The sequence below is a fragment of the Rhodanobacter sp. LX-99 genome (assembly GCF_018599185.1).
Classification (GTDB): Bacteria; Pseudomonadota; Gammaproteobacteria; order Xanthomonadales; family Rhodanobacteraceae; genus Rhodanobacter.
In genome coordinates this window covers 1054491-1285176 of the sequence record NZ_JAHFVL010000001.1, presented here as the reverse complement: position 1 = coordinate 1285176, position 230686 = coordinate 1054491, and the positions used below count along the sequence as shown (strand labels likewise).

At 68.2% G+C, this 230686-nt stretch carries 198 protein-coding genes, 2 tRNA genes, 2 other RNA genes, 1 pseudogene and 2 riboswitches (2 of these 205 only partly in view); of the genes and pseudogenes, 110 read left to right on the top strand and 93 right to left on the bottom strand.

Features of this window, described 5'->3' with window-relative positions; genetic code table 11:
* From KK131_RS06140 to KK131_RS06115, 6 genes are all read right to left on the bottom strand, one after another.
* On the bottom strand, positions 1-363 hold the 5' portion of the coding sequence (locus KK131_RS06140) for a 2OG-Fe(II) oxygenase (RefSeq protein ID WP_214555796.1). It extends 360 nt beyond the left edge of the window; 363 of the gene's 723 nt are visible here — the first part of the coding sequence; it begins with the start codon at positions 361-363; the stop codon falls past the left edge of the window.
* Positions 364-499: 136 nt separating this feature from the next.
* Positions 500-1150, bottom strand: a complete 651-nt coding sequence (locus tag KK131_RS06135) for a response regulator transcription factor (protein WP_214555795.1) — start codon at positions 1148-1150, stop codon at positions 500-502.
* Between the two features lie 58 nt (positions 1151-1208).
* Positions 1209-1901: a sensor histidine kinase gene (locus KK131_RS06130; RefSeq protein WP_250887046.1), complete on the bottom strand. Its 693-nt coding sequence runs from the start codon at positions 1899-1901 to the stop codon at positions 1209-1211.
* A gap of 35 nt (positions 1902-1936) precedes the next feature.
* Complete coding sequence (locus KK131_RS06125; protein WP_214555793.1) at positions 1937-5230, bottom strand: serine/threonine-protein kinase; 3294 nt, start codon at positions 5228-5230, stop codon at positions 1937-1939.
* Positions 5227-6138, bottom strand: a complete 912-nt coding sequence (locus KK131_RS06120) for an FHA domain-containing protein (RefSeq protein ID WP_214555792.1) — start codon at positions 6136-6138, stop codon at positions 5227-5229. The genes KK131_RS06125 and KK131_RS06120 overlap by 4 nt, the downstream gene beginning before the upstream one ends.
* Positions 6139-6251: 113 nt before the next feature.
* Positions 6252-7094: a DUF6689 family protein gene (locus tag KK131_RS06115; RefSeq protein WP_214555791.1), complete on the bottom strand. Its 843-nt coding sequence runs from the start codon at positions 7092-7094 to the stop codon at positions 6252-6254.
* A gap of 396 nt (positions 7095-7490) precedes the next feature.
* Between KK131_RS06115 and KK131_RS06110 the strand changes: the two genes are divergently transcribed.
* A complete protein-coding gene (locus KK131_RS06110; protein WP_214555790.1) occupies positions 7491-9980 on the top strand; it encodes a S8 family serine peptidase in 2490 nt (829 codons plus the stop codon).
* 290 nt (positions 9981-10270) lie between these two features.
* Here the strand turns inward: KK131_RS06110 and coq7 are convergent, their stop codons facing one another.
* Positions 10271-10912, bottom strand: coding sequence for a 2-polyprenyl-3-methyl-6-methoxy-1,4-benzoquinone monooxygenase (gene coq7, locus KK131_RS06105; protein ID WP_214555789.1), 642 nt, complete (start codon positions 10910-10912; stop codon positions 10271-10273).
* Entirely contained in the window at positions 10909-12135 is a 1227-nt protein-coding gene (locus KK131_RS06100) for a (Fe-S)-binding protein (protein WP_250887047.1), read from the bottom strand. Before KK131_RS06100 ends, coq7 begins: the two co-directional genes overlap by 4 nt.
* 154 nt (positions 12136-12289) lie before the next feature.
* On the opposite strand from KK131_RS06100, the gene rplM reads away from it, so the two are divergent.
* The 4 genes from rplM (at position 12290) to KK131_RS06080 (ending at position 15377) form a co-directional block, all read left to right on the top strand.
* On the top strand, positions 12290-12718 hold the full coding sequence (gene rplM, locus KK131_RS06095) for a 50S ribosomal protein L13 (protein WP_056387864.1): 429 nt from the start codon (positions 12290-12292) through the stop codon (positions 12716-12718).
* A gap of 10 nt (positions 12719-12728) precedes the next feature.
* On the top strand, positions 12729-13121 hold the full coding sequence (rpsI, locus tag KK131_RS06090; RefSeq protein ID WP_214555787.1) for a 30S ribosomal protein S9: 393 nt from the start codon (positions 12729-12731) through the stop codon (positions 13119-13121).
* A 12-nt stretch (positions 13122-13133) separates the two neighbouring features.
* A tRNA-Gln gene (locus KK131_RS06085) sits at positions 13134-13208 on the top strand.
* A gap of 246 nt (positions 13209-13454) precedes the next feature.
* Complete coding sequence (locus tag KK131_RS06080) at positions 13455-15377, top strand: chloride channel protein (protein ID WP_214555786.1); 1923 nt, start codon at positions 13455-13457, stop codon at positions 15375-15377.
* A gap of 98 nt (positions 15378-15475) precedes the next feature.
* Here the strand turns inward: KK131_RS06080 and rpiA are convergent, their stop codons facing one another.
* From rpiA to KK131_RS06050, 6 genes are all read right to left on the bottom strand, one after another.
* Positions 15476-16117 (bottom strand): ribose-5-phosphate isomerase RpiA, encoded by a 642-nt coding sequence (gene rpiA, locus KK131_RS06075; RefSeq protein ID WP_214555785.1) that lies wholly within the window; start codon positions 16115-16117, stop codon positions 15476-15478.
* A gap of 33 nt (positions 16118-16150) precedes the next feature.
* Entirely contained in the window at positions 16151-16588 is a 438-nt protein-coding gene (locus KK131_RS06070) for an EVE domain-containing protein (RefSeq protein WP_214556662.1), read from the bottom strand.
* 11 nt (positions 16589-16599) lie between these two features.
* Positions 16600-17220: a 5-formyltetrahydrofolate cyclo-ligase gene (locus tag KK131_RS06065; protein ID WP_214555784.1), complete on the bottom strand. Its 621-nt coding sequence runs from the start codon at positions 17218-17220 to the stop codon at positions 16600-16602.
* 67 nt (positions 17221-17287) lie between these two features.
* Positions 17288-17474, bottom strand: a non-coding RNA gene (gene ssrS / locus KK131_RS06060) — 6S RNA.
* A 77-nt stretch (positions 17475-17551) separates the two neighbouring features.
* Positions 17552-17860 (bottom strand): cell division protein ZapA, encoded by a 309-nt coding sequence (locus KK131_RS06055; RefSeq protein ID WP_056387850.1) that lies wholly within the window; start codon positions 17858-17860, stop codon positions 17552-17554.
* Positions 17861-17868: 8 nt separating this feature from the next.
* On the bottom strand, positions 17869-18108 hold the full coding sequence (locus tag KK131_RS06050; protein ID WP_214555783.1) for a TIGR02449 family protein: 240 nt from the start codon (positions 18106-18108) through the stop codon (positions 17869-17871).
* 110 nt (positions 18109-18218) lie between these two features.
* On the opposite strand from KK131_RS06050, the gene KK131_RS06045 reads away from it, so the two are divergent.
* Entirely contained in the window at positions 18219-18782 is a 564-nt protein-coding gene (locus KK131_RS06045) for a UPF0149 family protein (protein ID WP_214555782.1), read from the top strand.
* Positions 18779-20119: an aminopeptidase P N-terminal domain-containing protein gene (locus tag KK131_RS06040; protein ID WP_214555781.1), complete on the top strand. Its 1341-nt coding sequence runs from the start codon at positions 18779-18781 to the stop codon at positions 20117-20119. Before KK131_RS06045 ends, KK131_RS06040 begins: the two co-directional genes overlap by 4 nt.
* Here the strand turns inward: KK131_RS06040 and cydX are convergent.
* The 10 genes from cydX to rph all read right to left on the bottom strand — a co-directional run bounded on the left by cydX (position 20116) and on the right by rph (position 30274).
* Positions 20116-20256 carry a cytochrome bd-I oxidase subunit CydX gene (cydX, locus tag KK131_RS06035; RefSeq protein ID WP_214555780.1) on the bottom strand — a complete coding sequence of 47 codons (141 nt, stop codon included), beginning with the start codon at positions 20254-20256 and terminating at the stop codon, positions 20116-20118. The two genes, KK131_RS06040 and cydX, sit on opposite strands and share 4 nt — an antisense overlap.
* 15 nt (positions 20257-20271) lie before the next feature.
* Positions 20272-21402 carry a cytochrome d ubiquinol oxidase subunit II gene (cydB, locus tag KK131_RS06030; RefSeq protein ID WP_214555779.1) on the bottom strand — a complete coding sequence of 377 codons (1131 nt, stop codon included), beginning with the start codon at positions 21400-21402 and terminating at the stop codon, positions 20272-20274.
* A 111-nt stretch (positions 21403-21513) separates the two neighbouring features.
* Positions 21514-23115, bottom strand: a complete 1602-nt coding sequence (locus KK131_RS06025; protein ID WP_250887048.1) for a cytochrome ubiquinol oxidase subunit I — start codon at positions 23113-23115, stop codon at positions 21514-21516.
* A complete protein-coding gene (gene cydP, locus KK131_RS06020) occupies positions 23112-23342 on the bottom strand; it encodes a cytochrome oxidase putative small subunit CydP (RefSeq protein ID WP_214555778.1) in 231 nt (76 codons plus the stop codon). The genes KK131_RS06025 and cydP overlap by 4 nt, the downstream gene beginning before the upstream one ends.
* A gap of 184 nt (positions 23343-23526) precedes the next feature.
* Positions 23527-24843, bottom strand: a complete 1317-nt coding sequence (pepQ, locus tag KK131_RS06015; protein ID WP_214555777.1) for a Xaa-Pro dipeptidase — start codon at positions 24841-24843, stop codon at positions 23527-23529.
* A gap of 174 nt (positions 24844-25017) precedes the next feature.
* Positions 25018-25368, bottom strand: a complete 351-nt coding sequence (locus tag KK131_RS06010; protein ID WP_214555776.1) for a PilZ domain-containing protein — start codon at positions 25366-25368, stop codon at positions 25018-25020.
* The gene (locus KK131_RS06005; protein WP_214555775.1) at positions 25365-27650 is read right to left on the bottom strand and encodes a DUF1631 family protein; all 2286 of its coding nucleotides are present in this window, start codon (positions 27648-27650) and stop codon (positions 25365-25367) included. Before KK131_RS06005 ends, KK131_RS06010 begins: the two co-directional genes overlap by 4 nt.
* Positions 27651-27740: 90 nt before the next feature.
* A complete protein-coding gene (hemW, locus tag KK131_RS06000; RefSeq protein ID WP_214555774.1) occupies positions 27741-28907 on the bottom strand; it encodes a radical SAM family heme chaperone HemW in 1167 nt (388 codons plus the stop codon).
* On the bottom strand, positions 28904-29506 hold the full coding sequence (rdgB, locus tag KK131_RS05995) for an RdgB/HAM1 family non-canonical purine NTP pyrophosphatase (protein WP_214556660.1): 603 nt from the start codon (positions 29504-29506) through the stop codon (positions 28904-28906). The genes hemW and rdgB overlap by 4 nt, the downstream gene beginning before the upstream one ends.
* Positions 29507-29545: 39 nt before the next feature.
* Positions 29546-30274: a ribonuclease PH gene (gene rph / locus KK131_RS05990; RefSeq protein WP_214555773.1), complete on the bottom strand. Its 729-nt coding sequence runs from the start codon at positions 30272-30274 to the stop codon at positions 29546-29548.
* Positions 30275-30365: 91 nt separating this feature from the next.
* Here rph and KK131_RS05985 point away from each other — a divergent pair, with 91 nt between their 5' ends.
* The 7 genes from KK131_RS05985 (at position 30366) to KK131_RS05955 (ending at position 35456) form a co-directional block, all read left to right on the top strand.
* The gene (locus KK131_RS05985; protein ID WP_214555772.1) at positions 30366-31229 is read left to right on the top strand and encodes a YicC/YloC family endoribonuclease; all 864 of its coding nucleotides are present in this window, start codon (positions 30366-30368) and stop codon (positions 31227-31229) included.
* Positions 31226-31861 (top strand): guanylate kinase, encoded by a 636-nt coding sequence (gmk, locus tag KK131_RS05980; RefSeq protein ID WP_214555771.1) that lies wholly within the window; start codon positions 31226-31228, stop codon positions 31859-31861. The genes KK131_RS05985 and gmk overlap by 4 nt, the downstream gene beginning before the upstream one ends.
* Positions 31862-31930: 69 nt before the next feature.
* On the top strand, positions 31931-32767 hold the full coding sequence (locus KK131_RS05975) for an ATP-binding cassette domain-containing protein (RefSeq protein ID WP_214555770.1): 837 nt from the start codon (positions 31931-31933) through the stop codon (positions 32765-32767).
* Entirely contained in the window at positions 32764-33540 is a 777-nt protein-coding gene (mlaE, locus tag KK131_RS05970) for a lipid asymmetry maintenance ABC transporter permease subunit MlaE (RefSeq protein WP_214555769.1), read from the top strand. The genes KK131_RS05975 and mlaE overlap by 4 nt, the downstream gene beginning before the upstream one ends.
* A 34-nt stretch (positions 33541-33574) precedes the next feature.
* Positions 33575-34426 (top strand): outer membrane lipid asymmetry maintenance protein MlaD, encoded by an 852-nt coding sequence (gene mlaD / locus KK131_RS05965; RefSeq protein WP_214555768.1) that lies wholly within the window; start codon positions 33575-33577, stop codon positions 34424-34426.
* Positions 34427-34476: 50 nt separating this feature from the next.
* Positions 34477-35151, top strand: coding sequence for an ABC transporter substrate-binding protein (locus tag KK131_RS05960; RefSeq protein ID WP_214555767.1), 675 nt, complete (start codon positions 34477-34479; stop codon positions 35149-35151).
* The gene (locus KK131_RS05955; protein ID WP_214555766.1) at positions 35148-35456 is read left to right on the top strand and encodes an STAS domain-containing protein; all 309 of its coding nucleotides are present in this window, start codon (positions 35148-35150) and stop codon (positions 35454-35456) included. The genes KK131_RS05960 and KK131_RS05955 overlap by 4 nt, the downstream gene beginning before the upstream one ends.
* Positions 35457-35532: 76 nt before the next feature.
* Here the strand turns inward: KK131_RS05955 and KK131_RS05950 are convergent, their stop codons facing one another.
* A complete protein-coding gene (locus tag KK131_RS05950) occupies positions 35533-36363 on the bottom strand; it encodes a VacJ family lipoprotein (RefSeq protein ID WP_214555765.1) in 831 nt (276 codons plus the stop codon).
* Positions 36364-36561: 198 nt separating this feature from the next.
* Between KK131_RS05950 and rpoZ the strand changes: the two genes are divergently transcribed.
* The 7 genes from rpoZ (at position 36562) to KK131_RS05915 (ending at position 43693) form a co-directional block, all read left to right on the top strand.
* The gene (rpoZ, locus tag KK131_RS05945; protein ID WP_007509529.1) at positions 36562-36852 is read left to right on the top strand and encodes a DNA-directed RNA polymerase subunit omega; all 291 of its coding nucleotides are present in this window, start codon (positions 36562-36564) and stop codon (positions 36850-36852) included.
* A 126-nt stretch (positions 36853-36978) separates the two neighbouring features.
* Complete coding sequence (locus tag KK131_RS05940; RefSeq protein WP_214555764.1) at positions 36979-39144, top strand: bifunctional (p)ppGpp synthetase/guanosine-3',5'-bis(diphosphate) 3'-pyrophosphohydrolase; 2166 nt, start codon at positions 36979-36981, stop codon at positions 39142-39144.
* Positions 39145-39247: 103 nt separating this feature from the next.
* Positions 39248-39631: a RidA family protein gene (locus KK131_RS05935; RefSeq protein WP_214555763.1), complete on the top strand. Its 384-nt coding sequence runs from the start codon at positions 39248-39250 to the stop codon at positions 39629-39631.
* A gap of 82 nt (positions 39632-39713) precedes the next feature.
* Positions 39714-41828, top strand: a complete 2115-nt coding sequence (gene recG / locus KK131_RS05930) for an ATP-dependent DNA helicase RecG (RefSeq protein WP_214555762.1) — start codon at positions 39714-39716, stop codon at positions 41826-41828.
* A 137-nt stretch (positions 41829-41965) separates the two neighbouring features.
* Positions 41966-42919 carry a nucleoside hydrolase gene (locus KK131_RS05925; RefSeq protein ID WP_214555761.1) on the top strand — a complete coding sequence of 318 codons (954 nt, stop codon included), beginning with the start codon at positions 41966-41968 and terminating at the stop codon, positions 42917-42919.
* A gap of 216 nt (positions 42920-43135) precedes the next feature.
* Positions 43136-43501 carry a hypothetical protein gene (locus KK131_RS05920; RefSeq protein WP_214555760.1) on the top strand — a complete coding sequence of 122 codons (366 nt, stop codon included), beginning with the start codon at positions 43136-43138 and terminating at the stop codon, positions 43499-43501.
* A 30-nt stretch (positions 43502-43531) separates the two neighbouring features.
* Positions 43532-43693 carry a hypothetical protein gene (locus KK131_RS05915; protein ID WP_214556719.1) on the top strand — a complete coding sequence of 54 codons (162 nt, stop codon included), beginning with the start codon at positions 43532-43534 and terminating at the stop codon, positions 43691-43693.
* Positions 43694-43728: 35 nt separating this feature from the next.
* On the opposite strand, the pseudogene KK131_RS05910 reads toward KK131_RS05915, so the two are convergent.
* Positions 43729-44594, bottom strand: a pseudogene (locus KK131_RS05910) (IS1 family transposase).
* Between the two features lie 94 nt (positions 44595-44688).
* On the opposite strand from KK131_RS05910, the gene KK131_RS05905 reads away from it, so the two are divergent.
* The 3 genes from KK131_RS05905 (at position 44689) to KK131_RS05895 (ending at position 47914) form a co-directional block, all read left to right on the top strand.
* A complete protein-coding gene (locus KK131_RS05905) occupies positions 44689-45705 on the top strand; it encodes a P63C domain-containing protein (protein ID WP_214555759.1) in 1017 nt (338 codons plus the stop codon).
* 383 nt (positions 45706-46088) lie between these two features.
* A complete protein-coding gene (locus KK131_RS05900; protein ID WP_108471973.1) occupies positions 46089-46343 on the top strand; it encodes a type B 50S ribosomal protein L31 in 255 nt (84 codons plus the stop codon).
* 275 nt (positions 46344-46618) lie between these two features.
* Positions 46619-47914, top strand: coding sequence for a citrate synthase (locus KK131_RS05895; RefSeq protein ID WP_214555758.1), 1296 nt, complete (start codon positions 46619-46621; stop codon positions 47912-47914).
* A gap of 69 nt (positions 47915-47983) precedes the next feature.
* Here the strand turns inward: KK131_RS05895 and KK131_RS05890 are convergent, their stop codons facing one another.
* A complete protein-coding gene (locus KK131_RS05890; RefSeq protein WP_214555757.1) occupies positions 47984-48655 on the bottom strand; it encodes a hypothetical protein in 672 nt (223 codons plus the stop codon).
* A 63-nt stretch (positions 48656-48718) separates the two neighbouring features.
* The gene (locus KK131_RS05885; protein ID WP_214555756.1) at positions 48719-51247 is read right to left on the bottom strand and encodes a penicillin-binding protein 1A; all 2529 of its coding nucleotides are present in this window, start codon (positions 51245-51247) and stop codon (positions 48719-48721) included.
* Positions 51248-51518: 271 nt separating this feature from the next.
* On the opposite strand from KK131_RS05885, the gene KK131_RS05880 reads away from it, so the two are divergent.
* The 11 genes from KK131_RS05880 (at position 51519) to KK131_RS05830 (ending at position 63893) form a co-directional block, all read left to right on the top strand.
* Positions 51519-52577, top strand: a complete 1059-nt coding sequence (locus KK131_RS05880) for a pilus assembly protein PilM (protein WP_214555755.1) — start codon at positions 51519-51521, stop codon at positions 52575-52577.
* Positions 52577-53311 (top strand): PilN domain-containing protein, encoded by a 735-nt coding sequence (locus KK131_RS05875; protein WP_214555754.1) that lies wholly within the window; start codon positions 52577-52579, stop codon positions 53309-53311. The genes KK131_RS05880 and KK131_RS05875 overlap by 1 nt, the downstream gene beginning before the upstream one ends.
* Positions 53308-53964: a type 4a pilus biogenesis protein PilO gene (pilO, locus tag KK131_RS05870; RefSeq protein WP_214555753.1), complete on the top strand. Its 657-nt coding sequence runs from the start codon at positions 53308-53310 to the stop codon at positions 53962-53964. Before KK131_RS05875 ends, pilO begins: the two co-directional genes overlap by 4 nt.
* Complete coding sequence (locus KK131_RS05865) at positions 53964-54506, top strand: pilus assembly protein PilP (RefSeq protein WP_214555752.1); 543 nt, start codon at positions 53964-53966, stop codon at positions 54504-54506. Before pilO ends, KK131_RS05865 begins: the two co-directional genes overlap by 1 nt.
* A gap of 55 nt (positions 54507-54561) precedes the next feature.
* Positions 54562-56703: a type IV pilus secretin PilQ gene (locus tag KK131_RS05860; protein WP_214555751.1), complete on the top strand. Its 2142-nt coding sequence runs from the start codon at positions 54562-54564 to the stop codon at positions 56701-56703.
* A 182-nt stretch (positions 56704-56885) separates the two neighbouring features.
* On the top strand, positions 56886-57881 hold the full coding sequence (locus tag KK131_RS05855; RefSeq protein ID WP_214555750.1) for a MoxR family ATPase: 996 nt from the start codon (positions 56886-56888) through the stop codon (positions 57879-57881).
* Positions 57878-58813, top strand: a complete 936-nt coding sequence (locus tag KK131_RS05850; RefSeq protein WP_214555749.1) for a DUF58 domain-containing protein — start codon at positions 57878-57880, stop codon at positions 58811-58813. The genes KK131_RS05855 and KK131_RS05850 overlap by 4 nt, the downstream gene beginning before the upstream one ends.
* 44 nt (positions 58814-58857) lie before the next feature.
* Complete coding sequence (locus KK131_RS05845; RefSeq protein WP_250887049.1) at positions 58858-59340, top strand: DUF4381 domain-containing protein; 483 nt, start codon at positions 58858-58860, stop codon at positions 59338-59340.
* A complete protein-coding gene (locus KK131_RS05840) occupies positions 59333-60319 on the top strand; it encodes a VWA domain-containing protein (RefSeq protein WP_214555747.1) in 987 nt (328 codons plus the stop codon). Before KK131_RS05845 ends, KK131_RS05840 begins: the two co-directional genes overlap by 8 nt.
* The gene (locus tag KK131_RS05835; protein WP_214555746.1) at positions 60316-62202 is read left to right on the top strand and encodes a tetratricopeptide repeat protein; all 1887 of its coding nucleotides are present in this window, start codon (positions 60316-60318) and stop codon (positions 62200-62202) included. Before KK131_RS05840 ends, KK131_RS05835 begins: the two co-directional genes overlap by 4 nt.
* 32 nt (positions 62203-62234) lie before the next feature.
* Positions 62235-63893 (top strand): BatD family protein, encoded by a 1659-nt coding sequence (locus KK131_RS05830; RefSeq protein WP_214556659.1) that lies wholly within the window; start codon positions 62235-62237, stop codon positions 63891-63893.
* On the opposite strand, the gene KK131_RS05825 is transcribed toward KK131_RS05830, so the two are convergent.
* Positions 63880-64401, bottom strand: coding sequence for an O-acetyl-ADP-ribose deacetylase (locus tag KK131_RS05825; protein ID WP_214555745.1), 522 nt, complete (start codon positions 64399-64401; stop codon positions 63880-63882). The two genes, KK131_RS05830 and KK131_RS05825, sit on opposite strands and share 14 nt — an antisense overlap.
* A 62-nt stretch (positions 64402-64463) precedes the next feature.
* Between KK131_RS05825 and KK131_RS05820 the strand changes: the two genes are divergently transcribed.
* The 4 genes from KK131_RS05820 (at position 64464) to KK131_RS05805 (ending at position 69816) form a co-directional block, all read left to right on the top strand.
* Entirely contained in the window at positions 64464-64916 is a 453-nt protein-coding gene (locus KK131_RS05820) for a MarR family transcriptional regulator (RefSeq protein WP_214555744.1), read from the top strand.
* 224 nt (positions 64917-65140) lie between these two features.
* Positions 65141-66253 carry an efflux RND transporter periplasmic adaptor subunit gene (locus KK131_RS05815; protein ID WP_214556658.1) on the top strand — a complete coding sequence of 371 codons (1113 nt, stop codon included), beginning with the start codon at positions 65141-65143 and terminating at the stop codon, positions 66251-66253.
* A gap of 4 nt (positions 66254-66257) precedes the next feature.
* On the top strand, positions 66258-69365 hold the full coding sequence (locus KK131_RS05810) for an efflux RND transporter permease subunit (RefSeq protein ID WP_214555743.1): 3108 nt from the start codon (positions 66258-66260) through the stop codon (positions 69363-69365).
* 58 nt (positions 69366-69423) lie between these two features.
* On the top strand, positions 69424-69816 hold the full coding sequence (locus KK131_RS05805; protein WP_214555742.1) for a hypothetical protein: 393 nt from the start codon (positions 69424-69426) through the stop codon (positions 69814-69816).
* A 49-nt stretch (positions 69817-69865) separates the two neighbouring features.
* On the opposite strand, the gene KK131_RS05800 is transcribed toward KK131_RS05805, so the two are convergent.
* From KK131_RS05800 to KK131_RS05790, 3 genes are all read right to left on the bottom strand, one after another.
* Positions 69866-71299 (bottom strand): M20/M25/M40 family metallo-hydrolase, encoded by a 1434-nt coding sequence (locus tag KK131_RS05800; RefSeq protein WP_214555741.1) that lies wholly within the window; start codon positions 71297-71299, stop codon positions 69866-69868.
* 129 nt (positions 71300-71428) lie between these two features.
* Positions 71429-71839, bottom strand: a complete 411-nt coding sequence (gene mscL / locus KK131_RS05795; RefSeq protein WP_214555740.1) for a large-conductance mechanosensitive channel protein MscL — start codon at positions 71837-71839, stop codon at positions 71429-71431.
* A 94-nt stretch (positions 71840-71933) separates the two neighbouring features.
* Positions 71934-72620 carry a fumarylacetoacetate hydrolase family protein gene (locus KK131_RS05790; RefSeq protein ID WP_214555739.1) on the bottom strand — a complete coding sequence of 229 codons (687 nt, stop codon included), beginning with the start codon at positions 72618-72620 and terminating at the stop codon, positions 71934-71936.
* 200 nt (positions 72621-72820) lie between these two features.
* Between KK131_RS05790 and KK131_RS05785 the strand changes: the two genes are divergently transcribed.
* From KK131_RS05785 to KK131_RS05770, 4 genes are read left to right on the top strand one after another with little or no spacing between them, the layout of a single operon-like run.
* Entirely contained in the window at positions 72821-74062 is a 1242-nt protein-coding gene (locus tag KK131_RS05785; protein WP_214555738.1) for an efflux RND transporter periplasmic adaptor subunit, read from the top strand.
* Positions 74063-74092: 30 nt separating this feature from the next.
* Positions 74093-74779 carry an ABC transporter ATP-binding protein gene (locus KK131_RS05780; protein ID WP_214555737.1) on the top strand — a complete coding sequence of 229 codons (687 nt, stop codon included), beginning with the start codon at positions 74093-74095 and terminating at the stop codon, positions 74777-74779.
* 10 nt (positions 74780-74789) lie between these two features.
* The gene (locus KK131_RS05775) at positions 74790-75956 is read left to right on the top strand and encodes an FtsX-like permease family protein (RefSeq protein WP_214555736.1); all 1167 of its coding nucleotides are present in this window, start codon (positions 74790-74792) and stop codon (positions 75954-75956) included.
* A gap of 13 nt (positions 75957-75969) precedes the next feature.
* Positions 75970-77295: an ABC transporter permease gene (locus KK131_RS05770; protein ID WP_214555735.1), complete on the top strand. Its 1326-nt coding sequence runs from the start codon at positions 75970-75972 to the stop codon at positions 77293-77295.
* Positions 77296-77359: 64 nt separating this feature from the next.
* Here KK131_RS05770 and KK131_RS05765 read toward each other — a convergent pair whose 3' ends face one another.
* The 3 genes from KK131_RS05765 to KK131_RS05755 all read right to left on the bottom strand — a co-directional run bounded on the left by KK131_RS05765 (position 77360) and on the right by KK131_RS05755 (position 80206).
* The gene (locus KK131_RS05765; RefSeq protein WP_214556657.1) at positions 77360-78748 is read right to left on the bottom strand and encodes a TIGR00366 family protein; all 1389 of its coding nucleotides are present in this window, start codon (positions 78746-78748) and stop codon (positions 77360-77362) included.
* A gap of 198 nt (positions 78749-78946) precedes the next feature.
* The gene (gene yedA / locus KK131_RS05760; RefSeq protein ID WP_214555734.1) at positions 78947-79858 is read right to left on the bottom strand and encodes a drug/metabolite exporter YedA; all 912 of its coding nucleotides are present in this window, start codon (positions 79856-79858) and stop codon (positions 78947-78949) included.
* A 78-nt stretch (positions 79859-79936) separates the two neighbouring features.
* Positions 79937-80206 carry a hypothetical protein gene (locus KK131_RS05755; protein WP_214555733.1) on the bottom strand — a complete coding sequence of 90 codons (270 nt, stop codon included), beginning with the start codon at positions 80204-80206 and terminating at the stop codon, positions 79937-79939.
* Positions 80207-80284: 78 nt separating this feature from the next.
* Between KK131_RS05755 and KK131_RS05750 the strand changes: the two genes are divergently transcribed.
* Complete coding sequence (locus KK131_RS05750; RefSeq protein WP_214555732.1) at positions 80285-80650, top strand: Rieske 2Fe-2S domain-containing protein; 366 nt, start codon at positions 80285-80287, stop codon at positions 80648-80650.
* Positions 80651-80717: 67 nt separating this feature from the next.
* On the opposite strand, the gene KK131_RS05745 is transcribed toward KK131_RS05750, so the two are convergent.
* From KK131_RS05745 to KK131_RS05735, 3 genes are all read right to left on the bottom strand, one after another.
* Positions 80718-82001: a nucleotide sugar dehydrogenase gene (locus tag KK131_RS05745; RefSeq protein ID WP_214555731.1), complete on the bottom strand. Its 1284-nt coding sequence runs from the start codon at positions 81999-82001 to the stop codon at positions 80718-80720.
* A gap of 249 nt (positions 82002-82250) precedes the next feature.
* A complete protein-coding gene (locus KK131_RS05740) occupies positions 82251-83600 on the bottom strand; it encodes a phosphomannomutase (protein WP_214555730.1) in 1350 nt (449 codons plus the stop codon).
* A gap of 129 nt (positions 83601-83729) precedes the next feature.
* Positions 83730-85547 carry an SLC13 family permease gene (locus KK131_RS05735; protein ID WP_214556656.1) on the bottom strand — a complete coding sequence of 606 codons (1818 nt, stop codon included), beginning with the start codon at positions 85545-85547 and terminating at the stop codon, positions 83730-83732.
* A 331-nt stretch (positions 85548-85878) separates the two neighbouring features.
* On the opposite strand from KK131_RS05735, the gene KK131_RS05730 reads away from it, so the two are divergent.
* Complete coding sequence (locus KK131_RS05730; protein WP_214555729.1) at positions 85879-86226, top strand: DUF559 domain-containing protein; 348 nt, start codon at positions 85879-85881, stop codon at positions 86224-86226.
* A 161-nt stretch (positions 86227-86387) separates the two neighbouring features.
* Here KK131_RS05730 and trmB read toward each other — a convergent pair whose 3' ends face one another.
* A complete protein-coding gene (trmB, locus tag KK131_RS05725; RefSeq protein ID WP_214555728.1) occupies positions 86388-87098 on the bottom strand; it encodes a tRNA (guanosine(46)-N7)-methyltransferase TrmB in 711 nt (236 codons plus the stop codon).
* 73 nt (positions 87099-87171) lie between these two features.
* Complete coding sequence (locus KK131_RS05720; protein ID WP_214555727.1) at positions 87172-89403, bottom strand: FecR family protein; 2232 nt, start codon at positions 89401-89403, stop codon at positions 87172-87174.
* 193 nt (positions 89404-89596) lie between these two features.
* On the opposite strand from KK131_RS05720, the gene KK131_RS05715 reads away from it, so the two are divergent.
* From KK131_RS05715 to KK131_RS05695, 5 genes are all read left to right on the top strand, one after another.
* Positions 89597-89670 (top strand) — tRNA-Gly (locus KK131_RS05715).
* Positions 89671-89702: 32 nt separating this feature from the next.
* On the top strand, positions 89703-90170 hold the full coding sequence (locus tag KK131_RS05710; protein WP_214555726.1) for a RimK/LysX family protein: 468 nt from the start codon (positions 89703-89705) through the stop codon (positions 90168-90170).
* A 10-nt stretch (positions 90171-90180) separates the two neighbouring features.
* Complete coding sequence (gene rimK / locus KK131_RS05705) at positions 90181-91101, top strand: 30S ribosomal protein S6--L-glutamate ligase (RefSeq protein ID WP_214555725.1); 921 nt, start codon at positions 90181-90183, stop codon at positions 91099-91101.
* A 333-nt stretch (positions 91102-91434) separates the two neighbouring features.
* The gene (locus tag KK131_RS05700) at positions 91435-92121 is read left to right on the top strand and encodes a response regulator transcription factor (protein WP_007509416.1); all 687 of its coding nucleotides are present in this window, start codon (positions 91435-91437) and stop codon (positions 92119-92121) included.
* On the top strand, positions 92105-93388 hold the full coding sequence (locus KK131_RS05695; protein WP_214555724.1) for a HAMP domain-containing sensor histidine kinase: 1284 nt from the start codon (positions 92105-92107) through the stop codon (positions 93386-93388). The genes KK131_RS05700 and KK131_RS05695 overlap by 17 nt, the downstream gene beginning before the upstream one ends.
* Positions 93389-93497: 109 nt before the next feature.
* Here the strand turns inward: KK131_RS05695 and KK131_RS05690 are convergent, their stop codons facing one another.
* From KK131_RS05690 to dgcA, 8 genes are all read right to left on the bottom strand, one after another.
* Complete coding sequence (locus KK131_RS05690) at positions 93498-94415, bottom strand: branched-chain amino acid transaminase (protein WP_214555723.1); 918 nt, start codon at positions 94413-94415, stop codon at positions 93498-93500.
* A 53-nt stretch (positions 94416-94468) separates the two neighbouring features.
* The gene (locus tag KK131_RS05685) at positions 94469-95047 is read right to left on the bottom strand and encodes a DUF4124 domain-containing protein (protein ID WP_214555722.1); all 579 of its coding nucleotides are present in this window, start codon (positions 95045-95047) and stop codon (positions 94469-94471) included.
* 25 nt (positions 95048-95072) lie between these two features.
* Positions 95073-95897 (bottom strand): methylenetetrahydrofolate reductase [NAD(P)H], encoded by an 825-nt coding sequence (metF, locus tag KK131_RS05680; protein WP_214555721.1) that lies wholly within the window; start codon positions 95895-95897, stop codon positions 95073-95075.
* 193 nt (positions 95898-96090) lie between these two features.
* Positions 96091-97791 (bottom strand): D-aminoacylase, encoded by a 1701-nt coding sequence (locus KK131_RS05675; RefSeq protein ID WP_214555720.1) that lies wholly within the window; start codon positions 97789-97791, stop codon positions 96091-96093.
* 116 nt (positions 97792-97907) lie between these two features.
* A complete protein-coding gene (locus tag KK131_RS05670) occupies positions 97908-100448 on the bottom strand; it encodes a TonB-dependent receptor (protein ID WP_214555719.1) in 2541 nt (846 codons plus the stop codon).
* A gap of 299 nt (positions 100449-100747) precedes the next feature.
* Positions 100748-101800, bottom strand: coding sequence for a DUF1611 domain-containing protein (locus KK131_RS05665; RefSeq protein ID WP_214555718.1), 1053 nt, complete (start codon positions 101798-101800; stop codon positions 100748-100750).
* 1 nt (position 101801) lies between these two features.
* Positions 101802-103316, bottom strand: a complete 1515-nt coding sequence (locus KK131_RS05660) for a D-aminoacylase (protein WP_214555717.1) — start codon at positions 103314-103316, stop codon at positions 101802-101804.
* A 29-nt stretch (positions 103317-103345) separates the two neighbouring features.
* Complete coding sequence (gene dgcA / locus KK131_RS05655) at positions 103346-104335, bottom strand: N-acetyl-D-Glu racemase DgcA (protein ID WP_214555716.1); 990 nt, start codon at positions 104333-104335, stop codon at positions 103346-103348.
* 50 nt (positions 104336-104385) lie between these two features.
* Between dgcA and KK131_RS05650 the strand changes: the two genes are divergently transcribed.
* Positions 104386-105846 carry an amino acid permease gene (locus tag KK131_RS05650; RefSeq protein WP_214555715.1) on the top strand — a complete coding sequence of 487 codons (1461 nt, stop codon included), beginning with the start codon at positions 104386-104388 and terminating at the stop codon, positions 105844-105846.
* 63 nt (positions 105847-105909) lie between these two features.
* Here the strand turns inward: KK131_RS05650 and KK131_RS05645 are convergent, their stop codons facing one another.
* A complete protein-coding gene (locus tag KK131_RS05645; protein WP_214555714.1) occupies positions 105910-106830 on the bottom strand; it encodes a MurR/RpiR family transcriptional regulator in 921 nt (306 codons plus the stop codon).
* Positions 106831-106995: 165 nt separating this feature from the next.
* Positions 106996-108435, bottom strand: coding sequence for an adenosylhomocysteinase (gene ahcY, locus KK131_RS05640; protein ID WP_214555713.1), 1440 nt, complete (start codon positions 108433-108435; stop codon positions 106996-106998).
* A 79-nt stretch (positions 108436-108514) separates the two neighbouring features.
* A riboswitch (S-adenosyl-L-homocysteine riboswitch) is annotated at positions 108515-108608 on the bottom strand.
* Positions 108609-108703: 95 nt separating this feature from the next.
* On the opposite strand from ahcY, the gene ppc reads away from it, so the two are divergent.
* The 7 genes from ppc (at position 108704) to KK131_RS05605 (ending at position 121584) form a co-directional block, all read left to right on the top strand.
* Positions 108704-111409 (top strand): phosphoenolpyruvate carboxylase, encoded by a 2706-nt coding sequence (ppc, locus tag KK131_RS05635; protein ID WP_214555712.1) that lies wholly within the window; start codon positions 108704-108706, stop codon positions 111407-111409.
* Between the two features lie 152 nt (positions 111410-111561).
* On the top strand, positions 111562-112815 hold the full coding sequence (locus tag KK131_RS05630) for an HlyD family efflux transporter periplasmic adaptor subunit (protein ID WP_214555711.1): 1254 nt from the start codon (positions 111562-111564) through the stop codon (positions 112813-112815).
* Positions 112816-112965: 150 nt separating this feature from the next.
* The gene (locus tag KK131_RS05625; protein ID WP_214555710.1) at positions 112966-113730 is read left to right on the top strand and encodes an ABC transporter ATP-binding protein; all 765 of its coding nucleotides are present in this window, start codon (positions 112966-112968) and stop codon (positions 113728-113730) included.
* Positions 113727-116207 carry an ABC transporter permease gene (locus KK131_RS05620; protein WP_214555709.1) on the top strand — a complete coding sequence of 827 codons (2481 nt, stop codon included), beginning with the start codon at positions 113727-113729 and terminating at the stop codon, positions 116205-116207. Before KK131_RS05625 ends, KK131_RS05620 begins: the two co-directional genes overlap by 4 nt.
* A 3-nt stretch (positions 116208-116210) precedes the next feature.
* Complete coding sequence (locus KK131_RS05615) at positions 116211-118655, top strand: ABC transporter permease (RefSeq protein WP_214555708.1); 2445 nt, start codon at positions 116211-116213, stop codon at positions 118653-118655.
* A gap of 204 nt (positions 118656-118859) precedes the next feature.
* Positions 118860-120257 (top strand): sigma-54 dependent transcriptional regulator, encoded by a 1398-nt coding sequence (locus KK131_RS05610; RefSeq protein WP_214555707.1) that lies wholly within the window; start codon positions 118860-118862, stop codon positions 120255-120257.
* 22 nt (positions 120258-120279) lie between these two features.
* Positions 120280-121584 carry an ATP-binding protein gene (locus tag KK131_RS05605; protein ID WP_214555706.1) on the top strand — a complete coding sequence of 435 codons (1305 nt, stop codon included), beginning with the start codon at positions 120280-120282 and terminating at the stop codon, positions 121582-121584.
* 70 nt (positions 121585-121654) lie between these two features.
* On the opposite strand, the gene KK131_RS05600 is transcribed toward KK131_RS05605, so the two are convergent.
* From KK131_RS05600 to KK131_RS05535, 14 genes are all read right to left on the bottom strand, one after another.
* Entirely contained in the window at positions 121655-121933 is a 279-nt protein-coding gene (locus KK131_RS05600) for a GIY-YIG nuclease family protein (RefSeq protein WP_214555705.1), read from the bottom strand.
* Positions 121934-121937: 4 nt separating this feature from the next.
* Positions 121938-122567 carry a glutathione S-transferase family protein gene (locus tag KK131_RS05595; RefSeq protein WP_214555704.1) on the bottom strand — a complete coding sequence of 210 codons (630 nt, stop codon included), beginning with the start codon at positions 122565-122567 and terminating at the stop codon, positions 121938-121940.
* Between the two features lie 74 nt (positions 122568-122641).
* On the bottom strand, positions 122642-124504 hold the full coding sequence (locus tag KK131_RS05590; RefSeq protein WP_214555703.1) for an ATP-binding cassette domain-containing protein: 1863 nt from the start codon (positions 124502-124504) through the stop codon (positions 122642-122644).
* A 121-nt stretch (positions 124505-124625) separates the two neighbouring features.
* Positions 124626-125825, bottom strand: a complete 1200-nt coding sequence (gene metK / locus KK131_RS05585; RefSeq protein ID WP_214555702.1) for a methionine adenosyltransferase — start codon at positions 125823-125825, stop codon at positions 124626-124628.
* A 197-nt stretch (positions 125826-126022) separates the two neighbouring features.
* Complete coding sequence (locus KK131_RS05580) at positions 126023-126856, bottom strand: class I SAM-dependent methyltransferase (RefSeq protein ID WP_214555701.1); 834 nt, start codon at positions 126854-126856, stop codon at positions 126023-126025.
* An 85-nt stretch (positions 126857-126941) separates the two neighbouring features.
* Positions 126942-127928: a tRNA dihydrouridine synthase DusB gene (gene dusB / locus KK131_RS05575; protein WP_214555700.1), complete on the bottom strand. Its 987-nt coding sequence runs from the start codon at positions 127926-127928 to the stop codon at positions 126942-126944.
* A 54-nt stretch (positions 127929-127982) separates the two neighbouring features.
* Positions 127983-129095 (bottom strand): PepSY-associated TM helix domain-containing protein, encoded by a 1113-nt coding sequence (locus tag KK131_RS05570; protein ID WP_214555699.1) that lies wholly within the window; start codon positions 129093-129095, stop codon positions 127983-127985.
* Position 129096: 1 nt separating this feature from the next.
* Entirely contained in the window at positions 129097-131217 is a 2121-nt protein-coding gene (locus KK131_RS05565; RefSeq protein WP_214555698.1) for a TonB-dependent receptor, read from the bottom strand.
* 81 nt (positions 131218-131298) lie between these two features.
* The gene (locus tag KK131_RS05560) at positions 131299-132579 is read right to left on the bottom strand and encodes a nucleoside permease (RefSeq protein WP_214555697.1); all 1281 of its coding nucleotides are present in this window, start codon (positions 132577-132579) and stop codon (positions 131299-131301) included.
* Between the two features lie 112 nt (positions 132580-132691).
* Positions 132692-133276 (bottom strand): uracil-DNA glycosylase family protein, encoded by a 585-nt coding sequence (locus KK131_RS05555; RefSeq protein ID WP_214555696.1) that lies wholly within the window; start codon positions 133274-133276, stop codon positions 132692-132694.
* 110 nt (positions 133277-133386) lie between these two features.
* Positions 133387-134208, bottom strand: coding sequence for a hypothetical protein (locus KK131_RS05550; RefSeq protein WP_214555695.1), 822 nt, complete (start codon positions 134206-134208; stop codon positions 133387-133389).
* A gap of 160 nt (positions 134209-134368) precedes the next feature.
* Positions 134369-135739: an FAD-linked oxidase C-terminal domain-containing protein gene (locus tag KK131_RS05545; RefSeq protein WP_214555694.1), complete on the bottom strand. Its 1371-nt coding sequence runs from the start codon at positions 135737-135739 to the stop codon at positions 134369-134371.
* A 58-nt stretch (positions 135740-135797) separates the two neighbouring features.
* Complete coding sequence (locus tag KK131_RS05540) at positions 135798-136154, bottom strand: YraN family protein (RefSeq protein WP_214555693.1); 357 nt, start codon at positions 136152-136154, stop codon at positions 135798-135800.
* Positions 136154-138070: a penicillin-binding protein activator gene (locus KK131_RS05535; protein WP_214555692.1), complete on the bottom strand. Its 1917-nt coding sequence runs from the start codon at positions 138068-138070 to the stop codon at positions 136154-136156. Before KK131_RS05535 ends, KK131_RS05540 begins: the two co-directional genes overlap by 1 nt.
* Positions 138071-138151: 81 nt before the next feature.
* Here KK131_RS05535 and rsmI point away from each other — a divergent pair, with 81 nt between their 5' ends.
* The 17 genes from rsmI to lpxC all read left to right on the top strand — a co-directional run bounded on the left by rsmI (position 138152) and on the right by lpxC (position 156830).
* On the top strand, positions 138152-138985 hold the full coding sequence (gene rsmI / locus KK131_RS05530) for a 16S rRNA (cytidine(1402)-2'-O)-methyltransferase (RefSeq protein ID WP_214555691.1): 834 nt from the start codon (positions 138152-138154) through the stop codon (positions 138983-138985).
* Between the two features lie 86 nt (positions 138986-139071).
* An RNA gene (rnpB, locus tag KK131_RS05525) (RNase P RNA component class A) lies at positions 139072-139434 on the top strand.
* A gap of 316 nt (positions 139435-139750) precedes the next feature.
* Positions 139751-140206, top strand: coding sequence for a division/cell wall cluster transcriptional repressor MraZ (mraZ, locus tag KK131_RS05520; protein ID WP_214556655.1), 456 nt, complete (start codon positions 139751-139753; stop codon positions 140204-140206).
* Positions 140207-140516: 310 nt separating this feature from the next.
* Positions 140517-141449, top strand: coding sequence for a 16S rRNA (cytosine(1402)-N(4))-methyltransferase RsmH (rsmH, locus tag KK131_RS05515; protein WP_214555690.1), 933 nt, complete (start codon positions 140517-140519; stop codon positions 141447-141449).
* A gap of 5 nt (positions 141450-141454) precedes the next feature.
* Complete coding sequence (gene ftsL / locus KK131_RS05510) at positions 141455-141715, top strand: cell division protein FtsL (protein WP_214556654.1); 261 nt, start codon at positions 141455-141457, stop codon at positions 141713-141715.
* Positions 141712-143526, top strand: a complete 1815-nt coding sequence (locus tag KK131_RS05505) for a penicillin-binding protein 2 (RefSeq protein WP_214555689.1) — start codon at positions 141712-141714, stop codon at positions 143524-143526. Before ftsL ends, KK131_RS05505 begins: the two co-directional genes overlap by 4 nt.
* On the top strand, positions 143523-145031 hold the full coding sequence (locus tag KK131_RS05500; protein WP_214555688.1) for a UDP-N-acetylmuramoyl-L-alanyl-D-glutamate--2,6-diaminopimelate ligase: 1509 nt from the start codon (positions 143523-143525) through the stop codon (positions 145029-145031). Before KK131_RS05505 ends, KK131_RS05500 begins: the two co-directional genes overlap by 4 nt.
* Positions 145028-146410, top strand: coding sequence for a UDP-N-acetylmuramoyl-tripeptide--D-alanyl-D-alanine ligase (gene murF, locus KK131_RS05495; protein WP_214555687.1), 1383 nt, complete (start codon positions 145028-145030; stop codon positions 146408-146410). The genes KK131_RS05500 and murF overlap by 4 nt, the downstream gene beginning before the upstream one ends.
* Positions 146400-147503 carry a phospho-N-acetylmuramoyl-pentapeptide-transferase gene (gene mraY, locus KK131_RS05490; protein ID WP_214555686.1) on the top strand — a complete coding sequence of 368 codons (1104 nt, stop codon included), beginning with the start codon at positions 146400-146402 and terminating at the stop codon, positions 147501-147503. Before murF ends, mraY begins: the two co-directional genes overlap by 11 nt.
* On the top strand, positions 147503-148744 hold the full coding sequence (ftsW, locus tag KK131_RS05485) for a putative lipid II flippase FtsW (RefSeq protein ID WP_214555685.1): 1242 nt from the start codon (positions 147503-147505) through the stop codon (positions 148742-148744). Before mraY ends, ftsW begins: the two co-directional genes overlap by 1 nt.
* Positions 148741-149814, top strand: coding sequence for an undecaprenyldiphospho-muramoylpentapeptide beta-N-acetylglucosaminyltransferase (gene murG, locus KK131_RS05480; protein ID WP_214555684.1), 1074 nt, complete (start codon positions 148741-148743; stop codon positions 149812-149814). The genes ftsW and murG overlap by 4 nt, the downstream gene beginning before the upstream one ends.
* A complete protein-coding gene (gene murC / locus KK131_RS05475; RefSeq protein ID WP_214555683.1) occupies positions 149811-151250 on the top strand; it encodes a UDP-N-acetylmuramate--L-alanine ligase in 1440 nt (479 codons plus the stop codon). Before murG ends, murC begins: the two co-directional genes overlap by 4 nt.
* Positions 151251-151252: 2 nt before the next feature.
* On the top strand, positions 151253-152188 hold the full coding sequence (locus KK131_RS05470; protein WP_214555682.1) for a D-alanine--D-alanine ligase: 936 nt from the start codon (positions 151253-151255) through the stop codon (positions 152186-152188).
* Positions 152185-152919, top strand: a complete 735-nt coding sequence (locus KK131_RS05465; RefSeq protein WP_214555681.1) for a cell division protein FtsQ/DivIB — start codon at positions 152185-152187, stop codon at positions 152917-152919. The genes KK131_RS05470 and KK131_RS05465 overlap by 4 nt, the downstream gene beginning before the upstream one ends.
* Positions 152916-154148 (top strand): cell division protein FtsA, encoded by a 1233-nt coding sequence (gene ftsA, locus KK131_RS05460; RefSeq protein WP_056387557.1) that lies wholly within the window; start codon positions 152916-152918, stop codon positions 154146-154148. The genes KK131_RS05465 and ftsA overlap by 4 nt, the downstream gene beginning before the upstream one ends.
* A gap of 124 nt (positions 154149-154272) precedes the next feature.
* On the top strand, positions 154273-155460 hold the full coding sequence (gene ftsZ / locus KK131_RS05455; protein ID WP_214555680.1) for a cell division protein FtsZ: 1188 nt from the start codon (positions 154273-154275) through the stop codon (positions 155458-155460).
* A gap of 455 nt (positions 155461-155915) precedes the next feature.
* Positions 155916-156830, top strand: a complete 915-nt coding sequence (gene lpxC, locus KK131_RS05450) for a UDP-3-O-acyl-N-acetylglucosamine deacetylase (protein WP_214555679.1) — start codon at positions 155916-155918, stop codon at positions 156828-156830.
* A gap of 179 nt (positions 156831-157009) precedes the next feature.
* Here lpxC and KK131_RS05445 read toward each other — a convergent pair whose 3' ends face one another.
* Complete coding sequence (locus KK131_RS05445) at positions 157010-157492, bottom strand: DUF721 domain-containing protein (protein ID WP_214555678.1); 483 nt, start codon at positions 157490-157492, stop codon at positions 157010-157012.
* Positions 157493-157519: 27 nt separating this feature from the next.
* Between KK131_RS05445 and KK131_RS05440 the strand changes: the two genes are divergently transcribed.
* Positions 157520-158449 carry a M23 family metallopeptidase gene (locus KK131_RS05440; RefSeq protein ID WP_214555677.1) on the top strand — a complete coding sequence of 310 codons (930 nt, stop codon included), beginning with the start codon at positions 157520-157522 and terminating at the stop codon, positions 158447-158449.
* A gap of 193 nt (positions 158450-158642) precedes the next feature.
* Positions 158643-161381: a preprotein translocase subunit SecA gene (gene secA, locus KK131_RS05435; protein ID WP_214555676.1), complete on the top strand. Its 2739-nt coding sequence runs from the start codon at positions 158643-158645 to the stop codon at positions 161379-161381.
* A 72-nt stretch (positions 161382-161453) separates the two neighbouring features.
* On the opposite strand, the gene KK131_RS05430 is transcribed toward secA, so the two are convergent.
* From KK131_RS05430 to KK131_RS05390, 9 genes are all read right to left on the bottom strand, one after another.
* Complete coding sequence (locus KK131_RS05430) at positions 161454-162305, bottom strand: symmetrical bis(5'-nucleosyl)-tetraphosphatase (RefSeq protein WP_214555675.1); 852 nt, start codon at positions 162303-162305, stop codon at positions 161454-161456.
* A 15-nt stretch (positions 162306-162320) separates the two neighbouring features.
* Positions 162321-162704: a Co2+/Mg2+ efflux protein ApaG gene (apaG, locus tag KK131_RS05425; RefSeq protein WP_007509311.1), complete on the bottom strand. Its 384-nt coding sequence runs from the start codon at positions 162702-162704 to the stop codon at positions 162321-162323.
* Positions 162705-162771: 67 nt separating this feature from the next.
* Positions 162772-163560: a 16S rRNA (adenine(1518)-N(6)/adenine(1519)-N(6))-dimethyltransferase RsmA gene (gene rsmA, locus KK131_RS05420; RefSeq protein WP_214555674.1), complete on the bottom strand. Its 789-nt coding sequence runs from the start codon at positions 163558-163560 to the stop codon at positions 162772-162774.
* A 62-nt stretch (positions 163561-163622) separates the two neighbouring features.
* Entirely contained in the window at positions 163623-164621 is a 999-nt protein-coding gene (gene pdxA, locus KK131_RS05415) for a 4-hydroxythreonine-4-phosphate dehydrogenase PdxA (protein WP_214555673.1), read from the bottom strand.
* 14 nt (positions 164622-164635) lie between these two features.
* Complete coding sequence (locus KK131_RS05410) at positions 164636-165976, bottom strand: peptidylprolyl isomerase (protein ID WP_214555672.1); 1341 nt, start codon at positions 165974-165976, stop codon at positions 164636-164638.
* A gap of 34 nt (positions 165977-166010) precedes the next feature.
* Positions 166011-168392 carry an LPS assembly protein LptD gene (gene lptD, locus KK131_RS05405; RefSeq protein WP_214555671.1) on the bottom strand — a complete coding sequence of 794 codons (2382 nt, stop codon included), beginning with the start codon at positions 168390-168392 and terminating at the stop codon, positions 166011-166013.
* 150 nt (positions 168393-168542) lie between these two features.
* Positions 168543-169463 carry a histone deacetylase family protein gene (locus KK131_RS05400; protein ID WP_214555670.1) on the bottom strand — a complete coding sequence of 307 codons (921 nt, stop codon included), beginning with the start codon at positions 169461-169463 and terminating at the stop codon, positions 168543-168545.
* 9 nt (positions 169464-169472) lie between these two features.
* Complete coding sequence (locus tag KK131_RS05395; protein WP_214555669.1) at positions 169473-170042, bottom strand: cob(I)yrinic acid a,c-diamide adenosyltransferase; 570 nt, start codon at positions 170040-170042, stop codon at positions 169473-169475.
* A gap of 9 nt (positions 170043-170051) precedes the next feature.
* On the bottom strand, positions 170052-170648 hold the full coding sequence (locus tag KK131_RS05390; RefSeq protein WP_214555668.1) for a hypothetical protein: 597 nt from the start codon (positions 170646-170648) through the stop codon (positions 170052-170054).
* An 86-nt stretch (positions 170649-170734) separates the two neighbouring features.
* Between KK131_RS05390 and ubiH the strand changes: the two genes are divergently transcribed.
* Genes ubiH through KK131_RS05375 form a run of 3 tightly spaced genes read left to right on the top strand, consistent with a single transcriptional unit; the run spans position 170735 to position 174027 of the window.
* Positions 170735-171964, top strand: coding sequence for a 2-octaprenyl-6-methoxyphenyl hydroxylase (gene ubiH, locus KK131_RS05385; protein WP_214555667.1), 1230 nt, complete (start codon positions 170735-170737; stop codon positions 171962-171964).
* On the top strand, positions 171961-173172 hold the full coding sequence (locus tag KK131_RS05380) for a UbiH/UbiF/VisC/COQ6 family ubiquinone biosynthesis hydroxylase (protein WP_214555666.1): 1212 nt from the start codon (positions 171961-171963) through the stop codon (positions 173170-173172). Before ubiH ends, KK131_RS05380 begins: the two co-directional genes overlap by 4 nt.
* 60 nt (positions 173173-173232) lie before the next feature.
* Positions 173233-174027, top strand: coding sequence for a dienelactone hydrolase family protein (locus KK131_RS05375; RefSeq protein ID WP_214555665.1), 795 nt, complete (start codon positions 173233-173235; stop codon positions 174025-174027).
* 750 nt (positions 174028-174777) lie between these two features.
* On the opposite strand, the gene KK131_RS05370 is transcribed toward KK131_RS05375, so the two are convergent.
* Positions 174778-176238, bottom strand: a complete 1461-nt coding sequence (locus KK131_RS05370; protein ID WP_214555664.1) for a GTPase — start codon at positions 176236-176238, stop codon at positions 174778-174780.
* A 159-nt stretch (positions 176239-176397) separates the two neighbouring features.
* Here KK131_RS05370 and KK131_RS05365 point away from each other — a divergent pair, with 159 nt between their 5' ends.
* Together KK131_RS05365 and KK131_RS05360 are read left to right on the top strand one after the other, a co-directional pair.
* Positions 176398-179952 (top strand): two-component regulator propeller domain-containing protein, encoded by a 3555-nt coding sequence (locus KK131_RS05365; RefSeq protein WP_345777211.1) that lies wholly within the window; start codon positions 176398-176400, stop codon positions 179950-179952.
* Between the two features lie 155 nt (positions 179953-180107).
* Positions 180108-183653: a hybrid sensor histidine kinase/response regulator gene (locus KK131_RS05360; RefSeq protein WP_214555662.1), complete on the top strand. Its 3546-nt coding sequence runs from the start codon at positions 180108-180110 to the stop codon at positions 183651-183653.
* Position 183654: 1 nt separating this feature from the next.
* Here KK131_RS05360 and KK131_RS05355 read toward each other — a convergent pair whose 3' ends face one another.
* Positions 183655-184077: a DNA polymerase III subunit chi gene (locus KK131_RS05355; RefSeq protein WP_214555661.1), complete on the bottom strand. Its 423-nt coding sequence runs from the start codon at positions 184075-184077 to the stop codon at positions 183655-183657.
* Positions 184078-184168: 91 nt separating this feature from the next.
* The gene (locus KK131_RS05350) at positions 184169-185656 is read right to left on the bottom strand and encodes a leucyl aminopeptidase (protein WP_214555660.1); all 1488 of its coding nucleotides are present in this window, start codon (positions 185654-185656) and stop codon (positions 184169-184171) included.
* 100 nt (positions 185657-185756) lie between these two features.
* Here KK131_RS05350 and lptF point away from each other — a divergent pair, with 100 nt between their 5' ends.
* From lptF to ltaE, 3 genes are all read left to right on the top strand, one after another.
* On the top strand, positions 185757-186872 hold the full coding sequence (gene lptF / locus KK131_RS05345; RefSeq protein ID WP_214555659.1) for an LPS export ABC transporter permease LptF: 1116 nt from the start codon (positions 185757-185759) through the stop codon (positions 186870-186872).
* Positions 186869-187969 carry an LPS export ABC transporter permease LptG gene (lptG, locus tag KK131_RS05340; protein ID WP_214555658.1) on the top strand — a complete coding sequence of 367 codons (1101 nt, stop codon included), beginning with the start codon at positions 186869-186871 and terminating at the stop codon, positions 187967-187969. The genes lptF and lptG overlap by 4 nt, the downstream gene beginning before the upstream one ends.
* A gap of 477 nt (positions 187970-188446) precedes the next feature.
* Complete coding sequence (gene ltaE, locus KK131_RS05335; protein WP_214555657.1) at positions 188447-189466, top strand: low-specificity L-threonine aldolase; 1020 nt, start codon at positions 188447-188449, stop codon at positions 189464-189466.
* On the opposite strand, the gene phaZ is transcribed toward ltaE, so the two are convergent.
* The 3 genes from phaZ to KK131_RS05320 all read right to left on the bottom strand — a co-directional run bounded on the left by phaZ (position 189441) and on the right by KK131_RS05320 (position 192161).
* On the bottom strand, positions 189441-190739 hold the full coding sequence (gene phaZ / locus KK131_RS05330) for a polyhydroxyalkanoate depolymerase (protein WP_214555656.1): 1299 nt from the start codon (positions 190737-190739) through the stop codon (positions 189441-189443). The two genes, ltaE and phaZ, sit on opposite strands and share 26 nt — an antisense overlap.
* Before the next feature lie 90 nt (positions 190740-190829).
* A complete protein-coding gene (locus KK131_RS05325; protein ID WP_214555655.1) occupies positions 190830-191597 on the bottom strand; it encodes a methyltransferase domain-containing protein in 768 nt (255 codons plus the stop codon).
* A 60-nt stretch (positions 191598-191657) separates the two neighbouring features.
* Positions 191658-192161, bottom strand: coding sequence for an RDD family protein (locus KK131_RS05320; protein WP_214555654.1), 504 nt, complete (start codon positions 192159-192161; stop codon positions 191658-191660).
* 50 nt (positions 192162-192211) lie between these two features.
* On the opposite strand from KK131_RS05320, the gene xerD reads away from it, so the two are divergent.
* Positions 192212-193129, top strand: coding sequence for a site-specific tyrosine recombinase XerD (gene xerD, locus KK131_RS05315; RefSeq protein WP_214555653.1), 918 nt, complete (start codon positions 192212-192214; stop codon positions 193127-193129).
* Positions 193130-193251: 122 nt separating this feature from the next.
* Here the strand turns inward: xerD and KK131_RS05310 are convergent, their stop codons facing one another.
* From KK131_RS05310 to KK131_RS05300, 3 genes are all read right to left on the bottom strand, one after another.
* On the bottom strand, positions 193252-194358 hold the full coding sequence (locus KK131_RS05310; protein WP_214555652.1) for a hypothetical protein: 1107 nt from the start codon (positions 194356-194358) through the stop codon (positions 193252-193254).
* Between the two features lie 78 nt (positions 194359-194436).
* On the bottom strand, positions 194437-194613 hold the full coding sequence (locus tag KK131_RS05305; protein ID WP_214555651.1) for a hypothetical protein: 177 nt from the start codon (positions 194611-194613) through the stop codon (positions 194437-194439).
* A 415-nt stretch (positions 194614-195028) separates the two neighbouring features.
* Entirely contained in the window at positions 195029-195703 is a 675-nt protein-coding gene (locus tag KK131_RS05300) for a Fe2+-dependent dioxygenase (RefSeq protein WP_214555650.1), read from the bottom strand.
* Between the two features lie 251 nt (positions 195704-195954).
* Here KK131_RS05300 and KK131_RS05295 point away from each other — a divergent pair, with 251 nt between their 5' ends.
* The 5 genes from KK131_RS05295 (at position 195955) to KK131_RS05275 (ending at position 203468) form a co-directional block, all read left to right on the top strand.
* Positions 195955-196728 carry a DsbC family protein gene (locus KK131_RS05295; protein WP_214556653.1) on the top strand — a complete coding sequence of 258 codons (774 nt, stop codon included), beginning with the start codon at positions 195955-195957 and terminating at the stop codon, positions 196726-196728.
* A gap of 125 nt (positions 196729-196853) precedes the next feature.
* Positions 196854-200717, top strand: a complete 3864-nt coding sequence (gene purL / locus KK131_RS05290) for a phosphoribosylformylglycinamidine synthase (RefSeq protein WP_214555649.1) — start codon at positions 196854-196856, stop codon at positions 200715-200717.
* A gap of 29 nt (positions 200718-200746) precedes the next feature.
* Positions 200747-201493, top strand: coding sequence for a hypothetical protein (locus KK131_RS05285; RefSeq protein WP_214555648.1), 747 nt, complete (start codon positions 200747-200749; stop codon positions 201491-201493).
* 83 nt (positions 201494-201576) lie between these two features.
* A complete protein-coding gene (locus KK131_RS05280; protein ID WP_214555647.1) occupies positions 201577-202497 on the top strand; it encodes a glycosyltransferase family 2 protein in 921 nt (306 codons plus the stop codon).
* 77 nt (positions 202498-202574) lie between these two features.
* Positions 202575-203468, top strand: a complete 894-nt coding sequence (locus KK131_RS05275; RefSeq protein ID WP_214555646.1) for a DMT family transporter — start codon at positions 202575-202577, stop codon at positions 203466-203468.
* On the opposite strand, the gene KK131_RS05270 is transcribed toward KK131_RS05275, so the two are convergent.
* The 3 genes from KK131_RS05270 to KK131_RS05260 form a co-directional block, all read right to left on the bottom strand.
* Positions 203456-203983 carry a DUF2127 domain-containing protein gene (locus KK131_RS05270; protein ID WP_214555645.1) on the bottom strand — a complete coding sequence of 176 codons (528 nt, stop codon included), beginning with the start codon at positions 203981-203983 and terminating at the stop codon, positions 203456-203458. The two genes, KK131_RS05275 and KK131_RS05270, sit on opposite strands and share 13 nt — an antisense overlap.
* 186 nt (positions 203984-204169) lie before the next feature.
* Entirely contained in the window at positions 204170-204367 is a 198-nt protein-coding gene (locus tag KK131_RS05265) for a YbdD/YjiX family protein (RefSeq protein WP_214555644.1), read from the bottom strand.
* Positions 204368-204377: 10 nt separating this feature from the next.
* Entirely contained in the window at positions 204378-206453 is a 2076-nt protein-coding gene (locus KK131_RS05260; protein ID WP_214555643.1) for a carbon starvation CstA family protein, read from the bottom strand.
* Positions 206454-206625: 172 nt separating this feature from the next.
* On the opposite strand from KK131_RS05260, the gene KK131_RS05255 reads away from it, so the two are divergent.
* The 3 genes from KK131_RS05255 (at position 206626) to KK131_RS05245 (ending at position 209320) form a co-directional block, all read left to right on the top strand.
* Positions 206626-207429, top strand: a complete 804-nt coding sequence (locus tag KK131_RS05255) for a DUF4197 domain-containing protein (RefSeq protein WP_214555642.1) — start codon at positions 206626-206628, stop codon at positions 207427-207429.
* A gap of 70 nt (positions 207430-207499) precedes the next feature.
* A complete protein-coding gene (gene def, locus KK131_RS05250; protein WP_214555641.1) occupies positions 207500-208036 on the top strand; it encodes a peptide deformylase in 537 nt (178 codons plus the stop codon).
* 114 nt (positions 208037-208150) lie between these two features.
* Entirely contained in the window at positions 208151-209320 is a 1170-nt protein-coding gene (locus KK131_RS05245) for an acyltransferase (protein ID WP_345777212.1), read from the top strand.
* Positions 209321-209368: 48 nt separating this feature from the next.
* On the opposite strand, the gene KK131_RS05240 is transcribed toward KK131_RS05245, so the two are convergent.
* Positions 209369-210142 (bottom strand): hypothetical protein, encoded by a 774-nt coding sequence (locus tag KK131_RS05240; protein WP_250887054.1) that lies wholly within the window; start codon positions 210140-210142, stop codon positions 209369-209371.
* Positions 210143-210303: 161 nt separating this feature from the next.
* On the opposite strand from KK131_RS05240, the gene KK131_RS05235 reads away from it, so the two are divergent.
* Positions 210304-210537 (top strand): hypothetical protein, encoded by a 234-nt coding sequence (locus KK131_RS05235; RefSeq protein WP_214556651.1) that lies wholly within the window; start codon positions 210304-210306, stop codon positions 210535-210537.
* A gap of 24 nt (positions 210538-210561) precedes the next feature.
* Here the strand turns inward: KK131_RS05235 and pyrF are convergent, their stop codons facing one another.
* Positions 210562-211380, bottom strand: a complete 819-nt coding sequence (gene pyrF / locus KK131_RS05230; RefSeq protein WP_214555639.1) for an orotidine-5'-phosphate decarboxylase — start codon at positions 211378-211380, stop codon at positions 210562-210564.
* Between the two features lie 170 nt (positions 211381-211550).
* Positions 211551-213218: an energy-dependent translational throttle protein EttA gene (ettA, locus tag KK131_RS05225; protein WP_214555638.1), complete on the bottom strand. Its 1668-nt coding sequence runs from the start codon at positions 213216-213218 to the stop codon at positions 211551-211553.
* Positions 213219-213408: 190 nt separating this feature from the next.
* Here ettA and glyA point away from each other — a divergent pair, with 190 nt between their 5' ends.
* The 3 genes from glyA to ribD all read left to right on the top strand — a co-directional run bounded on the left by glyA (position 213409) and on the right by ribD (position 216471).
* Complete coding sequence (gene glyA, locus KK131_RS05220; protein ID WP_214555637.1) at positions 213409-214662, top strand: serine hydroxymethyltransferase; 1254 nt, start codon at positions 213409-213411, stop codon at positions 214660-214662.
* A 106-nt stretch (positions 214663-214768) separates the two neighbouring features.
* On the top strand, positions 214769-215281 hold the full coding sequence (gene nrdR / locus KK131_RS05215) for a transcriptional regulator NrdR (RefSeq protein WP_214555636.1): 513 nt from the start codon (positions 214769-214771) through the stop codon (positions 215279-215281).
* Positions 215282-215409: 128 nt separating this feature from the next.
* Positions 215410-216471, top strand: a complete 1062-nt coding sequence (gene ribD / locus KK131_RS05210) for a bifunctional diaminohydroxyphosphoribosylaminopyrimidine deaminase/5-amino-6-(5-phosphoribosylamino)uracil reductase RibD (protein ID WP_214555635.1) — start codon at positions 215410-215412, stop codon at positions 216469-216471.
* Between the two features lie 2 nt (positions 216472-216473).
* Here the strand turns inward: ribD and KK131_RS05205 are convergent, their stop codons facing one another.
* Both KK131_RS05205 and KK131_RS05200 read right to left on the bottom strand, forming a co-directional pair.
* The gene (locus KK131_RS05205) at positions 216474-217337 is read right to left on the bottom strand and encodes an N-acyl homoserine lactonase family protein (protein ID WP_214555634.1); all 864 of its coding nucleotides are present in this window, start codon (positions 217335-217337) and stop codon (positions 216474-216476) included.
* A 10-nt stretch (positions 217338-217347) separates the two neighbouring features.
* Positions 217348-218358, bottom strand: coding sequence for an NAD(P)-dependent alcohol dehydrogenase (locus KK131_RS05200; RefSeq protein ID WP_214555633.1), 1011 nt, complete (start codon positions 218356-218358; stop codon positions 217348-217350).
* 92 nt (positions 218359-218450) lie between these two features.
* On the opposite strand from KK131_RS05200, the gene KK131_RS05195 reads away from it, so the two are divergent.
* The 9 genes from KK131_RS05195 to KK131_RS05155 all read left to right on the top strand — a co-directional run bounded on the left by KK131_RS05195 (position 218451) and on the right by KK131_RS05155 (position 225618).
* Positions 218451-219362: a LysR family transcriptional regulator gene (locus KK131_RS05195; protein WP_214555632.1), complete on the top strand. Its 912-nt coding sequence runs from the start codon at positions 218451-218453 to the stop codon at positions 219360-219362.
* Positions 219363-219403: 41 nt separating this feature from the next.
* Positions 219404-219572: riboswitch (FMN riboswitch) on the top strand.
* 129 nt (positions 219573-219701) lie between these two features.
* On the top strand, positions 219702-220343 hold the full coding sequence (locus KK131_RS05190) for a riboflavin synthase (RefSeq protein ID WP_214555631.1): 642 nt from the start codon (positions 219702-219704) through the stop codon (positions 220341-220343).
* Between the two features lie 144 nt (positions 220344-220487).
* Complete coding sequence (ribBA, locus tag KK131_RS05185; protein ID WP_214555630.1) at positions 220488-221579, top strand: bifunctional 3,4-dihydroxy-2-butanone-4-phosphate synthase/GTP cyclohydrolase II; 1092 nt, start codon at positions 220488-220490, stop codon at positions 221577-221579.
* A gap of 78 nt (positions 221580-221657) precedes the next feature.
* Entirely contained in the window at positions 221658-222587 is a 930-nt protein-coding gene (gene ldcA, locus KK131_RS05180; RefSeq protein ID WP_214555629.1) for a muramoyltetrapeptide carboxypeptidase, read from the top strand.
* Positions 222588-222698: 111 nt separating this feature from the next.
* Positions 222699-223163, top strand: coding sequence for a 6,7-dimethyl-8-ribityllumazine synthase (gene ribE, locus KK131_RS05175; protein WP_214555628.1), 465 nt, complete (start codon positions 222699-222701; stop codon positions 223161-223163).
* Positions 223160-223606, top strand: coding sequence for a transcription antitermination factor NusB (nusB, locus tag KK131_RS05170; protein ID WP_214555627.1), 447 nt, complete (start codon positions 223160-223162; stop codon positions 223604-223606). Before ribE ends, nusB begins: the two co-directional genes overlap by 4 nt.
* Positions 223606-224136, top strand: a complete 531-nt coding sequence (locus KK131_RS05165; protein ID WP_214555626.1) for a GNAT family N-acetyltransferase — start codon at positions 223606-223608, stop codon at positions 224134-224136. The genes nusB and KK131_RS05165 overlap by 1 nt, the downstream gene beginning before the upstream one ends.
* Before the next feature lie 10 nt (positions 224137-224146).
* On the top strand, positions 224147-225115 hold the full coding sequence (thiL, locus tag KK131_RS05160) for a thiamine-phosphate kinase (RefSeq protein WP_214555625.1): 969 nt from the start codon (positions 224147-224149) through the stop codon (positions 225113-225115).
* Complete coding sequence (locus KK131_RS05155) at positions 225112-225618, top strand: phosphatidylglycerophosphatase A (RefSeq protein WP_214555624.1); 507 nt, start codon at positions 225112-225114, stop codon at positions 225616-225618. Before thiL ends, KK131_RS05155 begins: the two co-directional genes overlap by 4 nt.
* Before the next feature lie 5 nt (positions 225619-225623).
* Here KK131_RS05155 and KK131_RS05150 read toward each other — a convergent pair whose 3' ends face one another.
* A complete protein-coding gene (locus KK131_RS05150) occupies positions 225624-226637 on the bottom strand; it encodes an NAD(P)-dependent alcohol dehydrogenase (RefSeq protein ID WP_214555623.1) in 1014 nt (337 codons plus the stop codon).
* Positions 226638-226735: 98 nt separating this feature from the next.
* On the opposite strand from KK131_RS05150, the gene KK131_RS05145 reads away from it, so the two are divergent.
* The 3 genes from KK131_RS05145 to KK131_RS05135 all read left to right on the top strand — a co-directional run bounded on the left by KK131_RS05145 (position 226736) and on the right by KK131_RS05135 (position 228657).
* Positions 226736-227710: an aldo/keto reductase gene (locus tag KK131_RS05145; RefSeq protein WP_214555622.1), complete on the top strand. Its 975-nt coding sequence runs from the start codon at positions 226736-226738 to the stop codon at positions 227708-227710.
* A 73-nt stretch (positions 227711-227783) separates the two neighbouring features.
* Complete coding sequence (locus tag KK131_RS05140; protein WP_214555621.1) at positions 227784-227990, top strand: hemin uptake protein HemP; 207 nt, start codon at positions 227784-227786, stop codon at positions 227988-227990.
* A 97-nt stretch (positions 227991-228087) separates the two neighbouring features.
* Positions 228088-228657 (top strand): hypothetical protein, encoded by a 570-nt coding sequence (locus KK131_RS05135; RefSeq protein WP_214555620.1) that lies wholly within the window; start codon positions 228088-228090, stop codon positions 228655-228657.
* A gap of 28 nt (positions 228658-228685) precedes the next feature.
* On the opposite strand, the gene KK131_RS05130 is transcribed toward KK131_RS05135, so the two are convergent.
* Positions 228686-230686: the 3' portion of an FAD-dependent oxidoreductase gene (locus tag KK131_RS05130; RefSeq protein ID WP_214555619.1), read on the bottom strand. It continues 99 nt past the right edge of the window; 2001 of the gene's 2100 nt are visible here — the last part of the coding sequence; its start codon lies beyond the right edge, outside the window; it ends in the stop codon at positions 228686-228688.

The following is a 230686-nucleotide window of genomic DNA, read 5'->3' as shown; positions in this document are numbered from 1 at the left end:
ACCGTCGTCCATGGCCTGCAGGCGTTCGGACGTCAGCCGGTGGCGGGTGCCGCCCGGGCCCGGAACCTCAAGCATCAGCGGCGCGATCAGCGCATGCGGGTATCGCCTCAGGTAGGCAAGTACCCCGCGGAACACCGCCTGGTTGAGCGCCGCTTCCGCCTCGTGCCAGTCGGCCTGGTCGCTGAGGGCAAGGTCCTGGCTGTCCTTCAGTTCGGGTAGCACGCCGCCGCCAACCCGCCCCGGGCGGGTCTTTGCACTCGCGGCGAAACGCTCGACCAGCGCAGCACACTGTGCCGCCGGCAATGCATCGGGATACACCTCGATGAAGTCATCCGGGACATTCAGAGCAGTGGACATGGACATGCGGTGGCATCGTTGGCGCGCAGCGCGGTGCGCGGGAAAGCACGAAGGCGGTCATCATGGCACGGAGCGGGCGGCCCTTGAACCGGCATCGGGCATCGCATTGCGGCACGTGCCGTCGCGGCCGCGCGACGGATCCCTAATCAAGCAATCCCCGGCGCAAGGCGTAGCGCACCAGCTCGGCGGTGTTGCGCACGGCAATCTTGGTCAGCACGCGGGCACGGTGGTTTTCCGCGGTCTTGGTGCTGATCGCCAGCTGGCGCGCGATCTCCTTGGTGGTCAGTCCCTCGGCAATCAGGCGGAACACCTCCCGTTCGCGTGCGGTCAGGAGCTCATAGCGGTCATCCAGCACGCGCTCGGGGTGCTGCAGTTGTTCGGCCAGCGCGCGCGCCGCTTGCGGGCTGAAATGCCCCCGCCCGGCGTGCAGGTTGCGTACCGCGGCGAGCAGCTCCACCGCAGCGCTGTCCTTGACCAGATAACCGCTGGCACCGACGCGCACGGCCTGCAGCACGTACTGATCCTCCTGGTGCATGGTCAGCACCAGCACGCGCGTGTCCGGCAGAGCCTGACGCAAGCGACGCACCACCTCGATGCCGTTCAAGCGCGGCATCGACAGGTCGGTGACGACGATGTCCGGGCGCGTGGCCAGCGCCTTGTCAACGGCTTCGACGCCGTCGGCGGCCTGCGCGATGACCTCTATGTCGCCGTCGCTTTGCAGGATGCCCACGAGGCTCTCGCGAACCAGGGTGTGGTCATCGACAAGCAGGACGCGGATCGGGATGGGCGGCATGCGGCATACCCTGCATGCCATCTTCAACTGCGTCAAGCGCAGGGCCGGTATGCGCCGCTCAGCGGCTGTCGAGCGGCACCAGCGCGCGCAGACGGGTGCCGTGGCCGGCAGCGGAGCGCAATTCGAGCTGGCCGTTGAACAGTTGCAGGCGTTCGCGGATGCCGCCCAGGCCAATGCCGCCGACAGCCTGCGCGCGTTCCGGGTCGAAGCCGCAGCCGTCATCGACGATTTGCAACTGCAGGCGGCCACCGCGCTCGACCAGATGCACCAGCACGCTGTGTGCGCCGGCATGCTTGACCACGTTGTTGAGCGCTTCCTGGGTGATGCGGAACAGCAGCGTTTGCAGTTCGCCATCGAGGCTTGGCATTGGCTCGATCTCCACCGCGATCGCGATGCCGGCGGCTTCGCCCAGGCTGCGCGCCAGCCAGCGCAGCGCCGGTTCGAGACCGAGGTCGTCGAGGATCGGCGGACGCAGCAGGCGCGAGAGCTGACGGGTATCGTCGAGGGTGTCGGAACACAGCGTGACCGCGTCGTCGAGGCTGGCGCGCAACGCCTTGAGTTCCGCCGGCAATGCATCGCCGATCTGCGCGAGGCGGTGCTTGAGCGCGGTCAGGTTCTGGCCGATGCCGTCATGCAGGTCGCGCGCGAGGCGGCGCCGCTCATCTTCCTGTACGCGCAACACCGAGCGACCCAGACGGTGGAACTCACGCTCGTTCGCTTCGAGTCGTTGCAGCAGCTGCTGGTATCGCATCCGGGCTTCGGCGGGCGTGGGGGGAGCATCGCGAGTCATGGCGTAGTTTCGCCCATTCCCATGCGCTGGACGGATGTGCCGGCCGCGCCGCGCAGGTCGGCAGGCAGTTTGGCGCGGAAGCCGGCCAGCGCGACAGTCGCGGCGTGCTCGGCGTCTGCCGCGGCGGGGTTGTCGCCGGCCAGGCGCTGGGCGCGTGCGCCAAGGGTGTGGATTTGCGCCGCATCGAGCACCTCGCTGCCGCGCATCAGGCTGGTCGCCTCGCGGTAGGCGCGCAGCGCGGCGGCGGCATCGTGCGCGGCAAGCGCACGCTGCATCGCCAGGGTCAGCCAGTCCAGCCGCAATTCGGCGTTGCCGAGCGCTGCAGTCGCCGCGTCCAGTCCGGCATCGGCGCGCGGGTCGATGCGTGCGCGCAGCAGCGCCACCCGCAACTGCAGTTCGCGCACGCCCGAGGCGTCGGCCAACGGCTGCGCGCGATCCAGTGCCGCGCTCGCCTCGCGCGTCTGGTCGGCATGCAGCGCCAGCTCCGCGCGCGCGATTTCGACGCGCGCGCGCTGTTCGCGGGAAGCGCCGGCGTCGCCCGCTTCGAGTGGCTTGAGTTCGCGTTGCGCGTCGGTTGCGGCGCCCGCGGCGAGCAGGGCCTGCACGCGCAGCAGGCGCGTGTCGGCTTCGCCACGCCGGTCCTCGCGCTGGCGGAACAGGGCGATCGCCTTGTCGGCCTGGGCGAGCGAGCCGGCCACGTCGCCCTGCATCAGCGCGAGTTCGGCCAGGTTGCGCCGGCTCACGGCGGTCTCCTCGGGCATCTGCTGTTTCTCGGCTTCGGCCAGTGCGCGTTGCTGCAGTTCGCCGGCCTGCTGCCAGCGGCCGCGCGCTGCAGCCAGCAGGCCCAGGTTCTGCCCGGTGCGGATGCGACCGGTGTCGCCGAGTCCGGCGTCGCTCTCTGCGGCACGCTGCCAGTAGCTCTGCGCATCGTCGTAGTGGCCGAGCTGGTAGTTGGCGAAGCCGATATCGTTGAGCGCCTGCGCCAGTCCGTGCGCGTCGCCGGCCTGCTGCCAGCCCTGCAGGGCGCGACGGTAGGCTTCGAGCGCGCCGCGATAGTCGCCGCGTTCCTCGGCGAGCACACCGAGTTCGTTGTCGACTGCGGCCAGACCCTCGCGGTCGTCGAGTTCGGCATTCAGCGCGCGGGCCTGCGCGAGCTCGTCGCCCGCCTCGTCGAAGGCACCGCGCAGGCTCAGCACGTTGGCAAGATTGCGCAGGCTGGTGGCCACGCCGCGACGGTTGCCGACCTCGCGTTGCAATGCCACTGCCTTGCGGTATTGCTCCTCGGCGTTGGCGGTCTGGCCGAGGCGGCTGTAGCCGATGCCGAGCGCGTTGACCGTCGTGGCCACGCCGTAGAGGTTGCGGCTGCGCTTGTACAGCACCAGCGCACGCACCAGGTAGTCGTCGACAGCGCGTCTCGCTTCGCCCTGCAGGATCGAGAACTTGCCCAGCTCGAACCAGGCGCGCGGGTCGTCGCTGTCGCGCGTGGTGAATAGCGTCAACCGGGCGATCGCGGCGCCGTAATCGCCGCCGCTGCCCTGGGCGCGCGCGAGCTGCAGATCGGTCAGGGTATCGTCGGGAGTCTGCGCGAGTTGCGTACGCCATTGCGCGATCGCGCCGGGCACGTCGCCGTCGTGCAGCGCATGCTCCGCGGCAAACACGCGCTGCAACCGTGCAGGCGCCGTATTGGCGGCGCGTTGTCCCTGTTCGATCGCATCGCGCGCGATGTCGCGCTCGCCGATCGCCTGCGCCAGCCGGAGCTGGACCAGCCACAGCACGGGATCGTTGCGTTCGCTCTTGGTGATGGCGCGCAGACCGTCCAGCGCCGCGGCGAACTTGTCGCCCTCACGCGCCTGCAAGGCGGCACCGAACGCGTCGAGCGTGGCAGTCGCGGCGGGCAGGCGCAGTTCCGGTACGGCCGTATCCGTGCCGAGTGCGCGACCCAGGGCCGGCTGCGTCAGCCACGCGCGGAACGCGGCGACGGCGTCAGCCGCGGGCGGGCCGTCGAGGGCCTGTGCCGCGGCGCGGTCCCCGCGCAGTTCGGCGTGCACGTACCAGTGGCCTTCGCGTTGGCGCAGTTCGGAGGACAACGTGCGGTCGGCGACGACGAGGCGACGCAGCGTGGCCGGATCGGGGTCGCTGCCGGCCGCATCGAGCTGGCGCAGCGCCTGGTGTGTTCGTTCGGTATCGACGCTGGCCACGCCGGGCAGGGCGAAGATGGTTGCGCGCAGGTAAGCATCCAGCGCGACCAGACGCGGCACCGGCACCGCCGCACCGCGCAGCGGCAGCACCAGCACACGGTGCAGCGGCGGCGCGGCGACGGCGGCGCCCCTGTCGCGTGTTGTCCACCACAGCGTGCCGCCGACACCGACCAGGGCCAGCAAGGCCGCCATCGCGAACCATGCACGTCGGCGCGGGCGGAAATCGTGCGGCATCGCGCGGCGATCGATCGCCTCGATCGCCGCGGCCGCATCCGGCAGCCGATGCGCGGGCTGCGGTCGCAACAGCCGTTCGGCAAGCCGCGCAACCCAGCCTGGCAGGTCGGGGCGTTCGCGCGTGACCGGTGGCGGCGAGCGCACCAGCCGTTGCGCGATCGCCTCGGCGGCGGTGGCGCTCCGGAACGCGGGCATGCCGGTCAACATCTCGTGCAGGATCAGGCCCAGCGCGTAGAGGTCGCTGCGCGTGTCGACCGGGTCACCGCGCGCCTGCTCCGGCGAGAGGTAGTCGGGCGTGCCGACCACGCCGCCCATGCCGGCGTGGGTAAGGCCGCTGCTGGCGAGCGAGCGGGCGACGCCGAAATCGCTGATGTAGGCATTGCCCTGGCGGTCGATCAGCACGTTGGCCGGCTTGAGGTCGCGATGCACCACCCCGCGCGCATGCGCCGCCTGCAGGCCGAGCGCAATCTGTCGCGCGATCCGCAGCGCATCCTCGAGCGGCAGCGGGTCACGGTCGATGCGATGGTCCAGTCCTTCCCCATCGACGTAGTCCATGCTGATCAGCCAATGGCCGTCGTGCTGGGCGAGGTCGTGGATGCGCACCACATGCGGGCTCGACACCTGGCGCGCGAGCAGCAGCTCCTGGCGGAAGCGCTCGAACGAATCCGGCCGCATCGCCAGTTCCGGCCGCAACAGCTTGATCGCCACCGGTACGTCGAGCGCGATGTCGCGGGCACGGTAGACCACGCCCATGCCGCCCACGCCGAGCAGCGCCTCGATACGAAAACGCCCGGCCAGCAGGGTGCCGGGGGCGAGATCCATTTGCGCATAGATGCCGGTGGCGGTGGGCTGGCTCATCCGCTCTGCACCACCGGTCCGGCGAGGATGCGGTCCCAGTCGACCGGCACCGGCGAACGCGGGGCCAGAGCGTCGCTCGCGCGGTGTGCGCTGAGCCACAGGGCGGTGCGGTCGGCGAACGCTTCCAGCAGCTCCAGGTCGAGTGTGGTCAGCGGCGGCCCCGCTTCGCGCCGGTCGGCATAGATCGCGCCGAGTACGCGATCATCGTCGAGCAGCGGCAGGCACACCAGCGTGCGCAACCCGCCCTGGACTACCGAGGCGCACGCGCCGGGCCATGCGTCGCCGCCGATGTCGTTGAACACGACCGCGCGGCGCTGTTCGATGGCGCGGGTGACCGCCCCGAGGCTGCCGGCGAATTCGCGTCCGACCATCTGCGCCGGGTCGAGCGCGAGCGCCGCACGGACGCGGTAGTGATCGTGCTCGTCGATCAGCAGGAAGCCGCGGCTGCAGCCGGCGAGCTCGGCCACCGCGCGCAGGCTGGCTTCGAGCAGTGCCTGGCCGGGAGCGGCTTCCGGGTCGCCGCCATGGGCGATCGTGTCGAGTCGGACGGTATGGGCGGCAGCGGCGCCGTGGCGCTCGTGCCAGCGCCGGGCATCGGCTTCCACCGCGGCAGCGTCGAGCGCCGCGAATTCGCAGTGCACGTCGCCGAAGCGCAGCCAGCAGGAGGATTCGAGCAGCGTGGAGGCGACCTGGGCGCCTTCGACGAAGCTGCCGTTCTTGCTGCGCAGGTCGGTCAGGCGCCAGCGGTCGCCGCTGACGACGAGTTCGGCGTGGAGGCGCGATATCGAGGGGTGCGCCAGCAACAGATCGCAGTCGTCGCCACGGCCGATCCGTAGCCGTTCACCTGGGCTCAGGGAGCGGGTGATAGCGGCGCTGTCGGGGACAAATGCGGTCAGCCGTGCCTGCATGCAGGCATCTTAGCGTGCAGCATCCGCACGCGCAGGCATTCGCGCGCACCGTCGTGGCGAAGCATCGCGGTCGCCGTGGCGTGCATGGGGCCGGGCCCGCGCTAGCGCGTGTCTCAGCGACCGAAATCGCGCTGATAGCCGATGCTGAACGAGAGCGTGGCGGTGGCGGCCAGCAGTTCGCCGGCCTGGTTGTCGGTGTCGCGGGTGGCGCGCCATTGCGACGGGATGGCCGTGCCGGCCCGGGTCGCCACGCGCGCGCGCAGCTGGTCGAGCGCGGCCAACGCATCGCCGTACTGGCCCTGGTCCAGCGCGCTCTGCGCCGTGTCCGCGTTCACCTGCAGCGGCCCGCGTTCGGACAGCGGCAGCAGCGCGATCAGCGACTGCAGCCGGGCGAACTTGCCGGTCACCACCGTGCTGGTAGGGCGCAGATCGGCCAGCACCAGGAACTGCGAGAAGCCTCCGGTGGTGCCGCGTGCGCGCACACTGCCTGGCGCAATCTCGTCGGTGATGTCGCGGAAGCTGCCGTTCAGCGGCGCCTTGAACAGGCGCAGCTGGCTGCCGGCCGCATAGGCCAGCGCATGCGTATGCACCTCGACGCGCACCGTGCGCTGAAAGCTGAGCCCGCCGAGTGTCGGCGGTTCGATCGTGACCATCAGCGGGAATGACGGATCCAGCCGGTTCAAGCTGCCGTCGGGCAGTCGCGACAGCAGCGCCGGGTCCGACGCATCCACCAGCCGTGCGCTTACGCCGAGGCTGCCGGCATTCAGGCCGAGGCTGTCGTCGAAGGTCAGGATCACTTCGGCCAGTGTCTGCTGCGTGGGCAGGTCGACCCGCACCGTTGCCACGTTGCCGGCGACGGCCACCGTGACCGGCAGGTTCTGCGCTGACGCCAGTGATGCGCACAGACCGAGAACGGAACCGAGCAACAGCTTGGCAGCGAGGGTGGATTTCAGCATGGCGAACTCCTGGATGCGGCGCCGACGGCCGGTCGGCAGCGCTCGGAAAATTTTGCGATCCAGCCGAAGCTAGTCGATATGGCCTGACCGTGCCAGTAGGGGGATTCACCCAGTACGGATGCGTGTGGTGTGGCGGATGGACGCTGCAGCTTGGTTCGGGGCCGGGCGGAACACGCGCGGCCCGCTCATGGGCGCACATCCAGTGTCCGCAGATCCTGTTCCGGGTCGCCGCATGCGGGCCCGGCACGAGCCGTGATGCCGGGAAGCGGGGCGTAGGTGATTTCCCCTGCCACGGATGGATGCAACTCCGGATGGGAGAACCGCAGCATCGGCGCGAATACTCCGCTGGCGCCCCATCCCGGCGGGCCAATCTCCGGAGCCATCACTATGCCGTCCATGTTTGTTTCAACCGTCAAGCGCAGGACCTTTCGCCTTTGCGCGGTGGCAGCTGGCCTGCTCGCCAGTGGCGTTGCGCTGGCCGATGCCCAGCTCGATCCGCAACTCTTGTCGAAGATGAGCGCTGCCGCGCCGACGGACCAATTGCAGGTCGTCATCAGTTATCAGCAATCCGGCCCGGTCACCGCCGACCAGGTCGCCGCGCTCAGGGCGCTCGGTATCAGCAAGGGCGTGACCATGCGCACGCTGCCGATCGCCGGCGCGCTGGCGACCCCGGACGAGATCCGCGCGCTGGCGCAGCGCGACGATGTCGTCTCGATCTATTTCAACTCGCCGCTGCAGTACCTCAACAGCGAGGCGCGCCAGATCTCCGGCGCCGCGCGTGCGGTCGAGAACCCGGCCGACTACCACCGCGCGATCCCGTTCAGCGGCAAGGGCGTGAGTGTGGTGGTGAACGATTCCGGCGTCGACGGCAGCCACATGGACCTGCAGTACGGTCCGCACGTGGTGCAAAACACGCAGGGCGCGACGAATCTGGCAGCGTACGACTCGATGCTGCCGATCACCTATGTCGAGGGTGTGATCAATACCGATTGGGGTTCGGGCCATGGCACCCACTGCGCCGGCACCATCGGCGGCACCGGCGCGCGTTCGAATGGCCTGTACCGCGGCGTGGCGCCCGGTGCCGACCTGGTCGGCTACGGTTCCGGCGCGGTATTGCTCATTCTCGATGCGGTCGGTGGACTCGATTATGCCGCCACCAACCAGTTCAGCTTCGCCAACCCGATCCGGGTGACCAGCAACTCCTGGGGCAGCTCGGGCAAGTTCGATCCGCTGAACCCGGTCAATATCGCCAGTTACGAGCTGTACAAACGCGGCATTGTCAGCGTGTTCGCCGCGGGCAACGACGGCCCGGGCGAGGACACCCACAATCCCTATGCGCAGGCACCGTGGGTGATCTCGGTCGGCGCCGGCGAAAAGAACGGCGTGCTGACCGATTTTTCCTCGCGTGGCAAGCGCGGCGAAACGGGCACGTTCAAGATGCCCGACGGCGCGCAGTGGACCTATGTCAACCAGCCGACCGTCGTCGCACCCGGTGTGGACATCATCTCCACTCGCGACAGCACAGGCACGCTTCCGGCGCTGGCCGCGCAACAGGACGCCGAGATCATCGACCCGGCTTACCTGCCGTTCTATACCGTGATGAGCGGTACCTCGATGGCCACCCCGCATGTGGCCGGCATTGTCGCGCTGATGCTCGAGGCAAATCCGAAGCTGACTCCGGCAGGCGTCCGCGACATCATCAGGCGCACCGCAACCAACATGACCGGCCGGTTGCCGTGGGAAGCCGGTGCCGGCCATATCAATGCGTATGCCGCGGTGGCCGAGGCCGCCGGCGTGCGCACCGGCTTCGGTGCGACCGTCAATGCATTGAACGCATTCAACAGCAGTGAGCTGCTCGTCGCAGGCGCCCCGCCGGTACCGTTCTCGGTGAACTTTGCCCCGATCGGACCGGTAGGTGAACAGAGCTTCGTCGTCGGGCCGGAGGCTGCCTGGGTCAGTGCACGTGCCACCATTGACGCCAACACGTTGGCGCTCGTCCTGATCGATCCGGACGGCGTGCGTTACGGCTCGTCGATCGCGCTGCCGGTAATCGGTGACACGGTGACCACGGGCGCACCGGCCAAGCCCGGCGTGTGGCGGGTCACGGTTCGCGGCATCGGTTCGCTGTCCGGCACCGGCCTTGATCCGCTCAAGGTCACCAACGGCTACGCGGCACCGGGCACCGTGACCGGCGAGGTCAGCTTCCTCAATAGTGGCGGTTACACCGGCCTCAATGACATCGCCGACCATCCGGCCAGGCAGGCGATCCAGTTCGCCGTCGCCAACCGCCTCGTCGACGGCTATGGGAATGGGCAGTTCCGCCCCGACCAGGCGCTCAAGCGCAGCGAGCTGGCGCAATACCTGCTGATGGGCACCAGCGTGCGCCAGTATCTGCCGTTCTCCGGCACCCCGAGCTTTACGGACCTTGGTATCAGCAACAGCGCGTATGCCTTTGCCGAGTCGGCCATCGCCCGCGGTGGTGCCCTGCGCAACCTCAGTCAGAGTCAGGATGGCGTGATGACTCTGCAGTCGACCGGCGCGTTTCGGCCGAACGACGGCGTCACTCGGGTCAGCCTCGCCTACTCTCTGGTGCAGAGCCTGGCGCTGCAGGATGAGGCGCGTTCGTTCACTGGCACCCTCACGGCGTTCTACGATGGCCGGCGCATCCCGCTCGACGATGCCGCCGCGATTCCGGCGAACCTGCGTGGTTACGTGCAACTGGCGCTGGACCGCGGCGTAATCAATGCGCGCTTCGCGGTGACCCAAGGTCCGTACGACCTGCAGCCAACCCTGCACGCCTACTTCGACCCGGGCCTCATGGTCACGCGTGCCGCCTATGCCGTCGCAGCCGGCCGCTACCTCTCGCTTTACCAGAGCGGTCAATAACCGAAAAGAGCAGGCAAGGGCTTCATCCTGCGTTGCGGCCCGGTCACCGGGCCGCAATTTTTTGTCGAATCCTGACCCTGATCCTGCCCCTGGATTCCATCATTCCATGGCCGCGATCAGGGTCTGGCTTGAGTGGCCGGCCTGTGCTGTCCGGAATTGTCACTCCACAGCCCGCATTCCTTGCCCGATCGAAGGAAACAATGGACTCTCGCAGGAGCGCGAAAGTCCCCACTCAAACACGGCAGTCAAAGAGCCATCGGGGCTGAAATCGCTCCCACAGACGGCCGAACCTACACGCGATAGGCCACCGTCTTCATCAGCATCGAACTGGCGTGCATCAGCTGCGGCAGCGGGAACGGCAATGCGATGCCGCCGCGTTGCTGCGCGGCCTGCGCGTGGCGGATCTCGTCCGACTGCATCTGGGTCAGCACGGCGCGCGAGCGCTCGTCCTGCGCGGGCAGCTTTTCCAGGTGCTCGGCGAGGTGGGCCTCCACCTGGCGTTCGGTCTCGACCACGAAGCCGAGGCTGAGCGGATCGCCGGCCAGCGCGGCGGCCGCGCCGATCGCATAGCTGCCGGCGTACCACAGCGGGTTGAGCAGGCTGGGGCGGCTGTCCAGTTGCTGCAGGCGCTCGGCGCACCAGGCCAGGTGGTCGGTCTCCTCGACCGCGGCGTGCAGCAGGTGCTGGCGGTTGTCGGCGTTGCGCGCCAGCGCGGCCTGGCCGAAATACAGCGCCTGCGCGCAGACCTCGCCGGTGTGGTTGATCCGCATCAGTCCGGCGGCGTGGCGGCGCTCGGCATCGTCCATGTCCGTTTCGGCGATGCCGGCGGCAGGCGACGGCCGATGCGCTTGCGGTGAACCGGCAATCGCCTCCAGCGCGCGTTCGCAGCCGGCCAGCAGGCGGTCGAGGGGGCTCAGCGTGCGCACGGTCATGGGCTTTCCTGATTCGAAGGGGGCTGTTCGAGTTGCTGGGCCAGCAAGGTCAACGGGTGCCGGGTTGGCCAGGGCAGGCCTTGCGCGTCGATGCCGGCGGCCAGGTGCAGGCGACAGCCGATATTGGACGACAACAGCAGTTGCGGATCCAGCGTGGCGGCTTGCCGCAGCGTATCGTCGCGCAGTTGCGCCGCGCGCGCGGGGAATTCCAGCAAGTGGCTGCCGGCTGCGCCGCAGCAATGCGGCGGCCGTGGCAACGGCAGCACCTCGAGTCCGGGCACCCGGCGCAGCAACTGGAGCAGGGCGCTGTCGCTGCGTGCCACGTTGACCTGGGTGCACGGCAGATGCAGCGCGACCCGTCGTGCCAGCGGGCGGAAGTGCAGCGCCCCGACGTGGGCCGCCAGCAGTTCCAGCGGATCGAGCACGTTCACCCCGGGCAAGGCGCGGCGCAACGTGCCGAGGCAGCCGGGCGTCACCGAAACCAGTTGGCTGGCGCCGCTGGCGTCCCAGGCCTGACGCACGCGCTGCGCGGCGCGTTCGGCAGCTTCCACGGCGCCGCCGTGGAGATCCATCGCGCCGCAGCAGAACGCGGGCAGCACGCTGACCTGGAAACCCGCTGCCTGCAGCAGGGTGATGGCCGCCTGCTGCGCCCCGGCGTCGTCGATGCTGGCCACGCAGCCGGGGAACAGCGCCAGGTGGGGTTGTCCACGAACGGCATGGCGAGCCCGGACGCGGGCAGCCGGGGGCGTGGACGGCAAGTTGAGCAGGGCGGCGCGCCACGGGGAAGCGGCAGGCAGGCGTCGCGCCAGCGGGTCTTTCCAGCGCGATAGCGCGAGCCAGCCGCCCAACTGGCGCAGTACACGCAGCAGGGCCGGCCGTTTGACGAGTTCCAGCAGCCATCGCGGCCGCTGCGGCGAGGGTCCCGGCAGGGCGCGGGTCTCTACCAGCAGTTCGCCGTACTGCACCTGCGCCGGGCACACCGTTTCGCAGTTCAGGCAGCCCAGGCAGTGGTCCAGGTGTGCACGCAGTCTGGCGGTGGGGTCGGCCAGCCCGCGGGCCAGCGCGGAGGCGATCGCGATGCGCCCGCGCGGCGATTCCGCCTCGTTGCGGTCCAGCGCATAGGTGGGACAGACCGGCAGGCACAGCCCGCACTGCACGCACTGGTCGGCCAGTTCGGCGATGCGGCCGGCGCGCGCTTGTCGGGGGGACTTTTCAAGCGGCATGGCGGTCATGCTATCATTGCCAGCTCACAGCTCGCCGGCCGGTGGGCTTGCGCCGTTGATGACGGCTCCGCTATCATCTCGCGCCTTTGTTCCACCGAAGCATGCTTTCCCGAATCATGCGTACCGCCTCGCGGCGGCAGACAGGTATTCTGAAATGAAAACGTTTAGCGCCAATGCCGACAACGTCAAGCGCGACTGGTTCGTGGTCGACGCCACGAACAAGACGCTCGGTCGCCTGTCGACCGAAATCGCCCGTCGTCTGCGCGGCAAGCACAAGCCGGAATACACCCCGCATTGCGACACCGGCGATTATATCGTGGTGATCAACGCGCAGAAGGTGCACGTCACCGGTGCCAAGCTGGACGACAAGAAGTACCACCGCTTCACCGGCTACGTCGGCAACCTGAAGACCACCAGTCTGAAGGATCTGCTGGCGACCTACCCGGAGCGCGTGATCGAGATCGCCGTCAAGGGCATGCTGCCGAAGAACCCGCTGGGCCGCGAGATGTATCGCAAGCTCAAGGTCTACGGCGGTGCCGAGCATCCGCATACCGCACAGCAGCCGCAGGCGCTGGAGATTTAAGGAAATGAGCATGGCAATCCAGCAGAATTACGGCACCGGCCGCCGCAAGACCTCCGCCGCCCGCGTGTTCCTGCGCAAGGGCAAGGGCGAAATCGTGGTCAACGGCAAGTCGCTCGAGGCATTTTTCGGTCGCGAGACCTCGTGCATGATCGTGCGCCAGCCGCTCGAGCTGACCGAGAACACCGACAAGTTCGACATCAAGGTGACGGTTGCCGGCGGTGGCATCACCGGTCAGGCCGGCGCGATTCGCCTGGGCATCGCCCGTGCGCTGATCGAGTACGACGAAAGCCTGAAGTCGCCGCTGCGCAAGGCCGGTTTCGTGACCCGCGACGCCCGCGAGGTCGAGCGCAAGAAGGTCGGTCTGCACAAGGCACGCCGCGCGACCCAGTTCTCCAAGCGCTAAACTAAGCACCCTAGCCCCGTCGCCAAGCGGTAAGGCACCTGACTCTGACTCAGGCATTCGGTGGTTCGAATCCATCCGGGGCTGCCAAATCCAGATGCCGACGCACGCAGCGATGCGTGACGACCCGGCCAAATGCCCGCCCTTCGGCGGGCATTTTCGTGTGGGCGGTACCCAATGAGTCCGGCCGCGCGCTGGCGGCCGGGTGCTGGCGTTGCCCACGTTCGCGGGAAATGCGCGAAATCGCAGGAAATTGCGCGCCGTTACGCGATCTTCCTTCTTTTTTTCTGCACCGCAGCAGCGTAAAATTTCCGTTTTCACGTTGCGAAACCTCGGATGACACCGATCTCTGACGACCCCACCGGCCATGCCGACGTGCGCACGACCGGCAGCACCGACGCCCTGCCGGTCGCCCCCGCGCTGGGGTTGTCGCTGGACGCGGCGCGCATGCCGCGCAAGTCCACCCTGGTCACCCATCGGATCGTGCTGATCAGTGCGCTGGCGGTGATCCTGGGCGTGGCGGCGGCCTATGTCGCCCAGCTGCTGATGCTGATGATCAACCTGATCACCGACCTGTGCTTCTACGGCCGGGTATCGGACGTGATCGGCCCCCATGCGCGCAGCGGCTCGTTCGTGCTGTCGCCGGCCGACAATCACCTGGGCGCCTGGGTCATCCTGATCCCCGCGATCGGCGGCCTGCTCGCCGGGATCATGGCGCGCTGGGGCTCGCGCGCGATCCAGGGGCATGGCATCCCCGAGGCGATGGAACAGATCCTCACCAACGAATCCAACATCCCCGCCCGCATCACCTGGCTCAAGCCGGTGTCCTCGGCGTTCGCGATCGGCACCGGCGGCCCGTTCGGCGCCGAGGGACCGATCATTTCCACCGGCGGCGCGATGGGTTCGCTGATCGGCCAGCTGCTGCGCGTCACCGCGAACGAACGCAAGGTGCTGCTGGCAGCCGGTGCGGCGGCCGGCATGGCGGCCGTGTTCGGCGCGCCGGTGGCTTCGCTGGTGCTGGCGGTGGAGCTGCTGTTGTTCGAGCTGCGTCCGCGCTCGCTGATCCCGGTGGCGCTGGCCACGGTGACGGCGGTCGGCGTGCGCTACGCCACCTACGGTGCGGCGCCGGTCTTTCCGATGCCCCTGGTGGAGCAGCCGGGGGGCTGGGCCCTGGCCAGCTTCGTGCTGATCGGCGGCCTGGTCGGCTTCGCCTCGATCGGCGTCACCCGGGCGGTGTATGGCGTCGAGGATCTGTTCGAGAAGCTGCCGATCCACTGGATGTGGTGGCCCGTCATCGGCGCGCTGGTGGCCGGCTTCGTGGGCTGGATCGAGCCGCGCACCCTGGGCGTGGGCTACGACAACATCGACGCCCTGGTGCAGGGCCACTTCGGCCTCACCATGCTGCTCACCTTCGGCACGTTGAAATTCATCTCGTGGGTGATCGCATTGGGCAGCGGTACCTCGGGCGGCACGCTGGCACCCCTGTTCATGATCGGCGGCTCGCTCGGCGCGGTCATCGGCATCGGCATCAACCAGGTGATGCCCGGTTTCGGCGTCGATCCGCGCATCGCCGCGCTGGTGGGCATGGCCGCCATCTTCGCCGGCTCCTCGCGGGCGCTGCTGACCGCCGTGGTGTTCGCCTTCGAGACCACGCGCCAGCCGGCGAGCCTGTTGCCGCTGCTGGGAGGCTGCACCGCTGCCTACCTGATCTCGGCGCTGCTCATGCGCAACACCATCATGACCGAGAAGATCGCGCGGCGCGGCATCAAGGTGCCCTCCGAATATGCGGCCGATTACCTGGAACAAGTGAGTGTGGGTACGGTTTGCTCGCGCGATGTGGCGACCTTGCAAACGACCCAGACGCTGGCGGAAGTGCGGCGCTGGCTCGCCGAGGAATCTGCCGATACCCAGCATCGGAGCTATCCAGTCGTCGACGAGCAAGGTGACGTGAAAGGTATGCTGCCCCGACGTACTCTGCTCGACCCGCAGTGGCATTACACGCTGGCGCTGGGGGAGCTGCTCTCGGGACCACCGATTGCAGTCAGTGAAAGCCACTCGCTGCGTGATGCCGCCGATCACATGGTTGCCGAAAAAGTCGGGCGGTTGATCGTGGTCAGCAAGGACGATCAGCGCAAGCTGGTGGGCATCATCACCCGCGGCGACATTCTCACGTCCCACACTCAACGTCTGCGCGAGGCGCGTTTCAAGGGCCGGCATATCAAGCTGGGCAAGTCGAGCAAGTCCGTGCCTTCCGTGTAGTCCTGGACGGGCGTGCCCATGTGCCCGCTCCCGGTTCCCGAGATGCAAAAACGGCCCGCACGGGCCGTTTTGCATTTCAGCGTTCTCAATGGGGTGGCTTACATCTCGCGGTCGCCGATCAGCACCACGTCGGCCGGACGCCGCGCGAACAGGCCGACGGTGACGATGCCGGGCAGCTGGTTCAGTTCGCTCTCCAGCGCGGCCGGGTCGACGATCTGCCAGCCGTGCACGTCGATGATCCAGTTGCCGTTGTCGGTGACCACGCCGTCGCGCCAGACCGGCTGGCCGCCGCGCTTGACGATCTCGCGGCCGATCAGGCTGCGCGCCATCGGGATCACCTCGATCGGCACCGGGAACTTGCCGAGCAGGTCGACCCGCTTGCTCGAGTCGATGATGCAGACGAACTTCTCGCTCGCCGCGGCGACGATCTTCTCGCGGGTCAGCGCGGCGCCGCCGCCCTTGATCAGGCGCTTGTACGGGTCGCACTCGTCGGCGCCGTCGATGTAGATCGTCAGCGGGCCGGTGGCGTTCAGATCCAGCACATCGATGCCGTGCTTCTTCAACTGCGCGGTGGACTGCTCCGAGCTGGATACCACGCCCTGAATGCGATGCTTTATGCCGGCCAGCGCGTCAATGAAGAACGCCACGGTGGAACCGGTGCCGACGCCGACGATGGCGCCGTCCTCGACGTAGCGGATCGCGGCCTCGCCGGCCTGGCGTTTTTCGTTTGCGTTGCTCATCGTGGATTCCGGTGGAGGGTGGTCGGGTCGCGCTCATTCCAGCGCGAGGATGTATTTCCAGTGGGCCGCGTCGACCGGCATCACCGACAGCCGGTTGCCCTTGCGCAGCAGCGGCATGTCGATCAGCGCAGGATCGTTCTTCAGTTCGTCCAGGCTGATCGTGCGCTTGAGCTTCTTCACGAACTTCACGTCGACCAGCATCCAGCGCGGGTTGTCGCGCGAACTGCCCGGGTCGAAGTATTTGCTCTTGGGATCGAACTGGCTGGGGTCGGGGTACGCGTCGGTGGCCACCTCGGCGATGCCGACGATGCCGGGCACGGCGCAGTTGGAGTGGTAGAAGAACACCTTGTCGCCGGGGCGCATGCCGTCGCGCATGAAGTTGCGCGCCTGGTAGTTGCGCACGCCGTCCCAGGCTTCCTGCTTCCTGCGCTTGAGGTCGTCGATCGAGAACGCGTCCGGTTCGGACTTCATCAGCCAGTGGTTCACGCGGCATTCTCCGGATAGGGGACAGGCGCGTGGCAATCGATCAGCTCGCGCTCGGTGGCGATGAAGTCGAGCGGGACATCCCAGGCCTTGTTCCCGACCGCGGGCAGTTCCTGGAACGCGTAAGCGATGCCGACCAGCAGCGGTTCGGTCGGCCGCACCTGCTCGTTGAGGAAGGCGAAGCTGCGGTCGTAGTAGCCGCCGCCGTGGCCGAGCCGGTGGCCGCGGCGGTCGAAACCGAGCAGCGGCACGAGCACCAGGTCGAGCTGGAACGGCTCCAGCAGTTCGCCGGGCACGACCGGCTCGGGGATGCCGTAGCGGTTCGGCTGCACCGCGTCGCCGGATTGCCAGGGGGCGAAGCGCAGATGCTTGTTCCGGCCGATCACCGGCAGCAGGAATTGCTGGCCGCGGCCGGCCAGCGGCGGAATCACCAGGTTCAGCGGCAGTTCGCCGTGGCTGGCCCAGTAGCCGGCCACGCGCGCATCGGTGAAGTATTCGGGCAGCTGTTCGAGGCTGCGGCGCAGGCCTTGCGCGGCGGCGATGCGTTCGGCCGGCGACAGGGCGCGGCGTTGCTCGGCGAGGCGCTGGCGAAGCTCGCGTCGTTGGGCGGGGGCGTCCACGTTTCGCGCAGCTCCGTCGTAGTTCGCCCCGTTCGTCGCGGGACGAACGGGGCGGGGGGAATGAGTGGCGTCAACCGCGATGCCGCTGCCCACCGAACGACCTTGATCCACGATGGATCAGGTGGGAGAGCTACATGGCCTCAAGGCTTTCCGCACGTGGCGGACATGCACAACAGCCGATGTTAAGCCGACCCGGGGCCGTATTTAGGAACAAGGCAAATGTAAGAGTGTGCTGGCGCACATCGCAGAAAACGCCGTGGACGATTTTAGGCGCTTGCCCTGGAATGCGCCACTGCCGACGGATGGCCGGTGTTCATCCAGTCGGGGCCGATCAGCGCTTGAGCGGCTCGCCCTCGAGTGCGGCATCAAGTTTGCTTCGCAAGGCAGCGAGGCCATCGCTGAGGCGCTGTTCCTGGTTGTCATGTTGCTTGCGCAGGCTGAGGAACTCGTGTGTCACGCTGATCGCGGTGAGTACCGCCAGCCGTTCGAAGCTGGGCGCCTTCGCATTTGCGCGCAGTTCGCGCATCTTGCGATCGAGGAAGCCGGCGGCTTCGAGCAGGCCGTCGCGCTCCTCCGGCTCGCAGGCGATCAGGAATTCTCGGTCGATCAGTCGCAGCGCGACCGGTTCACTGCTGGACATGGTTTCTATCAGCCATTGCTTTCAAGCGATTTGAGCCGCTGGATCATCGCCTCGACGCGGCTGCGTGCCTGTTCGTTGCGTGCCAGCAAGCCTGCGCGTTCGCCGGACAACTGCTCCTGGCTCTGGCGCAGGCTGCGGTTTTCCTCGGTGAGCCGGCGCACCGTATCGAGCAGCCGGTCAAGCTGCTGGGCCAGGGCGGCCAACTCTTGATGGACCGGATCGGGCGGGGTGGGCTCAGGCGTACTCATGCCAGAAACTATAACAGGACGCCGGTGGAAATCAGCCCGTCGGCGGCCGGGGCGGTGGCAGGCCCGGCGGCTGCATTAAACTGGCGGCCATTCCTTGAAGGAGCATCGCCATGACGGCACCCGGGCTGGTGGGCCACGACGACATCGACGCGCTGATCACGCGCCTGCGCCTGGGCACCGAGGCCAGCGAATTGCATGGCTCGCTGTGCGGCTACCTGGCCGGCGGCGGCTCGTTGCGCGGCACGTCCGTGCTGGCCGCGCTGCAACTCGACGGCGAGGCAAGCGATCCCTCCGCAGATGACCTGGCCTTGCTGGACCGGCTGGCCCGGCAGAGCGAAACCGAGCTGGCCGACCCCGAGCTGGGCTTCGAACCGCTGTTGCCGGAGGACGACCGTCCGCTGGAAGAACGCGCCGAGGCGATGGTCGACTGGTGCCGCGGCTTCCTCGGCGGCTTCGGCCTGGCCGGCACGGCGGCGCATGCGCAGCTGTCGGACGAGGCGCAGGAGGTGCTGCGCGATCTCGGTACGATTGCTGCGTCCTCGTTCGATTTCGGCAGCGAGGATGAGGACGAGGACGCGCTGATCGAGGTGCAGGAATTCGTGCGCGTTGCCGCGATGCTGCTGCACACCGAATGCGCCGCGCCCGGCCCGTCCGCCAGTGGCACCGTGCATTGATCCCGAGCGCCCCGAAACTGGCCGCGCTGGCGATCGGCCCGGACGAATTCGCGCGGCGCCGGCGTCAGCTGATGCAGATGGCCGGCGAAGACGCGGTGTTGCTGGTCGCCGCCGCGCCCGAGCGCATGCGCAATGCCGATGCGGCGTGGCCGTACCGGCAGGATTCGGACTTCCATTACCTCGCCGGCTTTCCCGAGACCGATGCGGTGCTGGCGCTGCTGCCGGGGCGCCGGCATGGCGAGGCGGTGCTGTTCTGCCGCGAGCACGATCCCGAGCGCGAGCGCTGGCACGGCCAGTCGATCGGCACCGAACGGGCGGTGGCCGACTACGGCATGGACGACGCGTTCCCGATCGAGGACATCGACGACATCCTGCCCGGCATGATCGAGGGCCGCGGCCGGGTGTACTGCCACTTCGGCCGCGAGCCGGCGTTCGACGCGCAACTGCTCGGCTGGATGCGCCGCCTGCGCCAGTTGCGCGGCGGCGGCGTGGTGCCGAAGGAATTCGTGGCGCTTGGCCACTTGCTGCACGATCTGCGCCTGTACAAGTCGCGCGCCGAACTGAAGCTGATGCGCGCGTCCGCGGCGATCGCGGTGGACGCGCACCTGGCCGCGATGCAGGTCGCCGTGCCGGGGCGCCACGAGTACGAGGTGGAAGCCGAACTGCTGCGCGTGGTGCGCAGCTGCGGCGCGGTGCCGGCGTTCGCGCCGATCGTCGCCGGCGGCGCGAATGCCTGCGTGATGCACTATCAGAGCAACCGCGCGACGTTGCGCGACGGCGAGCTGCTGCTGATCGACGCCGGCGCCGAACTGGACTGCTACGCGTCCGACATCAGCCGCACGTTCCCGGTCAACGGCCGCTACAGCCGCGAGCAGCGCGCGCTGTACGAAGTGGTGCTGGCCGCGCAGCTGGCGGCGATCGACGAGGTGCGCCCGGGGCGGCCGTTCGGCGCCGCGCACACGGCAGCGGTGCGCGTGCTGGCCGAAGGCCTGTGCGAGCTCGGCCTGCTCAAGGGCGATGCCGACACGGCGATCGCCGACGGCAGCTACCGGCGCTACTTTCCGGCCAAGACCGGCCATTGGCTGGGGCTGGACGTGCACGACGTGGGCGACTACCGGGTCGACGGCGAATCGCGCCTGCTCGAACCGGACATGGTGCTGACGGTGGAGCCGGGCCTGTACGTGCCGCCGGACGACCGCTCGGTGGCCGAGCGCTGGCGTGGCATCGGCATCCGCATCGAGGACGACGTGGCGGTGACCCGCGACGGCAACGAGGTGCTGACCGCGGCCGTGCCGAAAGAGGCCGAGGCGATCGAGGCGTTGCTGGCCGGGCGCTAGGTCAATTCGTCCGGCAGCTCCGAATCGTCACGCAGGCGGTTTGCCTCGTCGGTGGCGTGCACTTCGTACCACATCGCATTGAGGATCGCGAAGGCGCAGGCCAGGCCCAGCCCGAGGATCCATGAGAAATACCACATCGGTCCGCACTCCCTTCAATAACCGCCATGCGCCTTGCGCACCTGCTCCAGCGTGACCCGTCCGCGCATCACCCGGTACACCCAACCGGTGTAGAGGATGACGATCGGCAACAGCACGGCGGTAACCACCAGCATCAATTGCAGCGTGCCGCGGCTCGACGAGGCGTCCCACACGGTGAGGCTGGAATGCGGGTCGAGACTGGACGGCAGCAGGAACGGAAACAGCGCGAAGCCGGCCGAGGCGATCGTGCCGCCCACCATCAGGCTGCTGGCGACGAAACCGGCCACGCTGCGCCGGCCGACCAGCGCCTGCACGCCGACCGCCGCGGCCAGCGCCAGCAGTGGCGCAGCCCAGAACCACGGATACTGCATGTAGCCGGCAAACCAGCTGCTGCCGTGGGCGACCTGCTTGTACAGCGGATTGGAAACGCCCTCGGTCACCGCCGGGCCGGTGATCGCGTAGCCGGGGATGCCGTAGGCCAGCCACACGCCGGCCAGCACGTACAGCGCGGCAAACGCCAGGGTCGTCCAGCGCGCGATCGCCACCGCGCGCACCGCGATGGCGTGGTCGGCCTTCAGCGCGGCGAAGCAGGCGCCGTGCGCCAGCAGCATGCCGAGCGAGACCAGCCCGCACAGCAGCGCGAAGGGATGCAGCAAGTCGAGGAAGCCGCCGTGCCAGTTCATGCGCAGGTCGTCGTCGAAGCGGAACGGCAGCCCGAGGAACAGGTTGCCGAATGCGATGCCGGCCACCAGCATCACCGCCAGCCCGGAGCCGGTGAGCACCCAATCCCACAGCGAAGCCCAGCGCGGGTCGTGGATCTTGCCGCGGAAGTTGAAGCCGACCGGGCGCAGGATCAGCGCCAGCAGCACCAGCGCGATGGCGAAGTACATGCCGGAAAACGACACCGCGTAAAGCATCGGCCACGCCGCGAACGTCGCGCCGCCGGCCACGATGAACCATACCTGGTTGCCCTCCCAGGTCGGTTCGATGCCTTCCAGCAATACCTTGCGTTCCTCGTTGTCGCGGCCCAGCACTTTCAACAGGCCGGCGACGCCGAAGTCGAAGCCGTCCATGATCGCGAAGCCGATCAGCAGCGTGCCGAGCAAGGCCCACCAGATCACCCGCAGCGTGGCGTAGTCGAACATGGCGATATCCTCAATAAGCTCCCCTCTCCCATTGGGAGAGGGGTTGGGGGTGAGGGTTCGGGCTGGCGGAAAAACACAGCGAAAGAGCAATCCGGATGGTTGGGCAAGTATTCATGGGTTCGCTCCGACCGAACCCTCACCCCAACCCTCTCCCAATGGGGGAGGGGGATTGCTTTGCGGCCAGATGCCCAGCCCGTCCGGTCCCTTGCGCACGAACTTCAGCATCAGAAACACGTCGACGATCGCCAGCGCGGTGTAGAAAAACACGAAGCCGCCGAGCGACGTCAGCACCTGGCCGGCGCTCACCGACGACACGCCCAGAGCCGTCGGCAGCACGCCCTCGATCGCCCATGGCTGTCGGCCGTATTCGGCCACGATCCAGCCCAGCTCGATCGCGATCCACGGCAGCGGCAGGCTCCACAGCGCCAGGCGCAGATACCAGCGTTGGCTGTCCAGCGTGCGCGTGCTGGCCTTCCAGAACGAGAACGCGAACAGGGCGATGAAATAGAAGCCGCAGCCGACCATGATGCGGAATGCCCAGAACAGCACCGGCACGTTCGGGATCGTGCTGTCGGCGGCCTTCTGGATGTCCGCCGGCGTGGCCTGGCGCGGGTCGTCGACATATTTCTTCAGCAGCAGCGCATAACCCAGATCCTTGTCGTGCGCGGCCAGCGTGGCCTTCGCCTGCGCGTTGTCCTTGTCCTGGCGCAGCATCAGCATCGCGTCATAGGCCTGGATGCCGTTGCCGATGCGGCCCTTGGCGGCATCCACCAGTTCCGCGATGCCGGGCATCGTTTCGTCGAGCGAACGGGTGCCGATCAGGCCCATCACCCAGGGAATCTTCACCGCGAAATGGGTGGTGCGCTGGGCCACGTCGGGAACGCCGAACAGGGTGAACGAAGCCGGCGCCGGCTCGGTGTGCCACATCGCCTCGATCGCCGCCATCTTCATCTTCTGGTTGAGCGACACGGTGTAGCCGGACGCGTCACCGAGCACCACCACCGACAACGCCGCCGCCAGCCCGAAGCTCGCCGCCACCGTCATCGAGCGCTTGGCGAAATCCACGTTGCGCCCGCGCAGCAGGTACCACGCGCTGATCGACAGCACGAACATCGCGCCCAGCACGTAGCCGGCGCTCACCGTGTGCACGAATTTCTCCTGCGCCACCGGATTGAAGAACACCTCGGAGAACGAGGTCACTTCCATGCGCATCGTCGCCGGATTGAATTCGGAACCGACCGGATGCTGCATCCACGCATTCGCGATCAGGATCCACAGCGCCGACAGGCTGGTGGCCAGCGCGAGGAACCACGTCACCAGCAGGTGCTTGATGCGCGAGATGCGCTCCCAGCCCATGAAGAACACGCCGATCAGGGTGGCTTCCAGGAAGAACGCCATCAGCCCCTCGATCGCCAGCGGCGCGCCGAAGATGTCGCCGACGTAGTGCGAGTAGTACGCCCAGTTCATGCCGAACTGGAACTCCATCGTCACCCCGGTGGCCACGCCCATCGCGAAGTTGATGCCGAAAAGCACGCCCCAGAACTGCACCATGCGCTTCCATACCTCGCGCCCGGTCATCACGTAGACGCTCTCCATGATCGCCAGCATCCACACCAGCCCCAGCGTCAGCGGCACGAACAAGAAGTGGTACAGCGCGGTCAGCGCGAACTGCAGGCGTGACAGCGTGACGACATCGGCGTCGATCAGGATCATGGCTGGGCTTCCGGCGGCGCGTGCGAGGCGGGGGCCAGCCGCTGTGCGATCGCAGCCGGGCTGACGTCGGGTTTCGGCTGCGGCGCGAACACCACCCACCAGATCAAGGTGAGCGCCGCGATCTTCAGCGCGACGATGCCGAACAGTTCAAGCGTCAGCCGCCGCAGCGGCCGTCGCGGTGCGCTGAAGCTTTCGGGCGGAGCGTTGGAGACCGCGGAACGGGACATGCGACGAATCCTTGCATTGCCTGCCCGTCAGCATACGCCGCGCGGATGTGGGCGCGGTGTGGACGAATGTCGCAGCGGCGTCTCGCTGGCTCCGCTCAACCTTGATGGCTGAAGAGCGGGACGTTCGATCGTTTGCGCGGGGCATTTTCTCTTGAAGCAACCAAGAGCGAAAAACCCTCTCAGCTCAGCTCAGCGCGAACGCGTCGCGGGTGAGGTTTTCCGGGGCTCCGTCGGTGCACACCACGTCATCCTCGATGCGGATGCCGCCGTACTGGCGGAACGCGTCGACCTTCGCCCAGTCGATGTCGCCGGCGAACGGCTTGTCGCGCAGTTCGGCCAGCAGCATGTCGATGAAGTACAGGCCCGGCTCGATCGTCACCACCATGCCCGGTTCGAGCACGCGGGTCATGCGTAGATACGGATGGCCGTCCGGACGCGCGATCGTGCCGCCGCGGTCGCTCTGCTGGAAGCCGGCGACGTCGTGCACCTGCAGGCCGATCGGGTGGCCGAGGCCGTGCGGGAAGAACGCGCTGCTGACGCCGGACTCGACCGCGCTCTCCGCGCTCATGCGGACGAAGCCGTGCTCGCGCAGCACGCCGGCCAGCACGTGGTGGGCGTGGATGTGCAGCTCGGGGTAGCTCTGCCCGGCGCGCACCTTCGCTACGAAACCCTGCTGGGCGGCGTCGACGCTGTCGATCAGCGCCTGGAATTCGGCGGCCTGCGGCGCGGCATAGGTGCGTGTGATGTCGCTGGCGTAGCCGGCGGCGCTGGCGCCGGCGTCGATCAGGAACGAACGGCTGTGCGCGGGCGGCGTGCGGTCGAAATTCGTGTAGTGCAGCACAGCGCCGTGTTCGTTCAGGCCGACGATGCTGGCGTAGGGCAATTCGGCATCGATCTGGCGCGCGGCGGCGAGATAGGCCAGGTGGATGCCGAACTCGCTCTCGCCGGCGCGGAACGCGGCCTCGGCGGCGCGGTGCGCGCGCGTGCCGAGGCGGCTGGCCTCGCGCATCAGCGCCAGTTCGTACGGGGTCTTGTACGAGCGGTGCCAGTGCAGGTAGTCGAGCACCGGCGGCGGGTTGTTGGCCTCCACGCCGTCGATGCCGGGGCAGGCCGGTGCGATCACCGCGCGCTTGCCGGCCGGCAGCTGCGCGATGGCTTCCGCCGCGCTGCGCACGATGACGATGTCGAAGTGCTCGACCCAGTAGCCGTGCGGCGCTTCCGGCACCACGTGCCAGTAGTCGTGCGGCTGCACGAACACCAGCTTCGGCTTCGTCCCCGGGGTGTAGGCGATCCAGCTGCCGGGCGCGTCGGTCAGCGGCAGCCAGTGCTTGAAGTGCGGGCTGACCACGAACGGGTAGTCCTGGTCGTCGAGGAACTTGCGCAGCGGCGTGCCCGCGGCGATCAGCAGGTGGTCGAAACCGCCCAGCGCCATAGCCTTGTCGGCGCGTTCGCGCACGGTGGCCAGGTGGTGCGGGTACAGCGAGGCGAGTTGATCGTGCATGGTGATTCCTCGACGGCGGGCTGCCCTGCTGCCGGATCGTCTGCGTGTGCCGTGGCCGCCGCTGGCGGCCTCCGCGCAGGGCCGGTACAGCCCGTGGTGAACTGGGGAAGGGAAAGCAGACGCCCATGATGACGCGCGTGCGCTGCGATCGCCAGTGAAGCGCCTGGCGCGGCGTCAGTCCTGCGCCAGCCAGCTCTCGAGCCGGGCGACGTCGGCGTCGGTGATCGCCACGATGCGATAGCCGGCCCAGATCTGGCCCGAACTGGCGGCGGCCTCGTGCCACTGTTCCTGGATGCCGACTTCGATCGGCTGCGACTGGGCCAGCATCCGGCCCGAGCCGGGCAGGGTCATGCTGACCTGGTACAGCGCTTCGCTGCGCGGCGCCTGCGCGCTGATCAGCAGCATGCCGGTGCTGGACAGGTTGCCCAGGTGGCCGATCGGCAGGCCGCTGATCACGTCGGTGACGATGGCGTTGACGGGGGCGCGTTTGCGTTCGGCGCGGCGCTGGTTGTTGCTGGTACTCATCGACGCGCGGCCTCCGGCGGGGTGGAACGGCGTGGCTCGGCTGCCTGGCGCAGGCTGCCGGTGAGGCCGCGCCAGGCGCGGTCGAGCAGGCTCTCCGGCTGCGCCGGCACCTCGCACACGCGGCCGCTGGCCACTTCATGGGCGAGTTGCGCCAGGGTCATTTCCTCGCCGCGCTGGCCGCGCCGGCTGACCAGCAGGCAGCGCCCGGACATCGGCGAGTACCAGGCCAGCTTGCGCCGGGCGATCTGCCCGGTGGCCGGGTCGATGAACTCGAACCAGCTGCCGAACGGCAACTCGCGCAGGTGCTGCTCGATGCGCTGCTGGCGCGGGTCGATCGTCGCAGCCGCTGGCGCAACGGCCGATCCGGGACCGCTGGCGGGCTCATGGGCGGCTTGCTGTTCGCCCAGCCGCTGGTGCTGCTTCAGGCGCAGCGCGAGATCGGTGGCGCTGGGCAGCTCCACGGCGGGGTCGGGCTTGCCGGCACCGAGCAGGCGCTGCGCCACCTGCACCGCTTCTTCGGCATGCATGCCGATCTGCTGCAGGCCGGACTCCACTTCCACCTGCAGTTGCAGGCGGTCGTCCACCGGCAGGCGGCCGAGCAGCTGGTCGGTGATCGCCAGCTGCGCGCGGAACGGTTCGCTGTCCTCGCCGTGCCGCAGCAGGGTCAGCGCCAGCACGTCGGACCAGGCGCGGTCGAGCAGGGCGCGCAGCAGGCCGCGCGGCGGCGACTGCGCGAAGCGTTCGGCCATCAGCTCGCCGGCGCGATGGCGCGCCTGGTCCAGCCGCTCGCGTCCCTGTGCCGCTTCCACGTGGCGCCGCTCGGCCGCCTGCGCCTTGCGCGTGAGCAAGGCCAGGTGATGCTCGATGTCGGCCAGCAGCGTGGTGTAAAGGCCGGCGCTGGGCGGTTCCTGGCTGGCGCGGTTGACCAGCTGTTCGAGCTTGGTCGCGAGCGGCCGGTTGCTCTCGTCGTCGCTGCCGTCGAGCCAGTCGTTCGCCGCGGCGGTCACCGTGTCCAGCAACCGGCGCGCCGGGTGTTCGCGCTTCTCGAAGAAGCCATGGTCGGCCACCGCCATGCGCAGCACCGGCAACTGCAGGTCGCTGAGCAGATGGTGGGCGTTGCCGCCCTGCTGCAGTTGATGGCCGAGCTGCTCGAACAGCCGCGCGACCAGTTCCACCGTGTCGCCCTGCTCGTCGCTGAGCTGGGTGCGCGGCGCGTCGCCGGGCTTGCCGAAGTTGAGCTGGGCCAGCAGTTCCTCGCGCAGCCGTGCGGCACTGCGCAGTTCGCGGCCGGCCTGGTCGGTGACCTGAGCCAGGTGCTGCTGCAAGGCGCCCAGCGCGGACTGCAGTTCCTGTTCGGTGGCGGCGCGGCTGGCCGTCCGTCCGGTGCCGCCGCTCTGGCCGGCGCGTTGCCGCGCCAGCAGGTCGCGCAGGGATTCCAGCACCTCGATCGGATCGCCGCCGGAGGCGCCGGTTTGCGCCGTGCCGGCGTGGCCGGCGGGCGGTGCCGGCTCGCTGGCCGCCTCGGGATTGCCGGCGACGGGACGCGAGCGTTTGCCGATGTGCCGCGGGATCGGAATGCTGCGCAGCTGCGGCAGGATGCCGTCGCCCTGCAGGTGGGCGTTGATGGTGTCGTACAACGGCGCCAGCGCCTGGATCACCCACTGGTCGAAGTGCTGCAGCAACAGCAGCTGATGCTTCAGCGGCAGCTCCAGTTCGACGCCGGCTTCATGGCATGCCTGCGCCAAGGCGTGCGGGCCCAGCGGCAACGCCTGGCCTTCCAGCGGCGGTGCGCCGATCAGCACCGCGAGCCGATGGCCCAGTTCGTACAGCACGCTGCTGTGGCGCACTTCGCCGCGGGCACCCAGCTGCTCCAGCATCATCGAGACTTCCTGCTCGCCGGGATCGACCAGTTCCAGCGTTTGCCATGGCTTTACGCCGGCGGAGGCCGCGGCTGGCGCGGTCCTGGCACGGTCGATCTCGCCGAGCGCATTGCCGAGGCGTTCCATGAAACGCTGCGCGAAGGTGGTGCGTCCCTGCAGCACGCGTTGCCGGCTGGCGAAGCAATCCTGTTGTTCGCCGGCATGGTGCGCACGTTCGGCCAGCGCAAAAAGCTGCTTCTCGAATTCACTCAGGCAACGGCGCAGGGGTTCCTGCAATCCTTCCACGCACAGCGTGTAGCTGGCCTCCAGCAGGCGTTGCGCGCGCGCAGGCCAGCGCGCGCCGCCGAGGCGGCCGCCCTCATGCGACGCAGACGAGTGACGTCGATCGTGTCCGACATCCATGCATGAACCTGTGAATTCCCCCGGAGCGGCAAGTCTATGCCGGTTGCGGCGGCTATGCCATCCGGGCGCCGGGCGCCTGGAGGGCCGTTTTCAGTCGAGGAAAATACCGATCACGTCGTTCAGGAATCGCTGGCCCAGCGCGGTGGTGTGCAGCCGCTGCGGGTCGTCGTGCAACCAGCCGCGCCGGCGCGCCGTGGCCAGTGCGGCGGCAATGCGTTCCGGCGGCAGGCCGGTGCGTTCGGCGAATGCGGCCACCGGCACGCCGTCGACCAGGCGCAGTGCGTTGAGCATGTACTCGAACGGCAACTCGGCGGCGCCGACCACGTTGTCGCCGCCGATCCGCGCGGGGCCGCCGTCGGCTTCGAGGTAGGCGCGCGGGTGGCGGGTCTTCCAGCGCCGGCGCACCTGGCCGCTGGCCGCGTCGCTGAGCTTGCCGTGCGCGCCGGCGCCGATGCCGAGGTAGTCGCCGAACTGCCAGTAGTTGAGGTTGTGCACGCAGCGCCGCCCGGGCTGTGCGTACGCGGAGATTTCGTACTGGCCGTAGCCGGCGGCGGCGAGACGCGCCTCGCAGGCTTCCTGCATCGCCCAGGCATGGTCGTCGTCCGGCAGCGGCGGCGGGTTGGCGGCGAACGCGGTGTTCGGCTCCAGCGTGAGCTGGTAGTGCGAGATGTGCGTGGGGGCCAACGTGACCGCACGTTCCGCGTCGGCCAGCGCGCCGTCCAACGTTTGCTGCGGCAAGGCGTACATCAGGTCGAGGTTGATGTTGGCGTAGCCGGCATCCTGCGCCGACTTCACCGCGGCCTCCGCCTCGCTGGCCGAGTGGATGCGGCCGAGCCGTTTCAGCTTGTCGTCGTCGAAACTTTGCACGCCGAAGGAAATGCGATTGACGCCAGCCGCCAGATAGCCGTCGAAGCGGCCGTGCTCGACCGTGCCGGGGTTGGTTTCGAGGGTGATCTCCGCGTTGGCTTCCAGCGGCAGCCGTTCGCGCACGCCGTCGAGCAGGCGCGCGATCAGTTCCGGCGCGAACAGGCTGGGCGTGCCGCCGCCGAAAAAGATGCTGATGATCGGGCGCCCTTCGAGTGCTGCGGCGAAATCGGCGCGGTCGGCGTCCAGGTCGGCCAACAGGTGGCCGATGTAGTCGGCGTAGGGCGGCGGCTCGCTGCGCAGGCCGTGCGAGTTGAAGTCGCAGTACGGGCACTTCTTCACGCACCACGGCATGTGGATATACAGCGACAGCGGTGGCGCGGTGAGGCTCATGCGTGGCGCAGTTCGCTCAACCGTTCGTGCAGCAGGGCCAGCGCCTGGCCGCGGTGGCTGAGGCGGTTCTTCAGCGCCGGTTCGAGTTCGGCGGCACTGAGCGCCTGGCCGTGCGGCAGGAACAGTGGGTCGTAGCCGAAGCCCTTCGCGCCGCGCGGCGCGTCGAGCACGCGGCCATGCCAGCGGCCTTCGGCGATCAGCGGGGCCGGGTCGTCGGCGTCCTGCAGCAACGCCAGCGCGCAGATGAAGAATGCATCGCGCTGCGCCGCCGGCACGCCGTCCAGCGTGCGCAGCAACTTCGCGTTGTTCGCCGCGCTGTCGCCGTGACCGCCGGCGTAGCGCGCCGAATACAGGCCGGGGGCGCCGCGCAGGTGCGCCACGCACAGCCCGGAGTCGTCGGCCAGCGCGGGCAGGCCGCTGGCGCGGGCGGCGTGGCGCGCCTTGAGCAGCGCGTTCTCAACGAAGCTGAGGCCGGTTTCCTCGGCGTCCGCGATGCCCAGACTCGATTGCGCAACCACCTCGAATCCGCTGTCGGCGAGCAATGCGTTGAACTCCGCGAGCTTGCCGCGGTTGCTGCTGGCCAGTACCACCCGTTGCATCATCTGCCGATTCCCGATTCCCGATTCCCGATTCCCGGCTTACAGCGCCAGCGCCGCGCGCTGCGCCGCGACCAGCTCGCCGATGCCCTTCTCGGCCAGCACCAGCAGCGCATCCATCTCTTCGCGGCGGAACGCGTGGCCTTCGGCGGTGCCCTGTACCTCGATAAAGCCGCCGCCGTCGTTCATCACCACGTTCATGTCGGTGTCGCAGCCGGAGTCCTCGACGTAATCCAGATCGAGCACCGGCACGCCCTGGTAGATGCCGACCGACACCGCGGCGACCGCGCCGACGATCGGGTTGCGCTTGAGGTTTTCGCGTTTCATCAGCAGGTTCACCGCATCGACCAGGGCCACGTAGGCGCCGGTGATCGCCGCGGTGCGGGTGCCGCCGTCGGCCTGCAGCACGTCGCAGTCCAGCGTGATCACGCGCTCGCCGAGTGCCTGGCGGTTGATGCAGGCGCGCAGGCTGCGGCCGATCAGCCGCTGGATTTCCATGGTGCGGCCGCCCTGGCCGCCGCGCGCCGCTTCGCGCTGCATGCGGGTGTTGGTGGCGCGCGGCAGCATGCCGTATTCGGCGGTGATCCAGCCCTCGCCCTTGCCGCGCAGCCAGGCCGGGGCGCGATCCTCGATGCTGGCGGTGCACAGCACGCGGGTGTCGCCGAAGCTCACCAGCACCGAACCTTCGGCGTGGCGGGTGTAGTGGCGCTCGATGCTGACGGTGCGCAGCTGGTCGCTGGCGCGGCCACTGGGGCGGCGGACGTTGTTCATGCGGGGGAATTCATGGGGAGTGGCCGGATTGGGCAAGGTTGGACCGGAGAGTTTACCATTGCGTCCTTTCCCTTATGTCCGGAAGGCGCCGATGATCCGCAGCATGACGGCCTACGCCAGTGCCGAAGCCACCGGCCCCGCCGGCACGCTCAGTTGCGAGCTGCGCACGGTCAACCACCGCTACCTGGAGCTGAGCCCGCGCCTGCCGGACGAGTTGCGCGGTTTCGAATCGCAGTTGCGCGAACGCGTGGCGGCGAAGCTGTCGCGCGGAAAACTCGACCTGACCGTGCGTTTGCGCGGCGGCGAGGCGCGTGGCGACTCGCTGCAGGTCAACGGCGCGCTGCTGTCGCGCCTGTCGGAACTGAACCTGGACATGGCCGCGCTGTTTCCCGGCCTGCAGGTACAGCTCACCGAACTGTTGCGATTCCCCGGCGTGATGCAGCAGGCCGAGGTCGATCCGGAAAGGCAGCAGGCCGCGCTGTTCGAGGTGCTCGACCGCGCGCTGGATGCGCTCACCGCCACGCGCGAACGCGAGGGCGAGAAGCTGGGCGAGATCCTGCGCGACAAGCTCGACGCGATCGAACGCGTGGTCGCCGACGTGCGCGGCTGGATGCCGGAGATCCGCGCCGCGCTGCGCACCCGGCTGGAAACGCGGCTGGCCGATCTGAAGCAGCCGGTCGAGCCGGGCCGGCTGGAACAGGAACTGGTGCTGCAGATCACCCGCACCGACGTCGACGAGGAACTCGACCGGCTCAGCACGCACGTCGGCGAGACGCGCCGCGTGCTGAGCCTGGCCGAGCCGGTCGGGCGCCGGCTGGATTTCCTGATGCAGGAGTTCAACCGCGAGGCGAACACGCTCGGCTCCAAGTCGGTCGACGCGCGCAGCACCAATGCCGCGGTCGAGCTGAAGGTGCTGATCGAGCAGATGCGCGAGCAGGTGCAGAACATCGAATGAACGCTTCGATCGAAGGCACGCTGTTCGTGGTCGCCGCGCCCTCCGGCGCCGGCAAGTCCACCCTGGTCAACGCGCTGCTCGAGCGCGAGGGCGCGATCTCGCTGTCGGTGTCGCACACCACGCGGCCGCCGCGGCCGGGCGAGACGTACGGGCGGCATTACTACTTCGTCGAGCGCGCCGAGTTCGAGCGCGAGATCGCCGAAGGCATCTTCCTGGAGCACGCCGAGGTGCACGGCAACCTGTACGGCACCTCGCGCACCACCGTGCAGGAACTGCTGGCGCAGGGTCGCGACGTACTGCTGGAGATCGACTGGCAGGGCGCCCAGCAGATCCGCCGCAGCAAACCCGACTGCGTCAGCGTGTTCATCCTGCCGCCGTCGCGGGCGGAACTCGAACGGCGCCTGCGCGGTCGCGGTTCGGACAGCGCCGAGGTGATCGAGCGCCGGCTGCGCAATTCGCGCGGCGAGATCGCCCACGCGCACGAGTTCGACTACATCCTGGTCAACGACGTGTTCGACGAGGCGTTGGCCGGGCTGCAGGCGATCGTGCGGGCGGTGCGCCTGCGCAGCGCGCTGCAGTGGCAACGGCACGAGGCGCTGATCAACGAGCTGCTGGCTGCCGGCGGAGCCTGAGTGCTCGTCACATGGCCTTCGAACAGCGCTTCCGCTACCTTGTCCGCTTCCCCATCGCTGCCGCCGCCCATGACCGAGCCCGTTCGCACCATGCCTGACGACCCCGCCCTGGTGCGGATCCGTGGCCTGACCACGGTGCTCAACGGCAAGACCATCTTCGATGCGCTGGATCTGGACATCCCGCGCGGCAAGGTCACCGCGATCATGGGTCCCAGCGGCACCGGCAAGACCACCTTGCTCAAGCACATCACCGGACAGATGCGCGCCGACGCCGGCGAGATCCGTGTCAATGGCGAGAACGTGGCGGAACTGTCGCGCGAGCAGTTGTACAAGCTGCGCGAAGGGATCGGCTACCTGTTCCAGAACTCGGCCCTGCTGACCGACTTCGACGTGTTCGAGAACGTGGCGTTTCCGCTGCGCCAGCACACGCAGCTGCCGGAAGTGCTGATCCGCGGCCTGGTGCTGCTGAAGCTGCAGGCGGTGGGCCTGCGCGGCGCCGCGCGGCTGACCCCGAACGAGCTGTCCGGCGGCATGGCGCGTCGCGTTGCGCTGGCGCGGGCGATCGTGTTCGACCCGATGCTGATCCTGTACGACGAGCCGTTCGTGGGGCTCGATCCGGTGGCGCTGAACCAGGTGCTGAAACTGATCCGCACGCTCAACCAGACCCTCGGCATCACCAGCGTGCTGGTGGCGCACGAGCTGGCCGCCGTGCAGCGGGTCGCCGACCACGTGTTCCTGATCGCGAACGGCAAGGTGGTGGCGCAGGGCGACCCGAAGACCATCGCGGACGACGGCTCGGCGTGGACGCGCCAGTTCTTCGGCGGCGAGGCGGACGGCCCGGTGCCGTTCCAGTATCCGGCCGGCGATCTGGCGCAGGCATTGGGCTTTGGCGGAGCGGCGAAATGAACGTGCGCGAGCCGCAACGCAACAACGTGGTGAGCCAGTCGCTGGCGCAGATCGGCGCCTGCGGCCTGTTCCTACTGACCCTGCTCGCGGCGATTCCGCGCAGCTTCCGCTACGTGCGCGAGACGATCCGCCAGCTGTGGTTCGTCGGTGCGATGAGCCTGACCATCATCATGGTCTGCGGCCTGTTCGTCGGCATGGTGCTGATGCTGCAGCTGTACCACGTGCTGTCGATCTTCGGCGGCACCTCGGCCAGCGGCATGGTGGTGGCGCTGTCGGTGTACCGCGAGCTGGGCCCGGTGGTGACCGCGCTGCTGTTCGCCGGGCGCGCCGGCACCTCGATCACCGCCGAGATCGGCCTGATGCGCGCCACCGACCAGATCGACGCGATGGAGATGATGGCGGTCGACCCGATCGCCTACGTCGCCACGCCGCGCTTCCTCGCCGGGCTGATCGCGATGCCGCTGCTGTGCTGCGTGTTCTGCGCGATGGCGATCTTCGGCGGCCACCTGGTCGGGGTGACCTGGCTGGGGGTAGACAACGGCACGTTCTGGTCGAACATGACCGCCCAGGTCGACGTGCATACCGACATCGTCAACGGCGTGCTGCTGAAGAGCCTGGCGTTCGGCGCGGTGGTGTCGCTGATCGCCGTGTTCCAGGGTTTCACCACGCCGCCGACCAGCGAAGGCGTGGCCTACGCCACCACCCGTACCGTGGTCGCCTCGTCGATCGCGATCCTGGCGCTGGACTTTGTCCTCACCGCCTTCCTGATGTGATTGCCATGACCCAACGTTTTCCGAGGATTCTGCCGTGAGCCAACCGAGAAGTTCGTATGCCGTCGGCACCGGCCTGTTCATCGTGCTGGGCTTCGCCGCGCTGGCCTACCTGGCCACCCAGACCAGTTCGGTGGCGAACGTGCACCAGGGCGACAGCTACACCGTCGACGCGCAGTTCACCAACATCGGCCAGCTGAAGGAGCGCGCGCCGGTGAAGATCGCCGGCGTGCGCGTCGGCCAGGTGCAGTCGATCACGCTCAAGCCGGGCCACGACGTGGCCGACGTGAGGCTGTCGATCGACAAGAGCTACGACCGGATCCCGCAGGACTCGGTGGCGACCATCTTCACCAGTGGCCTGCTCGGCGACCAGTACGTGGGCATCCAGTACGGCACCTCGAAGCAATTCGTGACGGCTGCCGGCACGCTGGCGCGAACCAAGTCGACCGAGCCTCTGGAGGAGATGCTCGGCAAGTTCTTCGGCGCCGGCGGGGTGGTCGACAACGTTGGCGGCAGTTATTCGGTCAAGGCAAGCTTCACCAACGTCGGCACGCTCTCGGCCGGCGCGCCGGTGAAGATGGCCGGCGTGGTGATCGGCAGCGTGCAGTCGGTGCACGCCGACCCGGTCAAGCTGAATGCCGAGGTCGTGCTGTCGATCGACAAGCGCTACGACGCGATTCCCGACGATTCGTCCGCCGCGGTGTTCACCAGCGGTTTGATCGGCAGCCAGTATGTTGCGATCCAGCCGGGCGGTTCGCCCGACTCGCTCAAGGACGGCGACGAGATGATCCTGACCCAGTCCGCGATGCAGCTGGAGGACCTGATCGGCAAGTTCCTGGTCAACGGTTCGCCCAGTGACAAGAAAGATGCCGGCAACGGCAACAAATAGCCCGCTATCCCCACCGGCTCGCCGAGCCGGTTCTGCTGAAGGAGTGACCCATGTTGCGCAGACTGGCTCTTGCCACCGCCATCGCGTTTGGCACCGTCATCGCCGTTCCGGCGTTCGCCCAGGCGGATGTTGCCGCACCGGCCGCCGCCCAGCAGGCCCCGGTGGAGGTCGTGCAGACCATTGCCGACCAGCTGGCCACGGCAATCGAGGGGCATCGCGACGAACTGAAGAAGAACCAGGAAAAGCTGATCAGCGTCATCGACGAGGTGTTCCTGCCGCACTTCGACATCGACTACGCCTCGATCCTGGTGCTTGGCCAGCATGCGCGCGAAGCCACCCCGGCGCAGCGCGAGCGCTTCGCGCGGGCGTTCTACAACTCGATCACGCATCGTTACGCCGAGGGCCTGCTCAACTACACCCGTGGCCGGGTCAAGGTGTTGCCGTTCAAGGGCGACCTCAACGACAAGCGCACCGTGGTGCGTACCCAGGTGGTGCTGGACGACGGCAAGCTGGTGTCGATCGACTATGCGTTCCGCAAGGGCCGCAGCGGCGACTGGAAGGCCTATGACGTGATCATCGAGGGCATCTCCTACGTCACCAACTACCGCAACCAGGTGGACGCGGAAATCCGCAAGGTCGGCATCGACCAGTTGATCACCAACCTCGAGACCCAGGGTTCCAAGGCGCTGGAGACGATGGCCAAGGACAACAAGGACAAGCCGTGACGGATACGGCCGGACACGGGTTCCAGCTGGACACCGGCACGCCCGGTACCCTGGGTGTGCGCGGCGAGCTGAGTTTCGACACCGCGGCGGCGGCGTTGCAGGCGATCCAGTCCGCCCTGGCCGGCGGTTCCGTGTCGCATCTTGATCTGGCCGGCGTGCGCCACAGCGACAGCGCCGGGCTCGCCTGCGTGCTGGCGGTTGCGGCCGAGGCTGCCCGGCGCGGACAGGCGTTGCAGGTCGTGCACATGCCGGCCGGCATGCAGGCGCTGGCGCAGGTCTGCGAGGTCGATCGCCTGATCGCCTGATCGCCTGATCGCCTGCGGAAGGCAGCAACGAAGAAGGGGCCTTGCGGCCCCTTCTTCGTGTCGGTCCGGTACCCGCCTATGGCTGCTGGGTCGTCTTGCCCGGATGCTTGCTTTCCCACTGGTGCTGCTGGTCCAGCAGTTCCTCGGGGTCGAAGTTCTGCTCGTCCAGCCCCTGCATCTGCTGAATGATCTCGACCGGCGGATTGCCGTCGTAGATCTTGTACAGGCGCTGTTGCCGATACGCGTCGCGGATGAACACGTAAGGATCGTAGGCGGACTGCAGGAAACCCTCCGCGTCGATCGCGCGCGAACGGATCGTCACCAGGTACATCGCCTGCGGCAGGTATTGCAGGCCGTTGTAATGGTGGTTGCCGGCGAACAGGGTCAGCGGATCGAAGAAGTAGCTGTCCACCGGCCGCTGCCAGATGTCGCGCGCGGTGCTCGGGCCCAGCAGCGGCAGCACCAGGTAGTCGCCTTCCGGCGCGCCCCAGCGCGCCAGGGTGATGCCGAAGTCGTTATCTTCCAGCGGCAGGCCGAGTTGGCTGGCCGGATCGAAGAAGCCGCCGATGCCCAGGGTCAGGTTCACCAGGAAGCGGCCGGTGCTTTGCAACGCCTGCTTCGGGCGCGCCTGCAGCAAGTCGTTGGCGACCGTGACCGGCATCCGGATATTGGTGAAGAAATCGCTGAACGAACGCCGTACGGGCGGGTTGGTCACCTTGCGGTAACCCAGCGCGACCGGCCGGATCACCGCCTGGTCCACCGCGTCGTTGAATTTGTACGCGCCGCGGTTGTACTTCTCCAGCGGGTCGTCGGTGCGTGGCTTGGCGATGGTGCAGCCGGCCAGCAGCGCGACCGCGAGCACGGGCAACCAACGGCTCAATAAGGGAAATCGAAGCGGTGAGGGCATCGGTGCGGGGGTTCGCGTCGGGAGGACAGTAAGTGTACTGTCTGGTTTTATATCGTGCACGGCTTTCAGCCTGCTTCCATGAGGTGCGTGCCGGCTCCGCGGCCAGCCCGCCATGATACGCGTCGCGCGCATTGCCAGCAAAGCACCCGCTGGCTACACTGTCAGATCATATAAGTCACTATTCCCTAAGGAATTCGCATGGCACGTATTACCGTGGAGGACTGCCTCGAGGTGGTCGACAACCGTTTCGAGCTGGTATTGATGGCGACCAAGCGTGCGCGCCAGCTGGAAAAGGGCGCCGAGCCGGCCGTCAACCCCGATCACGACAAGCCGACCGTGCTGGCGCTGCGCGAGATCGCCGCCCGCCGCATCGACCAGGCCACGATCGACCAGATCGACAAGGCCGAGCGCGAGCGCGCCGAGCGCGAAGCGCTGGAGTGGGCCGCGGCCGAGGTCGACGACGACCTGTCCAAGGGCGGCGACGACTGATGGACGGCGGTTGCTGTAGCACGCGCACCCGCCGCACCGGCGCGTCCGGTGCGACGGACTGCGCGCATCCGGCAACCGTTGGAAGTTTCTGCCACGAGGTAAGCGCCTGACCAGGCGCAGGCACCGATGACTGCGGCCACCCACTCCGCCACGGTCGACCTGTCCGCGCTGCCGCCGTATGCGCTGGCGCTGAAAGAGCGTATTGCCTACCTGCCCGACGCGCAGGTCGAGCGCGTGCTGCGCGCGTTCCAGATCGGCGCGCAGGCGCACGCCGGGCAGGAGCGCAAGAGCGGCGAGCCGTACATCACCCATCCGGTGGCGGTGGCCGGCATCCTTGCCGAACTGGGTCTGGATGCCGAGACGATCATCGCGGCGATCCTGCACGACACCCTGGAAGACACCGAGCTCAGCCGCGAGACGCTGGCCGCCGAGTTCGGCGAAGTGGTGGCCGAGCTGGTGGACGGCGTCACCAAGCTGGACAAGATGCGCTTCGGCAGCCGCCAGGAGGCGGACGCGGAAAGTTTCCGCAAGATGCTGCTGGCGATGGCGCGCGACATCCGGGTGATCCTGATCAAGCTGTCCGACCGCTTGCACAACATGCGCACGCTGGGCGCCAAGGACGCGCCCTCGCGCCGCCGCATCGCGCGCGAGACGCTGGAGATCTACGCGCCGATCGCGCAGCGCCTGGGCATGAACAAGTTCAAGGCGGAGCTGCAGGACCTGGGCTTCCGCGCGCTGTACCCGGACCGCTACCGGGTGATCAGCGAGCGCATCCGCGCCGCGCTGGGCAACCGCCGCGAGGCGATGGGCAAGATCGAGGCGGCGCTGTCCGCGCGGCTGGCCGCCGACCACCTGCCGGCCCGCGTGGTCGGCCGGATCAAGTCGCCGTGGAGCATCTATTCGAAGATGCGCGGCGACCACAAGAGCTTCGCGCAGTTGATGGACGTCTACGGCTTCCGTGTGGTCGTCGACAGCGCGATGAGCTGCTACATGGCGCTCGGCGTGGTGCACGCGCTGTACAAGCCGGTCGATCGCCGCTTCAAGGATTTCATCGCCATCCCGAAGGCGAACGGCTACCAGTCGCTGCATACCGTGCTGCTGGGTCCGTTCGGTGCGCCGATCGAGGTGCAGATCCGCACCGCCGAGATGGATTCGGTGGCCGAGCGCGGCGTGGCCGCGCACTGGGCCTACAAGACCGATTCGGGCCCGGCCAACAGCGCGCAGGCACGGGCGCGCGAATGGCTGTCCTCGCTGGTCGACAGCTCGGCGAGCACGGTGTCGTCGTCGGAGTTCATCGAGAACGTCAAGATCGACCTGTTCCCCGACGAGGTCTACCTGTTCACCCCGCGCGGCGACATCCTGTCGCTGCCGCGCAACGCCACCGCGCTGGATTTCGCCTACGCCGTGCACACCGACGTGGGTGATCACGCGGTGGCCGCGCGAGTCGACAAGAAGCTGCTGCCGCTGCGCGCGAAGCTGGAGTCGGGGCAGCTGGTGGAGATCATCACCGCGCCGTCGGCGGTGCCGAACCCGGCCTGGCTGGAAGTGGTCGTCACCGGCAAGGCGCGCACCGCGATCCGGCAGTACCTGAAACACCTGCAGCATGAGGATGCGGTGGACTTCGGCCACCGCATGCTCGATCGCGCGCTGGACGCGCAGGGCAGCAGCCTGGACGGGATTCCGCCGGCGGTGCTGGACCGCTTCCTGGAAACCTCCAAGCTGAAGCGGCTGGAGGAACTGCTGTCCGACATCGCGCTGGGCAACCGCATGCCCGACGTGGTCGCCAGCCAGCTGCTGGCGTCGCGCGGCAAGAAGGCGGGCAAGCCGCACGCGTCGGCGCACGCGCACGAGAAGATCCGCATCACCGGCGCCGAGCGCGGCGTGCTCAGCTTCGCCAATTGCTGCCATCCGCTGCCGGGCGACGACATCATCGGCTACCTGTCCTCGGGCAAGGGCATCGTGGTGCACCGCGAGGAGTGCCCGAACGTGGTCGAGCTGCGCAAGTCGCCCGAGCGTTGCGTGGCGATCGAGTGGGACCGCGACGTGCAGGGCGACTACCGCGCCGAGCTGCGCATCGAGGTGATCAACCGCCCCGGCGTGCTGGCCACCGTGGCCGCCGCGATCGCCGCCGCCGACTCGAACATCGAGAACGTGGAATACGTCGAGCGCGATTCCGCCGCCGCGACCTTGCTGTTCGCGATGGAAGTGAAGAGCCGCAAGCACCTGGCCGACGTGATCCGCCGCGTGCGCCGCACCGGCGTGGTCAGCGGCGCCTATCGCTATCCTTTGTGATTCGGGATTGGGGATTCGTTCGGGGCCCCGACGTGCCGGAATGTGTGCACGGGAGCCGCGACACGGTAATCTTCCAGAATCACGAATCCCGACGAGGCCATCCATGTCCCGCAGCATCATCTCCACCGAGAAAGCCCCCGCCGCGATCGGCCCGTATTCGCAGGCCGTGCGTGCCGGCAATACCGTGTACTTCTCCGGCCAGATTCCGCTGGACCCGGGCACCGGCGCGCTGGTCGAGGGCGACATCACGGCGCAGACGCGGCGGGTGTTCGACAACCTCACCGCGGTGGCCGCGGCGGCCGGCGGCTCGCTGGCGCAGATCGTGCGCGTCGGCATCTACGTCACCGACCTGACGAACTTCGCCGCTGTCAATGCGGTGATGGCCGAATACTTCCAGCAGCCGTACCCGGCGCGCTCCACCATCGAAGTGTCCGGCCTGCCGAAGGCGGCGCAGGTCGAAGTCGACGCGGTGATGGTATTGGACTGAGCCCGGTCGGCGCCCCACGCCGACACTGGGTGTCGGCGTCCGGCTTACGACAAGAGACGGTGCTCGGTTAGGCTTGCAGGCCATGGTCACCCGCGCCGCCCGTCCCGCTTCCACCGTCGGCACCGATCCGGGCATCGCGCCGGTTGGCGCGCTGCCGGGTGTCGGCCCGGCGCTGGCCGCGTCGCTGGCCAGGCTCGGGTTGGAGCGGGTGCAGGACCTGTGGTTCCACCTGCCGCTGCGCTACGAGGACAAGACCCGGATCACCGCGATCGCCGATCTGCGCGTGGGCGATCGGGCGCAGGTCGAAGGCGTGGTCGAAGCGGTCGAGCGCGGCTTTCGCTACCGCCCGCAACTGAAGGTGGCGATCGGCGACGCCAGCCGGCAGACCCTGCTGCTGCGCTTCTTCCACTTCAACCGGGCGCAGGCCGAGCAGTTGCTGCCGGGGACGCGTCTGCTCTGCTACGGCGAAGTACGGCACGGTGCGCAGGGGCTGGAGATGGTGCACCCGAACTACCAGCGCCTGAGCGGCGATGCAGCCGCCGCGGTCGACGAGTTGCTCAGCCCGGTCTATCCGACCACCGAGGGGCTGGGCCCGAAACGGCTGGCCGGGGTGATCGGCAAGGCGCTGGCGCTGCTGCCGCCGGCCGCGCAACTGGAGCTGATCCCACCCGAGTTGTGCGCCAGGCACGGCCTCACGTCACTGCGCGATGCGCTGCTGTACGTGCACCGGCCGCCGCCGGACGCCCATCTGGGCCAGCTCATGCTGGGCCAGCATCCGGCACAGCAGCGACTGGCGTTCGAGGAATTGCTGACCCAGCACCTGAGCCTGAAGCGCATGCGCGCGGCGCTGCGGCGTCGGCATGCGCCGAAACTGGAGGGCAGCGGCGCTCTGCGCCGGCCATTGCTTGCCGGGTTGCCGTTTCGCCTGACCGCCGCGCAGCAGCGGGTCAGCAGTGAAGTCGAGCGCGACCTGGCACGACCCCGGCCGATGCTGCGGCTGGTGCAGGGCGACGTCGGCAGCGGCAAGACCGTGGTCGCGGCGCTGGCGGCGCTGGCGGCGGTGGAATCGGGATATCAGGTTGCGCTGATGGCGCCGACCGAACTGCTGGCCGAACAGCACCTGCATAATTTCCGGCACTGGCTGCAGCCGCTCGGCGTCGAGGTGGCGTGGCTGGCCGGCAAGGTCACCGGCAAGGCACGCAAGCAGGCGCTGGCGCGGGTGGCCGAGGGTGCGCCGGTGGTGGTCGGCACGCATGCGCTGATGCAGGAGGGCGTGGCGTTTGCGCGGCTCGGCCTGGTGATCGTCGACGAGCAGCATCGCTTCGGCGTGCAGCAGCGGCTGGCGCTGCGCGACAAGGGCAAGGATGGCGAGCTGGTGCCGCACCAACTGGTGTTGACCGCCACGCCGATCCCGCGCACGCTGGCGATGAGCGCGTACGCCGACCTCGACGTCTCGTCGATCGACGAACTGCCGCCCGGGCGCACACCGGTGCAGACCATCGCGATCTCGAACGCGCGGCGGATCGAGGTGATCGAGCGCATCCACGCCGCCTGCGGCGAAGGGCGCCAGGCGTACTGGGTATGCACCCTGATCGAGGAATCCGAGCAATTGCGCGCGCAGGCGGCCGAAGTGGCGCACGCGGAACTCTCCGCCGCGCTGGCCGGCTTCAAGGTCGGCCTGATCCACGGCCGCATGAAGCCGAAGGAAAAGCAGGCGGTGATGGACGCGTTCAAGGCCGGCGCGCTGGCCGTGCTGGTGGCGACCACGGTGATCGAGGTCGGCATGGACGTGCCGAACGCCAGCCTGATGGTGATCGAGAACAGCGAGCGGCTGGGGCTGGCCCAGTTGCACCAGCTGCGCGGGCGGGTCGGCCGTGGCGCGGTGGCCTCCAATTGCGTGCTGCTGTACCAGCCGCCGCTGGGCCAGCTGGCGCGCGAACGGCTGCAGGTGATGCGCGACACCAACGACGGCTTCCGCATCGCGGAGAAGGATCTCGAACTGCGCGGCCCGGGCGAAGTGCTGGGCACCCGCCAGACCGGCCAGCTCAGCTTCCGCATCGCCGACCTCGCCCGCGACGCGCACCTTTTGCCGGCGGTACAGCAGGTCGGCGAACACATGCTGGCCGAACACCCGCGGCAGACCGGGCAGCTGATCGAGCGCTGGATCGGCGGCGCCGCGCGCTACGCGCATGCGTGAGTTGCCGGGGATGGGGAGTAGGGAACCGGGAATGGCGAAAACTGGTGCCGCACGGTACTCCGTGGCTTTTCCATTCCGATTCCCCATTTTCGATTCCCCTCCCAATACACTGATCCGTTGAACCAAGATGACGCACCATGAGCAAACCGCAACTCCTGATCGATACCGATCCCGGCGTCGATGACGCGCTGGCCATCCTGATGGCCTACGCGCATGCCGACATCGCCGGCCTCAGCATCGCCGCCGGCAACGTGGGCCTCGCCCATACCGTGCGCAATGCGCGCACCCTGGTCGACCTGGCCGGCGCGGCCACGCCGGTGTTCGCCGGCTGCGCCGCGCCGCTGGTGCGCGCGCCGGACGAGGACGCCGCGTTCGTGCACGGCGAGGACGGCTTCGGCGACGTCGGTTTCCCCGAACCGGCCGCCGCGCTGGCCGACGAACCGGCCGCACTGGCGCTGCTGCGGCTGACCCGCGAGCGGCCGGGCGAGCTGACCCTGGTGGCGCTGGGTCCGTTGACCAACCTGGCGTTGGCGTTGCGGCTCGATCCGACGTTGCCCGAACGGGTGGCGCGGCTGGTGGTGATGGGCGGCGCGGTCACCGGCCACGGCAATACCGGCAAGGTGCCGGCCGAGTTCAACATCGGCTTCGACCCGGAGGCGGCGCACGTGGTGTTCGAGGCGTTTCCCGCGTTCGACCTGGTCGACTGGGAAGCCACCCTGCGGCATGCCTTCGACGATGCCGAGTTCGATCGCTGGCTGGCCGCCGGCGATCGGCGTGCGGACTTCTTCGGCAAGATCGTGACCACGGCGCGCCGCTACAACACGAAGCACGATCGCCAAGGACTGGTGGCAGCCGACGCGCTGGCGATGGCGGTGGCGCTCGACCCTTCGATCGTCACCCGGCGCGAGACCCGGGCGGTGGCGGTGGAACTGGACGGCCGCCTGACCCGCGGCGCCACCGTGGTCGACTGGAGTGCGCGCCTGGGCCGGCCGGCCCAGGCGAACATCGTGCTGGAGGTGGACCAGGCCCGCTTTGCCGCGATGGTGCGGCGTGCGCTGGGTGTCCGGGCTGACGGTAGTGCCTCAGTTTGAAAATTCTTAAGGTCGCCCCAAAGTTATGAAAACGAAGGGGTTTGGTCTTTAAGCGTCATGAAGCTGAACGCTTAACATCCAGTGCTTGATATGACTTTCGGATGTGGTAGGAAACACAAAACCTGCTATCATCAGATACATGATCGAAAGCGGCCGAGCTGCAAGTAGAGTCTGACGGCCGCCTCTTTGGGCGGCTTTGTTGTCAAAGGGGCGATCATGAATGTTGAAGAGAATACGGAAGTTCAGACTGACATCCTAGCTGAACTCCTTGGTCAGATTTGGAACGGTGTCATCGTACAAGTCAACCGGCTACTGGAAGCTCACAACAAGTTTGATTTCGTTGCGTTCAAGGAGAACCTGAACCCAAGCTTGGAAGAAGTGATAGCTGGTTTTGAATTTGTCGACTTTGCGTTGTCCAAGTTGCTAGACAGCAAACTTTTAGGCTACGAAGAAGCGCGAGATGCCATAAATTCAAAGCAATGCATCCTTAAGATGAGCGAGCTGGCGGCAGCTTGCGATGGACACAACAAGGAAGATTACGAAAGAGTGATCGACGAGCTGAAAAAGCAGTCGAAGTTTTAAAAAGCGTTAACCGGAGGAAGGATCATGTACATGACTAGCCTGAACTTTGATCTGCATGCCTTGGCAGAACCCAAGAGCAGGCAGGATTGCATTGCTCTGGCGAATGAAATTCTGTCAGAGCTGCACATCATCAGCGGACACATAGAACAAGCCATTGCTCGTTGTGAGCGCAGCCAAGAGCTAGCCGGCTGATTTGTCGCTGCAACGAACACTTTGTAAGCCGCCTATCAGGCGGCTTTCTTTTTGTAAGGACCGCGGGGCTTAGACTCCGGTTCTGGCACAAGGGCCGCAATCTCTTCCAGCGACCATACATGATCAGACACGCCAGCTTCCATCGCAGGCGTGACCCGCAGGCTCTTATGGATGCGGCCGAAGTTGTAATGCATGAAATGCAGCGCAACCGCCGCCATGTGGTTGTCCACTTTTTTGCTGAAAGCGTTGGTCAGTCGCGTGAAGCGGCGCATCGACATGCGCATGGTCAGGTTCTGGCGCTCGACATAGCTTGTCGAGATATGGGCTGGATCAGGTTCGCCCTCAATGCGTACCGTCTCGGTTCCGATATGCTCGCTCGGGCTGTACTTGCGCTCGTGCGATGCTGGGCCTTCACCGTAGACCTTCACCAGCATGGCGTAGTCGATGTCCCCGCCGAATGCCCGCTCGACTGCATTCACGTAGACGCGATGGCCGTCCGTGGTGAGCTGGATGCGGTTAGACAGCCGGCTAGCCAGGTCAGCGATAAAGGCGTTTGCAGCGGCAGCACCACGGTCGCCAACCATCCACGAAGCAATGATCTTGGTATCGGCACAGATGGCCGTCCATGTCCACACGTCGCCTACGCCGAACTCGCCTTCGCGCTCACGTTCTTCTGCTTGGCGCCGACGAACGACCAGATTTCGTCGCACTGGATGCGCTTGCACGGCAGATTGCGCAGCGCCTTGTCTTGGTACTCGGCGCAGGCCACGCCAACGTCCACAAGCAGCTTTGTCACGGTGTTGATGGAACAGTCCGCCAAGCGGGAAGCCGCACGCAGGCTCATTCCTTCAACGAGGAAACCGAGGATTTTGGCGCGCTCTTGGTTGGACATGCGGTTCATTGTTGTCGCTCAAGCATATAGTTCAGTTAGTTTACTTGCATTTTTGATAAATACAAGTAACATACTTGCACCATGAGCAATGCAAGGAACTGAAATGAGCACAGCAAAGGGGCTTGGAAAGTCAGCCGGTGGGGAAGCTCGGGCTAAGGCGTTATCCGCTGAACAACGTAAGGCGATCTCACTCAAGGGTGTTGAGGCGCGGCGCGAACGGGCGATGTTGCCAAAAGCAACGCATGGATCTAGCGAGCACCCGCTTAGGATCGGAAACGTCGAAATCCCTTGTTATGTGCTTGAGGACGGGCGCCGCGTACTCTCCCTTGGCGGAATGACAAAGGCACTGGGAATGTCGATTGGCAGCGCCGGAGGTGGTGAGGGTGATCGACTGACTAGTTTTGTGTCAGGAAAAGCCATATCCCCTTTTATTTCCAACGACTTAGCGAGCAGGATGAAAACGCCAATTCGCTTCCAGGCACCCACAGGCGGAAGCGCAGCGACAGGCTATGAAGCAACCATCCTCGCGGACCTTTGCGAGGCCGTGCTTGAGGCGCGACAGGCGAGTGCCTTAAGGCCGCAGCAAGCTCACATCGCGAACCAATGCGAAATTTTGCTCAGGGGCTTCGCTCGTGTTGGGATCATCGCTCTAGTTGATGAGGCCACGGGCTACCAGAAAGATCGCGCGAAGGATGCTTTGGCTAAAATCCTCGAGGCGTTCGTAGCAAAAGAATTGCAGCCTTACTTGAAGACGTTTCCGTCCGACTACTATGAGCAGCTCTTCCGTCTTTACGGATACGAGTACCCGCCAAAAGACAAAAGGCCACAATGGCGGCCTGCATTTTTTGGAACCATCACGAACGAAGTGGTCTACAACAGGCTCGCTCCTGATCTGCTACCGGAATTGAAGAAGGCTGCGAGCAAGGCCGAGAAGAGGGCCAAGCTGCATCAGTGGTTAACCACCGACATTGGGCATCCAAAATTGCGCGAGCACCTTGCCTCGATTGTTTCAATTCTCAAGCTGTCGAAAACTCCACAGCAGTTCCGAGACAACGTGAATCTGGTTCACCCGAGATACGGCGAAACCGCGCAGTTGGACTTCGGCAAACATGAGGATTAGTCGGCTTTCCACCTAGCCTTCGCTGCCTTCTTCGCAATCTCTGACCGCTCTTTAGCGGTCAGTTTTTTTGCGCGTGCTTCACCACCTTTCAGCCCCCCCCCTTACGCCCCAGCGCGACCGCAGCCGGGTTCTTCCCATCGTCTGTCTTGACGTCCTCGACCTCACCCGTCGCTATCGCAGCGATGAGATGGGCTAGCTGGTTCGGGTCGCGTGGGCGCTTATTAGACATGCCTACAGTATGAAGCCGCATGCCTGACCGCTCAAGGAATCGGCTGGCACGCCAGATTTCAAAGTGAGACACGACCGGGCTGACCGCTGACTTGCAGCCGCAGCAGGTTCCTCGTTACAATGCCGCTCTTTTCACCACCGCTTTAGAGCCAGCCATGAAGCCTGATATCCATCCGAACTACATCCCGGTGGTGTTCCAGGACCTGTCGTCCGACTTCGCGTTCCTGACCAAGTCGACCATGTCCAGCAAGGAAACCATCAAGTGGGAGGACGGCAACGAGTACCCGCTGATCAAGGTGGATATCTCCAGCCATTCGCACCCGTTCTACACCGGCAAGCAGAAGACGCTGGACGTCGGCGGCCGTGTCGACAAGTTCCGTCGCCGCTACGCGGGTTCCGTCAAGGAATAAGTGACGGCGGCAGCCGGCGCCTGGCGCTGGCTGCGCAGATCCGATTCGAGACACGGGGCAGGCGCAGGCTTGCCCCGTGTCTTTTCGTGCCCGGCATTCGACCATTCGCCATCGAATGCAAACGGGACCTTGTGCGATAATGGTCAGTGAACTGACGTCACCGCGTCCGTTGCATCGCGTGTTTTCCCCGGCACGCCATGCCCAGGCATTCCTTCGCCGGCCGGCGCCGCCATCGCGGTTGCCGGTGGCGACGACCCACATGTAAGGAGGTTTCCGTGTCCGATCCCAAGACCGTCAAGCTGGTGGATGAGTCGAACAACCGCAGCAGCGAACTGCCGCTGGTCAGCGGCACGCTCGGTCCGGCGTGCATCGACATCGCCACGCTGTACAAGGACACCGGTCACTTCACCTACGACCCCGGCTACGGCTCGACCGCCAGCACCAGGAGCGCGATCACCTACATCGACGGCGACCAGGGCGTGCTGCTGTACCGCGGCTACCCGATCGAGCAGCTCGCGGAAAACTCCAGTTTTCTCGAAGTGGCCTACCTGCTGCTCAACGGCGAGCTGCCGAAGCCGGCCGAGTTCGCCACGTTCGAGCACGACGTCGCGCATCACACGATGCTGCACGAGTCGCTGAAGAACTTCTTCCAGGGCTTCCACCACGACGCGCATCCGATGGCGATGCTGGCCGCCGCGGTGGCCTCGCTGTCGGCGTTCTACCACGACGACCTCAACGTGGACGACCCGGCCGACCGCAAGCTTGCCGCGATCCGCCTGATCGCCAAGATGCCGACGATCGCCGCCGCCTGCTACCGCTATTCGATCGGCTGGCCGATGCGCTATCCGCGCAACAACCTGGAGTACGTCGACCGCTTCCTGCACATGATGTTCGAGGTGCCGAGCGAGCCGCTGCAGATGAGCCCGGTCGCGGCCAAGGCGCTGGACCTGCTGTTCATCCTGCATGCCGACCACGAGCAGAACGCGTCCACCTCGACCGTGCGCCTGGTCGGCTCCACCGGTGCGAACCCGTACGCATCGATCGCCGCCGGCATCACCGCGCTGTGGGGCCCCGCGCATGGCGGCGCCAACGAGGCCGTGCTCAAGCAGTTGCAGGAGATCGGCACGCCGGACAACGTCGAGTCGGCGATCCTGCGCGCGAAGGACAAGAACGACAGCTTCCGCCTGATGGGCTTCGGCCATCGCGTGTACAAGAACTTCGATCCGCGCGCGAAGATCATCCGCGAGATGTGCCACAAGGTGCTGGCCGAACTGGGCGTCAACGACCCGCTGCTGGAAGTGGCGATGAAGCTGGAGGAGGCGGCGCTGAAGGACGAGTATTTCGTCGAGCGCAAGCTGTATCCGAACGTCGACTTCTACTCCGGCATCATCTACAAGGCGCTGGGCATTCCCACCGAGATGTTCACCGTGATGTTCGCGATCGCGCGCACCGCCGGCTGGATCGCGCACTGGATCGAACAGCACGAAACGCCCGGGTCGCGCATCGGCCGCCCGCGCCAGGTCTATACCGGTGCCGGCGTACGCGACTACGTGACGACCGCGAAGCGCTGACCGCCACGTCGCGCCGATGAAGAGCCCCGGCCAAGGCCGGGGCTTTTTTGTGCGGGAGACAACCCGGGTTCAGCGCAACGCCGCGCCCAGCCGCTGCTCGAAGGTTTCGTCGGCGTCCTCGTCGAGCAGCATTTCCACCTGGGCCAGCGAGGCGCGCCGCATCGGCCGGTCGTCGGCGCGGTCCAGCGGGGCCTGGCGCAGCGCGTCGCGCGGCAGCACGGTGAGATCGAATGGCAGCTCGTCGGCGGCGAACAGCAGCACCGGGTATTCGGGCTGGTCGTCGCGGCTGTAGCGCAGCCGGCGCACCTGGGTCTCGATCGGCACGCCGTGTTCGCGCAGGTACAGCACGACCGCCTCCGGATCGTCGCTGTACACGTGCAGGCAGACCGCCGAATGCGCGTCGGCGGTGCCTTCGAGCACGGCGCCGACAAGGCGCGGTTCGAACGCGGCGAGAAAACGCATCGCCTCGACCGCCGCCTCGCGCCGCTCGCGCAGCAATTGCGGCTGGCTGTCGGCGAGGAACAGGCGCTGGTGCTCGCGCAGCGCCTGCTCGATCTCCAGGTTGCGCGGCAGCGCCTGCGTGTCGAGGATGCCGAGCCGCTCGGCGGCCTTCAGCTTGGCGTGGTGGAAGTCGCGGATGCCGTGCTCGCTCATCAGTCGCGCGGCTTCCTGGGCAACCCGCAAGCGGTTGCGCCGCAGGCGGTCGTGCGCATGGATGCGGTGGTGTTCGCCTCGGGACATGGCGCGCTCCTCATCGATCGGTAACCGGCAGCTTCCTTTTTTGCCGGAAGCTGCGTCGAAGGCTCAGAAGATGTCGTAGGCGTGCTGCTGGTCCTGTTCCTTCTGCTGGGCGGCCTGGCTGCGCAGGCGGTCGACGTCTTCCACCTTGAACATCTCGTTGATGCCGTCCGGATCGCCCGACGAGGCGGGCAGGCCGCTGTAGCGGTTGATCAATACCGTACTGATTCCCGGCGGCATCGGCAACGTGCTCGACGGCATGCCTTTCAGGACGCTGCCCATGTAGGACATCCAGATCGGCAGCGCGGCCTTGGCGCCGAACTCGCCGCGGCCGAGCGAGCTGTAGTCGTCGAAACCCAGCCACACCGCAGTCGACAAGTCCCCGTTGAAGCCGACGAACCAGGCGTCGCGGTGGTCGTTGGTGGAGCCGGTCTTGCCGGCCAGGTCGTCGCGCTCCAGCGCACGCGCGGCCGAGCCGGTGCCGCGCAGGATCACGTCCTTCATCAGCGAAGTCACCAGGTAGTCGTTGCGTGCCTCGATCACGCGCGGCGCGAGTACCGGCGGATGTGCGCCGTCGCCGTGCGCGTCGGCCGGCAGTACCGCGTCGCCGACGCCGTCGACGCTGCTGGATTCGGCAGGGGCTGCGGATGATGCGCTGGCCATGTTGTTGGCGGGGGTGGGGTTCATGTCGGCGGGCGGCGGGCCGGGCGGCCGCGTGTCGAGCAGGCGCTCCTGGCAGTTGCGGCAGGCGCGCGCGGGGTTGGCGACGTACACCGGCTTGCCGTTGCGGTCGTCGATCTCGTGGATGAAATACGGCGTGACCAGGTAGCCGCCATTGGCGAACACCGCATAACCGCGGGCCATGCCCATCGGCGACACCGAGGCGGTGCCCAGCGCCATCGACAGGTTGGCCGGGATCGCGTCCTGCGAGAAGCCGAAGCGGGTGGCGTATTCGCGCATGTAGCGCACGCCGATGGCGTCGAGCAGGCGCACCGAGACCAGGTTCTTCGACTGCACCAGCGCTTCGCGCAGGCGCATCGGCCCGGCGAACTTGTCGTCGTCGTTGGACGGGGTCCAGATACCGTTCGGGCGCGACGGATCGGGCAGGGCGAGCGGCGCGTCGTTGACGATCGAGGCCGGGGTGAATCCACGCTCGAACGCCGCCGAGTACAGGTAGGGCTTGAAGCTGGAGCCGGGCTGGCGCGCCGCCATCACGGCCCGGTTGAACTTGCTGCGCACGAAGTTGAAGCCGCCGACCAGGGCCTGGATCGAACCGTCCTCGGGCTCGATCGAGGTCAGCGCCGCCTGTGCAGCGGGGATCTGCGCCAGCTGCCACTCGCCCTTGTCGCCGCGCGCCAGCCGGATGATGTCGCCGCGCTTGAGCACGCTGTCGACGCGGGTCGGCGTGGCGCCGACGCGGTCGTCGTTGATGTGCGGACGCGCCCAGCCGACCCCGGCCAGGTCGAGTATCACGCTCTCGTGGCTGGACAGGTAGACGGTCGCCTGCTTCGCGTCGCTGGCCGTGACGATGCCCGGCTGCATGCCGGAGACATTGCCGTAGTTGGCCAGCAGGCCGTCGAAATCCGCTTCGCCGGCGCCCGCCGGCAGGTCCTGGTGGGCTTCCGGTCCGCGCCAGCCATGCCGGCGGTCATAGGCGATCAGCCCGTCGCGCACGGCTTCCACGGCAGCCTGCTGGCGGCCGCTCTGCACCGTGGTCCTGACCACGTAGCCTTCGGTCAGCGCATCGTTGCCGAAGCGGTCGAGCACCTGCCGGCGCACCATCTCGGCCAGGTAAGGGGCATCCACCTCGATCGGCTGCTCATGCGGGTAGGCGTGGTTCGGCTCGGCGATCGCCTGCTCGTACACGGCCCTGGTGATGTAGTCGTGGCGCAGCATTTCGCCCAGCACCCAGTTGCGCCGGGCGATCGCGCGCTTCTGCCCGTTGATCGGATTGACCACCGACGGCAGCTGGAAGGTCGAGGCGATCAGCGCGCATTCGGCCACGGTCAGCTGGTCCAGCGTCTTGCCGTAGTAGTACTCGGCGGCCGCGGCCACGCCGTACGAGCGGTGGCCGAGGAACATCTTGTTGAGGTACAGCTCGAGGATCTGGTCCTTGGTGAGCTCGTGCTCGATGCGCAACGCGATGAAGATCTCGGTGAGCTTGCGCGAATACAGTTTTTCCGGGCTCAGGAAGAAGTTGCGGGCAACCTGCTGGGTGATCGTAGAGCCGCCGGGGCCCTTGTCGCCGCCGGTCACCACGACATGCCAGCCGGCCCGCACGATGCCGTGCCAGTCCACGCCCGGGTGGTGGTAGAAGTCCGCATCCTCGGCCGACAGCACGGCGTGCTTGAGCCGGTCCGGCACGTTCTCGATGTTCACCGGAATGCGCCGGGTCTCGCCGAAACTGGCGATCAGCTTGCCGTCGGCGCTCAGCACGCGCAGCGGCACCTGCATCGGATAGTTCTTCAGCTCGGCTACCGAAGGGAGCCTCGGGGCGATCAGCCAGTACGCCACACCCACCGCGACAACTGCCAGGAGCAAACCGGAAAAGGCCAGGATCAAAGCCCAGCGCAACAAGCGTTTGAAAATTTGCATGGTGTGGGGATAGCGAGACCTGAGTCAAAACATGACAGAGTATAGATGTAGGAGTATTCCCCACATGAGCAGCGGTCGACCAATACAAAAGCTGGCCTCCAAAGCAAGGGTCAGGCCAAGAGGGGCTTCCCTATAAATGTGGCGGGCATCACGCCAATTACTTGAGAAAGTTCCCGTAGACCGTTGCCATTGCGTTATTTTTTCGATTTAATGCCACTGCGCACCCCGCCAGGATTCTGGCTACGGGCGTCAGCGGCAAGGGGGAAACACCGTGGGGCTCTTTACACCGAAGAAGCCGGCGCTGATTGGTGTCGACATCAGTTCGACCGCCGTCAAGCTGCTGCAGCTAAGTCAGGCGGGCGGTCGTTATCGCGTTGAGCATTACGCGGTCGAGCCGTTGCCGCCGAACGCCGTGGTCGAGAAGAACATCGTCGAGGTCGAGGCGGTGGGCGATGCGATCCGTCGCGCGCTGGCACGCTCGGGCTCCAAGCTCAAGCACGCCGCTGCCGCGGTGGCCGGGTCGGCCGTGATCACGCGCATCATCCCGATGACCGCGGATCTTTCCGACGACGACCTGGAAGGCCAGATCCAGGTCGAGGCGAACCAGTACATCCCGTACCCGATCGACGAAGTCAGCCTCGACTACGAGGTGCTCGGTCCGGTCCGCGACAACCCCGACATGAACAACGTGCTGCTGGCCGCCTCGCGCACCGAGAACGTCGACATGCGCGTGGCCGCGCTGGACCTGGGCGGGCTTACCGCCGCGGTGATCGACGTCGAGGCGTTCGCGATGGAGAACGCCTTCGCGATGATCGCCGACCAGCTCAACGTCGGCCGCGACGCGCTGGTGGCGGTGGTCGACATCGGCGCCACCATGACCACGCTGTCGGTGCTGCGCAACCAGCGCACGATCTACTCGCGCGAGCAGGTCTTCGGCGGCAAGCAGCTGACCGACGAGATCATGCGCCGCTTCGGGCTCTCCTACGAGGAGGCCGGCCGCGCCAAGCGCAAGGGCGGCCTGCCCGAGTCGTACGAGACCGAGGCGCTGGAACCGTTCAAGGAATCGCTGATCCAGCAGATCAGCCGCCTGCTGCAGTTCTTCTTTGCCGGCAGCGAGTACAGCAAGGTCGACCAGGTGGTGCTGGCCGGCGGCTGCGCCTCGATCGAGGGGCTGGGACCGATGCTGGAAGAACAGCTCGGCGTGCCCTGCGTCGTCGCCAATCCGCTGGCCCGCATGTCGCTGTCGCCACGGGTACAGGCACAGTCGCTGGCGCAGGACGCCCCCGCATTGATGATCGCGGTCGGCCTCGCCTTGAGGAGCTTCGACTGATGGCACACGTCAATCTACTTCCGTGGCGCGCCGAGCGGCGCAAGCAACGCGAACGCGAGTTCTACATGCAGCTCGTCGCCGCCTTCGTGGTGGGACTGGGCGTGCTGCTGCTGTGGGTCTTCTGGATGGATCAGCGCATCGACAACCAGAACGAGCGCAACGCCTACCTGCAGACCGAGATCAAGCAGCTGGACGTGCGCATCGCCAAGATCAAGGACCTGGAAAAGGTGCGCGAGCACCTGCTCGCGCGCAAGCAGATCATCGAGCAGTTGCAGGCCGACCGTTCGCAGATGGTGCATCTGTTCGACGAACTGGTGAAGACGATTCCCACCAGCGCGCGGCTGACCGGTCTGAAACAGGGCGGCCAGTCGATGTCGCTCGACGGCGTGGCGCAGTCCAACGCCAGCGTCGCCGAGTACATGCGCAACATCGAGACTTCGCCGTGGATGGGCCACGCCGATCTGCGCAAGACCGAAAACACGCATAACGGCACCCGCATGCCGTACGAGTTTGGCCTGAACGTGCTGCTGAGCAAGCCGAAGTCCGACGAAACCGACGGTAAGACCCCGGTGTTGCCGGCTGGCGCCAGTTCCGGCGCGGCTCCGGCGGTACCGGCGGCGCTCGGTGCGGCAGCCAAGGCGGCGACCACCCTGCCGGCGAAACCTGCGACAACGGCCACTCCGGAAGCCAGGCCGGTGAGTGCGCCAGCTGCCACGGGAGGTGCCGGATCATGAGTTTCATCAACGATATCCAGAACCTCGACCGCAACAACGTCGGCGGCTGGCCGCAATCGGTCAAGATCTTCTTCACCGTCCTGCTGCTGGGCTTCGTACTGCTGGTGGGCTGGTACTTCTTCGTCAGCGACCAGCAGGACAGCCTGAATACGCTGGTCGGCAAGGAAAACCAGCTCAAGCAGGAGTTCTCCACCAAGCAGGCCAAGTCGGTCAACCTGGAGGCGCTGCAACAGCAACTCGACGAGATGCAGGACATGCTGCGCCAGCTGCTGCGCCAGCTGCCCAGCAAGACCGAAATGCCCGAACTGCTGATCGACATCTCGCAGACCGCGCAGTCCGCCGGCCTGGAGACCGAGCTGTTCCAGCCCGGCCCGGAAACCCCGAAGGACTTCTACGCGGAGAAGCCGATCACGTTGCGCATGACCGGCACCTACCACCAGTTCGGCGCGTTCATCAGCGGCGTGGCGTCGTTGCCGCGGGTGGTGATCCTGACCCTGCATGACGTCTCGCTGACGCCGAAAACGCCCAGCAAGGGCGATGGCACCTCGAGCGGCCAGCTGGTCCTGCAGGGCACCGTGAAGACCTACCGTTATCTGGATGACGAAGAGAGCTCCACTGCTGGCGCCGGCAAGAAGGCGGGGGGCGCGAAATGATGAACAAGTTGACTGCCATCAAGCCGACCCGCGTGGCGCGTCTGTTGCTGATGCTGGCTGCCGTGCTGGTGTTGGCCGGTTGTACCCGCGGCATGTCCGACCTGCGCACCTGGGTCGCCCAGGAAAAGGCCAAGAAGGGCGCGCCGATCCAGCCGTTGCCGGTGATCAAGACGTTCGAGACGTTCAAGTACGACGACCAGGACCGGCGTGATCCGTTCAGCCCGAGCACGGCCGAGCTGGAGAACAACAGCGCCACCAGCGGCCCGCGGCCCGATGCCAACCGCGCCAAGCAGCCGCTGGAGCTGTTCGCGCTGGACAGCCTGAAGATGGTCGGCACGGTCGGTACCGGTGCGGGCATGGAGGTACTGGTCAAGGACCCGGGTGGTGTGATCCATCGAGTCCATGTCAACGAATACATGGGCCAGAACTACGGGCACATCACGGCGATCAGCGAGGACCATATCGATCTGGTCGAGCTGGTATCCAACGGGAATGGTGGCTGGATGGAACGTCCGGCCAGCATCGCGCTTGACGCGAAATAGGTAGACAGGGGCTGATGCAATGACCAACCAAATCCAATCCGTCCGGGGCCGTGTCATGCGCCATGCGAGCCGTTACATGTTGATGGGCCTGCTGATCGCCGGCGCCACCTGGGCCAGCGCCGCGATGGCAGCCACCACCACGCTGAAGAACATCAGCTACGACGCACTGCCTGGCGGCAGCGTCGAACTGCACATGGACTTCGGCGATGGCCCGGTGCCGCAGCCGAAGATCTTCACCACCGGCAACCCGCCGCGCATCGCGGTCGACTTCGCCGACACCGACAACGCGGCCCCGCGTCATCTGGACATCGGCAAGGGCTCGACCTCCGGCGTATCCGCGGTATCGGCCGGCGGACGCACCCGCGTGGTGGTCGAGCTGATGCGCGAGTCGAGCTACCGCTCGCGCGTCGAAGGCAACAGCCTGGTGCTGACCGTCAACAACGGCAGCACGGACCAGTCCGTGACCACCGCGTCCACGATCGACCCGACCAAGGCCTTGCCGTCGTCATCGGCCGGTCCAGCCATCTCCAACATCGACTTCCGTCGCGGCCCGAACGGCGAAGGCCGCGTGCTGATCGACTTCAGCGGCAGCGGCGCGAATGCCGAAATGACCCGCAAGGGCGACAAGGTCTTAGTCACCGTCGACCACGCGAACCTGCCGGCCAACCTCGCCCAGCGCCTGGATACGCTGGACTTCGCCACGCCGGTGCAGTCCATCGTCACGCGCGCCGGCAACGGCGGCGGTGCGCGCATGGAAATCGCGGTCAAGGGCGACGTCGAGACTTCGGCCTACCAGACGGCCGACCAGTACGTGGTCGAAGTGGCGCCGAAGAAAGCCGACGCCAAGGACGCCAAGCTGGCCAAGCTGGGCCAGGAGCCGAGCTACAGCGGCAAGCGCGTCACTTTCAACTTCCAGGATATCCCGGTGCGTTCGGCGCTGCAGCTGATCGCGGACATCTCCGGCCTCAACCTGGTCGCCTCCGACAGCGTCGGCGGCAGCGTCACCCTGCGCCTGGTCAACGTGCCGTGGGATCAGGCGCTGGACGTGATCCTGCGCGCCAAGAGCCTGGACAAGCGCCGCAACGGCAACGTGGTGTGGGTCGCGCCGCAGGCCGAGCTGGCCAAGTACGAACAGGACGTGGCCGACGCCAAGCTGAAGGCGCAGGACACCGCCGAGCTGGTCACCGACTACGTACCGATCAGCTACGGCAAGGCGGCCGATATTGCCACGCTGCTGACCAGCGGCAGCAAGCAGGGCGGTGGCGGCGCCAGCGGCGGCAACACCCAGCGCGGCTTCCTGTCGCCGCGTGGCAGCGTGTCGTTCGACGAGCGCACCAACACGCTGCTGCTCAACGACACGCCCGAGAAGATCCGGCAGCTGCGCGAACTGATCGCGGTGCTGGACAAGCCGGTGCAGCAGGTGCTGATCGAGTCGCGCATCGTGGTCGCCAGCGACGACTTCACCCGCGAGCTGGGCGCCAAGTTCGGCGTCAACGGCCGGGTCAACAACACCGAGTTCCAGAACGCCGCCACGGCCACGCCGGCGCTGACTGCCGGCATCGGCGGCGGCAACGTGACCTCGGGCGGCCTCAACGTGAACCTGCCGGTCAATCCGGCGGCCGGCACCTTCGGTCTGGCCATCCTCGGCGCCAACTACGCGATAGACCTGGAGCTCTCCGCGGCGCAGACCGAGGGTCGCGGCGAGGTGATCTCCAGCCCGCGCGTGATTACCGCCAACCAGCAGGAAGCGGTGATCCGCCAGGGCCAGGAAATCGGCTACGTCACGTTCCAGAACAGCGCCGGCAGCGGCGCCGGCAGCGGCACCGCCACGGTGCAGTTCAAGGACGCCGTGCTGGAGCTGAAGGTGACCCCGACGATCACCGCCGACAACCGCGTCTACCTGATGATCAACGTCAAGAAGGACGCGCTGGCCGGCTACGTGGATGCGCCGGGCAGCGGCAAGATCCCGACCATCGACACCCGCGAGATCAACACCTCGGTGCTGGTCGACAACGGGCAGACCGTGGTGCTGGGCGGCATCTACGAGATCAACAAGTCCAACACCATGACCAAGGTTCCCGGCCTGGGCGACATTCCCGGCATTGGGATACTGTTCCGCAAGACATCGCGGACCAATACCAAGGCCGAGCTGCTGATCTTCGTGACGCCGCGCATCCTCAGCGACACGTTGCAGTAATCGCGCAAGCTTGCAGTGAAAGAGGCGGCTTCGGCCGCCTCTTTTTTTGTGCGCAGAGGCCAGGCTGCCCAAGGCCGATTAAACTTCCTGCGTTGCCGATGGTCTGTAGCACGCCATCCGGTCCGCTGCGTCCTGCCGCGCACCGGGCTGCGCCGCTGTCACGTCAAGAACGGAACCCGCTCATGGATATGCCCGAAACCTCAACGCCGACTCGCCTGCAGCAGTCGTTCGTGCAACTGCGCGACGACCTGCAGCAATGCATCATCGGCCAGCCGCATTTGATCGACTGCCTGCTGGTGGCCTTGCTGGCCGACGGTCACCTGCTGGTCGAGGGTGCGCCGGGCCTGGCCAAGACCACGGCGGTGAAGGCGCTGGCGGCGCGCATCGAGGCGGACTTCCATCGCGTGCAGTTCACCCCCGACCTGCTGCCGGCCGACCTCACCGGCACCGACGTGTTCCGCCCGCAGTCCGGCAGCTTCGAGTTCGAGCGCGGCCCGCTGTTCCACAACATCGTCCTGGCCGACGAGATCAACCGTGCGCCGGCCAAGGTGCAGTCCGCGCTGCTGGAGGCGATGGCCGAGCAGCAGATCACCGTCGGCCGCCGCACCTGGCCGCTGCCCGAGTTGTTCATGGTGATGGCGACGCAAAACCCGATCGAGCAGGAAGGCACGTTCACCCTGCCGGAGGCCCAGCTCGATCGCTTCCTGATGCACGTGACGATCGGTTATCCGGATGCGGTCGCCGAGCTGGCGATCCTCAAGCTGGCGCGCGGCCAGGCCAGTCGCCGCGCTCATCCCGTCGCCGCGCCGCCGGCGTTGCTGAGCCAGGCCGACGTGTTCGCCGCGCGCGATGCGGCGATGGCGGTGCACATGGCGCCGGCGCTGGAGGAATACCTGACCCAGCTGGTGCTGGCCACCCGCGACGCCGGCCGCTACGGTCCCGAGCTGAAGCGCTGGATCGCCTGGGGCGGCAGTCCGCGCGCCACCATCGCGCTGGACCGCTGCTCGCGCGCGCAGGCGTGGCTGGCCGGTCGCGATTACGTGCTGCCGGAAGACGTGCACGCGATCGCCCACGAAGTGCTGCGCCATCGCGTGCTGCTCAGCTACGAAGCGGAAGCCGAGGGCGTGCGGCCGGACCAGGTGATCGACCGCCTGCTGGATCTCGTGCCGCTGCCGTGAACGCCGTCGCGCCACACCGTGCGGATGGCGACGGCCGCAGCCGGGTCGCACTGGCCGAACTGATCGCACTGCGCGCGCGGGTCGGCCGCGTGCGCATGGCGCCGCTGCTCAGCCGTGCCGCGCGCAGCGGTCAGCAGTCCAGCCGTCTATACGGCCGCGGCATGGACTACGCCGAGTCGCGCGTCTACCAGGCCGGCGACGACGTGCGCCGGCTCGACTGGCGGCTCACCGCGCGCAGCGGCAAGCTGCACACCAAACTGTTCCAGGAAGATCGCGAAGGCTGCCTGCTGATCCTGCTCGACACTCACGCCAGTATGCGCTTCGGCACCCGCGCGCGTTTCAAGTCGGTGCAGGCGGCGCGCGCCGCCGCCGCCGCCGCGTGGTACGCGGTGCGCGCCGGCGAGCGGGTCGGGGCGATGGCGTTCGGCCACGCCGACCAGCTGCTGCGGCCGGAGGCCGGGCCGCGCGGTGCCTTGGCGGTGTGCGGCGCGCTGGCCGAATGGGATGCGCAGCCCGCGTCCGATCGGATCGAGCCGTTGTCCGATGCGCTGGCCCGCGCCAGTCGCGTGCTGCATGGTGCCAGCCGCGTGCTGCTGGTCAGCGACGGATTCAGCTGCGATGCATCGGCGCGGCAGCGCCTGCTTGACCTTGGCCGGCATGCCGGGGTCAGCGTGCTGGTGGTGGCCGATGCACTGGAACTGGCGCCGGCCCCGCCGGGACGCTATCCGCTGGAACATGCCGGCGAACGCTGCGAAGTGTTGTTGCAGTCCGAGCGTCAGCGCAGCGATTTCCAGCGGGCGCTGGGTGCCGGTCCGGCGCGGCTGGGCGAGCTGGCGCAGTCGCTGGGCCTGCGCTGGAACAGCATCGACACCGCCGCCGATGCGTTCGATGCGGTCAGCGGCCTGCTCGGCGCGCGGAGGCCGACGCGATGATGCCGCCGTCTGCCCAGCCCGCGCCATCGCCGCCCGGTCCCCATTTGCGCGATATCCATCTGCCGCCCGAGCCGTCCTGGTGGCCGCCGGCCCCGGGCTGGTGGCTGCTCGCCGCGCTGGCACTGGCGCTGCTGCTGGCCGGCATCTGGTGGTGGCGAGGGCATCGCCGCGCGCTTCGCCAGCGTCGCCAAGTGCTCGGCGAACTCGATCGGTTCGCGCAGCAGCATCAGCGTGACGGCGATGGGCTTGCGTTGGCGAGCGCATTACACCAGTTGTTGCGGCGAGTGGCGCGCCAACACGATGCGCAGGCTGCGCGACAACGCGGCGACGCCTGGCGGCGGACGCTGGCGCGGGTGCCGGTCGATACCGCCACGCTGCAGCAGCTGCTGGCGCTGGACCGGCAGGTCTATCGACCACCCGCACCGTTCGACCATGCGGCCAGCGTGATGGCCGTGAGGTCGTGGCTGCGACTGGCGTTGAAGCCGGCGAACTGGAAGCCAGCCGCGACGGAGCGCGCCGATGCCTGAGTTCGCCTGGCCCTGGGTGATCGTGCTGCTGCCGCTGCCGTGGCTGCTGCGCCGCTGGCTGCGTCCGGCCGCGCCGGGGCAGGCGCTGCATCTGCCGCAGCCGGGTGTGCGACTGGCTACCGTCGCCGGCAACCGCGCTCGCGGCGCTACGCCGTGGCTGCTGGCGCTGGCCTGGCTGTGCCTGCTGGCCGCGGCGGCGCGGCCGCAATGGGTGGGGCCGCCGCAGGCGCAGCAGCGCAGCGGGCGCGCGCTGATGCTGGCGGTGGACCTGTCCGGCAGCATGCGCACCGGCGACATGCAACTGGCCGGCCAGGACGTCAGCCGCTTCGGTGCGGTCGAGGCGATCGCCGGCGACTTCATCAGCCGCCGCAGCGGCGACGAGATGGGGCTGATCCTGTTCGGCAGCCAGGCCTTCCTGGTGACGCCGCTGACCTACGACCTCACTGCGGTGCGCGCGCAGCTGCAGGGCGCGGCGGTAGGGCTGGCCGGCACCGAGACGGCGATCGGCGACGCCATCGCGGTGGCGGTGAAGCGGCTGTCAGCCTTGCCCGAACAGGCGCGCGTGCTGGTGCTGCTCACCGACGGCGTCAACAACGCCGGCAGCATCGCGCCGCGCGACGCGGCGCGCGCGGCGAAGGCGGCCGGCGTGCGCATCTACACCATCGGCATCGGCGCCACACGCATGCGCATTCCCGGTTTCTTCGGCAGCCAGTTGGTCAACCCCTCGGCCGACCTCGATGCGGACATGCTCACCGACATCGCCAACGAGACCGGCGGGCGCTTCTTCCGCGCCACCGACAGCGGCGAGCTGGCCGACGCGTATCGCGCGATCGACGCGCTGGAACCGATGCCGCAGCACGGCCCTAGCCTGCGTCCGCGGCATGAGCTGTTCCGCTGGCCGCTGCTGGCCGCGATTGCGCTGCTGTTGCTGGTGATCGTGCCGCGCCGCTTCGCCCGTGCACGGGAGCTGCCCGCATGAGCGAACTGCTGCAGCAATTCCATTTCCTGCGGCCGTGGTGGCTGGCCGCGCTGCTCCTGTTGCCGCTGCTGGGTTGGCTCGGCGCGCGCCGCAACGTGGCGCAGGTGGAACTGTCGCGGCTGGTCGATGCCGAACTGCTGCCGCACCTGCTGCGCGGGCGCGCCGGCAACCGCAGCCTGCCGCTGTGGCTGTTCGCGCTGGGCTGGACGCTGTGCACACTGGCCCTGGCCGGACCGACATGGAGCCGCGTCGAGCAGCCGCTGTATGCGAGCCGTGCGGCGCAGGTGGTGGCGATCTCGCTGTCGCAACACATGCTGGCGCGCGACGTGGCGCCGAGCCGGCTCGATCGCGCACGCTACAAGGCGCGCGACCTGCTGCGCGCCAACCAGGACGGCCTCAATGCGCTGGTCGGCTACGCCGGCGAGGCTTTCGTGGTGGCGCCGTTGACCTCCGATGCGCACAGCCTCGACGACCTGCTCGAGGCGATGGCGCCGGACACCATGCCGGTGGACGGCGACAACGCGGCCGCGGCGATCGAGCGCGGCGTGGAGTTGATCCGCGACGGCAAGGCCAGCGGCGGTTCACTGGTGCTGATCACCGACCAGGCCGATGCCGCGGCCGCGGCCGCCGCGCGCAAGGCGAACGCCGCCGGCGTGCAGGTGTCGGTGCTTGGCGTGGGCACGCCGCAGGGCGGTCCGGTGCCGTTGCCCGATGGCGGCTTCCTGCGCGATGCGCAGGGCAGCATGCTGCTGGCCCGTCGCGACGATGCCGCGCTCGCGGCGCTGGCCGCTGCCGGCGGGGGCCGCTACGTGGCGATGAGCGCAGACCGGCGCGACGTCGACGCGCTGCATGCGCAACTGCGCAGCGCGAAGGCGACGCTGGCCGACGGGCAGGTCGGCGACGCCTGGCAGGACCGCGGTGCGTGGCTGCTGCTGCCGCTGCTGCTGGTGGTGGCGCTGGCGTTCCGCCGCGGCTGGCTGCTGTTGCTGCCGCTGGTCGTGCTGCCGTTATGGCCGGCTACGGCCGCGGCGACGACGTGGCAGGACCTTTGGCAGCGCCGCGACCAGCAGGCTGCACAGGCCTTGCGCGCGGGTGACGCGAAGCAGGCGCAACAGCTCGCGCGCGATCCCGCCTGGCGTGGCGCGGCAGCGTATCGCGCCGGCGACTACGCCGCCGCGGCGCAGGCCCTGCAGCAGGCGCCCGGCGGCGACGCGGCGTACAACCTCGGCAACACGCTGGCGAAACAGGGCGCATACCAGAAGGCGCTCGCGGCCTACGACCATGCATTGCAGCTCGACCCGGCCAACGCCGATGCGAAGGCGAACCGCCAGGCGGTCGAGGACTGGCTGCGCCGGCAGCAACAGCAGCCGTCGGACCAGAAGGAACACGAGGGCCACGGCGGCAAGCAGAACCAGTCGTCGCAGGGCGAGCAGGGCAAGAGCGGCAAGCAGGATGCGAAGGATCGGTCGTCCGCAGCGGACGCCGCCGAGCCGTCCGGCCAGCCGGGCCAGGATGGCAAGTCGCAGGCGCAGGATCAGTCCGGCAAAAACGAGTCGCAGCAGGGCAGGTCCGAGCAGGGTGGCGCCGATCAGCCCGAGCCGCAGACCGCGCAGCAGCAGGCCGAGCAGCAGGCGCAGGCGGAACAGGCGCGGCAGGCGTTGAAGCAGCAGATGGACGCCGCGCTGGCGAAGCCGGGCGACGGCAAGGCCGGGCACCAGCTCGGCGCGCTGGCCAAGGACGATCCGCAGGCGAAGTTGCCGGCCGACCTGCGCCACGCCCTGCAGCGCGTGCCGGACGACCCCGGCGCCCTGCTGCGGCGCAAGTTCGAACTGGAATACCAGCAGCGCCACGGCGGCGCACCGAGCGAGGATGGACAGCCGTGATGTTTCGACATGTCGTATGCAGTTGTTTGCTGATGCTGGCGCTGATCCCGGCGCTGGCCAGTGCGGTCGAGGTGACCGCCACGCTGGATCGCGACCACGTGCAACTGGGCGAAACGGTGACGCTCAACGTGCGCGTCCAGGGCGATGCCGGCGGCGTCGCCGCGCCCGACCTGCGCGCGCTGAGCCAGGACTTCCAGTTGCTCGGCACTTCGCAGAACAACAGCCTCAGCGTGATCAACGGCCAGGCCAGCTCGGAACTGACCTTCGGCGTGGCACTGCGTCCGCGCCACGTCGGCGTGCTGCAGATTCCCGCCCTGAGCGTGGCCGGCAGCCGCACCGCGCCGCTGCAGCTCACCGTGACGGCGCCGGACCCGGCCGCGGCCGCCGCCACGCAGCGCGACGTCTTCATGGAATCGCAGGTCGAGCCGGCGCACGGCTATGTCGGCCAGCAGCTGACCTACGTGGTGCGCCTGTACTACGCCAACCGCATCGGCGGCGACGCGCCGCCGCCACCGCAGGCCGACGGCGTGGAAGTCAGCGCGCTCGGCAAGGGCCTGAACTACGATGCGGAGCGCGGCGGGCGTACGTATCACGTGCTGGAACAACGTTACGCGCTGATTCCGCAGCACGCCGGAAAGGTCGAGATTCCCCCGGTGGATTTCCAGGGCGAGGCCGCCGATCCGAACGATCCCAACAGCTTCTTCGGCGCCACCGTGCCGGTCAGCGCCAGTGCGCCGGCGCAGATGATCGAGGTGAAACCGGCGCCCGCCGACTGGGGCGGCAGCGCGTGGCTGCCGGCGCGCCAGCTGAGCCTGAGCCTGGACGGCTGGCCCACCGCGCAGGATGCGCCGCCGCGGGTCGGCCAGCCGCTGAACCTCACCATGAACCTGCAGGCCAGCGGCCTGTCGTACGAGGCGCTGCCGGCGCTGAGCCTGCCGCCGCTGGACGGCGCCACGGTGTATCCGGACAAGCCGGTCACCGGCAACCGCCAGGATGGCCAGTGGATCATCGGCCGGCGCCAGCAGTCGTTCGCGATCGTGCCCGAGCGCGCCGGCACGCTGACCATCCCCGCCACCACCCTGAAGTGGTGGAACGTGCTGACCGACAAGATGGAAGTGGCACAGATTCCCGCGCACAGCGTCACCGTGCTGCCGGCGGTCGGTGCGGCTGCCACGCCGCCGCCCGCACCAGCCGCAGCGGTGGACAGCGGTGTCGCCGGCAACACCGTCCCGGGCGCGACGACACCCACGCCATGGCGCTGGATCGCATTGGCCAGCCTCGGCCTGTGGCTGCTCAGCGTGCTGGCCTGGTGGCTGTGGCAGCGCCGCCGGCGCGCGTCGCCGGTGATGCCGACGGCTGCGGCGCGCACCTCGACGCGCAGCTGCCAGCTGGCCTTTCTTGCCGCGGCGCGCGGCAGCGATCCGGCCGCGCAGGTGCGCACCTTGCTGGCCTGGGCGCGCGCGGAGCGGCCGGCGATCCAGCACCTGGGCGAGTTGTCGGCGGCGCTGGACGATGCCTCGCAACGCGCGGCGATCGAAACCCTGCAGCAACGCCACTACGCGGCCACGCCGTCACACGATGCCGGCGCGAACCTGGCCGAAGCGTTCAAGCGCGGCTTCGCCTGGCGTGCCCCGGAGGCGACCGACGAAAGCTCGGGTTTGCCGCCGCTGTATCCGTTCAAGCTGCATTGAGCGCGTGCTGGAACACCGCGCGCATGGCATCGTTGAAACAACACAGCGTCACGTCGATGTCATCCGTGGCGGCCAGCGCATCGCGCAACGTGGCCACCGCCACCGCGGCGGCCCGCGCGGCGGGGTAACCGTAGACGCCGCAGCTGATCGCCGGGAACGCGATCGTATGCAGCCGCTGTTTGCGCAGCAGTTGCAGCGAGTTGCGATGGCAGCACTCCAGCAACTGCGCCTCGCCCCGGGTGCCGCCATGCCAGACCGGCCCGACCGTGTGGATCACCCAGCGCGCGGGTAGCGCGAAGCCCGGCGTGAGGCGTGCCTCGCCGGTGGGGCAGCGCACGCCGGGCGCGATTTCCGGCAGCGCGCGGCAGGCTTGCAGCAGGGCCGGTCCGGCGGCGCGGTGGATCGCGCCGTCCACGCCGCCGCCGCCGAGCAGGCCGGGATTCGCCGCGTTGACGATAGCGTCCACGGCCAGGCGGGTGATGTCGGCGTGGATGACCTGGATGGGCATGGGGTGGCGGCTTACCTTATGCTTCAGGCGGGTATTCGAGCGCGGCGGGGTGGCAACAGGTCATGGCGAAAACGGAAGACATTTCCTTCGGCTATCTGCTCAGCGACGTGACCTTGCTGTTCCGCAAGCACTTCGACCGGCGCGCGGTGAAATTCGGGCTGACCCGCGCGCAGTGGCGCGCGACCAAGGTGTTGTACCACCGCGAGGGCCTGCGGCAAACCGAGCTGGCCGAGTTCCTGGAAATGGAACCGATCGCGGTGGGCCGGGTGATCGACCGGTTGCAGGCGGCCGGTTTCGTCGAGCGCCGGCCGGACCCGAAGGACCGCCGCGCCTGGCGGCTGTACGTCACCGACCAGGCGCGCGTGATCGTGGGCGACATGGAGATCATCGCGCGCGAGCTGCGCAAGGATGCCACTCGCGGCATCGACCACGACGAGCTGCGGCAGGCGTTGGCGGTGATCGGCCGGATCAAGGACAACCTGCAGGCGCTGGAGCAGGGCGACGGCACACCCTGATGCGCGCATGCGGCGGCACTGACCAGTGCCATAGGTCGGGGTCCGTCCGCAGCACAATCCGCGGCATAGTGGGAAACTGGCGTGTCTTCCGGCGGGTCAACCTGAAGCCGTCACACGCGTTGTAACAGGCTTGGTGCATGGTCACCGGCCCTGCGGTTCCCCGACCGCGCAAGAACCCCGCCATCGCCACCGCGCGTGGCGCGAAGATCGAGAAGCCCCCGCGCATGTTCTGGAAAAAAATCGTCCTCGTGGTGGCTGTCCTGCTGGCGATCGCCATGGCCATGCACTTCGGGCGTGGTGCCGGCGACAGCAGCAAGGCCACCAGGGCGCCGGCAGCGGTGCCGGTCGAAGTAGCCAGCGCCATCCGGGGCGACGTCGAGTTGTCGCTGAAGCTGGTGGGCCGGGTCGAGGCGTGGTCGACGGTGAGCCTGCGCGCGCGGGTCTCCGGCCAGCTCCAATCGCTGTCGTTCACGCCCGGCGCGCTGGTGCGCAAGGGCAGCGTGCTGGCGCAGATCGACCCGCGCCTGCTGCAGGCGCAACTGGACCAGGCGCGCGGCAGCGTGGCGCGCGACCAGGCGCTGCTGCAGAAGGCGCAGGCCGACCAACGGCGTTATGCCGACATGCTGGCCAAGGGCTTCGTCTCGAAGGCGGACTACGACCTGTACCAGGCCAACCTGGCGGTGGCCCGGGCCAGCCTGCAGAGCGACCGCGCCGCGCAGGAACTGGCGCAGACCCAGCTCGACTACGCGCGCATCGTCGCCCCGTTCGACGGCATCGCCGGCGCGCCGCTGGTGTGGCCGGGCGCGCAGATCAGCGCCGACAGCACCGACATCGTGGTGCTCAACCAGGTCGAGCCGGTGCGCGTGGCGTTCAACATCCCCGAGGACAGCCTGCCCGCCGTGCGCGCCGCGCTGGCCAGCGGGGCGATCGCCGTGCAGGTGACCCTCTCCGGCGACAAGGGCACGCCGCTGGCCGGCACGCTGGAATTCATCGACAACGCGGTCGACGCCACGACCGGCACCATCGTGTTGAAGGCGCGCTTCGACAACGCCGACCACCGGCTCGTCCCCGGCCAGTTCGTGCAGGTGACGCTGCCCACCACGCGCCTGGCCGACGTGGTCAGCGTGCCGGTGCATGCGCTGCAGAGTTCCAGCAGCGGCAGTTTCGTGTTCGTGCTCGGCGCCGACGGCAAGGTATGGCAGCGCTACGTCACGCCCGGTCCGACCAGCGCCGGGCGCACCGTCATCGACAAGGGCCTGAAGGCCGGCGAGCAGGTGGTGACCGAAGGCCAGATGCTGCTGGTCGACGGCAGCGCCGCCACCGTCAAGCGGGGGTGATCGGATGAACATCCCCGAGCTCTGCATCCGCCGCCCGGTGATGACCACGCTGCTGATGGCGGCGTTGCTGGTGTTCGGCATCGTCGCCTATCCGCAGCTGCCGGTGAACGAGCTGCCGAACGTCGATTTTCCCACCATCAGCATCAGCGCCAGCCTGCCCGGCGCTTCGCCGGAGACGATGGCCTCGGCGGTGGCCACGCCGCTGGAAGGCCGGCTGTCGACCATCGCCGGGATCAGCTCGATGAGCTCGACCAGCGCGCTCGGCTCCACCTCGATCACGCTGAGCTTCGAGCTGGACCGCAACATCGACGCGGCGGCGCAGGACGTGCAGTCGGCGATTTCCTCGGCGCTGCGCCAGCTGCCGAAGGAGATGACCACGCCGCCCACGTTCCGCAAGGTCAACCCGGCCGACGCGGCGATCCTGTACCTGGCGATGAGCTCGTCGACGATGCCGCTGACCCAGGTCGACGAGTACGCCGAGACCGAGCTGGCGCAGCAGCTGTCGATGATCGACGGCGTGGCCCAGGTGAACGTGTACGGCTCGCAGAAATACGCGGTACGCATCAGCGTGGACCCGGACCGGCTGGCCGCCAGCGGCATCGGCATCGACCAGGTGCAGGACGCCATCGCCGACGCCAACGTCAACCAGTCCACCGGCTCGCTCTACGGCAAGCGCCAGCAGCTGCCGATTCGCAGCGACGGCCAGCTGCTGCGCGCGGCCGCCTACAACGACGTGGTGGTGGCATACCGCAACGGCGCGCCGGTGCACGTGGGCGACATCGGCCAGGCGCGCGACAGCGTGCAGGACGACCAGCGCGTCAGTTCGTACAACGGCAAGCAGGCGATCGTGCTGGCGATCCAGCGCCAACCGGGCGCGAACACGGTGGCCACGGTGGACCGGATCAAGGCGGTGCTGCCCAGCTTCCGCGCCGGGCTGCCGCCGTCGATCACGCTGGACACGCTGTACGACCGCTCGCAGTCGATCCGCGACTCGGTCGACGACGTGCAGTTCACCCTGCTGCTGGCCGGCGCGCTGGTGGTGTTCGTGATCTACCTGTTCCTCGGCAACCTGTCCGCCACGCTGATCCCGGCGGTGGCGCTGCCGATCTCGGTGCTGGGCACGTTCGGCGTGATGTACGCGCTGGGCTACAGCCTGGACAACCTCTCGCTGCTGGCGCTGACCCTCGCGGTCGGCTTCGTGGTGGACGACGCGATCGTGATGCTGGAGAACATCGTGCGCCACATGGAGGCGGGCGTGCCGCCGTACGAGGCGGCGCTGAAGGGCGCCGGCGAGGTCGGCTTCACCATCTTCTCGATGACGCTGTCGCTGATCGCGGTGTTCATCCCGGTGATGTTCATGGGCGGCATCGTGGGCCGACTGTTCCACGAGTTCGCGGTGGTGATCAGCGTGGCGATCCTGATTTCCGGCATCGTCGCGATCACGCTGACGCCGATGCTGTGCAGCCGCTTCGTCAAGGCGCACGACCACGGCGACCCTGACAAGAGCAGGAAGAACTGGCTGGTCGCCGGCTTCGACCGCGGCTTCGGCGCCGTGCAGCGCGGCTACGCGGACAGCCTGCGCTGGTGCATGGAGCGCCCGCGGCTGGTGCTGGCCGGTTTCGGCGTGAGCCTGCTGGCCACCGCGCTGCTGTTCTACGCGACGCCGAAGGATTTCATCCCGGCCGGCGACAACGGCCAGCTGCGCGTCAACACGGAAGGGCCGGAGGACGTGTCGTTCGAGGGCATGCTGGCGCGCCAGCAGCGGCTGGTCGACATCGTGGCGAAGGATCCGAACATCGCCGGCTACATGTCCACCGTGGGCGCGGGTGGCGCGCGCAGCACGATCAACAACGGTTCGATCCTGCTGCTGCTGAAGCCGGCGCACGAACGCAAGCTCGGCCCGGACGGCATCATCCAGGAGTTGCGGCCGAAGCTGGCGACGGTGGCGGGCATCCGCAGCTACATCCAGAACGCGCCGGCGATCCAGATCGGCGGGCGGCAGTCCAAGGCGCAATACCAGTACACGCTGCAGTCGGTGAACCTCGACCAGCTGTACGACTGGAGCGGCAAGGTGACCCGCGCGTTCGCCGCGCTGCCGGGTTTCGAGGACGTCACCAACGACCTGGATCTCAACAGCCCGTCGATCGTGGTCAAGGTCGATCGCGCCAAGCTGGCGCCGCTCGGTCTCACCATGGCGCAGGTGCAGACGGCGCTGGGCATCGGCTTCGGCGAAAACCAGGTTTCCACCATCTACGGTTCGTCCACGCAGTACTGGGTGATCCTGCAGGTCGAACGCAAGCTGCAGGACGACCCGGCGGTGCTGTCGCAGCTGTACGTCACCTCGAACGGCGGCAGCCTGGTGCCGCTCAGCGCGGTGGCCAGCTTCAGCCGCGAGCCGCAGGCGCTGACGGTGAACCACCAGGGCCAGCTGCCGGCGGTGACGGTGTCGTTCAACCTGGCGCCGGGCGTGTCGCTCAGCGACGCGGTGGCCAGCATCGATGGCGCGATGGACACGATGGGCCTGCCGGCGACCATCAGCGGCAGCGTGCAGGGCACCGCGCAGGCGTTCCAGCAATCCATGCAGGGCATGGGCATGCTGTTGCTGCTGGCGGTGTTCGTGATCTACCTGGTGCTGGGCATCCTGTACGAGAGCTTCATCCATCCGCTGACGATCCTGTCCGGCCTGCCGGCGGCGGCGGTCGGCGCGCTGCTGACCCTGGTGATCTTCAACGCCTCGCTGGACCTGTTCGCCTTCGTCGGCATCGTGATGCTGATCGGCATCGTCAAGAAGAACGCGATCATGCTGATCGACTTCGCGCTGGAACGGCAGCGCGAGGAAGGCATGTCGCCGGCGCAGGCGATCTCTGACGCCTGCCGTGTGCGCTTCCGTCCGATCATGATGACCACGATGGCGGCGATGGCCGGCACCCTGCCGATCGCGCTGGGCATCGGCGCCGGCGCCGAGGTGCGCCGCTCGCTGGGCCTGGCCGTGGTCGGCGGCCTGGTGTTCTCGCAGGTCCTCACGCTGTACCTGACGCCGGTGATCTATATCTACATGGACCAGCTGCAGCAGCGCTTCCAGCAATCGGGCAGGACATCGCCGGCGCGCTAGCTTGCGGCGTTCAGCCGTCCGCGACTAGGCTGGCCGCTCCGTCATCGAGGGAGCGGACATGCGCAGCCTGACATCGGTCGTCACCGTATTCGCCGCCGTCGCCGGCATGGCCATCGGCGCCACCGCCTGCGCCGGCACCCCCGCGCAGATGGACGCCGCCGCCCTGCGGGCCTGGGCCGCCCAGCCGTGGGACAAGGCCGCGCTGATGAACACCACGGTGGCACTGGGCCGCTACCGCAACGTGCCGGTGGTCGCCGAATTCCCCTGTTCGGACGTCTGCCCGCAATACACCGTGCGCATCATCCACTACCGGCTGCCGCCGGAGACCTCGTGCGCCAGCGTGGGCGGCGTCGAGAAGGAAGTGCTGGTGCCGATCGCGATCACCGTGCGGCCGAAGACGTTCTGCATCCCGGAACCGCTGGTGGCGTCGGGGCAGTACTACGCGAAGTAGCGAACTGCTCCCTGCCCCCGCGATGCAGGGGAGGGAGCAGTTAGTCGGCTCAGTCGCCGGCGCCGTCTTGCGCGAACGCGCCCGGCGCGGAGCCGAAGTCGCCGTTGGCCTGGGCGGCCATGTACGAGAACGCCGCGTACACCGCCACGTTCTGCGCCAGCTCGGCGGGGTCGATCTTGTCCAGCGTGTCGTTCGGAGTGTGGTGCCAGTCGAAGTACTTCGTGCCGTCCTGGGTCAGCGACAGCGCGGCCATGCCCTTGGCGTGCATCTGCGACAAGTCCGAACCGCCGCCGCCGGGACGCGTGGCGTCGTAGGCCACGCCGACCGGCTCCAGCACCTTGGCGATCTGGCCGATCGCATCGCGCGCCTCGGGCTTCACGCTGGCGCTCATGCGCCAGATCCTGCCGGCGCCGAAGTCGGACTCGGTGCCGAGCTGGAACTTCGCCACCTCGGCACCGTGCTTCTCGGCGTAGGCGCGGCCGCCCCACAGGCCCATCTCCTCGTTGGCGAACGCGATCACCCGGATCGTGCGGTCGGGCCGCCGCGGCAGGTCGCGGATCAGCTTGCCGGCGGCCATCGCGATCGCCACGCCGGCGCCGTCGTCGATCGCGCCGGTGCCCAGGTCCCACGAGTCGAGGTGGCCGCCGATCGCCACCACCTGGTCGGGGTGCTTGCGCCCGGTGATCTCGCCGATCACGTTGGCGCCGGTGTATTCGCCGACCACGCCGCAGTCGAGATCGAGCTTCAGCGTCACCGGCTTGCCATAGGCGAGCACGCGCGTGAGCTGGTCGGCGTCGGGGTTGGTCAGTGCGGCGGCGGGGATCGCCTTGGCAAGGTCGCGGAAGCCGGTGACGCCGGTGTGCGGCGCGCGTTCGTGCGCGTCGGTGCCGGCCGAGCGCAGCAGATAACCGGCGGCGCCCTTTTCCGCGGCGATCACTGGACCGGCGGTGCGCACGGCCGAGCCCATGCCGTAGCCGTGGCCGTCTTTCGCGCGTTCCATGTGGTAGTCGACGTAGACGATCCTGCCCTTGACGCTGGCCGGGTCGGCCGCCTTCAGTGCATCCAGCGTGTCGAACTTCACCACCTCGGCGGTCAGCCCGCCCTTCGGCGTGGCGGGCGAATAGCCCAGCGCGGTCAGCGTCAGCGGCTGCGGGAACGGCGCCACGATCGCGGCGTGCTCGCTGCGGCGCACCCATAGCGGGTACGTCACCGCTTCGGTGTACACCTTGTCGTAGCCCAGTTCCTTGAACTTCGCCACGGCCCAGTCGACCGCGCGGCGGTCGGCCTCGCTGCCGGCCATGCGCGCGCCGACCTCGGTGGTCAGCGAGGCGGTGACCTTGTACGCGGTGTCGTCGTGCAGCGCCTTGTCGCGCAACTGTTCGGCCGTCTTTACGGCCGTGGCGGGAATCGTGGTGTTGGCGGCGCTGGCGATGCCGCTGGCCAGCAGGCCGGCGGCGAGCAGGGTGAGGGGAAGACGGCGCATCGGGGGACTCCGCTGGGTAAACCCCGATTATGGCGTTGTTGCCCGTTGCCGCTTAGGCCAGAAGTCATGGGTGGCCGGGAACCCCGCAGGGCGGGCAATGCCCGCCCTGCGAAGCCGCGGCTTCTTTCGTTATGGCTTGTTCTTCAGCAAATCGCGGATCTCGGTCAGCAGGGCCACGTCGGCCGGCGGCGCGGCGGGCGCCTCTTCCTGCTTGCGGCTGAGCTTGTTGATCCCCTTGATCACCATGAAGATCGCGAACGCGATGATGATGAACTGGATCAGCGTGTTGATGAAGGCGCCGTACTGGATCGCCACTTCGGCCACCTTGTGCGCCGGGTCGGTGACGTCGGCCGGCTTGAGTACCCACTTCATGGCGGAGAAGTCGATGCCGCCGGTGAGCCAGCCGATCGGCGGCATGATGATCTGGTCGACCAGGGAGGTGACGATCTTGCCGAAGGCGCCGCCAATGACCACACCGACCGCCAGGTCGATGACGTTGCCGCGCATGGCAAAGGCCTTGAATTCGCTGATCATGCTCATGCTGCTGGTACTCCCCTTGGTTGGGCCGGATGGCGTGTCGAATGTAGCGCGACAAGGCAAGGTATGCGCGAACAGATGAAGGCTTCGTGGAAGCTCAGACGATCCGGCCGTGCAGTTCCGCCACGCCGACCAGCTCGGCATGGAAGCGGTCGCCGCGCTGCAACGCAGCAACACCGGCCGGCGTACCGGTGAAGACCAGGTCGCCGGCCTTCAGCTCGAACAGCGTGGACAGCGCCGCCAGGATGTGCGGCACGTCGTGCACCATCTCGCCCAGCGTGCTCTGCTGGCGCAGCTCGCCGTTCACGCTGAGCCGCAGCACGGTCTGCGCGTCCACCGTCGCCGCGCCGGCCGGGCGCAGCGCGGAGACCGGGGCGGAGTGGTCGAAGCCCTTGGCCACGTCCCACGGATGGCCCTTGGCCTTGGCCTGCGCCTGCAGGTCGCGACGGGTCAGGTCCAGCCCCACGCCATAGCCCCACACCAGGGCCGCGGCCTGCTCGGGGCTGAGGTCGCGGCCGCCGGCGCCCAGCGCCACCACCATCTCCACTTCGTGGTGCAGGTCGGCGGTCGCCTGCGGGTACGCCACATCGGCGCCGTCGGCGACCACCGCATCGGCCGGCTTGCAGAAGAACATCGGCGCGGACTTGTCCACCGTGGCGCCCATCTCGCGCGCATGCTCGGCGTAGTTGCGGCCGATGCAGAACACCCGACGGATCGGGAAACGCCGGTCGGAACCGATGACCGGCAGGCTGGGGATGGCGGGTGGGGCGATGGCATAGTCCATGGCCGCAAGCGTAGCAAAGCCTGGAACGAGGCGCTGCCGCGGCGTGTCGATCCCGCGCGCTCCCGTTCGTCATTTACGGGATGGCGGCGGGGTGCGAATGACAGCTGTCACCGTCGATGGTTGATGCCATGCTCTGGCAGCGCGCCGGCCGGGCGTCCATGATGCACCCCGTCACCTGGAACATGGCCGTTTGAGCAGGAGTGGACGTGGACAACGCCGAACTGTTGAAGGAGCTGCGCATCGAACGCCACCAGCGCGAGGACCACGGGCGCAACCCGGGGCGCTGGCTGTGGATCGGCGGCGCGATCGTCGTGCTGCTGTTGCTGTTCGGCGGCGCCGCGCGGCTGTTTTTCGGCCAGCAGGCGGTAACCGTGCAGACTGCCACGGCGGTGGCGCCCAGCGCCGGCAGCGAGGCGGGCGCGGTGCTGCAGGCGACCGGCTACATCACCGCGCGGCGTCGGGCCACGGTGTCGGCGCAGATCACCGGCACGCTGACCGCGGTGCTGATCGAGGAAGGCGACCACGTCAGCGCCGGCCAGGTGCTGGCGCGGCTGGACGACAGCGGCTACAAGGCCCAGCTCGAAGCGGCCAAGGCGCAGGCCGACTCGGCGCATGCGCAGGTGGCGCAGATCCGGACGCAGCTGGCGCAGGGCAGCCACGACGCCGCGCGGCTGGAATCGCTGGCCGCCCGCGGGCTGGTGTCGAAGCAGAGCGCCGAGCAGGCGCGTACCCAGGTCGACAGCCTGCGCGCGCAGCTCAACGCGCAGCAGCAGCAAGCCAAGGCCGCCGACGCCCAGGCCGCGGTGGCGCAGGTCAACTTCGACTATTGCGTGGTGCGCGCGCCGTTCAGCGGCGTGGTCACCAGCAAGGATGCGCAGGTCGGCGAGATCCTCTCGCCGCTGTCCGCCGGCGGCGGCTTCACCCGCACCGGCGTGGGCACCATCGTCGACATGGATTCGCTGGAGATCGACGTCGACGTCAACGAGGCCTACATCGGCCGGATCAAGCCGGGCATGCCGGCCGATGCGGTGCTGGATGCGTATCCGGACTGGAAGATTCCCGCCCGCGTGGTCGCCATCGTGCCCACCGCCGACCGCGGCAAGGCCACCATCAAGGTGCGCGTGGCGCTGGAAAAGAAGGACGCGCGCGTGGTGCCCGACATGGGCGCGCGGGTGTCGTTCCTGGAAGAGAAACCGAAGGCCAGCGCCGGCGTACCGCAAGGCGTGCTGGTGCCGGCCACCGCGATCGTGCAGCGCGACGGCCACAGCGTGGTGTTCGTGCTCGACGGCAGCCGGGTGCGCCAGCGCACGGTGAATCCCGCCGCGCGGACCTATGGCGATTTGCGCCTGCTGCCCGCGGCGGTGAAGCCGGGTGACAGCGTGGTGGTGTCGCCGCCGGCCGAACTGCGCGACGGTTCGGACGTCCGGATCAAGGCGCCGTAGGCGCATCCACTCATTCATCGGAGAACTGCCATGGGCACGCTGATCGAGATCAAGGACCTTGCCAAGACCTACGAGCGCGGCAAGCAGAAAGTCGAAGTGCTGCACCACGTCAACCTGGACATCGCGGAAGGCGATTTCCTCGCGCTGATGGGGCCGTCCGGCTCCGGCAAGACCACCCTGCTCAACCTGATCGGCGGGCTGGACGCGCCGAGCGCCGGCAGCATCAGCGTCGGCGGCCAGCGCATCGACCAGCTCGGCGGCGGCGCGCTGGCGAAGTGGCGCGCGTCGAACGTGGGCTTCGTGTTCCAGTTCTACAACCTGATGCCGATGCTGTCGGCGCAGCGCAACGTGGAACTGCCGCTGCTGCTGACCAAGTTGTCGGCCGCGCAGCGCAAGAAGAACGCCGCCATCGCGCTGCAGCTGGTCGGCCTGGCCGACCGCGCCAGCCACAAGCCGGGCGAGCTTTCCGGCGGCCAGCAGCAGCGCGTGGCGATCGCCCGCGCGATCGTCTCCGACCCCGAACTGCTGGTCTGCGACGAGCCCACCGGCGATCTCGACCGGCAGTCCGCCGAGGACGTGCTCGGCCTGCTGCAGCAGCTCAACCGCGAGCACGGCAAGACCATCGTGATGGTCACGCATGACCCGAAGGCGGCCGAATACGCCAGTCATACGCTGCATCTGGACAAGGGCACGCTCGTCGAGCAGGCGCTGGCCTGAGGAGGCAACGATGAAATACCTCCACCTGATCTGGGCCGCGCTGTTCCGGCGCAAGGCCCGCACCATCCTCACCCTGGTGTCGATCGTCGCCGCGTTCCTGCTGTTCGGCATGCTCGATGGCGTGCGCACCAGCTTCGCCGATGCCGGCAAGAGCGCGGCCGGCGCCGAGCGCCTGCAGACCGGCTCGAAGCTGTCGTTCATCCAGCCGTTGCCGTCGGCGCTGCAGGCGAAGATCGCGGGCGTACCCGGCGTGAAGGACGTGGCCTACGCCAACTGGTTCGGCGGCGCCTACCAGGACGCGCACAACCAGATCTTCACCTTCGCGGTCAGCCCGAACTACATCGACATGTACCCCGAGATCGCCATCACGCCGGCCGAGCGCAAGACGTTCGACGCCACCCGCACCGGCGTGCTGGTCGGCGACGTGCTGGCGAAGAAGTACCACTGGAAGGTCGGCGACAAGATCCCGCTGATGTCGAACATCTTCCCCAACCGCGACGGCAGCAAGACCTGGACCTTCGACATCGCCGGCATCATGCACGCCAAGGACCCGAGCCACGGCGAGTTCCTGCAGGGCGGCATCCTGATGCACTGGAAGTACTTCGACGAGTCCAACCCCTACAACCAGGGGGAGGTGGGCTGGTACGTCAGCCGCGTCGCCGACCCCGCCCAGGCCGACCGGGTGGTGCAGGCCATCGACGCGCTGTCGGCCAACTCCGACCACGAGACCCGGACGCAGACCGAGCAGGCCGCGATGGCGTCGTGGATCAAGCAGATGGCGAACGTCGGCCTGATCGTGTTCTCGATCATGGGCGCGGTGTTTTTCACCCTGCTGTTTCTGACCGGCAACACCATGGCGCAGGCGGTGCGCGAACGCACCTCGGAGCTGGCGGTGATGAAGACCATCGGCTTTTCCAGCACCAGCGTGCTGATGATCGTGCTGGCCGAATCGGTGCTGCTGGTGCTGCTCGGCGGCGTGCTGGGACTGGGGCTGGCGGCGGTGCTGGGGCCGATCGTCAGCGCCGGCAGCGGCGGCGTGATCAACATGCCGCCGGTGCACGCGGGCAGCTGGCTGCTGGGCGTGGGCCTGATGGTCGCCATCGGCCTGCTGGTGGGAGTGCTGCCCGCGTTGCGGGCGATGCGCCTGAACATCGTCGATGCGCTGGCCGGCCGCTGAAGGAGTATCCGCCATGAACAAGTTGAAATCGTTTCTGCGCGGCCTCGGCCTGTGCCTGATCGTCGTCGCCGGTATCGTTGCCTGGACCGTGTTGCCGTGGCCGCTGCTGCTGGCGCTCGCCGTGCTGTTCGCGCTGTGGATGCTGCTGGCGCGCACCGGCCGGCAGGCGGGCTCGGTCACCCGCGTCGGCGTGAGCACCCTGCCGCAGCGCCTCGGCGCTTCGTCGGTGGTGGTCATCGGCATCGCCGGCGTGGTCGCGGTGCTGGTGTCGATGCTGGCGATGGGCGTGGGCTACCAGCAGACGCTGGGGCGCAGCGGCAGTGCCGACACCGCCATCGTGCTGCGCGGGGGATCGGCGTCGGAGGTGTCCTCGGTGCTCGACAACGCGAGCACCACGGTGATCGCGCAGGCGCCGGGCATCGCCCGCGACGCCGCCGGCAAGCCGGTCGCCTCGCCGGAGCTGGTGGTGGCGGCGAACCTGCCGCTCAGCGACGGCAGCGGCGACGAGGGCAGCGTGCAGATGCGCGGCGTCGGCGAGCAGGCCTGGGCGCTGCGCCCGGAGGTGAAGATCGTCGCCGGGCGCCAGTTCAAGCCCGGCCTGCGCGAGCTGGTGGCGGGCAAGGGCGCGCAGCGCCAGTTCGCCGGACTGACGCCGGGCCATGAGATCAAACTGGGCAGCCAGATCTGGACCGTGGTCGGCGTGTTCGAGTCGAACAACGCGATGGACTCGGAACTGTGGGGCGATGCCAACGTGGTCGCCGACACCTACCGGCGCGGCAGCAGCCGCACCTCGGTGTTCGTGCGCCTGACCGGCCCCGCGGCCTTCGGCACGTTCAAGGCGGCGCTCGCCGCCGACCCGCGCCTGCAGGTGGATGCCAGCACCACGCTGGACTACTTCCGCAAGCAGTCCGAGGGCGTCACCAAGGCGATCAGCATCATCGGCATCGTGGTCGGCGTGATCATGGCCATCGGCGCGGTGTTCGGCGCGCTCAACACCATGTTCGCCACCGTGGCCACGCGCGCCCGCGAGATCGCCACGCTGCGCGCGATCGGCTTCCGCGGTCTGCCGGTGGTGGTGGCGGTGATGCTGGAGACGATGCTGCTGGCGCTGCTCGGCGGCATCGTCGGCGGCCTGCTGGCCTGGCTGGTGTTCAACGGCTACAGCGCCTCGACCCTGGCCCAGGGCACGGTCGGCACGCTCAGCTTCAAGCTGGCTGTGACTCCCGCGCTGCTGTGGACCGGCCTGAAGTGGGCGCTGGCGATCGGCTTCATCGGCGGCCTGTTCCCCGCCGTGCGCGCGGCGCGGCTGCCGGTGACCACGGCGCTGCGCGAACTGTGAGCTTCAAGCCCCTCTCCCTCCGGGAGAGGGGTTGGGGAGAGGATTGCACCATGGAGTTTCCCGTTCACGGCATCACCGGCGGCAGGTAAGTCAGCGTCATGCCGAGCAGCCACAGCATGCCCAGCACCAGCGGCACGTGCACCACCAACTGCACGAAGGTGTAGCCGACCACGTCGCGCGCCTTCAGTCCCAGCACGCCGAGCAGCGGCAGCATCCAGAACGGGTTGATCAGGTTCGGCAGCGCCTCGGCGGCGTTGTACACCTGCACCGCCCAGCCCAGGTGCACGTGCAGGTCGTTCGCCGCCTGCATCACGTACGGCGCCTCGACCAGCCACTTGCCGCCGCCGGACGGCACGAAGAAGCCCAGCACCGCCGAATACGCGCCCATCACCGCGGGGAAACTCTCCTGGCCGGCCACCTGCACGAACAAGTGCGACAGCCGGTGCGCCAGGGTGGCGCCGTCGCTGCCCGGCACGTGGGTGAGCAGCGCGGCGATACCGCCGTACAGCGGGAACTGGATCAGCACGCCCGACGTGCTCGGCACCGCGCGGCTCACAGCATCGAGAAAGCTGCGCGGGCGCCAGTGCAGCAGGATGCCCAGGGTGAGGAACAGGAAGTTGTAGGTGTTGAGGTTGGCGATCGCGGTCACCGCCGGCTTGCTGGCGAACTCGTGGCCGAGCCAGCCCAGCCCCAGCAGGCCGATCGCCAGCGACAGCAGCGGGCTGTACTCCAGCCACTCGCCGGGGCGCGTGCGCACCGGCAGTGCCGGCGTCGAATCTTCCGCTACGTCGAAATCCTGCGAGGTGCGCGCGTTGGCATCCGACGGGGCGGTGTACCAGCACACCAGCAGCGACACCGCGATCAGCACCGTGGTCAGCACGATCGACTGCCACAGGAAGATGGTCTGGCTGAAAGGCAGCACGCCGGTGATCGCCAGCAGGCCCGGCGGCATGCTCGCCGGGTTCGCCTGCAGCTGCGCCGCCGATGACGACAGTCCCATCGCCCAGATCGCGCCCAGGCCGAGATATGCCGCCGCGCCGGCCGCGCGGTAATCCATGCGCAGGTCATCGCGCCGCGCCAGCGCACGCACCAGCAGCCCGCCGAACACCAGCGAGAAACCCCAGCTCAGCAGCGACGCCAGCATGCTGACCAGCGCGATGTACACGATCGCCCCGCGCCCCGTCCGCGGCGCCCGCGCCAGCACGTCGATGAAGCGCGCCACCACCGGCGCGGTGGCCAGCACGTAGCCGCCGATCACCACGAACGCCATCTGCATGGTGAACGGGATCAGGCTCCAGAAGCCCTCGCCGAACGCGTTGACCGTCGCCGTCGGCGTGGCGCCGAAGGCGAATGCCGCCAGCGCCACCACCACCACGCCCAACGCGGCGAACACCCACGCATCCGGAAACCAGCGCTCCGCCCACGCCGCGCTGCGCAACGCCGCGCGCGCCATCCAGCCGTCCTGTCTCGCGTTCATGCTGTTCTCCGCCGGTGATCGCGACATCGTCGCGCCGCGGCGGCGCCACGGGCAAGCCGACCATGGTCTAGCTTCAATGAAGCCAATCTGCGCCGCCAAACGTGAAGCTTTTGACCTTGCGGCGAAGAACAACCCCGCCCCAACCCTCCCCTGCCAGCAGGGGAGGGAGCAAAGCTACCGCCGCCGCTTCGCCAGCGTGATCACCGCCACGCCGAACAGGATGATCGCCATGCCGGCGAGGTCGTAGGGCCCCACGTGCTCGCCGGCCAACAGCACGCCGAACAGCACCGCCACCGGCGGGTTCACGTAGGCGTAGCTGGTGGCCAGTGCCGGGCGCGCGCGCTTGAGCACATACAGATAGGCGCTGAACGCGATGATCGAGCCGAACACCGCCAGATAGGCGATCGCCAAAGTGGAACGCAGGCTGGGATGCGTCGGCAGCCGCTCGCCGCTGAGCAGGGCGAAGCCGAGCAGCGCGATGCTCCCGCAGATCATTTGCGCGGCGGTGTTCATCGGGCCGGGCGGCATTTCGCGGCGTCGGCTCCACGCCGATCCGAAGGCCCATGCGGCGGCCGCGGCCAGCAGCGCCAGCGCACCCAGCCGTGAGCCGGACAGGCTGCTGCCCAGGTTCAGCACGATCACGCCGGCAAAGCCGACCACCAGGCCGAAGCTTTCGTGCCGGTTCGGCCATTCGCCGTACATGCCGGTGAACAGCGCGGCGAACAGCGGCATGCTGGCTACCGCCACCGCGGCGATGCCCGAACTCACCTGCTGTTCGGCAAAACACACCAGGCCGTTGCCGAGGCCAAGCAAGAACACGCTGGTGATCGCGGCGTTGCGCCACTGCAGTCGCGTCGGCGGGGCAATCCCGCGCAGGCGCAGGAAGCCGTACAGCACCACGCCGGCGCACAGGAAACGCACGCCGGCGAGCAGGAACGGCGGGTAGCTTTCCAGCGCGAAACGGATACCCAGGTAGGTCGAACCCCAGATCACGTACAGCGCGAGCAGCGCCAGCGGGATCAGGAAGCGGGGATCAGTCAGGCTGCGCGGCGTTTCGGCCGCGACGGAGGCAGGGATATCGGACATGGGGGTGGATCGTATGGGGACGGCGCATTATCCGCGCGTCCGTGCCGGTTGTCCGCAGCGGGTTGCCGAAAAACGCGATCAGTGCGCGACGGGGCGCCCCTGGCGGATCACCACGAACTCGCCTTCCAGCACGGCCGGCTGCGCGTTGGACGCCACCGGCTTCGCCGGCGCGCGGCCCTGCTTCCACTGGCGCACGGCCAGCAGCACGACGCCGCCGACCAGCAGCACGCCGGCCACCACCAGCCCGAACACCAGCAGCACGCCAAGCACCGCCACGCCCAGCAGCAACGACAGGGCACGGGCAAGCGGGTGGCGGGGACGACGCAGGGAAGGCATGGCGAAATACATGTGTTAAAAATCCGTGTGGTAAAATCAACGACTTACGCGTGCAACCATGGGGCTATCCGCCCCGCGAGGCAAGTGCCGATGGATACATTTACCCCCGTCGAATCGCTGGACCGGCAGTCGCTGTGCCGGCTCGACGAGATCCCCGACGGCGGCGCCACCGCCGTCGACGCCAGCCTGGCCGACGGCGACGAAAGCCTGATCCTGCTGCGCCGCGGCGACCAGGTGCGCGGCTACCTCAACGTCTGCCCGCACGCCGGCCGCCGTCTCGACTACGCCCCCGGCAAGTTCCTGCTGAAGAACGACACCCTGATCTGCGCCGTGCACGGCGCCACCTTCAACCGGGGCGACGGCCTGTGCATCGCCGGCCCGTGCCGCGGCGAACACCTGCGCGCGGTGGCGGTGCAGGTGGAAGCCGGCGAGGTAAGGCTGGCGCGGGAAGCATGATGCGAGTGGATGACCGCAAGCACGCCTCCCCATTCACGCCGACCGTGCAAGATGCAGCGGGTTGGCCCTACAGCCGTCCGTCGACAGCGGCAACGGGCAGCAGGCTCTTGATGTCGAACACGGCGCAGTTCTCGCGGCCGTAGCGGCGGATGTCTGCGTCGCCGTGGCCGAGGAAATCCCGGTGTGCCACGGCCAGCACGATGGCGTCGTAAGCATGTTCGGCGGGCGTATCGACCAGGGTGACGCCGAGTTTCTGGCGGCTCTCGAGCGGATCGGCCCAGGGGTCGTACACGTCCACCTGGGCGTGCGTGGCTTCGAGTTCGCGCACGATTTCCACCACGCGGGTGTTGCGCAGGTCGGGGCAGTTTTCCTTGAAGGCCAGGCCCAGCACCAGGATGCGCGAACCGACCACGTGGATGCGCTTGTTCGCCATCAGGCGGATCACCTGGTGCGCCACGTACAGCCCCATGCGGCTGTTGATGCGGCGCGCGGCGAGGATCAGTTCGGGGTGGTAGCCGAGGATGGTGGCCTTGTGCGTGAGGTAATACGGGTCCACGCCGATGCAGTGGCCGCCGACCAGGCCGGGCTTGAACGGCAGGAAGTTCCACTTGGTGCCGGCGGCATCCAGCACGTCCTGGGTGTCGATGCCCATGGTGTTGAAGATCATCGCCAGCTCGTTGACCAGCGCGATGTTGACGTCGCGCTGGGTGTTCTCGATGACCTTGGCCGCTTCGGCCACCTTGATGCTGGATGCCTTGTGCGTGCCGGCGGTGATGATGCGGCGGTACAGCGCATCGACGAAGTCGGCGGTTTCGGGCGTGGAGCCGGAGGTGATCTTGGTGATCGTGGGCAGCCGGTGCTGCTTGTCGCCGGGATTGATCCGTTCCGGGCTGTAGCCGCAGCTGAAGTCGCGGTTGAAGCGCAGCCCCGAGACCCGCTCCAGCACCGGCACGCAGATCTCCTCGGTGGTGCCGGGGTAGACGGTGGATTCGTAGATCACCACGTCGCCGCGCTTGAGCACCGTGCCGATGCTGGCGCTGGCGTTCTCCAGCGGGCTCAGGTCGGGCCGGTTCGCTTCGTCGACCGGGGTGGGCACGGTGACGATGAAGACGTTGCACCCGGCAAGGTCGCCGATGTCGGTGGTGAAGCGCAGCTGGCTGGCAGCAGCCAGTTCCTCCGGCGGGGTTTCCTGCGTGTGGTCGCGCCCCGCGCGCAGCTCGGCGACGCGTTCGCCGCTGATGTCGAAGCCGGCGGTATCGAACTGCCTGCCGAATTCCACCGCCAGCGGCAGCCCCACGTAGCCGAGCCCGACAACCGCGATTTTCGTGGATGGCAACGTAGGTATCTGCATGAGCCTGTCTGGATTCCCCCGGGTGGCCGCCAGTCTAATGGGCCGGCGCGGGTTGCATGTAGCGCGGCGTGCTTGCGCAAACCCCGTTCGCTGTGAGCCCGCGTATAACCCGTTCGCCCCGAGCCTGTCGAAGGGCATTCGTGAGGATTGGCCCGCTGCGCATCCTTCCGTCCATCCTTCGACGGGCTCAGAGCCTGCCCCGGACTTGATCCGGGGATGAACGGAAGGGTTGGGTGAGCGGTTCGCTCGTCAGCCTCCGATCAACGCCGCGATCTCGGCCGTGCGTTCCTGCATCAGTGCGCTGTCGCCGCGTGACTCCACGTTGAGCCGCAGCAGCGGTTCGGTGTTGGAGCTGCGCAGGTTGAAGCGCCAGTTGCCGAAGTCGGCGCTGATGCCGTCGGTGTGGTCGAGGGCGGGGGCGAGGTGGGCGTAGTGCGCCAGCACGCGTTCGGTGGCGGCGCGGGCGTCGGCGACCTTGAAGTTGATTTCGCCGCTGCACGGGAAGGCGCGCATGCGGTCTTCCACCATCTCGGCCAGCGACAGCCCGCTGGCCGAGATCAGGTCGGCGATCAGCAGCCACGGGATCATGCCGGAGTCGCAGTAGGCGAAGTCGCGGAAGTAGTGGTGGGCGCTCATCTCGCCGCCGTAGACGGCGTTCTCGGCGCGCATGCGTTCCTTGATGAAGGCATGGCCGGTCTTGCTCAGCACCGGGATGCCGCCGGCCTCGCGCACCATCTCGATGGTGTTCCAGGTGAGTCGCGGGTCGTGGATGATCCTGCCGCCCGGGTGCCGCGCCAGCAGCGCTTTGGCCAGCAGGCCGACCAGGTAGTAGCCCTCGATGAAGCGGCCGTCGGCGTCGAAGAAGAAGCAGCGGTCGAAGTCGCCGTCCCAGGCCACGCCGAAGTCGGCGCCATGCGCGCGCACCGCGTCGGCTGTGGCGGCGCGGCATTCGGGCAGCAGCGGGTTGGGGATGCCGTTGGGGAAATGGCCGTCCGCTTCGTGCTGGATGCGGATGAACCGGAACGGCAGGTGCGGGGCGAGCTGGTCGACCACGAGGCCGGCGCCGCCGTTGCCGGCGTTGACCACGATCTTCAGCGGCTGCAGCCGGTCGCGGTCGATGTAGCCAAGCAGGTGGGCGACGTAGGCGGACTTGTCCGTCATCAGGCGTGGCGTGGCGGTGGCCGTCGGGATCGGCGCGTCGTGGCTGGCGGCGAAATCGCGGATCGCGAACAGTCCGCTGTCGCCGCTGATCGGCCGGGAGCCCTCGCGCACCAGCTTCATGCCGTTGTAGTCCATCGGGTTGTGGCTGGCCGTGACCATCACGCCGCCGGCTGCGCCGAGATGGTCGGTCTGGAAATAGACTTCCTCGGTGCCGCCCATGCCGATGTCGATCACCTCGCGCCCGGCCGCCTGGAAGCCTTCGGTCAACGCCGCCTGCAGTGCCGGGCTGCTCAGGCGTACGTCACGTCCCACCACCACCGCTCCCGGGCCGAGCAGGCCGGACATGCCCAGGCCGATCCTGCGCGCCAGTGTTTCGTCAAGCTCGTCGGGCACGCGCCCGCGAATGTCGTAGGCCTTGAAGCAGGGGAGTGGGGTCATCCGTGCGTTCCTGATGGTCGTGGTAAATCGTGAATGATAGCGGGCAGTGCCGTTCTGCTCTTCTCCCGCTGCAAGCTTTGCCCCCTTCCCTGCGGAGCAGCGGAGGGCTGGGGCGGGGTGTTCTTCGTCTCAATGGAACAGCAGGTTGATCGCGAGCAGGGTGACGACGAGGACCAGGAAGGTCAGCGGCAGGCCCACGCGCAGGAAGTCCTTGCCCTTGTAGCCGCCGGGACCGGTGACCATCATCAGCGCCGGATGGCCGGAGCTGAGCAGGAAGGTATTGGACGAGGACACCGCCACGATCAGCGCGTAGGCCGACGGGTTGCCGCCGGTGGCGACGGCCACGCTGATCGCGATCGGCACCATCATCACGGTGGCGCCCACGTTGGACATCACCTGCGAGAACAGCAGGGTGAGAATGGCCAGGCACAGCTGCAGCAGCCACGGCGACGCGCTGCCCAGGTGGTCCAGCACCACCTGGGCGATCCACGCGGCGGTGCCGGTGGCGTCCATCGACCAGCCCAGCGGGATCAGGCAGGCGGTGACGAAGATGGTCTTCCAGTTGATCGCCTTGTAGCCCTCGTCCATGTTCAGCACGCCGGTGAGCAGCATGCCGATCGCACCGGTCATCATCGCCACCGACAGGTCGAGGTTGGTGAACAGCGCCAGGCACTTCGCCAGCAGGAAGAAGCCCACCGCCTGCCAGATCTTGCCTGGGCGCTGCTGCTCCTTCGGAATGTCGGTGACGACGACCAGGTCCCTCTCTTCCGCGGCGAGCGACAGGTCGCGCCAGTTGCTGTGCAGCACCACGGTGTCGCCGGCGCGCAGGCTGACCGCGCGCACGTCGTCGCGCATCACCTGGTCGCCGCGGTTCACCGCCAGCACCGAGATGCCGAAGCGCTTGCGCAGGCGCAGCTCGCCCACGGTGTGCTTGATGAAGCGCGACACCGGCGGGATCACCACCTCGGAAATGCCGGCGCGGGTGGGATTGAACAGCTCGCCGAGCTGGCGCATGCGGGTGGACAGCCGGCACAGCTGGTTATTGGCGAACTGGTTGAGCTGCTCGCGCGGGCCGAGCACGCCGAGCACCGAGCCGACCCAGATCACGTGATCGGCCGGCGGCGCCATGCGCGCGTCATTGCCGCTCTTGATCGCCAGGATCAGCGGCGCCTCGTGCAACTGCTCGACCTCGCCGATGCTCATGCCGACCAGCGGGCTTTCCGCGGTGACGGTGAGTTCGGCGGTCTCGCCGACGATGCCGTAGGTCTCGGCAAAGTAGCTCTCGGTGCGCCCCGGCGTCACCTTCAGCCGCTCATCCTCGTGCCCGGGCAGCAGCTTGCGGCCGAAGAAGTAGAAGTAGCCCACGCCCAGCAGCGCCAGGGTCAGGCCGACCGGGGTGACGCTGAACAGGCCGAACTTCGGGATCGTGTGCGCGCCCGGCGGCAGGTTCACGTTGGCGCTGGCGATCAGGTCGTTCAGCACGATCAGCGGCGAGTTCGCGATCAGCGTGGTGTTGGTGGCGGTGAGGATGCAGAACGCCATCGGCAGCAGCAGCTTCGACAGCGGCACGCCGGTGCGCGCGGCCAGCCGGCTGCTGACCGGGATCATCAGCGCCGCCAGCGCCTGGCTGGGGATCACCGCGCTGAACAGGCTGGCGACCAGGTTGATCACCACGCCCAGGCGCGATTCCGCACCACGCGCCATGCGCATCACGAAGTTCGCGGTGAGGTTGAGCACGCCGGCGCGATCGAGTCCCTCGCCCATGATCATGATCGCGATGATCGCGATCACCGCGTTGCCGGCGAAACCGTTGAACACGCGCTCGGACGGAATCAGCCCGGTCAGCCCGATCACCACCACCACCAGCAGCGCCACCATGTCGGCGCGGATCCACTCCAGCACCAGCATCAGCATGGTGAAGCCCACCAGCCCGAGTACCAGGATCATTTCGGGGGTGAGCGAGAGTGCCACTAGCTGACGTCCCTGCGGAGCAGCTGGCTGCGGTGGATACGATGGGGCAGTGGAAGCTTCACGCTGCGACGATTCGTCCCTGGGTGGATGGCCGTGAGTATAAGCGGCGCAGCAAGGTTGCTGGTGAACCGGAGGCCAAGAGCAACCCCACCCCGACCCTCCCCTGCTACGCAGGGGAGGGAGCACAGCGATCAGCCCTCACCCTGTGCGCAGGGGATGGAGTACGACGCTTTGCTCCTCCCCCTGCTGGCAGGGGGAGGCTGGGAGGGGGTAAAGCTCTTCGCCTCAGATCGGAAGAGGCTCAGCCATGCAGCGTATATGGATCAATGCCCGCCGTTTGCGCAACAACAGCACCGACGCGGAACGCCGCCTGTGGTATTTCCTGCGCCGGCAGCAATTGGACGGCCACAAGTTCCGTCGCCAGTATCCGCTGGCCGGTTATATCGTGGACTTCGTCTGCGTGCCGGCGCGGCTGGTGGTCGAGCTGGATGGCGGACAGCACCTCGATGCACTGGCGTACGACCAGCGGCGCACCGAAGCCTTGCAGCGTGAGGGCTATCGCGTGCTGCGATTCTGGAATGACGACGTGCTGTTGCGCACGGATGACGTGGTAGCGGAGATTTTTCGGGTACTGGAAGAAGAGTCAAAGGCCTGACCCCCTCCCAGCCTCCCCCTGCCAGCAGGGGGAGGAGCAGAATCGCAGGTGCCCTTGCTGGAAGGGAGCCGGGCCGGAGCGCGTCTTGCCCCCTCCCCTGCTTGCCCACAAGGGACTTCCTTCGGTCGCAGGGGGAGGGTTGGGGTGGGGTCGCTCTTCGCTCAGATCTTCCGATACAGCAAATCCCACACCCCATGCCCCAGCTTCAGCCCGCGCCGCTCGAAGTGGGTCTCGATGCGCCACTCGGGTTTCTCGGCGTACTGCCCGGGGCCGAGCTGGTTGCGCCAGGCGGGGGCGGCTTCCATCACCTCGAGCATGTGCTCGGCGTAGGGTTGCCAGTCGGTGGCTAGGTGCAGCAGGCCGTTCGGAGCCATGCGCGAGGCGAGCAGGGCGACGAACTCGGGCTGGATCAGGCGACGCTTGTTGTGGCGCTTCTTGTGCCACGGGTCGGGGAACCAGATGCGCGCTTCGGCCAGGGCGGCGGGAGCGATCTCGTGCTGCAGCACTTCCACCGCGTCGTGCTTGTACAGCCGCACGTTGCCGGCGTCGCGTGCAGCCAGCGCGTTCATCAGCCGGCCCACGCCGGGACCGTGCACTTCGACACCGATGAAGTCGCGCGCCTGGTCGTGCTCGCTGGCCCAGGCCAGCGCCTCGCCATTGCCGAAGCCGATCTCCAGCACCAGCGGCGCCGATCGGCCGAAGCTCGCGGCGAAGTCGTGCGGCGTGCCCCGATAGTCGATGCCGAAGCGCGACCACAGCGTGTCGAACGCGCGTTGCTGCGCCGGCGTCATGCGTCCTTCGCGCAGCACGAAGCTGCGGATGCGGCGCATGTATTCAGGGGTGGTGTGGTCGGGGGAATCGATCGTGGGCATCCGCGTATTGTAGGGCTATACCCCACCCCAACCCTCCCTGCGCGCAGGGGAGGGTTTTGGGATGGGGCAGGCCTCAGTACTGCCGCCCGTCCTCGCGCACACGCTCCGCGTTCTTGCGGTTGGACGGCCGTGCTTCGCTGCGTTGCGGCCGCGGCGTTTCGGCGCGCGGCTGCGGCATGGCGCGGGGCTCCGGCATGGCGCGCTGCGGTGGCTGGTAGCGCTGCGGCATCGGTTCGCTGCGGTTCGGGCTGGGCATCGGGCGCGGCTGTTCGCGCACATATTCGCGCGGTGCGGCGGGCTCGGGCCTCTGGAAGCGCGGCGCGGCCATATCGCGTGCCGGTGCCGTCGGCTGCGGCCGTTCCCGCTGCATGGCGCGATCGGACGACTGATAGCGCTGGAAGCGGTCGTCGTCGGCCGGCATGCGGCGAGGTTCGGCGCGCCGGATCTGCGGCGGCGCCTCCGACGGCATCGGGCGGTTGCCGGAGGTCGCGCGCGCCCGGTCTTCTGCGGCGGGGGCGATGTAGCTGACACCCGGGCGTGGCGTCGCCGCGCGGCGGTCCATGTCGTCGCGGCCGCGCGGGTGGGCGAAGCGTGCGGAGCGCAGTTCGCCGTCGTCGCGCACCATGTCCGGCCTGCGGTCGGGCGTGGCCGTTGCGATGCGCGGGACGGCGGGAAGCTGCCCGGTCGCGGTGACTGGCCGGCGCGGAATGTTGTCGTTGCGGTCCGCCATGGACGGACGCCGGCTGCGGCCGAGATCGCCCTGGTCATCCAGCACGTGCACGTTGCTGCGCGGCTTGGCGGCGAACCTGTCGTTGCGGCCGGGAACGGGTACGTCTTGTATGACGGGCGGCGCGCGGCGCGCCACCACCTGGCGGTTGAAGCCGCCGGCGGGCAAGTCGCGTGCGTGCGCGTTGCGCGGAGGCCTTGCAGCGTCGGCGATCGGGCGCGGCCGGTCGACGCCACGCGGCAGCACCGGCGCATCGGTGAGTTTGCGCGGGTCGATCCGCATCATGTCGCGCTGCACGTGGCGGCCGCCGGCGAAGCTGCGGCCGGGCACGGCGGTGAAGCCGCGCGGTGCGTCGCGGTTGACGTAGTGGTCGCCGCGACCGGGCTGGCCGCGGCGGTAACGGTTGTAGTGGTCGTCGATGTCGCGGCGCGGATCGTAGCCGTGGCGACCGTGGATATTGCGGATGTTGACGTTGGCGTAATAGGTGCGGCCGCAGCGGTACCACGGGTTGTAGAACTCGCCGGGGCCGAGCGGGAACCAGCCCACCGGCGCGCCGCCGATGCCGACCGACCAGCCACCGCCGCCGACGAAGGCGACCAGCGCCGGTGCGTAGATCGGGCGCACGTCGCGCGGCCCCGGGATCCAGCCCCAGCCGCCGCGCACGTACGCCCAGCGGCCGTAGTGGTAGGGCGCGAAGCCCCACGGCGCATCGTCCACCCAGGTCCAGCCCCATGGCGCGATGTAGGCCCAGTGGCCGGTGCGGTACGGCGCCCAGCCGGGGCCGACGTCGCGCGGGAACCACACCGCGCCGTACTCGCTGGTGTCCTGCCAGGCGCCGTACTGGTCGAGGTCCTGGTAGCCGACCACGTCGACGGAGACGTACCGGCTGCTGTCCGATTGCGCGTAGCGGCGGTCGCGTTCGCTGGCCCAGTCGTCGAACGCGTCGCCGCCGTCGATGTCGGTGATCGTCACCGTGGACAGGCTGGGATCGACGAAGCGGTAGCTGCGCCCGGGGTTGATCGAGCGCTGCGCGTTGTTCTCGCCGAACACGGTGGCGCCGCCGTCGAACGCGGTGACGCGGGTGCTGCCGTCGCGCTCGTCGATGTCGACGCGGAACGTGCCGGGCTGGTCGACCACCAGCGCCACGGCCGGAGTGTCGATCTCGTAGCTCTGGCCGTCGTCGAGGCGGCGCACGGTGAGGCTGAGCGTGCCCTGGGTCAGCTCGATCTGGGCCAGCTGATCGTTGAGGTCGAGCAGGCCGAAGTCGGTCCGCCCGTCGATGCGCAGCGTGCCGCCGCCGAACTCCAGTTCGGCGCGTGCGCCCGCGGCGGTGGACAGCTTGTCGCCGGTGGTCAGCGGGCGGTTGATGTTGGCGTCGCTCCAGTCCTTCGCGCCGGCAGGCAGGAAGCCGATGTCGCCAGCGACGTACGACAGCCGCGCCACCCGGCTCGGCGGATCGGCGCTGTCGTCGACGCCGGACTGCGCCTGGGCCAGGCCCGCCGCCATGCACAGCAACGTGATCGCCAGCGCTCGCCAGTGACGGCGCCACGGAGTGGACAACTCGACAAACCTGGGCATGGTGCTCTCCTTGGGAGTGAGCGCGGGTGGCACGGGGGCTTCCGTTCGATTCCCCCGCCTCAACGTGCATTGTCAGGCCGGCGATGACCGTCGCCGAAGTATGCGCAGGCGGTTGTTCAGCACGCGTTGGGTCGCCCGGCCGGTTCTCGGCTTTTCAACCACGCGAATCCCGGGTTACCATCCGCCGACCCAGGCGGGTGTAGCTCAATGGTAGAGCTGTAGCTTCCCAAGCTACTGACGAGGGTTCGATTCCCTTCACCCGCTCCACTCCCCGGTCCCCGAGCAATCCCGAAGTCCTTATGGCGGATCTGATCACCGCGGGCCTGATTACGTTGGGCTGGCGCGAGCGGCTGGCGTTGCCGCAGCTGGGTATCGGCATGCTCAAGGCGAAGCTCGATACCGGCGCGCGCAGCAGTTCGCTGCATGTGGACACCCTGGAGACCTTCCAGCGCAACGGTGCGACCTGGCTGCGGTTCACTATCCATGCCGGGCGGCGTCAGCCGATGGAAATCTGCTGCGAGGCGCCGGCGCTGGACCGCCGCGCGGTGACCGACACCGGGGGGCGGCGCACCGAGCGCTGGTTCATCCGCAGTGAAGTGCAGCTGGCCGGGCAACAGTTCAGCGTCGACATCAACCTGACCGATCGTCGGCATATGCTGTTTCCGATGTTGCTGGGCCGCAGCGCGCTGAGCGGGCGTTTTGCGGTGGACCCGGTACGCTCCTATACCCAGCCGCGGCCACTGACGGCGGCCACGGACCTTCGATGACGGCCACTCCATGAAGATCGCGATCCTGTCGCGCAATACCCGACTCTATTCGACCAAGCGCCTGGTCGAAGCCGCGCGCGTGCGCGGGCACGTGGTGCGCGTGTTCGATCCGCTGCGCTGCTACGTGCGCATCGCGCCGGGCGCATCGTCGATCCGCTACAAGGGCAAGGAGCTGCGCGACATCGATGCGGTGATCCCGCGCATCGGCACCACCAGCACGTTCTACGGCACCGCCGTGCTGCGCCAGCTGGAGATGATGGGCGTGTACACGCCGAACCCGTCCGACGCGGTCCTGCGCGCGCGCGACAAGCTGCGCTGCCTGCAGATCCTCGCCGCGCAGGGCATCGACATGCCGGTGACGGTGTTCGGCGACAACCCGGACGATACCGAGGACGTGCTGGGCCTGCTCGGTGATCCGCCGCACGTGATCAAGCTCAACGAGGGCAGCCAGGGCACCGGCGTGGTGCTGGCGGAGAAGCGCGCCGCGTCGCAGAGCGTGATCGAGGCGTTCCGCGGCCTGTACGCGAACTTCCTGGTGCAGGAGTTCGTGGCCGAGGCAAAGGGCAGCGACCTGCGCTGCTTTGTGGTCGGCAAGAAGGTGGTGGCGGCGATGCAGCGCGACTCCAGCCCGGGCGATTTCCGCGCGAACCTGCACCGCGGCGGCACCGCGGTGGCGGCCACGCTGAGCGCCGAGGAACGGCGCATCGCCGTGCGCGCGGCCGGCGCGCTGGGGCTGGGCATCGCCGGCGTCGACCTGCTGCGCTCCAACCGCGGCCCTTTGCTGCTGGAAGTGAACGCCTCGCCCGGCCTGGAAGGCATCGAGACCGCCACCGGCATCGACGTGGCCGGCGCGATCATGGACCTGCTGCAAGCGCAGGCCCACGATTCCCACGCCGAAACCCGCCCGCGCCGCAAGCCCGCCAAGGCTTGAGCCGCCAGCCCCTCTCCGTGGCCATTGCTTCCGCGGAAGGACTGCATTCAGCCAGGTGGGAACGGGTTAACTGCACCGTAACCACCGACCCCCTATAAAGCAGTCACTGTTTTTTGCAGCACGTTGGCCTGAACGGCTGGGTGACGGCAGACGATGGTATCGGGGCAGTAGTTTGGGCCCAGGTGGGCGACGGCGAGTCGCGCATCTGGGCCTTTTTCTTGCCCGGATGGCATCTCGTTCAGTTTCACGGCGCGCCTGGCGCGCCGGCTTCACACAAGATTGTTAAGCTTGCAGCTCCAGCCGGCCTGTGCGCCGGCTGCGCAGGAGTGACACATGCGCGTACTGGTGATCGAAGACAACAGCGATATCGCGACCAACATCGGCGATTATCTGGAAGACCGGGGCAACGTGGTCGATTTCGCGGGCGACGGCGTGACCGGCCTGCACCTGGCGGTGGTGCACGATTTCGACGTGATCGTGCTCGATCTCACGCTGCCCGGCATGGACGGCCTGGAAGTGGCGCGCAAGCTACGCCACGAGGCACACAAGCAGACCCCGATCCTGATGCTGACCGCGCGCGACGCGCTGGAGCAGAAGCTGACCGGCTTCGAGTCCGGCGCCGACGACTACATGACCAAGCCGTTCGCGCTGCAGGAACTGGCCGCGCGGCTGGAAGTGCTGGCGCGCCGCGGCAAGGGTCCGCAGAGCCGCGTGCTGAAGGTGGCCGACCTGACCTTCAACCTGGATACGCTCACGGTGAACCGCGAGGGCAAGTCGATCCAGTTGAACCCGATCGGCCTGAAGCTGCTGCAGGCGCTGATGGAAGCGAGCCCGTCAGTGGTCACCCGGCAGGACCTGGAACAGCGCGTGTGGGGCGAGGAACTGCCCGACAGCGATTCGCTGCGCGTGCACATCCATGGCCTGCGCGCCGCCATCGACAAACCGTTCGACAAGCCGCTGATCCACACGCGGCACGGCATTGGCTATCGGATGGTCGAGCCGGATGCAGTCCAGGCGTAAGCTTCGCTTTCGATTGATCGTCTCCTTCGCGCTGTTCGGCTTCGGCCTCAGCGCGTTGTTTGCCGTGGCCGCGCTGAACATTCGCGCCAAGGTCGAAAGCCAGCTGGTTACCGCATCCTTGCAGCAGGACGTGGATCAGGCTGTCGAGAAAGTGCACAAGGATCCCACCAAGCCAGCGGGTTCCGACCTCATCGAGGCCTGGATGCGCAGCGATCGCACGCTCTACAACATGCCGCTTTCCTGGCAGGCGCTCGACAGCGGCGTGCACGATATTTACGAGACGGGAGCAGACGGTACGAGGCACCACTACAAGCTTGCCGTACGCAAGAAGTACGGACTGATCGGGTTCATCCGCTATGACGTTACCCGCGACGAACTCGGCAAGCAGCAGTTGTTGTTCAGCGTAATCGGCGCGGTGTTCCTGTTCGGCCTGCTCTCATTGGTGTTGGGCTTGTGGCTTTCGCGCAAGGTACTGAAGCCGGTCAGCGAGCTGGCCAACCGCCTGCGCGATTTCCGCAAGGCCGGCAAGGCCGAGCCGCTGGCGCCGCACTTCGCCGACGACGAGGTGGGCGAGCTGGCGCATGCGCTGGACGAGTATTCGGCGCGGCTCACCGCGATGGTCGAGCGCGATCGCGAATTCAATTCCGACGTCAGCCACGAACTGCGCACGCCGCTGGCGGTGATCGCCAGCACCACCGAACTGCTGCAGGGTTCGCCCGATCTCACCGAGAAGCTGAGCGAGCGGCTGAAGCGGATCGAGCGCGCGTCGCGCCAGGCCACCGAGCTGATCGAGGCGCTGCTGCTGCTGTCGCGCGCCGAGCGGCGCGGCCCCACCCGCGGCGAGACCACCGAGGTGGGCAAGGTCGCCGCCGACGTGATCGAGAGCCAGCGCCCGCAGATGCGCGGCAAGCCGCTGAGCATCGAGCTCGCCGTCAGCGAACCGGTCAACGTCAACGCGCCGGCCTCGGTGCTGTCGGTGGCGCTGACCAACCTGGTCGGCAATGCGATCAAGTACACGCTCGAAGGCAGCGTGCGCGTCGAAGTGGGCGACGGCCGCATCGAGGTGATCGACACCGGCCCCGGGATCAAGCCGGAGGACGCCGAGCGGCTGTTCCAGCGCGGCGTGCGCGGCGAAGGCGCCGGCGGCAGCGGCGCCGGCCTCGGCCTGGCCATCGTGCGCCGCCTGTGCGAACTCTACGGCTGGGACGTCTCCATGCGCCCGCGCGCCGATGCGAATGGCGCGATCGCCAGCATCAAGTTCAGCTGACGCCTTTGGCCCCTCCCCTGCGATGCAGGGGAGGGAGCACCGACCAGAGCAGAAACAAAAACGCCCCGCATCGCGGGGCGTTTCACGAATCAGCGCATCGGTTGCACGCTCACACCTGTTCCAGCCAGCCCCACTTGTCGTGGGTGCGGCCGTCGAACAGGCCGAAGAACAGTTCCTGCAGGCGCAGGGTCACGCGACCGGCCTTGCCGGTGCCGACCTGCTTGCCGTCGACCGAGCGGATCGGGGTGATCTCGGCGGCGGTACCGCACATCAGCACTTCCTCGGCGAGGTACAGGTATTCGCGCGGGATGTCGCGCTCGACCACCTCGATGCCGTCCTCGCGGGCCAGCGTCATCAGCGTGTTGCGGGTGATGCCGGTGAGCAGCGAGGCGCTGGCTGGCGGGGTGTGCAGCACGCCGTCGAAGACCAGGAACAGGTTCTCGCCGGCGCCTTCGCTGAGCAGGCCGGTGGAGGCCAGCGCGATGCCTTCGCCGAAGCCGAGGCGGCGTGCTTCACGCGCGATCAGCTGGCCGGAAAGATAATTGCCGCCGGCCTTGGCGCCGGCCGGGATGGTGTTCGGCGCGAAGCGCTGCCAGCTCGACACGCAGGCGTCGATGCCGTTCTGCAGCGCCTCGGCGCCGAGGTACGGGCCCATCGGCCAGGTGGCCACGGCCATGTCGATCGGGGTTTCGGCGGACAGGCCGAAACCGCCCAGGCCGCGCCAGGCGACCGGGCGCAGGTAGGAAGCACCCAGTTCGTTCTTGCGGATCACTTCGCGGCAGGCTGCGGCCAGTTCGTCGGCCGAGTAGGGCAACGCCATGTCGTAGATCTTGGCCGACTGGTACAGCCGGTTCAGGTGGTCGGTGAGGCGGAAGATCGCCGCGCCGTCGGGCGTGGCGTAGCTGCGGATACCCTCGAACACCGATGAGCCGTAGTGCAGCGCGTGCGACATCACATGGGTAGTCGCCTCGGCCCAGGGCTTGATGCTGCCGTTCTGCCAGATCCATTCGGGGTATTGCTGCGCCATGTCGATTCTCCAATGGGGACCGCCCATGATAACTGCTGGGCGCCGGGTCGGCGTCAATTCGCGTTGCGCAGCCACAGGCAGCCGGCCTGGCGCACGATGTCGAAACGCAGTTCCCGCGGGCTGCCGCTGCCGTCGTTGCCGGCGGTGTGCAACACCAGCTGGTTGCCGGCCGATGGCGGAGCGGGCGGGGCGTCCGTGGCGAACGGGTCGTCGATGCTGGCGGCTTGCGCCGGCGCGCTGCCGTTCGGGATGTCCACGTCCAGCAACGGCTGCTTCATCAGCTCGGCCAGCGAACGGATGTCCGCGATCGCCGCGCCGCGGCCATAGCCGTCCCACAGCATCAGGCCGGCCATGCGGTTGGCGTCGCGGCTGGCGAAGGCGTCGATCACGCTCTGGCGCAGTTCGCCGGGCCCGGCGGCACACAGGATCGGCGGCGGGGCGGCCAGCGGGGCGGCTGCTTGCGCGGAGGAGGCGTTCGGGCTGGCCGGGGTCGCCTGCAGCGCGGCGCAGGGCTGGTCGGTGAACACCGCGCCGCCGTTCGCGCCGATGCAGCGATGGATCGGCGTCTGCGCCGCGGCGGGCGCGGCACAGGCGAACAGGATCAGGCAGAGCAGGGCGGCCAAGCGGTGCATCGCCCCAGCATACCCGCCGCGCGAATCAGAAAATTTGCTGCAGCACCGCCTGCGTGGCGCGGGCCCGGTTCAGCGTGTAGAAGTGCAGGCCCGGCGCGCCGCCGTCGAGCAGGCGCCGGCACAGCTGCGCCACCACCTCGGCGCCGAGCGCGCGCACCGAATCGGCGTCGTCGCCGTGCGCCTGCATGCGCTTGGCGATCCAGCGCGGGATCTCCGCGCCGCACATGTCGGAGAAGCGTTTCAGCTGGCTGTAGTTCGCGATCGGCATGATACCCGGCACGATCGGCACGTTGACGCCGAGCCGGCGCACGTCGTCGACGAAGCGGAAATACGCGTCGGGGTTGAAGAAGTACTGGGTGATCGCGCCGTTCGCGCCGGCGTCGACTTTTGCCTTGAAATGCTGCAGGTCGCGCAGCGCGTCATCGGCCTGCGGATGGGTTTCCGGGTACGCCGCCACCTCGATGTGGAAGTGGTCGCCGCAGTGCTGGCGGATGAAACTCACCAGTTCGGCGGCGTAGCGGAAGTCGCCCGCGGTGGCCATGCCCGAAGGCATGTCGCCGCGCAGCGCCACGATGCGCCGGTAGCCCGCCGCGCGGTAGCCGTCCAGCAGTTCGGCGATCTCCGCCCGGGTGCCGCCCATGCACGACAGGTGCGGTGCCACGTTGAGCCCATGCTGCGTATGCAGCCGTGCCACGGTGTCGCCGGTGTAGCTGAGCGTGGAGCCGCCCGCGCCGAAGGTGACCGAGGCGTACTCGGGCTGGTGCGCCTTCAGTGCCTGCGCCGTGCGGTCGAGCTGCGCGCGCTGGTCGTCGGTCTTGGGCGGGAAGAATTCGAAGCTGATTGACGCCATCGCGAAGGTTCCGGGGCCAGGGTGTCCGGCAGTATATATCTTCGATTCGCGATGGAGCGATATATGCCGCCTGGATTCAGCTCGCCGGCGGCTCGTTCGACGTGGCGGCCGGCTCAGTTTTCGGCGGAAATCAACACGCTGATCCCATGCGGGAACCCCGCAAGGCGCTACACCAGTTCCTTTCGGAATTCAGCTATTTGCCGGAGTAAGCCGGACCACGCAATACCGCCCCCGGCAGCGCATCCGTCATCTTGCCGCCATCGATCACCGGTACCCCGTTGACCAGCACATATTGCATCCCGACCGACAGCTGGTTCGGGTCGGTGAAGGTGGCGACATCGCGAATGGTGTCCGGGTCGAACACGACGATGTCTGCCCACATGCCCTGCTTGAGCACGCCACGATCCGTCAGATGCTCACGCTGGGCCGCCAATGCGCTGAACTTGCGGATGGCGTCCGGAAGCGTGAGCAGCTTCTGCTCCCGCACGTACTTGGCGAGAATGCGCGGAAAGGTGCCGTAGGCGCGCGGGTGCGGACGATCCTTGCCGAGCAGGCCATCCGGCGACGTTCCCTCATAGTCCGTGTCGATCGAAACCCACGACTGCTTCAGCGCCAGATCGACATCAGACTCCCGCATGCCGAACACCACCGAACTGGTGGCGGCGTTGTCCTTGATCAGGAAGTCGCAGATCGTGTCGATCGGATCCTCGTGCCATTCCGCCGCAATCTCACTGACCCGCTTGCCGACGTACTTCTGCAACGCCTTGTTGTTGACACTGCCGATCATGATGCCATGCGCCCGCTCGATGGCCGCGAGCCACTCGTTGTCCCAGGCATCGCCGGGAGTGAGCATGTCCTTGCGGATGCGCGCACGCGTGGCCGGATTCTTCAGGCGTTCGATCAGTTTCAGGTTGCCGCCGTCATGGGCCCAGGGCGGGATGAAAGCCGACAGATCGTTCTGCCACGCGGTATAGGCGTAGGTGTCCGCCGCCACGTCGATGCCGCTGGCACGCGCTGCGTCGATGCGCGCGATCACCTGTGCCATCTTGCCCTTGAGATTGCCGGTGGCCTTGAGATGGAAAATCTCCACCGGAATATCCGCCTCGCGGCCGATCCGGAAGGTTTCGTCCAGCGCCGCCATCTCTGCGTCGCCCTCGTTGCGCATGTGGGTCGCGTAAATGCCGCCATGGCGTGCGGCAACCTTCGCCAGGGCGATCAATTCGTCGGTTCCGGCGTAGGGCGCCGGCGTGTACTCCAGCGCAGTGGACAGCCCCAGCGCACCCTGCTTCATCGCGTCCGCGACCAGCATCTGCATCTGCTTCAACTCGTCCGGCGTGGGTGCGCGATTCGTGTAACCGATGACCATCTCGCGCACTGAAGTGGCGCCCACGTACGTGCCCACGTTGATGCCCATGCCGTGCTTTTGCAGGCGCGTGAAATATTGCTCGAACGTGCGCCAGTCCGGCATTACCTGATAATGCGCGTAAGCCGCCTGGCGTTGCCTGATCATCTCGGCGTCGAGCGGCGCCACCGATTCGCCTTCTCCGGTGATCTCGGTGGTGATGCCCTGGAAGATCTTCGACGGCACATGAGGATCGACCAGCAGGGTGATTTCCGATTGACCGAGCATGTCGATGAATCCCGGCGCCACAACCAGACCGTGGGCGTCGATCACCTGCCTGGCATGCGCGTCGGCGAGGTTGCCGATCGCGGCGATGCGACCGTCCTTCACGGCGACATCGGCCGCGTACCAGGGCGAACCCGTGCCGTCGATGATGTGACCGTTGCGGATGATCGTGTCGTACTTGACGCCGGCAGCCGAAGATGGCGTCGCTGTCAACAGCCCGATGGCCGCGACAATCCACATGCAGGCGGTGCGAATGAAGAGGGGCATGAACCACTCCCGTCAAATGATCATCTGTCGGAGAGACGTTGCTCGCCATCGGGCGGGTAGCGAAAGGCCCTGGCTGACGCCAGGGCTTTCATCCGGTGCGGCAATCGACCGCTCGACTAGAAATCCTGCGTGAAGCTGATGCCGAACGTGCGCGGCTGGCTGAAACCCGTGTACACCTGCCCGTTCGGGTATTCCGGCACCACGCCGTGCGCACCACAAACCGTTACCGCACACTCGGAGAACTTGTACAGCGCGGCGCGCTTGTCGAACGCATTGTTGATGTAGACACTCGCCGACCAGTTGCCCCCCTGGAGGCCGGCGGAGAGGTCGACCGAATTGTAGGCGGGCAGGCCGCCGTAGAGGCTGCGTTCGAGCAGGAGCAGGCTCGTCGTGCGGTTCCCCACATGCGTCAATGCGCCCTGGACGAAGCCACTCCTGTTGCCGACATCAAAGGTGTAACGCGCGATGAGGTTGCCCTTGAACCGTGGCGTGATGGGCAGGCGGGTGCCCGTGGGTGCCAGCGGTCCGTCCACCGTGTCGCCGGTTTGTGTATTGATCGAGCCGGCCGGACAGTCGGTGACGGGGCGGTTGTTGTTGTCGGTGAAGCCGCAGTAGTTGGCGGTCAACTTGGCGTCATACAACGCGATGCCGGCGCTCAGCTGCAGGTTGTAGGTCGCCTGCCAGTTCAGCTGCGACTCCAGTCCGTTGATGCGGGCCGAATTGGCATTGAGGATTTCGGAAATGCCGTTCGGACCCGTGATGTCGAACTGGAAATTGTTCCAGGTCTCGCGAAACACGGCCCCGTTGAAGGTCAGCCGATGGTCGAGCCATGAGGTTTTCCAGCCGAGTTCGACGTTGGTCAGGAAATCCGCCTGATAGGGCGGCAGCGACGCGTTGCGATTGATGCCGCCCGGGCGATAGCCCTCGGACCGGGTGAAATAGACCATGGCTTGGGGCGTGACATGCCAGGTCAGGTTGACCTTGTTGAGCGACCCGCTTTGCTTCACCCGCTTGTTGAAGTCCAGACAGGGCGCGCCCTCGAATGGCTCGGGCGAGATGCAGCCGGCCTCGCCGTAACTGGAACCGGGGAAATAGCCCTCGCTGAAACCGAAAAAGCCGTAAAAGCTGCCGCTGTCGCGGTAATAGCGCTCACCGATCGTGCCGGTGAGGACGTCGGGGATGAAGTCCCAGGACAGTTCGCCGTACACCGACCGGTCACGGTCGTAGCGGATCTGCCGGCTCAGATAGAGGGTGTCCGGCCAGCCGGTAACCGTCAGCGAATCGGCCAGGCCGCTGATCTTGTACTGGTACTGGATGTCGTGTTTCAGCTTCTGCCAGAACGCGCCGGCGACCAGACGCAGGCGATCGTCGCTGGGTGAGACAAGGCGCAGTTCGTGGCTGTTGTCGGTGTAGTGGTCGCGGAAGAATGGATGCTGCGACGGATCGATCAGGCTCCCGCCGTTATCATAAAAATAGACACCGGAGCCGTTCAGCGTGTCGTACCAGAACGAGTAGTCCGTGTAGTCGGACTCCTGCTCCTGGTTGCGCTTGAGATGCGCATAGGCATAAGTCAGATCGAAATTGCCGAGCTTGCCTTGCACGGTCAGCGCGCCCTGCCACCACCGATCGTTGTTGCGCTCGGGAAAGAAGTGCGTGACGGCGAGATCGCCCACGCTCGGATCGCTGGAAGATGAACCATGGGAGATCGTCTGTTGCCCCATCAGGGTCGGGCTGATCGACCAGTTGTCGTCCAGGTCCACTTTCAGCGCGGCGCGTGCGCCTTGGGTGTCGGCGTCGTTGTAATGCTTGCGGGCGTGCCCGTGGCATTGCAGCAGCACGCCGGGGGTGCAGTCGTCGGCGTTGCTGATGGTAATGCCGGAGGACGGGTAGGTACGCGTGCCGGGCTTGTTGTCGATGTAGCCCGCGTCGTGTTCGCGCCAACCCACGAGGCGAATCGCGGCACTCTTGCTGAGCGGGATATTGACCATGCCCTCGGCGGTGGAGCCGATGCCACCGTGTGCAACCTTGTTGACGCCGAGCGCGTAGTTTGCCGCGAAAGCGCCGGGGTCGGGCTTGTTGGTGATGATGCGCAACGCGCCCGCTTCGGCGCTGGCGCCATACAACGTGCCCTGGGGTCCTGCCAGCACCTCGATGCGGGCGATGTCGTACATGTGGATGTCGACCGGCCCCTGGATCGTGGTGACCGGCTGGTTGTCGAGGTACACGCCGACGCTCGGCCGCGACCCGGTATAGTCCCCGCCGCTGCCGCTGCTGACACCGCGCATGTAGATGATGGCAAAGCCTTGCGCGCCATTGCCGCCACCGTTGTCCTGGAAGGACACGCTGGGCAGATACTTCACATAGTCCTTGAAGTTCTGCACGTGCAGGGCCTCAAGTTGATCCTGTGCCAGCACGTTGATGCTGATCGGCACCTTCTGCAGATCCTCGGTGCGCCGCTGCGCGGTCACCGTGACCGCACCCAGGGTCTTGACCTTTTGCGCCGTCGCGGCGGTCGTCGCGGCCGATGCGGGTTGCTCGGCAGCATCCTGAGCGAGCGCTGGTGCGGTCACCGCAAAACTGATCGCCGCCGCGAGCGGCAAGCGCGACAGAATCACCCGTTGCGCCTTGCCACCACACTTGAAATGACCTTTGGACATGACCTGCTACCTCCCCACAGACCGTAACGGAGCAACCAAACCTGCCGAGCCTCTTCACGTGGAGCACGTAGCGGAAACCAGCCGATTTCAACGCTGCGTTTACACGCTGTCGCTATCTCAACGACATCCGGGGATACGCTGGCCGCTTATCATGATTTGGACGTCCATCCGACCGCGCCGAATCCATGCTGCCTTCGCCGCCGTGCAACAGCTCAACCCGATGAAATGACCCGTGAGCCCGGCAGGCGCGTCGCCGTGGGAACAGGCCGGCACGGTGGTCATGGCCACAGTCTTGCGTTTCATGGGTGATCCCCCGGGGTGCGTGGACTGGCTTGCGGAAATTCGCGCGCTTCCGCGAGCAGCGTGTCGACGACCGCGTCGGCACCGGTCGCGATCGGGTCGAAGACGACGAGCCCGGTTTCCCCGTGCGCGCGGGCGAACGCGTCCGCGCGCTGGCTTTCGCTCATGCCGTGCGTGTTGAGCGCGACGGCGATGCAGCGTGCGGCGGGGTTGGTCAGGCGCGCGGCCTGTTCGTTGGCGGCGATGCAGGCGGCGAGCGTCGGCAGCGGATAGTCCGGATAGCCGTCGATGTGGGTGCGCCGCGGGTCGTGGCACAGCACCAGCGCGTCCGGCTGCGAGCCGTGCAGCAGGGCGAGGCTGACGCCGGCATAGGCCGGGTGGAACAGCGAGCCCTGGCCTTCGATCACGTCCCAGTGCCCGGGCTCGTTGTCGGGCGACAGCGCTTCGGCCGCGCCGGCGGCGAAATCGGCGACGACCGCGTCGATCGCGACGCCGGCGCCGGCGATGAGGATGCCGGTTTGCCCGGTCGCGCGAAAATCGGCGGCCATGCCGCGGCGCGCCAAGGCGCGGTGGATGGCCAGCGCGGCGTACTTCTTGCCGACCGCGCAATCGACGCCGACCATCAGCATCCGGCGGCCGCTGCGCTTGCGGCCGGAGCCGACGTCGAAATGCGCGTCGGCGTGGCGCACGTCGAACAGCCGCACGCCGGCCAGGCGCGCGGCCTCGGCGATCCGCGGATTCTCGCCGAGGCGTGCATGCATGCCGCTGGCGATGTCGAGGCCGGCGTGGATCGCGGCCAGCAGGGTGTCGATCCACGTCTCGTCGAGCGCACCGCCGAAGGTGGCCACGCCGATCACCAGCGTGCGTACGCCGGCGGCGGCGGCGGCGGCCGGCGTCATGTCAGGCAGGCCGAGGTCGACCGTGTCGGCATCGAGCCGGCATTGCCCGGCGCACAGTTCCGGGCGCCAGTCGAGAATGCCGCTGGCCGTCTTGGCGTCGAGGCGATGCGGGGTGTTGCCGAGGAAAAGCAGGTAGGGGGCGGCGATCTGCATGTCAACCTGCCTCCTGGCGGCGCAGCACCTGGCCCGGATGGGCGCCGGTCGCCTTGCCGTCGACGAGGACCACGATGCCGTTGACCCATACGCGCGCGATGCCGACCGACAGCTCGTGCGGCTTCTCGTAGGTGGCGCGGTCGGCCACCGTGCGCGGATCGAACAGGACGAGGTCGGCCGCCGCGCCGACGCGGATATGGCCGCGGTCGCGCAAGCCCATGTGTTGCGCCGCCAGCCCGGTCATCTTGTGCACGGCCTGCTCGAGCGTCAGCGTCTTCTTCTCGCGCACGTACATGCGCAGCACGCGCGGGAACGTGCCGTAGCCGCGCGGGTGCAGGCCGTCGAGGCTGCCGTCGGAACAGATGTTCGCCTGCGGCCAGGCGATGAACTTCGCGATGTCGCGCTCGTCCATGCTGCGGCTGATGACCTGCGCGGTGCTGTGGGCCGCTTCCGATTCGCGGATCAGGGCCATCACCGTATCCGCGTCGTCGGTGCCGCGCAGGCGCGCGATATCGGCCACGCTCTTGCCGACCAGGTCCGGTTCGGGCTTGAACTGCGACAGGCGCAGGCCATCGGCCGGGGAGAGGTGCTTGAGCACGAATTCGGCGGTCGCGCGGTTGCCGAAGTCGCGCTCGGGCCACAGCACGATCAACTCGCTGTGCCAGCTGTCGTAGGGATAGACGTCGAGCGTCGCGTCGACGCCTTCGGCGCGCGCCTTGTCGAGCATGCCCAGGAAGCGGTCGGCCTGGCCCCACCAGTCGGTCATCGCCAGCTTGGCGTGGCTGACCTGCACCGGGATCTTCGCCTCGCGGCCGATCGCCAGCAGTTCGTCGAGCGCATCCCAGACCTTGCGGTCCTCGCTGCGCATGTGGCTGATGTAGCGGCCACCGTAGGGTGCGGCCGCGTCGGCGAGCGCGAGCACCTCGGCGCGCGTGGAGTAGAGGCCCGAGTCGTATTCAAGGCCGGTCGACAGGCCGAGCGCGCCGGCCTTCATGTCGGCGGCGAGCAGCTGGCGCATCGCCTGCACCTGCGCTGGCGTCGCCGCGTGGCTGGCGTCGACACCCATCACCTTCTCGCGCAGCGAGTTGTGGCCCGCGTACGAGGCGATGTTGATCGCCGCCGGCGTGGCGTCGTAGCGGCGGAACAGATCGGCGATCGGCTCCTGCGAGAAGCCGTCCTGGCCGATGACGATCGTGGTGACGCCCTGGCTGGTCACCGGCAGCGCGTCGAGCTGGCTGTCGAGGCCGCGGTCGTGGTGGCTGTGGGTGTCGATGAACCCCGGCGCGAGCACCAGCCCGCGGGCGTCGACCACCGGTTCGCCGCGTTGCGGTGCGAGTTCGCCGATGGCGGCGATGCGGCCGTCGGCGACGCGCACGTCGACCTGCCGGGCCGCGGCGCCGGTGCCGTCGACGACGACGGCATGGCGCACGATGAAGTCGGCCGCTGCTGCATGGCCGGCTGGCAACACGACCAGCGGTGCGATCAGCAGCAGCGAGATCAGTGTTCGGTTCGTCATGGAATCGGTTCTCCGGGAAAACATGCGGCTCAACCCCACAGCGCCGCGCTGGGTGGCGAGACGAGGCCGCGCTGGTAGTGCAGGCCCGGGTCGCGGTCACGACCGATGAGGAGCGGGCCATCGAGGTCGACAAAGCGTGCAGCGCCGGCGACGAGCGTCGCTGGCGCCATGCCGAGCGACGTCCCTTCCATGCAGCCCACCATCAACCCGAAACCGAGCTGGCGCGCGCGGGCAGTCATGCGCAGCGCCTCGGTCAGGCCACCGGTCTTGTCCAGCTTCACGTTGACCAGGTCGTAGCGGCCGCGCAGCGCGTCGAGGTCGGCGCTGACGTGGGCCGATTCGTCGGCGCAGACCGGCACGCGGCGTTCGATCCGTGCCAGCGCGTCGTCCTTGCCCACGGGCAGCGGCTGCTCGACCATCGCGACATGCGCGGCCTGCAGCGCAGGCATGACGCCGTCGAGCAGCACCGGGTCCCAGGATTCATTCGCGTCGATGATCAGGGTCGCGGCCGGAGCGGCGTCGCGCACGGCCGCGACGCGGGCGACGATGTCGTGTGCATCGAGTTTCAGCTTGATCAGGGCGCCATCGCCGTCGGTGGCGACGATCGCGCGCGCCTTGTCCGCCTGCTGCGCCGCTTCGCCCACGCTGATGGTCTGCGCGGTGCGCACCTGGCCCGGGGCGGGGACGCCGGCCAGTTCCCAGACACGCCGCTTCGCCAGTTTCGCGCGCAGATCCCAGAACGCACAGTCGACCGCGTTGCGCGCGGCGCCGGCTGGCACGCGATCGTGGATGCGGTCCCATGACTCGCCGCGGGCGAGGCGGGCGAGCAGTTCTCGCACGGTCTCCATCACGCCGCCCACGCTCTCGCCGTAGAACGCGGTGGGCGTGCATTCGCCGCGGCCGACGGCGCCATCGCACGACAGCGTTGCCACGATGACGTCGGCATGCAGGTAGGTCTCGTGCGCGATGACGAATGGCGCGGCGAGCTCCCAGCGTTCGTGGCGAACCTCGGTCTGCATGCAAGCCGGCCTCTGGACGTGGATGCATAATTTATATCATAGTAACTCTCATGAAAGAAAAATTGCAATCGGTGGATGACGACGAATCGGGGCTGGCGCGCACGCTCGGCCCGCTCCAGTTGACGATGATCGGTGTCGGCTGCGTCATCGGCGCCGGCATCTTCGTGATGACCGGCACCGCGGCGGCGACCCATGCCGGGCCGGCGGTGGTGCTGTCGTTCGTGGCGGCGGCGATCGCCTGCGGATTCACCGCGTTCTGCTATGCCGAGCTTGCCGGCACGATGCCGTTGTCCGGTTCGAGCTATTCGTATGCGTTGCTCACGTTTGGCCGCTTCACCGCGTGGTGCGCCGGCTGGCTGCTGCTGCTCGAGTACGGCATTGCCGCGGCGACTGTCGCGGTCGGCTTCGCCGGCTACGCGGTGGCGTTGCTCGACCAGTTCGGTCTGCACCTGCCGGCGTCGATCACCACGCCGATGCTCGACTTCCGCTCCGACGGCGGCACCAATCGCCTGCAGTTCGGCGGCGGCGTCAACCTCGTCGCCGCCGGCGCGATCCTGGTGGTGACGGCTGTCCTGTTGCGCGGGGTGACGCAGTCGTTCGCGTTCAACACGGCCATCGTGCTGCTCAAGATGGCTGCGCTGGTCGCCTTCGTGCTGGTCGGCATCGCCTTCGTCGACCCGGCCAACCTCACGCCGTTCGTGCCGCCGGCGCGGGGCGATTTCGAGTTCGGCTGGCCCGGCGTGCTGCGCGGCGCCTCGGCGATCTTTTTCGCCTACGTCGGCTTCGAGACCGTGTCCACGAGCGCGGCCGAGGCGCGCAACCCCCAGCGCGACTTGCCGATCGGCATCTTCATGACGCTGGCGGTCTGCACGGTGCTGTACATGGCCGTCGCCGCGGTGATGACCGGCATCGTGCCCTACGCCCGGCTCGGCGTCGCCGACCCGATTGCGGTCGCCGTCGACGCGATGCAGTTGCCGATGTTCGGCATTGCGGTCAAGTCCGCCGCGGTGATCGGCCTGCTTTCGGTGCTGCTGACGTCGATCTACGGACAGACCCGTATCTTCTACGCGATGGCGCGCGATCGCATGCTGCCGCCGGTGTTCGCCCGGATCGACGGCAGGACGCGCACGCCGCAGGTCGGCACCATCTATACCGGCGTGGCCATGGCGCTGCTCGCGGCGTGCCTGCCGATCAGCCTGCTCGGCGACCTGATCAGCCTCGGCACGGCGGTCGCGTTCGCGATCGTTTGCGCGGCGGTCATGCGCCTGCGCGTGGTCGAGCCCGATCGCCCGCGTTCGTTCCGGGTGCCGCTGGGCGGCATCCGCGTGCGTGGCTGGTGGATCGGCATCATTCCGGCACTCGGCATCGCCTTCGCCGCGCTGATGGGCTTGCCGCTGCTGATCGACATGGTGCTGCGCGCAACGCGCGGCGACGTGCTGCCGCTGGCGATCGTCGGCGGTTATTTCGCGGCCGGCCTGATCATCTACGTGGCCTACGTGCGGTCGCGCTGAACGGGAGCGGCGATCCCGGTTTCGCGGAAGCGCCGGGCCTCGGCCCGACGGTGCGCCGCGTGCTCAAGGCTCGATGTCGCCGCCCTTCTTGCGCTGCCCGCGCCCGGGTTTCCCGACGTGGCCGACGAATTCCTGGTAGAGGTCGGAGACGTGGGCCAGGCGTTGCTCCACGCGGTCGCCGAGCGCGAGAACCACGCCGTTGACCAGCAGCGCCAGTGCTGCGTGGATCGGAACGGTGGTGCCCCAGAAAATCCCGCTTTCCGTCGGCAATGCCAGGATGTGCGGCGTGTACTCGCTGGCCCAGTGGCAATACTTGTCGGTGATCATCACCAGCGGCAGCCCGCGTTGCCGGCAATGACGGGCGAGCAGCTGTGCCTGGCGCGAGTAGCGGCGCGTCTCCACGATCACGACGCAATCCTTGTCGGTGCCGTCGAGCAGCACCTCCGAGAAGCTTCCGGTAGCCAGATCGGCCACCCGCACCCGCGGGCGCACGTATTGCAGGAAACTGGCGAAGTGGGCCGCAAGCCCGCGCTCGGTCTGGAATCCCACGATGTGCAGTGTCGAGCAGTGCGCCAGACGCGCGACGATATCCTGCCATTCGCGCGTTTCCGCGCGGCGGTAGACCTCGATGATGCCGGCGATGGTCAGGTCCAGGTCGCGTTGCAGTGCCGGCTCGCCGCCGCCGGTCTGCAGCATCGAGCGCAGGCCTTCGCCGATCGGCCATGGCGCGACGGCCACGTCGAACTTGAAAGCCGCCTTCAGCTCGCGGAAGTTCCGGTAGCCGAGGCGACGGCAGAACCGGCCCACCGTCGCGGCGCTGATGGCTAGCTTGGCGGCTAGCGAGTTGGCAGTCTCGAACGGCACCGCCTGCCGGTTGGTGAGCAGGAAGTTCGCGATCACCCGTTCGGACGCGGTCATCCGCTCCATTTCACTGCGAAGCTGGCTGAACAATCGCCGGTCGGCGCTGCTTGGCTTTGGCGACATCGACGCCGTCTCCCGTGGGTTCGACCGTGTTGGATCGGTACGAAAGTATGATCCAGCGCAGCGCAGGCCGCACGGTGCACGCTGCCCGGTGGTGGAACCGGCTGCAGCAGAACGGGCGCCTTGCGCGCCCGTTCTGCTGCAGCCGACGCATGATCCGCTAGCGGCTCAGTAGCGGTAGTGATCCGGCTTGTACGGGCCTTCCACCGGCACGCCGAGGTAGGCGGCCTGGGTCGGGGTGAGCGTGGTCAGCTTCACGCCGATCTTCTCCAGGTGCAGGCGCGCGACTTCCTCGTCGAGCTTCTTCGGCAGGATGTAGACCTTGGCCTCGTACTTGTCCTTGTTCGCCCACAGGTCGATCTGCGCCAGGGTCTGGTTGGAGAACGAGTTGGACATCACGAAGCTCGGGTGGCCGGTGGCGCAGCCGAGATTCACCAGGCGGCCTTCGGCGAGCAGGAAGATCGCGCGGCCGTCCGGGAAGACGTACTTGTCCACCTGCGGCTTGATGTTGATCTTCTCGACGCCGGCCATCGCGTTCAGCGCGTCGACCTGGATCTCGTTGTCGAAGTGGCCGATGTTGCAGACGATCGCCTGGTCCTTCATCGACTTCAGGTGATCCAGCGTCAGCACGTCCTTGTTGCCGGTGGTGGTGACGTAGATGTCGCCCCAGCCGAGAGTGGATTCGACGGTGTTGACCTCGAAGCCTTCCATCGCCGCCTGCAGCGCGTTGATCGGGTCGATCTCGGTCACGACAACGCGCGAGCCGTAGGCACGCAGCGAATGCGCACAGCCCTTGCCGACGTCGCCATAGCCGCAGACCACGGCCACCTTGCCGGCCAGCATCACGTCCATCGCGCGCTTCAGGCCATCGGCCAGCGACTCGCGGCAGCCGTACAGGTTGTCGAACTTGCTCTTGGTCACCGAGTCGTTGACGTTGATCGCGGGGATCAGCAGCGACTTCGCCTCGGCCAGCTGGTACAGGCGGTGCACGCCGGTGGTGGTCTCCTCGGAGACGCCCTTCCAGTCCTTCACCACGGTGTGCCAGTAACCGGGACGCTCGACGGCAACGCGCTTCAGCAGGTTCTTGATTACCTGCTCCTCATGCGAGGAAGCCTTCTCGTCCACCCACTTGCTGCCGTTCTCCAGCTCGTAGCCCTTGTGGATCAGCAGCGTCACGTCGCCGCCGTCGTCGACCACCAGTTGGGGCCCAAGGAAGCCGCCCTTGCCGTCGGGGAAGGACAGCGCGTCCAGCGTGCAGTCCCAGTACTCTTCCAGCGTCTCGCCCTTCCAGGCGAACACCGGCGTGCCGGTCGCGGCGATCGCGGCGGCGGCGTGGTCCTGCGTGGAGAAGATGTTGCACGAGGCCCAGCGCACGTCGGCGCCGATGTCCTTCAGCGTCTCGATCAGCACCGCGGTCTGGATCGTCATGTGCAGCGAGCCGGTCACGCGCACGCCCTTCAGCGGCAAGGTGGCGGCGTGCTTCTTGCGGATCGACATCAGGCCCGGCATCTCGTGCTCGGCGATGTCCAGCTCCTTGCGGCCCCAGTCGGCCAGCGAGAGGTCGCGGATCTTGTAGTCGTGGTGGTTTTCTTTCAATGCGGCGTTCATGCGTATCTCCGGTTAGTGCGAGGATCTTTCGAAGAGTCCGACCATGGATGGCCGGTTCCCCCGAAGGGACTCGCGTACAAACAACCGGGCGCCGTTGTGGAACGTGCCGCGCCGAGCCTGGCCGGTTCCTGTGAAGTTCATTCACAACAACGGTCGCAGCGCCCCTCGGCGGGCAGTACAAGCCCGGTATTGTAGCGGCAGAAGCCGGCGGATGCCTCCGCCGCCGCAATTCGTTTAGGCTGGCCGTTCATCCCGCCCGGAGCCCCGCATGGAATCAAGTCGCGAACCCGAGTTCCTGCCGCCCGACGGCCCGCTGCGCGAGGACGTCAGCCGGCTCGGCGCGATGGTCGGGCGGATGCTGGCCGAGCAGGGCGGCACGGCGTTCTTCGAGCGGGTCGAACAGGTGCGCACCGCGGCGATCCGCCGCCGTCGCGAAGGCGCCACGGTGGACGACCTGGCCGCCTCGCTGGCCGGTCTCGATGCCCGCGACGCCGAAGCGCTGGCACGCGCGTTCGCCACTTATTTCCAGGCGGTGAACACGGCCGAGCGGGTGCACCGCATTCGCCGTCGCCGCGACTACCAGCGCGAGGGCAGCGCGCCGCAGCCGGAGTCGCTGCTCGACGTGCTGGGCCGGCTGAAGGCCGAAGGCGTCGGCGCCGATGAACTGGTCGGCTGGCTCGACCGGCTGTGGATCGAGCCGGTGTTCACCGCGCACCCGACCGAGGCGGTGCGCCGCTCGCTGCTGGAGAAGGAACAGGCGATCGTGCGTTCGCTGATCGACGGCTTCGACCCGCAGCGCACGCCGCAGGAGCGCAAGGAGGACGACGACCGCATCTACATGGCGCTGTCCGCCGGCTGGCAGACCGCCGAGGCCTCGCCGGTGCGGCCCAGCGTGCAGGACGAACGCGAACACGTCGACTTCTACCTGGCCAACCCGTTGTACCGGATCGTGCCGGCGCTGTACGAATCGCTGGCGCAGGCGCTGCAGGAAACCTACGGCGTGGCGATCAAGCTGCCGCGGCTGCTGCGCTTCGCCAGCTGGGTCGGCGGCGACATGGACGGCAACCCGAACGTGGGCGCCGACACCATCGCCGCCTGCCTCGATTCGCAGCGCGCGCTGGTGCTGGAGCGCTATCGCGAGGACGTGGCCACGCTGGCGCGCCAGCTCAGCCAGACCGATAGCCGGGTCGCCGCATCGGCGGCGTTGCGCGCGCGGCTGGCGGACTACCGCGCACGCTTTCCCGCGGCCGCGGCGCAGATCCGTCCGCGCCATGCCGACATGCCGTATCGCTGCCTGCTGCAGCTGGTAGGCGCGCGGCTGGCGCTGACCAGTGACGAGTCACTGGACGGCTATACGTCCAGTGACGAATTGCTTGACGACCTGCAGCTGGTCGCCGACAGCCTGTTCCAGCATCGTGGCGTGCACGCCGGCGCCTACGCGGTGGAGCGCCTGCTGTGCCGCGTGCGCAGCTTCGGCTTCCACCTGGCGCGGCTGGACGTGCGGCAGGATTCGCGCGTGCACGACGACGCGCTGGCGACCCTGCTGGCCGATCCGGACTGGGCCACCCGCGACAGCACCGCACGTGCCGACCGGCTGCGCCCCTACGCCAGCGGCGAAGCCGCGTTTGCGCACAGCGCTGACGCGAATGCCGAGTCGCTGCAGGCGGTGTTCACCACCTTGCGCGACAGCCGCCAGAGCCACGGCCACGACGCCACCGGCCTGTACATCATCAGCATGGCGCGTTCGGCCGCCGACGTGCTGGCGGTGCTGGCGCTGGCGCGGCGCGGCGGGCTGGTCGATGCGGCGAACGACGTGCCGCTCAACATCGCGCCGCTGTTCGAGACCGTGGACGACCTGAAGAACGCGCCGGCCACCTTGCGCGCCCTGCTCGACGACCCGGTCTACCGCCGCCATCTCGCTGCCCGCGACGACCAGCAGTGGGTGATGCTCGGCTACTCCGACAGCGGCAAGGACGGCGGCACGCTGGCCTCGCGCTGGGGCCTGCAGCGCGCCCAGGTGGAGTTGCTGGACGTGGCGAATGCCGCCGGCATCCATCTCGCGTTCTTCCACGGCCGCGGCGGCTCGGCCAGCCGCGGCGGCGCGCGCATCACGCCGGCGCTGATGTCCTCGCCGCGTGGCGCGGTGGCCGGCGTGCTGCGGGTGACCGAGCAGGGCGAGGTGATCCACCGCAAGTACGGCATCCGCGCACTGGCGCTGCGCAACCTGGAGCAGACCGTGGGTGCGGTGCTGCGCGCGTCGCTGCGCCCGCTCGAGAGCGAGCCACGTGCGGAACGCTGGTGCGAGCTGATGGACATGCTCTCGGCGGTCAGCCGGAAGCACTATCGCGCCTTCGTCGAACGCGAACACTTCGTCGACTACTTCCGAAGCGCCACACCGGTCGACGTGATCGAGCGGATGACCCTGGGTTCGCGTCCGGCCAGCCGTCGCAGCATGCGCGGCGTGCAGGACTTGCGCGCGATCCCGTGGGTGTTCGCCTGGACCCAGTGCCGCTCGATCCTGCCCGGCTGGTACGGTCTCGGCAGCGCGCTGGAGCAGGGCGTGCAGCGGTTCGGCGAAGAAGCGCTGGCGGAGATGGCGCGCGACTGGCCGTTCTTCTGCAACCTGCTGGACGACGTGGAGATGGTGCTGGCGAAGTGCGACCTGGACATCGCCGAGGCGTTCTCGAAACTCTCCGGCCCGCTGCACGACGAATTCTTCGGCCTGATCCGCGACGAATTCGCGCGTACCCGCCGTTGGCTGCTGCAGTTGAAGGGCAGCGACGTCCTGCTGCGCGGCGAGCCGCGCCTGGCCGCATCGATCCGCCTGCGCAACCCCTACGTCGATCCGATGAGCCTGCTGCAGGTCGACCTGCTGCAGCGCTGGCGCGCCGGCGAGCGCAGCGACGACGCCGTGCTGCAGGCGCTGGTCGCCTGCGTCAACGGCGTCGCGCAGGGTTTGCAGAACACCGGCTGACCGCACCCCGGCCGTCGTCGCTGCCGTAGGAGCGCTGTACGACTTCGGACGTGGATGTCCGCATGCGAACGATGGCATCGCCCGGGCATCGGTCCGATGCGTTGCGCGACAAGCACTTGCACGCATGGCACGGGCCTTGCTCTGACCGGCTCATGGATATTGCCAACCCCCTCGTCGCCCAGCGCAAGCGCCGCCGCAAACGGATCGCCATCGGTGCCGGCTCGTTGCTGCTCGCCGGCGTTGCCGTCGGTGTGGCCAGCCTTGGCCCGGCCCTGCCGGTGGCCGAGCGTTCGAGCCTGTGGATCGACACCGTGCAGCGCGGCGACATGCTGCGCGAGGTGCGCGCGCCGGGCACCCTGGTGCCGCGCGACATCCACTGGCTGGCTGCGCAGACCAGCGCGCAGGTGGCGAAGATCGAAGTGTGGCCCGGCACCCGGGTGGAACCGGACACGGTGCTGTTGCGCCTGGTCAGCCCGCAGGTGGAGAACGACCTGCGCAATGCGCAGGCGCAAGTCGCCGCGGCCGAAGCGCAGGTCGCCGCGAAACACGCCGAGCTGCAGTCGCAACTGCTGGACGAACGTTCCGCGCTGGCCCAGGCCCAGGCCGATTACGCCTCGGCCAAGGTCCGCAGCGACGCCGACGCCAAGGCGGTGGCGAAGAACCTGATCCCGCGCGTGCAGTACGAGCAGGAGCTGATCGCGCTGAACCAGCTCAGGCATCGCGCCGAGGTCGAGCAGCAGCGCGTGCGGGCGTTCGGCGCCGGCATCACGGCGCAGATGGCCGCCGTGCAGGCCGAGCTGCAACTGCAGCGCAGCAACCTGACCCTGCGCCAGCGCCAGTCCGATGCGCTCGACGTGCGCGCCGGCATCGCCGGCACGCTGCAGCAGGTGGCGGTGCAGGAAGGCCAGCAGGTTGCCGCCGGCACCGACCTGGCGCGGGTGGCGCGCGGCGACGTGCTGATCGCGCGGCTGCGCGTGCCCGAGGTGCAGGCCAAGGACGTGGCGCTGGGCATGTCCGCACAGGTGAATACCTATAACGGCATGATCGACGGCAGCGTCACGCGGATCGACCCGGCGGTGGTCGACGGCAGTGTGCAGGTGGACGTGACGCCGACCGGCGTGCTGCCGCCCGGCGCGCGGCCGGACCTGTCGGTGGACGGCCGCATCCGCATCGCGAAACTCGACCAGGCGCTGTCGCTGGGCCGGCCCGCCCAGGTCGAGGCGAACAGCGAGGTGGGCCTGTTCCGCCTCGACGCTTCCGGCAGCACCGCCACCCGCGTCAAGGTGCACGTGGGCGCCACCTCGGTCGACCGCGTGCAACTGCTGCAGGGCCTGCAGCCGGGCGACCGGGTGATCCTTTCCGACACCAGCCAATGGGATAAATATGATCGCCTGCGCCTGCGCTGATAAAAGCCCCTCTCCCGCCGGGAGAGGGGTTGGGGTGAGGGTACGGTCGGAGCGGACTGCCACCGGCTTCACCGAACCCTCATCCGGCCCTTCGGGCCACCTTTTCCCGAAGGGAGAAGGGAACAACCTGTTTCCCGCAAGGACAAACCCATGACCAACCCGACATCTGTCATCGCCCTCGGCGGCATCCGCAAGGTGTTCCAGACCGACGAAGTGGAGACCCACGCGCTGAGCGACGTGCACCTGGACATCCGTCGCGGCGAGTACGTGTCGATCTCCGGTCCGTCCGGTTGCGGCAAGACCACGCTGCTTTCCATCCTTGGCTTGCTCGATACCGCCAGCGCCGGCAGCTATGTGCTGAACGGTCACGACGTGGCTGCCCTGAACGCGGCCGAACGCGCACGCATCCGCAACGCCGAGATCGGCTTCATCTTCCAGGCGTTCAACCTGATCGGCGACTTGAGCGTGCAGGAGAACGTGGAACTGCCGCTGACCTACCGCAGCGGCATCGGTGCCGGCGAACGGCGCGAGCGCGTGCAGGAAGCGCTGGAGCGTGTCGGCATGGCGCACCGCATGCGCCATTACCCTGCGCAACTCTCCGGCGGCCAGCAGCAGCGTGTGGCGGTGGCGCGAGCGCTGGTCGGCCGGCCTGCGATCCTGCTCGCCGACGAACCGACCGGCAACCTCGACTCGCGCAACGGCGAAGCGGTGATGGCCCTGCTCGACGAGCTGCACAAGGGCGGCGCCACCATCTGCATGGTCACCCACGACGCGCGCTACGCCGAACTGGCCCAGCGCAAGATCCGCCTGTTCGACGGCCGCGTGGTCGACGAGCAAACCTACGACCGCCTGCGCCGCGAGGACGAGCAGCGGCTGGATGCGCTGATCGGCGGCCGCGTGGAGGTCGGCGCATGAACATCTGGCTGGCCGAGATCTGGCGTGCGTGGCGCACGTGCCTGCGCCGGCCGGGCTTCTTTCTGCTGGCCAGCGGCGTGCTGGCGCTGGGCGTCGGCGCCAGCGCGGCGGTATGCGTGCTGGTCGACGACGTGCTGTTGCGGCCCTTGCCTTATGCCTCGCCCGAACGGCTGATCGTGCTGGGGCCGCAACGCGATGGGCAACTGCTAGGTATCATGTCACCACAGCGGTACCAGCATGTGCAGTCGATCCGCGGCATCGCTGCCATCGGCCTGATCAAGGGTGACCTGCAGGCTGTGAACGTGGCTGGCGACGGTGAGCCGGAGCAGGTAAACGCGTTTCAGGCCGATCGGGGCCTGCTCCCCGTGCTCGGTGTGCGGATGCGGCTGGGTCGCAATTTCTCGGCGCAGGAAGATAGCCCCGGTGGACCGAAGGCGGTGATCCTCGCCGAAGGTTTCTGGCGTCGCCGTTACGGCGCGCAGCCCGTGCTCGGCCGCACCCTGCGGGTCGAAGGCGTCGCGCGTACCATCGTGGGCGTGTTGCCGGCCAGTTTCGATCAGTTCGGCGCGGGCGACATCATGCTGCCGTTGGCGCTGAGGCCGCATACCTACGACGACGGTGAAGATTTTTTTGCGATCGCGCGACTTGCCTCGGCTAACGGTGCCGCGGCGGTGGACGCGCAGGTAGACGCGGCCATCCGCGCGCTCTATGCCGATGCCTCCGGTCCGCAACGCGACTACCTTGACAAGGTGCGCTTCGGCAGCATACCGCTGAGAGCCGCGCTGCATCAGCAGCAGCGCCCCTCGATGATGCTGTTTCTGGCCAGCGCCTTGTGCGTGCTGCTGATCGCGCTGGTCAACCTGGGCAACCTGATGCTGTTGCGCATCCTGTCGCGCCACCACGACGCGACCGTGCGCCATGCGCTGGGCGCGCCGGTGTGGCGTCTGGCGCTGCCGGCCTGCGCCGAGGGTCTGCTGGTTGGCGCTGGCGGTGCCATCGCAGGCCTGGGTTTGGCTGCGATCGGCCTGTCGCTGTTCAGCGGCTACGTTCCGGCCGAGTGGACCCACGGCCAGTCGCTGCACATATCCCGGGCCGTGGCGTTGCTGGCGATGGCGATCGCCGTGCCGGGCGCGCTCGCCACAGCGGCGTTCGGTGCCTGGCGCGGGCTGGCCACGGCCTCGGTACAGGAGGCCTTGCACGAAGGCGGACGCAGTGCCAGTCGCCGCAGCGGACGCCTGGGCCGGGGGCTGGTGATCGCGCAGATGGCTCTGGCGACCTGCCTGATGTGTGGAGCGGGCCTGTTCCTGCATGCGCTTTACGATGCGGCACGCACGCCGCTGGGTTTTGCCAGCGATCACATCCTCACCTTCGATCTGGCGCCGGTGCATGGCGACAGCCCCAATGTCTCCGCCCGCGATCTGGTGCAACGACTGTTGCAGAGCCTGCACGCCGTGGCGGGCGTGGACCGCGTCGCAGTCACCAATGGCCTGCCCGCGGGCGGCTTCGAGCAGCAGTTCAACATGGGCGGCGTCCACCTTCCGGGACGCGGTTACCTGCATCCCAGCCCGCAGATCCGCGGTGTCAGCAGCGAGTTTTTTTCCGTGTTCCACATTCCCGTGCGCGAGGGGCGTTCCTTCGACGCGACCGATGTGGCCGGCGGCGAGCCGGTCGCGATCGTCAACCAGACGCTGGCCGACCAGCAGTACGACGGCCATGCCGTAGGCAAGGAGATTGTCGTCAACGACTACAGCGGGTATCCGGCCGGCAAGGCCATGGCCGGCGATCCGACCATGCATCCGGTAACCGCACGCATCGTCGGCGTGGTCGGCGACACGCGGCAGTTCGGTCCGCTGGACAGCTTGAAGCGCGGGTTTCTCTATCTCCCCCTGGCACAGATGCCCGAGCACGTCGTGCACGTGTTCCGTTCCTTCCAGCCGCTGCGTTTCGCGTTGCGTGTCCAGGGCGACCCCAACCGCTATCGCCAGGCCGTTCATGCAGCCGTCGTCGCCGTAGCGCCGGAGCAGCCGATTGCCACTGTGTCGACGATGGACGACATCGTGCGCGCTACTACCGACGACACGCGCCGCGACCTGTTCCTGATCGGTCTGTTCGCATCGGTGGCGCTGGGGCTCGCTGCGGCCGGCATGTATGCGGTGATGACCGTCGCCGTGGCCGCGCGCGCGCGCGAGTTCGGCGTGCGCATGGCCTTGGGCGCGCCGCCGCTGGGCATGGCTCGCCTGGTGCTGCGCGGGGCCATCGCGCAGATCGCGATGGGCATGCTGCTGGGTGTGGGCCTCACGCTCGCCCTGTCACGGGTGCTGGGTGCCGTGCTGGTGGAAATCGACCGCAGCGTCTTCGATCCTCTCGCCATGCTCGGCGTGTGCACGGTACTGGCCCTGGCCGGCCTGCTCGCGTGTCTGGTTCCGGCGCTGCGCGCGGCACGCGTACCGCCGATGCGTGCCTTGCGCGGAGAGTAGGCAATGAACATTCTTCTCAGCGAAATCCTCCGCGCGTGGCGTGCCAGCCTGCGCCGCCCCGGCTTCCTGCTGCTGGCGAGCGGTGTGCTGGCGCTGGGCATCGGCGCCAGCGTGGCGGTGTTTGCGTTGATCGGGAACACGCTGGGGCGGTCGTTGCCGGTGCAGCAGGCGGATCGGCTGGTGGTGCTGGGACCGCTGCGCGGCAGCGATGATGTGGGTGGCATCTCGCCGCATGAATATCAGTGGCTGGGGCCGCCCGCGGGTTTGCGTTCGCTGGGGCTGGTGCATTTCGGCCTGGCGGTGAACATCGCCGGCGCCGGTGCGCCGGTACAGGCGCCGGTGATTTACTTCGACCGAACGTTGCTGCCCACGCTGGGCCTTGCGCCGCTGCTGGGGCGCAACTTCACCGCGCAGGAGGATCGACCGAACGGGCCGAAAGCGGTGATGCTCGGTTACGGATTGTGGCAACGCGCGTATGGCGGCGAGGCCAGCGTGATCGGTCGCACACTGAAGATCGAGGGCGTGCCGCACAGCATCGTCGGCGTGCTGCCGGCCGGCTTCAACACGGTGCTCGGTCCGGGCGACGTGATGCTGCCGGTGGCGCTGCCGCCGGGCAGCCACGACTACAACCACAACGGCGCCATCGCGATCGGGCGACTGGCGGCGGGCGTCAGTGTGGCGAGCGTGGCGGCGCAGGCCGACGCGGCCGAGCGCACGATGTTCCGCGACATGGGCATGGGCGGCAACTGGACGCGTCCGCGCTACGGCGCGCAGCCGCTGACGGCTGCGTTTCAGCAGGACACGCGGCCGATGCTGATGTTGTTCCTCGCGTGTGCGTCGCTGGTGCTGCTGATCGTGCTGGTGAACCTTGCCAACCTGATGCTGCTGCGTGCCCTGTCGCGCAACCATGATGCCGCGGTACGCAGCGCGCTGGGTGCGCCGCGCTTGCGATTGATGCTGCCGGCGCTGGGCGAGGGCTTGCTGGTCGGCGGCTGCGGTGCGGTGCTGGGGATGCTGCTGGCGATGGCGGGCGTGGGAGCGCTGCAGGGTTTCATTCCCGCGCAGTGGCTGTGGGGCGGACGCGTGCATCTGGGTGTCGGCGCGTGGTTGCTTGGCATCGGCCTGGGACTGCTGGGCGCGTTGCTGGCGGCGATTCTTGGACTGTGGCGCAGCCGCGCCGCGGTCACCGTGGAGGCATTGCGCGAGGGCGGGCGCAACGGCATCGGCGTGCGCAGCGGTCGGCTGAGTCGCGGCCTGGTGGTGGCGCAGGTGGCGCTGGCGGCGATCCTGCTGTGCGCCGCCGGCGTGTTCATGCATGCGCTCTACGATGCCTCGCGCCTGCCGCTGGGCTATGACCAGGACAACGTGCTCACCTTCGAGTTGGCGCCGGTCAAAGGCCATCACCCTGACACGGCTTCGATGCTGGATCTTTCGCACCGGCTGGTGCAGCGCTTGCAGGCGATACCCAGCGTGGCCGGCGCGGCGGTCACCACCAACCTGCCGACCAGCGACACCATGTATGGCGGCTTCAACAACGGCATGCTCACGCCTGCGGACAACCATTTCGAGGCTCAGTTGCACGGTGTCGGTCCCGGCTTCTTCAAGCTGTTCGCGATCGGCCTGCACGAGGGCCGCGACTTCACCCGCGAGGATGATCTGACCGGTGCCGCGCCGGTGGCCGTTGTCAGCCAGGATCTGGCCGACACGTATTACGGCGGGCATGCGCTGGGGCAGGCGATCAAGGTGGAGGTGGTGAAGGGCCCGCCGCTTTCCGCGCGCATCGTCGGTGTGGTGAGCGCGACCTACCAGCGCGGGCCGCTGCACGCTGCGCAGCCGGTGGTCTACCTGCCGCTGGCGCAACTGCCGGCGCCGACGATGGCGATCTTCCGCGATCTGGAACCCTTGCGCTTTGCCTTGCGCGGCCACGGCAACCCGGACGATTGGCGCGCGGGCGTGCGTGCGGCGCTGGCGGAAATCGCGCCGGATCAGCCGATCGCCAAGCTGCGCACGATGCGCACCGTGGTGCACGAGACCACCGCCGATGCACGCCTGAACCTGCTGCTGATCGGCGTGTTCGCCACGCTGGCCTTGCTGCTGGCGGTTGCCGGCCTGTACGCGGTGATGGCGGTGGCAGTGGCCGCGCGCGAGCGCGAGTTCGGCGTGCGCATGGCGCTGGGCGCCGCGCCGCGGCGCTTGCTGGGCCTGGTATTGCGCGGCGGTCTGATTCAGATCGCGACGGGACTGGCGATTGGCATGGCGATAGCGCTGGGTGCATCGCACGCCGTGGCTGTGCTGCTGATGACGCTGCTCGGTCGCAGCAACGCCTTCGATCCGGTGGTGGTGCTGGGAGTGTGCGCGGTGCTCGCCATAACCGGTCTTCTGGCCTGCCTGTTGCCGGCGCTGCGCGCCGGCCGGGTCCTTCCGATGCGCGCTTTGCGCGGGGAGTAGGGCAATGATCCCGCGTGAATTGCGCAACGCGTGGCGCCGCTGGCCCGCGCGCTGCGCGTCGATCCGGCGATTGCCCTGCGATACGAGCAGGAGCCCGCGGGCGGGCGATGCTCTTGTTCGGACACGAATGAACGGAAGGCAAAAGCATCGCCCGCTCGCGGGCTCCTACTATGCTGCAGAGGTTGCATGGACAGACGGAACAACATGACGCGCGAACCGAATCCCACCGCACTGCTCGTCGACGACCAGGCCGACGTGCGCGAGGCGCTGCGCCTGCTGCTGAAATCCGAAGGCATCGCCAGCGTCGGCGTGGGCGGTCCGGCCGCGGCGCTGGACGCGGTGCGCCAACGCGATTTCAGCTGCGCGCTGATCGACCTCAACTACACCCGCGATACCACCTCGGGCGAGGAGGGCCTGGCCCTGCTCGACCAGTTGCGCCAGCAGGCGCCGGAGCTGCCGGTGGTGGTGATGACGGCGTGGGGCAACGTGCCGCTGGCGGTGGACGCGCTGCGCCGCGGCGCCGGCGACTTCATCGAGAAGCCGTGGGACAACGCGCGCCTGCTCAGCATCGTGCGCAACCAGATCGCGCTGGGCGATGGCGCGCGGCGGCAGCGTCGCTTGGAGGCGGAGAATGCGCTGCTGCGCGGCGGCAACGACGCCCTGATCGCCGAGTCGCCGGCGATGCGGCGGGTGATGGAACTGGTGGCGCGGGTCGCGCCCAGCGACGCCAACGTGCTGGTGCTGGGCGAGAACGGCACCGGCAAGGGCGTCATCGCGCAGCAGCTGCATGCGCAGTCGCGCCGCGCGGCGCGGGCGCTGGTCAAGGTCAACATGGGCGGCATCGCGGAAAACGTGTTCGAGTCGGAAATGTTCGGTCACGTGCGCGGCGCGTACACCGATGCGAAGAGCGAGCGCATCGGCCGCTTCGAGCTGGCCGACGGCGGCACGCTGTTCCTCGACGAGGTGGGCAACGTGCCATTGCCGCAACAGCCGAAGCTGCTGCGCGTGCTGGAGGACGGCGAGTTCGAGCGGCTTGGTTCGTCGCGCACGCAGAGTGCCGACGTGCGGCTGGTTTCGGCGACCAATGCCGATCTCGCCGTCGAGGTGGAGGCGGGCCGCTTCCGCAAGGACCTGCTGTACCGCCTCAATACGCTGGAGATCCGCCTGCCGCCGCTGCGCGAGCGCAGCGCCGACATCCTGCCGCTGGCGCGCAGCTTCCTCGAACGCAGCGCGGCGCGCTATGGCCGCCACGGTTTGCGGCTGGCGCCGTCGGCCGAGCGCGCGCTGCTGGCGTGGCGCTGGCCGGGCAACGTGCGCGAATTGGGTCACCTGATGGAGCGTGCCGCGCTGCTGGCCGAGCACGACTTGGTCAGCGATTCGGCGCTGGCGTTCGGGCCCGGTTCGGCGGGAGCGGAACCCGCGCAGGACATCGACGGCATGACCATCGACCAGGCCGAGGCGCACCTGGTGCGGCGCGCGCTGGAACGCCACGACGGCAACCTGCAGCATGCCGCCGACGCGCTCGGCATCACCCGCCAGACCTTGTACCGGCGCATGGAAAAGCACGGGCTGCGCGATCCTTCGTCCGACGATGCCGACTGACGCCACCCGCCGCAGCGGCCGCATGCCCGCGTTCGAGCGGCGCGTGCTGCTGGGCAACTGGCTGGTGGCGTTGCCCGCGCTGCTCGGCGTGGCCGTGCTGTTGCTGGCCGGCGTGCCCGAGCGTGAGCTGTGCTGGCTGCTGGCCGTCGCGGTCGTCGTGGCCACCGCCTTGGTCGCGCGCTGGCAGCATCGCCGCGTGGTGTATCCGCTGTACACCCTCGCCGGCCTGCTGGAAGCGCTGCGCGAGGGCGACTACAGCATGCGCGGCGTGCTGGGTGGCGTGCTCGGCGATGCGATCTACGATATCAATGCGCTGGCCGATCGTTTGCAGAAAGAGCGTTTGCAGTTCGAGGACTCCGCGCGCCTGCTCGGAAAGACGCTGGCCGCGCTGGACAGCGCGGTGCTGGTGTTCGATCACGACGCGCGGCTGCGCCTGCTCAATCCGGCTGCGCAGCGCCTTCTCGCCAGCGAGCGGCACGCGCTGATCGGCCGCCGTGCCGACGATCTGGCGCTCGACGCGCTGCTGGACGCGCCATCGGCACAGGTCGTCAGGCACACGTTCCCCGGCCGCAGCGGCCGTTTCGACATCCGCCATGCGCCGCTGCGCAACGAAGGCCGCAGCGGCCGCCTGCTGGTGATCAACGACGTCGGCCGCGTGCTGCGCGAGGAAGAGCGCCAGGCCTGGCAGCGCCTGCTGCGCGTGCTCGGCCACGAGGTCAACAATTCGCTGGCCTCGATCCATTCGCTGGCCGGCACCTTGGCCACCCTGATTGCGCGCGAGCCGTTGGCCGACGACTGGCGCGAGGATGCACGCGGCGGCCTGCAGGTGATCGGCAACCGCGCCGAATCGCTGGCGCGCTTCCTGGCCGGCTACAGCCGGCTCGCCGCGCTGCCGCCGCCGCAGAAACGCGAACTCGACCTGGCCGTGCTGGTGCCGGCGGTGGCGCGGCTGGAGCAGCGCATGGCCGTGCAAGTGGAGGCGGGTGCGCCGCTGACCGCGCAAGCCGACCCCGACCAGCTCGAACAGGCGCTGATCAACCTGCTGCGCAATGCCGTCGAGGCGAGTCTGCCTGCCAGCGGCCAGGTGGTGATGCGCTGGCGCAGCGAAGGCGAGCGCGCGCTGATCGAGATCCTCGACGACGGCCCCGGCCTGCCCGGCAGCGACAACCTGTTCGTGCCGTTCTTCACCACCAAGCCGGGCGGCTCCGGCATCGGCCTTGCCCTGGTACGGCAGATCGCCGAAGCCCATGAAGGCGGCGTCAGCCTGAGCGCCCGCACCGACGCAAGTGGCTCCGTCGCGAGCCTGTGGCTGCCCCTGTCGTCGTAGGAACCCGCTGGCGGGCGATGCCCTTTTACGGGAATCGGCAATCGCAAAAGCATTGCCCGCCAGCGGGTTCCTACGTGCGGTGTGAAGCCCGGGCGCGTAGCGCGGCGATGCGTTCATCGCGCGGCAACCGTTTCCAGGCGATCTCCAGGCGAAGCGCCGCGCTGCGGTCGGCGACCCAGACCCAGCCCAGCAACTGCCGCGGCGGGTTGGAGCGGGTGAAGCGGGCGCCCTTGCCGGCGAGGTGTTTCGCGTAGCGCTGTTCGGGGTCGCGTGCGATGCCGGTGTAGACGCGGCCGTCGGCGCACTCCAGCAGGTACACGGCCCAGGCGTCGGCGCCGGCGTCGCTCATGGACTCAGGCCCACTCGACCAGGCCTTCGGCCTCGCACACGCGCTTCCACGACGGACGCGCCTTCAGTCGCGCGGCCAGGGCGGCCAGCTGCGGCCATGCCGTCGCCGGGCGCGGCATGTTGCGCGACCAGCGCATCAGCATCAGCGCGTACAAGTCCACCACGCCGAACGTGTCGCCCAGCATGTACGGGCCGTGCGCGGCCAGCTGCGCATCGATGTGCGACCAGCACTTCTCGATGCCGATGCGTGCCGCTTCCTTGATGCTGTCGCCGGCGCCGGGCAGGTGGTCGCCGGGATAGAACCACTGGCGGAACAGCGGCTGCAGCGAGTTGGCCAGGTACAGCATCCACTGCAGGTAATCGGCGCGCTGCGCGCTGCCGATGGCGGGTGCCAGCGCGGCTTCGGGATGTCGCTCGGTCAGCAGCATCGTCAGCGCCGCCGCCTCGCCGTGCGGCACGCCGTCGATCACCAGGGTCGGCACCACGCCGTTCGGATTCAACGCCAGGTAGGCTGCGCTGCGTTGCTGGCCGGCATCCAGGTCGACCCGCTCCAGCGTGTGCGGCACGCCGATCTCGAACAGGGTCAGATGCACCAGCAGGTTGGCGGAACCGGGGGCGTAGTAGAGCGTGTACATGGCGATCATCCGCAGGGGCAATCCGCGAATGATACGCCGCTGCGTCGCCGCGCCGGCGACGCGGCGGTCGGAGGTCAGCCGTCCAGTTCCGTCCAGCGCGCGTAGGCCGCGTCGAGCTCGGCTTGCAGCGCCACCAGGGCCTCGTTCGCCTTGACGATGGCGGCGCTGTCCTGCTGGAAGAAGGTCGGCTCGTTCATCGCGGCGGTGCGCGCGGCGATGTCGCCTTCCAGTTGCTCGATGCGTTTCGGCAGCTGCTCCAGCTCGTGCTGCTCCTTGAAGCTGCGCTTGCGCTTTGCCGCAACGGGCGCGGCGGGTGTCGGCGCCGGCGTGGCGGATTTGCCGGGGGCAGGGGTGCTGCGCGCGGTGGGCCGCTGGCGCAGCCAGTCCGTATAGCCGCCCACGTACTCGCCGATCCGGCCTTCGCCTTCCAGCACCAGCGTGCTGGACACCACGTTGTCGAGGAAGGCGCGATCGTGCGAGACCAGCAGCAGGGTGCCCTGGTAGTCGGTCAGCAATTCTTCCAGCAGTTCCAGCGTTTCGACGTCGAGGTCGTTGGTCGGTTCGTCCATCACCAGCAGGTTCGACGGCTGCGCGAACAGCTTGGCCAGCAGCAGGCGGTTGCGCTCGCCGCCGGACAGGCGGGTGATCGGCGCGCGCGCGCGGTCGGGCGAGAACAGGAAGTCCTGCAGGTAGCCGATGATGTGCTTGCGCTGGCCGTTGAGTTCGATGTACTCGCGGCCCTCGGCCACGTTGTCCAGCGCGTTGAGCTTGTCGTTGAGCTGCAGGCGGTGCTGGTCGAAGTAGGCGATCTGGATGCCGGTGCCCAGCTCGGCCGTGCCGCGCAGCGGGGTCAGTTCGCCCAGCATGATCTTCAGCAAGGTGCTCTTGCCGGCACCGTTCGGGCCAATGATGCCGATGCGGTCGCCGCGCATGATCGTAGTGGAGAGGTCGTCGATCAGCACGCGGCCGTCGTAGGCCTGGTGCACGTGCTGCAGGTCGATCACCTTCTTGCCAGAAGCCTGCGCGTTCGCCGCATTCATCTTGACGTTGCCGCTGAGATTGCGCCGCTCGGCGCGCTCGTTGCGCAGCGCCTTCAGCGCGCGCACGCGGCCCTCGTTGCGGGTGCGCCTGGCCTTGATGCCCTGGCGGATCCACACTTCCTCCTGTGCCAGCTTCTTGTCGAACAGCGCGTTCGCCTGCGCTTCGGCATGCAGGCGTTCCTCGCGCCGGCGCAGGTAGTTGTCGTAGTCGCCGGGCCAGTCGGTGAGCGCGCCGCGGTCGATCTCGACGATGCGCGTGGCCAGCGCGCGCAGGAAGCTGCGGTCGTGGGTGACGAACAGGATGCTGCCGGCGAACTGCTTGAGGAACGTCTCCAGCCAGCCGATCGCCTCGATGTCGAGATGGTTGGTCGGCTCGTCCAGCAGCAGCACGTCGGGCTTGCGTACCAGCGCCTGGGCCAGCAGCACGCGGCGCTTCATGCCGCCGGACAGCGCGGCGAAATCCGTGTCGCCCGGCAGTTCCAGCTGGGTCAGCACGTCGCTCACACGGCGGTCCAGGTCCCAGCCGTGCTGCGCCTCGATCTGGTGCTGCACGTCGCCGAGCGCGTCGAAGTCGCCCTCGGCCAGCAGATGGTGATAACGCGCCAGCAGGCGGCCGAGATCGCCCAGCCCTTCGGCGACCACGTCGAACACGCTGCCGGCCGTGCCTTGCGGCACTTCCTGCGCCATCCGCGCGACCACGACGCCGTTCTGGATGCGCACCTCGCCGTCGTCGGCCTGCAGCTCGCCGGCGATCAGCTTCATCAGTGTGGATTTGCCTTCGCCGTTGCGGCCGACGATGCACACCCGCTCGTTCGCCTCGATCGACAGATCGACATGTTCGAGCAGGAGCGGGCCGCCGATGCTGAAGTCGACGCGTTGCAGTTGGATAAGGGACATCCGCCCATTGTAGCTGGTGCGGTGGGTATCGCTGCCTCCGGGGTCCGCTTCGCAAGGCGGGTGAAAAACAAAACGGGCCGCACAAGGCGGCCCGTTTCGCTTGCGGCGTCGTGACGCCGGCTTACTTCAGCTTCGCATCCTTGCGCAGCGCCTCGGCGCGGTCGGTCTTTTCCCACGAGAACGCGGTGAAGGCCTTGCCGTCCGGACCCTTCATCTGGTGCGGGGTGCGGCCGAAGTGGCCGTAGCTGGCGGTCTGCTGGTACATCGGGTGGATCAGGTCGAGCATCTGCAGGATGCCGTACGGACGCAGGTCGAAGTGCTTGCGGATCAGCTTTTCGATCTTCTCGTCGCTTATCCTGCCGGTGCCGAAGGTGGTGACCGAGATCGAGGTGGGGTGCGCCACGCCGATCGCGTAGCTGACCTGCACTTCGCAGCGGTCGGCGATGCCGGCGGCCACGATGTTCTTGGCCACGTAGCGCGCGGCGTAGGCGGCCGAACGATCGACCTTGGACGGATCCTTGCCCGAGAACGCACCGCCGCCGTGACGGGCCCAGCCGCCGTAGGTGTCCACGATGATCTTGCGGCCGGTCAGGCCGCAGTCGCCCACCGGGCCGCCGATCACGAACTTGCCGGTCGGGTTGATGTGGAACTTGGTGCCCTTGTGCAGCAGCTTGGCCGGCAGCACCGGCTTGAGGATGGTTTCGCGCACGGCCTCGATCAGGTCTTTCTGCTTCACGTCCGGATCGTGCTGGGTCGACAGCACCACGGCGTCGATCGCGGTCGCCACGCCGTTCTCGTAGCGTAGGGTGACCTGGCTCTTGGCGTCCGGGCGCAGCCACGGCAGCGGCGAGTTCTTCCGCTTGCGGACTTTCGCCTGCTGTTCGACCAGGCGGTGCGAGTAGTAGATCGCCGCCGGCATGAAGTCTCTCGTCTCGTTGGTGGCGTAGCCGAACATCAGGCCCTGGTCGCCCGCGCCCTGGTCTTCCGGGTTCTTGCGGTCCACGCCCTGGTTGATGTCCGGCGACTGCTTGCCGATCAGGTTGATCACGCCGCAGGTGGCGCCGTCGAAGCCGACGTCGCTGGAGTCGTAACCGATGTCGAGGATCACCTTGCGGGTGATCGCCTCGAGGTCGATCCACGCATTGGTGGTGATTTCGCCGGCGACGATCGCCACGCCGGTCTTGACCATGGTTTCGCAGGCCACGCGGGCGCGCGGGTCCTGCGCGATGATCGCGTCGAGCACGGCGTCGGAGATCTGGTCGGCGACTTTGTCCGGATGGCCTTCGGAGACCGATTCGGATGTGAACAGGTAGTTGGACATCGCGGTTTATATCCCTTCGTACGGATAGAAAGATAAAAGAAGTCGGGCATGATACATCGCCGCCCCCGGTTTTGCAGCCCGTGGAGATTCTGGGGACCAGGGGGTTAGGCGGATGTTCAGCCGTTTGGACGGCTTTACGGCCTGCGGTCGCGGCCTCGGCTGGGCATGATCCGTGGGCGGGGACGGTCCGCCCAGGCTCAGTAGGGGGTGGCGCGGGCTTGCACGAACGCAAAGAAGAACACCGCATCGGGGTCGTTGCGGACCGCCTGCAGCTCCGTGCGCATGCCTTCGACCGTGGCGGCATCGACCTTTCCGGCGAGCACCAGTTGCTCGGCCGCCGACACCAGCAGCTCTTCCCAGAATTCGATCATGCGCTTGCGCCGCGCCGGCTGACGGTTGTCCAGATGGATGCTCTTCACTTCCGTCTGCACGTCGCGGTAGCCGCCGGCCAGCAGCAGGTTGCCCAGCTTGGCGCCGATGAACGGGTCGCCGCCGGTGTCGTACTGGTAATCGTTGAAGGCCATCCAGTAGCGCAGCAGATTCGGCGAATAGGGATCGAGGAAGAAGGAGGAGTTGAGCACCTCGGTGACGTAGACGGTGGCGCCGGGGCTGAGCACGCGGCGGACCTCGCTGAGTACCCGCGCGGGGCTGGGCATGTGTTCCAGCACCCAGCACAGGTAGGCCGCGTCGAAACTGCGCTCGGCGAAGGGAAGGTCGGTGGCGTCGGCCTGCTGCAGCGTATAGCGCATCGCGCATCCGGGGGCCTGGGCCAGGTTGTGGCTGGCGGCGGCCAGTTGCGCGGCGGAGCGGTCGATGCCGGTGACGTGCAGATGCGGAAACCGGCGCAGCAGGATCTCGGTCTGCGCGCCGACCCCGCAGCCGACTTCCAGCAGGCGCGTCGCGTCGCTGTAGTCGATGTGGTTGAACAGGCTGGTCTCGAACATGCGCGCCTGCCGCACCAGCCGCGACTGCTCCTCGGCGGAAAAGCCGTGGATATAGGGGAATTCGCCTGCGCTCGTGCTGCTGTTCATTGTCCACGTGCAAGGAAGCCGCTGCTGAGGGCTACGGTACTCCTCCACCATGGCCGTGGGACGGCCGACGATCCGGCGACTGCGCTCAGGCCGCCAGGCGCGCCTCGTCCTGCAGCGCGGCGAAGTAGTCGCGGGTCAGGCGCAGCTGCTCGCCGGCGGTTTCGGCGCGGTTGACCACCTGCCGGAACGCGGCGTTCTCGGGGCGGTCCTTCGCGTACCAGCCCAGATGCTTGCGCGCGATGCGCACGCCGGCCGGTTCGCCGTAGAACGCGTGCAGGTGTTCGAGGTGGCCGAGCAGGATCGCGGCGACTTCGGCCGGTTCTGGTTCGGGCAGCAGTTCGCCGGTGGCGAGGAAGTGGGCGATCTCGCGGAAGATCCATGGCCGCCCCTGGGCGCCGCGGCCGATCATCACCGCGTCGGCGCCGGTGACGGCAAGCACGTGCTTCGCCTGCTGCGGGGTGCAGACGTCGCCGTTGGCCAGCACCGGGATGCGCACGGCGGCCTTCACCGCGGCGATGGTGGCGTACTCGGCCTCGCCTTCGTACTTGTCGGCGCGGGTGCGGCCGTGCACGGCCAGCGCGGCGATGCCGGCGTCCTGGGCGATGCGCGCGATGTTCAGCGCATTCCTGTTGTCGCGGTTCCAGCCGGTGCGGATCTTCAGCGTCACCGGCACGTCCACCGCGCCCACCACCGCCTTGACGATGCGCGCCACCAGCGGCTCGTCCTGCAGCAGCGCGGAGCCCGACCACACGTTGCACACCTTCTTGGCCGGGCAACCCATGTTGATGTCGATGAGCTGTGCGCCGTTGGCGACGTTGAAGCGTGCCGCCTCGGCCAGCATCGCGGGATCGTAGCCGGCGATCTGCACGCTGACCGGTTCGGGTTCACCGGCGTGGTTCATCCGGCGCAGCGACTTGCGCGTCTGCCACAGGGTCGGGTCGGCGGTGGTCATCTCGGACACGGCCAGGCCCGCGCCAAGCCGCTTGCACAGCAGGCGGAACGGCTTGTCGGTGACGCCCGCCATCGGGGCGAGCACCAGCGGCGGGTCGATGCGGTAAGGGCCGATTTGCATCCGGCCATTGTAGTGAATCGCGGGAACCGCCGTGCCGACGGCTTCCGGGATCGCTTACTGGCGGTGGCGCCGTTGGCGCGTGCGCCAGAACAGGAACCCGGTCACCAGGAAGAATGGCGGCAGCAGGCCGCACAGCAGCACCAGCAGCTTTCCGGCCAGGCCGCCCACGCCGCCGGCGTGCAGCGGATAGACCGCGTTGCTGAGACGCGCGCCAGTGCCCTCGGCGGTGGCGTCGACGGCGCCCAGCACCTGGGCCCGGTAGGGATCGAGCCACACCTGGCTGCGCCCGACCGGATGCCATTCGCCCGGCGCCCGCGCGCGGATCGTCACGCGGCCGTCGCTGGCCGAGGGCAGCGCGATGCGGCGCAATTCGGCGCCCGGCAGCGCGTGTTGCGCGGCGTCGAGCACCGCCGCCCAGTCGATCGCCTGCGGGCGCGGCGCGATGCGGGCCGGCGTCGGCGTGGCCGGCGCATCCGCGAACAGCGTCTGCAAGACGTGTCGGGTGCCCGCGCCGTAGACCATCAAGGTGCCGGTCAAGGTGACTAGCAGCAGCAAGGGCAGGCTGAGCGCGCCGATGCTGCGATGCCAGCTGACCCAGCGCCTTGCCGGCGGCTGCGTATGGATGCGCAGACTGCCGCGCAGGTTCCGCCGGCCCGGCCACCACAGCCACACGCCGGAAAGCAGCAATCCCAGCGTGAGCCAGCCGAGCACGCCCAGCACGGCCTCGCCGGTTTTCCCGGCGAGCAGGTGGGTGTGCCAGTCGCGCAAGCTCAGCAACAGGTCGCTGCCGGGCGCGCGCGTCAGCAGCAGGCTGCCGTCGGAGGGATCGAGATAGCGCCGTGAGCCGTCGGAAAAATACAGCTGCCATACCGGCAGTTCGGCGGTCGGCAGATCGGCGCTGCGCAGTCCCATGGACGGCCATTCGTGCGTGATGCGCGCCAGCACGGCCGCGCGCGCCGCCGCGTCGGGCAACGCATGCGCGGCCAGCGGCGGGTGCAGCAGGCGGAGCAGCGGCCCCTGCAGCACCAGCACGCTGCCGCTGAGCGCGATCAGCGCGTAGACCAGCCCCAGGCTGAGGCCGGCCCACAGGTGCAGGCGCTTGAGCCAGTACCGCACGGCGCCGGCGCGGCGCGCGGATGCTTCGATCGTGGTCGCGGAGGCGGACACGTCAGAAGGCCTGCTGCCAGGTCAGCGATAGCACGCGGCCGCGGCCGGCGAAGTACGAATCGTCGTCGCCGACAGTCTGCGAGACGTAGTTGATGTATTGCTTGTTGGCGAGGTTCTGCACGCCCAGCGTCCAGTCGCCGGCGCTGTTGGTGTGCCACTTCAGGTAGGCATCGGCGGTGCTGTAGCCGTCGAAGTGCGCGCTGCGCCGGCCCAGCGTGGCGAAGTCGCGGCTGTAGGCGTGGCTGAATTGCAGGTAGCTGGACCACGCGTCGCTCCAGCGCTGCGTCCACGACAGGTTGAGCCGGTTCGGCGCGATGTTGGCGCCGTCGAGGTCGGAGTCGACCTGGCCGTCGCCGTTGCGGTCCGAGCGGCCGCGGTTGATCGCGAAGGAGGCGTCGAGGCGGGTGCCGTCGAGCGGCTGCCAGTTCGCGCGCGTTTCCCAGCCGCTGATCGCGGTGCGCTGGCGCATCACGTTGTAGACCTGGTTCGGTGCGTCGAACACCAGCACCGAGCCGAGCCGCGAGCGCGAGACGTAGTAGCTCACCCGGGCGCCCACGCGGTCGCCGGCATACTCGGCGCCCACCTCGCGGTTGTCCGAAACCACCGGCTTGAGGTCGAGGAAGCTGGCCACGTTCTGGCCCGGCTTGTTGATCGCGCGCAGCACGCGGCCCACGTCGGGAAGGGTGTAGCCCTCGGCGTAGCTGGCGAACAGGTTGAGCCGGCCGGTGAGGTACCAGACCGCGCCGATGTTCGGCAGCGTCTTGCTGAAACTGGTGGAGCCGCCCTGCACGGTGACGCCGTTATAAGCCGTCAGCGTCTGGAAGGTCGGCACGTCCAGCGTGCCGTGTTCGTGGCGCAGGCCGCCGGACAGCGACAGCGATTCGACTGGCCAATACTCGGCCTGCAGGAACGGTGCCCAGCCGGTGTAGGTGCTGTCCGGCACCCAGTGGCGACCGGTGTGGGTCAGCTCCTGGAAGGTGGTGTCGCGGTAGCCGTCGGCGCCGGCCAGCAGGGTGAGCTTGTCGTCGAGCAGGCCGCGCCTGGACCATGACAGCCGCGCGCCATCCTTGGTCGACACGTTCTGCGACTGGTCGAAGACGTTCGGGCCGTAGGCGGGGTCCTGGAAGGTGGCGAAGCGGCCGCCGCCGAACAGTTCGCGGTTCTTCTGATGGTAGAGCTGCGCGCGCAGCTCGCCGCCGGCCAGCGCCGGGTCGCGGTAGTCGAGGCTGCTGGTCAGCACGCGGTTGCGCGGCGCATCGCCGGGCTGCTTGCCGCGGACCGAGGTGGTCGGCAGGTTGTTCGTCATGTCGCCCGGCACGGCGGTGTAGTCGCCGTTGCCTTGCAGGTCGAAACGATTGACCGTCAGCTGCAGCCGGCGCGCGCCGGCGAAGTCGTAGCCGAGCTTGGCGAAGCCGTCCGTGCTGCGCGAATCCATCAGGTCGCCCTGGGTGCCGTCGACGCCGATCAGCCGCCCCTTCGCGTCGGAATACATACCGCGCTTGCGCCACGACGCACCGGCGACCAGATCGAACGCGCCGCTGCGCATGCCCAGCAGGTACGCCGCGCCGTAGCCCAGGCCGTTCGCGCCGCGGGTCGGCGCGCTGGTGTTGACGGTGACTTCCTGGCGCACGCCGTCCTGTTTCGGCGCCTGCTTGGTGATGATGTTGATGATGCCGCCGGCGGCGCCGAGGCCCTGCATCGAGTTGGAGCCCTCGACGATCTCGATGCGCTCGATCATCGCCGGGTCGATCGTGTAGGCGTCGCGCGAACCGTTGCGCAGCGGGCTCGATTGCGGCACGCCGTCGATCATGTACAGCGGGTTGCGTCCGCGCAGGGTCTGCCCGCGCGAGCTGAGCTTCTGCGTCGAGGGGGCGAACGAGGGCAGCAGGTTGCCGATGGCGTCGGAGAGGTCCGGCGTGATCGCCAGCTGCTGGCGCAGGTCCTCGCTGGTGATCACCGTGATCGTGGTCGGCAGCGCGCCCTGGCTTTGCGGCATGCGCAGCGTGCTTTCGGAAACCTCGATGCGCCTGAGCTCGACGGCATCCTTCTGGTCGGCGGCATGGGCGACGCCGGCGAAGGCGAAAATAACGGCAAGGGCGAGCGGGCGAGCGGGGAACGACATGAGGACCTCCAGTTGAGGAGGCGCATGTTAAATGAAAATGATTCGCAATAACAGTTCTCGCCGCGCCTGCTCCCGGGCGGCTCAGTGCGTCGGCACAACCCGCCGTGCCGCAACCGGATCGTGCCGGTGCTTGAACAGCGGCACGAACAGCAGCGCCATTGCCAGAGCGTAGCCGGCGAAGGCCAGCCAGATGCCCTGCCAGTCCTTGCAGATCAGTACCGCGTCGTTGCAGCTGTGGTCGGTGAAGAAGTGGTCGATCGCGAAGCCCGCGATCAGGCTGCCCAGCACGGCGCCCACGCCGTTGGTCATCAGCATGAACAGGCCCTGCGCACTGGCGCGGATCTTCGGGTCGGCCTGGCTCTCGACGAACAAGGAGCCGGAGATGTTGAAGAAGTCGAATGCCATGCCGTAGATGATGCACGACAGCACGATCATCCACAGCCCGCCGGCCGGGTCGCCGAACGCGAACAGGCCGAAGCGCAGCACCCAGGCCAGCATGCTCATCGTCATCACGGCCTTGATGCCGAAGCGCTTCAGGAAGAACGGGATGGTCAGGATGAAGGCGGTTTCGGAGAACTGCGAGATCGAAATGATGATGGTGGAGTACTTCACCGTGAGCAGGTTGGCGTACTCGGGCACCTTGACGAAATCGCTGAGGAAGGCGTCGCCGTAGGCATTGGTGAGTTGCAGCGCTGCGCCCAGCAGCATCGCGAAGATGAAGAACACTGCCATGTTGCGGTTCTTGAACAGCGTGAACGAGGTGAGCCCCAGCCGGTCGGCGAGGCCGCGCCCCTGCGCAGCACCCATCCGCGGCGGGCATTTGGGCAGGGTGAAGGCGTACAGGCCGAGCAGCAGCGAGGCGCCCGCGGCCACGTGGAACTGCGCGGGCGAGGCCTTGAAGCCCAGCAGGCTGGTGGTCCATGTGGCGGCGATGAAACCGATCGTTCCCCACACGCGGATCGGTGGATAGGTATTCACCACGTCCAGGCCGTCTTGCTTCAATGCGTTGTAGGCCACGGTGATCGCCAGCGAGATGGTAGGCATGTAAAAACACATGTTGAGCAGCATCACCCAGAACATCTGCTCCGGGTTGCCCACATGCGGTATCGCGAACAGCACCACCGCACCGGCGATCTGCAGCATGCCGTACAGGCGCTCGGCATTGATCCACTTGTCCGCCACGATGCCGACCAGCGAAGGCATGAACAGCGAGGCGATGCCCATGGTCGAGAAGATCGCGCCGAAGCTCGTGCCCGACCAGTGCTGGGTCTGGAACCACCACGTGCCGATGGTCAGCAGCCAAGCCCCCCAGATGTAGTACTGGAAGAAGTTCAGGACGATGAGGCGGAGCTTGAGGCTCATTGATTCGGATTCCCCCGGGAGGGCCGGGGACAATCCCGTGGCCGCGATCTGGATCGGGGCAGGTTAGAGGAAGCCTTGGCGGGGCGGCAAGGTACGCCGCAGCGGGGTCGGCTCAGTTGCGCAATGCCGCACCCACGCGTTCGCGCAGTACCGGCAGCAGTTCGGTTCCGAACCACGGATTGCGCGCCAGCCATAACCGGTTGCGCGGGCTGGGATGCGGCAGCGGCAGACGGCCGTGGGCGAGATGGTCGCGCCATGCCTGCACGGTGTCGGTGAGGCGCGTGCCGCGCGCCACGCCGAGCAGGCCGGCCTGCGCGTATTGGCCGATCACCAGGGTCAGTTGCACTTGCTTCAGCAGCGGCAGCAGGCGCGGGTGCCAGGTCGGCGCACATTCGGGCCGCGGCGGCAGGTCGCCGCCCTTGCCGGTGCCGGGGAAGCAGAAACCCATCGGCACGATCGCCACGCGGCCGGCGTCGTAGAACGTGGCCTTGTCGATCCCCAGCCAGTCGCGCAGGCGGTCGCCGCTGGGATCGTTGAACGGAATGCCGGTCTCGTGCACCTTGCGCCCCGGCGCCTGGCTGACGATCAGCAGCCGCGACGTCGCCGATGCCTGCAGCACCGGTCGCGGCCCCAGCGGCAGATGCGCCGCGCAGATCCGGCACGCGCGGATATCGACAAGCAGCTTGTCGAGGCTCATGGATGAATCATCAAATGGGGCATGGATCCATGCACGATAGAGCGTCGCCGCGACAAGCATCAAGAGGCAAGGTGCGCGTGTGGCACGGCAACGCCGTATAGGCACGCCAGTCAGACACCCGATGAGTCGCGATCACTGCCTGGCAACATCGGTGGTATGGCCGTGCCGGGTCGGAACATCAGTTCGCGTCGTCGCAGCAGGAACATCATTGCACCCAGCGGGAAGGAAACCCCCAGTGTCCATGGCCCATTCAGGAACTGCGATGCCGAGGCGCTGAACAACTGGACGCTGATCAGGGACACGCTGAAATCATCGTTTGTCCAGTTGAGCCGCACGGTAACCACCCCGATCAGGGTAAAGATGGCCCACAGCCATTTGCGTTCCCGCATGGGCGTGCGCAGGCACAGCACGAAGGCAAACAGACAGAACAGTGGAAGTACGCACACCAAGCCCATCATCAGCCAGGCCATCGGCCCCTTGCCCCGCAGGCTGAACGCGTTGGTCTGCGCCAGCGAATGTTTCGTGCGATTGACATGCAACCCTTCGATCAGGATTTTGTCGCCGTCTTGCACCATGGCCACCTCGGCCAGCAGCCATGACGCGTCGAATTGGTATTCGTAGGTCAAGCGAACATGCTTGACGCCATTGAAGGTGTTGGAGAAGGCGCCTACCGTTTTCATCGAGTGTGGCTCGCCCGGCGGGAAATAGTCGGTGAGTTGGTGCAGTTTGGCGTCGATGGCGGGATCGTTCCGCAAGTTCGGCGCCAGTCGCGATTCGATGGTGTCCAGCTTGCCTTTGCGCAGATCGTCCAGTGTACTTTTTGCCATCGCCGCTTCGGCCTTCGGCGTGAACTGGTCGATGAGCTTCTGCTGGTTGCATGAGGCACTGCCCAGGCAGGCCACTACCAGCGCGACGCTTGCGAAAAACTTCATGCACTTCCCCCTGCCCCTGTGAATCGAAGGATGCCTTTGGCGATCCATCCGATGCCTTCTGGTCTGTATAGCCCAGTCACGTGCGCAAGGGAAAGCATCAGGTGTCGCAGTTTTTTGCGAAGCCGATGATGGTCGGGGCCACGACCTGCCGAAGCTTCGCTCAAGGCAGCAACTTGCCGGGGTTGAGGATGCCGTCCGGGTCGAAGGCGGCCTTGATGTTGCGCATGAGCCCCAGCGTCGCCGGCTCCAGTGCCAGCGGCATGAACTCGCGCTTGACCATGCCGATGCCGTGCTCGCCCGACAACGTGCCGTCGAGCGAGATCACCAACGCGAACACCTCGGCGAGGCAGGCATGCGCGCGCTCGCGTTCGGCGTCGTCGCGCGGCAGCAGGTTCACGTGCAGGTTGCCGTTGCCGGCGTGGCCGAAGCTGACGATCGGCACGTCGTGCTTCGCCGAAAGTGCCTTGATGCCGTCGACCAGCGCGGGCAGGTGGCTGACCGGCACCACCACGTCCTCGTTGATCTTGTGCGGCGAGATCGTGCGCTGCGCCGGCGACAGTGCCTTGCGCGCGGCCCACAGCGCGCGGGTTTCGTCGGCGGTTTCGGCGATGCGCAGTTCCTCCAGCCCGTCGCCGCGCGCCGCTGCCGACACCGCGTCGACCGCCGAAGGCAGCGTGGCCGCTTCGCCGTCCACCTCGATCATCAGCATCGCGCCGGCCAGCGGCACGCTGTCGCCGCCGTGGTCGTGCGCCAGCTTCAGCGCCACGTCGTCGATGAACTCCAGCGCGCACGGCGTCACCGGCTGCGCCATGATCCGCGCCACCGCGCGCGCCGCCGCGCCGACATCGCGATAGGTCGCGCGCAGCGTGCGCACCGCCGACGGCTTCGGCGCGAGCTTCAGGGTCGCTTCGGTGATCAGCGCCAGGGTGCCTTCCGAACCGATCAGCAATCGGGTCAGGTCGTAGCCGGTCGCGCCCTTGCTGGTGTAGGTCCCGCAGCGGAAACTTTCGCCGCTGCCGGCCACCGCGCGCAGGCCCAGCGTGTTCTCGCGCGGACTGCCGTATTTCACCGTGCGCGGTCCGGCCGAATTGCAGGCGAGGTTGCCGCCGATGCTGCACCAGGGCGCCGAGGAAGGGTCGGGCGGCCAGAAGAAGCCGTGGGCGGCCAGCGCCTGTTGCAGGTCGCCGTTCAATACGCCGGGCTCGACCACCGCGAGGCGGTTGTCCGGGTCGATGCGCAGGATCCGGTTCATCCGCTCGAAGCTCACCACCACGCCGCCATCCACAGGCACCGTGGCGCCGGTGGTGTTGGTGCCGCGCCCGCGCGCGATCACCGGCACCTTGTGCGCGCGGCAGGTCTGCATCAGTGCCTCGACCTGGGCGTGTTCGGTGGGAAACACCACTGCGTCGGGCAGCGCGTGCCGGCGCGAATTGTCGTACGAGTAGGCGATCCGCTCCGCGTCGCCGGTGGCGAGTGCGTCGGCGGGGAAGATCTCGTGCAGGCGGGCGAGCAGTTCGGCGGGCAGGTGCATCGGCAAAGCGTAATCCACTCGCGGGAAAAATTTTCTGCGCCGGATCAGTCGGGCCGGATCAGTCGGCTTCGAATGCGCCGCGCAGCCACTCGCGCCGAATGGCATCGGGCGGGCCGTCGTAGCTGACCACGTCGAAGCGGCAACTGCGTCGCGCGTGTTGCGGATGTGCGGCCAGCCAGTGCTGCGCGGCGAGGATCAGTTTCGCCTGCTTGGCCGTGGTGACCGAAGTGGCGGCGTCGCCGTGGCTGGCGCTGCGGCGGTAACGCACTTCGACGAACACCACGGTGTCGCCATCGCGCATCACCAGGTCCAACTCGCCATGGCGGGTGGTGTAGTTGCGCGCCAGCAGTTTCAAGCCGGCGCGTTCGAGTCCGTCGCAGGCGCGCTGTTCGAAGTCGTCGCCGGCGGCGCGCATCAGTCCGTCGCGGGCTGGAAGGCCCCGCTCGACGGGGAGCTCGCCGGCGACGGCTCGGTCGTGGCGGGAGGCGCGTTCGACGGCACGTCGTCCATCTGCAGGCTGCCGCCCAGCGGACGCGCCAGGCCGTTCTGGAACTGCGCCCAGATCAGCACGCGGCGTACGCGGCCGAACTGGTCGGCGGCGAGTTGGCCGCTGGCGCCGGGCACGTAGCTGCCCGGGTGTGCGCGCAGCCAGTCGAGGTAGGGCACCAGGTTCCATGCATCCATGCCGAACGCGAACAGCCGCGCGGCACCACCGCGGGCCGCCGGCAGGCGCGCGGCGACCCCATCGCGGTTCGGCAGGCCCGGCTGGGCATCGAACAGCCACGGCGCGTCGCAGAACTCGACGCCATCCAGGTCGCGATTCGCCGCCGCGTCGTCGCTGCCTTCATAGACGTGCGAGGTGGCGAACACCGGCAGGTTCACCTGTGCAATGCGCAGCTGCGGCAGCAGCAGGCGCGCCTGCGCGGGACGCATGCTGATGAAGATGCCGGCGTCGTTCGCGACGCTGCTTTCGGCCGGGGCGGCGGTGCCGCTGGCAGCGGGTGCGGAGGCGGCGGGCGCGGTGGGAAGCTTCAGCCCGGCGATGATGCTGGCGTAGCTGGTGACGCCCGGCGGCAGGGTGATCGTGCCGGCGAGCTGGCCGCCACGCGCCGCCAGCTCGGCCTTGAAGGCACCGGCCGCACGCTGCGCAAAATCGTCGGTGGAGACCAGCACGTAGACCTGGCGCAGGCTGCGCTCGATCATGTGATCGGCGGCCTGGGCGCCTTCGGTTTCCGGCAACAGGCCGAATTCGCTGGCATTGGCCGCCGGCAACTGCTTGTCGTCGGGATGGTTCAGTGCCAGCACCGGCACGGGCAGTTGCGCCTGGCTGAACACCGCGGCGACTTCACCGCGGGTCAGCGGACCGACCACCAGCCGGGCGCCGTCGCTGACCGCCTGCTGGTACGCCTTGACCGCGCCGTCGGCGGTGCCCTGGCTGTCGTAGACGCGCACCGAGGGACGCGGCGCGTGATTGCGTCCGGCGTCGAGGTAGGCTGCGAAGAAACCTTCGCGGATCGCCGTGCTCGCGGCGGCGTAATTGCCGTCGTTGGGCAGCAGCAGGGCGACCTGGGCAGGCACCTTGTAGCCTTCGCGCACGTTCGCGTCGGCGCCGGGCAACAGGGTGCCGACCGGCTGCTGCAAATCCGGCGGCGGTTGCGCCACGGCGACACCGAGCTGGCTCAGCGCCTCGTTCACCCATGGCAGCATGCGGTCGCCGCGCTGCATCGCGGCGGCGCGCTGCTTGAGCGACTCGACGCCGACCTGGTGGAGCAGCTCGAGGATCTGCTGGCGGTTCTGGGTATGGTCGAAACCGCTCAATTGGCCGTCCATCTGCACGCGGGTGCGCGCGGCGCCCCAGCGGTCGCCGCTGGCGGCCATGGCGCGGGCGCGCCATTCCAGCAGGCGCAGTTGCAGTGCGGGCGGCGCCACGACGTTCGGTTGCGTGGTGAGCCGCAGCGCGGTGGCGGCGTCGTGCCGACCGAGCGCGAGCTCGGCCAGCAACAGGTCGAAGCGGAGCGGCTCGTCACCGCTGAGGCGCTGGCGCTTGATGCTGTCCAGCACCGGGGCGGCGCGATCGAGCCGACCTTCCTCGCGCCAGGCCTCGGCGGCGAGCAGGCGGTAGCTGTCGGCGTGGCCGCGCGATTGCGTGGCCAGTGCAAGCCATGCCTGGGCGGCCTGGTCGAACTGGCCTTGCCGCGACAGCGCCTCGGCGCTTTGCGCGGCGGCGAGTTCGGCCGGCGAGCGCGGTGCGTTCGCCGGCACGCAGGCGGCCAGCGCCAGTGAAAACAGCAGTCCGATCGCGGTGACGCGCGAGAGGCGCATGAAGCGCATGGGAAATCCCTTGTTCGTCATGGTCGTCAATGCGCGATCATAGCCGATCGGATTGCCGGCTCACGGCGCAGGAGTATGACGATGTCAGCAGTTCAGCCAGGTTGCTTGTGGGTGGTGGCTACCCCCATCGGCCATCGCGATGACCTGTCCGCCCGCGCGATCGAAACCTTGCGTGCGGTGGCGGTGATCGCTGCGGAAGATACCCGGCACAGCCGGCCGCTGCTGGTGCATCACAACATCGACACGCCGTTGATCGCGTTGCACGAGCACAACGAGCGCGATGCGGTGGACGCCATCGTGCGCCGGATGCAGGGCGGCGATGCGGTGGCGCTGATCTCCGATGCGGGCACGCCGCTGATCAGCGATCCGGGTTTCCGGCTGGTGCGCGCCGCGCGCGCCGCGGGCATCCGTTGCGTTCCGGTGCCGGGCGCCTGCGCGGCGATCGCGGCGCTGTCGGTGGCTGGCCTGCCCAGCGACCGTTTCGTGTTCGAAGGCTTCCTGCCGCCGAAAGCGGCCGCACGGCGCAGCCGGCTGCAGGAGCTGGCGGGCGACGCGCGCACGCTCATCTTCTATGAGTCGTCGCATCGGGTCGCCGAAAGCCTGGCCGACATGCGCGACGTGTTCGGCACCGGGCGCGAGGCAGTGCTGGCGCGCGAGCTGACCAAGCTGTTCGAGACGGTGATCGGCGAGCCGCTGGTGGAACTGGCCGCACGCGTGGCGGGCGATCCCGACCAGCAGCGCGGCGAATGCGTGATCCTGGTCGCCGGACGTGGCGAGGAGGCCGATGCGAAACTGGCCGAAGGCCAGCGCGTGTTCGCGATCCTGCGCGAGGAACTGCCGCCGGCGAAGGCGGCGAAGCTGGCTGCCGCGATCAGCGGCGCGCCGCGCAAGCTCCTGTACCAGGAGAGGGAATAGAGAATGGGAAATAGGGAATGGTCAAAGCGCGCGCGCCGTACCTCTCCTATTCCCCATTCTCTATTCCCAGCCGGTACACTGGCCATGGAGTCGGCCGGACAGTCGCGTCGCGCGCAAGCGCATCGAGGAAAGTCCGGGCTCCGCAGGGCAGAGTGCCAGGTAACTCCTGGGCAGCGTGAGCTGACGGCCAGTGCAACAGAGAGCAGACCGCCGATGGCCCGCAAGGGCACAGGCAAGGGTGAAAGGGTGCGGTAAGAGCGCACCGCGTACGGGGCCAACGCCGTACGGCACGGTAAACCCCACTCGGAGCAAGACCAAATAGGGGAACGATAACGCGGCCCGCGTTGTTCCCGGGTAGGTTGCTGGAGCCAGGCGGCGACGCCTGGCCGAGAGGAATGACTGTCGCGTCGCGAGACGTACAGAACCCGGCTTACAGGCCGACTCCACCTCTTTCATGCCCTCATCACCACCGCGATCCGTCGTCGCGGTGGTGATGAGCGTATCTGTGTGAACGGCGATTCATCCCCGAGCGGTATCACGGCGTCGGTTCGGCCGGATTTCACCCGGTTTTGGCTCAAACCTGTGCATTTGAATTGATAAAAAATTCCCTGCTTTCAAACACCTTGCCGGCGTTCCTGAGAATATGCTGCATGTACGGTCAGCATTCTGCCTTTACTCCTTGATTCACAAGCGAAATTCCCTTGACAGTCTCATGGGGCGAGATTATCGTGGGCTCCAGTGTGAAATCGTGGGTTTTAGTGGAGTCTGCTGATCGTGTTTCAGGGCGAAACCGCCATCACCATCGACGACAAGGGTCGCCTGACCATTCCGACGGCATATCGGGAGCAGGTGGCGGGCGAATGCGCCAATCGTCTGGTGATCACCTACAACCCGTTCGAGCCGGGTTGCCTGTGGCTGTTTCCGCATGGCGAGTGGGAACAGGTACGCGACCAGGTGAATGCCTTGTCCAAGGTCAAGGCCGCCCATCGCGACATGCAGATGAAGCTGGTGGGCGCCGCTGCCGTGGTCGAGCCTGACGGCGCGGCGCGGGTTCTGCTGCCGGCAAGCCAGCGCGCCGCGGCGGGCATCGAGAAGAAAGCGGTGTTGCTGGGCATGGGCAACAAGTTCGAGCTGTGGAGCGAACAGGCCCATCTGGCCAAGATCCGCCAGGTCATTGGCGAGGACGAAATCACGGAACAAATGGCGGATCTTCGCCTTTAGCCGGCAACGGCAAGGCAGTCGAATTTGGCGGGACGGGAGCGGGAGTGCGGCATGGCCAAGAGCCTGAATTCATGTGCCGGATGGTCCGCGCCGGGAGCTGCTTGCTCGCAAGGCAAGGAAGAGTGAGGGAGTGTATGTCGATACACGACCGAATGATGACGCCGCCTTGTGGGCAAGCAGACCCGGCCCTTTGGGTTGTCCCGCTGTGGCCGCCATGCGGCAGCGCGCGGCTTGGCCAAGGAAATCCCTTGGCCGGCGCCACGCACTACCACCTGACAGCCACAGCGGGACAACGCGGACTATCCGGCACATGAATTCAGGCTCCAAGCAGTTGCGGCACATCCCGGTGATGCTGGGTGAAGCAGTGGAGGGACTCGCCGTGCAGGCTGGCGGGCGCTATCTCGATGGGACCTTCGGTCGCGGCGGTCACGCCCGCGCGGTTCTGTCGCGCCTGGGTCCCGACGGCCGCCTGCTGCTGATGGACCGCGACCCCACCGCGATCGCCGCGGCGCAGGCGGAGTTCGCCGGCGATCCGCGCGTGGCGATCCGGCATGCGAATTTCTCCAGCCTGGCCGAGTGGGACGAGACCGCCGCCGGCCTCGACGGCGTGCTGCTCGACCTGGGCGTGTCCTCGCCGCAGCTGGACGAGGCCGCACGCGGCTTCAGCTTCATGGCCGATGCGCCGCTGGACATGCGCATGGACACCACCCAGGGCGAAAGCGCCGCGGATTTCCTGGCGCAGGCCAGCGAGCGCGAGATCGCCGACGTGCTGTGGCACTACGGCGAGGAGCGCCACAGCCGGCGCATCGCCCGCGCCATCGTGGCCGACCGCGACGCCACCCCGTTCACCCGCACCGGCCAGCTGGCCGCGTTGATCGAGCGCGTGGCGGGCCGGCGCGAGCCGGGCAAGCATCCGGCCACGCGCAGCTTCCAGGCGCTGCGCATCCGCGTGAACGGCGAGCTGGACGCCCTGCAGCAGGGCTTGGATGCGGCGCTGGAACGGCTCAGGCCCGGCGGCCGGCTGGCGGTGATCAGTTTCCATTCGCTGGAGGACCGCGCGGTGAAATTGTTCATCCGCGATCACTCCGGTCGCGTGCAGAACAGCCGCCGCGGGCCGCCGGTGCAGGCCGCGCCGGCGCGGCTGGCGGCAGTCGGCAAGGCGCAGTTCCCGTCCGACGCCGAGCTGGCGGTGAACCCGCGTGCACGCTCGGCCGTGCTGCGCGTGGCGGAGAAGTTGTCATGAAGGCGATCGGCGCCCTGTGCCTGCTGACCCTGCTGGTCGCCGTGCTGGCCAGTGCGCTCGGCGTGGTGTGGACGCGCCACGAGAGCCGCGTGCTGTTCGTCAACCTGACTGCGCTGCAGAACCAGCGCGACGAGCTGAACATCGAATACGGCAAGCTCGAACTGGAGCAGGCCACCTACGCCGAACCGCGGCGCATCGACGACGAGGCCCGGCAGAAGCTGGGCATGGTCGATCCGCGCCCGCAAGACATCCGGTTGCTGCGATGAGCTGGCGCAGCCACAGCATTCCCCCTCAGTCCGGCCGGCGCCGCAGCGCCGGCCCCAGCGCGCGCCGGCGCATGGTGGTGGTGGTCGGCCTGCTCGGACTGGCCTCGATCGGCCTGGTCGCGCGCGCGTTCGACCTGCAGGTGGTGCGCAAGCAGTTCTACCAGCGCCAGGGCGATGCGCGCTTCCTGCGCGAGATGCCGATCCCGGTGTCGCGCGGCACCATCTTCGACCGCAACGGCGAGCCGCTGGCGGTGTCGACCCCGATGATGTCGATCTGGGCGAACCCGTCCGAAGTGCTCGACAACGACGAGCGCATCCCCGCACTGGCGCAGGCGCTGGGCGTGGATGCGGACGGCCTGAAAGCGCAGCTGGCGCAGCGTTCCGACCGCGAGTTCGTGTACCTGCGCCGGCAGATGGCGCCGGCCGCGGCGCAGGCGGTGCTGGACCTGGGCATTCCCGGCATCAACGGCCAGCGCGAGTTCAAGCGCTACTACCCGTCCGGCGAAGTGACCGCGCACGTGCTCGGCTTCACCAACATCGACGACCGCGGCCAGGAAGGCCTGGAACTGGCCTACGACGACTGGCTGGCCGGCAAGCCTGGCGCCAAGCGTGTCATCCGCGACCGCATGGGCCACGTGGTGGAAGACATCGAGCAGGTGCGCGCGCCGAAGCCGGGGCAGAACCTCACGCTCAGCATCGACCGGCGCATCCAGTTCCTCGCCTACAGCGAGCTGAAGAACACGCTGGAGAAATCCCAGGCCGACTCCGGCTCGATCGTGGTGCTGGACGCGAAGACCGGCGAAGTGCTGGCGATGGCCAACCTGCCGACCTACAACCCGAACGCGCTCAGCGGCAGCAGGCCGGGCCAGCGGCGCAACCGGGCGATGACCGACGTGCTCGAGCCGGGCTCCACCGTGAAACCGATCCTGATGGCGGCGGCGCTGTCCAGCGGCAAGTACACCCCGACCAGCCCGCTCATCGACACCACCGGCGGACACTGGTATTTCCAGGGCCACGACATCCACGACACCCACAATTACGGGGTGCTGACGCCGACCGGCGTGATCACCAAGTCGAGCAACGTGGGCGCCGCGCGCATCGCGATGACGCTCGATACCGGCCTGATGTACGACACCTATCGCGCGTTCGGTTTCGGCAACAGCACCGAAAGCGGCTTCCCCGGCGAGGCCTCCGGTTACCTGCGGATCGGGCGCGACTGGCGGCCGCTGGAAAAGGCCATCCTGGGTTACGGCTACGGGCTCAACGTGACCGTGCTGCAGCTGGCCAATGCCTACGCCACCATCGCCGACGGCGGCGTGATGCACAGCCCCACCTTCATCAAGGGCAACGACAACGCCGCAAAACAGATCATCTCGCCGCAGATCGCGCACGAGCTGGTGCAGATGATGGAGACGGTGACCGGTCCGGGCAGCACGGGCACGCCGGCGCGCATCGCCAACTATAGCGTGGCCGGCAAGACCGGCACGGCGCACAAGGCGAGCGTCGGCGGCTACGACAAGAACAGCTATACCTCCGCATTCGCCGGCGTCGTGCCGGCGTCGAATCCGCGCCTGGTCGGCGTGGTCGTCATCGACAATCCGCAGAAGGGCAGCTATTACGGCGGCACGGTCTCCGGACCGGTGTTCGCCAAGGTGATGGAAGGCGCGCTGCGCCTGCTCGACGTGCCGCCGGACAACATCGGCCGCTGGTATGTCGGTGGTCCGCTGCAGAGTCCGGATGGGCTGGTCGGCAGCAAGCCGCCGGTCGATGCGCCGCTCGACGATGCCCCGGTCGACGAGGACACGCCATGAGCACCGGTCATCTCGACCAGTTGCTGCTGGGCATCGCCGATGCACCGATCGCCGCCGCGCCGGCGACTGGCCGCATCGTGGTGTCCGGCCTGACCCTCGATTCGCGCCGGGTGCAGCGCGGCGACGCGTTCTTCGCCTTGCGCGGCAATCAGGCCCACGGCGTCACCTTCGCCGCCGGCGCCGTGCAGCGCGGCGCCAGGGTGGTGCTGGCCGAGGCGCCCGCGCCCGGCGAGGTCGAGCCGCTGGAAGTTCCCGTTCTGTGGATCGACGGCCTGCATGGCCAGGTCAGCGAAATCGCCGCGCGTTTTTACAATCGTCCCAGCGAGTCGATGCGGATGGTCGGCGTCACCGGCACCAACGGCAAGACGTCGTGCGTGCAGTTGCTGGCGCAGGCGCTGACCCTGCTCGGCCATCGCGCGGCCTCGATCGGCACGCTCGGCGCCGGCGTGCACGGCCGGTTGCGCGAAGGCGAGCGCACCACGCCGGATGCGATCAGCGTGCAGGCGCTGCTGGCGGAATTCCGCGACGCCAGGGTCGACCACGTGGCGATGGAGGTGTCGTCGCACGCGCTGGAGCAGGGCCGCGTGGGTGCCGTGGATTTCGAGGTGGCCGCGTTCACCAACCTCACCCGCGACCACCTGGACTACCACGGCAGCATGGAGGCCTACGGCGCGGCGAAGGCGAAGCTGTTCGCCTGGCCGGGCCTGCGTGGCGCGGTGATCAACATCGACGATGCGTTCGGCCGCGAACTGGCGGCGCAACTGCCTGCCGGCGTGCGGCGCCTGCGTTTCAGCATGGCCGACGACAGCGAGGCGGAGGTCGCCGCCAGCGCGATCGTCACCTCGGCCGAAGGGCTGGCGTTCCAGCTGCGCACGCCGTGGGGCACGCGGGCGATCCACAGCCATCTGATCGGCCGCTTCAACGTGGCCAACCTGCTCGCCGTGGTGGGTTGCCTCGGCGCGCTGGGCGAGCCGTTCGCGCGCATCGTCGAAGCGGTCGAGCAACTGCAGCCGGTCAACGGGCGGATGAGCCGGCTCGGCGGCCTGCGCGGCCAGCCGCTGGTGGTGGTCGATTACGCGCATACGCCGGACGCGCTGGAGCAGGCGCTGACCGCGGTGCGCGCGCATTGCGCCGGCAAGCTGATTTGCGTGTTCGGCTGCGGCGGCGAGCGCGATGCGGGCAAGCGTCCGCTGATGGGCGAGATCGCGGCGCGGCTGGCCGATGTGGCCATCGTCACCGACGACAACCCGCGCGGCGAAGACGGCGACGCGATCGTGGCGCAGATCGTCGCCGGCATGGCCGCGGCGCGCGCGATGGCCGTCGAACGCGACCGCGCGGTGGCGATCGCCGACGCGCTGCAGCTGGCGCACGCCGGCGACGCCGTGCTGATCGCCGGCAAGGGTCACGAAACCTACCAGGACGGCGCCACCGGCAAGCATCCTTTCGACGACATGGCGGTGGCGCATGCCGTGCTGGAACGGATCAGCCAGGAGCCGCGCGCATGATGTCGCTGAGCGCCATCGCCGTGTGGACCCACGGCCGCCTGCTTGGCGGCGATGCCGAGATCACCGGCGTCGCGATCGACACGCGCAAGCTGCGGCCCGGCGACCTGTTCGTGGCGATCAAGGGCGAGCGGGCGGACGGCCACGACTACCTGGACGAGGCCGCCGCGCGCGGCGCGGTCGCCGCGCTGGTCACGCGCAAGGTCGACAGCGAACTGCCGCAGGTGCTGGTGAACGACACGGAGCTGGCGCTGGGCGACCTGGCCAGCGCGGTGCGCGCCCAGCGCGACGTGCGCGTGGTCGGCATCACCGGTTCCAACGGCAAGACCACGGTGAAGACGCTGGTTGCCTCGATCCTGTCGCGGCACGGTCGTACCCATGTCAGCGCGGGCAACTTCAACAACGAGCTGGGCCTGCCGCTGAGCCTGCTCTCGATGCCGCTGGACACCGAATACGCGGTGTTCGAGATGGGCGCCGGCAAGCCGGGCGACATCGCCTACCTGGCTGCCATCGCACGGCCAGATATCGGCCTCGTCACGCTCATCGCGCCGGCGCATCTTGCGCGCATGGGCAGCATCGAGGGCGTGGCCGAGACCAAGGGCGCGCTGTACCAGGCGTTGCCGGCGGACGGCATCGCGATCATCAACGCCGACGATGCGTTCGCCAGTTTTTTCGGCGGCCTGGCCGGCGCGCGCAGGCAATTGCGTTTCGGTCTCGATCAGCCGGCCGATGTCGGCGCCGACATCATCGAGCAGCGCGTGGACGGTTCGCGCTTCGTGTTGAGCACGCCGCGCGGCGACGCCGAAGTGGCGTTGCCGTTGCCCGGACGCCACAACATCGCCAATGCACTGGCGGCGACGGCGGTGGCGCTCGCGCTTGAGGTGCCGCTGGAAACCATCGTGACCGGACTGGAGCAGGTGCCCGGCGTGGCCGGTCGGCTGCGCCGCGAGACGATGGATGGTGGCTGGACTTTGATCGACGACAGCTACAACGCGAACCCCAGCTCGATGGCGGCGGCGATCGACACCTTGCTGCTGGCCGGCGGCGAACGCTGGCTGGTGCTGGGCGACATGGCCGAGCTGGGCGCGGATGCGCACGCGCTGCATGCCGGCATCGGCGCGCGGGCGCGCGAGCACGGCGTCGACCGGCTGTTCGCAGTCGGTCCGCTCGGCGTGGCCACGGTCGAGGCCTTCGGCGCGGGCGGCGAGCATTTCGACGACAAGGCCGCGCTGATTGCCGCGCTGCGGGCGCAACTGCACGCGGGCGTCACCTGCCTGGTGAAGGGCTCGCGTTCGGCCGGCATGGAGCAGGTGGTGGCGGCGCTCGGCGGCCATCCGGGTCATGCGGACAAGAACAAGGGGGACGCATCCGATGCTGCTTGAACTGGCCGACTGGATGGCACGGCATTTCACCGCGCTGCATCTGTTCCAGTACATCACCTTCCGCACGATCATGGCTGCGCTCACCGCGCTGTCGCTGTCGCTGCTGTGCGGGCCGTGGCTGATCAACCGGCTGGCCGCGCTGAAGGCCGGGCAGGTGGTGCGCAGCGACGGTCCGCAGACGCACCTGGTCAAGGCCGGCACGCCGACCATGGGCGGCGTGATGATCCTGCTCTCGGTCACCGTCGCCACCCTGCTGTGGGCCGACCTGCACAACCGCTACGTGTGGGTGGTGCTGGCGGTGCTGCTGAGCTTCGGCGCGATCGGCTTCTACGACGACTACCGCAAGCTGGTGCTGAAGGACAGCCGCGGCCTGGCCAGCCGCTGGAAGTATTTCTGGCAGTCGGTGTTCGGCCTCGGCGCGGCGCTGTTCCTGTATTACACCGCGCCGCATGCGGCGGCGGCCGGCCTGCCGGTGGCGGAGACCGCGCTGTACGTGCCGCTGTTCAAGCACGTGGTGCTGCCGCTGGGATTGTTCTTCGTGGTGATCACCTACTTCATGATCGTGGGCTTCTCCAACGCGGTGAACCTCACCGACGGGCTGGACGGCCTGGCGATCATGCCCACCGTGCTGGTCTCCGGTGCGCTCGGCGTGTTCGCCTACCTGGCCGGCAACAAGGTGTTCTCCGAATACCTGGGCATCCCCTCGATTCCCGGCGCGGGCGAGCTGGCGATCTTCACCGGCGCGCTGGCCGGGGCGGGGCTGGGGTTCCTGTGGTTCAACACGTATCCGGCGCAGGTGTTCATGGGCGACGTCGGCGCGCTGGCGATGGGCGCGGCGCTCGGCTGCGTGGCGGTGATCGTGCGCCAGGAAGTCGTGCTGCTGGTGATGGGCGGCGTGTTCGTGATGGAAACCGCCTCGGTGATGATCCAGGTGGCGAGCTTCAAGCTCACCGGCAAGCGCGTGTTCCGCATGGCGCCGATCCATCACCACTTCGAATTGAAGGGCTGGCCCGAGCCGCGCGTGATCGTGCGCTTCTGGATCATCAGCGTGGTGCTGGTGCTGGTCGGTCTGGCCACGTTGAAGGTGCGCTGATGCCGATCTTCGACGCCACCACCCAAGCCAAACGCCGTACCGGACCGCGCGGCAGCTTCGACCTGTGGCTGCTGGTCGCGCTGGTCGGGCTGGCCAGCGTGGGCGTGGTGATGGTGACGTCGAGCTCGATCGCGGTGGCGGACAGCCAGCACATCGGCGCGTTCTATTTCCTGAAGAAGCACTTGCTGTTCCTCGGCCTGGGCCTGTTCGCGGCCGGCATGGCGATGCGCACCGAGCTGAAGCTGCTGGAAAAATATGCGTTCCCGCTGCTGGCGCTGGCGTTCCTGATGCTGCTGGCGGTGTTCGTGCCGCACCTCGGCATGCGCATCAACGGCGCGCGGCGCTGGCTGAACCTGCTGGTCACCACGTTCCAGCCGGTGGAGGCGGTAAAGCTCATTCTGGTGGTCTACGTCGCCAGCTACCTGGTGCGTCACCGCGAGAACGTGGAAACGAAGTTCCTGGGCCTGTTCAAGCCGGTGCTGGTCGCCGGCATGATCGTGCTGTTGCTGCTGGCGCAGCCGGACTTCGGCTCGGCCACGCTGGTGATCGCGGTGACCATCGCGATGGTCTGGCTGGGCGGCGCGCGGCCGATCTTCCTGTTCCTGATGGGCTTGCCGCTGATGCCGCTGCTGTACGTGGCGGCGACCGGCGAGAGCTACCGCATGAAGCGGCTGACCTCGTTCATGGACCCGTGGAAGGATCCGTTCAACGACGGCTTCCAGCTCACCCAGTCGCTGATGGCGATCGGCCGCGGCGAATGGACCGGGGTGGGGCTGGGTTCCAGCGTGCTGAAGCTGTCCTACCTGCCGGAGGCGCACACCGACTTCATCTTCGCGGTGATCGGCGAGGAACTGGGCCTGGCCGGCGTGATGCTGGTGATCGGCCTGTTCGGACTGGCGGTGGGGCGCGGCCTGTACCTGGGCCTGAAGGGCGTCGAGGTGGGCCAGCGCTTTGCCGGCTACGTCGCGTTCGGCGTCTCGCTGATGCTGGCGATGCAGGCGTTCGTGTCGGTCGGCGTGAACCTGGGCGCGTTGCCGACCAAGGGACTCACCCTGCCGCTGATCAGCTACGGCGGCTCGTCGATGGTGCTGACCTGCGCCATGGCCGGCGTGCTGCTGCGCGCCACCTACGAGATCAACCGCGCGCTGGACGCGCGGCAGATGGCCACGCGCATGCCGGCGGCGGTGGCCGCCGCCGATGCGAACGTCGCGGCGAAGCCGCGCGAGGCGGTGGCTGCATGAATACGCAAGCGCCCGTCCTCATCATGGCCGGCGGTACCGGCGGCCACATCTTCCCCGGCCTGGCCGTGGCCGAGTGCCTGCGTGCGCAGGGCGTGCCGGTGGTATGGCTGGGCGCGGTCGGCGGGATGGAGACGAAGGTGGTGCCGGCGCAGCGGATCGAGCTGCACGCGGTGGCGGTCGGCGGCTTGCGCGGCAAGGGCATCAGGACCCGGCTGCTGGCGCCGCTGATGCTGCTGCGCGCGCTGTTCGCCTCGCTGGCCGTGCTGCGCCAGGTGCAGCCGCGCAGCGTGTTGTCGATGGGCGGCTACGTGGCCGGCCCCGGCGGCCTCGCCGCATGGCTGCTGCGCCGGCCGCTGCTGGTGCACGAGCAGAACCGCGTGGCCGGGTTCACCAACCGCAAGCTGGCCGGACTGGCGAAACGCGTGCTGGCCGGTTTCGCCGGCGCGTTGCCGCGGGCTGAGTGGGTCGGCAACCCGGTGCGCGAAGCGATCGCGGCGCTGCCGCCGCCGGCCGAACGCATGGCCGGACGCGGCGGCAAGCCACGCCTGCTGGTGCTGGGCGGCAGTCTCGGCGCCCGTGCGCTGAACCTCGCTCTGCCGCAGGCGCTGGCCCAGCTGACCCCGGCGCAGCGTCCCGAAGTGCTGCACCAGTGCGGCAGCCGCGGTCTCGACGAAGCGCGTGCGGCGTATGCGAAGGCCGGCGTCGAGGCGCAGGTGGTCGCGTTCATCGACGACATGGCCGGCACCTATGGCTGGGCCGACCTGGCCGTTTGCCGCGCCGGCGCGCTGACCCTGGCCGAACTGGCCGCGGCCGGGCTGGGCGCGGTGCTGGTGCCGTTCCCGCACGCGGTGGACGACCATCAGACGCGCAATGCCGAAGTACTGATGGCGGCCGGAGCCGCCGAACTGATGCAGGAGAACGAGCTGGACGTACAGATTCTGGCGCAGCGGCTGGAGTCGCTGTTGGGTGATCGCCGCCGCTTGCTGGCGATGGCAGAAGCCGCGCGCACGCTGGCCAAACCCGACGCGGCGCAGGTCATCGCGCGCGCTTGTCTGGAGGTGGCCGCATGACGCCGCGTCGACTGCATGCGCATGAAGATCCGATGAGCACCTTCCGCCGGGTGCACTTCATCGGCATCGGCGGCGTCGGCATGAGCGGCATCGCCGAGGTGCTGCACAACCTCGGCTACGCGGTGTCGGGCTCCGACCGCGCCAACTCGCCCACCGCACAGCGGCTGCAGCAGCTGGGCATCGTCGTGCACGTCGGCCACGCCGCGGAAAACATCGGCGACGCCGACGTGGTGGTGACCTCCAGCGCGATCAGGCAGGACAACGCGGAGCTGGTCGCGGCCCGCGCGGCGCGCATCCCGGTGATTCCGCGCGCGGAGATGCTGGGCGAGCTGATGCGCTTCCGCCGCGGCGTGGCGATCGCCGGCACCCACGGCAAGACCACCACCACCAGCCTCACCGCCAGCGTGCTGGCCGAGGCCGGCTACGACCCGACCTTCGTGATCGGCGGCCAGCTCAACGCGGCCGGCGCGAACGCGCGGCTCGGCACCGGCCAGTACCTGGTCGCGGAAGCCGACGAATCCGACGGCTCGTTCCTGCTGCTGTCGCCGGTGATCGCCGCGGTCACCAATATCGACGCCGATCACCTGGAGAACTACCACGGCGATTTCGCCGAAGTGAAGAAGGCGTTCGCCGACTTCCTGCACAGGCTGCCGTTCTACGGCCTGGCCGTGCTGTGCGTGGACGACCCCGAAGTGGCCGCGCTGGCGAAGTCCACCACGCGCCGCGTGATGACCTACGGCATCGACACCGCGGACGCCGACGTGCGCGCGTTGAACGTGAGCCAGCACGGCTTCGAAATGCACTTCGACCTGCTGCTGCCGGGTCGCGACGAAGCGTTGCCGGTGAAGCTCAACCTGCCGGGCCGGCACAACGTGCTGAACGCGCTGGCCGCGTCCGCGATCGGCTGGCAGCTGGGCGTGGAGGCGGAGGCGCTGGCGCGTGCGCTGGAGAACTTCCAGGGCGTCGGCCGGCGCTTCCACCGGCGCGGCGAGATCGCGCTGGACCAGGGCCACGTGCTGCTGGTCGACGATTACGGCCATCACCCGCGCGAGCTGGCCGCGGTGTTCGCCGCCGCCCGCGGCGGCTGGCCCGAGCGCCGCCTGGTGGTCGGCTTCCAGCCGCACCGCTACAGCCGCACGCGCGACCTGCTGGACGATTTCGCGAACGTGCTGGCCGAGGTCGACGTGCTGGTGCTGACCGACGTCTACCCGGCCGGCGAAGCGCCGATCGCCGGCGCCGACGGCCGCGCGCTGGCGCGCGCGGTGCGCGCGCGCGGCAAGGTCGATCCGGTGCTGGTCGAGCATCCGCGCGAGCTGAAGGAAACCTTGCCGGCGCTGCTGCGCGATGGCGACCTGCTGCTGCTGCTCGGCGCCGGCGATATCGGTGCGGCGGCGGTCGAGCTGGCCCAACTCGGCAACCTGAGGACGAACAAGTGAGCATGAAGGTGACAAATCCAGCGCAGTTCGGCCGTGTCGCCGTGGCGATGGGCGGCAGCTCGGCCGAGCGCGAAGTCTCGCTGGATTCCGGCCGCAACGTGCTGGAAGCGCTCAAGGCGCGCGGCGTGGACGCGCATGCGGTCGACGGCATCCCGGCGCTGCTCGACGCGCTGCGCACCGACCGCTTCGCGCGCGTGTTCAACATCCTGCACGGCCAGCATGGCGGCGGCGAAGACGGCGTGCTGCAGGGCGCGCTGGAAGCGATGAACGTGCCGTACACCGGTTCGGGCGTGCTTGGTTCGGCGTTGTCGATGGACAAGACGCGTTCGAAGCGCGTGTGGCAGTCGCTTGGCCTGCCGACGCCGAAGTTCGTGGCCTTGCCGCGCGGCGCGGATGTGCACGCGGCGGCGAAGCAGATCGGCTTCCCGTTGATCGTGAAGCCGGCCTGCGAGGGTTCCAGCGTGGGCGTCACCCGCGTGTTCGAGGAATCGCAGCTCGACCAGGCGGTCGAGCTGGCCGCGAAGTATCCGGGCGACCTGCTGATGGAAACCCTGATCGAGGGTGACGAGCTGACCGTCGGCATCCTCGGCCGCCAGGTACTGCCCAGCATCCACATCGTGCCGAAGGGTGCGTTCTACGACTACAACGCGAAGTACATCGCCGAGGACACGCTGTACCTGTGCCCCGGCCTCGAAGGCGACGCCGAGGCAGAGCTGCGCGCCCTGGCGCTGCAGGCGTTCGATGCGCTGGGTTGTGCCGGCTGGGGCCGCGTCGACGTGATGCGCGATCGCGCCGGCCGCAACTGGCTGCTGGAAGTGAACACCGCGCCGGGCATGACCTCGCACTCGCTGGTGCCGAAGGCGGCCAAGGCGGCCGGCATCGACTACCAGGAACTGTGCTGGCGCGTGCTGGAAACCAGTTTCCGGGAGGGCATGTGAAAGGAACCATCCGCCTCGTCGCCTGGTGCCTCGCCATCGCGCTGGTCGCGCTGCCGATCGTCGGCGTGCTGCGCGGGTGGTTTGCGGCCGGGCGCTGGCCGGTGACCCAGTTGACGGTGCAGGCCGAGTTCAAGCACCTCAGCGCGGACGACATCCGCGCCGCGGTGCGGCCGCGCCTGGGCAAGGGTTTCTTCGCGCTGGATCTCGATGCGGTGCAGAAGGCCGTCGCCGCGCTGCCGTGGGTGGAGTCGGTCGAGGCGCGCAAGCGCTGGCCGGACACCTTGCAGTTGCGCATCTACGAGCGCCAGCCGTTCGCCCGCTGGAACGACAGGCAGCTGATCAGCCGGCAGGGTCTGGTGTTCGACGCGCCGGGCATGGATGGCGTCGGCGCGCTGCCGAGCCTGCATGGCCCGGATGCGCGACTGGCCGAGGTGGTCAGCTTCTATGCGGAAACCCGCAAGGCCTTTGCCGGCACTCAACTGCAGATCACCGGCGTGGCGCTGACCGACCGCGGCAGCTGGAGCGTGAGCATGGCGGACGGCGCGCAGATCGTGATCGGCGACCGCGAATACGCCGGGCGCCGGCTGCGTCGCTTCCTCGACGTCTACCCGCAGCTGATCGCCGGCCACAGCGACGGCTTCGCCTATGCCGATCTTCGCTACACCAATGGATTCGCCGTGCGCTGGCCGCAGACGGCCGCCGTCAACGCTGGAGGTTCGCCCCGCTCATGAAGCCGCGCAATGACAAGCAATTGGTGGTCGGGCTCGACATCGGCACTTCGAAGGTGGTGGCGATCGTCGGCGAGTACGAGCCGGGCGAACCGATCACCGTGATCGGCATCGGCACCCACGTCTCGCGCGGCATGAAGCGCGGCTCGGTGGTCGACATCGAATCGACCGTGCACTCGATCCAGCGCGCGGTGGAGGAAGCCGAGCTGATGGCCGGCTGCGACATCCGCTCGGTCTACGCGTCGATCTCCGGCAGCCACCTGGAAACCCGCAACTCGCACGGTAACGCGGCGATCCGCGACCGCGAAGTCACCGCCAGCGACCTGGAGCAGGTGCTGGAGGCGGCCAGCGCGGTGGCGATCCCGGCCGACCGCAAGGTGCTCTACAAGGAGTCGCAGGAATACCGCATCGACGGCCAGGACGGCATCCGTGCGCCGATCGGCATGAGCGGCGTGCGGCTGGAGGCGAACGTGCACCTGGTCACCGGCGCGGCGGCGGCGGTGCAGAACGTCACCAAGTGCATCCAGCGCTGCGGCCTCACCGTGGACGAGCTGGTGCCGTCGGCCGTCGCCAGCGCGAAGGCGGTGCTGACCGACGACGAGCGCGAGCTGGGCGTGTGCCTGGTCGACATCGGCGCCGGCACCACCGACATCGCGATCTACACCCAGGGCTCGATCCGCTACACCGCCTCGCTGCCGGTCGGCGGCGACCAGGTCACCAGCGACATCGCCTACGGCGTGCACACGCCGACCGCGCACGCGGAGGAGATCAAGATCAAGTACGCCTGCGCGCAGACCGGGCTGGCGCACGCCGAGGAAACCATCCAGGTGCCCAGCGTGGGCGACCGCCCGCCGCGCCGGCTGGCGCGGCAGTCGCTGGCGCAGAGCGTGCAGGCGCGCTACGAGGAGATCTTCGAGATGGTGCAGGACCAGCTGCGCCGCTCCGGCTACGAGAGCCTGGTCGCGGCCGGCGTGGTGCTGACCGGCGGCGCCTCGAAGATGGAAGGCGCGCTGGAGCTGGCCGAGGAGATCTTCCACAAGATGGTGCGCATCGGCGTGCCGCAGCAGATCGACGGCCTCGGCGAAGTCGTTTCCAGTCCGCTGCACGCCACCGGCGTGGGCTTGCTGCTGCACGGCTCGCGCGCCGGCGGCACGCGCATGGGCGGTTCGGGCGGCGGCAGCGTCGGTGGCCTGGTCGGCAAGTTGCGCGGCTGGCTCACCCGGAATTTCTGATGACGATTTTTCCAGGCGGCGCAGGAGGCGCCGCCACGGGCAGAAGGACGTTCGCCCACCACCACGGACCGGCAGGAGTCGCGTTCCGTGGTTACAACGACAACAACTCTACGGAGGACGGGAAATGTTTGAACTGATCGATAAACTCGCACCCAATGCAGTCATCAAAGTGATCGGCGTGGGCGGCGGCGGCGGCAATGCCGTGGCACACATGCTGAATGCCAACATCGAAGGCGTGGAATTCGTCGTCGCCAACACCGACGCCCAGGCAATGAGCAGCTGCGGCTCTCGCACCCACCTGCAGCTGGGCGGCAACGTGACCAAGGGTCTCGGCGCCGGCGCGAACCCCGAGGTCGGCCGGCAGGCCGCGCTGGAGGATCGCGAGCGGATCGAGGCGATGCTCGAGGGCGCCGACATGGTGTTCATCACCGCCGGCATGGGCGGCGGCACCGGTACCGGCGCGGCGCCGGTGGTGGCGCAGCTGGCCAAGGAAAAGGGCATCCTCACCGTGGCGGTGGTGACCAAGCCGTTCCCGTTCGAGGGCCGTCGGCGCATGCAGGTCGCCCTGAAGGGCATCGAGGACCTGTCGCAGCACGTCGACTCGCTGATCACCGTGCCGAACGAGAAGCTGCTCAGCGTGCTCGGCCGCGAGGTCACCTTGCTCAACGCGTTCAAGGCCGCCAACGACGTGCTGCAGGGCGCCGTGCAGGGCATCGCCGACCTGATCACCGCCCCTGGCCTGATCAACGTCGACTTCGCCGACGTGCGCACCGTGATGTCGGAGATGGGCCTGGCGATGATGGGCTCGGGCACCGCCCGCGGCGACGACCGTGCCCAGGCGGCGGCCGAGGCGGCGATCAAGAACCCGCTGCTGGAAGACGTCAACCTCAACGGCGCCTGCGGTATTCTGGTCAACGTCACCGCCGGCCCGAACCTGACCATGCGCGAGTTCGACGAGATCGGCCGTATCATCCACGACTTCGCCAGCGAGGATGCCACCGTGGTGATGGGCACCTCGCTCGATCCGGAAATGAAGGACGACGTGCGGGTCACCGTGGTCGCCACCGGCCTCAATCGGGCGATGGCCTCGCGCCAGCAGCCGCCGATCCGCATGGTCGAGACCCAGCAGGTGCAGATGCGGCCGCGCCCGGTCGTGCTGCGTACCGGCACCGGCAACGAGGTGGTCGATTATGCGCAGCCGGACATGGCGGTCAGTCACAGCCGTGCGGAACCCGCGGCACCGGCGAAGAATGCCGAACCGGGCTTCGATTACCTGGACATTCCGGCGTTCCTGCGCCGCCAGGCCGACTGATGGCAGGCTGACTTCTGGCAGGTTGCGCAGGTTAAGGAGGTGCGAAAATATTGAACAAATGCCCGTTGGGTCGGTCACTGCTTCTATCGTGCCCGTTAATCGGTTTCCGCTGGTCGCATCATGCGTGAGATGTGAGGAGTGGCGGTCGTACCAGGGCTCCGTTCACCGTTGTATATAGCAAGACTGTGCGTCGGGAAGACGCACGGCCAGCCGCCGCGGGTTCGACCGTGACGGTCGGTCCGATGCCCCGTGCCGGATTCCCGTCCCAGGCGCGGGGCATCGTGTCGAACTGTCGTTTATCGGGAAAAAACCGCAGCGGACGCCCATCACTTCCAAGGATGAAAGAAACATGAAGGCTTAATCAGACTGTACGGTACGGTTTGCTTTTATCACAGGTTAAAACTGTGTTAGCATCCGCTCCTGATTGGCTGCTGCCTACACAGGTACCAACTACAATGATCAAGCAGCGTACGCTTAAGAACGTCATCCGGGCGACCGGCGTCGGTCTGCATACGGGTGACAAGGTGTACATGACCTTGCGTCCTGCGGCGCCGAATACCGGCATCGTGTTCCGCCGCACCGACCTCGACCCGCCGGTGGATATTCGCGCCCGCCAGGACAACGTCGGCGATACCCGGCTGTCCACCACGCTGGTCAACGGTGACGTGCGCGTCTCCACGGTCGAGCATCTGCTCTCGGCGATGGCGGGCCTGGGCATCGACAATGCCTATGTCGACCTGTCCGCGCCGGAAGTGCCGATCATGGACGGCAGCGCCGGTCCGTTCGTCTTCCTGCTGCAATCCGCAGGCATCGAAGAGCAGAACGTGGCCAAGCGTTTCATCCGCATCAAGAAGCCGGTGAAGGTGCAGGAAGGCGACAAGTGGGCCAGCTTCGAGCCGTTCGAAGGCTTCAAGGTGGGCTTCTCGATCGACTTCAATCACCCGATCATCAGCCAGCGCACCTCGCGTGCCGAGATCGACTTTTCCACCACGTCCTTCGTCAAGGAAGTGAGCCGCGCGCGCACTTTCGGCTTCATGCGCGACATCGAGATGCTGCGCGAACACAACCTGGCGCTGGGCGGCTCGATGGACAATGCGGTGGTGCTGGACGACTACCGCGTATTGAACGAAGACGGCCTGCGTTACGAGGACGAGTTCGTCAAGCACAAGATCCTCGACGCGATCGGCGACCTGTACCTGCTCGGCCATAGCCTGATCGGCGCCTATCACGCGCACAAGTCGGGCCATGAGCTCAACAACAAGCTGCTGCGCACGCTGATGGCCGATGCCTCGGCGTGGGAAGAGGTCAGCTACCAGGACGACCCGGCCACCTCGCCGATCTCCTACGCCCACCCGGCACAGGCGATCTGAGCCAAGTTCGCTCCTCTACAAACCCTTCACTGAAAACGGCCGTGTCGCGAGACATGGCCGTTTTTTGTGATGCACACTGCATTTCTGCCGCGTTGCGCTTCACGACTCCATGACATCGGGGGTTATTCCTTAACAAACGGCATGCTATAAACCCGTCTCCGGGACACGGACCGGGGCGGTCAGTCCGCCTCGGGCAAGGGGGAATCAGCGGTTTCGGCGAAGGACGCCAGCTCAAGGAACAGTACCTGCCATTCGGGGTCTGTGAATGACGCGGCGGCGGCCCTGAGGTGGGCGGCGGCGGCGGGCGAAAGCGGTTTCGACCGGTCCGGCGTTATTGCTGCCGGTGGTGGGGGGACCACTTTCACGGTGACTGAACTGGCGCAGGTGCCAATGGCATGTGCGGCGGCAAGGATTTGTGTCTGCATCAAGCGCAGACGCGATGCCCAGCCCGGTGAAGACGCCAGGAAGACGAGGCGGTCGTTGCGCAGGTTGGCGAATCTCACCTGCTCGCGCAATGGCGATGGCAACGTCTGGCGCAGTGCGCGGTCCAGTGCTTCCAGCGCACCGGCCTTTCGGGCCAGTGTCGCGAAGGAGCCGCAGTCGGCGAGGGACTTCGGTCCGTTGCCGGTGCGGCGGGAAGTGGCCGGGGTGGCGCGTTGCATGGTGCCGGAATTCGATCTTGGAAAGACATGCAAATCATACTCGTATCACGTGCCAGGAAATTACCGAAGACCCTCGACCTGGCGAACCGGCGCCTGCGCTGGAAGCTGATTTCGGTGGCCTCGCTGGCGGTACTCGGTTGCATGGGGGCCGGCGTGGCGCTGGCCATGCTGGTGGCCAGCCCGCGTGATCGGGCACTGGCCGAGATCCACGACCTGCAGCAACAGATCCAGCAGCAGAATGCCCAACTGGGCGGGGTGCGCCAGGATGCCCAGCGTGGCCTCGACGCGCTGGCCGTGAAACTGGGCCAGCTGCAGGCCCAATCGACCCGTCTGAATGCCCTGGGCGAGCGGCTGGCCGAGGTCGGCAAGCTCGACGATGGCGAGTTCGATTTCGACCAGCAGCCGGCGGTGGGCGGCATCGAGGATGCCGGCAGCAGCGCCTATGCCCTGCCACCCGTGCTGGACAAGAGCATCAGCCAGCTGGCCAGCCAGTTCGACCGGCAGCAGGCGCAGTTGTCGGCGCTGCAGAGCCTGTTGCTGGATGCCAAGATCGAGTCGAACCTGAAGCCGACCGGGATGCCGGTGCCGGGCTATATTTCCTCCTATTTCGGCGTGCGCGCGGACCCGTTCGATGGCCGCTCGGCGCGGCATACCGGCATCGATATCTCGACCCCGCTCGGCACGCCGGTGCATACCGTGGCCGAAGGCATGGTGACCTTTGCCGGAGTGCGCAGCGGCTATGGCAACGTGATCGAGATCGACCACGGCAACGGCTACATGACCCGTTATGCGCACAACAGCGCGTTGGTGGCGCATCCGGGCCAGCATGTGCAGGTCGGCGACGTGATCGCCCGGGCTGGCTCCACCGGCCGCTCCACCGGGTCGCACGTGCATTTCGAAGTCTGGTACGACGGCCGCGTGGTCAATCCGCTGGCGTTCGTGCGCAACCACCGCTGACCCCCGGGCCTCCGCCCCGTCATCCCTTGAATCCCGCCACGGCCGGCGCCATTCAGGACGGCGGGATCGGCATGGCTTGAGCGGCCGTATCCCGGCAGGGGCTGACCCCGTGGGCGGCGCCCTGTTGGCATGTAGTAACATGCCCGATTGGCCCGCGCCTGCAGCGGGCACTCACTCCCAACCCGGAAGATCGATGTTCAATCGTGCCCTGACGAGCCTGTTTGGTAGCCGCAACGAGCGCGTATTGCGCCAGCTTTCCAAGAGCGTTAACCGCATCAATGCGCTGGAGCCCGAATTCGAAAAGCTGAGCGACGACGCCCTGCGCGGCAAGACCGACGAGTTCAAGCAGCGCATTGCTGCCGGCGATTCCCTGGACAAGCTGCTGCCGGAGGCGTTTGCGGTGGTTCGCGAGGCAGCCAAGCGCACCCTGGGCATGCGTCATTACGACGTGCAGATGATCGGCGGCATGGTGCTGCATCAGGGCAAGATCGCCGAGATGCGCACCGGCGAGGGCAAGACCCTGGTCGGCACGCTGCCGGTCTACCTGAATGCGCTGGCCGGCAAGGGCGTGCACGTGGTCACCGTGAACGACTACCTGGCCCGGCGCGACTCCGCGCAGATGGGCAAGCTGTACAACTTCCTCGGGCTCAACGTGGGCGTGGTGTATCCGGGCATGGATCACGCCGACAAGCACGCGGCCTATGCCGCCGACATCACCTACGGCACCAACAACGAATTCGGTTTCGACTACCTGCGCGACAACATGGCGCTGAGCAAGGAACAGCGCTACCAGCGCGGCCTGCACTACGCGATCGTCGACGAGGTCGACTCGATCCTGATCGACGAGGCACGCACCCCGCTGATCATCTCCGGCCCGGCCGAGGACTCCCCGCAGCTGTACCTCGCGGTGAACAAGATCGTGCCGCAGATGATCCGCCAGACCGAAGAAGACGGCGAGGGCGACTACTGGGTCGACGAAAAGCAGAAGCAGGTGCACCTGTCCGAGGCGGGCATGCAGCACGCCGACGAGCTGCTGCGCGCGGCCGGCGTGATCGAGCAGGACAGCGGCCTGTATGACTCGAAGAACCTCGCCGTGGTGCATCACCTCAACGCGGCCTTGCGCGCCAACGGCATCTACCAGCGCGACGTGGATTACATCGTCCGCGACGGCGAGGTGATCATCGTCGACGAATTCACCGGCCGCACCCTGGCCGGCCGGCGCTGGTCCGACGGCCTGCACCAGGCGGTCGAGGCGAAGGAAGGCGTGCCGATCCAGCGCGAGAACCAGACGCTGGCCACGGTGACGTTCCAGAACCTGTTCCGCATGTACAAGAAGCTGGCCGGCATGACCGGCACGGCCGACACCGAGGCGTTCGAGTTCCAGAGCATCTATGGCCTGGAGGTGGTGGTGATTCCCACCCACAAGCCGATGATCCGCAAGGACAACGCGGACATGATCTTCTTGGCGCAGGATCCGAAATACCGTTCGGTGATCGAGGACATCAAGGACTGCCACAAGCGCGGTCAGCCGGTGCTGGTCGGCACCACCTCGATCGAAGTGTCCGAGCTGCTGTCCGGCCTGCTGAAGAAGGCCGGGGTGGCGCATGAAGTGCTGAACGCCAAGCAGCACGAGCGCGAGGCGCACATCGTGGCCCAGGCCGGCGCGCCCGGCCAGGTCACCATCGCCACCAACATGGCCGGTCGCGGTACCGACATCGTGCTCGGCGGCAGCCTCGACGCGGCCATGGCCGCGCTGCCCGAGGACGCCAGCGAACTGGATCGCCAGCGCGTCAAGACCGAGTGGAAGAAGCTGCACGAGCAGGTGCTTGCCGCCGGCGGCCTGCACATCATCGGCACCGAGCGGCACGAGTCGCGGCGCATCGACAACCAGTTGCGCGGCCGTTCCGGCCGCCAGGGCGACCCGGGCTCCTCGCGCTTCTACCTGTCGCTGGAAGACAACCTGCTGCGCATCTTCGGCGGCGAAGGCCTGGTGCGCTGGATGAAGCGCTTCGGCATGAAGGACGACGACGCGCTGGAAGATCGCATGATCAGCCGGCAGATCGAGAAGGCCCAGCGCAAGGTCGAACAGCACAACTTCGACATCCGCAAGCACCTGCTGGAATTCGACGACGTCGCCAACGACCAGCGCAAGGTGATCTACCGCCAGCGCGACGAACTGCTCGACGGCGAGGAGGTGCAGGCCACCGTTGCCGACATCCGCGACGACGTCGTGCAAAGCATGGTGCGCGCATACGTGCCGGACGACAGCATCGACGAGCAGTGGGACCTGGCCGGCCTCGACCGCGAACTGGAAAGCGAACTCGGCCTGTCGCTCGACCTGCAGCACTGGATCGAGCAGCAGCAGGAGATCGACGCCAGGATGATCCTCGAGCACGTGCGCGAAGGGGTGAACGAGCTGTTCCGGGCGAAGGAGGCGCAGATCGGCGCCGACACCATGCGCCAGCTGGAAAAGCACATCATGCTCACCGTGGTCGACAATGCCTGGAAGGACCACCTGGCCAGCATGGACTACCTGCGCCAGGGCATCTACCTGGTCGGCTATGCGCAGCAGGACCCGAAGCAGGCGTTCAAGCGCGAGTCGTTCAAGCTGTTCTCCGACATGCTCGAGCGGATCAAGGCCGAAGTGGTGCAGATGCTGGCGCGGATCCGCATTCGCAGCGAGGAGGAAGTCGCCGCGATGGAAGCCGAGCAGCGGCGTCTGGCCGATCGGCTGCAGAAGCAGATGCAGGCGAGCGGCGGCGGCGCTCCGCCGGCCGGCGCGTTTGGCGGCGACGCGGAGGTACCGGTCGGTGCCGGCATGCGCCTGGCGCAGCAGCCCGCGCAGCACGACGGCCCCAAGGTCGGTCGCAACGATCCCTGTCCGTGCGGTTCGGGCAAGAAGTACAAGCACTGCCACGGCCAGCTCGCCTGAGCCGTTCCGGCGCCCATGAAAAACCCCGCTGCGGCGGGGTTTTTCATGGGCGCGTATTCAATACGCGCCGAATCAATCCTCGGCGCCGGGCGGCCGCTTGCGATGCGGTTCGGCGTTGACCGCGATGTACTGAGGCTCTTCGCCGTCCAGCCGCAGCGCGGTGAGTTGCCCGCCCCAGACGCAGCCGGTGTCGATCGCGTGCACGCCGAGTCCGGCGAAGCGGCCCAGCGCCGACCAGTGGCCGCAGACGATGCGGGTATCGCGCCGACGCATGCCGGGTACCTCGAACCACGGGTACAGCCCTGCCTTCTGCGTGCCGGGTACGCCTTTCGCCTCGAAGTCGATGCGGCCGTTGACGTCGCAGTAGCGCATCCGGGTCATCGTGTTGATGGTGGCGCGCTGGCGGTCCAGTCCCTGCAGCCGGCTCGACCATACCGCTGGCCGGTTGCCGAACAGGTTGCGCAGCAGCCGTGGATGACGCGGGCTGGACAGCTCGCGCTCGACATCCTGGGCGGAACGCAGCGCCTGGCGCAGCGTCCACATCGGTGCCAGGCCCGCGTGCACCATCGTCCAGTTCAGCTGCTCGTCGTGGTGCAGCAGTTTTTGCGAGCGCAGCCATTCGAACAGCACCGGCGCGTCGTCGGCGAACAGTACCTCGCGCAATTCCGGGTTCACGCGGGCCTGCGCGTCGGGCCGGCGCTGGGCGATCGCCAGCAGGCTCAGGTCATGATTGCCGAGAGTGACCACGCTGCACTCGCGCAGGCCATGGATCAGCCGCAAGGTCTCCAGCGATTGCCCGCCGCGGTTGACCAGGTCGCCGCAGAACCACAACTGGTCCTGCGCCGTGTCGAAGCGCAACTTGTCGAGCAGGCGTTGCAGTTCGGGATAGCAGCCCTGCACGTCGCCGATCGCGTACGTAGCCATGTCAGCGCAGGGCCATCAGTGCAGCGTACGCGGAATGGACAGGGTGAAGGTCGGAATGGGTGCTTCGAACTCCGTGCCGTCGTCGGCCAGCATCTGGTAGCTGCCGCCCATGGTGCCAACCGGGGTCTCCAGCACGGCGCCGGAGGTGTATTCGAAATCGTCGCCGGGCCGCATCCACGGCTGTTCGCCGACCACGCCTTCGCCGGTCACTTCCTCCACCTTGCCGTTGGCGTCGGTGATCATCCAGCGGCGAGTGAGCAGGCGTGCGGGCATCTCGCCGGCGTTGCGCAGGGTAACGGTGTAGGCGAAAACGTAGCGATTGTCACCGGGCTTCGATTGATCGGGGACGAAGCGGGTTTCGACCTGCACGTCGATCGTGTAGGAAGATTTTTCAGTCATGCCCGGATTGTAAGGCCTGTCGCCGTGAATGGGGCGGAGTGGCCACGATCGGGGTGCCGCTTCCTCGTCAGAGAGCGCCGTAGACCTTGGCCAGGCGCACGAAGTCGGCTGGGGCGAGGGTTTCGGCGCGCGCCTTCGGATCGACGTCGGCACGGCGGATCGCGTCGGCATCGAGCAACTGCTTCAGCGCATTGGCCAGCGTCTTGCGCCGCTGCCCGAACGCGGCCTTGACCACGGCATAGACATGCCCGGGCTGCGCGTCGTGCAGTTCGGCGGCCGGCAGCGGCAGCAGCCGCACCACGGCGGACTCCACCTTCGGCGGCGGGCGGAACGCTTCCGGCGGCACGTCGAACAGCGGCTCGACCCGGCACGCCAGCTGCAGCATCACCGACAGCCGGCCATACACCTTGCTGCCCGGCTCGGCGGCCATGCGCTCGACCACCTCCTTCTGCAGCATGAAGTGCATGTCCTGGATCGCCGCGGCGTGCTCGATGCAATGGAACAGGATCGGGCTGGAGATGTAGTACGGCAGGTTGCCGGCGATGCGCAGCCGCGGCACGCCATGGCTGTGCGCGAGCGCGCTGAAGTCCACCTTCAACACGTCGGCGTGGATGATGTGCAGTTGTCCCGCGGCGGCGGCACGCGCCTGCAGGGCGGGAATCAGGTCGGTGTCCAGCTCGATCGCGGTGAGTTTGCCGGCCGCCGCCAGCAGCGGCAGGGTCAGCGCACCCTCGCCGGGGCCGATCTCGACCACGAAATCATCCGCCCGCGGCGCCACCGCGCTGACGATGCGGTCGACATAGCGCCGGTCGTGCAGGAAGTGCTGGCCGAAGCTTTTCTTGGGGCGTGCGTTCATAAGACCGGAGCGAATGGAGAGGAGCGAGAAACGAGTGGGACAGCTTTGCTTTTACCCATTTCTCATTCCTCTCCATCCATTTCATTTCTACGCCGAACCAGTGCGAGTGCCATGTTCGCCGCGGCGATCAGGCTGGCCGGATCGCCGCGGCCGGTGCCGGCCAGGTCCAGCGCGGTGCCGTGGTCGACCGACGTGCGGATGAACGGCAGGCCGAGGGTGAGGTTCACGGTACGGTCGAACGCCTCGCTTTTCAGCACCGGCAGGGCCTGGTCGTGGTACATCGCCAGCACCGCGTCGTAGCGTGCGCGTTGCGCCGGCACGAACGCGGTGTCGGCGGGCAGCGGGCCGAGCAGGTGCATGCCTTCGCCGCGCAGCACGTTCAATACCGGGATCAGCGTGTCGATTTCCTCGTGGCCGAGGTGGCCGCCTTCGCCGGCGTGCGGGTTGAGGCCGAGCACCGCGATGCGCGGCTCGGCGATACCGAACTTGCGTTGCAACTCGGCGTGCACGATGCGCAGCGTGCGGGTCAGCGCGGCCGGCGTGATCGCCGCCGACACCGCCGCCAGCGGCAGGTGGGTGGTGGCCAGCGCCACCCGCAGCTCCGGGCTGGCCAGCATCATCACCACGTCGACATGCGTGCGTTCGGCGAAGAACTCGGTGTGTCCGCTGAAGCGGATGCCGGCGTCGTTGATCGAGGACTTCTGTAGCGGCGCGGTGACCACCGCCTCGTAGCGGCCGGCCATGCAGCCGTCGGCAGCCTCGGCCAGGATGTCCAGCACGTGCCGGGCGTTGCGCGGATCGGGCTGCCCGGGCACTTCGTCGATGGCCAGCGGCATGTGGCGTACGCGCAGCGTGCCGGGACGGCGCGTGGCCTGTGTGCTGCCATCGTCATCGACCAGCTCGACGGCCGCGCCGCAGCGTGAGGCCGCGCGTTGCAGCAGGGCGCGGTCGGTGATCGCCACCAGACTTGCCGCCAGCGGCGTGGCGGCCAGGCGGATCAGCAGTTCGGGGCCGATGCCCGCCGGCTCGCCCGCGGTGAGCGCGAGCCGGGGCAATGGCATGGCGTCCAACCGCCTTACGGCGAGCTGGCGGCAGCCTGATCGTCCGCAGCGCGTAGCTCGGGCACCAGGATGTCGACGTAGGCGTTGGAGCGCAGGTCGCGCAGGTAGTCGTCGTAGGCCTGCTCGGACTTGCGGGTGCCGATGGCCTGGCGCGCCTGGTCGCGTTCGATCTGCGTGGTCTGGTCGCTCTGGCGCTCGCCGAGCCGCTGCAGGATGTGCCAGCCCGCGGCGCTCTGGAACGGCTGCGACACCTCGTTGTCCTTCAGCTGGCCCAACTGCGTGGCGATGGCCTGACCCCATGCCTGCTGTGGGAACCAGCCCATGTCGCCGCCGAGATTGGCGCTGGTGTCGTCCTTGGAGTTTTCCTTCGCCAGGGTGGCGAAGTCCTCGTGCTTGTCGACGATGCGGTGGTACAGGTCCTGCGCCTTCTGCTCGGCCTGGGCCGGGGTCAGCAGCTCGCTCGGCTTGATCAGGATCTGCCGGGCGTGCAGCTCGGTGACCATCTTGCGGCTGCTCTGGCGCTGGTCGACCAGCTTGAGGATGTGGAAACCGGTCGGGCCGCGCAGCGCCGGGCTGACGTCGCCGGGCTTCATCGAGGCGATGGTGTCGGCGAACGCGGGCGGGATCTCGTCCAGCCGGCGCCAGCCGAGGTCGCCGCCCTCCAGCGCATCGGGCGCGTCGGAGTAGCGGATCGCGGCGGCGTTGAAATCCATGCCGCCATGGATCGATGCCAGCGCCTGCTCGGCCTTGGCCTGGCTGGCCTGGATCGCGGCGGCGTCGGCGCCGCCGGGGATGCTGATCTGGATGTGCGCCAGATGCACTTCGCCGGCCTTGTAGGTCGGGCTGCTGAGCAGGTTGTCGATCTCGCTGTCGGTGACCGAGACCGAGTCCTGCACAACGCTCTGGTGCAGCCGCTGCACGGTGATCTGGTCAGCCAGCTGCTCGCGGAACGACGCGAAGCTGGCGCCGCTGCGCTCCACCTCGGCACGCAGCTGCTCGGGGCTGAGCTTGTTCTGCTCGGCCACGCCCTGGATGGCCTGGTCGACGTCGGCGTCGGAGACGTGGATGCCCTGGTCCTGTGCCTTCTGGATCTGCAGCCGCATCAGCACCAGCCGGTTGAGCACCTGCTGCTGCAGCACGTTCATGGGCGGCAGTTGCTCGGTGTGGCCGGCGTACTGCTGCTGCACCGAAAGCACGGCGTCGTTCAGCTCGCTCTGCAGGATCACGTCGTCGTTGACCACGGCCACGATGCGGTCCAGCGGCTGGTTGGCCGGCGCGGCCGGCGTCAGCAACTGGGCATGGACAGGGAGCGTGATCGCAAGCGCGAGCAGGAGAGATGCAAGGGATTGCTTCATCAGTGGAAAGCCTGGGTCGCCGGGGCGAATACGTTTATTGATAGCCGAGAATATCACGGCGCAGCAGTGGATCGATTTGGCCGCCGGTGGAGCCCAGCCCCTTGAAAACCACCTCGAACATGACGGCGTTGTCGCGATGGTTGATATTGCCGCCTGCCGGAACCGGGCCGAAACCGTAGTAGCCCTGGTTCACGTAACTGCGCCCGACCAGCCGCAGCGACACGCAGCAGCTGTCGTACTCCACGCCCGCCAGTGCATCGACGCTCTCGCGGTCCTTGACCGAATAGGTCCACGCGCCCACCAGCCGCCAGCGTTCGGACACCGGGTAGACCACGGAAGCGCTGTATTGTTCCAGCAGGCCGCGACGGTAACGGTAGGAGAAGTTGAAGATGCCGTCGGTACGCAGGCGCCGCTGCAGCTGCACCGCGGCCATGTCGGTGAGGCGGGTGTTCGGGCTCCACTGGTAGGCGCTGTTCAGGCGCCAGCGGTCGCTGAGCTGCACGTCGAGCTGGGCCACGTAGGCCGAGCGCACCCAGTCGGTGTTCAGCACTTTCTGCGGGCTGAAATAGTGGATCTGGCCGATGCTGGCCGACACCCGCTCGACACCGCCGTCGTCGAGCAGGCGGGTGGTGAGCGCCGCGGTGAGGTTGTTCGCGTCCATCTGCCGGTCGGCGCCGGAGAACTGGTTGGTCGAGAACAGTTGCCAGTAGTCGAACGACATCACGTTGGTGTCGAACAGCGGCAGGTTGTTCTGGTTGCGGTACGGCACGTACAGGTAGTACAGGCGCGGCTCCAGGGTCTGCGTGTAGCCGCTGCCGAACAGCGTGGTGCTGCGGTCGAACACCAGCCCGCTGTCGAGGCTGACGACCGGCAGCGAACGACTCGGCGACTTCTGGTCGAACGGCGTGGTCGCGCCCCTGCCGAGCGGCCCGCGATAGCCGTAATCCTGATAGTCGCTGCCCAGCTGGTACGCGGTGTAGCGGTAGGCGAGCCGTGGCCGCACGAACCAGGCGGAGGTGCCGAAATCGGCGGCCAGGTAGGGGTAGATATCCTCGCGCTGGCCTTCGACGGAGCCGGTCTTGCGGAACGCCACCGCCGAGGTGTCCATGCCGAATTCCAGCCAGCGCGACAGCGGCACGTCCATGCTGAACTTCGCGTAGGGCAGCTGCCTGTACGGCAGGCCGCGGTCGGTCACGAACGGATTCACGTTCTGGTAGATGGTGCCGCCGAAGGAGGCGTTCCACCACTTGCCGCCGCCCACGATCGCGGCATTCGAGCCCAGCGTGTAGACCGCCGCGTGGGACAGGGCGTCGCCGTAGTCGTACAGGTAGCTGCTGTCCGAGGCATGGTTGTACGAGCCCACGAACTGCCAGCCCTTCCACAGCAGCGTGCGATCGGAGAACTTGACCAGGTAGCGGGAGTCGTCCTTGGTGTCGGCCAGGCCGTCGCTCTCGCCGTGGTCGTTCGGCACGTATTCCACGTTGAGCTGGCCGCGGCTGCCCGGCGTCAGATAACGGAATTCGCCGGCCAGCATCGCGCCGCGCTCGCTGTAGATGCGCGGGTCCAGCGTGGCGTCGTAGTTCGGCGCCAGGTTCAGGTAGTACGGCGTGCTGATCTCGTAGCCCGAGCGGCTGGTGTTGCCGATGGTCGGGTAGAGGAAGCCGCTCTTGCGGCGGTCGTCGACCGGGAAACTGAAATACGGCAGGTACAGGAACGGCACATTGCCGAGGCGCATGGTGGCGTTGCGCGCCACGCCGACGCCGGTTTCCTTGTCGATGGTGATCGACTTGGCGCGGAACTCCCACAGGTGGTGGCCGACGTCGCAGGTGGAGTAGGTGGCCTGCGAGTAGCGCGTGCGCTGCGCGTCCAGCATCTGGCCCTGGCCGGCCGTGCCGTTGCCGCGCGCGTCGAGCATCTGGTAGCGCACATCGTCGGCGATGCCGCGGCTGGCTTCGGTGTTGCCGCGCATGTGCGACGCGGCCAGCAGCTGGCCGGCTTCCTGGTAGCGCACGTTGCCGCGGGCGTCGTAGTCGGTGCTTCCGTCGTTGTAGTCGATGCGCTCGGCCTGCAACTGCTGATCGGCGCGTTGCAGCTTCACTTCACCGGACAGGTGGTAGACCGACTGGTTGGAGCTGTCCACGTGCTGCGCCTGCACCAGGGTCGGGCTGGTCTCGCGCAGGCTGGTGTCCTTGCCCAGGCTGGGATCGTAGAACTCCAGCAGGGCATTGGGCCGGCACATCGCGTAGTTGAGCGGGCGCGGCGCACAGTGGAACGAACCCAGCGGACAGGCCAGGTCGGTCTGGTTCGCGGGGCTTGCGGGGGAGATCTGGGCGTTGCTGGCGTCGGCCTGGCCGCCGAACACGGCAAGGGCGGCAGCAACCGCCAGCAGGCGGCGTGGAGGTAGCTTGGGCGTCACGGGGAATCTGCCGGCTTCGAAGGCTCGTTAAGCTAGCAGAAAGACCCTCCGGACGGCAGATAGACGTTTCCCGCTGCACGCCGGGATTCAGCATGGGCGGGGACCAAACGGGGGAGATTCAATGCGGGGCGCAGTGCGCTGCGCGGGGTTTTACTCGATGAGAGCGCCGATGTGTGCGCTCACGCTGGCGGCCAGTGCGGCCAGGTCGTAGCCGCCTTCCAGGGTGGAAACCAGCCGCCCGCCGGCATGCACGTCGGCCAGCGCCGCCAGGCGTTCGGTGATCCACGCGTAGTCTTCCTGGCCCAGCCGGATGTCGGCCAGCGGGTCGTTGCGGTGGGCGTCGAAGCCAGCCGAGACCAGCACCAGCTGCGGCTTGAACGCATGCAACCGCGGCAACAGCACGCCGTCCCACAGTTCGCGGAATTCATGCGAGCCGGCGCCGGGCGACAGCGTGCCGTTGACGATGTTGCCCACGCCGCGCTCGTCCTCGCGGCCGCTGTCCGGGTACAGCGGCGACTGGTGGCTGGAGGCGAACAGCACGCGCGGCTCGTGCTCGAAGATGGCTTGCGTGCCGTTGCCGTGGTGCACGTCGAAATCGGCGATCGCGACCCGCTTCAGGCCGTGTGCGACCAGCGCGTGGGCGGCGCCCACCGCGATATTGTTGAACAGGCAGAAGCCCATCGCGTGGTCGCGCGTCGCGTGGTGGCCGGGCGGACGCACCGCGCAGAACGCGCGCCGCGCACTGCCGCCAAGCACCGCGTCGACCGCCGCGACCACGGCACCGGCCGCGCGCAGGGCCGCCTCGGTCGAGCCGGGGCCCATCACGGTGTCCGGGTCCAGGGCGAGCATGTCGCCGGGTGGCGCACCGAGCAGGATCTCCCTGACGTGGGCTGCGCCGTGCACGCGCTGCAGCTGTTCGCGGACGGCCTGCGGCGCCTCGATGCGGTCGAGCGCGGCGAAACGGTCGTGGTCCAGCGCCTGCAGCACCGCGTGCAGCCGCGCCGGTCGCTCGGCGTGGCCCGGGCCGGGGTCGTGCAGCAGGCAGGCGGGATGGGTGTACAGCCGCATCATGCGGCGGGCCTACTTCGTGGAAGGCTTGCGGCGGCGCTCGTGCTGCCACAGCACTTCGCCGTGGCCGCTGGCGCGGGCCAGCACGCGCGAGATCACGAACAGCAGGTCGGACAGCCGGTTCAAGTAGCGTTGCGGCTGGTTGCGGATGTCTTCCGCCCGTGACAGCGCAATCACTTCACGCTCGGCACGACGACATACCGTGCGCGCCAGATGGCCGCAGGCCGCGGCCATGCCGCCGCCGGGCAGGATGAATTCCTTCAGCGGCGGCAGCGGTTCGTTGAGAGCGTCGAGGACGGTTTCCAGGCGGTCGATGTCGCTGTCCTCGACCATCGCCATGCCGGGAATGCACAACTCGCCGCCGAGGTCGAACAGGTCGTGCTGCACCTGGGTCAGCGCCTCGCGCACCTGGTCGCTGACGCCGTCGGCGGCCAGCAGCATGCCGATCGTGCTGTTGAGCTCGTCCACCGTGCCGTAGGCGCTGACCCGCAGCGAGTCCTTGCCCACCCGCGAGCCGTCGCCGAGGCCGGTGCTGCCGTCGTCGCCGGTGCGCGTGTAGATCTTCGAGAGCCGGTTGCCCATCGCGCCGGCTTAGTGGCTCAGACCCGGCTGGCTGGCGCCGCGCAGGGTGCGTGCCAGCAGCGTCACGCCCACGTGCAGCGCGGCGCCGATGCCCACATACAGCACGGTGGTGCCCAGGAACGGCAGGTACCAGTCGCCGAGGTTGGCGAACCAGCTGGTGGAGCTGCGCGGCAGCGGCACGCTGGCGCTGAGCCAGTAGAAGCTGCCGTTGGAGATCAGGTAGCAGACCGCCTCGCTGACTACCAGCGCCACCGCGGCCAGGCCCAGCGTGGGCAGGCGCAGGCCGGACTGATGACGGGCCAGCCAGCTGCCGCCGAACCACAGCGCGCCGAAGTACGCCGGCATGGTCCAGTACGCCGGCGAGACGCAGTAATGGGTCCAGAAATCGAGCCCGGCGCCGGTGATCGCGTAGAAATCGACCAGCACCGCCTCGGCGATCAGCAGCGGGAACGCCCAGCGAGCGGAACCGCGCAGCCAGAAGCCGGCCAGGAAGAACACGCCCCACGATGCGTCGGGCAGGGCGCTGAAGTGATGCAGGCGGGTTGCCGCCATCACCAGGGCCAGCATCAGGAAGATGCCGATGCGTTGGGTCTGCGTCTTGGCCATGGGGTGCTCCGTGTGGGGTCTGGACAGACCGCTAGTCTAGCCCAACGCGCCGCAACGCCGACAGCGCCAGCGCGTATCATCGGCGCATGAATGTCCCCGAATCCCCCGTCGTGAGCGAGTCTGGCGTGCTGATCGTCGGTGGCGGCCTGGTCGGCGCCAGTCTGGCGATCGCGCTGGATGCCGCCGGCATCGCCGCCACCCTGGTCGAGAGTGCTGCGCCGCGCGCCGACGCCCAGCCCAGCTACGACGAGCGCAACCTGGCGCTGGCCCGCGCCACCGTCAACGGACTCGAGGCCATTGGCGTGTGGCGGCATGCCGCCGCCCGCGCCACGCCGATCAAGCACATCCATGTCAGTCGTGCCGGCGAGTTCGGCAGCGCGCGCATCGACGCGGACAGGCAGGGTGTCGATGCGCTGGGCTGGACCCTGCCGGCGCGCGAACTTGGCACCGCGCTGCTGCGCCGGCTGGACGAATGCACCCGGCTGACCCGGCTGGCGCCGGCCACCTTGTCCGCGCTGCAGCCGCTGGCCGGCGGCTGGCGCGCGCAGGTCGCCACCGCCGACGGCGCGCGCAGCCTCGACACGCCGCTGCTGGTCGGCGCCGACGGCACGCAGTCGTTCGTGCGCACGCAGCTCGGTATCGCCGCCGAGCGGCACGACTACCGGCAGGCCCTGTTCGTGTGCACGGTCACGCCGGAACGCGACCATGCGAACCGCGCGTACGAGCGCTTTGCCGACGACGGTCCCATCGCGCTGCTGCCGCTGGCCGAGCGCCGCTGCGGCCTGGTGCTCACGGTGTCCGCCGACGAGGCTGATGCGGTGGCCGCGCTGGACGATGCGGGCTTCATCGAACTGGCGCAACGCCGTTTCGGCTGGCGGCTGGGCAGGCTCAGCCGGCCGGGCAGGCGTCATCCGTACCCGATCCACCGGGTCGCCGCCGCGCAGCTGACCGCGCCGCGCGCGGTGCTGGTGGGCAATGCCGCGCAGACCGTGCATCCGATCGGCGCGCAGGGTTTCAACCTGGGCCTGCGCGATGCGCTGACCCTGGCCGAGCTGGTGGCGGCCGCGCCTGATCCGGGCGCGGCTGGTCTGCTGGAACGCTACGCCGCGCGGCGCGCGCCGGATCGCGAAGGCACCATGGCGATGAGCCACGGCCTGGTGCGGTTGGCCTGCCTGCCGCAACCGCTGCTGGCGCCACTGCGTTCGCTGGCGTTGTTGGCTTGCGACCGGCTGCCGCCGCTGCAACGCACGCTGGCGCGCCGCGGCATGGGCTTTCGCGACGCGCCGCCACTGGCGGTGCTGGAGCGCCTGCCATGAACACTCCGCTGCAGGACATGCCTCCCCGGCGCCGCGCACCGGCGCTGGACGTGGCCGTGGTCGGCGGCGGCATGGTCGGTGCCGCCGCTGCGCTGGCGCTGGCACGGGCCGGCTTCAGCACCGCCTTGCTGGAGGCGCACGCGCCGGCGGCATGGGACGCGAACGCCGAGGTGGACCTGCGCGTGGTCGGGCTGGCGCCGTCGTCGGCTATGCTGCTTGACGAATTGGGCGTCTGGACGTCCATTCGTGAAGCTCGCGCCGGCCCGTATTCGCACATGCACGTGTGGGACGCCGAAAGCGGCGCGGCGATCGACTTCGACGCAGCCAGCGAGGGCCGCGGCCGGCTCGGCTACATCGTGGAGAACAGCCTGGTGCAGTGGATGTTGTGGCAAGCGCTGGAAGCCGCTGGCGTGCGCCGCTTGTGTCCGGTCGAGGTGCAGGGTTTCGAGGCGCGCGAGGATCGCGTCCAATTGGAACTGGCCGGTGGCGAGACGCTGGCTGCAGGCCTGCTGGTGGCGGCCGACGGCGCCGCTTCGCCGCTGCGCCAGCTGGCCGGCATCGGCACGCGCGGCCGCGATTACGCGCAGCGTGCGGTGGTGGCGCACGTTGCCACCGAACGCCCGCACGAAGACACCGCGTGGCAACGTTTCCTGCCGGGTGGGCCGCTGGCCCTGCTGCCGCTGGCCGACGGGCGCAGCTCGATCGTGTGGTCGCTGCCCGAGGCCGAGGCGCGGCGCGTGCTGGCACTGGACGAGCAGGCTTTCCTGGACGAGCTGGGCGTGGCCAGCGATTTCCGGCTGGGCCGGATCGTTGCCGCGACGCCGCGTGCGGCGTTCCCGTTGAAACTGCAGCTGGCCGAGCGTTACCAGGCCGATCGTTTCGTGCTGCTGGGCGACGCCGCGCACGCAGTGCATCCGCTGGCCGGGCAGGGCGTCAACCTGGGCCTGCGCGACGTGGCCGAGCTGCGCGATACGCTGATCGACGCACGCGCGGCCGGCCGCGACATCGGAGCCGCGCACGTACTGCGCCGTTACGCGCGCCGCCGACGCAGCGCCGACACGCTGGACGCGCTGGGCTTCGACGCGTTGGCGCGCATCTACGCGTGGCGGTCGCCGGCGCTGGTCGCCGCGCGCGGCGTCGGCGTGCGTCTGCTCGACCGGCTTACGCCGCTGAAGCGGAAACTCTCGGAACACGCTGCGGGACTCTAGTCTTTGCGCCTCTTCCTGCGTGCAGGAAGAGGGTGCCGCCAACCCACCGGAGGATTGACCATGCGTATGGCCCGACTTTGCTGCCTGCTGTTGCTCGCCGGTTCAAGTGTTGCCGTCCAGGCGAAGATGGTGCACCGCCCGGTCGAGTGGACGCAGGACGGTACCCGCTTCCACAGCGTGCTGGTCTACGACGACGCTTCGAGCGCGAAGCGCCCGGGCCTGGTGATGGTGCCGAACTGGTACGGCATCAATGACACAGCCGTAAAGAAGGCCGAAATGATTGCCGGCAAGGATTACGTGATCCTGCTCACCGACATGTACGGCGCCGGCGTGCGCCCGCAGCCGGGCAACGCGTCGCAGGCACAGGCGGCGGTGAAGCCGCTGTACGGCGATCGCGCGCTGATGCGCAAGCGCATCGACATGGCACTGGAGCAGTTGAAGGCGCAGGCCGCGAACGCGCCGCTCGACGCGGCGAAGCTGGCCGCGATCGGCTTCTGCTTCGGCGGTTCGGCCGTGCTCGACCTGGCGCGCAGCGGCGCGGACGTCGCGGCGGTGGTGTCGTTCCACGGCGGCCTGGATACCGACAACCCGGCGCTGGCAAAAAACATCAAGGCGCGCGTGCTGGCGATGAACGGCGCCGACGACAAGGGCACCATGCCGGATGCGGACAAGTTCATGGACGAGATGCGCATGAGCCCAGCCGACTGGCAGTTCGTGGTGATCGGCCACGCGGTGCACTGCTTCACCGAAGTTGGCGAGAACTCGCCCGGCTGCCGCTACGACGAGCGCGCCGCCGCCCGCAGCTACCGCCTGATGCACGACTGGCTGCGCGCGGCGTTCGCGGGAACGCCGTAAGGGCTTCTGCAGAAAACCGCTTCATCGGCTGCTTTCTGGTGTGGCTGTTGGGAGATCGAGAGCGAGAGCTTTCGTCCTCCTTCGGAGGGCGAGTTACTTTCTCTCGCTTGCCCGAGAGAAAGTAACCAAAGAGAGGGGCACCCCGCTTACGCGCTTTCCGGGCATCCATGCCCGGAAAGTCCGCGTGCGGGTTACGGGGTTTGTCGACAGGGCATCCTGCCCTGACGCCAAACTGGCCGGCATCCCTGCCGGCCACCCTGCGGGCTTTCCTCCACCCGCACGCCGCTTCAGAGGGGACCCGGGTAGAGCGGCGCGCATCCTGCGCGCACTTTTCAGAAGAGCCGGATCAAAAGTAGAGCAATGGCAGAGCGACGCGTTGCTCCGGCTGCTGCCTTGCTTCGCTTCCGAGCTTTATCACCGAGTGCGGGCCACGATGGCCCGCTGCTTTACCCGGGGCCCCTGTACGGCGGTGAGGGACGGACGACAGGCCCGCAGGGGGATCGGCAGGGATGCCGATCCTTTTTCGCCCGGACAGGAGTCCGGTCGAAAAACCCGGCCGGCCCTCACGGACTTGCCGGGCAGGATGCTCGGCAAGCGCCAAGCGGGGTGGCCTTCTCTTTTGGTTACTTTTCTCTTGGCTACGCAAGAGAAAAGTGACTCGGTCGCCGAAGGCGATCGACTGCTCTGCACTTGAGTTTTTCAAAAGCATGGAAATGCGACTGCCGCATGCACCACTCCGGGCGAAGGGCTTCATTCCGCGCGCTCGCGCACTGCTTCCATCGTCAGCGTGGCCAACTGACGCAGGCGGGTGCCGCCGGCGTCGGCGAGGAGTTCCTTGAGGCGGGCGCCGGCGTCGTCCTGATCGAGGCTGTGGCGTTCGGCCAGCGAGGCGGCCAGCGCGCGGCCCATCGAGTCGAAGATCAGCGCGTAGGCGAATGCGTGCAGCACGCCGCCGCCCAGCGTGCCGAGGCCGGGGAACGCCTTCAGCGCGTTGCCGGCGACGGCCAGCACGATCGAGCTGCCGGTGCGCAGGGTGAGCCTGGCCTGCTGCACGAAATCCTCGATCTGCACGTCGCTGACCTTGACGCCGTACAGTTCGGCGAGCGCGCGGGTGAGGCCGGTGGCGAGCACGCCCTGGATCACCAGGTCGCTGCCCGGCGCCACCGCGGCCAGCGCACCGACGATGGCGCGGCGCGCGTACTTGCGCACGATGCGTTCGGCTTCCTCGGCGCGGGCCTGCGCTTCCAGCGTGCCGGTACGCTGGTGCAGGCCGGCCAGCACGGCGTTCTCGCGCAGGTCCTCCAGGCCATCGGCGCCCGGCGCGGTAAGCCGTTCGAGTGCCTGCAGCAACGGTTCGATTGCTGGCCTGCGCTGGCGCTCGACCGACTCGGTGCTGCCGTCGGCAAGCTGGCGCTGGTAGCGCTCGCTGCCGCCGGCGCTGATCGCCAGCACCGCGCCGGCGATGCCGCGCGCGTGCCGGCGCAGGCGCGCCAGCAGTTGATCGAGTTCGCTGCTGCTCCACTGGTCGGCCTTGTTCAGCACCAGCAGCAGCGGCTTGCCGAAGTCGGCCAGCCAGCGCAACTCGTCGGCCTGGCTGCGGTTGAGATCACCGGCGCAGAGATAGATCACGACGTGCGCGCGCAGCGCTTCCTCGCGTGCCAGCGTTTCGTGCGCCTCGCCACCGGCTTCGCGGCTGCCGGGCACGTCGGCCAGCACCAGCGTGCGGCCGTCCGGCAGTTGGCCGTCATAGTGGCCGACGGCTTGGGTGGTGCCGCCGCGCACGTCGCTGGCGACCTGCGCCTGCGGCGCCAGCGCGCGGATCAGGCTGGACTTTCCGGTGGAGATTTCGCCGAACAGCGCGACGTAGACGCGCGCGCTGGCGCGGCGGCGGTCGAGCTCGCCAAGTTCGGCCGCCAGCGCACCGGTGTCGGCACCGCGTTCGCGCAACTGGCCGATGCGCTGCTCCAGGCTGCCGCGATCGGGCACCGGCAGCGGCCGGCGCTTGCGGCGCGGACGCAGCAGCCACCACAGCACGCTCAGGCCAGCCGCGGCGAAGATCAGCAGCACGCCGCCCAGCGTCCATTGCAGCCACGTCGGCAAATCGAGGAAACGCTGCGCCAGCGCGAGCGCGCGTTCGGCGGCGGCGAACAGCAGCCACAGCAGCGCGGCCATGGCTAACGCGGTGAACAGCAATCGCAGGCGTCGGGACATCCGCGCATTCTAGCCAGCTTCCTGCCGCCGGCCTTGCGCAGGCCCTGCTCGCGCCCGCGACGTGGTTTTGGCACTATCGTGCACTGGGACACGGCTTCGGCCGAGGCCGGCGCGGATTCGCAGCACCGGTTCGGGGGACTGATGGGGAACGGATCAAGGTTGTCCGCTTGGCTGCTGGGCGTGGTGCTGGGCGCGTCCGTGCCGATGCCGGTTGCCCTGGCCGCGCCCGGCGCACAGACAGCGGGTCCGTTGCCGACGCCGCAGTTCCGCCGCTACGAGACGGCGAATGGCCTGCCCAGCGGGGCGATCTATGCCGTGGCACAGGATCGCAACGGGCTGATGTGGTTCGGTTCGGCCGGCGGCCTGGTGCGCTTCGACGGCGTCGACTTCACGGTGTTCCGGCATGTCGTGGGCGATCCGCTGTCGCTGCCGGCGAACCAGACCTATGCGCTGTTCGTCGATCGCGACAACCGGGTCTGGGCCGGCGGCGTCTCGACCGGGCTCACCGTCTACGACCAGACGAGCGGCCGCTTCCGGCACTGGGCGCATGACGACGACAAGCCCGACAGCCTCGCCAACAACGAAGTCTGGAGCATCGCGCAGACGTCCGATGGCCGGCTGTGGGTCGCCACGCAGGACGGGCTGGACCGCCTGCGGGCGGACGGCAGCGGTTTCGACCACATCCCGCTGGATATCGACGGCAGCCACGCCGGCTCGTTCGGCGCCACCCGCGCGCTGCTGGCGGAAGCCGACGGGCGGCTGTGGATCGGCGCGCACAGCGGCCTGTACCTGCGCCAGCCGGACGGCACGATCCGGCGCGTGCCGGTGGATCCGGCCTTCCGTGGCGAGATCGGCAAGGTCTGGCGCATCGATGGTGGCGGGGACGAAGTGCGGGTGGCGCTGGAAGGCGGCCTGCTGGTGATCGGCGCCGATGGCGTGGCGCGTCCGCTGGCGAGCCCGCAACTGTCGTCGCTGCGGATCCTCAGCAGTGCCCGCGATGTGCAGGGCCGCTTGTGGATGGGCAGCTTGAACGGCGTCTGGCTGGATGACGGCAACGGCCCGCTGCAGCACATCGTCGGCCAGCCGCTGCTGCCCGGTGGCCTGCCCGGCGATCGCCTGTGGCAGGTGTTGCGCGATCGCGAGGGCGGACTCTGGTTCACCTTCGACCAATCCAGCGTCGCCTACCTGCCGCCGGGCTGGAACGGGTTCACCCGCTTCACCCACGTTCCCGACGATCCGCAGAGTCTGTCGAATATTGCCGCGCTGTCGGTGCGCCGCAGCCGCGACAACCAGCTGTGGGTCGGCGGCTTCAACGGCTGGGTCGACAAGCTGGATCCAGCCACCGGCGCAGTCAGCCATGTGGTGAAGAACCTGCGCGGCAACCTCGCCTCGCTGGCGGAAGACACCCGAGGCCGGTTGTGGATCGCCGGGCCAGGTGAAATCTACCGTTACGACCGCGGCAAGCTGACCGCCCTCGCAGCGAAACAAAGCCACATCAGCCGGCCCACCGCGCTCGTTGCCGGCGACGATGGGCGCATCTATGTGTCCTCATGGGGCGAGGGCGTGTTTGCGCTCGATCCCGACAGCCTGGTCGCGACCTCGGTGATGCCGACGGATGCGCCGAGCGACACCCGCTTCCACGACCAGTTGAGCTTCCATGCGGGCCGCGTGTGGTACGCCAGCGCCGGCGGCCTGCTGCGTGGCGACGGCCCGGACCAACGCCTGGCCTTCGTGCCCGGTGTGCCGCGCCACGAAATCCTCGCCTTCGCGTTCGATGCCGGTGGTTTCTGGACCGCCACCGACCATGCGCTCGAGCATTACCGTCATGTCGATGATCGTGCCGAGCGCGATGCCAGCGTCGACATCAGCCGCCTGCCGTTCGCCGCCGACCTGATGGCCATCCAGGTCGACCACCAGGGCCAACTGTGGCTGTTCGCCAACCCCGGGCTGTGGCGGTTCGAGCCGAAGACGAAGCAGTTCACCGAGTTCGGCCCGTCGCAGGGCCTGTCGAGCAGCGAGTTCACCAATGGCTCGATCGAGATGGCGCTGGACGGGACACTGTTCGCCGCCAGCAGCGGAGGCGTGATGGCGTTCCAGCCGGAACGCCTGGCGAAGCCGGAGCAACGCGGTGCACCGCCGCTGCTGACGCTGACCCGGGTCACGGTGCGACGGAACAACCGCATCCAGCCGCTGGCGCTGGGCCAGCCGATACAACTGCACTGGCGTGATCGCGACCTGCACGTCGAGGCGAGAGTGGCGTCGTTCGTCGATCCGGCCGCCAACCGCTATCGCTTCCGTCTGCACGGTTTCGACAGCAACTGGGTGGATGCCGGCAATCATGGCGAACGCGAGTTCGCCGGGCTCGGCGCAGGCGATTACACGCTGGAGGTGATGGGCGCCGGTGCGGATGGCGAGTGGAGCACGCTCGCGGCGCCGCTGCGCATCCATGTGGAAGCGCCGCCGTGGCTGCGCTGGTGGGCGTGGGCGATCTACGCACTGCTGCTGGTGTCGGTGGTCGGCCTGGCCCTGCACGGCTGGCGCCGTCGCCTGGCGCAGCGGCACCACGTGCAGCTGGTCGAGCAGCAGCGGCAGATGGCGGAGGCGGCGAGCGCGGCGAAGACGCAGTTTCTGGCCACGCTGAGCCACGAGATCCGCACGCCGATGACCGGCGTGATGGGCATGGCCGAACTGCTGCTGAGCACGCCGCTCGATCCGCAGCAGCACGACTACACGCAGGCGATGCAGCGTTCCGGCGGGATGCTGCTGAAGCTGCTCAACGACGCGCTGGACCTGGCGCGGATCGAGGCGGGCAAGCTGGAGCTGGAGCCGGTGCCGTTCGACCCGCGCCAGCTGCTCGACGACGTGGCGCAACTGGAGCAGGGCCTGGCGCACGCCAAGGGCATCCGCTTCGTGCTCGACGCGGCCGCGGACCTGCCGGCGCAACTGCTCGGCGATGCGCTGCGCATCAAGCAGGTGCTGTTGAACCTGGCCAACAACGCGCTGAAGTTCACCGAGCACGGCAAGGTCACCTTGCGCGCGCAGCGGATCGAGGGCGGGCTGCAGTTCAGCATCAGCGACACCGGGCCGGGCATTTCCGAAGCCAGCCAGTCACGGCTGTTCCAGCGCTTCGAGCAGGCCGAGGGCCCGCAGCGCCGTGCCGGCAGCGGACTGGGCCTGGCGATCTGCCGCGAGCTGGTGGACATGATGGGCGGCAGCATCGAGCTGGAATCGCGGCTGGGGTACGGCAGCACGTTCCGCGTGCGCCTGCCGCTGGCCGAGCCGGCCCCCGTCGCGCCCGCGATGGAGGTGGCGGCGGACCGCAGCTACCGCCTGCTGCTGGTGGAGGACGACAGCATCGTGGCGGCGGTGATCCGCGGCCTGCTGGAACGCGAGGGCCACGCGGTGGTGCATGTGGTCAACGGGCTGGCCGCGCTGGCCGAGCTGGCGTATGCCGGTTTCGACGCGGTGCTGCTGGACCTGGACCTGCCCGGCGTCGACGGCTTCCAGGTCGCGCGCCTGATCCGCCAGCGCGAGCACGCCGGGCAGCACCTGCCGATCGTGGCGGTGACCGCGCGCCAGGGCAGCGAGGACGAGGCGAAGGCGCGCGCAGCGGGGATGGACGGCTTCCTGCGCAAGCCGCTCAGCGGCGAGCAACTGGCCGATGCGTTGGCGCGGGCGGTATCCGTCGCGCCGCTGACCGACGCGTCCGTCTGAACCGCGCGCGCCTGTCGGCGCATGCTCGCGCCGGCATGAGGGTTTTGGCATCATGGCGGCACGGGACAGAAGCCGGTACGACGCCTCGTTCGCGGACGACAGGTTCGTGCACGGCATGGCGCAGGCGGGACGGGAAGCCCAAAGGGGACAACCTCATGCTTTCAGCAGTCTTGCTGGTCCTGGCCCTGGCCACGTCCGCGTCGGGCGTACCGGCGCCCCCGGCTGCCGCGCTTCAGGCCGACCCGCTGCCGACCCCGCAGTTTCGTCGCTACAACACTTCGGATGGGCTGCCGAGCACCAATGTCTATGCCGTGGCGCAGGACCGCGACGGCGCGATCTGGTTCGGCACCAAGGGCGGCCTGGCGCGTTTCGACGGCGTCCGCTTCGAGGTGTTCCGGCACGCCGAGAATGATCCGGGCTCGCTGTACAACAACGGCATCGCCACGCTGGCGGTCGATCGGCAGGGGCGCCTGTGGGCCGCCGGCCTGAACGCGGGGTTGAACCGCTACGACGACGCCAGCGGCACGTTCCGGCACTGGGGGCACGACCCCGCCGATCCCGCCAGCCTGGCCAGCGACCGGGTCTGGGCGGTGGCACAGACCGCCGACGGCGCGTTGTGGGTGGGCAGCGCCGGCGGGCTCGACCGGATGCGCCCCGACGAGAGCGGGTTCGAGCACGTGGTCGATCCGCTGCTGGGCGCGACGCCGGCCGCGGTCGGCACCGTGGCCGCCCTGTACGTGGACGGACGCGGGCGGATGTGGATCGGCAGCAGCCACGGCGTGTTCGTGCGCGAGGCGGACGGCGCGATCCGCCGCGTGCCATCGGCCGAGCCGCGGCGAATCATCGATGCGTGGCGGATCGACGGCGACGGCGACGAAGTGCGCCTCGCCGCCACGGATGGCCTGTGGATCGTCGGCGCGGATGGCGTGGCGCGCCGCTTCGGTACCGGCGTGATTCCCGCGACCAACGTGATGAGCAGCGTGCGGGACACCGCCGGCCGGTTGTGGATCGGCACGCAGAAGGGGCTGTTCCTGCAGACGCAGGCAGGTGGGCCGGTGACGGCGGTGACCGACCAGCCGGTGCTCTACGGCAACCTGCCGGGCACCTGGGTGTGGCAGTTGATGGTCGATCGCGAAGGCGGGCTGTGGGCGGTGCTGTACGACGGCGGCGTGGCGTATCTGGCGCCGGGCTGGAGCCGCTTCAGCCGCTTCACGCACACGCCGGACGACCCGTCCAGCTTGCGCGACGCGATCGCGACCACGATGGCGCGCGGCAAGGACGGCCGCCACGTATGGGTCGGTCAGCGCGGCGGCCGGATCGACCGGCTCGACCCGGTGACGGGCACGGTCGAGCACGTGCTGTCGGGGCTGCGCGGCGACGTGGTCGGCATGACCGAGGATGCGAAGCAGCGCCTGTGGGTGGTGGTGCAGGGCGCGATATACCGCAATACCGACGGCCGGCTAGATCGGGTCGATCCGGCTGGCGCGGTGATGCAGCGTCCGCTGGAGGTGGAGCCCGGGCCGGACGGCCAGATGTATGCGCGCACCTTCGGCCAGGGTCTGTTCCGCATCGACCCGGAGACGCTGGCGGTCCATCCGGTGCCGATGGACGGCTCCAGCGACAAGGTGCGCTGGGGCAGCCAGATGACGCTGCGCGACGGCATCTTCTGGTACGCCAGCGACGGCGGCATGATGTGGCTGGACAAGGCGCAGGACCGCTTCGTGATGGTGCCCGGCGGACCGGCCGGGCAATCCGTCGATGCCTTCGATTTCACCGGCGACGGGCTGTGGATGGCCAACGCCGACGGGCTGACGCACTACCGCCGCCGCGGCGACGGCATCGTGGCGGATCGCCGAGTCGACGCGTCGCATGGCTGGCCGTCGGTCAACGTCACCGACTTGCGCGTCGATGCCGCGGGGCGCGTCTGGGTGTTCGGCCACGACGGCCTGTGGCGTTTCGATCCGGACACCGGCGCGTTCCGTTCGTTCGGCCTGCAGGATGGCCTGACCAACGGCGAGTTCTTCCGCGGCTACGCGCGGATGCCGAGCGGCTATATCTATGCCGCCACACTGGGTGGCGTGGTGGCGTTCGACCCGGACCGGAGCAATCGGCAAACCAGCGTGCCGCAGATGGCGCTCACCCAGGCCCGGGTACGCCGCCGCGGCGCCACGCAGGTGCTGCCGATCGGCACGCAACCACTGCAAGTCGGCTGGCGCGACAGCCAGCTCGCGGTCGATGCGCGAGTGTTCTCCTATATCGCCCCGTCCGCCAACCATTACCGTTTCCTGCTGCATGGCTTCGACAGTGACTGGGTGGACACCGGCAATCGCGGCGAACGCGACTTCACCGGGCTGGGCGCAGGCGACTACGTGCTCGACGCGATGGCCGCGGGCGCCGACGGTCTGTGGGTGCACCTGCCCACGCCGCTGCGCATCCATGTGGAAGCGCCGCCGTGGCTGCGCTGGTGGGCGTGGGCGATCTACGCACTGCTGCTGGTGTCGGTGGTCGGCCTGGCGCTGCACGGCTGGCGCCGTCGCCTGGCGCAGCGGCATCACGTGCAGCTGGTCGAGCAGCAGCGGCAGATGGCGGAGGCGGCGAGCGCGGCGAAGACGCAGTTCCTGGCCACGCTGAGCCACGAGATCCGCACGCCGATGACCGGCGTGATGGGCATGGCCGAACTGCTGCTGAGCACGCCGCTCGATCCGCAGCAGCACGACTACACGCAGGCGATGCAGCGTTCCGGCGGGATGCTGCTGAAGCTGCTCAACGACGCGCTGGACCTGGCGCGGATCGAGGCGGGCAAGCTGGAGCTGGAGCCGGTGCCGTTCGATCCGCGCCAGCTGCTCGACGACGTGGCGCAGCTGGAGCAGGGCCTGGCGCACGCCAAGGGCATCCGCTTCGTGCTCGACGCGGCCGCGGACCTGCCGGCGCAACTGCTCGGCGATGCGCTGCGCATCAAGCAGGTGCTGCTGAACCTGGCCAACAACGCGCTGAAGTTCACCGAGCACGGCAAGGTCACCTTGCGCGCGCAGCGGATCGATGGCGGCCTGCAGTTCAGCGTCAGCGACACCGGGCCGGGCATTCCCGAAGCCAGCCAGGCGCGGCTGTTCCAGCGCTTCGAGCAGGCCGAGGGACCGCAGCGCCGTGCCGGCAGCGGACTGGGCCTGGCGATCTGCCGCGAGCTGGTGGACATGATGGGCGGCAGCATCGAGCTGGAGTCGCGGCTGGGGCACGGCAGCACGTTCCGCGTGCGCCTGCCGCTGGCCGAGCCGGCCCCCGCCGCGCCCGCGATGGAGGTGGCGGCGGACCGCAGCTATCGCCTGCTGCTGGTGGAGGACGACAGCATCGTGGCGGCGGTGATCCGCGGCCTGCTGGAACGCGAGGGCCACGCGGTGGTGCATGTGGTCAACGGGCTGGCCGCGCTGGCCGAATTGGCGCATGCCGGCTTCGACGCGGTGCTGCTGGACCTGGACCTGCCCGGCGTCGACGGCTTCCAGGTCGCGCGCCTGATCCGCCAGCGCGAGCACGCCGGGCAGCACCTGCCGATCGTGGCGGTGACCGCGCGCCAGGGCAGCGAGGACGAGGCGAAGGCGCGCGCGGCGGGGATGGACGGCTTCCTGCGCAAGCCGCTCAGCGGCGAGCAGCTGGCCGATGCGTTGGCGCGGGCGGTGAACGGCGCGCCGGCGTCGGTGCTGGCGTGAATCACATGTCGTACTTGTGCAGCTCGAAACCCAGCCGCTGGTATTCGCGCCAGCGCGTGCGCGAGCCGTCGCGTTCGGCGGGATCGGCCGCCACCACTTCCAGCACGCGCTGGTAGCGGCCGGCGGGGCAGGTTTCGCGCAGGTTGATCAGCAGCGGCCGGTCGGCGCTGTCGACGCCGGGCGGCACGATCAGCACCGCGACTTCGTCGTCGTCGTCATCGCCGGCCAATTGGTGCGGAATCATCGCGTCGTCGTCGAACTCCCACAGCAGCTCGTCCAGCGCATGCGCCTGGTCGTGGTCGCGGGTCAGGATCAGCGTCGGCTGCTGTCCCGCAAACGCCTTCCTCGCCAGTTCGCAAACGAGCAACAGCGGCTGTTCGCGAAAGCGCGGCTTGTCGATCAGGTAGAAGTCGGCGCGAGGCATGGGATAAGAGCCGGGATTCGGGAGTCGGGATTGGGGATTCGGTAAAGCAGCATGAGGCGGGCTCGGGCTTTTGCCAATCCCGAATCCCGAATCACGAATCCCGGTCCAAGAGCCACTGCGCCAGCAGCGCCACCGGTCGGCCGGTGGCGAGGCCCTTGCGGCCTTCGTCCCAGGCGGTGCCGGCGATGTCCAGGTGGGCCCAGCGCTGGCCGTCGGTGAAGCGCGACAGGAAGCACGCGGCGGTGATCGCGCCGGCACTCTTGCCGCCGATGTTGGCGACGTCGGCGAAGCCGGAGTCGAGCTGGGCCTGGTAGTCGTCCCACAGCGGCAGGCGCCATGCGCGGTCGAGCGTTTCCTCGCCGGCGGCGATGAGTTCGGCGGCGAGGTCGTCGTGCTTGCTCATCAGGCCGCTGGCGTGCTTGCCCAGCGCGATCACGCAGGCACCGGTGAGCGTGGCGGCGTCGATCAGCGCCTGCGGCTGGTACGTCTGCGCGGTGTACGTCAATGCGTCGCACAGGATCAGCCGGCCTTCGGCGTCGGTGTTCAACACTTCGATGGTGAGCCCGGACAGGCTGGTCAGCACGTCGCTGGGGCGGTAGCTGTCGCCGTCGGGCATGTTCTCCACGGCCGGCACCACGCAGACCAGGTTGAGCTTCAGGCCCATCTTCACCGCGGCGACGAACGCGCCGAGCACGCCGGCGGCGCCGCCCATGTCGAACTTCATCTCCTCCATGCCGGCGCCGGGCTTCAGGCTGATGCCGCCGGAGTCGAAGGTGACGCCCTTGCCGACGAACGCATACGGCTTGTCGCCGTCATTGCCGCCCTTGTACTCGAGGGCGATCAGGCGCGGCTTGTTGACCGAGCCGCGCGCGACCGCCAGCAGCGAGCCGAAGCCGAGCTTCTCCATCGCGACGTCGTCGAGCACGGTGCAGCTGACCTTGTCCTGCGCGTCGGCGAAGGCCTGCGCCTGCGCCGCGATATACGCCGGGTTGCAGATGTTCGGCGGCAGGTTGGCCAGCTCGCGGGCGAAGCGCACGCCGGCGGCGATCGCCACGGCCTGGTCGAGTCCGCCTTGCGCGTCGGTACCGGCGGCGAACGCCAGCGCGGCCAGTTCGGTCTGCTTGTTCTTGTCGCGCGGCTTGAACGTGGCGGTGTAGCGATAGGCGGCGTGGTCGCTGGCCAGCGCGGCGATGCGCACGCGCCAGGCGCTGTCGCGACCGGGCACGTCCACTTCGGTGAGGTAGGACGTCGCGTTCGCCACCGGCAGGCGGCCGAGCGCGCGCGCCGCCTCGATGTTCACCTTCTGGTAGCGCGCGGCGTCGAACGATTTCTGTGCGCCCAGGCCGACCACCAGCACGCGTTGCGCGGCGACGCCGGCCGGCGCGAACAGCACGGTGGTGGCGCCGGCCTTGCCGCTGATGTCGCCGCTTTCCACCTGGCGCTTGATCACACCGCCGGCGGCGCTGTCCACCTGGGCGGCCGCACTGGTCAGCACGCCCTGTTCGTAGACGCCGACCAGCACGCAGGCACTGTCGACGGTAGCGGGGGCGGCGGAGCCGAGGCTGAACTGGAGTGTCATCGGGGTGGTCCCTGCGTGGGCCCGGCTTGCGGCCGGACAGGCTAGACTTGCGGTTTGCCGGCCGATCGGGCCGAACCGTTCAAGCGGACAAGTTTATCGCATGCTGAGCATCCTCGACCGCTATTTCCTGCGCGAGCTGGCGCAGACCGTGGCCGCCACCGTGGCGGTGCTGCTGGTGGTCGTGGCCGGCAGTGCGTTCGCCCGGGTGCTGCAGCAGGTAGCTAACGGCAGCTTCCCGGCCAGCGTGATGTTCCAGGTGCTGGGCCTGCGCACGCTCGACGGCCTCACCAACATGATGCCGCTGGCCAGTTTCATCGGCGTGCTGCTGGGGCTGGGGCGGATGTACCGCGAGAGCGAGATGCACGTGCTGTCCTCCTCCGGCATGGGCCCGCGCGGACTGTTGCGGCCGGTGCTGCTCCTCGGCACGGCGCTGGTGGCGATCACCGCGCTGGTCTCGCTGTGGCTGGGGCCGTGGGCGGTGCGCACCAGCGATGCGATGGTGGCCGCGGCGAACCGTTCGGTGATTGCGGCCGGGCTGGATGCGGGGCGCTTCACCGAGCTGCCGGGCAAGGGCGGCATCATCTTCGTCGACAACCTCAGCCGCGACGGCAGCAAGCTGGGGCGCACGTTCGTGGCGACCCAGAGCGACAGCAAGGACGGCCCGCCGCACCTGAAGGTGGTCAGCGCAGCCAGCGGCGAGCTGTACCAGGAGAGCAACGGCGACGGCCGCTTCATCGCGTTCAAGGACGGCTGGCAGTACGACATCCCGCTCGGCTTGAACAACTGGCGGCAGATGCAGTACCAGCGCAACGACACCTCGCTGTCCAATGTGCAGGCCGACGAAGACGACGACCCGGCGCATTCGAAAAGCAGCTGGGCGCTGGCCCAGTCGGACGATCCGGACGACCGCGCCGAGTTCGCCTGGCGCGCCAACGCGCCGCCATTGACCTTCGTGCTGCTGCTGCTGGCGTTGCCGCTGTCGCGGCAGAGTCCGCGTGAACCGAAGTACGGCCGGCTGCTGCTGGCGGTGGTCACGTTCTATCTCTACTACACGCTGCTGGCACTGGGCCGCGCGCAGATCGGCAAGGGCCACTGGCACAACGAGGCGCCGCTGTGGGCGCTGCATGCGCTGGTGCTGGCGCTGGCCGGCTGGATGCTGTGGAAGCAGTATTCCCCGCGCAAGTTGCGTGCGCAGCAGCCGGGTGTGCCGGCATGACGGTGTTCAACATCAAGCGGGTCGACCGGCTGGTGGCGATGAGCGTGCTCGGCTCGATGCTGATGGTGTGGCTGGTGCTGACCGGTTTCGATGCGGTCACCCAGCTGCTGCGCCAACTCGGCAACGTCGGCAAGCACGGCTACACGCTGAGCAATGCGGTGGCCTATGTGCTGGTGACGTTCCCGCGCCGCGCCTACGAGATGTTCGGCAATGCCGCGCTGATCGGCGGCCTGCTCGGCCTGGGAGGGCTGGCCGGCACAGGCGAGCTCACCGCGTTGCGCGCGGCCGGCATGTCGCGGTTGCGCATCGCCGGTTCCGCGGTCGGCGTGGTCGCGGTGCTGATCGTCGGCGTGGTGATCATGGGCGAGACGCTGGCGCCGTGGGGCGACCAGCAGGCGCAGGTGATGCAGCTGCGCATGAAGTCCGGCAACCTCGGCATGGGCACCAGCAGCGGCCTGTGGGCGCGCGACGGCGACGACATCATCAATGCGCGCGGCACTTCGCTGAAGCAGCGTGACGGCGTCGGCGCGGTGCAGCTGAGTGATGTGCGTGTATTCACCTTCACTGCCGATGGCCAGCTCAGCCGTTTCCAATGGGCCAGAACCGCCGAGCACAGCGGCAGGCAGTGGGTGCTGCACGATGTGCGCACCACCACGCTCGACGCGCAAGGCACGCATGCCAGCACGGCGGTCAGCTTGCCGTGGCAGTCCAGCCTCAATCCGCAGGTGCTGGCGCAGTCGGTGATCCAGCCGCAGTACCTTTCCATGCGCGACCTGCGCCGCAACATGGATTACCTGGAAGGCAACGGCCAGAGCCCCGGCACTTATGCGGTGGCGTTCTGGGGCCGCGCGCTGTATCCACTCAACGTGCTGGTGCTGGTGCTGTGCGCGATGCCGTTCGCGTTCGGCTCGCTGCGTTCCGGCGGCCTGGGCAAGCGCATGTTCATCGGCATCCTGCTCGCGCTCGGCTGGTATTTCCTGCAGCAGGCGATGGTGAATTTCGGCACGGTATACGGCATGCCGCCGTTGCTTGCGAACCTGCTGCCGGCATCGATCCTGGTGGCGGCGGCCTGGCTGTATTTCCGCCGGCGCGTCTGACCTGGCGGGGCCAGGATCGACCATTTGTGTCAGTGCGGCGCATCCCTGTGCGCGCAGTCCGCGCATGTGCGGACTCTTCTCCGGCCTCTTCGGTGAACGCAACGAACCCGACGGCGCGAGCAGCCACGCCGTTAGTGTGAGCATGGTCGCAACACGACGGCCCCGCTCGGGTCAAACCTCTGGCGAGGCCTGTCGTGGTACGAAACTGGCTTGTCTGCAGGCAGGTGAGCCGCGCGTACCGTGCGGCTACTGCTCGCGTTTTTCGGGGGAAGCATGACCAAGCCAATCTGGCACAAGAATTCTTTTGGATTCTGGTTGGGAGTTTGTATCTACATCAGCGCTTCAGCCGGCTGGTTGATGGTGCATTTCGGGCTGTTGGCGTAACGCGATTTTCCACGCGCCGTGCCTTTCCGGGCTTGCCCGGGACGCCCGATGCGGCCAAGCTGACCTCCTTTGCCGACAGCTAAGGAGTGAGCCGTGGAATGGGTTGATCTGCGCAGCGATACGGTGACGCGTCCGACCGCCGCGATGCGCGCGGCGATGCTGGCGGCCGAAGTCGGTGACGACGTCTACGGCGAGGACCCCACGGTCAACGCATTGCAGCAGCGGCTGGCCGACGAACTCGGTTTCGACGCCGGCCTGTTCGTGCCCAGCGGCACCCAGTCCAACTTGCTCGCCTTGCTCGCGCACTGCGAGCGCGGCGACGAATACCTGGTCGGCATGGATGCGCATACCTACAAGTTCGAAGGCGGCGGCGCCGCGGTGCTCGGCTCGATCCAGCCGCAGCCGATCGTGCAGGCGGCCGACGGCACGTTGCCGCTGGAGCGCATCGAGGCGGCGATCAAGCCGGTCGATCCGCACTTCGCGCGAACCCGCGTGCTGGCGCTGGAGAACACCTGGCACGGCCGCGTGCTGCCGCTGGACTACCTCCAGGCTGCACACGACGTGGCGCGCTCGCACGGACTCGGCCTGCATCTGGACGGCGCGCGCCTGTTCAACGCCGCCGTCGCCGGTGGCGTGCCGGCGCGCGAGGTCGCACGGCATTTCGACACGGTATCGGTGTGCCTGTCCAAGGGGCTGGGCGCGCCGGTCGGCTCGGTGCTGCTCGGCTCGCACGCGCTGGTCGACAAGGCACGGCGCTGGCGCAAGGTCACCGGCGGCGGCTGGCGCCAGGCCGGCATCCTTGCCGCGGCGGGACTGCATGCGCTGGATCACCACGTGGCACGGCTGGCCGACGATCACCGCCGCGCGGCCTACCTGGCCGGCCGCCTGCGCGAGATCGCCGGCATCGACCTGCTCGGCCAGTACACCAACATGGTGTTCGTCGACGTGCCCGCCGAACGCCTTCGCGAATTGGACGTCCATCTGCGCGAGGCCGGCATCCGCATCAGCATCGGCTACCTGCCCACGCTGCGCCTGGTGACGCATCTGGACATCGACGACGACGGCATCCAGCGCGTCGTCGCGGCGTTCAGCGGGTTTTTCGCGCGCGGCTGACCTTCGCCGCGCCGCGCGTGCCTGCCGGGGCGGCATCGAACTGGCGGATGAAATCGCGCACCTGCGGGTAGACCGTTTCGCGCCAGCGGCGGCCGCTGAAGATGCCGTAGTGGCCGGCGCCTTCGATCACCTTGTGCGCGCGGCGTCCGGCCGGGATGCTGCTGCACAGGTCGTGCGCGGCTTCGGTCTGGCCGAGGCCGGAGATGTCGTCCAGTTCGCCCTCGACGGTGAGCAGGGCGCTGCGCTTGATCGCGGCGGGATCCACCCGTTCGCCGGCCACGTCCCACAGGCCACGCGGCAGCAGGAATTGCTGGAACACCTTCTCGATCGTGTCGAGATAGAACTCGGCCGGCATGTCCAGCACGGCGTTGTACTCGTCGTAGAACTTGCGGTGCGATTCGGCGTCGTCGAGGTCGCCGCGCAGCAGGTCCTGGTAGAAGTCCCAGTGCGAGCTGAGGTGCCGGCCGGGGTTCATCGCGATGAAGCCGGCGTGCTGCAGGAAGCCTGGGTAGACTTCGCGGCCGCGGCCGGGATAGTTCGACGGCACGGTGTGGATCACGTTGCCCCTGAACCACGACAGCGGCTGGTTGGTGGCCAGGTTGTCGACGCTGGTGGGGCTGCGGCGCGGGTCGATCGGGCCGCCCATCATGGTCAGGCTGCGCGGCGTGTCTTCGCCGCGTGCGGCCATCAGCGACACCGCCGCCAGCACCGGCACGGTCGGCTGGCACACCGAGATCACGTGCAGCGCGGACGCGCCGATGTGACGGATGAATTCCTCGACGTAGGCGATGTAGTCGTCCAGCCCGAACGGACCGGCCGCGGCCGGCACCATGCGCGCGTCGACCCAGTCGGTGATGTAGACCTTGTGGTCGCGCAGCAGCGTGCGCACGGTGTCGCGCAGCAGCGTGGCGTGATGGCCGGACAGCGGCGCCACCACCAGCACCACCGGATCGCTCTTCATCTTCTCGATGGTGGACGGGTCGTCGCTGAAACGCTTGAAGCGCTTCAGCTGGCAGAACGGCTTGGCCAGCGCGACCCGCTCGATCACCGCGATCTCGTGCTCGTGCGCGGTGGCGGTGTGGATGCCGAACTCGGGCTTTTCGTAATCCTTGCCGAGGCGATGGACCAGCTCGTAGCCGGCAGCCATCCGCTGCGCGCCGGGCATCTGCGCGAACGGGCTGCTGGCATCGTTGAGCATGCGCGCGCCGGCCTGCGCGAAGTGGCTCAACGGGCCGAGGAACGCGCGTTGCCATTCATGGATCTGATAAAGCATCGGAGGTGGGTGAGCCGCAGACGAAAGGATCATCTTAGCGCCGTTTGACCCTGGCGTGTTGCGACGCCGCAATCGCGGCATCCAGTCCAATCAGTGACTTGGCGTTGCCGCCGGACGGTAACGGCAGCGCAGCAGCAGTTCGTCGACCCCGTCCGTGTCGCCCAGGCCATCGCGCCATCGCAGCGGCTTCTGGAAGCGCAGGCCGAGCGGCATGAACACGCGGTTGTACCACCACATCGCGCGCTCGCGCCGGTGGGTGAGGTACCACTGGCCGAGCTCGAGCAGGCGCGAGGACTTCGGCTGCATGCCGTACACCGCACTGCATTCGATGATGAAGCCGTGCCGGGCGAACCGGGCCGCGACCTGCTCCGGCTCGTAGCGGCGGCAGTGGCCGACGAAGTCGTCGAACGCAGTCCATGCCGCCGGATGAAGCGGCACCGACAGCAGCACGCTGGCGCCGGGTGCGGCCACGCGCGCCAGTTCGGCCAGTGCGCCGTCGTCGTCGGCGACGTGTTCGAGGATGTCGAGCGCGCAGACCAGGTCGAAGCTGGCGTCGGCGCAGGGCAGGGCGCCGATCATGCCGTGCACCGCCTCGGCGCCGCTGTCGTGCAGGCGTCGCAGCGCAGCATGGCTGAGGTCGACGAAACAGGTGCCGCGCAACGGCAGCCGCGGGCGCAGGCCGGGCGCCACCTCCAGCCGGCGCGGTGCGGCGTCGGCCAGCTCGCGCAGCAGCGGCCAGGTATTGAAGCGCTCCGGCGCGATCAGTTTCGCCTGCGCCCACAGCGACTCGTAGAAGCCGCGGTTGGTGCGAATCAGGTCGGCGTCGCTGCGGTCTTCGGCGTGGAGCGGTTCGGGCATCGGCGGATTGAACCCGGTTCGCGCTGAGCGAAGTGTGAAGCCCGGCCCAGGGCGGGATGCTCAGTCCAGCCGGCGGACCTCGGTGCCGGCCGCGATGTCGTGCAGCGCACGCCGGCGCGGATCGAACACGGCCACGGCGAACCAGCCGGCCCACACGGCAAGCAGCGTCCACAGTGTCGTGCGCAGCCCGAGCACCGGCGCCAGCAACAGCAACACCAGCGGCGCGGCCGCCACCAGCACGCGGATCAGCGCCTGCTGCAGTGAGAGAGTGCCGCCGTCGTCGCGGGTGACCCGGATGCGCCACGGCCGCATGCCCAGCGTCTGCCCGCCGCGTCGCCACGAGCTGATGAAGTACGCCGCCACCACCGCGCCCTGCAGCGCCTGGTACCAGATCGGCACGGCCACCGTCGCGCCGGTGCGGATCAGCTTGCCGCCGGTGGCGAGCTGGCACAGCAGGCCCACCACCATCACGATCGCCACCACGATCAGCAGGTCGTAGACCAGCGCCAGCAGGCGGCGCCACAGCGGGCAGGGAGTGTCGGTGGTGGCAAGGTTCACGGGCATCGTGGGTCGGTCGCTTGCGTAGTGCGCGCGCAATGGCCAGCATCGTGCGCATGGGAAAGGAAGAAAGCCGCGCCAGTATCGCCGAAGCCGACCGGCTGAGCATAAGCACATTCGTGGAACGGGTGTGGTCGGAGGACGGCCTGGCCGACCGCACGCTGGAGGCGTACCGGCGCGACCTCGAGGCGTTGGCGCTCTGGCTGGCCACGCGCGGGCGCGATCTGCGCACGGCACGGCGCGAGGATATTTCCGCGTATCACGGCGCGCAGCCGGCGGCGGTGCGCTCGATCGCGCGGCGGCAGTCGGCGTTCCGCCGCTACTACGCGTTCCTCGCCCGCAGCGAGCCGGGCTTCGCCGATCCCACCCTGCTGATCGAGCGCCCGAAGCTGCCGCGCAGCCTGCCCAAGGCGCTGGCCGAACGCGAGATCGAGGGCCTGCTCGGCGCGCCCGACACCGGCACCACGCTGGGCCTGCGCGATCGCGCGATGCTGGAACTGATGTACGCCTCCGGCCTGCGCGTGTCCGAACTGGTGGAGTTGCCGCTGGCCGCGCTGAACCCGCGTCAGGGCGTGCTGCGCGTCACCGGCAAGGGCGGCAAGGACCGGCTGGTGCCGGTCGGCGAGGAAGCGCTGGCACGCATCGGCGCCTACCTGGCCGACGCGCGGCCGGCGCTGGCGAAAGGCCGCCAGCCGCAGGCGCTGTTCCTGAGCAAACGCGGCGAAGGCATGACCCGACAGATGTTCTGGACTTTGGTGAGGCGCTACGCACTCAAGGTCGGCATCAACCCGAAACGCATCTCGCCACACGTGCTGCGGCATTCCTTCGCCACCCACCTGCTCAACCACGGCGCCGACCTGCGCGCCCTGCAGATGCTGCTCGGCCATAGCTCGCTCAGCACCACGCAGATCTACACCCTGGTGGCGAAGGAAGGCCTGAAGCGGCTGCATGCGCAGCATCATCCGCGGGGGTGAGAAGCATCGACGAATCGAATAATGTCTCTGAGGTATCCCCCTGAGGTATCCCAATGGTATGAAGGCTTTCCACGCCAAGTGTGCAACGCCGGCGGCTGGAGGCGTACGATCGCTCTTACGCCTTATTCCTCGATATCGGCCACGGACAAAACCGGCATCGCCCGTTCCATCGCCTCGGTATCCAGCTTCTGCGCGTCGCCGGTTAGGAATTCCTGCAGGGAAACCGGCTCGTTATCGTCCAGGCGATAATCGACACTGCCGTGGCATAACATGGCCGTCATTGCCTGCAAAATCCTTATGCTCGGACACATGTTTTCGACGAACAGAAATTGTCCGGCTTGGTTGATTTCAAGAAACTTCAGCTTGCCACGATCATCCAGGACGAAGTCGGCGCAGCCGAAGACCAAGCCAAGGCATTGCATGAGCGACTGCAGGCGCTGTGCGATATCGTCCGGGAGCTCATATTCCTCGGCTTGGAAGTCCTTCGCCCGTGTATTGACCCGCCAATCCACATAGGCACCGCCGCCGCTCCTTCCCAGTTTCACGGCGAAAATCCGGTTGCCGATCACCGTCGCACGAACGTCGTATTGCTTGTTCACGAAGGGCTGAAAAATGCCCGGGCAGAGGGCCAGGGCGTCATCGGGAACTTGGCTTTGCCGGTCAAGTACCGTTACGCCAGCGCTATGGTAAGTTCCGCGACTACGGTTCTTCCACATATGCATGCCAAAGGTCTTGAATATCACCGTGCCCTTGCGGGAAATGAATTCCCTGGCCTCCTCGGCGTGATTGGTCACCAGCGTATCTGGAAATTCCAGTCCGACCTGGCGGGCGAAGTGAAGCTGAAGGAGCTTGTTCTCCGCGCGGATGGCTGCTTCAGGCGAATTTACCCATAATGCGGAAGTAAGCGTGCCGCCCAGAGCGAAAAGGTTTTTCTGGACCCGCCCCCATTCGTCAGCGAGAAACCGTTGGTCGGACGGGACGCCAAACGATGGCGACGGTGCTTTGGGACGGCGAACCCATACGGAGCGGAGGGATTCGACCGAGGCATCCGACATCCACAGGGTTTCATGATTGCGGCTCATCCCGACAGTGATTCTGGAGGTCCGGCTGAAGGGAAAAAAAGGTGCACTTATGGACCGTACACCGTTTACCCTCAAGGCCCACTCGACAGCGGCGATATGGGGGTCGTGGGGCGAACCCAGCAACAGGACGGCTGCTTGCTCATCCATGAATTGTCGTTATCCGGATATTGACGTCACGTCTGAAGTGCCGTTGCCCGCTCTCATGCGGGCAACGGCCGCCGCGAATCAGCCGAAGTCGAATTGGTCGGCTTCTGGATCGCTGTTTATTTTGGTCAGCAGGAGATTTTCCGGACTCGTGGCCATTTCCACTGTCTGGGCGCTCAATGTTGTCGCGAATAGCCGCGCAAGTGGGCGGGCAGCTTCGTTGCCGGAGGCTCCTGCGTTCGTAGCATGATCTTTCATGTCGACGTCCTCATCTATAAAGCGGCATCGTCGCCGCTTCTCAGCTTTTATCCGATCATTCTTCGCGGAAAGGTGAGCCACGGCACATTTTGAAGTGCATCAGGCCTTACCACGACATTCCGGCCGGGCGCATTTTTTCGCTGTCCTGTCGATTGGCAGCAACAGGTGCCGTGCCACGGTGCTCCGTCGCGACCTGTCGTTGCCATTGCATTGATCTGCAGCGTATGTGATCTCCCGACGCCAGGTGGGCTCGGGGAAAACTGATCAGAGTGCACTTTCAGAGGATAAGGCTTTCTTTCTTGACCTGCCGACTTTGGCGGAACCGACGTGTCGGGCCAGGGAGCTTCGATGGCAACGCGAAAGTGCTTCGGTCCGTAGGCGTGCTGTCGTTGCAGGTGCGTAACGATCCAATGATTTACACGTCCGCCCACATCCGCAGCAGGTTCGCGTGCGATTTGCTGATGGCGTCGAACGTGGGGCTCTTGCCTTCGCGGCCGAAGATCTGCCGCTTGGCGTTGTCCAGGTCCCACAGCAGCTCGCGCTTGGCGGTGTCGCGTACCTGGCTCTGCACCCAGATGATCGCGGCGTAGCGGGCGCCCTGGGTGACCGGGGTGACGTGGTGCAGGGAGTTGGCCGGGTAGGCGATCGCGGAGCCGGCGTCCAGCTTGAAGCCGTATTCCACGCCATTGGTATCCACCACCAGATCGCCGCCGGTATAGCTCTTGGGGTCGGACAGGAAAACCGTGATCGCCACGTCGGTGCGCACAGCACTGCCGAGTCCGCCCATCACGGGGGCATCGACATGCCGGCCGTACTGCATGCCGACGTCGTAGCGGTTGAACATTACCTGCGTCATGGCGGACGGCAGAATCGACGCCTGCAGCATCCCGTTGCGCAGGAAGGCGCTGCGCACGATGTCGCGCAGCCGGACCTGGCTTTCGGTATCGATGTCGACCTGCAGGTTCTTCTTGACCTCGCGTGCCGACCAGCCGGCCGTGCTGGCGCCGTCGACGAACGAAGCGTCACGAAGTTCGTTGCGGATCGTGCCGAGTTCCTCGGCGGTCAATACGTTGGGAGCGCAGATGATCAAAAGGATTCCACCCAGCAATTCAAGCCGTTGGACGAAGCGGCGAGTGTGCGGCAAGGCGTTCTGCCGGCTCGCTTGCCTGCATTTCGGAAATTTACCATTGAACGGAGGGTCCGATCACGGGTCTTGCGAATATGGCGGGGCACCGCTTCGCCACGGCCTGGCAAGCGAGGAGCGTTCATCCGCCTGTGCGAGAATGTGTTCCTGCGGCCGCTACCCCGCGCGGCCCGGATCCAACGAGGTTGATGGTGATGTTGAAGAAACTGTTGCTGGCGCTGTGCATCGGCGGACTTTCCCTGGCCGCCTGTGCTGCCGAAAACGATGCGGCGCCGGCCACCAGCCCGGCGGTGACGCCGGCGGCGCAGCAGATGGTGCGGCAGGCGATCAAGAGCCTGGCGGCGAATGTCCAGGTCGATTCGATCGAGCCGGCGCCGATGCCGGGCTTCTATCAGGTGATTGCCGCCGGGCAGATGCTCTACGTCAGCACCGACGGCAAGTACGCGATGCACGGCGACGTGATCGACCTGAGTCGCAAGCAGAACGTCAGCGACGCGGCTTGGGCGCGCTTCCGCAAGACCGAACTGGCCAGGGTGCCGGCGTCCGAGCGCATCGTGTTCGCGCCGCCGAACCCGAAGTACACGGTCACCGTGTTCACCGACGTGAATTGCGGCTTCTGCCGTGCGCTGCACGAGCACATGGCCGCGTTCAACAAGGAAGGCATCGCGGTGGAGTACCTGGCGTGGCCGCGCGAAGGCCTGGTGACCACCGCCGGGCGGCCCACGCCGACCTATACCGAGATGGTCTCGGTGTGGTGCGCGAAGGACCGCAAGGCGGCGTTCACCGCCGCGAAGGAAGGCCATGCGCCGGCGCCGGCGACCTGCGCCGACAACCCGGTCAAGGACCAGTTCAACCTGGGCGTGAAGCTGGGCGTCAACGGCACGCCGGCGATCTATGGCCCGGACGGCCGCGTCCTGGGCGGCTATGTGACCCCGGAACAGCTGCTGCAGGCGCTGAAGCAGGGCGGTTGAGGCTGCCTGCACGCCCTCCCTGCCAAGGTACGGGGCGGAACGCCAGGAGGGTTCCGGCCTTGGCTTATGCCGTATTGCAGCATGGGTTAGAATAGGCGTTTTCCTCGCATAGCGCCGTTCCCCGCATGATCGCACTCGACGGGCAGAACGCCCTCTCGCCGTTCCGCCTCGAACGCCTCAATGCCCGCCTGGATGCCCTGCATCGCGGCGTGCGCGTGCAGGCGTCGTGGTTCGTCTACTTCGTCGACGCCGAGACGGCGCCGGAGGGTGAGCTGCGCCAGCGCCTGCTGGCCGTGCTGGAGGCGAAGGACGCCGCGCCGGAGCCGGCCACGCTGTGGGTGGTGCCGCGGCTGGGCACGATCTCGCCGTGGTCGAGCAAGGCCACCGACATCCTGCATGGCGCCGGCTTCGACGTGCATCGTGTCGAGCGCGGGCTGGCCTGGCAGGTGGCCGGCCTGCCGCCGGCCGGGGCGCCGGACCATGCCGCGATCATGGCGGTGCTGCACGACGCGATGACGCAGTCGGTGCTGAACCGCATCGAGGACGCGCAAGGCCTGTTCCTGGCCGGCTCGCCCGGCGACCTGGTGCACGTGGCGCTCGGCGCCGACCCGCAGGCCGCGCTGGCCGCGGCGAACGGGCGGCTGGGACTGGCGCTGGCCGACGACGAGATCGACTACCTGGTCGATCGCTACGCCGAACTCGGCCGCGATCCCACCGATGCCGAACTCTTCATGTTCGCCCAGGCGAACTCCGAGCATTGCCGGCACAAGGTGTTCAACGCCAGCTGGACGGTCGACGGCGCGGAACAGGACAAGACCCTGTTCGGCATGATCAAGCACACCCACCAGCGCTCGCCCGCGCATACCCTGTCCGCGTATTCGGACAACGCGGCGGTGATCGAGGGCAGCACCGGCCGGCGCTTCTTCGCCGACCCGGCCGATGGCGTGTGGCGCGGCCACGAGGAACGCATCGACTACGCGATCAAGGTGGAGACGCACAACCATCCCACCGCGATCGCGCCGTGGCCCGGCGCCGCCACCGGCGCCGGCGGCGAGATCCGCGACGAGGGCGCGACCGGCCGCGGCGGCAAGCCGAAGGCCGGGCTCACCGGTTTCTCGGTGTCCGACCTGCGCATTCCCGGCTTGCCGCGGCCGTGGGAAGTGGATCGCCCGCTGCCGCCGCGCATGGCCAGCGCGTTCGAGATCATGCGCGACGGCCCGCTCGGCGCCGCCGCGTTCAACAACGAATTCGGCCGCGCCTGCCTGGGCGGCTATTTCCGCAGCTACGAGCACGAGAGCGCCGAGCCCGGCCTGCGCCGCGGCTACGACAAGCCGATCATGCTGGCCGGCGGGCTGGCCAACCTGCGCCCCGGCCACGTGCTGAAGCATGCGGTGCAGCCGGGCAACAAGGTGATCGTGCTGGGCGGCCCGGCGATGCTGATCGGGCTGGGCGGCGGCGCGGCCTCGTCGGTCGCCGGCGGCGCGTCGAGCGCGGAGCTGGACTTCGCCTCGGTGCAGCGCGACAACGCCGAGATGGAGCGGCGCTGCCAGGAAGTGATCGACGCCTGCTGGGCGCGCGGCGAGCACAACCCGATCGTCAGCGTGCACGACGTCGGCGCCGGCGGCCTGTCCAACGCGATACCCGAACTGCTCAACGACGCCGGCGTCGGCGGCGTGATCGACCTGTCGAAGATTCCCTGCGACGACCCCTCGCTGTCGCCGATGCAGGTGTGGAGCAACGAATCGCAGGAACGCTACGTGTTGGCGATCGGTCCGGAGAATCTGGCCGAGTTCGAGGCGATGTGCCAGCGCGAACGCTGCCCGTATGCGGTAGTCGGCGACGCCACGGTCGAGCGCCAGCTGGTGCTGACCGACCCGCACCGCGGACTGGTCGTCATCGACCTGCCGATGGACGTGCTGTTCGGCAAGCCGCCGCGGATGCATCGCGACGCCACGCGGTCGAAGGCACGCATCGACCTGGTGCCGGACCTCACCGGCATCGGCATGGACGAGGCGCTGCTGCGCGTGTTGCGCCTGCCCGGCGTGGGCAGCAAGAGTTTCCTGATCACGATCGGCGACCGCACCGTCGGCGGCCTGAATGCGCGCGACCCGATGGTCGGCCCGTGGCAGGTGCCGGTGGCCGACTGCGCGGTGACCATCGCCGACTTCGACGGCTATGCCGGCGAGGCGATGGCGATGGCCGAGCGCGCGCCGGTGGCCCTGCTGAGCAGCGCCGACGCGGCGCGGCTGACGGTCGGCGAGGCGATCACCAACCTGGCTGCGGCGTCGATCGGCAGCCTCGGCGAAGTTCGCCTGTCGGCGAACTGGATGGCCGCGGTCAACCATCCGGGCGAGGACGCCGCGCTGTTCGATGCGGTCAAGGCGATCGGCATGGAGCTGTGCCCCGAGCTGGAGATCTCCATCCCGGTCGGCAAGGACTCGCTGTCGATGCAGACGGTATGGCAGGACGGCGGCACCGCGCAGCGCACGGTATCGCCGGTGTCGCTGGTGATCACCGGTTTCGCCCGCGTCAGTGACGTGCGCCGCACGCTCACGCCGCAGTTGCGGCTGGACCGCGGCGACTCCGCGTTGTGGCTGATCGACCTGGGCGCGGGGCGCGACCGTCTCGGCGGCTCGGCGCTGACCCAGGTGTTCAACCGCGGCGGCGGCATGCCGCCGAGCCTGGACGACGCGAAACGGCTGAAGGCGCTGTTCGAGCTGGTCCAGGAAGCGAACGCGAACGGCCTGCTGCTGGCCTACCACGACCGCTCCGACGGCGGCGTCATCACCACCTTGCTGGAGATGGCGTTCGCCGGCCACTGCGGCCTGGAAATCCATCTGGACGGCTGGGCGGAAGCGACCCTGCGTGCGTTGTTCAACGAGGAACTCGGCGCGGTGGCGCAGGTGGCCGAGGCGAACCGCGAGGCGTTCGAAGCGCTGTTGATCAAGTACGGGCTGGCCGGCATCAGCCATCGCATCGGCCGGCCAAAGGAGAAGCTGGGGATCAAGCTGTTCCTCGGCGACGAGACCTTGTTCAAGTGGCACTGGAGCACGCTGTTCAAGGCGTGGAACGAGACCAGCCACGCGATGCAGCGCCTACGCGACAACCCGCTCACCGCCGACGCCGAGTCGGAATGGCGGCTCGACGATGCCGATCCGGGCATCACCCCGAAGCTCACGTTCGATCCGTCGCAGGATGTCGCCGCGCCGTTCGTCGGCAAGGGCGAACGCCCGCGCATCGCGATCCTGCGCGAGCAGGGCGTCAACGGCCAGGTCGAGATGTCGGCCGCGTTCACCCGCGCCGGCTTCGACGCGGTGGACGTGCACATGTCCGACCTCGCCAGCGGGCGGATCAAACTCGCGGACTTCCGCGGCTTCGCGGCCTGCGGCGGTTTTTCCTACGGCGACGTGCTCGGTGCCGGCCGCGGCTGGGCCACCTCGATCCTGTACAACGACTATCTGCGAGCCGAGTTCAGCGCGTTCTTCGCCGATCCGACGAAATTCGCGCTCGGCGTATGCAACGGCTGCCAGATGCTGTCGCAGCTGAAGGAGATCATTCCCGGCGCGCAGCATTGGCCGAAGTTCCTGCGCAACGCGTCCGAACAGTACGAGGCGCGCCTGGCCACGCTGGAGATCCTCGACACGCCGAGCATCTTCTTCAAGGGCATGGCCGGCTCGCGGATTCCGGTGGCGGTGGCGCACGGCGAGGGCCGGGTGAGTTTCCCGCATGCGTGCAGCCCGTCGAAGTCGAACGGCGCGGTGCGTTTCGTCGACAACCGCGGCAGGCCGACCGAGAACTTCCCGCTCAACACCAACGGTTCGCCGGGCGGCCTGGCCGGCTTCACCGCCGCCGATGGCCGCGTGACGATCATGATGCCGCATCCCGAGCGCGTGTTCCGCAGCGTGCAGCTGAGCTGGCATCCGGAGCAGTGGGGCGAGGATTCACCGTGGATGCGCATGTTCCGCAATGCCCGCGTGTGGTGCGGCTGACCGCCCGCCGCGCAACGAGGCGCTGAGCGATGGCCCGGCGCCGCTGGCCGGCGTGGCGCGGCGTGCTGGCGCGAGCGGCCTGGCTGGTCCTGCTGGCGTCGCTGCCGTGGTGGCTCGGCCTGCCGCTGCTGCTGGCGCTGGCAGCCGGAGTGACCTTGCTGCAGTACCGGCTGGCCGACGCGCATGCCGCGTTGATCCGGCGCGCCTTGCGCTGGGGCCTGCCAGGCGTGCTGTTCGCGCTGCAGCGGGCACTGGGCGGCGATGCATTCGCCTGGGGCGCGGCCCTGCTGGGAGCCCTGGCCGGCTACACGCTGCTGGTCGGGCTGGAGGCCTGGCTCGATCGCGAGCTGCACCGCGCGCGGGCGGCTGCGCCATCCGCCGAGTGGCCCGAGCTGGCGATGGCGCCGGTCGGTCCGCCCGCGGAGATCATCGAGCTGCAGCCGCCGGCGTGGCAAACCGCCACGAATGAGCTGGTCGACCCGCTGGGTGGCCACGTGCTCTACCGCGAAGGCGCGTACCGCTTTGAAATCGGCGAGCGCATCGACGGCGTCGACGCGCTCGCCGCCTTCAGTCCGGGTGGGCGCTGGTTTGCCGCGCGCCTGCACAACGACCGCGGCGTGCTGTTGTGGGATCGCCAGCGCGAGCGGCAGCATCGCCTGCGCGGCTGGCAGCTGGGCGGCTGGTATCGCGAGCAACCATGGCTGCTGCGTCGCGACGACGACATGCCGCTGGCGTTGTCGGCGGTGCTCGGCGAGGACGATATGGAAGAAACGTGAAGCGATGGCGAATCGCGGATTTTCTCGGTGCCATGACGTCGCAACCTGTTTTCCCCGGGTACGTCTCCGCGCATACTTGTCGCGTGGCTACTCCTGCTTTCCATCGCTCGCCGTTCGCGCTGGCGCTCAGCGTAATCGTGGTGTCCGCCGACAGTGGCCCGACGCTGCGTGAATGCGTGCGCGGCGTGCTGGCCAGCACGCTGCCGCTGGAACTGATCCTGGTCGACAACGATTCGCACGACGGCGTGCCCGAGGCGATCGAACGCGCGCATGCGCACGACACGCGGCTCAAGGTGATCTACAACTACCGCAACCTGGGCTTCGGCCCGGCGGCGAACCTCGCCGCGAAGCAGGCGCATGGCCAGGCCTTGCTGATCCTCAACCCCGACTGCCTGTTGCGGCAAGGCGATCTGCAGCGCCTGCTGGACCTGCTCTCCGGCCAGCCCAGGGCCGGCCTGATCGGCGCAGTGGTGTGCGACGCCGACGGTCTTCCCGATCCCGCTTCGTGGCGCCGCGACCCGTTGCTGCAGCGTTCGCTCAACAGCCTGCTCGGCCGCTCCGGCGAGAAGGTCAACATCGAGCGGGAGATTCCGGCCGAGGTGGTCGAGGCCGAAGCGGTGTCGGGCGCGGTGATGCTGATGCCGCGCGCGATGTTCCAGCGCCTCGGCGGTTTCGACGAGGACTACTTCCTGCATTGCGAGGACCTGGACCTGTGCCGCCGCGTACGCGACCTCGGCTACCAGGTGCTGCTGGCCGGCGACGTGCGCGTGCTGCACGGCAAGGGCAGCTCCAGCCGCCACCGCCCGGTGTTCGTCAGCCGCCACAAGCACCGCGGCATGTGGCGCTGGTTCCGCAAGCACGACCCGGCTGCACGCAATCCACTGACGGCCGGCGTCGTGTGGCTGGGCATCTGGTCGCATTTCCTGGCTCAGGTCCCGGCGCAACTGTGGCGATTGCTGCGGGCGAAGAAAGCGGGAAACGGGCGGGTAGCAGGGGGCGAGTAGCGGCGCCCTTGCGTCTGCATGTACCCGCCGCGGAGGTTGCGGCACACTGTCCTTCCTCGCGCTGTCCTCCTTCTCCGATGAATTCCCGCACCGTCACTACTCTCGCCACCCTGGGCCTGCTGGCGATGACCGCGGTGTGGGGCTCCACCTTCGTATTGATCAAGGACGTGGTCGGGCGCATGCCGGTGGCGGATTTCCTGGCCGTGCGCTTCGTGATCGCCGCTGCGGCGATGCTGGCGCTGTTCGCCCGGCCGGTGTGGCGGCTCGGCCGCCGGCAGGTGCTGCGCGGCCTGCTGCTTGGCGCGATCTACGGCATCGGCCAGCTGCTGCAGACCTGGGGGCTGTCGCTGATCGCGCCCAGCGTCAGCGGTTTCGCCACCGGCATGTATGTGGTGTTCACGCCGATCCTGGCGTTGCTGCTGTTGCGCCAGCACATGGCCGGCGTGGTGTGGCTGGCGGTGCTGCTGTCCACCGCGGGGCTGGCGCTGCTGTCGCTGAACGGCGTCTCGGTCGACCTGGGCGTGTGGCTGACCCTGGCCTCGGCCGCGCTGTATGCGTTGCACATCGTGCTGCTCGGCCAGTGGTCGCGGCAGGGCGAGGCGTTCGGCCTGTCGGCGGTGCAGATGGTGGCGATCGCGCTGGTCTGCCTGCTCGCCACCGCGCCGCACGGGCCGGTGCTGCCGCCCGACCGCAGCGCCTGGTTCGCCGTGCTGTACATGGCGCTGATCGCCGGCGCCGGCGCGATGCTGATGCAGACCTGGGCGCAGTCGCACCTGCCGGCCACCCGCGCGGCGATCGTGATGACCACCGAGCCGGTGTTCGCCGCGGCGTTCGCGGTGCTGCTGGGCAGCGACGTGCTCAGCTGGCGCATGCTGCTCGGCGGCGGCTTGATCCTGGCTGCGATGTACCTGGTCGAGCTGATGCCGCGACGCGCGGCGCTATCCGCCGAGGCGGTGCATCACGAGGTGTGAGGCCTCGATGCGTGCCGTGCCGCTCGCGTCTGCAGCGCGATGCGCACCAGGTACACCACGATCGCCGCGTTGCCGGCCAGGGTGGCCAGCTTGAGCCAGCCGAAGCGGTGCAGCGTCTCGTACAGTTCCAGCGGGATCAGGGAGCCGGTGGCGATCACCGTGAACCATTCGGCCCAGTACTTGCCCAGCCACAGGCCGACGCCTTCGATGCCGAACAGCACGGCGTAGCCGAGCGCGACCGCGCCGACCGCCACGAACCGGCTCGGGCCGAAATCCTCCAGCAGGCCGACCAGTTTCCAGCGCAGGCCGTTGCTGTCGGTCAGCGAGAGGTGTTCCAGCCAGTGCACCAGGTGCTCGAAGCTCTGCTGGCGGTCGAGGTGGAACGCCGCCATCGCCACCAGCACCAGGCAGGCGGTCTTGATGATCTCGTAGACCGCGATGACGCGCAGGCCGGGGTGATGCTGCACCGGGCCGGCCTCGTGCGGGGGAAGTGCGGGGTTCTTGTGCTCGGGCATGGCGGGACACGGACAGGCAAGCCGCCCATTGTCCTCGCTTGCGCGCGGTTGACCAGTGCGTACCGGCACGGTCACCGCAGGCATGCGGGTGCAGGAGCCTGCCGGCGGGCGGTGCTCCGTGACGGGGATCGGGAGCCGTCGAGAGCATGGCCTGCCGGCAGGTTCGTGCAACGTTGCGGCGGCCTTTCAGCAGCAGCGCCCGCCCGTACCCTTGTAGCGGGCTTCCTGCCGTTCGCGGAAGAACTCCTTGTAACTGGGTACCCTGCGCTCGGGATGGTGCTCGCGCAGGTGCTTCACGTAGACATCGTAGTCGGGCACGCCGCAGCACAGGCGGGCGGTCTGCACCGCCCACTTGCGCACGGACCGCAGCATGATTGCGTTCATCGCGTCGTCCTCAGCTGGCGACGCTGGCCAGCGCCACGTACGGTTCCTCGTGCGCGGTCGGGTGGTTGGTCTGCCAGGCCTTGACCAGCGCGCGCAGGCAGAACAGCACCATCGCCACCACCAGCGCCATGAACAGGCCGGTCATCACCATGTCCACGTAGTTGTTGGTGACGATCCGCTGCATCTCCGCCGCCGACTTGGCCGGCGCCAGCAACTGGCCCTGCTGCATCGCGGCCGAGTACTTGTTCGCGGCCGCGGTGAAGCTGATCGGGCCGACCAGTTTTTCGAAGCCGGCGGTGAGCGTGCAGACGATCAGCCACAACGCGGGAAGGCCCGGCACCCACACATAGCGCTCGCGCTTGAGCTTCACCACCACCACGGTACACAGCATCAGCGCGATCGCGGCGAGCATCTGGTTGGCGATGCCGAACAGCGGCCACAGGGTGTTGATGCCGCCGAGCGGGTCGACCGCGCCCTGGTACAGGAAGTAGCCCCACAGCGCCACGCAGATCGCGGTGGCCAGCAGGTTGCCGGTCCACGATTCGGTTTCCTGCAGCGGCTTGTGGATCAGGCCGGCGATCTCCTGGATCATGAAGCGGCCCACGCGGGTGCCGGCGTCCACCGTGGTGAGGATGAACAGCGCCTCGAACAGGATCGCGTAGTGGTACCAGAACGCCATCATGCCGCCGCCGGGAAGGATGTTGTGCAGCAGCTGGGCCATGCCCACCGCCAGCGTCGGCGCGCCGCCGGCGCGGCCGAGGATGCTGCCTTCGCCAATGTCCTTCGCGGTCTGCAGCAGTTCGTCCGGGGTCACCACGAAGCCCCACTGGCTGATCGTGGTGGCCGCTTCCTGCACGGTGGTGCCGACGATCGCGCCCGGCGAATTCATCGCGAAGTACACGCCCGGGTGCAGCGAAGCGGCGGCGACCAGCGCCATGATCGCCACGAAGGCCTCCATCAGCATGCCGCCGTAGCCGACCATGCGCGCCTGACCTTCGTTGGCGAGCAGCTTGGGCGTGGTGCCGGAGGCGATGATCGAATGCCAGCCGGACACCGCGCCGCAGGCGATGGTGATGAACAGGAACGGGAACAGGTCGCCGGCGAATACCGGGCCGGTACCGTCGATGAACTTGGTCACCGCCGGCAATTGCAGGGTCGGCGCGGCCAGGAAGATCGCCAGCGCCAGCAGCGCGATGGTGCCGATCTTGAGGAAGGTGCTGAGGTAATCGCGCGGCGCCAGCAGCAGCCACACCGGCAGCACCGAGGCGCAGGAGCCGTAGGCGATCAGCAGCCAGGCCAGCGCCTTGGCGTCGAAGTCGAACAGCGGCGCCAGCGTGGCGGAGTCGGCGACGTACTTGCCGAACCAGATCGAGGCCAGCAGCAGCACCAGGCCGATCAGCGACACTTCCAGGATGCGGCCCGGGCGGAACCAGCGCAGATAGCCGCCCATCAGCAGCGCGATCGGGATGGTGGCGGCCACGGTGAAAGTGCCCCACGGACTGTGCGTGAGCGCCTTGACCACCACCAGCGCCAGCACCGCCAGCACGATCATCATCAGCACCAGCACGCCGATCATCGCCACGATGCCGGGCAGCGGCCCCAGTTCCTCGCGCAGCATGTGGCCGAGCGAACGGGCGTCGCGGCGCAGCGACAGGCCGAGGATCATGAAATCCTGCACCGCACCGGCGAATACCACGCCGAACAGGATCCAGATCGTGCCGGGCAGGTAGCCCATCTGCGCGGCCAGCACCGGACCGACCAGCGGACCGGCGCCGGCGATCGCGGCGAAATGGTGGCCGAACACCACCCACTTGTCGGTAGGCACGTAGTCGAGACCGTCGTTGCGCAGCACCGAGGGCGGCGCGCGGGTCGGGTCCAGCTTCAGCACCGAGTGTTCGACGAACTTGCCGTAGAAACGGTAGCCGATCACGAAGATGGCGATCGACGCGGCGACCAGCCAGATCGCGTTGATCGGCTCGCCCCGGCGCAGGGCGACCACGCCCAGGCAGAATGCGCCGACGATGGCGATGGCGACCCACAATATCTTGCTGGCCGGACTGGGCTTGGGCATGACGGCGGCTTGCATGGGCGGGTTCTCCTCGGCAATGCCGCAAGAGTCGTCCTGCCGGCCGCGGCGGTCAATCCCAAAACCGGCCAATCGGCATTAGCCTTTGGTCGAATAGCGGGGGCCGCGCCGTCACGCCGCGACGAGGCGGCGGCGCTACACTGGCCGCCTCGCCGGCCACAAGGAATTCGTCATGCGCATCGCGATTCGCTACGGTTTGCTGGGCCTCGTCCTCACGGGCGCCGCGCTGCCGCTGATGGCTACCGGCTCGGGCCAGTTCAAGGATCTGCTGAACAAGGTCAAGCAGTCGACGCATGCGTCCGATGCATCGCAGTCCGGCAGCAACCTGCCGACCAGCGACATCGCCGCGGGGCTCAAGGAGGCGCTGGCCAAGGGCACTACCAACGCGATCAACAGCCTGGGCCGCGACGGCGGTTTCTGGAACAACAGCAAGGTGCGCATTCCGCTGCCGGGCAAACTTGAGCAGGCGGGCAAGCTGGCGCGCCAGCTGGGGCAGGGCGTCAAGGTCGACGCGTTCGAGCTGAGCATGAACCGCGCGGCGGAGAAGGCGGTGCCGCAGGTGGCCGAGATCTTCGGCGATGCGATCCGCAAGATGACCCTGGATGACGCGCGCGGCATCCTCGCCGGCGGCGACCATGCGGCCACCGACTTCTTCCGCCGCGTCGCCGGCGATGCGCTGACCGCGCGCATCCATCCGATCGTGGCCAAGGCCACCGACAGCGTCGGCGTCACCCAGAAGTACAAGGCGTTCACCGCCGGCGGCATGGGCGGCGAACTGGGCGGCGCGCTGGGCGCGCTCGGCGGCAAGTCGGGCAAGTCGAGCAAGGGCGGCAGCCCGCTGGACCTGGACGACTACGTGACCGCGAAGACCCTGGACGGCCTGTTCACCACCATCGGCGAACAGGAACAGTCGATCCGCCACAACCCGGGCGCCCGCACCACCGACCTGCTGAAGAAGGTATTCGGCGGCAGGTGACCGGCGGCCGGCGTTCACGCAGGAGTGGACACCATCGCAGGCCATGACCTTCCCGACGACGAGGCTGCGCATGATCCGTGAAATCCTCAAGATGGGCGACCCGCGCCTGCTGCGCATCGCGCCGCTGGTGCCCCCCGCGATGCTGGGCAGCGCGGAACTCGATGCGCTGATCGCCGACATGTTCGAGACCATGCAGGCCGCCGATGGGGTCGGCCTGGCCGCACCGCAGATCGGCGTCGACCTGCAGTTGGTGATTTTCGGCTTCGAGCATTCCGAGCGCTATCCCGACGCTCCCGAAGTGCCGCGCACGATCCTGCTCAACCCGGTGATCACGCCGCTGTCGCAGGACATGGAGGAAGGCTGGGAAGGCTGCCTGTCCGTGCCCGGCCTGCGCGGCGCGGTGAACCGCTACACGCTGATCCGCTACGAAGGCATCGATCCCAGCGGCGCCCGCATCGAACGCACCGCCGAAGGCTTCCATGCCCGCGTGGTGCAGCACGAGTGCGACCACCTGATCGGCCGGCTGTATCCCTCGCGCATCACCGACTTCAGCAAGTTCGGCTATACCGAGGTGCTGTTTCCGGGAATGGATGTAAAGGACGAGTGACGCATGCCGCATGGCGAGACCGGCAACTTGTCCGTTGCGCGATACATCACGGATGATGCAGCACTTCAGCTCGAGTGACCCAGGATGCTGTCAGCGGAATCGACCCGACCGGACGTGCGTCATGACGCTCTTGCCCGCAATCCCGGCATCGACCTGCTGCGCGGGTTGGCGATCGTGCTGGTGGTGTTCAACCATCTCGGCCTGCGCATTCCGTTGAAGCAGACTGCACTGGCCGACGTGCTGCCGGCGTGGCTGCTGAGCCGGCTGAACTACAACGGCTACGAGGCGGTCCTCGTGTTCTTCGTGATCTCGGGGTTCCTGATCGCGGGCAATGCGCTGCGCCGCTGGGGCAGCCTGGAACAGATCGACATGCGGGCGTTCTATGCGCGGCGTTTCGCCCGCATCGTGCCGTGCCTGCTGGCGCTGGTGGCGGTGCTGAGCGTGCTGCACCTGGCCGGCGTGCGCGACTACACGATCGTCCACGCCGACCAGTCGCTGTCGCGCGCGATACTTGCCGCGCTCGGCCTGCACCTGAACTGGTACGAGGGGCAGACCGGTTATCTGCCCGGCAACTGGGACGTGCTGTGGTCGCTGTCGATCGAGGAGGTGTTCTATCTCGGCTTCCCGATCGTGTGCCTGCTGACGCGGCGCCGCGTGGTGCTGTTGCCGATGCTGGTGCTGCTGGCGCTGTCGATGCCATGGACGCACGCCGCCTTGCGCGGCAACGAGATCTGGCAGGAGAAGGCCTATCTGCCCGGCATGTCGGCGATCGCGATCGGCGTGCTCGGTGCGGTGCTGGCATCGCATTGGCCGGCACCGCCGCGGCGCACCGGCATCCTGCTGGGATGGCTCGGTGCGATCGGCCTGGCAGCGGTCATGCTGGGCGGCGCGGTGCTGTGGCACCTGCTGCATGACGGTTATCTGCTGGTGCTGGCGCTGTCGGCGCTGTGCCTGCTGCTGGCCAGCCAGCAACGGCAACTGCGGGGCAACTGGCGGCCGCTGCGTGGGTGGGACTGGCTGCGCTCGTGGGGGCGCCTGAGCTACGAGATCTACCTCAGCCACATGTTCGTGGTGTTCACGGTGGTGCGCCTGTACCGGCTCGTCGATGGTGATCCGCGCTGGGGTTTTGCCTGGTACTTGCTGGCCCTGCCCCTGTGCTGGCTGCTTGGCGTGGCAGTGGAGCGCTGGCTGTCGCTGCCATGTGAACGCTGGTTGCGCGCGAGGCTGTTGCGTGCACCACAGGCCGCGGGAACTCGCTTGCCGGCGACGGCGGTGACGGATTGATGTCCATGCGCAGCCGTCGGTTGCGCATGGACAGTGCGGCTATTGCGGTCAGTGGCCTTGGGGTTGCGCGGCCTTCGATGCCGATTCGGTGTCGTCGAACTGCCACGCCGGCTTGTTCGTCCCGTCGACGTTCAGCTTTGCGCGCGGGAGGCCGTCCTTGCCGTTAAGCTGGATGTGGGCGCTGTTGGCATCGGTACCCAATTCGATGCCGGTGTCCTTCGCCTTGGGATCGCCGTAGTTGATGATCATCCCGGCGAAACCTTCCTTGTCGTCGACCATCATGCCGATCGCGTCATAGGGCGGAGTAGCCCGGTCCAGCCCGAACACGGCGCGGCCCATGCCCATGAAGCCCATGCCACCACGCTCATTGCCCTTCGTGTCGTACAACGTCATGCCGTAATTGTCGCCATCGCCGAGTCGCTTGTAGCTCTTGCCGCCAATGAATGGCGCAGGCATTTGCCCGAGCGCGAGGCGGTCTGCGCCGGTCTTGCCGAGGAAGATGATGCCGTCCGAGGCGTCGTCCTTGCGCGTGCGGTCGTTGCTGGCCGGTACCGGTGCGCCGATCAGGATGCGGTCGTGTCCCTGCGCATCGGTGATCACCAGGCCCTGTGCCCGGAGAATCGTGTCGGGTCTGGTCGGTGTGTCCGGCTTGCGCAGCAACGACATGGCGGCCAGTGCGATCACCGCCAGCAGGGCGACGATCACCAGGATGCGCAAACGCGCCACTTCCCGCTGCAAGCGGTTCCAGTCTTCCACGCGAATATCGGTCTGTGCGGACATGCGTCGTCTTCCTTTTCGGGTTGGGGAGGCCGCGTCGAGCAAGCGCGATGTGATGGCGCGAACACGTGCGGCTCCCAAAGGTTACAACGGCCGCGCGGATGCCGACCTACGCGAAACACCGCCTGAATTTGCGGTGGCGTAAGCTGCGGGAGGGCGGATGTCCGCCCGGGAGAAGTTCGGTGAAGAAAGAAGATGAAACGCACATGCAGATCGTCTCGGCGGACATCAGCTCGGAATCGCTGACCGGCATGGTGATCTTCCGGCCGCATTGCGTGTCCCGTGCGGGGCGCAAGGTGGACGAAGCCGGCAAGAGCGGCAACTGGTATGCCTTGCGTCCCGCCGAGGTGCGCAGCTTTGCGCGGGCACTGCTGGACGCGGCCGATACGTTGGACCTGAAGACGAAGGCGCTGCAGGCAGCGAAGACGGCGACGGGCTGACTGCAGCGCCGGCGCGCGACCCGCTCAGCCGCGCCGGCAGCGATTGATGGTGTCGCGCAGTCCGCCGGCGGCGGCACGGGCGGTCGCAGCGAAATCCTCGCCGTGGCCGGCGTACAGGATCGCGCGGGACGAGCTGATCAGCAGGCCGGTGCCGTCGGCATTGCGGCCGTGGCGCAGCACCGCTTCCACGTCGCCGCCCTGGGCACCGATGCCGGGTACCAGCAGCGGCATGTCGCCGACCGCCGCGCGCACCTTGCCCAGTTCTTCCGGCCAGGTGGCGCCGGTCACGAGCGCGCAGTTGCCGTGCGCGTTCCAGTCGCGGGCAATGGTTTCGGCCACGCGCAGATAGAGCGGCATGCCGCCGCAGTCCAGCGCCTGGAAATCCGCGCCGCCGGGATTGGAGGTGCGGCAGAGCAGGATCACGCCCTTGTCGGAGCGATCGAGGAACGGCTGGATCGAGTCGCGGCCGAGATACGGGTTCAGCGTCACCGCGTCGGCCTGGTAGCGCTCGAACGCCTCGCTGGCGTAGTGCTGCGCGGTGCTGCCGATGTCGCCGCGCTTGGCGTCGAGGATCACCGGCACGCCGGGATGCTTCGCGTGGATGTGCGCGATCAGGCGTTCCAGCGCGTCTTCGGCGCGCAGCGCGGCGAAGTGCGCGATCTGCGGCTTGAACGCGCAGACCAGGTCGGCGGTGGCGTCGACGATGGTGCGGCAGAAATCGAACACCGCGTCGGGCGCGTCGCGCAGATGCGCGGGGAATTTCGCCGGTTCCGGATCGAGGCCGACGCAGACCAGCGAGTCGTTGCGGATCCAGGCTTGCTGCAGGGATTGCATGAAGTGCATCGGGGTCTCCGTTGGCGGTTTCCTTCTCCCTCAGGGAGAAGGAAACTGAAGGGGCGGGTGAGGGTTCGGGCGGAGCGATGGCGTGAACCTCACGGCAGATTCCAGGATCGCGCTCCGCCCGTACCCTCACCCCAACCCCTCTCCCGCAGGGAGAGGGGCTCAGGCCGCCGTCAAGCCAGCTTCTTGTATTTCACGCGGTGCGGTTGCGCGCCTTCCTCGCCGAGGCGGCGCTTCTTGTCGGCCTCGTACTCGTTGTAGTTGCCGGGGAAGAACTCCACGTGCGAGTCGCCTTCGAACGCGATGATGTGGGTGGCGATGCGGTCGAGGAACCAGCGGTCATGCGAGATCACGATCGCCGAGCCGGGGAATTCGAGCAGGGCGTCTTCCAGCGCGCGCAGGGTTTCCACGTCGAGGTCGTTGGACGGCTCGTCGAGCAGCAGCACGTTGCCGCCCTGCAGCAGGGTCTTGGCCATGTGCAGGCGGCCGCGCTCGCCGCCGGACAGGCTGCCGACGATCTTCTGCTGGTCGGTGCCCTTGAAGTTGAAGCGGCCGATGTAGGCGCGCGACTGGATCTCGAAGTTGCCGATGGTGAGGATGTCCGAGCCGCCGGAGACTTCCTGCCACACGTTGTTCTTCGGGTCGAGCGCGTCGCGCGACTGGTCGACGTAGGCGAGCTTGGTGGTATGGCCCAGCTTCACCTCGCCCGAATCCGGCGTTTCCTTGCCCATGATCATCTTCATCAGGGTGGATTTGCCGGCACCGTTCGGGCCGATCACGCCGATGATGGCGCCCGGCGGCACCTTGAACGACAGGTCCTCGATCAGCACGCGGTCGCCGAACGACTTGGTCACGTTCTTGAACTCGATCACTTCCTGGCCCAGGCGCTCGCCCGGCGGGATGAAGATCTCGTTGGTCTCGTTGCGGCGCTGGTAGTCGACCGAGTTCAGTTCCTCGAAGCGGGCCAGGCGGGCCTTGCCCTTGGACTGGCGGCCCTTGGCGGCCGAACGCACCCACTCCAGCTCCTTCGCGATCGCCTTCTGGCGCGACTTCTCCTGGTTCGCTTCCTGCTTCAGGCGGGCGTCCTTCTGCTCCAGCCATTCGGTGTAGTTGCCCTTCCACGGAATGCCGCGGCCGCGGTCGAGTTCGAGGATCCACTCGGCGGCGTTGTCGAGGAAGTAGCGGTCATGGGTGACCGCCACCACGGTGCCGGGATAGTCGTGCAGGAATTTTTCCAGCCAGTCCACCGACTCGGCGTCCAGATGGTTGGTCGGCTCGTCCAGCAGCAGCATGTCCGGCTTGGACAGCAGCAGGCGGCACAGCGCCACGCGGCGCTTCTCGCCACCGGACAGCGGGCCGATGATCGCGTCCCATGCCGGCAGGCGCAGTGCGTCGGCGGCCACTTCCAGCTGGCGCTCCAGCGCATGCGCATCGTTGGCGGCCAGCAGGTTCTCGAGCTTTTCCTGCTCCTTCGCCAGCTTGTCGAAGTCGGCGCCTTCCTCGGCGTAGGCGGTGTAGACCTCTTCCAGCCGTTTCTGCGCATCGAGGATTTCCGACACGCCTTCCTCGACCACTTCGCGCACGGTCTTTGCCGGGTTCAGGTCCGGCTCCTGCGCCAGGTAGCCGATCTTGGTGCCCGGCTGCGCGCGCGCCTCGCCCTGGAAGTCCTTGTCGACGCCGGCCATGATGCGCAGCACGGTGGACTTGCCCGCGCCGTTGACGCCGAGCAGGCCGATCTTGGCGCCGGGGAAAAAGCTGAGCGAGATGTCCTTGATGATCTGGCGCTTCGGCGGGACGGTCTTGCTGACCCCGTTCATGGTGAAGATGTACTGCGAGCTCATGCAACCTCCGAAGGCGTGCGCCGCGCCGCCTGCTTGGGTCGGCACGGAAAGGGAATTCGTCAAACCGTGCAGTATAGCGGCTTGTGGCGTCGCGCCGATGCTGCCGCCCGGCTCCGCCTGACCGGTGGCCGCAAACGCCCGGCAGCGCTACACTTTCCGGCTAATCCCGCCACCACCTGCCGAGGCCAGAATGTTCCCCAAGGACTGCACGATTGCCGGTTACGACGACGAACTGGCCCAGGCCATCGCCGATGAAGGCCAGCGCCAGGAAGATCACGTCGAGCTGATCGCCTCGGAGAACTACGCCAGCCCGCGGGTGATGGAAGCGCAGGGCTCCAAGCTCACCAACAAGTACGCCGAAGGTTATCCGGGCAAGCGCTACTACGGCGGTTGCGAGTACGTGGACGTCGCCGAGAAGCTGGCGATCGAGCGGCTCAAGCAGCTGTTCGACTGCGACTACGCCAACGTGCAGCCGCACTCCGGTTCGCAGGCGAACCAGGCGGTGTACTTCGCGCTGCTGCAGCCGGGCGACAAGATCCTCGGCATGAGCCTGGCCCACGGCGGCCATCTCACCCACGGCGCCAAGGTGAACCTTTCCGGCAAGATCCTCGACGCGGTGCAGTACGGCGTCGACGAGAACGGCCTGGTCGACTACGACGAGGTCGAGCGCCTCGCCGTCGAGCATCAGCCGAAGATGATCGTGGCCGGGTTCTCCGCCTATTCGCAGGTGATGGACTGGGCGCGTTTCCGCGCCATCGCCGACAAGGTCGGCGCCTACCTGTTCGTCGACATGGCCCACGTCGCCGGCCTCGTCGCCGCCGGCGTGTACCCGAGCCCGCTGCCGCACGCGCACGTGGTCACCTCGACCACCCACAAGACTTTGCGCGGGCCGCGCGGCGGCATCATCGTGAGCAAGGGCGCGGGCGAGGAGATCGAGAAGAAGCTGCAGTCGATCGTGTTCCCCGGTATCCAGGGCGGCCCGCTGATGCACGTGATCGCGGCCAAGGCGGTCGCGTTCAAGGAAGCGCTGGAACCCGAGTTCAGGGCCTACCAGGCCCAGGTGGTGAAGAACGCCAAGGCGATGGCGAAGACCTTCGTCGCGCGCGGCTACAAGATCGTCTCCGGCGGCACCGAGAACCACCTGATGCTGGTCGACCTGATCGGCCGCGACGTCACCGGCAAGGCCGCCGAGGAAGCGCTGGGCAAGGCGCACATCACCGTCAACAAGAACGCCGTGCCGAACGACCCGCGCAAGCCGTTCGTCACCTCCGGCCTGCGCGTGGGCACCCCGGCCGTCACCACCCGCGGCTACATGGAGGCGGACGTGACCGAACTGGCGAACTGGATCTGCGACGTGCTGGATGCGCCCGCCGACGAGGCGGTGATCGCCCGCGTGCGCGGGAACGTCACGGCGCAGTGCAAGAAGTTTCCGGTGTATGGCTGAGATGCCGGGATTCGGGATGGGGGATTCGGGATTCGGAAGAACCCGGGTTCCCGCGGGCTTGTGCTTTTTCCGGACCCCCAATCCCCCATCCCGAATCCCGTAAAAGATGCATTGCCCCTTCTGCCAGCACGAAGACACCCGCGTGATCGACTCGCGGCTCACCGAAGACGGTGCCAGCGTGCGTCGTCGGCGCGAGTGCGAGCAGTGCGGCGAGCGCTTCAACACGTACGAAACGGCGGAGCTGAAGTTGCCGACGATCGTGAAGAGCGGCGAGCGGCGCGAGGCGTTCGACGAGCGCAAGCTGCGGGTGAGTTTCGAGCGCGCCTTGCAGAAGCGGCCGGTGGCCAGCCATGACGTGGACAGCGCCGTGCGCACCATCATCAACGACCTGCGCCGCAGCGGCGAGCGCGAGGTGCCGTCGCGCCAGCTCGGCGAACTGGTGATGCGCGAGCTGAAGAACCTCGACCAGGTCGCCTACGTGCGTTTCGCCTCGGTCTACCGCAAGTTCGAGGACGTGCACGCGTTCCGCGAGGAGATCGAGAAGCTGGAGCGCGACCTGCCCGGACTGGCCGACTTGCAGTTGCCCCTGCTCGGCGGCGGCAAGCGTGAAGGCAAGTGACCTCACCGTAGGAGCGCACCCTGTGCGCGAATGATGTCACCGCATCGCAAGTTTTTCGCGCACAAGGTGCGCTCCTACAAAGGCGCGACGTCGTGACCGACTCTTTTTCGGCTGTTGATCACACTCACATGGCGCACGCCCTGCGCCTGGCCGGGCGCGGCCTGTGCACCACCCAGCCGAACCCGCGCGTGGGTTGCGTGATCGCGCATGGCGACGAGGTGGTCGGCACGGGTTTCCACCAGCGTGCCGGCGAGCCGCATGCCGAGGTATATGCGCTGCGCGAAGCCGGCGAACGGGCGCGTGGCGCCACCGCCTATGTGACGCTGGAGCCCTGCGCGCACCACGGCCGCACGCCGCCTTGCGCCGACGCGCTGGTTGCCGCCGGCGTGAAGCGGGTGGTGATCGCCGCCGAGGATCCGTTCCCGCAGGTCGCCGGTCGCGGCATCGGCAAGTTGCGCGACGCCGGGGTCAGGGTGGATGTCGGCCTGATGCGCGAGGCGGCGCGCGAACTCAACATCGGCTTCTTCAGCCGGATCGAACGCGGCAGCCCGTGGGTGCGGGTGAAACTGGCGATGAGCCTGGACGGCCGCACCGCGCTGGCCAACGGCGAATCGAAGTGGATCACCGGCGAGGCCGCGCGTGCCGACGTGCAGCGCTGGCGCGCGCGCAGCTCGGCGATCCTCAGCGGCAGCGGCACCGTGCTGGCCGACGACCCGCGGCTCACCGTGCGCCTGCCCGAAGGCGAGGCGTTCGCGCCGCCGCTGCGCGTGATCCTCGACCGCCAGTTGCGCACGCCGGCGGGCAGCCACGTGCTGGACGGCTCGGTGCCGACCCTGCTGCTGCATGGCGCGGCGGCGTCCGGCGCGGACGAGCGCTTTGCGCGGGTCGAGCGGATCGCGCTGGCCATGCAGGGCGACGCCCTGGACTTGCGCGCCGTGCTTGCCCTGCTGGCCGGCCGCGGTTGCAACGAAGTCCATGTCGAGGCCGGCCCGACCCTGTGCGGCGCTCTGTTCGCCGCCGGCCTGGTCGACGAATTGCTGCTCTACGTCGCGCCCTTTCTGCTGGGCGACGGCGCCCGCCCGCTGCTGCAACTGCCCACGCTCAGTGACATGGCGAGGCGCTGGCAGTTGCAGGTGGTCGATCAGCGCATGCTGGGTCAGGACATCCGCCTGCGGTTGCGGCCGAACTGATTTCAATGCAGGTAAGCGGGGAAGTGCGGCAGCAGGGCGACGTCACGCGGATCATGCTGGATTACCACCCGCGCATGCGTCCGCGCGGCGATCGCTTCGAATCGCTCCATCGATGCCAGCGTGGCGGCGCGGTCGACGTTGACCTTGGGTACGCGCCGCAACCGGCGGGCTTCGCGGCTGTGGTAGAGGTCGCCGCTGAGCAGCACCACGCCGGCGTGCGGCAGGCGCAGCTGCAACGCCTGATGGCCGGGCGTGTGGCCGGGCAGCAACAGCAAGCGCACGCTGCCGTCGCCGAAGACATCCGTGTCGCCATCGACGAGACGGATCCTGGCGTTCCTGTATGCGCTGACTGCTGCCAGTGATTCGAACGGCGGCGGTGTGGGGCCGGTCGCGGCGGCCAGCTCCCGGCGCTGCAGTATCCAGGTGGCGTTGCCGAACAGATGGGCGTTGCCGGTGTGGTCGATGTGCCAGTGCGAGAACGCCAGGTAGTCGATGTCGGACAGTTTCAGGCCCAGCGCCTTGAGCTGGTCGACCAGGTTGACCCGCACGCTGCCATGGATGCCGGGGGCAAAGTCGATGCCGTTCGGGCGGTCGGCGATGGCGTCGCCCAGGCCGGTTTCCCACAACAGGATGCCTTTCGGGTGGCGGATCAGGAAGCACGGCACCGACATGGTGCCCGGCTTGCCGTCCAGCGCGCCGCTGTCGTCGAACATGCCCATGTCGCGCGCGTCGATGCGGCCGCAATCGAGCACGTATACGCGGATGCCGGGCCGTGCGCCGCCGGCTTGGGCGAACGCGGCAAACGCCACCAGCAACAGGGGCAGCAGGCCGCGCGCGACGCGGTGGAGGGAAGGGAGCAAGCGCATGGAGTGATCCTCAGCGATCGAAGCCGATGGCGAGCTTGCCGAAGTGGCGGCCGGCGGCGAGGTGTTCGAACGCCTCGCGCAACTGGCCGAAGCCGTAGACGTGGTCGATCACCGGCTCCAGGCCGGTGGCCTCGATGGCGGCCACCATCCGTTCGTGCGCTTCCAGCGGCGCCACCGAGATGCCCTGCAGGCGTATGCGCTTGAGCACCACCGGGGTCAGCGGCAATCTCGCCTCGTTGCCGCCGATCCAGCCCAGGATGGCCACCGTGCCGTGCATGCGCACCGCTTCCAGCGATTGCGCCAGGGTGGCCGCGCCGATCGTCTCGACCACCACGTCCACGCCTGCGCCGCCGCTTGCCTCGCGCACTCGTGCACCCCACCGCGGGTGGGTCTTGTAGTTGATGCCGACGTCGGCGCCCAGTGCCTTGGCCCGTTCGAGTTTTTCGTCACTTGACGAAAGCACGATCGCCCGCGCCCCGCGCAGCCTGGCGAACTGCAGCGCAAACAGCGAGACGCCGCCGGTGCCCAGCAACAGCACGGTCTGGCCGGTGGTGACGCGGGCCGTTTCCAGCACTTGCCACGCGGTGAGCGCGGCGATCGGCAGAGTGGCCGCCTGCAGGCTGGACAAGTGTGTGGGCGCGCGTGCCAGCGAGTACTGGTCGAAGCAGGCCAGCTCGCGCATCACGCCGTCGAACGGGCCGCCGATTTCCGCGCCCTCCCATTCCGGTCGCATGGCGCCGGCGATCCAGCGCGACTTGTAGAACGTGGTGACGCGGTCGCCGGGCTTGAAGCGAGCCACCGCTTCGCCGACCTCCAGCACCGTGCCGGCACCGTCGGACACCGGCACGATCGGCAACGGCACGCCGCGGTAGAGATCGCCGTTGACCAGCATCTGGTCGCGGAAGTTGAGCGAGGCGGCCTCCATTCGTACCAGCACCTCGTGGGGGCCGGGGCGCGGGGCGGGCAGGTCGACCGGATCGAGATGGTCCAGGCCGAACGCGGAAAGCTGGATGGCACGCATGGCATGACTCCTTGGAGGCTGGAATGCGGGCATGGTCGCGCCGCGGCGGCTGGGTGATAATCCACACAAATTGGTAATCTTTTGTTCTCTCCATGAATCAATCTTTCGATCTCACGCCGACCCGCCTGCGCGAACTGCGCGCGTTCGCCGCCGCCGCGCGGCGGCTGAACTTTTCGCGGGCGGCACTGGAGGTCGGCTGCACGCCGTCGGTGCTGAGCCGGCGCATCGCGGCGCTGGAGGAGGCGGTCGGCGCACGGCTGTTCCTGCGCACCACGCGGCGCATGGCGCTGACCGCACGCGGCGAGCAGTTGCAGGCGCAGTGGCAGCGCATGGAAATGGTGATGACCGAGCTGGCCGCCGGCTTGCGGCCGCCCGGCGGGGAGCTTGCCGGGCGCCTGTGCATCCACTTGCCGTCCAACTACGGCCGTTACCGCGTGGCGCCGCTGCTGGCCGGCTTCCTGCGCGAGCATCCCGCGGTACGCATCGAGGCGGTGTACGACGATGCCTATGTCGACATGGTGGTCGGCAAGGTCGACCTGGCCGTGCGCGTAGGTCGCCTGGCCGACGTGCAACTGGTGGCGCGGCGGGTGGCCACGATGCGCTACTTCCCCTGCGCCTCGCCCGCCTATCTCGCCGTGGCGCCGCCGCTCGACGACCCGGCCCAGTTCAAGGCGCACCGCTGCATCACGTTCACCGGCTATCGCCGGGGCACCTTGTGGTCGTTTTCCCGGCGGCGCCAGCGGCGTTCGGTGCGCATCGAGCCGGTACTGAGCTGCAATGATGCGCAGGCGATCCGCGATGCCGTGCTCGCCGGCGTGGGCATCGGCCTGCAGGGCGACTACATGGCCGATGCGCTGGTGGCTGCGGGCCGCCTGGTCGAGCCGCTGCCGGATTGGCAACTGCCCGCCTTCCCGGTGCACCTGTTGTGGTTGCCCGGCGCGGATCGCACGCCGGCGCTGCGTGCGCTGATCGACCATCTGGCTGCCGGGCTGGCACAGGCTTGAACGGACGGGAGTGCTAGACTTCGCCGGCCGGCAACGTCCGGCAGCGTCTTCAGGGCGGGGCGAAATTCCCCACCGGCGGTAGGCCTTTCGGGGCGAGCCCGCGAGCGCTCACGGCAACCGCCGTGAGGTCAGCAGATCCGGTCAGATGCCGGAGCCGACGGTTGGAAGCGGGCGACTGCTTCCTCACAGTCCGGACAAGAGAAGACGGCAGGGCGTGCGCTTCATCGCGCACGCCTGGCCTCATGCCTTGGGGCGTACTCGCTTAACTTTGCGCGGGGTACGTTTCATGAAAGCCATTGCATCCATGCAGTCCGTTGCCCTCCCGCCGGAGGCGCGCTGATGTTCACCGGCATCATCCAGTCCGTGGGCCGCATCGCGCGGCTCGAACCGCGAGGCGGCGACGTGCGCCTGCATGTCGATACCGCGAGCCTCGACCTTGCCGACGTGCAGTTGGGCGATTCGATCGCCGTGTCCGGCGTGTGCCTCACCGCGATCGCGCTGGAACCGCGCGGCTTCAGCGCCGATGTCTCCAACGAGACGCTGTCGCTGACCTCGCTGGGCCAGCTCAAGCCGGGCGACCCGGTGAACCTGGAGAAGGCGCTGCGCCTGGCCGACCGGCTCGGCGGGCACCTGGTTTCCGGCCATGTCGATGGCCTCGGCAAAGTGGTCTCGATCACCCCGGACGGGCGCTCGCAGCGCTGGACGTTCGAGGTGCCGGCGGCGATCTCGCGCTACATCGCGGCGAAAGGCTCGGTGTGCATCGACGGTACCAGCCTCACCGTCAACGAAGTCGCCGGGTCGCGATTTGGCGTCAACCTGATCCCGCACACGGTCGGGCACACCGCGTTCCACGCGCGCCGCGCGGGCGACGCGGTGAACATCGAAGTGGACGTGGTGGCGCGCTACATCGAACGGCTGCTGTCCAGCGGCGAGACGCCGCGGCTGGACGAGGCCTTTCTCAAGCAGCACGGTTTCGCCTGAACCGCTTGAGCCCTTCTCCCTTTGGGAGAAGGGTTGGGATGAGGGTTCGGGCGCGCCGCGCATTCCGCTCCGACCGAACCCTCATCCGCCCCTTCGGGGCACCTTCTCCCACGGGGAGAAGGAAACCACGACACGGACACACCCATGACCTTCAACACCATTCCCGAAATCCTCGAAGACATCCGCGCCGGCCGCATGGTCGTCATCCTCGACGACGAGGACCGCGAGAACGAGGGCGACCTGATCATGGCGGCGCAGATGGTGCGGCCGGAGGACGTCAACTTCATGGTGCGCGAGGCGCGCGGCCTGCTGTGTCTCACGCTCACCGAGCAGCGCACGCGCCAGCTCGGCCTGCGCCCGATGGTCAGCGACAACACCTCGGTCTACCACACCAACTTCACCGTCTCGATCGAGGCGGCCGAGGGCGTCACCACCGGCATCTCGGCGCACGACCGCGCGCGCACGATCCAGGTGGCGGTGAAGTCCGACGCGAAGCCGCAGGACCTGTCGCAGCCGGGCCACATCTTCCCGCTCACCGCGCAGCCCGGCGGCGTGCTGACCCGCGCCGGCCACACCGAGGCCGGCTGCGACCTGGCCGCGCTGGCCGGGCTGGAGCCTTCGGCGGTGCTGATCGAGATCCTGCACGAGGACGGTTCGATGGCGCGGCGGCCGGAGCTGGAAATCTTCGCGCAGAAGCACGGCCTGAAGATCGGCACCATCGCCGAGCTGATCCGCTATCGCCTGGAGACCGAGAAGACCGTGCAGCGCGTGCACGAGGAAGACGTGGACACCGAGTTCGGCCCGTTCCGCCTGGTCGCCTACCGCGACGCGATCCGCCGTGGCCTGCACTACGCGCTGGTGCGCGGCAAGGTCGGCGACGGCGCGCCGGTGCTGACCCGCGTGCACGTGCGCAACACCCTGTCCGACGTGCTGCACCTGAAACGCGACGACCTCGGCCTCACCGTGACCTCGGCGTTGCGCCGCATCGCCGACGAGGACCGCGGCGTGCTGCTGGTGCTGTCCGGCGAGGACACCCCGGAGGCGCTGCTGGCCCGGCTCAACCGTCAGCCCAGCAAGCAGGCGCCGCAAGAGGCGCAGCAGCAGGAGTGGCGCCAGCTCGGTCTCGGCGCGCAGATCCTGGTCGACCTCGGCGTGCACCATCTGCGCGTGCTGGGTACGCCGCGCAAGATGGTGGGGCTGGGCGGGTTCGGGCTGGAAGTGGTGGAGTACGTGTAATCTCGCGCAGGGCATGAACGCGCCATGCCGCGGCCATGTCCTGCAAACCATACTTGAGCTTTCCCGATCACGACGAGCATGTCCGATACCGCCATCCGCCTGATTGCCCCTTCGGGTTACCCGCACGATCGCGCCGCGATGGCGCGCGGCGTGGCGCGGCTGCGCGAGGCCGGTTGCGAGCTTGAGGGGCTGGAGGTGCTCGATCGCAGCGAGCAGCGTTATGCCGGCAGCGATGCGGAGCGGGCCGCCGACCTCAATGCGCTGGCCATGCGGGACGAGTTGCCGGATATCGCGCTGGCGATCCGCGGCGGCTACGGCGCCACGCGCCTGCTGACGCAACTGCATTACGACGCCTTGCGCGAGCGGCTGGATGGCAGTGGCACCGTGCTGGTCGGCCACAGCGATTTCACCGCGCTGCAGCTGGCGCTGCATGCGAAGAGCGGCCTGTGCACGTTCAGCGGCCCGATGCTGGGTGCCGATTTCGGCGCCGAGACGCTCAGCGAATTCACCTGGCGGCATTTCTGGGACACCGTGCGCGCGCCGTCCGCGCAAGTCGAGTGGACCACCACGCCAGGTCTCGAACTCGATGTCGAGGGGCCGCTGTGGGGCGGCAACCTGGCCGTGCTGTGCAGCTTGATCGGCACGCCATATTTTCCGGCGATCGAGGGCGGCATCCTGTTCGTCGAGGACGTCGGCGAGCCGCCGTTCCGGATCGAGCGGATGCTGTATCAGCTGCACCTGTCAGGCGTGCTGGGGCGCCAGCGCGCGTTGTTGCTGGGGAATTTCAGCCAGTGCCGGCCCAGCGGCTACGACAACGGCTACGGCCTGGTCGACAGTTTTGCGCAGATCCGCCGCGCCAGCGCGATGCCGGTGATCGACGGCCTGCCGACCGGCCACGAGCCGGACAAGTTCACCCTGCCGTTTGGCGCGCCGGCGCGGCTGAAAGTCGCCGGCGGCACGGCGCAACTGTCTTTCAGCGACTATCCGCATTTGCCGCCGCAGCCCTGACGCCCTGCTCTCCCTGCAAGCAGGGGAGGGAGCCCAGGCGAGCAGGAGGGCGGGCAAACCCGTAAAATGCCCGACCTGCATGGGCCGCGCGTCCAACCAAGGAAATCCGCAATGAAGATCATCGAAGGCGATTTCGCCACGCCGAAAGGCCGTTTTGCCATCGTCGCCGGCCGTTTCAACGGTTTCGTCGTGGAGCCGCTGGTGGCCGGGGCGCGCGACGCGCTGGTGCGCCATGGCGTGAAGGATGATGCGATCGAACTGGTCCGCGTGCCGGGTGCGTGGGAGATCGCGCTGGCCGCGCACAAGCTGGCCAATTCCGGCAAGTACGCCGCGGTGATCGCGCTGGGCGCGGTGATCCGCGGCGCCACCCCGCACTTCGACTACGTCGCCGGCGAATGCGCCAAGGGCCTGGCCCAGGCCGCCTACAGCTCCGGCGTGCCGGTGGCGTTCGGCGTGCTGACCACCGACAGCATCGAGCAGGCGATCGAGCGCGCCGGCACCAAGGCCGGCAACAAGGGCGCCGACGCCGCGGTCGCCGCGCTGGAAATGGTCAATCTGTACGGAAAACTGGCATGAGCCAGCATTCGCAGGGCCTCGACATGCAGGCGCGCTCGCGTGCCCGCCGCCGCGCACTGCAGGCGCTGTACGCATGGCAGTTGAGCGGCAGCCACATGAATGCGGTGATAGAGCAGTTCCGCCACGAGCAGGACATGGAAGTGGCCGACCTCGAATACTTCGAGGACCTGCTGCACGGCGTGGAGAAGAACGTCGAGGCGCTCGACGAATGCCTGCGCCCGCATATCGACCGCGAGGTGGCGCAGATCGATCCGATCGAGCGCGCCGCGCTGCGGCTGGCCGCGTACGAGCTGAAGTTCCGTCCGGACGTGCCGTACCGGGTGATCATCAACGAGGCGATCGAGGTCACCAAGCGCTTCGGCGCCGACCACGGCCACAGCTACGTCAACGGCGTGCTGGACAAGCTGGCCGGCGAGTTGCGCGCGGTCGAGAAGAAGGGCTGATGTCCGCGCTGCCCGGGCCGGTGCCGGAGCTGGAGACCGCACGCCTTCGGTTGCGGGCGCACCGCGCCGGGGACCATGCCGAACGCGTGGCGATCTGGTCCGATCCCGAGGTGACCCGCTTCATCGGCGGCCGGCCGTTGACCGGAGAGGAAATCTGGCGTCGCCTCCTGCAGTTCGCGGGCCTGTGGAGTGTGCTGGGCTACGGCTACTGGGCCGTCGAGGAGAAGTCCACCGGGCGCTATATCGGCGACATCGGTTTCGCCGACTTCAGGCGCGACTTGCAGCCGTCGCTGGACGGCATGCTGGAGTTCGGCTGGGTCCTGGCGTCGCACGCGCACGGCAAGGGCTATGCGAGCGAAGCCGTGGCCGCCGCGATCGGCTGGGCGGAGCAGCATCGGCCGACCTTGCGCGCGGTCTGCATCATCGCGCCGGACAACCGCGCATCGATCCGTGTGGCGGAGAAGGCCGGCTTCCGGCTGTGGCAGTCGTCGAGCTATCACGACAGTCCCACCCTGGTGTTCACCCGCTAGCCGCGCCGCCATGGAATTCCGCCTGATCGACCGCCTCCGCGAACTTACCGCGCAGCCGCGCGACGACGTGCGCATCGGCATCGGCGACGACGCCGCGGTGCTGGCGCCGCCGCCGGGGAAAGAGCTTGCGGTGGCGATCGACACCCTGGTCGAGGGCGTGCATTTTCCCCCCGGTACGGCGGCAGTCGACATCGGCTGGAAGGCGCTGGCGGTGAATTTGTCCGACCTTGCGGCGATGGGGGCGAGTCCGGCCTGGGCGCTGCTGGCGCTGACCTTGCCCAGCGCGGACGCGGCCTTCGTCGAGGGTTTTGCCGAAGGCTTCGCGAAGCTGGCGCAGCCGCACCGGCTGGCCCTGGTCGGCGGCGACACCACGCGCGGGCCGTTGACGATCAGCGTGGCCGTGCATGGCTTCGTGCCGCCGGGCCAGGCGCTTACCCGCGCCGGCGCACGGGTCGGCGACGCGGTGCTGGTCACCGGCACGCTGGGCGACGCGGCCGCCGGCCTGCATGCCTTGCAGCATCCGCCGCGCGACGACGACGGCCGCGCCGGCCTGCGCGGCTTCCTGATCGAGCGGCTCAACCGGCCGACGCCGCGACTGGCGGTCGGCACGGCGCTGCGCGGACAAGCTACGGCGTGCGTCGACGTCTCCGACGGCCTGCTCGCCGATCTCGGCCATATCTGTGCCGCCAGCGGCGTCGCCGCGGAGATCGAGGCCGCCTTGCTGCCGCGCTCGTCGGCGCTGCTGGAGCTGTACGACGACACCACCGCGCTGCACTTCGCGTTGAGCGGCGGCGACGACTACGAACTGTGCTTCACCGTACCGGCAGCTCGCGTGGCCGAGCTGCAGGCCGGCCTGGCCCGGCTCGGCTGTGGCGCCACGAAGATCGGCCGCATCGTGGAAGGCGAGGGCGTGCGCGTGCGTGCGGCCGATGGCGCATCGCTGGCGACGGATCGACCGGGCTGGGAGCATTTCGCGTGAGCGCGAAGAAGATCTTGAACCGAGAACAGCGACGTGCGTTGCTGGCCACGCCGGCCGGCTGGCTGGCCTGCGGTTTCGGTTCGGGCTTGGCGCCGGTGGCACAGGGCACGTTCGGTTCGCTGGCCGCGCTGCTGCCGTGGCTGCTGCTGCGCGAGCTGCCGTTGCCGATGTATCTGGCGGTGTTGCTGATCGGCTTTGCCGCAGGCGTGTGGGCCTGCAACGTGGCCAGCCGCGCGCTGGGCGTGGCCGACCACCGCAGTCTCGTGTGGGACGAGTTCATCGGCCAGTGGGTCGCGCTGCTGCCGTTGCTGGTGCTGCCCGCGCCGTGGTGGGCGATCGCGCTCGGCTTCCTGCTGTTCCGCCTGTTCGACGTGTGGAAGCCGTGGCCGATCAGTTGGCTCGACCGGCGCGTCAAGGGTGGCATGGGCGTGATGGTCGACGACGTGGTGGCCGGCGCGTTCGCCGCGGTCGTGCTGGCGCTGGGGCTGCACCTGCTTCGGTAAGCGCCTCAGCCCCCGGCCTGCAGCACGATGCGGTAGCGCGCCTTGCCGTCCGCGAGGCGCTGCAGCGCCTCGTTGACCTGCGCCATCGGGAACATCTCCACCTGCGGGCGGATGTCGTGGCGGGCGGCGAAGTCGAGCATGCGGGCGATGTCGACCGGCGAGCCGGTGGGTGAGCCGGAGACTTCGCGCTGCTTGCCGATCAGGCTGAACGCCGGCACCGGGATCGGTTCCAGCACCGCACCGACCACGTGCATGCGGCCCTTCGGCGCGAGGGCATTGAGCAACGCGTTCCAGTCCATCGGTACGTTGACGGTGACCAGCAGCAGGTCGAGCGAGCCGGCGATCGCCTTGATCGCGGCGCTGTCGCGGCTGGCGACCACGTGGTGCGCGCCGAATCCGCGCGCCTCGTCGGCCTTGGCCATCGTGGAGGTGAACGCGGTGACTTCGCAGCCCCAGGCCGCGGCGAACTTCACCGCCATGTGGCCGAGCCCGCCGATGCCGACCACGCCGACGCGCGCGGTGGGTTTGATGTCGTAGGCAAGAAACGGCTTCAGCACGGTGATGCCGCCGCACAGCAGCGGGCCGGCGCTGGCCAGGTCGATGCCCTCGGGCAGCGGAATCGTCCACGCCCAGTGCGCGCGCAGCTTGTCGGCGAAGCCGCCGTGATGGCCGCCGATGGTCGCCACCGATTGCGCGCAGAGGTTCTGGTCGCCGGACAGGCACGGGCGGCAGTGCATGCAGCTTTCGGCGGTCCAGCCGATACCCACGCGCTGGCCCACGCTGAGCCCCTTCGCCTGCGCGCCCAGCGCGGTGACCCGGCCGATCACTTCGTGGCCGGGAATGAACGGGTAGCGCGCATTGCCCCACTCGTTGCCGATCATCGACAGGTCGGAGTGGCAGATGCCGCAGTAGTCGACCGCCACCTCGACTTCCTCGGCGCCCAGCGCGCCCACGTCGAACGTGGCCAGTTTCAGCGGCTGGCCGGCCGCGCTGGCGGCCCAGCCCGTGATCGAGGACATGGCGAACTCCTGTCGTGGGGAAAACCCAAGATTACGCCGTTGTGCCGCGCGCGTGGATTGGACATGCTGGCGGTCTTTCCCGTCACAGGAGCATCCCCATGCTTTACCGTCGCCTCGGCACCTCCGGCCTGCAACTTTCCGCGCTGTCGTTCGGCGCCTGGGTCACCTTCGGCAAGCAGGTCGGGCGCGCGCAGGCGCGCGAGCTGCTGGCGCTGGCGCACGATCGCGGGGTGAACTTCTTCGACAACGCCGAGACCTACAACAACGGCGTGGCCGAGCAGGTGATGGGCGACGTGCTGGCCGACCTGCGCTTTCCGCGCGACAGCTACTGCGTCTCCAGCAAGGTGTTCTTCGGCGCGGTCGACAAGCCGCTGCCGACCCAGCGCGGGCTGTCGCGCAAGCACGTGACGGAAGCCTGCCACCAGGCGCTGCAGCGCCTGCGCGTGGATTACCTGGACCTGTATTTCTGCCATCGCGCCGATCCGGACACGCCGATCGCGGAAACCGTGGCGGCGATGGATACGCTGGTGCGCCAGGGCAAGGTGCTGTACTGGGGCACCAGCGAGTGGCCGGCCGAGGCGATCCACGAGGCGCACCAGATCGCCCGCGAGAATCATCTGGTCGCGCCGGTGATGGAGCAGCCGCAGTACAACCTGCTGCACCGCGAGCGGGTCGAAGTGGAATACGCGCCGCTGTACGAGGCCTACGGCATGGGCACCACGATCTGGTCGCCGCTGGCGTCCGGGCTGCTCAGCGGCAAGTACAACGACGGCGTGCCGGCCGGTTCGCGGCTGGCCCAGCCCGGCTATGAGTGGCTGCGCGAGAGCGTGCTGGGCCACGGCGACGAACGCCTGGACAAGGTGCGCGCGCTGCAGCCGATTGCCGCCGAGCTGGGCACCAGCCTGGCGCAGCTGGCGATCGCCTGGTGCCTGCTCAATCCGCACGTTTCCACCGTGATGCTCGGCGCCAGCAAGCGCGAGCAGCTGGAGCAGAACCTGGACGCGCTGGAACTGTTGCCGCGGCTGGATGCGGCGGTGGCGCAGCGGATGCGGCGGATCGTCGAGGCAGGTTGAAGAAGGAGGGTGGTTGACAGCCAAATGAGAATCATTATCATCAATGACGTCGCCGCTTCCTCCGGATATTCCGATGCCCGTCCTGTCCTTGCGCCAACCGCTGCCGTCACGCGCGATCCCGCGGCCGGCTTTGCCGTCGCCGGCTCCAGCCGCGGCGACGGCCCGACGTGTCTCCAGCCATGCGCTGCTGGAAGGTGAGCGCGAGCTGGTGATCCAGCACCAGGGCAGCGAGTACCACCTGCGCCTGACCCGCAACGACAAGCTGATCCTGACCAAGTAGCCGCAGCGGTCGGTTTTCCCGGCGCAGCGGGCGAGACGGCCCGCGCGTTTCCCCGAGCCCGGGCGGTCTCGCCGGCTCGTGTCGCTGGAGGCAGGCGATGTTCATTCCATGGTGGCGACAACGGCAGGCGTGGCGCCTGCAAGCCTCTGGTGCAGGCGTGTGTCGGCGCTGGCTGCGGATCGCACCGGCGCCGCTGGTCGCGGCATTGCCGGCGCTCGACAGCGTGCTGTACATGCCGCTGGCGGCGTGCGGACCGGAGTTGTCGGCGCTGCCGCGCGGCCTGCTGGTGGAAACGCCGCGGCTGGCCCCGCTGCTGCGGGTGCGCTGGTTGATGGCGGTCAGCGTGATCGCGGTGGACGGACCGCGCGAATGGGTCGACGGCCTGGACCGAACCGGCCGCCCCTGCGTGCGCCTGCATCTGCTGCCGGACACCGACTACCTGGGCTGGGATCGCCTGCTGGCTGGCGGCGAACCCACGGTCGCGATGCCGGATACGCCGCATCTGCCGGCGCTCGACGCGTACCCGCTGCGTTTCCATCGACGCCGGCTGGCCGGTCTCGACGTGCTCCGCGGCGAGATGGTCAGCGGGCTGTCGCCGCTGGGTCGGCAACTGACCGGGCGAATCGTCCATGCGCATACCGGGCGGCGCGATCGGCAGTTCCGCTAGCTGCGTCTGCCGGCGGTCGTGCCGGTTTTCAGGGAGATTCCTGCGCCTGCGTCTCGCGCCGCAGGTCGTCGGCGTGGGCGGCATGGAAGTGCCGCTTGAACGCGACCTCATCGGAGGCGGGTTCCTCCAGTTCGCGGGCGTAGCGATGGCCGGCGTAGACCGCATGCGCGATCAGCCCGGGCGCCTCGGCGTCGCCGATGCAGCGCAACGATCGCACGCCGGCGGCGGACCATTCCGCTTCGCGCCGCCGCAGCTCCTGGTACAGCGCATCGTCGGGCACGCGGGCGGTCACCGTGACTATCGCGTCGCAGGCGAGCTCCCGGCGCTGATGGGTCCAGACGTCCTCGACGGTCAGGGTCGTGCCGTCGAAGCCGATGATGTCCTGCGATACCATCGCCTCGATGCCGAGTTTGGCCATCCGCTTGCGGATATGCCGGTAGTCGAGCGTGTGCTGGCTCCACGGCGCGATGCTGTCGTCCGGGGTCAGGTGGGTCACCTCGCAGCCGCGCCGGCGCAAAATCTCGGCCGCGACGCTGCCGTAGTAGAAGCCGTCGTCGTCGAATACGACCACGCGTCCTTCCGGCAGGTGGCCATCCATCAGGTCGTCGGGCGTGAACACACGGGAATTGCCCGCGAAGCCGGGGATGGCGAAACCGTTGCTGCGCCCATAGCCGTCGCGGCGCCAGTGGCAGCCGGTGGCCAGCACCACGTGCTCGGCGCCGAAGTCGAGCACGTCCTGTGCGGTCAAGGCCGAATCGAGATAGACGGCTATATTCGCGAACTTGTCGATCTGTCCCATGCGCCAGTCGCGCACGCGCGCCCATTCGGCCAGGCCGGGCAGGCGCGCCTCGCGGGTGACGCGGCCGCCGAGCTCGCGGCGCGCTTCGGCCAGGCTCACCTCATAGCCGCGCTGACCGAGCGCACGCGCGGCTTCCAGCCCGGCCGGCCCGGCACCGACCACCAGCACGCGGCTGGCCGAGCGCTTCGGCGCGATCCGTTCCGGATGCCAGCCCTTGCGCCATTCCTCGCCCATCGTCGGGTTCTGCGTGCAGCGGATCGGCGAGATGGTCATGTCGCCGGAGACGCAGATGTTGCAGCCGATGCATTCGCGGATGTCGTCGACGCGGCCTTCCTCGATCTTGCGCGGCAAAAAGGGATCCGCGATCGACGGGCGCGCGCAGCCGATCATGTCCAGCACGCCGCGCTTGAGCTGCGACACCATGGTGTCCGGCGAGGTGAAGCGGCCCACGCCCACCACCGGCTTGCTGGTGGTCTGCTTGACGAAGTCGATGAACGGCTCCTGCGCACCCTCGCCGGCGAAGCGCGAGGGCACCGAGTCGTTGTACCAGGCGGCGACGTTCACGTCCCAGAGATCCGGCAGCTCGGCCAGCATGCCCACGATGTCCTTGGCCTCGGCCAGCTCCACGCCGCCGGGGCCGAGCAGTTCCTCGGTGGCGAAGCGCAGCGCCACCGCGCAGGTGTCGCCCACGGCATCCTTCGTGTCCTGCAGCACCTCGCGCAGCAGACGCACGCGGTTCTCCAGGGAACCGCCGTACTCGTCGCTGCGCTGGTTGCGCCGGCGCTGCAGGAAATGCATCGCCAGCGACAGGTCGTGCGCGGCGTAGACGTAGATGATGTCCATCCCCGCGCGCTTGCCGCGGATCGCCGCCTCGCGATGCCAGCGCCGGTATTCGCGGATGTCGTGCAGGGTCATCGCGCGCGCCTGGTGCGGGTAGCCGTACTTGGTCGGCTGGTGCGACGGCGCCAGCAGCACCTCGCGCGAATACAGGTTCGACGCGGTGGGGCCGTTGTGCGACAGCTCCAGCGCGGCCAGCGCGCCGTGCGCGTGCACCTTGTCGCACATCAGCGCCAGCGCGGGGATGTCGCGGTCGTCCCACAGCCGCGCCTCGACGTAGGGCGTGAGGTCGCCGCTGGGATGGATCTCGCACTCCTCGGTGGAGACCACCGCCCAGCCGCCCTCGGCCTTGGTCTCGCGCATCGCCGCGTGCGCCAGCGGCATCGCGTGGCC

Bases quoted from the DNA above. Each gene is read 5' to 3' on its own strand.
- KK131_RS05615 (WP_214555708.1), top strand. From the start codon at position 116,211: ATGAACATTCTTCTCAGCGAAATCCTCCGCGCGTGGCGTGCCAGCCTG.
- pilO (WP_214555753.1), top strand. From the start codon at position 53,308: ATGAGTTTCATCAACGATATCCAGAACCTCGACCGCAACAACGTCGGC.
- KK131_RS05800 (WP_214555741.1), bottom strand. From the start codon at position 71,299: ATGCGCCGTCTTCCCCTCACCCTGCTCGCCGCCGGCCTGCTGGCCAGC.
- gmk (WP_214555771.1), top strand. From the start codon at position 31,226: ATGAACGCTTCGATCGAAGGCACGCTGTTCGTGGTCGCCGCGCCCTCC.
- KK131_RS05890 (WP_214555757.1), bottom strand. From the start codon at position 48,655: ATGTCCCGAGGCGAACACCACCGCATCCATGCGCACGACCGCCTGCGG.
- mraY (WP_214555686.1), top strand. From the start codon at position 146,400: ATGCTGCTTGAACTGGCCGACTGGATGGCACGGCATTTCACCGCGCTG.
- KK131_RS05270 (WP_214555645.1), bottom strand. From the start codon at position 203,983: ATGCCCGAGCACAAGAACCCCGCACTTCCCCCGCACGAGGCCGGCCCG.
- phaZ (WP_214555656.1), bottom strand. From the start codon at position 190,739: ATGCTTTATCAGATCCATGAATGGCAACGCGCGTTCCTCGGCCCGTTG.
- KK131_RS05350 (WP_214555660.1), bottom strand. From the start codon at position 185,656: ATGACACTCCAGTTCAGCCTCGGCTCCGCCGCCCCCGCTACCGTCGAC.
- KK131_RS05375 (WP_214555665.1), top strand. From the start codon at position 173,233: ATGCGTATGGCCCGACTTTGCTGCCTGCTGTTGCTCGCCGGTTCAAGT.
- mlaE (WP_214555769.1), top strand. From the start codon at position 32,764: ATGAACGTGCGCGAGCCGCAACGCAACAACGTGGTGAGCCAGTCGCTG.
- KK131_RS05505 (WP_214555689.1), top strand. From the start codon at position 141,712: ATGAGCTGGCGCAGCCACAGCATTCCCCCTCAGTCCGGCCGGCGCCGC.
- KK131_RS05610 (WP_214555707.1), top strand. From the start codon at position 118,860: ATGACGCGCGAACCGAATCCCACCGCACTGCTCGTCGACGACCAGGCC.
- KK131_RS05720 (WP_214555727.1), bottom strand. From the start codon at position 89,403: ATGCCCAGGTTTGTCGAGTTGTCCACTCCGTGGCGCCGTCACTGGCGA.
- pdxA (WP_214555673.1), bottom strand. From the start codon at position 164,621: ATGCCATTGCCCCGGCTCGCGCTCACCGCGGGCGAGCCGGCGGGCATC.
- KK131_RS05790 (WP_214555739.1), bottom strand. From the start codon at position 72,620: ATGGACTATGCCATCGCCCCACCCGCCATCCCCAGCCTGCCGGTCATC.
- pepQ (WP_214555777.1), bottom strand. From the start codon at position 24,843: ATGCACGATCAACTCGCCTCGCTGTACCCGCACCACCTGGCCACCGTG.
- KK131_RS05730 (WP_214555729.1), top strand. From the start codon at position 85,879: ATGCAGCGTATATGGATCAATGCCCGCCGTTTGCGCAACAACAGCACC.
- KK131_RS06045 (WP_214555782.1), top strand. From the start codon at position 18,219: ATGACGGCACCCGGGCTGGTGGGCCACGACGACATCGACGCGCTGATC.
- KK131_RS05620 (WP_214555709.1), top strand. From the start codon at position 113,727: ATGAACATCTGGCTGGCCGAGATCTGGCGTGCGTGGCGCACGTGCCTG.
- KK131_RS05940 (WP_214555764.1), top strand. From the start codon at position 36,979: ATGACTGCGGCCACCCACTCCGCCACGGTCGACCTGTCCGCGCTGCCG.
- KK131_RS05410 (WP_214555672.1), bottom strand. From the start codon at position 165,976: ATGAAGCAATCCCTTGCATCTCTCCTGCTCGCGCTTGCGATCACGCTC.
- purL (WP_214555649.1), top strand. From the start codon at position 196,854: ATGATCGCACTCGACGGGCAGAACGCCCTCTCGCCGTTCCGCCTCGAA.
- ftsW (WP_214555685.1), top strand. From the start codon at position 147,503: ATGCCGATCTTCGACGCCACCACCCAAGCCAAACGCCGTACCGGACCG.
- KK131_RS06025 (WP_250887048.1), bottom strand. From the start codon at position 23,115: ATGATCCTGATCGACGCCGATGTCGTCACGCTGTCACGCCTGCAGTTC.
- KK131_RS05580 (WP_214555701.1), bottom strand. From the start codon at position 126,856: ATGAACAGCAGCACGAGCGCAGGCGAATTCCCCTATATCCACGGCTTT.
- ahcY (WP_214555713.1), bottom strand. From the start codon at position 108,435: ATGAACGCCGCATTGAAAGAAAACCACCACGACTACAAGATCCGCGAC.
- trmB (WP_214555728.1), bottom strand. From the start codon at position 87,098: ATGCCCACGATCGATTCCCCCGACCACACCACCCCTGAATACATGCGC.
- ubiH (WP_214555667.1), top strand. From the start codon at position 170,735: ATGAATGTCCCCGAATCCCCCGTCGTGAGCGAGTCTGGCGTGCTGATC.
- KK131_RS05380 (WP_214555666.1), top strand. From the start codon at position 171,961: ATGAACACTCCGCTGCAGGACATGCCTCCCCGGCGCCGCGCACCGGCG.
- ppc (WP_214555712.1), top strand. From the start codon at position 108,704: ATGGAATCAAGTCGCGAACCCGAGTTCCTGCCGCCCGACGGCCCGCTG.
- KK131_RS05430 (WP_214555675.1), bottom strand. From the start codon at position 162,305: ATGGCTACGTACGCGATCGGCGACGTGCAGGGCTGCTATCCCGAACTG.
- KK131_RS05265 (WP_214555644.1), bottom strand. From the start codon at position 204,367: ATGAACGCAATCATGCTGCGGTCCGTGCGCAAGTGGGCGGTGCAGACC.
- KK131_RS05140 (WP_214555621.1), top strand. From the start codon at position 227,784: ATGCCCGTCCTGTCCTTGCGCCAACCGCTGCCGTCACGCGCGATCCCG.
- KK131_RS05235 (WP_214556651.1), top strand. From the start codon at position 210,304: ATGCAGATCGTCTCGGCGGACATCAGCTCGGAATCGCTGACCGGCATG.
- ribE (WP_214555628.1), top strand. From the start codon at position 222,699: ATGAAGATCATCGAAGGCGATTTCGCCACGCCGAAAGGCCGTTTTGCC.
- KK131_RS05165 (WP_214555626.1), top strand. From the start codon at position 223,606: ATGTCCGCGCTGCCCGGGCCGGTGCCGGAGCTGGAGACCGCACGCCTT.
- KK131_RS05545 (WP_214555694.1), bottom strand. From the start codon at position 135,739: ATGCACCTGCCCGCCGAACTGCTCGCCCGCCTGCACGAGATCTTCCCC.
- cydX (WP_214555780.1), bottom strand. From the start codon at position 20,256: ATGTGGTATTTCTCATGGATCCTCGGGCTGGGCCTGGCCTGCGCCTTC.
- lpxC (WP_214555679.1), top strand. From the start codon at position 155,916: ATGATCAAGCAGCGTACGCTTAAGAACGTCATCCGGGCGACCGGCGTC.
- KK131_RS05400 (WP_214555670.1), bottom strand. From the start codon at position 169,463: ATGATGCGGCTGTACACCCATCCCGCCTGCCTGCTGCACGACCCCGGC.
- cydB (WP_214555779.1), bottom strand. From the start codon at position 21,402: ATGTTCGACTACGCCACGCTGCGGGTGATCTGGTGGGCCTTGCTCGGC.
- KK131_RS05630 (WP_214555711.1), top strand. From the start codon at position 111,562: ATGGATATTGCCAACCCCCTCGTCGCCCAGCGCAAGCGCCGCCGCAAA.
- rpsI (WP_214555787.1), top strand. From the start codon at position 12,729: ATGGCAATCCAGCAGAATTACGGCACCGGCCGCCGCAAGACCTCCGCC.
- KK131_RS05770 (WP_214555735.1), top strand. From the start codon at position 75,970: ATGAACAAGTTGAAATCGTTTCTGCGCGGCCTCGGCCTGTGCCTGATC.
- nrdR (WP_214555636.1), top strand. From the start codon at position 214,769: ATGCATTGCCCCTTCTGCCAGCACGAAGACACCCGCGTGATCGACTCG.
- rpiA (WP_214555785.1), bottom strand. From the start codon at position 16,117: ATGAGCAACGCAAACGAAAAACGCCAGGCCGGCGAGGCCGCGATCCGC.
- KK131_RS06130 (WP_250887046.1), bottom strand. From the start codon at position 1,901: ATGCGATACCAGCAGCTGCTGCAACGACTCGAAGCGAACGAGCGTGAG.
- KK131_RS05555 (WP_214555696.1), bottom strand. From the start codon at position 133,276: ATGAGCCTCGACAAGCTGCTTGTCGATATCCGCGCGTGCCGGATCTGC.
- KK131_RS06070 (WP_214556662.1), bottom strand. From the start codon at position 16,588: ATGAAGTCCGAACCGGACGCGTTCTCGATCGACGACCTCAAGCGCAGG.
- pyrF (WP_214555639.1), bottom strand. From the start codon at position 211,380: ATGCACTTCATGCAATCCCTGCAGCAAGCCTGGATCCGCAACGACTCG.
- metF (WP_214555721.1), bottom strand. From the start codon at position 95,897: ATGGCGTCAATCAGCTTCGAATTCTTCCCGCCCAAGACCGACGACCAG.
- def (WP_214555641.1), top strand. From the start codon at position 207,500: ATGATCCGTGAAATCCTCAAGATGGGCGACCCGCGCCTGCTGCGCATC.
- KK131_RS05135 (WP_214555620.1), top strand. From the start codon at position 228,088: ATGTTCATTCCATGGTGGCGACAACGGCAGGCGTGGCGCCTGCAAGCC.
- thiL (WP_214555625.1), top strand. From the start codon at position 224,147: ATGGAATTCCGCCTGATCGACCGCCTCCGCGAACTTACCGCGCAGCCG.
- KK131_RS05550 (WP_214555695.1), bottom strand. From the start codon at position 134,208: ATGAAGTTTTTCGCAAGCGTCGCGCTGGTAGTGGCCTGCCTGGGCAGT.
- KK131_RS05920 (WP_214555760.1), top strand. From the start codon at position 43,136: ATGAATGTTGAAGAGAATACGGAAGTTCAGACTGACATCCTAGCTGAA.
- recG (WP_214555762.1), top strand. From the start codon at position 39,714: ATGGTCACCCGCGCCGCCCGTCCCGCTTCCACCGTCGGCACCGATCCG.
- mscL (WP_214555740.1), bottom strand. From the start codon at position 71,839: ATGAGCATGATCAGCGAATTCAAGGCCTTTGCCATGCGCGGCAACGTC.
- KK131_RS05565 (WP_214555698.1), bottom strand. From the start codon at position 131,217: ATGTCGTTCCCCGCTCGCCCGCTCGCCCTTGCCGTTATTTTCGCCTTC.
- KK131_RS06080 (WP_214555786.1), top strand. From the start codon at position 13,455: ATGACACCGATCTCTGACGACCCCACCGGCCATGCCGACGTGCGCACG.
- KK131_RS05445 (WP_214555678.1), bottom strand. From the start codon at position 157,492: ATGCAACGCGCCACCCCGGCCACTTCCCGCCGCACCGGCAACGGACCG.
- KK131_RS05150 (WP_214555623.1), bottom strand. From the start codon at position 226,637: ATGTCCTCGATCACGGGCTGGGCCGCCAGCGCGGCCGGCCAGCCGCTG.
- KK131_RS06120 (WP_214555792.1), bottom strand. From the start codon at position 6,138: ATGCAGGCACGGCTGACCGCATTTGTCCCCGACAGCGCCGCTATCACC.
- lptF (WP_214555659.1), top strand. From the start codon at position 185,757: ATGCTGAGCATCCTCGACCGCTATTTCCTGCGCGAGCTGGCGCAGACC.
- KK131_RS05985 (WP_214555772.1), top strand. From the start codon at position 30,366: ATGATCCGCAGCATGACGGCCTACGCCAGTGCCGAAGCCACCGGCCCC.
- KK131_RS05285 (WP_214555648.1), top strand. From the start codon at position 200,747: ATGGCCCGGCGCCGCTGGCCGGCGTGGCGCGGCGTGCTGGCGCGAGCG.
- KK131_RS05260 (WP_214555643.1), bottom strand. From the start codon at position 206,453: ATGCAAGCCGCCGTCATGCCCAAGCCCAGTCCGGCCAGCAAGATATTG.
- KK131_RS05650 (WP_214555715.1), top strand. From the start codon at position 104,386: ATGAAAGAAAAATTGCAATCGGTGGATGACGACGAATCGGGGCTGGCG.
- KK131_RS05830 (WP_214556659.1), top strand. From the start codon at position 62,235: ATGCTGGCGCTGATCCCGGCGCTGGCCAGTGCGGTCGAGGTGACCGCC.
- KK131_RS06100 (WP_250887047.1), bottom strand. From the start codon at position 12,135: ATGCCGCTTGAAAAGTCCCCCCGACAAGCGCGCGCCGGCCGCATCGCC.
- KK131_RS05735 (WP_214556656.1), bottom strand. From the start codon at position 85,547: ATGATCCTGGTACTCGGGCTGGTGGGCTTCACCATGCTGATGCTGGTG.
- KK131_RS05865 (WP_214555752.1), top strand. From the start codon at position 53,964: ATGAACAAGTTGACTGCCATCAAGCCGACCCGCGTGGCGCGTCTGTTG.
- KK131_RS05755 (WP_214555733.1), bottom strand. From the start codon at position 80,206: ATGTATTTCGCCATGCCTTCCCTGCGTCGTCCCCGCCACCCGCTTGCC.
- KK131_RS05625 (WP_214555710.1), top strand. From the start codon at position 112,966: ATGACCAACCCGACATCTGTCATCGCCCTCGGCGGCATCCGCAAGGTG.
- ettA (WP_214555638.1), bottom strand. From the start codon at position 213,218: ATGAGCTCGCAGTACATCTTCACCATGAACGGGGTCAGCAAGACCGTC.
- metK (WP_214555702.1), bottom strand. From the start codon at position 125,825: ATGTCCAACTACCTGTTCACATCCGAATCGGTCTCCGAAGGCCATCCG.
- KK131_RS05925 (WP_214555761.1), top strand. From the start codon at position 41,966: ATGAGCAAACCGCAACTCCTGATCGATACCGATCCCGGCGTCGATGAC.
- KK131_RS05685 (WP_214555722.1), bottom strand. From the start codon at position 95,047: ATGCACCGCTTGGCCGCCCTGCTCTGCCTGATCCTGTTCGCCTGTGCC.
- KK131_RS05645 (WP_214555714.1), bottom strand. From the start codon at position 106,830: ATGTCGCCAAAGCCAAGCAGCGCCGACCGGCGATTGTTCAGCCAGCTT.
- KK131_RS05395 (WP_214555669.1), bottom strand. From the start codon at position 170,042: ATGGGCAACCGGCTCTCGAAGATCTACACGCGCACCGGCGACGACGGC.
- KK131_RS05665 (WP_214555718.1), bottom strand. From the start codon at position 101,800: ATGCAGATCGCCGCCCCCTACCTGCTTTTCCTCGGCAACACCCCGCAT.
- ftsZ (WP_214555680.1), top strand. From the start codon at position 154,273: ATGTTTGAACTGATCGATAAACTCGCACCCAATGCAGTCATCAAAGTG.
- KK131_RS05605 (WP_214555706.1), top strand. From the start codon at position 120,280: ATGCCCGCGTTCGAGCGGCGCGTGCTGCTGGGCAACTGGCTGGTGGCG.
- rsmI (WP_214555691.1), top strand. From the start codon at position 138,152: ATGTCAGCAGTTCAGCCAGGTTGCTTGTGGGTGGTGGCTACCCCCATC.
- ldcA (WP_214555629.1), top strand. From the start codon at position 221,658: ATGTCCGATACCGCCATCCGCCTGATTGCCCCTTCGGGTTACCCGCAC.
- KK131_RS05325 (WP_214555655.1), bottom strand. From the start codon at position 191,597: ATGCCCGAACCGCTCCACGCCGAAGACCGCAGCGACGCCGACCTGATT.
- KK131_RS05560 (WP_214555697.1), bottom strand. From the start codon at position 132,579: ATGAGCCTCAAGCTCCGCCTCATCGTCCTGAACTTCTTCCAGTACTAC.
- rsmA (WP_214555674.1), bottom strand. From the start codon at position 163,560: ATGAACGCACGCCCCAAGAAAAGCTTCGGCCAGCACTTCCTGCACGAC.
- KK131_RS05595 (WP_214555704.1), bottom strand. From the start codon at position 122,567: ATGTACACGCTCTACTACGCCCCCGGTTCCGCCAACCTGCTGGTGCAT.
- KK131_RS05540 (WP_214555693.1), bottom strand. From the start codon at position 136,154: ATGCGCGCCGCCGGCGACGACTTCGAACAGCGCGCCTGCGACGGACTC.
- dusB (WP_214555700.1), bottom strand. From the start codon at position 127,928: ATGCAAATCGGCCCTTACCGCATCGACCCGCCGCTGGTGCTCGCCCCG.
- KK131_RS06110 (WP_214555790.1), top strand. From the start codon at position 7,491: ATGTTTGTTTCAACCGTCAAGCGCAGGACCTTTCGCCTTTGCGCGGTG.
- coq7 (WP_214555789.1), bottom strand. From the start codon at position 10,912: ATGACCGTGCGCACGCTGAGCCCCCTCGACCGCCTGCTGGCCGGCTGC.
- rplM (WP_056387864.1), top strand. From the start codon at position 12,290: ATGAAAACGTTTAGCGCCAATGCCGACAACGTCAAGCGCGACTGGTTC.
- ribD (WP_214555635.1), top strand. From the start codon at position 215,410: ATGGCGCACGCCCTGCGCCTGGCCGGGCGCGGCCTGTGCACCACCCAG.
- secA (WP_214555676.1), top strand. From the start codon at position 158,643: ATGTTCAATCGTGCCCTGACGAGCCTGTTTGGTAGCCGCAACGAGCGC.
- KK131_RS05855 (WP_214555750.1), top strand. From the start codon at position 56,886: ATGGATATGCCCGAAACCTCAACGCCGACTCGCCTGCAGCAGTCGTTC.
- KK131_RS05195 (WP_214555632.1), top strand. From the start codon at position 218,451: ATGAATCAATCTTTCGATCTCACGCCGACCCGCCTGCGCGAACTGCGC.
- KK131_RS05745 (WP_214555731.1), bottom strand. From the start codon at position 82,001: ATGCAGATACCTACGTTGCCATCCACGAAAATCGCGGTTGTCGGGCTC.
- KK131_RS06050 (WP_214555783.1), bottom strand. From the start codon at position 18,108: ATGAGTACGCCTGAGCCCACCCCGCCCGATCCGGTCCATCAAGAGTTG.
- apaG (WP_007509311.1), bottom strand. From the start codon at position 162,704: ATGACTGAAAAATCTTCCTACACGATCGACGTGCAGGTCGAAACCCGC.
- KK131_RS05355 (WP_214555661.1), bottom strand. From the start codon at position 184,077: ATGCCTCGCGCCGACTTCTACCTGATCGACAAGCCGCGCTTTCGCGAA.
- KK131_RS05825 (WP_214555745.1), bottom strand. From the start codon at position 64,401: ATGCCCATCCAGGTCATCCACGCCGACATCACCCGCCTGGCCGTGGAC.
- KK131_RS05740 (WP_214555730.1), bottom strand. From the start codon at position 83,600: ATGACCCCACTCCCCTGCTTCAAGGCCTACGACATTCGCGGGCGCGTG.
- KK131_RS06115 (WP_214555791.1), bottom strand. From the start codon at position 7,094: ATGCTGAAATCCACCCTCGCTGCCAAGCTGTTGCTCGGTTCCGTTCTC.
- dgcA (WP_214555716.1), bottom strand. From the start codon at position 104,335: ATGCAGACCGAGGTTCGCCACGAACGCTGGGAGCTCGCCGCGCCATTC.
- rpoZ (WP_007509529.1), top strand. From the start codon at position 36,562: ATGGCACGTATTACCGTGGAGGACTGCCTCGAGGTGGTCGACAACCGT.
- KK131_RS05500 (WP_214555688.1), top strand. From the start codon at position 143,523: ATGAGCACCGGTCATCTCGACCAGTTGCTGCTGGGCATCGCCGATGCA.
- KK131_RS05885 (WP_214555756.1), bottom strand. From the start codon at position 51,247: ATGCAAATTTTCAAACGCTTGTTGCGCTGGGCTTTGATCCTGGCCTTT.
- KK131_RS05305 (WP_214555651.1), bottom strand. From the start codon at position 194,613: ATGAAAGATCATGCTACGAACGCAGGAGCCTCCGGCAACGAAGCTGCC.
- KK131_RS05860 (WP_214555751.1), top strand. From the start codon at position 54,562: ATGCGCCATGCGAGCCGTTACATGTTGATGGGCCTGCTGATCGCCGGC.
- KK131_RS05145 (WP_214555622.1), top strand. From the start codon at position 226,736: ATGCTTTACCGTCGCCTCGGCACCTCCGGCCTGCAACTTTCCGCGCTG.
- xerD (WP_214555653.1), top strand. From the start codon at position 192,212: ATGGGAAAGGAAGAAAGCCGCGCCAGTATCGCCGAAGCCGACCGGCTG.
- KK131_RS05900 (WP_108471973.1), top strand. From the start codon at position 46,089: ATGAAGCCTGATATCCATCCGAACTACATCCCGGTGGTGTTCCAGGAC.
- KK131_RS05905 (WP_214555759.1), top strand. From the start codon at position 44,689: ATGAGCACAGCAAAGGGGCTTGGAAAGTCAGCCGGTGGGGAAGCTCGG.
- rsmH (WP_214555690.1), top strand. From the start codon at position 140,517: ATGAATTCAGGCTCCAAGCAGTTGCGGCACATCCCGGTGATGCTGGGT.
- KK131_RS05875 (WP_214555754.1), top strand. From the start codon at position 52,577: ATGGCACACGTCAATCTACTTCCGTGGCGCGCCGAGCGGCGCAAGCAA.
- KK131_RS05670 (WP_214555719.1), bottom strand. From the start codon at position 100,448: ATGTCCAAAGGTCATTTCAAGTGTGGTGGCAAGGCGCAACGGGTGATT.
- KK131_RS05765 (WP_214556657.1), bottom strand. From the start codon at position 78,748: ATGGCGCGCGCGGCGTTGCGCAGCGCGGCGTGGGCGGAGCGCTGGTTT.
- KK131_RS05370 (WP_214555664.1), bottom strand. From the start codon at position 176,238: ATGTCCCGACGCCTGCGATTGCTGTTCACCGCGTTAGCCATGGCCGCG.
- KK131_RS05690 (WP_214555723.1), bottom strand. From the start codon at position 94,415: ATGGCGCAGCAATACCCCGAATGGATCTGGCAGAACGGCAGCATCAAG.
- KK131_RS05310 (WP_214555652.1), bottom strand. From the start codon at position 194,358: ATGGATGAGCAAGCAGCCGTCCTGTTGCTGGGTTCGCCCCACGACCCC.
- KK131_RS05675 (WP_214555720.1), bottom strand. From the start codon at position 97,791: ATGCCCCTCTTCATTCGCACCGCCTGCATGTGGATTGTCGCGGCCATC.
- KK131_RS05775 (WP_214555736.1), top strand. From the start codon at position 74,790: ATGAAATACCTCCACCTGATCTGGGCCGCGCTGTTCCGGCGCAAGGCC.
- nusB (WP_214555627.1), top strand. From the start codon at position 223,160: ATGAGCCAGCATTCGCAGGGCCTCGACATGCAGGCGCGCTCGCGTGCC.
- hemW (WP_214555774.1), bottom strand. From the start codon at position 28,907: ATGAGCCTCACCGCGCCACCGCTGTCGCTGTATATCCACATGCCGTGG.
- KK131_RS05590 (WP_214555703.1), bottom strand. From the start codon at position 124,504: ATGTCCCTTATCCAACTGCAACGCGTCGACTTCAGCATCGGCGGCCCG.
- KK131_RS05535 (WP_214555692.1), bottom strand. From the start codon at position 138,070: ATGCGCTTCATGCGCCTCTCGCGCGTCACCGCGATCGGACTGCTGTTT.
- KK131_RS05805 (WP_214555742.1), top strand. From the start codon at position 69,424: ATGCGCAGCCTGACATCGGTCGTCACCGTATTCGCCGCCGTCGCCGGC.
- yedA (WP_214555734.1), bottom strand. From the start codon at position 79,858: ATGTCCGATATCCCTGCCTCCGTCGCGGCCGAAACGCCGCGCAGCCTG.
- KK131_RS06125 (WP_214555793.1), bottom strand. From the start codon at position 5,230: ATGAGCCAGCCCACCGCCACCGGCATCTATGCGCAAATGGATCTCGCC.
- KK131_RS05780 (WP_214555737.1), top strand. From the start codon at position 74,093: ATGGGCACGCTGATCGAGATCAAGGACCTTGCCAAGACCTACGAGCGC.
- KK131_RS05600 (WP_214555705.1), bottom strand. From the start codon at position 121,933: ATGAGCGACGCCGGCGCCGACGCCTGGGCCGTGTACCTGCTGGAGTGC.
- KK131_RS05915 (WP_214556719.1), top strand. From the start codon at position 43,532: ATGACTAGCCTGAACTTTGATCTGCATGCCTTGGCAGAACCCAAGAGC.
- KK131_RS06010 (WP_214555776.1), bottom strand. From the start codon at position 25,368: ATGAGTACCAGCAACAACCAGCGCCGCGCCGAACGCAAACGCGCCCCC.
- KK131_RS05660 (WP_214555717.1), bottom strand. From the start codon at position 103,316: ATGACGAACCGAACACTGATCTCGCTGCTGCTGATCGCACCGCTGGTC.
- KK131_RS05840 (WP_214555747.1), top strand. From the start codon at position 59,333: ATGCCTGAGTTCGCCTGGCCCTGGGTGATCGTGCTGCTGCCGCTGCCG.
- KK131_RS05275 (WP_214555646.1), top strand. From the start codon at position 202,575: ATGAATTCCCGCACCGTCACTACTCTCGCCACCCTGGGCCTGCTGGCG.
- KK131_RS05815 (WP_214556658.1), top strand. From the start codon at position 65,141: ATGTTCTGGAAAAAAATCGTCCTCGTGGTGGCTGTCCTGCTGGCGATC.
- KK131_RS05820 (WP_214555744.1), top strand. From the start codon at position 64,464: ATGGCGAAAACGGAAGACATTTCCTTCGGCTATCTGCTCAGCGACGTG.
- KK131_RS05255 (WP_214555642.1), top strand. From the start codon at position 206,626: ATGCGCATCGCGATTCGCTACGGTTTGCTGGGCCTCGTCCTCACGGGC.
- rimK (WP_214555725.1), top strand. From the start codon at position 90,181: ATGAAGATCGCGATCCTGTCGCGCAATACCCGACTCTATTCGACCAAG.
- KK131_RS05810 (WP_214555743.1), top strand. From the start codon at position 66,258: ATGAACATCCCCGAGCTCTGCATCCGCCGCCCGGTGATGACCACGCTG.
- KK131_RS05470 (WP_214555682.1), top strand. From the start codon at position 151,253: ATGAAGGTGACAAATCCAGCGCAGTTCGGCCGTGTCGCCGTGGCGATG.
- KK131_RS05440 (WP_214555677.1), top strand. From the start codon at position 157,520: ATGCAAATCATACTCGTATCACGTGCCAGGAAATTACCGAAGACCCTC.
- KK131_RS05700 (WP_007509416.1), top strand. From the start codon at position 91,435: ATGCGCGTACTGGTGATCGAAGACAACAGCGATATCGCGACCAACATC.
- KK131_RS05205 (WP_214555634.1), bottom strand. From the start codon at position 217,337: ATGCGCTTGCTCCCTTCCCTCCACCGCGTCGCGCGCGGCCTGCTGCCC.
- KK131_RS05190 (WP_214555631.1), top strand. From the start codon at position 219,702: ATGTTCACCGGCATCATCCAGTCCGTGGGCCGCATCGCGCGGCTCGAA.
- KK131_RS05320 (WP_214555654.1), bottom strand. From the start codon at position 192,161: ATGCCCGTGAACCTTGCCACCACCGACACTCCCTGCCCGCTGTGGCGC.
- KK131_RS05960 (WP_214555767.1), top strand. From the start codon at position 34,477: ATGTTGCGCAGACTGGCTCTTGCCACCGCCATCGCGTTTGGCACCGTC.
- KK131_RS05975 (WP_214555770.1), top strand. From the start codon at position 31,931: ATGACCGAGCCCGTTCGCACCATGCCTGACGACCCCGCCCTGGTGCGG.
- ribBA (WP_214555630.1), top strand. From the start codon at position 220,488: ATGACCTTCAACACCATTCCCGAAATCCTCGAAGACATCCGCGCCGGC.
- KK131_RS05935 (WP_214555763.1), top strand. From the start codon at position 39,248: ATGTCCCGCAGCATCATCTCCACCGAGAAAGCCCCCGCCGCGATCGGC.
- rdgB (WP_214556660.1), bottom strand. From the start codon at position 29,506: ATGCAACGGGTGGTACTGGCCAGCAGCAACCGCGGCAAGCTCGCGGAG.
- KK131_RS06135 (WP_214555795.1), bottom strand. From the start codon at position 1,150: ATGCCGCCCATCCCGATCCGCGTCCTGCTTGTCGATGACCACACCCTG.
- lptG (WP_214555658.1), top strand. From the start codon at position 186,869: ATGACGGTGTTCAACATCAAGCGGGTCGACCGGCTGGTGGCGATGAGC.
- KK131_RS05835 (WP_214555746.1), top strand. From the start codon at position 60,316: ATGAGCGAACTGCTGCAGCAATTCCATTTCCTGCGGCCGTGGTGGCTG.
- KK131_RS06055 (WP_056387850.1), bottom strand. From the start codon at position 17,860: ATGTCCAGCAGTGAACCGGTCGCGCTGCGACTGATCGACCGAGAATTC.
- ftsA (WP_056387557.1), top strand. From the start codon at position 152,916: ATGAAGCCGCGCAATGACAAGCAATTGGTGGTCGGGCTCGACATCGGC.
- KK131_RS05750 (WP_214555732.1), top strand. From the start codon at position 80,285: ATGGATACATTTACCCCCGTCGAATCGCTGGACCGGCAGTCGCTGTGC.
- KK131_RS05360 (WP_214555662.1), top strand. From the start codon at position 180,108: ATGCTTTCAGCAGTCTTGCTGGTCCTGGCCCTGGCCACGTCCGCGTCG.
- murF (WP_214555687.1), top strand. From the start codon at position 145,028: ATGATGTCGCTGAGCGCCATCGCCGTGTGGACCCACGGCCGCCTGCTT.
- KK131_RS05710 (WP_214555726.1), top strand. From the start codon at position 89,703: ATGGCGGATCTGATCACCGCGGGCCTGATTACGTTGGGCTGGCGCGAG.
- KK131_RS05950 (WP_214555765.1), bottom strand. From the start codon at position 36,363: ATGCCCTCACCGCTTCGATTTCCCTTATTGAGCCGTTGGTTGCCCGTG.
- rph (WP_214555773.1), bottom strand. From the start codon at position 30,274: ATGAACAACGTCCGCCGCCCCAGTGGCCGCGCCAGCGACCAGCTGCGC.
- murC (WP_214555683.1), top strand. From the start codon at position 149,811: ATGACGCCGCGTCGACTGCATGCGCATGAAGATCCGATGAGCACCTTC.
- murG (WP_214555684.1), top strand. From the start codon at position 148,741: ATGAATACGCAAGCGCCCGTCCTCATCATGGCCGGCGGTACCGGCGGC.
- KK131_RS06005 (WP_214555775.1), bottom strand. From the start codon at position 27,650: ATGGATGTCGGACACGATCGACGTCACTCGTCTGCGTCGCATGAGGGC.
- KK131_RS05390 (WP_214555668.1), bottom strand. From the start codon at position 170,648: ATGGCCAAGACGCAGACCCAACGCATCGGCATCTTCCTGATGCTGGCC.
- KK131_RS05200 (WP_214555633.1), bottom strand. From the start codon at position 218,358: ATGCGTGCCATCCAGCTTTCCGCGTTCGGCCTGGACCATCTCGATCCG.
- cydP (WP_214555778.1), bottom strand. From the start codon at position 23,342: ATGTCCCGTTCCGCGGTCTCCAACGCTCCGCCCGAAAGCTTCAGCGCA.
- KK131_RS05695 (WP_214555724.1), top strand. From the start codon at position 92,105: ATGCAGTCCAGGCGTAAGCTTCGCTTTCGATTGATCGTCTCCTTCGCG.
- glyA (WP_214555637.1), top strand. From the start codon at position 213,409: ATGTTCCCCAAGGACTGCACGATTGCCGGTTACGACGACGAACTGGCC.